Genomic DNA, 230,686 nt, shown 5'->3' with positions numbered 1-230,686 from the left:
CGTTAGCAAATCCCCACTGATATTCAGCCTGCGCAGAAAACGCGGCGGTTGCAGCGATCAGGGCTGCAATAGTCGTTTTTTTCATAATTTTTTAGCTGTTTATTTGGTCGTTAAAGAGTAAAGAAGTCAGAAGTAACAGCGCGAATATAGGCCGGGGGCACAAAAAGGAAAATGGGTGATGTGATGTATTTGTGGTTTTGAATGTAATTTTAAGAAATAAATTACAAAAATTGTGACCAATCTCTAAAGTCAGGAATAAAAAAAGCCGGTTAAAACCGGCTTTATAAACTTTTGATTGAATTTTTTCTGATATTCGTGACAGCCGATCAGGCCAGTTTATCGCGGCGAAGTGCACAATAATCGAGCAGCCCGCCGAGGAACAACCCGGCAATACCGATATTCAGGCCGTAAATAAACAGGTCACCTTTCAGCGTATCCGGAATAAAGCCCGGGGTCAGTTCAAATACACCGGTCAGCAGGAGGATCAGGCTGGCGGTGAACAGCACGGCTGTTATCCCCAGCAGCGACATCGCCGTCCGGTAGCCGTTGCGGAAGTGCCGCCTCGGCAGAAACTGCTCCGTTTTCTGAGTGTAAAGCAATGTCTTGCGGCACAACATCAGCAGCAGCAATCCCGGAACAGCGGCAAACACAGTGAACAGATAGAACCAGCTCCAGTTGTAGGTTTCCACCATCCAGCCGGCAAAAGGCCCGGTATAGACACGGCCGACCGCTGACAGCGCGGAGAGCAGGGCAAACTGCGTGGCGGAGAATGAGCGGTTACAGAGCGTCATCAGCAGGGCGACAAAAGCCGCTGTCCCCATCCCGCCGCAGATATTTTCGATAAACACCACACCGCCCATCATATAGATATTTTGTGGTGTGACGGACAGCACCCAGTAGCCGAGGTTGGAGAATCCCTGCAAAATCCCGAAAAACATCAGTGACTTAAACAGGCTCCAGCGCTGCATCAGATAACCGCCGTACAGGGCACCGACAATCGTCGCGGCCAGTCCCAGGGTTTTGTTGATAAGCCCCACTTCATCAGGACCGAACCCGGCGCCCCGGATCAGAAACGGCGTGCTGAGTGTCAGGGCAAACGCATCACCCATTTTGTAAAGCACAATCAGCAGTAACAGCAGCCAGGTATTATTGCGGGAGAAAAACTCGGCCAGCGGTTCCCGTACCGCTTCACGCAGTGTGCGCGGCGGCGGGGCATCGGTTTCCGGTTCTTTCGCTATCAGCGTGGCGAACACACCGATCAGCATCAGTCCCGCCATCAGCAGGTACATATTCTGCCAGCCGGTATAGCGGTGGGCGATAAACAGTGCCAGCCCGCCGGAGAGCAGCATTGCAAGCCGGTAACCTAAGGTTGATATTGCCGCCCCGGTGCCGCGATCTTTCGCGGACAGCAGGTCGGTTTTATAAGCATCAAAAATGATGTCCTGTGATGCGGAGCAGAAGGCGACTATCGCCGCTGCCGCAGCCAGCCACCAGAGGTGTTCCGTCGGTTTCAGCATCCCCATACCGGCAATACTGACAACCAGCAGGAGTTGTGTGGCGATCATCCAGCCGCGGCGGCGTCCGAGGAACGGCAGCTGATAGCGATCCATAAACGGCGCCCACAGGAACTTAAAAACATAGGCCTGGCTGACAAGGGTGAAAAAGCCGATGGTTCTGATATCCACGTTTTCGACGGTGATCCAGGCCTGGAGTGTGCCGCTGGTCAGCGCCAGCGGCAGTCCGGATGCGAAACCGAGCAGTAAAAGAATACGGGCATTACGCTGGCTGTATGTCGCCCAAATACTCCGGAGCATGATTATCCTCACACACCGCAGGCTGCGGTGCATTCACAGTGACTGAAAACAGCAGGCCGCCCGGCGTTATCCGGCTGCGGGCGGCACGGCAGATTAGTAGCGGGTATTTTGCTTAATGAACTGGCTGATTTGTGTATCCTGAGCCATGTCCGCGACGATATCGCTGAGTGCGCGGTTAAAGGCATCAGTGATTTTCTCGTTGCTGGCGCTTAACGGACCCTGCACATTATAGCTGGTACGGAATGTCCGGCTCTTTGTGCTGTTATTCTGTGCGGTGGCCAGAACAGTAATATCAATATTCACGGTAATGTTATGACGCAGGCTGCCTTCCTGCACATCCGCCTTAAAGGTATTGATGGCGATCTGCACATTGGCGTTTGCCGGTGACCCAATCATAAAACCGCGTGCGGTCATCTGTTTTTCCAGGGTTTCCTGCATCAGGAAACGCAGGTCACGGGACGGACGCAGCTGTGCCAGCTGGCCGTTACGGCTGAATTCAGCCAGTGTCTGCGAAGAGCGCTTGTCGACACCGGTAATCGAAATAGTGGCGGCACCAAGAGTCGGGTCCGCAGACGGTAATTTCATCACCGGTTCAATAGACAGAGTGTTGGACGGCGCCTGACACCCGGCCAGTAAAAGCATTGCGAACAGCGGGAGGAGGTATTTTTTCAACATAATATGAATCCGTTACAGGTTGTTGAAGTCAGTCACAGCACCGGATCAACGCCGGGGTGTGAGTGTTCGGCTTAACGCATGATGATAATCGGCTTTATCCGTGAATGGTATGGATTTTGATAAAAAACTCACTACACTGGGCTTTCTCTGAAAGCCAGTATTGACCGGAAGGATAGTTATGTCGGCATCATTTCCTGCTGTGATGCAGCAGCGTATTGAAGAAAAACTGAATCATGCACTTGTCCCTCATTATATTGATGTGGTGAATGAGAGTGGTCAGCACAATGTTCCGGCAGGATCGGAAACTCATTTTAAGGTGGTGGTGGTCAGTGAGACTTTTGCGGGGATGCGCCCTGTTGCACGCCACCGTCATATGTACACCCTGCTGGCGGATGAACTGGCGGGCGGGGTTCACGCGCTGGCGCTGCATACTTATACCCCGGATGAGTGGAATCACAGTCAGGGTCAGGTGAATCCGTCCCCGCGCTGCCACGGTGGCGGAAAGTAAGCGGCTTGTTGGGTGAAAAAGCAGCGTACAGCACAAAATTTAACAGAAAAAGAGTGAATTTCAGACTCTTTTGTCTGCACTTCTCGACGCGGCCTGTCAGCATCGCTATAATGTCGCGTCTGAAATTCCGTATGGTTTCGGGACGCTTCTGAATATAAGGGAACTCGGTTTTTAAATGCGACCGCCCCGGTTCATTATCGTTTCACACAGGCATCGGGCCGGTGTGAGATCTGGAGTTGACCGAGCAATAGACTTTTTTGAGGTAATAAGATGCAAGTTTCTGTTGAAACGACTGAAGGCCTTGGGCGTCGTGTATTAATCACCGTTCCTGCAGCCGACATTGACAAAGAAGTAAATAAACAATTAGCTGAAATCGCCAAAAAAGCACGTATCGACGGTTTCCGTAAAGGTAAAGTGCCGCATAACATCATCAAACAGCGTTACGGCGATGTGGCGGTTCAGGATGCACTGAGCGACCTGATGTCACGTAACTTTGTCAGCGCGATCATCGAAAACAAAATCAATCCTGTCGGTGCACCGGACTATAAAGTCGATGAGCCGTACAAAGAAGGTCAGGATTTCACTTACACTGTTGAGTTTGAAGTCTTCCCTGAAGTTGAGCTGAAAGGTCTGGAAACAATCGAAGTTGAAAAACCGGTTGTTACCGTTAAAGACGAAGATATCGACGGTATGGTTGAAACTCTGCGTAAGCAGCAGGCTGAGTGGAAAGTCATTGAAGGCGCGGCAAAAGCTGACGATCGCATTACTATCGACTTCACCGGTTCTGTTGACGGCGAAGAGTTCGAAGGCGGCAAATCATCTGATTTCGTCCTGGTCATGGGCCAGAACCGCATGATCCCGGGCTTCGAAGACGGTGTTGTGGGTCACAAAGCCGGTGAAGAATTCGAAATCGATGTCACTTTCCCTGAAGATTACCACGCTGAAAACCTGAAAGGGAAAGCAGCGAAATTCGCTATCACCCTGAAAAAAGTGGAAGAGCGCGAACTGCCGGAAATGACTGAAGAATTCATCAAACGTTTCGGTATCGGCGACGGTTCCCTGGAAGGTCTGAAAGCGGAAATCCGCAAAAATATGGAACGCGAACTGAAAAATGCAGTACGCAACCGTATCAAATCCCAGGTTATCGATGGTCTGCTGAAAGCAAACGAAATCGATGTACCGAAAGCGGCTGTTGACAGCGAAATCGAAGAACTGCGCCGTCAGGCGGCACAGCGTTTCGGCGGCTCTGAAAAACAGGCGATGGAACTGCCTCGCGAACTGTTTGAAGGTCAGGCTAAACGCCGTGTCATGGTTGGTCTGCTGTTAGGTGAAGTGATTTCTTCTAACGAACTGAAAGCTGAAGATGAGCGCGTTAATGCCCTGATCGAAGAAATGGCATCAGCGTACGAAGATCCGGCTGAAGTTGTAGAATACTACAACAAAAACAAACAGATGATGGACGGTATCCGTAATCTGGCACTGGAAGAGCAGGCTGTTGAGACTGTTCTGGCGAAAGCAAAAGTGACAGATAAAGAAACCGGCTTCACTGACCTGATGAACCAGGTTCAGGCAGCAGGTTAATCCTCTCTCTTTGTGAACGGCCGAAGGCTGTTTATCTGATTAAAACCGCAGGCAATGTATATTGCCTGCGGTTTTTTTGTCATTTCTGACAATATTCCTTGAAAACTGCGGTGGTTATCCCCCATATTTGCCATACAGGGTCTCTGCCGGACAGCGTGTGCATGATCGAATCGCGTATAGCGCATGGTCATCTCACCGGATCTCAAGTAAAATAACCGGTATCCGCCAGGCACCAATAAAATTCAATCAGGAGATGGACATGTCATATCACGACAATCAGGATACTTTCGCACCCAACATGGCGCTGGTGCCGATGGTTATCGAGCAGACTTCACGTGGTGAACGCTCCTACGATATCTATTCCCGTTTATTAAAAGACCGTATTATCTTTTTAACCGGTCAGGTTGAAGATCATATGGCAAACCTGATCGTGGCACAGTTACTCTTCCTGGAAGCTGAGAACCCGGAAAAAGACATCAGTCTTTATATCAACTCACCGGGCGGCGTGATCACCGCAGGGATGTCTATTTATGACACCATGCAGTTTATCAAACCGCAGGTCAGCACCATCTGCGTAGGCCAGGCCTGCTCAATGGGCGCTTTCTTACTGACGGCAGGTGCGCCGGGCAAACGTTACTGTCTGCCTAACTCCCGCGTGATGATTCACCAGCCGCTGGGCGGCTATCAGGGACAAGCTACTGATATTGAAATTCATGCTCAGGAAATTCTGAAAGTGAAAGCGCGCATGAATGATTTATTAGCTCACCATACCGGTAAATCCGTTGAGGAAATTCAGCGCGATACCGAGCGCGACCGCTTCCTGTCCGCGACAGAAGCGCAGGAATACGGTCTGGTTGACCATATTTACACACACCGGTAAGTAACACCGGTACTGCCCGTATTCTGCCGGGTGGCAGGGTACAGCGGTGCTGTGATATTTTTTTGCAGCTCACGGGTTGTGAGCTGTACTGATTAAGTGAGGTTTACTGATGACAGACAAACGCAAAGACGGTTCAGGAAAGCTGCTGTACTGCTCTTTCTGCGGAAAAAGTCAGCATGAGGTTAAAAAACTGATTGCCGGCCCGTCAGTGTATATCTGTGATGAATGCGTTGATTTATGCAACGATATTATCCGTGAAGAAATTAAAGATCTGATCCCGGCCCGGGGCAGTGAACGCAGTGAACTGCCGACTCCTCATGAAATTCGTCAGCACCTCGATGATTATGTCATTGGTCAGGAACTGGCTAAAAAAGTGCTGGCAGTCGCGGTATACAACCACTACAAACGTCTGCGCAACGGCGATAAAACCGCTGACGGCGTGGAACTGGGTAAAAGTAATATCCTGCTGATCGGCCCGACCGGCAGCGGTAAAACCCTGCTGGCTGAAACACTGGCCCGCTACCTGGATGTGCCGTTCACAATGGCGGATGCGACCACACTGACTGAAGCCGGTTATGTGGGCGAGGACGTGGAAAACATCATTCAGAAGCTTTTACAGAAATGCGACTATGATGTGGAGAAAGCACAGCGCGGTATCGTCTATATTGATGAAATCGATAAAATCTCCCGCAAATCAGATAACCCGTCGATTACCCGTGATGTGTCCGGTGAAGGCGTTCAGCAGGCGCTGCTGAAACTGGTTGAAGGTACGATTGCAGCTGTTCCGCCGCAGGGCGGGCGCAAACATCCGCAGCAGGAATTTTTGCAGGTTGATACCTCGAAAATTCTGTTTATCTGCGGCGGGGCATTTGCCGGTCTGGATAAAGTGGTCGGCCAGCGTCTGAACACCCGTTCCGGTATCGGTTTCGGTGCGGAAGTACGCGGCGAGAAAGACAAAGCAACGGAAGGTGAATTACTGGCTCAGGTTGAACCGGAAGATCTGATCAAATTTGGTCTGATCCCGGAATTTATCGGTCGTCTGCCGGTGGTGGCAACGCTCGGTGAACTGAGTGAAGATGCGCTGATTCAGATCCTTCAGGAGCCGAAAAACGCATTAACCAAACAGTATCAGGCACTGTTCAGCATTGAAGATGTTGAACTGGAGTTCCGCCGTGAAGCACTGATTGCCATCGCGAAAAAAGCGATGAACCGTAAAACCGGTGCCCGTGGTCTGCGTTCCATCGTTGAGGCGGCATTGCTCAACACAATGTATGATTTACCATCGATGGAAAATGTTGAAAAAGTGGTTATTGATGAGAACGTGATAACCAATCAGACCGAACCGATGCTGATTTACCGTAAACCGGAAGCTCAGGTTTCCGGCGAGTAACGGAAAGTTAGCGCAGTTGTTATCAATATTAACCAAATGAGGGAATTTTCCCTCATTTTGCTTTTCTTACTAAATAAAGTGTTGAATGTGAGAAATGCATCCCCATATATTGATCATTCTATGGAGTGGAACCCGTGATAACGCGTTTCACGACGTTCCCAACAAGGCGTAAGCTAAACGAAGAGAGTGCTCTATGAATCCTGAGCGTGCTGAACGCATTGAAATCCCGGTACTGCCTTTGCGCGATGTGGTGGTCTACCCCCACATGGTTATTCCTTTATTTGTCGGGCGCGAAAAATCTATCCATTGCCTGGAAACAGCGATGGATATGGATAAAAAAGTGCTGCTGGTTGCACAAAAAGAAGCGTCAACGGATGAACCGGGCGTCAATGATTTATTTTCCGTCGGGACAGTCGCGTCTGTATTACAGATGCTGAAACTGCCGGACGGCACCGTAAAAGTGCTGGTCGAAGGCCTGCAACGTGCGCATATCAAAACATTAAGTGACAACGGTGATTTCTTCTCTGCCCAGGCAGAGCTGATGGAATCCCCTGTTGTGGACGAGCGTGAGCAGGAAGTACTGCTGCGCACGGCGATCAACCAGTTTGAAGGCTATATCAAACTGAATAAAAAGATCCCGCCGGAAGTCCTGACCTCCCTGCACAGTATCGAAGATGTCGCCAAACTGGCCGACACTATCGCTTCACATATGACACTGAAATTACAGGACAAACAGTCTGTACTGGAAATGGCAGATGTGGTTGAGCGTCTCGAATATCTGATGGCGATGATGGAATCGGAAATCGACCTGTTACAGGTTGAGAAACGCATCCGTAACCGCGTCAAAAAGCAGATGGAAAAAAGCCAGCGCGAGTACTATCTCAATGAGCAGATGAAAGCTATCCAGAAAGAACTGGGTGAGATGGACGACGCGCCGGATGAAGCGGAAGCGCTGAAACGTAAAATCGAAGAAGCGCAGATGCCGAAAGAGGCAAAAGAGAAAGCGGAAGCTGAATTACAGAAACTGAAAATGATGTCCCCGATGTCTGCGGAAGCGACTGTTGTCCGCAGCTATATCGACTGGATGGTTCAGGTTCCGTGGGTTAAGCGCAGCAAGGTGAAAAAAGACCTGATTAAGGCGCAGGAAATCCTCGACAGTGACCATTACGGCCTGGAGCGGGTGAAAGAGCGTATCCTTGAATATCTGGCGGTTCAGAGCCGTGTCAGTAAAATCAAGGGACCGATCCTGTGTCTCGTCGGACCGCCGGGGGTGGGTAAAACCTCTCTGGGGCAGTCTATTGCCCGTGCAACCGGCCGTAAATATGTCCGTATGGCGCTGGGCGGCGTGCGTGATGAAGCGGAAATCCGTGGTCACCGCCGTACCTACATCGGTTCTATGCCGGGTAAACTGATCCAGAAAATGGCAAAAGTCGGTGTGAAAAACCCGCTGTTCCTGCTGGATGAAATTGACAAAATGTCATCGGATATGCGCGGTGATCCGGCCTCCGCACTGCTTGAGGTGCTGGATCCGGAACAGAATATCGCGTTTAACGATCACTATCTGGAAGTGGATTACGATCTGTCCGACGTGATGTTTGTCGCGACGTCCAACTCCATGAATATTCCGGCACCTCTGCTGGATCGTATGGAAGTGATCCGTCTGTCCGGTTATACGGAAGATGAAAAACTCAACATCGCCAAACGTCACCTGCTGCCGAAGCAGATTGAACGTAACGCGCTGAAGAAAACCGAGCTGCACATTGATGACAGTGCGATCCTCGGCATCATCCGTTATTACACCCGTGAAGCCGGTGTGCGCGGACTGGAGCGTGAAATCTCCAAACTGTGCCGTAAAGCGGTGAAACAACTGCTGATGGATAAAACACTGAAACACATCGAAATTAATCAGGATAACCTGAAAGATTACCTCGGCGTGCAGAAAGTGGATTACGGCCGTGCAGACACTGAAAACCGCGTGGGTCAGGTAACCGGTCTGGCGTGGACAGAAGTCGGTGGTGACCTGCTGACCATCGAAACCGCAGCGGTTCCGGGCAAAGGAAAACTCTCCTACACCGGTTCACTGGGTGAAGTGATGCAGGAATCTATCCAGGCAGCGTTAACCGTGGTACGTGCCCGTGCGGATAAATTAGGGATCAACAATGATTTCTATGAAAAACGTGACATTCACGTCCACGTTCCGGAAGGCGCAACACCGAAAGACGGCCCGAGTGCCGGTACCGCGATGTGTACCGCACTGGTTTCCGCGCTGACCGGTAACCCGGTACGTGCTGATGTGGCGATGACCGGGGAAATTACCCTGCGTGGTCTGGTTCTGCCTATCGGTGGTCTGAAAGAAAAACTGCTGGCAGCACACCGCGGCGGCATTAAGACTGTTCTGATTCCTGATGAAAACCGCCGCGATCTGGAAGAAATTCCGGATAACGTAAAAGCGGATCTGGATATTCATCCGGTTAAAACAATAGATGAAGTTCTTTCACTTGCCTTAGTGAATCCTGCTTTCGGCATGGAAGTGGTAAGTAAAAAAGCGTAGGAAATAGTGACCTGCGTCAAGAAGTTCAGATAAATAAAGGGCTGACAGGTACTTTCGGACTTGTCAGCCTTTTTTTGTCCCGCTAATTTAGCGAACATTCTTACGAAATATGCGAAGTCTGCAATCTTGCCAAGAGCGAAAAGGCTTGATATAACGGCTGTGGCTGTCAGGAACATACTTCGTAAATCCGGGCCGAAAATTCTGAAAGGGGATGATAATAGTGAATAAGTCACAATTGGTCGATAAAATTGCTGCAGACGCTAATATTTCTAAAGCTGCGGCTGGTCGCGCGTTAGATGCAATTATTGGTTCAGTAACTGATTCTCTGAAAGGCGGGGATGATGTGGCTCTGGTTGGTTTCGGTACTTTCACTGTTCGTGAGCGCGCAGCACGTACAGGCCGTAACCCGCAGACCGGCAAAGAGATCAAAATCGCCGCAGCGAAAGTCCCGGCTTTCCGTGCAGGTAAAGGTCTTAAAGACGCAGTAAACGGCTGAGTTTTTCCTCAGGCACCGGGATATTTATCTGTCCCGGGCACAAAAACCGTATAAAGCTAAACAGGAAGCGCATCAGAATGATGCGCTTTTTTTTGTTTTAGGGCATAATTTCCCCTGACCTGATTTTTCTTTTACCAAAGCGGAGTTTGGATTTCTTATGATGGAAAACCTGCGCACAGCGGCGAACAACCCTGTGATTAAAATTGTCTTCGCCATCATTATCCTGTCATTTATTCTGACAGGTGTCGGTGGTTACCTCGTCAGCGGTTCTAACTATGCTGCCAAAGTGAACGATACTGAAATATCGGTCCAGCAGTTAGAGCGCGCCTTCCAGGAAGAGCGTAACCGCCAGCAGGCTCAGCTGGGTGACCTGTTCTCGCAGTTAGTCAGTACCGAACAGGGTGTTAAACAGATTCGTTCTCAGGCGCTGAACCAGATGATCGACACCATTCTGCTGGAACAGTATGCACAGAAATTAGGCATCACTGTCAGCGATGAGCAGATCATTAACGCGATTCGTCAGGAACCTGATTTTATGGTTAACGGTCAGTTCAGCCAGGATGCTTACGGTACGTTCCTGTCCCGTAACGGTATCACGGGTGACGCCTATGCAGCCTATCTGCGCAAGCAGATGATTCAGGCTCAGCTGGTTCAGCCGTTTGTACGTGATTCGTTTGTGCTGGATTCTGAAGTGACCAATGCCGCGGCGGTTTTACTCCAGTCGCGCACTATCCGTACCGCAACACTGGATCTGGCTTCCGCACAGGAAAAACAGACCGCAACCGATGAAGAGCTGCAGGCTTATTACGCGAAGAATAAAAACAATTTCATCGCACCGCAGGCTTTAAAAATCAGTTTTGTTGAGCTGGATGCCGCAAATATCCAGGACAACACCAGCGTTACGGAAGAACAGATTCAGGACTACTACGACAAAAATATCCCGCGTTTCACCGTGCCGGCAAAAGGCGAGTACAGCCAGATCATGCTGGCGACGGAAGATGATGCCAAAGCCGTACTGAATGAACTGAAAAACGGGGCAGATTTCAAAACCCTGGCAAAAGAAAAATCCACCGATAAACTGACTGCCCGTAACGGCGGTGTGATCGGCTGGATGGAAGATGCCGCGCTTATCCCTGAAATCAAAGATGCCGGGCTGAAAGCTGCCGGTCAGGTTTCAGAAATCCTGAAAGTGGATAACGGCTACGCAATTTTCCGTCTCGATGTGTATGAGCCGGAAACCGTTAAACCGCTGGCGGATGTGAAAGACGAAGTGACCCGTCTGGCGAAAGGCGAAGCCGCAAGCAAAGCGTTCTTTGACCTCCAGCAGAAAGCCAGTGAAGCCGCAGCGAATGATAACGAATCCCTGATGGGTGTTGAGCAGGCGACAAACGTTAAAGCCGTACAGACCGACTGGTTTGCACTGAATAACCTGCCGGACGCGATCAACTATCCGGAAGTGTTAAAAGCCTTAACGGAAAACGGACTGTTTGATGAGAAAGGGCCGTCCGGTGCTAACTCCGATATCATTACTGTCTCCGGTGATCGTGCATTTGTTGTTCGTGTTGATGAGTACCGCCCGGAAGCAACAGAGCCGTTTGAGAAAGTAAAATCTGATATCAGTGCGCTGGTCAAACGTGGTAAAGCTGAAGCCGCGCTGAACGCGGAAGCGGATAAACTGCTGGCGGCACTGAAAGAAGGTAAAGGTGACGCGGCGTTAACAGAAGCCGATGTGAAATTCGGTGCAGAACAGACCGTTCAGCGCCTGAATCCGTCAGATCCGGTAATTAATGCTGCCTTTACCCAGCCGCATCCGGCGGACGGTAAACCGACCTACAGCCGCACCATTGACGGCAAGGGCAATATTGTTCTGATTCAGCTCGATAAAGTCACTGCCGGTACTGCAACCGATCAGGAAAAAACTGAGCTGCGCACAGTATTGCGTCAGCAGATGGCATCCACTGAACTGGAATCATTACTGCTGAACCTGCGTGCCAACGCAGATATTGATGTGAGAAATATGGACTAAAATTTTTCGATCTGTACCGAAAAATAAAATGTCGTGTTACATCTCCCGAAAGGCTGCGTTCGCAGCCTTTCGCATTTCTGTTCTGAAAATCCCCCGGCAGAAAAAATTTTTGCGACACTCCGCTTTGTGCTAAACACAAAAGGAGAAATAGCATGAAAACAAAATGGACATCTGCATTATTATTAACATCAGCGCTGTTAACCGGCGGTTTTTTCAGTACCTCCTCTCTGGCTCAGGTGGCACAACCGGCGGAAAGTACGCAGGTTCAGCCGTCTGCTGCACAGGACACAAACCGTATCAGTATTAACACCGCCACAGCGGAAGAACTGGCACGGGAACTGAGCGGTATCGGGCCGAAAAAAGCACAGCGGATTGTGGAGTACCGCACGGAAAACGGACCATTTACTTCTGCGGAACAACTGAAAGATGTATATGGTATTGGTGAGCGCCTTTTTACGATGAACAGCGATAAGATAGCGTTGTAATATCAGCAGAAGCTGATTTCCCTTCCCCGGGCTGACGGGGAAGGGAATACCGGAAACAGAGTAAAGGGAGAAATATTATGAGCACCACAATTAAAGTGATTGGCTACCATATTGATGCCTTCGGACATGTGAATAATGCGCGTTACCTGGAGTTTCTGGAGGCTGCCCGCTGGGACTGGCTGGAAAGCTATGATGCATACCGCTGGTTTAAACAGATGGATATTGCTGTGGTGGTGGTGAATATCAATATTAACTACCGGTTACCGGTCTATGTGGGAGAGCGGCTGGTCATCGACAGTTATTTACAGCATGCCGGGCAGAAAAGCGGTGTTCTCAAACAGATCATTACCCGTCAGGAAGATAAGCAGGTTGTGGCGGATGCGGAAGTAACTTTTGTCTTTATTAATATGAAAACCGGTAAAGCGATCCCGATTGAAGGGGAAATCCGTGATAAATTTGAATTGCTGACAGGACCGAAAGAGAGCTGATGAGCCGAAGGACAGAAGAACGCCCGGCCGGTCACCGGGCGTAACAGGCGCTTATTGCAGGCCGGTGATTTTTTTCATGGCGGCCATAACAGCACTGCGATCAGCAAGGTAGTTGTCCAGCCCGTTGCGGCGCAGATGACAGGCGGCACACTCCCCGCAACCATCCCCCTGAATACCGTTATAGCAGGTGAGCGTCTCTGTGCGGACGGTGTCCAGTTGCCCGTAATAATCGGCCAGAGCCCAGGTCTGTGCTTTATCCAGCCACATCAGCGGGGTTTCAAAGCGGATATCGCGGGCCAGACCGGCGTTAACCGCTTTATTGAGGGCTTTGACAAATTCGTCACGGCAATCCGGGTAACCGGAAAAATCGGTTTCACATACACCGGTGATAATGGCTTCGGCATTAACCTGATACGCATAAATCGCTGTCAGGGTCAGAAACAGGATATTCCGCCCGGGAACAAAGGTATTCGGAATATCACTCTGTTCACTTTCGCAGAACCCCGGCACCGGAATGTTATCACGGGTCAGGCTGCTGACCGCCAGTTCATTCAGCAGGGAAACATCCAGCACCTTATGCGCTGCCGCGCCCAGTTTCAGGCTGAGTTTACGGGCAACATCTATTTCCTGACTATGGCGCTGTCCGTAATCAAACGTCACACAATGCACTTCATCATAGTTACGGAGCGCCTGAATCAGGCAGGTTGTGGAGTCCTGCCCGCCACTGAATACGACCACAGCACGTTTCATCGGTAAACCTCATTATAAAAAGATGAGGTTTATGGTAACGGCTGCATCACCATTTGGGTAGTGTTGCCTGCGCGTCAGTCAGATCACCGATATTTTCCGCTACCCATTCCGGATTGTAATAAGTGTCAGGATAACGTTCGCCGCTGTCACAGATCAGCGTGACAATGGAGCCGGTCTGTTTCTGTTCATGCATTTGTTTCGCCAGTTGCAGCGCACCCCAGACATTGGTGCCGGTGGAAGCGCCGGCGCGGCGTCCGAGCAGTTTTTCCAGCCAGTACAGGGTGGCGATACTGCACTTATCACTGACTTTAAGCACATCATCAATCACACCGGGAATAAAGGACGGCTCTGCGCGCGGACGGCCGATACCCTCAATCTTACTGCCGGTATCGCAGCGCAGATGTGAGCATTTCTGATGGTAGCAGTCATGAAAAACGGAGTTTTCAGGATCAACAACAATCAGTTTTGTATCATGTCCCTGGTAGCGGATAAACCGGCCGAGGGTGGCTGATGTACCGCCGGTGCCCGCACTCATCACAATGTAACGCGGAACCGGATGGGCTTCCCGTGACATCTGGCGGTAAATGCTTTCGGCGATATTATTGTTGCCGCGCCAGTCAGTGGCACGTTCGGCATAGGTGAACTGATCCATATAGTGGCCGCCGGTTTCACGGGCCAGACGTTCGGATTCCGCATAGATCTGAGCGCTGCTGTCCACAAAGTGGCACTGTCCGCCGTAGAACTCAATCTGTTCAATTTTACGGCGCGCGGTGCAGCGCGGCATAACGGCAATAAACGGCAGGCCGAGCAGGCGGGCAAAGTAAGCTTCTGAGACAGCGGTGCTGCCTGATGATGCCTCAATGACCGGTGTGCCTTCGCGGATCCAGCCGTTACACAGGCCGTACAGGAAAAGCGAACGTGCCAGGCGGTGCTTCAGACTGCCTGTCGGGTGAGTACTTTCATCCTTGAGATATAATGAAACCCCCGGGTAAACGGGTAATTCCAGCGGGATCAGGTGGGTATCCGCACTGCGCTGATAATCGGCCTGAATGGCATTAATGGCGGATGTCGTCCATTGGGTTGTCATGTAGTATCTCCTCACGGTCTGTTGATGCATCTTAGCAATTCTGTGAGAGAAAAGGCTTTTTCTATTTTCTTTATCATGCATGATATGGAGAAATTTATTCTCTCTGGTGGCGATATGTTAGATAAAACAGACCGTAAATTGTTACAACTCTTGCAGGAAGATGCGTCATTATCACTGAACACACTGTCCGAAGCGGTAAATCTGACATCCACTCCCTGCTGGAAACGACTGAAGCGGCTGGAGGATGACGGTTACATCCGTAAACGCGTGGCGTTGCTTGACCCGGAAAAACTCGGACTGGGACTGACCGTGATTGTCATGATCAAGACACAACATCACAGCAGCGAGTGGTATACTCAGTTTGTGGAGTATGTGCAGCAGATGCCTGATGTGGTGGAGTTTTACCGTATGGCCGGGGAATTCGATTACATGCTGCAGGTCGAAGTGGTGGATATGAAATGCTTCGATCATTTTTACAAAAAACTGGTCAACGGTGTACCCGGTTTAATTGATGTGACTTCCAATTTCGCGATGGAGCGCATAAAGTACACCACCGCATTGCCGATTCCGGAGAAATGCAAAGCGGACTGATTATTAACCTGAGATGTTAACGGGATCCTGTGAGATTATTTGCCCAATTAAAATGGTATTTCCTCAGTGAATGGCGGCGCTATACCGGTGCGGTCACTTTTCTGATCATTATCGCGGTATTACAGATCCTGCCGCCGCGTTTTGTCGGCATTATTGTTGACGGCGTGACCAAAGAAACGATGACTACCCCGGCGCTGTGGGGCTGGGTCGGTGTGATGCTGCTTATTGCGCTGGTGATTTATATTCTGCGCTATATCTGGCGGGTCTGGTTATTCGGCGCATCCTATAAGCTGGCGGTGCGTCTGCGGCAGGATTTTTATCAGCAGTTCAGCCGCCAGTCCCCGGCGTTTTATCACCGTTACCGTACCGGCGACCTGATCGCGCGCAGTACCAACGATGTGGATAAAGTGGTGTTTGCCGCCGGAGAAGGTGTACTGACGCTGGTGGATTCGTTCGTCATGGGGCTCGTGGTGCTGCTGACGATGAGCATTGAGATCAGCTGGCAGCTGACACTGCTGTCCCTGCTGCCGATGCCGCTGATGGCACTGGCGATCAAACGTTACGGACAGCAGCTTCATCAGCGCTTTAAAACAGCACAGGGTGCATTCTCCTCACTGAATAATCACGCTCAGGAAAGCCTCAGCAGTATCCGGATGATAAAGGCGTTTGGCCTGGAAGATCACCAGTCTTCCCGGTTTGAATCTGTGGCGGCCGAAGCCGGACGCAAAAATATGCATGTGGCACAGGTGGATGCCCGCTTTGATCCGACCATCATCATGGCGATCGGGATGTCCAACCTGCTTGCGGTTGCCGGCGGCAGCTGGATGGTGGTGCAGGGTACACTGACACTCGGCGGGCTGACCAGTTTTATTATGTATCTCGGGCTGATGATCTGGCCGATGCTGGCGCTGGCCTGGATGTTTAACATTGTGGAGCGCGGCAGTGCGGCCTACAGCCGTATCCAGTCTCTTCTTGAAACACCGCCGGTACTGGCGGACGGTACTGATGCCCCGGCGCCCGGGCGCGGTGAGCTGTCAGTGGCGGTGGATGAATTTTGTTATCCGGAAAGCCGCCGGACGATTCTGCATGATGTCCGTTTTACCCTGAAACCGGGTCAGCTGCTCGGGCTGTGCGGCCCGACGGGCTGCGGCAAATCCACACTGCTGGCACTGATCCAGCGTCATTACGATGTGACAGCAGGCAAAATTTGTTTTCAGGGTAAACCGCTGCCTGAACTGACATTCTCCGGCTGGCATACCCGGCTGGCTGTCGTGAATCAGACCCCGTTTCTGTTCTCCGATACGATTGCCAACAACATTGCGCTGGGACGGCCCGGGGCGACACAGGAAGAGATTGAACATGCTGCCCGGCTGGCCAGTGTACATGATGATATTGAGCGTCTGCCGCTCGGCTATGAGACTCAGGCCGGTGAGCGGGGCGTTATGTTATCCGGCGGACAGAAACAGCGGATCTCCATTGCCCGCGCATTGCTGATGGATGCGGAAATCCTGATCCTCGATGATGCCCTTTCCGCGGTGGACGGGCAGACCGAACACCGGATACTGCAAAATCTGCGGCAGTGGGGCGAAGGACGCACGGTGATTATCAGTGCGCACCGGCTTTCCGCGCTGACAGAGGCAGACAATATTCTTGTTCTGCAACAAGGCGGTATCAGTGCTCAGGGGCGTCATCAGGAACTGATTAATCAGAACGGATGGTATCGCGAAATGTATCATTATCAGCAGTTAGAGGCCGCGCTCGATGAGTGAACAGATCCGCCCTGAAGCGGCAAAAAACCTGTGGCCGTCGCTGAAACGCCTTCTCGGATACGGCCGTAACTACCGCCGCCCGATGGCTGCTGCCATTGTGATGCTGTGGCTGACAGCCATTGCAGAAGTTGCCGCACCTGTTCTGGTCAGTTATTTCATTGATAATATGGTGGCGAAAAACCAGATTGTTCTGTCCGTGACACTATGGCTGGTGGCCGGGTTTATCGCTTTACAGATTGCTGCCTCGCTGCTGCACTATTTTCAGCTGATCTACTTCAATCAGGCGGCAGTCGGCGTGGTACAGACACTGCGGGCCGATGTGATGGACGCCGCACTGCGTCAGCCGCTGAGCGCATTTGACACTCAGCCGGTCGGGCAGCTGATCTCCCGCGTCACCAATGACACGGAAATGATCAAAGACTTGTTCGTGAACGTCCTGCCGACACTGTTCCGCAGTATCGCCCTGATTGTGGTGATGCTGATCGCCATGTATTCCCTGGAGTGGCGGATGGCACTGGTGGCAACCGCCATGTTCCCGGCGGTAATGCTGGTGATGTGGATCTACCAGCGGCTGAGTACGCCGATTGTGCGCCGGGTGCGCAGTTATCTGGCGGATATTAATGACGGTTTTCATGAAGTTATCAGCGGCATGACGGTTATTCAGCAGTTCCGCCAGCAGGCGCGTTTCGGTGAACGGATGTTTGCCGCCAACCGCCGCCATTATGAGGTCAGAATGGCGGCACTGCGGCTGGACGGTATTTTGCTGCGCCCGCTGCTGAGCCTGTTTTCGGCGGCTATCCTCTGCGGCCTGATGTTGTTGTTCGGGGTTGAGGGGACCGGGGTTATCGGCGTCGGGGTACTGTACGCCTTTATTACCTACCTCGGGCGGCTGAATGAACCGCTGATCACGCTGACATCCCAGCAGTCTGTTTTACAGCAGGCGGTGATCTCCGGCGAACGTGTTTTTGAGCTGATGGACAGCCCGCAGCAGCAGTACGGAGCGGATGATCAACCGCTGACCTGCGGCAGTATCCGTGTATCACACCTGACATTTGCTTATCAGCCCGGAAAACCGGTACTGCGCGATATCAGTATGGATGTACCGGAGCACAGCTTTGTCGCTTTTGTCGGACATACCGGCAGCGGGAAAAGCACACTGGCGAATCTGCTGATGGGCTATTACCCGTGGCAGGCGGGGGAAATCAGTCTCGGCGGGCGACCGCTGGAACAGTTTTCACATAAAGCACTGCGGCAGGGCATTGCAATGGTGCAGCAGGACCCGGTTATTATGGCCGCCTCCTTCCGCGACAATATCACCCTCGGACGGGATATTGATGATGAGCGTATCCGGCGGGTGCTGGATATGGTTCAGCTGAGTGAGCATATTTCACAGCTTGAGCACGGGCTGGATACGGAACTGGGAGAGCAGGGCAACACCTTGTCTGACGGGCAGAAACAGTTGCTGGCAATGGCGCGGGTGCTGGTACAGACCCCGAAAATCCTGATCCTGGATGAAGCAACCGCCAATATTGACTCCGGTACTGAACAGGCCATTCAGAAAGCTCTGCAACTGATCCGCCGTGAAACCACGCTGGTGGTGATTGCACACCGTCTGTCAACCATTGTGGATGCCGATACCATTTATGTGCTTAACCGCGGCGAAATGGCGGAATCCGGCTCTCACCGGGCGCTGCTGGCAGAGAAAGGCCGCTATTACCAGATGTATCAGTTGCAGCAGGTCGGGGAATCACTGAATGCCCCGGAAGAGAGCGAAGCTCCTGCACTATAATTGTGAGATCGTTCACATAAACAGGTGCATGATGCTGTAAAAAAGTGCAATCCTCCCGTTAGCGGAAAAGGCGTCTGATGATTCAGACGCCTTTTTTATTTCTATCCTGTTGTTATTAAATAATTTAATTTTTATCTCATGCATTGGCATCACTTTTGCAATTTATCCGCAGGATAACAACAACCTGAAGCGGAGCATGCGATGAAAATGATAATGGCCATCATCAAGCCTTTTAAACTTAATGACGTCAGAGATGCGCTGAACGAAGAAGGTATTCAGGGATTAACCGTACTGGAAGTGCGGGGCGCGGGCAGACAAAAAGGACATACCGAACTGTACCGCGGGGAAGAGTACAGCACCGATTTCCTGCCGAAGACACAGATTAATATTGTTGTGGCTGATGATTGCCTTGATCGCATTGTTGATGCGATTTGCCGGTCAGCATACACAGGCAGTATCGGTGACGGAAAAATATTTGTTTCAGAAATTACTCAGGCGGTACGGATACGTACCGGTGAGCAAAATGATGATGCCATTTAAACCGCGCGGAGATACTCAGATGATGAAACGAAAAATAGTATTGCCTGTTGTGATATCTGCGGTACTGCCGGCATCGGCTTACAGCGCAACGGAAGGGATGGATCGCGCGGATAACGGTTTTATGCTGATCTGTGCGGCACTGGTCTATTTTATGACTCTGCCCGGTATCGCTCTGTTTTACGGCGGACTGGTACGGCGTGAGAATGTATTGTCAGTGATGACACAAGTCATCGTCAGTTTTGCTCTGGTGTTGCTGTTATGGATTTTCTATGGCTACAGTATGGCGTTTTCTGACGGAAACAGTGTGATCGGCGGGTTATCTCATGCATTTCTCAGCGGGATCACACCGGTCAGTAACAGCGGCAGCATCAGCCTGCTGACACACGTTATTTTTCAGGGATCTTTTGCGGCAATTACGGTTGCACTCATCACCGGAGCGCTGGCGGAGCGGATCAAATTTACTGCCTTTCTGTTATTTACGGTGATCTGGTTCTCCCTGGCGTATGTACCGATGGCGCATATGGTCTGGGGCGGCGGCTGGCTGGCGGAAGATGGCGCTCTGGATTTTGCCGGGGGAACCGTTGTGCATATCAACGCGGCAGTTGCCGGGTTAGTTGGTGCTTACATATTAGGACCGCGCCGGTTGCCGGGGAAAGCCGCCACCAAACCACACAGCCTGCCGATGGTATTTACCGGTACCGCTATCCTCTATATCGGCTGGTTCGGGTTTAATGCCGGATCTGCCGGAAAACCGGATGGTATTGCGGCGCTGGCTTTTCTGAATACCGTGATTGCGGTGGCCGCAGGGGTGCTGGCATGGGTGATCGCAGAATGGTGTATGCGGGGTAAGCCCTCACTTCTTGGTGCGTGCTCCGGGTGTATCAGCGGTTTGGTCGGGATCACGCCTGCCGCAGGGACGGTGGGTGTCCCGGGAGCGGTTGTCATCGGACTGATCAGTGGTATTGCCGGTTACTGGGGCGTTACAGCCCTGAAGCGCCGGCTGAAAGCGGATGATGTCTGTGATGTTTTTGGCATTCACGGCGTCTGCGGTATCGCCGGATGTTTGCTGACCGGCATTTTCACGGCACCGGCACTCGGCGGCACGGGTTATGCGGAAGGCGTCACGATGTTGCATCAGTTATGGATACAGGCGGAGAGTATCCTGGTGACTGTGCTCTGGAGCGGAGTGGTTACTTACATCGCATTCAAATGCGCGGCACTGACAACCGGCGTACGTTGTACAGAAGAGGATGAGATCAACGGGCTGGATATCAGCACGCACGGCGAACAGGCTTATAACCGTTCATAGCCGGAAAAAGTAAGCCCCCGCTCACTGGTGTGCAGCGGGGGTTTTTTATTGCCGGGACGTTTAGATATCCCGTAAGCGCAGAACGCCTTCCTGCACAGTAGAAGCAACCAGAACACCAGCCTGATTATAGAAGTGACCACGAACAAATCCGCGCCCGCCGGATGCTGTCGGGCTTTCCACGGCATACAGCAGCCATTCATCCAGCCGGAACGGGCGGTGATACCACATGGAGTGATCAATCGTGGCAATCTGAATTTCCGGCTGCATAAAGCCGTAGCCGTGAGGCTGAAGCGCGGTCGGCAGGAAGTTATAATCAGAGGCATAGCTGAGCAGATACTGATGCAGCGCCTGATCATCCGGCATTGCACCATTGGTTTTCAGCCAGGTATAACGTACCGGCGGACTTGCGGGATTCTGAAACGGGCTGTAAAACTGCACCGGGCGCCATTCAATGGCTTGTTCACGCAGAAACAGAGCCTGCATTTTCGGCGGCAGAGCAGCCGCAATTTTCCGGGCAATATCGGTTTCAGAAACAAGCCCGTCGGGGCCGGCCACGTCCGGCATGGCATTCTGATGCTCAAAACTGCTCTCTTCCCCCTGGAAAGAGGCGGTCATATAGAAAATCGGCTTTCCGTTCTGAATAGCGCTGACACGGCGGGCACTGAAACTTTTGCCGTCACGCAGATTTTCCACATCATAAATAATGGGTTTATGGCTGTCGCCCGGGCGCAGAAAATAGCTATGGAATGAATGAACGCGGCGATCAGCCGGAACGGTCTGTCCCGCTGCATACAGTGCCTGTCCGGCAACTTGTCCGCCAAAGACCTGCGGCAGGCCGAGATCTTCACTTTGCCCCCGGAATAACCCGTCTTCGAGTTTTTCCAGTGCCATCAGGTTTATCAGGTTTTCTAACGCCAGGCTCATAGTTACCCTTATTCATCTTTTCAGCAGGAACCGTCCATTCTAATCGCTGTCAGTGCAATTGAAAAATGATAAACCGCCGTTATGTGCGGTTCCCGGCCGGCAGGTGTGTATGGTTATGTCAGAGGTGTGTAAAATTACAGCGGTCAGTCCCGGTTGCCTTGCTATTTCAGTGATGATCCCGGATAATGGCACCGCCTCATTATTGAGGGTTCCTATGGGGGCTTTGTTGGTTCTCCCGCAACATGAACTTGTTAACTCGGTCAGGTCCGGAAGGAAGCAGCCATAGCAGGGGAATTGTGTGCCGGGATGTCGCTGGCAAGGCCCCCACCCATTTCTGCAGTACCTGCCGCTATTCTCCTGTTATTGATTCTGAATGCCTCTGTCTGCATCCGGTGGTTGTCTTCGTTATTCACCTGTTATTCATTCACCATTCATCCGGTGCATCATATTAATATATTCATAATTTGACATTATGCCTGACAGCACAAACCGGGACTTTCAGAGGGTCGCACCGGATTCAGGGATATAACAATATGAGTAAAATTTGTTTTATGTTCTCAGTGTAAAAGAGTGAGTTTCACATAAAAGCGCATGATTAGATAAAAATCCTATTTTTGATTTAACCCGTTATAGTGGTGAAAACTGAAAATAAAATTTTCGGTATACCCGGTGTTTAATAAATGCGTATCAGGATTTAATAATCTGGTGAGTGAAACAAACATAAAATATATACTTTTGTTATAAACAATATATATATCGTAATATAAGTAAGGAATAGCGGGATAAATAGCAGGCATGATCGAAAGCCAAAGTCAGTCAGCTGTGCCTTTGGCCCGTGATCACTAAAAATAAGACAATGCCTGAGAGAGGCGGTTACAGCAGACTGAATTAACGGACAAATTTCCAGACAGACGCCGGGATTTTGTCATACAGTTTATTCATGGTTAATTCGGCCAGACGATGATCGGCAGCTGAATAAAAAACCTCCAGCTCGTCATCAGTCAGTTCATATTTGTTCTTCTCAATGACACGTTCCAGTGTTTCGATCGAAGTGCACTTACGTAAGCGCATGAGATAGTCAAGTTTAGTCATCATATGTCATCTTCTTGCTGAGTTGTTAGTACGCAATATACTGATTTTAGTTCTGTATTCCGTTAGTGGACCAGATGCCCCTCGCTGGTCAGCATGCTGCTTACCAGTGATGCCATCTTCTTCCATTCCTCAACATCATTAAATGAAACTTCCATCTGACCAAACAGCGCGTAAGTTTCATCGATGTATTCATCGACAAATGAGATGAGATCCTTATTTTGTGTATGTTTTATCTTAAAACTCCAGGTCACGTCAGCAATGTAACCTAATAATTCGTTAAGTTTTAAGTTTGAATCTGAGGCTAAATCATTAACCCAAAAATTATTGCTTCTGATGAGAGTTTGTGTGCCTTCACGGCAAAGTTCATCACACAGATACTTCAGTACCGCAATATCGTAATTTCGTGGAGAATACTCGTCCATAATCACCTCCTGAATGTAGCCGGGAATGATAAGGCGCTGAAAAACGTTAAATTATAATTAACACATGAGTAAGTTATTACGCTATCGACGTCGGTATATTATATATATCAACCGCCTTTAATTATAAATAAAGGTAATGTAAGGTTCTGTTCAGCACAAGTGGATAATCAGATGCTGATTACATGTTAATCTGTTTCAGTTAGTGAACATGACGTTCCGGAAAAAGACGTGAATAAAAAGATCTGATTTAATCCTGTTTGTAATATAACACTATTTCAGCACTTGTCACTAGCCAAAATACAAAAAAAGTAAATTTAAATGCAGAGTAAATGCCTGAACGCACCGGGTATAATTACTCATCTTATTAAATTTATTGGTTTTTTGTGGAATAGCGCGGTGGGGAATCATTACGGGTTATGACAAAACCTTACATTTGCGGAATGTTATAATTTACTTTTATCTATTGTTTATTTAAGTTCTTCTTACTCAAATTTAAAAATATTTATCATGGCGTGAAAATAAAAAAGGTCACTAATGTGACCTTTTTATGTTTAAGCAGGATTAAAACCCGTCAGGGCTATCGCTCTTCTGCGTTACCGCATGAGCATGCTCAATGTCTTCACTCTTCTTACTGAAGCGGCGGCGGATAACCACATAGAAGACCGGCACGAAGAAGATAGCCAGTGATGTTGCGGCGATCATACCACCGAACACCCCGGTACCTACGGCGTTCTGTGCACCGGAACCGGCACCGTTACTCAGGACTAACGGAATAACCCCGAGCATAAAGGCCAGCGATGTCATCAGAATAGGGCGCAGACGCATCTTAACGGCTTCCAGTGTTGCCTCAATCAGCCCTTTACCTTCTTTCTCCATCAGGTCTTTGGCGAATTCGACAATCAGGATGGCGTTCTTCGCCGACAGACCAATGGTGGTCAGCAGGCCGACCTTGAAGTACACGTCGTTGTCCAGCCCGCGTGCATGGGTCAGTAACAGTGCACCGATAACCCCGAGCGGAACCACCAGCATAACCGAGAACGGAACCGACCAGCTCTCATACAGGGCCGCCAGACAGAGGAAGACCACGATCAGAGAGATGGTATACAGTGCAGGCGCCTGGTTACCGGACAGTTTTTCCTGGTAAGACATACCTGTCCACTCAACACCAAAGCCCTGCGGCAGTTCTTTCGCCATGTTTTCCATCAGTGCCATCGCATCACCACTACTCTTGCCCGGTGCGGCGCTGCCCTGAATCTGCATAGCAGGAATACCGTTATAACGTTCAAGGCGCGGTGAACCGAAAGTCCACGGATCCTTTTTCGTATCGATAAAGGCAGAGAACGGTACCATCTGACCCTGGTTATTGCGGACATACTGCTCAGCAATATTTTTCGGCTGCATACGGAACGGTGCATCAGCCTGTACGTACACTTTCTTCACACGACCGCGGTCGATAAAGTCATTGACGTAGCTGCCGCCGAACATGGTGCTCAGCGCGGCGTTAATGGTCTTGATATCAACCCCTAATGCCTCGGCTTTCTGCTGATCAACATGGATATGATACTGTGAGGTATCTTCCATCCCGTTCGGGCGCACCTGCACCAGCATATCCGGATGCTCGCCTGCCATCTTCAGTAACTGGTTACGGGCTGCGGTCAGTGCTTCGTGACCCTGGTTAGCGTTATCCATCAGTTCGAGGTCAAAACCGCTGGATGAACCCAGTTCCACAATCGGCGGAATGTTTACCGCGAAAATCGAGGCTGACGAGTTGGTAAAGAAGTGCTGGTTGGCGCGTGCAACAACCGCTTCCACCTTATCTTCTTTTGCTTTACGTTCGTCCCAGTTTTTCAGAACAATAAACGCCAGACCCATGTTCTGTCCCTGACCCGCGAAGCCGAAGCCGTTAACGGTAAAGACAGATTCAACGACTTTTTTCTCATCTTCCAGATAGTACTTACTGACACCATCAAGAACAGTCTGAGTTTGTTCCTGCGTCGAACCCGGTGGTAACTGAACCATCGAGAGCAGTACGCCCTGGTCTTCTTCCGGTAAGAAAGAGGTCGGCAGACGGGTGAACATCACGATCATACCCGCGACCAGCAGCACATAGATCAGCAGGTAACGTCCGGTGCCGCGCAGCATACGGCCGACACTGTCAGTGTAGTGGTGGGTCTGTTTCTCAAACACACGGTTAAACCAGCCGAAGAAACCGGTCTGACTGCCGTGGCTGCCTTTGGCAACCGGCTTGAGCATGGTGGCACACAGTGCCGGTGTCAGGATCAGCGCCACGAAGACTGACAATATCATCGCGGAAACAATGGTAATGGAGAACTGACGGTAAATTGCCCCGGTTGACCCGCCGAAGAAGGCCATCGGAATAAATACCGCTGATAACACCATGGCAATACCGACCAGAGCACTCTGGATCTGACCCATCGACACTTTTGTGGCTTCTTTCGGCGGCAGGCCGGTTTCCTGCATGACACGCTCGACGTTTTCCACCACCACGATGGCGTCATCCACCAGAAGACCGATTGCCAGCACCATCGCGAACATCGTCAGGGTATTTATCGAATACCCGAATGCGGCAAGGGTGGCAAAGGTCCCCAGCAGTACCACCGGTACGGCGATAGTCGGGATCAGTGTCGCACGGAAGTTTTGCAGGAACAGATACATCACCACGAACACCAGCATGATTGCTTCAACCAGTGTTTTCACCACTTCGAAAATGGAGATTTTAACGAATGGTGTTGTATCGTACGGGTAAACAACTTCCAGGCCGTCAGGGAAAAACTCTGACATTTCTGTCAGTTTATCGCGAACCGCTTTGGCGGTATCCAGGGCGTTAGCACCGGTTGCCAGCTTGATACCGATACCGGCTGCCGGTTTCCCGTTATAACGCGCGATAATCCCGTAGTTCTCAGCACCGAGTTCCACGTAAGCAACATCTTTCAGGCGGACAACCGAACCGTCAGTATTAACCCGCAGCATGATTTCCTGAAACTGCTCAGTCGTGTTCAGACGGGTCTGCGCAATAATAGAGGTATTCAGACGCTGGTTTGGTACCGGCGGTGTTCCCCCCAGCTGACCGGCGGCAACCTGGTTATTCTGCACCTGAATCGCATTGATGATATCAATGGTGCTCAGGTTATATTTCACCAGTTTGTCCGGATCGAGCCAGATACGCATGGCATACTGAGTACCGAAGAGCTGGGTTTCACCAACCCCGGTCACACGGCTGATCGGGTCTTTGACGTTAGAGCCGACGTAGTCCGCGATATCGTTCTGGGACATGGTACCGTCCTCAGACACGAAACCGGCCACCAGCAGGAAGGAACTGGTGGATTTTTCAACGGTAATACCCTGCTGCTGAACTTCCTGAGGAAGCAGCGGCATTGCCAGCTGGAGTTTGTTCTGAACCTGAACCTGGGCAATATCCGGGTTGGCGTCAGCTTCAAAGGTCAGCGAGATATTCATACTACCCGCTGAGTCACTGGTTGAAGACATGTACACCATCTTGTCGATACCGTTCATGTTCTGTTCGATAACCTGAGTTACCGTATTCTGAACTGTCTCGGCATCCGCACCCGGATAGTTTGCGGAAATTGAAATGGTCGGCGGCGCAACAGTCGGATACTGTGCCACAGGCAATTTCATGATCGCCAACAGACCTGCAAGCATGGTAATAATTGCGATTACCCATGCAAATATCGGTCTTTCAATAAAAAACTTTGGCATGAATCACTGACTCCTTATTGGGACTTCTGAGCAGATTCAGTATTTTTCGGCGCAGCCGCCGGCTGTGCATTTAAATCTGCTTCTGTTGCCTTAACGGCAGCACCCGCTTTGATTTTCTGGAAGCCTTCAACCACTACGCGCTCCCCGTCGTTCACACCGGAGGTAATCAGCCATTTGTTACCGTAAGACTGACCGACAGTGACCGGACGGACTTCGATTTCATTTTTGGCGTTGACCACGTTAACCACTGCGCCGCCTTTGGCCGTACGGATAACCCCTTCCTGCGGAACCAGGATTGCGTCAGGACGGACACCTTCATCCACACGGGCGCGGACAAACATTCCCGGCAGCAGGGATTCCTGCGGGTTCGGGAACACGGCACGCATAGTGATAGAGCCGGTGGTTTCATCGACAGTCACGTCGGAGAATTCCAGATAACCTTTATGGGTATAATCTTTGTTTTCAGCCGTCACCAGGCTGACAGCAACTTTACCCTGTTCTTTATCTACAGCACCGCTGGCGATTTCTTGTTTCAGACGCAGGTAATCATCACTGGACTGGGTCACATCCACATAGATAGGGTCAATCTGCTGAACCAGTGTCAGCGGCTGGGTCTGACCCGTTGCCACTAATGCACCTTCAGTCACGTTTGATTTACCGGACAGACCGGCAATCGGGGAGGTGACTTTGGTGTAGTTCAGGTTGATTTGCGCAGTCTGAACAGCAGCCTGTGCAGCCTGAACCGCAGCCTGAGCCTGTGCATGCGTGGAGACCGCCTCATCATAATCCTGGCGGCTGATATAGTTTGTTCCCAGCAACGGTTTATAGCGGTTCACTGTCAGGCGGGCCAGCTCGGCGTTCGCTTTGGCTTTTGCCAGTTCAGCCTGTGCGCTGTTCAGCGTAGCCTGAAAAGGAGCCGGATCGATTTGATAGAGCGATTCGCCTTCTTTGACGTCACTTCCTTCTTTGTAGTTGCGTTTTAAAATAATGCCGCCGACCTGAGGGCGCACTTCCGCGATGCGGTATGCAGAAGTTCGTCCCGGCAGTTCCGTGCTCACTGTCAGTGGTGCAGCTTTCAGTGTAACGACTTTAACGTCCGGCGGTGGCATTTCGCCCCCTTGCTTCTGCTCTTCACCACATCCGGACAGCAGAAAGCTCCCGGACAGAACGAGCATAGCCAGAGGTAGAACGCCTCTGTTTTTTCGCATAGTAAACCTCTATAAAATGTCGATTTTTAACCGGTAAATATGGTTGATTAACTAATAAATCAGCGTGCTATAATACAAACATACACGAATGTATGTAAATTAACTTCAGATGACACAGGCCTTACATGGCACGAAAAACTAAACAGCAGGCCGGAGAAACCCGCCGGCAGATTATTGAGGCCGCATTAACCGCTTTCAGTGAGCGGGGCGTATCTGCGACGTCATTAGTGGATATTGCTAAGCAAGCAGGTGTGACCCGTGGTGCGATCTATTGGCACTTCAAAAATAAAGTTGATCTGTTTACTGAAGTCTGTTCGATAACCGATACAAAAATTGGCGTTATTGAACAAGAGTATCGGGCAAAATACCCGGATAATCCACTTTTAGTGTTTAAGAAAATATTAATTTACATTCTGACCTCAGTGGTATCCGATCCCAAAATGCGGGCTATTCTGAGTATTTCATTTCATAAATGTGAATTTACCGGTGAAATGAGCGAATTAATTACCATCAGACAAAATTTATATGCTGCGGAATACTCAAGAATTGAATCTTTCCTGATCGAAAGTGTGACACTGGGACTGCTGCCGTCAACCCTCGACCTGCGCCGTGCGGCAATCATGCTGCGGGGGATGGTAACCGGACTGTTAGAAAACTGGCTCTTTTCCAGTGAGAGTTTTAATATTGACGGACAGGCGGAATATTTGGTTGACGGTTATCTGGATATGTTAATGCTCAGTAAAAATATGCAGCTGACGCCGGCAGACGCCTGATTTACATTTTATTATATTAACCTTAAGGATATCATGTATGAAGCCTGTATTAATTATTGCCAATGGCGCTGCATATGGCAGTGAATCTTTATTTAATGCACTGCGTCTGGCGATTGCAATTAAAGAGCAGGACAGTCAGGTGCCGATGAATGTTTTTCTGATGTCGGATGCGGTGGTAGCCGGATTACGCGGTCAGCAGCCGAAAGAGGGTTATAACCTGAAACAGATGCTGGAGATCCTGCTGGCACAGAAAACAGCCATTAAACTGTGCAAAACCTGCACCGATGCCCGCGGTATCTCTGAACTTCCGCTGGTGGACGGGGTGGAAATAGGCACACTGGCCGAACTGGCGCAGTGGTCGCTTGATGCTGAAAAAATCATTACTTTTTAATTAGATAGTCTGAAACGGACAGCCGGGGAAGGGCAGATACAAGTGGATATTATGATGAAGCAAGTCAGCCGTGTCCCGGCTTCCGGTCTGCTGAGACGGATTTTTCTCCGTCTTTTTACCTGTTTTTTCTTTCTGTTGCCGGTGCTTATTCAGAACAGTGCAGCGGCGGCCGTTCAGGAGATTCCTGACCGTAACACAATCCAGACTGAACTGAATGCCCTGAATAACCGTAAAGAACAGACGGCTGCGGATAAATTGTCCGTGCAGGATCTGGAGCGGGCGCTGGTATTTTATGACAATCTGGATACCCTCAAAGAAAAATCACAGGAACTGAAAAAGCGGGTGGATGAAGCCCCGCGTCTGTCAGAACAGGTCACACAAAAATTAACACAGATTAAATCATTAACGGATGAAGGTCTGGCTGATTACCGCGCCTCTGTTGAGCGTCTGCCGCTTTCACAGCTGGAACTGAAACTAAACAACACCCTTGAAGCGTTGCAGACCGCACAAAATAACCTCTCTTCTTATAACAGTGATCTGATTGCTCTCCAGACCCAGCCGGAGCGCGCGCAGAATATCATGTATGCCAATGTGCAGCGTTTACAGCAAATCCGTGTTGAACTGAATGACTCTATGGCGGCTCAGAAAGTACTGAGGCCGACTGAAATCGAGTCTCTTCAGGTGGAGCAGTATTACTTACAGCAGCAGATTGATTATCAGAAGCGTGCATTGCAGTCGAATACGCAATTACAGAATCTGCTTCAGGTGCAGCGTGATTATGTGGGTGAACACATCAAACAGCTGGAAAGCTATATCGATGTGATTCAGGAAACGGTCAGCAGCAAACGGCTGGATTATTCGGAAGAGGCGGCAAAAGAAGCACAGAGCTCGGATGATACCCAGCGCAATATGCGGGATGATCCGCTGGTGCTGCGTGAAATTGCCCTGAACCATGAATTAAGTGAAAAACTGGTCGCCGCCACCCGTGACAATAACCAGCTGGTGCAGCGTACCATCAAAGTCCGCAGTATTCTTGACCGCGCACTGCAATCCGAGCGCAACCTCAAAGAGCAGATCACCGTGCTGCGCGGCAGCCTGCTGCTCTCCCGTATCCTGTTTAAAGAGCAGATCGATTTGCCGCCGGATCTGCTGATTAAGGATTTACCGGACAGAATCGCCGACATGCGTCTGGAACAGTTTGAAATCAACCAGCAGCGTGACAAGCTCTATCAGCCGGACAGTTTTGTCAGCACCCTGATTGATGAATATGCCAAAACGCATGATATGCCGGAAACGGAAGCAGAGCTGCGGGCACAGAAGCATGCGCTGGTACAGGTGGTGTCTGTCCGTCAGGATCTGCTGGATCAGCTGAACACCCAGATGGGTAATCAGATTTCCCAGGCGATTAACCTGCAACTGGATCAGACTCAGCTCGTGACGGTGGTCGCCTCACTGGAGAAAACCCTCGCGCAGCAGATTTTCTGGGTCAACAGTAACAAACCGGTCAACCTGGCCTGGTTTCAGTCCTTCCCGGGTGCGGTTAAACAGGAACTGACGTCACTGGATCTGAACTGGTCGCTGCAAAGTCTGATCAACGGCTTTGTCGATTCCCTCTTTATTACCGTTCCGCTGCTGATTATTGCGCTGCTGCTGCGTTTCGGTACCAAGAATATAGATACCAAACTGGCTGAAATTAATACCAATGTCGGGCGTCTGAAAAAAGACCGTCAGATCTACACCCCGATGGCGCTGGGGCTGATGCTGATCAAAACCCTGCCTTCCTCGCTGTTTGTGATTGCTTTCGGGTATTTCTGTCTGAAAACCGGCAGCGCGGATTCCGCGCTGATGTGGACTATCTCCCGCCAGCTGGCACTCTTCTGGGTGCTGTTTGAGTGGAGTTACCGGATTATGAAACCGGAAGGGATCGCCGTCACGCACTTCGGTATTGATCCGGAAATCTGCCGGACCGGCCGCCGCAGACTGCTGCGCCTGGCTCTGCCTCTGCTGCCGATTATGCTGTGGGCGGCTTACGGTATGGAATACCCGCTGCGTCTGGTGGACGATGTGATAGGACAGCTGGTGGTGCCGGTGGCACTGGTATTTGTCTTTATCTTCACACTGCCGTTCTGCATTGAGATCTGGCGCGAAAAGGGCTCTCACCTGGTGCGGGCTGTCCTGCTGACCTTGCTGACGTTCTCCCCTCTGGTGCTGGTGGTGCTGGTCGGGCTGGGGTATTACTACACCGCACTGCGCCTGAGCAGCCGCTGGATAGACAGCCTCTATCTGCTGCTGTTGTGGTATATCGTGTATCACTCCAGTTTGCGCGGCCTGGCACTGGCGGCACGGCGTCTGACCTATCAGCGTGCGCTGGCCCGCCGTCAGAAACAGCAGATCCAGCTTAAAGAACAGCATGACGGGGATGATGTCCCGGATATGATTGTGGAAGAGCCGCCGATGTCGATGGAGCTGATTAACCAGCAGTCGCTGCGCCTGACATCCATGGTGCTGTTTATTGTCTTTGCCGCCGCATTCTACGGAATATGGTCTGATTTTATTACTATTTTCTCTTTCTTCGACAGTATCACACTGTGGCATTACAACGTGGATACCACGCTGGGGAATGTGGTGGAAGCGGTCACGCTCGGCGATCTGATTCTGTCGGTGCTGATTGTGGTGGTGTCCTGGATAATGATGCGCAACCTGCCCGGTTTACTGGAAGTTCTTGTGCTTTCGCGGCTCTCGCTGCGTCAGGGAACGTCGTATGCCATCACCACTATTCTGACGTACCTGATTGTCGGGATCGGAACCATTGCCGCATTCGGGACTCTCGGGGTGTCGTGGGGTAAATTACAGTGGCTGGCGGCAGCCCTGACCTTCGGCCTCAGCTTCGGGTTACAGGAGATCTTCGCCAACTTTGTCTCAGGTATCATTATTCTGTTCGAACGCCCGATCCGTATCGGCGATACTGTCACTATCGGCACCTTCTCCGGGACAGTTAACAAGATCCGCATCCGTGCAACCACGGTAATTGATTTTGACCGCAAAGAGGTCATTATCCCGAACAAAGCTTTTATGACCGAGCGCCTGACCAACTGGTCGCTCTCCGATACGGTAACGCGGATTGTGATTAATGTCGGGGTGGCTTACGGTTCAGATCTGGCGAAAGTGAAAGAGGTTCTGCTGAAAGCGGCCACAGATAACCCGAAAGTGATGACAGATCCGGCGCCGGGCGTGTATTTCACCGAGTTTGGTGCCAGCAGCCTTGATCACCAGCTGCGTTTCTATGTGCGCACCATCGGCGACCGCAGTGCCACTACGGATGAAGTGAACCGTGCTATTGACCGGATGGCGCGTGAAAACGATATCAATATCGCCTTCAACCAGCTGGAAGTGTATCTCCACGATCAGAACAGCGGCAAAGAAGTGCAGGTGCAGGGAAAAGAGAAGGATGACGGCGCTCAGCCGGCCTGATCACCGTCAGTATCGCGCAGTTTGTTTTCATAATCGCGGCGGACAATCTGTAACGCCGCGAGCACGGTTTCGGCCGGGATACGGTTCTCTTCCAGCAGGCAGATAAGATCGACCGCCAGTTTTACCTCATCGGGGGCATTTTCAAGACTCATGGGATATCCGCTGTCTGATTAAAATTCGGTGCCGTCGTGGCGTTCAATCTGCCGTTCAATGCGCTGTAAAGCCTGACGGCAGCGGACAAGGCGTCCGGCCAGCGCCGCCAGTTCTTTCTGGATTTTTTGTTGTTCGGCAAAGGTCTGTGCGCGGCCGAGAGCCAGTTCGCGGTCATCGGTCATTTGTGCCAGGCGGCGTTCATAATCCTGATGTTGTGCCAGGCGCTGATACAGATCCACCTGACTGTCCCGTTTCACATAGCCCTGCTCTTTCTGCCGCAGTGACTGTGTGGCGGCCTCGCGGTTCAGTGCCGCAATCTGGGCGACAATTTTTTCGGCCAGGAAGCGTACCTGTTCCGCCCGGTTCTCATCCGCGCACTGCTCAAGCTGGTCAGTATGGTGCAGTAATTCATCCATACAGAGGCGAAGGGTTTTATTACGGGCGGCGAACAGGGTATCATCGAAGCGGCGCTGGCTCAGTTCCCGGTCCGCTATCGGTGCAATCTGTGTTTCCAGTACGCTGATTTTCTGCCGCAGCGCCTGTAACAATTGTCTGGTGTTCATTATCCGCCTCAGTGAAATGTGCCCGGGATCGTTGTTGAAGATCATAGTTACAGGAGCATTTTTTAGTCTGTTTGATATAAAACAACAAATAATCGGCAAAGTCACGGGATACGGTTGCAATTTTCCCCTGATTTGCATAGATTCTGAGGTTTCGTGTTATCTCTATGGCACCTATTATGAGCGCAACTGCTGAACAACTGCAATTTATTAAAGAAAGTATCCGGACTATCCCTGACTATCCTAAGGAAGGGGTACTGTTTCGCGACATCACCACATTACTGGCTAATCCGGAAGCGTATCGTCTGACGATTGATATGCTGGTGGAGCATTTCGCAGACAAAGGGATCACCAAAGTCGTGGGCACTGAAGCCCGTGGATTCTTATTCGGCGCACCGGTTGCGTTACGTCTGGGTGTCGGCTTTGTGCCGGTCCGCAAAAAAGGGAAATTACCGTGTGATACCCTCAGCGAGACCTATGATCTGGAATACGGCACTGACACGCTGGAGATGCACAAAGACAGCATCAGCAGTGGTGACAGTGTGCTGGTTGTCGATGACCTGCTGGCCACCGGCGGCACCGTGAACGCAACTATCCGCCTGATCCGCCGCCTGGGCGGTGAAGTGCATGAAGCCGCCTTTATTATCGGCCTGCCGGATCTCGGCGGCGCCGAACGCCTTGAAGCGGAAGGTGTGCACAGCTTCTGCCTGCTGGAATATGCCGGCGGCTGAGTCTTTCCCCTGTATTAAACGCAAACTCAGCCTCGCCCATTGTGGTGAGGCTGTGGTAGCATGATGGAAAATCATGTTCACTCTCTGCGGAATCCATGAGCTATCAAGTCCTTGCCCGTAAGTGGCGACCACAAACATTTTCACAGGTTATCGGTCAGCAGCATGTTCTGACAGCGCTCGCAAACGGGCTGGAACATCAGCGGCTTCACCACGCCTATCTCTTTTCCGGCACCCGCGGGGTCGGAAAAACCACCCTTGCGCGCCTGTTTGCCAAAGGTCTTAACTGTGAGCAGGGCATCACCGCCACACCGTGCGGCAAATGCCAGAACTGCCTGGAAATTGAGCAGGGGCGGTTTGTTGATCTGATTGAGATCGATGCCGCGTCGCGCACCAAGGTGGAAGATACCCGTGAACTGCTGGATAACGTCCAGTACGCCCCGTCACGCGGGCGTTTCAAAGTTTATCTGATCGATGAAGTCCATATGCTCTCCCGTCACAGCTTTAATGCGCTGCTGAAAACCCTGGAAGAGCCGCCGGAGCACGTCAAATTCCTGCTGGCCACGACGGACCCGCAAAAACTGCCGGTGACAATTTTATCCCGCTGCTTACAGTTCCATCTTAAAGCGCTGGATGTGGATCAGATCAGTCAGCAGCTTGACACCATTCTGACTGCCGAACAGATTGAAAACGATGCCCGCGCACGGCTGTTACTGGCCCGTGCCGCTGACGGCAGTATGCGTGATGCGCTGAGTCTGGCGGATCAGGCGATTGCGCTCGGCGCCGGAAAAGTGACCACAGAGGTGGTCACGCAGATGCTCGGCACTCTCGACGACGAGCAGCCCCTGACTATCCTGGAAGCCCTGGTCAAAGGGGATGGCGTTCAGGTGATGAACGGCGTGAATGATGCCGCATCACGGGGCGCGGACTGGGATAATCTGCTGACAGAAATGCTGGCTGCGCTGCATAAAATTGCCATGCTGCAACTGCTGCCGGTACAGGAAAACAGTGCTGCCGGTGTGACAGAAGAGCGTCTGCGCATCCTGGCCCGGGCTATTGCCCCGGCGGATCTGCAACTCTATTATCAGACACTGCTGGTCGGCCGCAAAGAGCTGCCGTATACCCCGGACAGACGAATGGGCGCTGAAATGGCGCTGTTGCGCGCGCTGGCATTCCATCCGCGTAATGTGATTGATGAAGTGATCACCGCGCCGTCCGTGGCACCGGTTTCTTTACCGTCACAACCGCAGACACCGGAACCTGCCGCACCGGCCCGCAGCACACCGCCGCCGGTGATGTCACCGGAAACGGAGAACAGCCCGACTGCACAGTTGCTGAAAGCCCGTGATGCGCTGAACCGGCAGGAGACTCCGCCGTCAAAAAAGTCTGAGCCGGTTACCTTAACAGATAAGGTTAAACCGGCGAACTCAGCACTGGAGCGACTCGCTGCCGTGACTGAAAACCGCCGGGGGCATGTTGCGTCTGCACCGCAGCCGAAAGCATCCGGTAAACCGCAGCCGTACCAGTGGCGTCCGCAGAAACAGGATGAACCGGAAGAGAAAACCCCGGTTACACGGCCGAAAGATATCAAAAAAGCCCTTGAGCATGAAAAAACGCCGGAAGTGGCTGAAAAACTCGCTGTTGCTGCCCGTGAACGTGATGCATGGGCGGCAGATATTGATAAAATGCAGCTGCCGAAACTGGTGCAGCAGCTGGCACTGAATGCGGTGAAAGAGCAGACCGGCGAAGACAGTATCTGTCTGCATCTGCGCTCCTCCCAGCGCCACCTGAATTCAAAATCAGCACACAGTATGCTGAGTGATGCACTGAGTGAACTTTATGGTAAAGTTATCAGTCTCACTATTTGTGAAGATGATGATGTCAGCATAAAAACGCCGCTGGAATGGCGGCAGGCTATCTATGAAGAGATGCTGGCGCAGGCGCGTCAGTCCATTGTGACGGATAAAACCATTCAGACTCTGCTGACCTTTTTTGATGCGGAACTGGATGAAGAGAGTATCCGGCCTGTTTAACCACCTTGCGTTGGAATACGCAATTTAGTCAAAGAGAGAAAACTATGTTCGGTAAAGGCGGTTTGGGCAATCTCATGAAACAAGCCCAGCAAATGCAGGATAAGATGCAGCAGATGCAGGAAGAGATTGCAAATACGGAAGTCACCGGTGAATCCGGTGCGGGCCTGGTTAAAGTCACTATCAACGGCGCACATAACTGCCGCCGCGTGGAAATCGATCCAAGCCTGATGGAAGATGACAAAGAGATGCTCGAAGATCTGATTGCTGCCGCATTTAATGATGCCGCACGTCGTATCGACGAAACCCAGAAAGAAAAAATGGCGTCAGTATCCAGCGGAATGCAGCTGCCGCCGGGCTTTAAGATGCCGTTCTGATGCAAACCAGTCCGCTTCTTGAAGCACTGATGGACGCCCTGCGCTGTCTGCCGGGCGTCGGGCCGAAATCGGCCCAGCGTATGGCGTTTCAGCTGTTACAGCGTGACCGCAGCGGCGGCATGCGTCTGGCGCAGGCGCTGACCCGCGCGATGTCGGAAATCGGCCACTGCCGCGACTGCCGGACCTTTACCGAGCAGGAGCAGTGTACTATCTGTGCCAATCCGCGCCGTCAGCAGACCGGCCTTATCTGTGTGGTGGAAAGTCCTGCGGATATCCACGCTATCGAGCAGACAGGGCAGTTCTCCGGCCGTTACTTTGTGCTGATGGGACACCTGTCGCCGCTGGACGGTATCGGTCCTGCTGATATCGGGCTGGATAAACTGGAGGAGCGGCTGTCTCAGGAAACCCTCAATGAGGTGATCCTGGCGACCAATCCGACAGTGGAAGGGGAAGCGACGGCCAATTATATTGCGGAAATGTGCGCGCAGTATGATGTTTCAGCCAGCCGTATCGCTCACGGCGTACCGGTCGGGGGCGAACTGGAAATGGTGGATGGCACAACCTTGTCCCACTCCATCGCCGGACGTCAGAAAATCCGTTACAACAGCGATTACTGACGGCGGTTTCTGCCTGTTATCCGGACAGACGGCCTGCGCCGTCTGTCACTTTTCCTCAGAATTGTCACAAAAAATTCCCCGTTTGCCTTGAAAATCTGAAGACCGGCCCCACCTGATTTTTATCCTGTTTTTTTTCGTTGATAAGTCAGTCTGAGGTTATTCATGAGTCTGCAAGAACAAGAAACCCGTGGTTTTCAGTCAGAAGTAAAACAACTTCTGCAGTTAATGATCCACTCACTTTATTCCAACAAAGAAATTTTCCTGCGCGAGCTTATCTCCAACGCCTCTGATGCGGCCGATAAGCTGCGTTTCCGTGCCTTATCTGACAGTTCACTGTATGAAAACGATGGTGATCTGCATGTCCGTCTGTCCGCTGATAAAGAAAAGCGTACACTGACCATCAGTGATAACGGTATCGGGATGACCCGCGATGAAGTCATCGACAATCTGGGTACGATTGCCAAATCCGGCACCAAAGCATTCCTGGAATCACTCGGCTCTGACGCGGCAAAAGACAGCCAGCTGATCGGGCAGTTCGGGGTGGGGTTCTATTCCGCCTTTATCGTGGCGGACAAAGTCACTGTTATCACCCGTGCAGCGGGTGTGCCGTCTGACCAGGCGGTGTTCTGGGAGTCTGAAGGGGAAGGGGATTACTCTATCGCCAAAACCCATAAGGATTCACGCGGAACCGATATCACCCTGCATTTCCGTGAAGGGGAAGATGAGTTCCTGGATGACTGGCGTCTGCGCTCGGTTATCGGCAAGTATTCTGACCATATCGCGCTGCCGGTGGAAATCGAAAGCAAAAATGAAGAAGATGGTACTGTCATCTGGGAAAAAATCAACAAAGCTCAGGCACTGTGGACGCGCAATAAGAACGACATCAGTGATGAAGAATATAATGAGTTTTACAAGCATCTCTCCCATGATTTCGCTGATCCGCTGACATGGGCGCATAACCGCGTGGAAGGGAAGCAGGAGTACACCAGCCTGCTCTATATCCCGTCCGTGGCACCGTTTGACCTGTGGCACCGCGACCAGCGCCGCGGTCTGAGCCTGTATGTCCAGCGCGTCTTTATTATGGATGATGCGGAACAGTTCATGCCGAACTACCTGCGCTTTGTACGCGGTCTGATAGATTCGAATGATCTGCCGCTGAACGTCTCCCGTGAAATTTTACAGGACAGCGCTGTGACCCGCAGCCTGCGCAGTGCACTGACCAAACGTGTTCTGCAGATGCTGGAGAAACTGGCGAACAATGACGCTGAAAAATACCAGACTTTCTGGCAGCAGTTCGGTCTGGTTCTGAAAGAAGGCCCGGGTGAGGACAGCACCAATGCGGAACTGATCGCCAAACTGCTGCGTTTTGCCAGCACGAAAGAAGACAGCTCCGCACAGACCGTTTCCCTGGCGGATTATGTTTCCCGCATGGCGGAAGGTCAGGAAAAAATTTACTACATCACCGCAGACAGCTATGCAGCGGCGAAAAACAGCCCGCATCTGGAGTTATTCCGTAAGAAAGGCATTGAAGTACTGCTGCTCTCCGATCGTATCGATGAGTGGATGATGAATTACCTCAATGAATTTGATGGTAAAACCTTCCAGTCTGTCAGCAAGGCGGATGAATCGCTGGAAAAACTGGCGGATGAAGATCCGGCAGCGAAAGAAGAAGCAGACAAAGAGCTGGCGCCGTTTATTGATCGTGTGAAAACACTGCTCGGTGACCGTGTGAAAGAAGTGAAACTGACACACCGTCTGACGTCAACGCCGGCGATTGTGACCACTGATGCGGATGACATGAGTACGCAGATGGCGAAACTGTTCGCCGCAGCCGGTCAGCAGGCACCGGAAGTGAAATATAACTTTGAGCTGAACCCGGAGCATCCGCTGGTGAAACTGGCCGCAGATCAGCAGGACGAAAGCCGCTTTGCCGACTGGATCAATCTGCTGCTCGATCAGGCACTGTTTGTTGAACGCGGAACCCTGGAAGATCCGAACGAATTCGTTTCCCGGATGAATAGTCTGTTATTAGGCTAAAAACAGGCGTTCCCGCGCCGGGTGAGCGCAATCGCGCATAACCCGCTTAAAAACCACATGATTTCATGATAATCATGTGGTTTTTTCATTGAAATCAGTAAAAACGAACGGGAGAGTTTCCCCGCTTTTCTTGAGTCCATACCCTGACAAATGGTATGGTAGCTTGTTTTTATCCGAATTATAAAAAAGCAACCAGCAAGGGGTTTACGCAATGCGTATTATTCTGCTCGGCGCTCCGGGCGCCGGTAAAGGGACTCAGGCTCAGTTTATCATGGAAAAATACGGGATCCCTCAGATCTCGACGGGTGACATGCTGCGTGCAGCAGTGAAATCCGGCAGTGAATTGGGTCTCCAGGCAAAAGAACTGATGGACAACGGCAAATTAGTGACTGACGCATTAGTTATCGCACTGGTTAAAGAGCGCATCAAACAGGATGACTGCCGTAACGGCTTCCTGCTGGACGGGTTCCCGCGTACCATTCCGCAGGCAGATGCAATGAAAGAAGCCGGTATCACCGTTGATTTCGTTCTGGAATTCGATGTTCCGGATGACATTATCGTTGACCGTATTATCGGCCGCCGCGTGCACGCAGGCTCAGGCCGTGTGTATCATGTAAAATACAATCCGCCGAAGACAGAAAATAAAGACGACGTGACCGGTGAAGAACTGACCATCCGCAAAGATGATCAGGAAGAAACCGTCCGTAAGCGTCTGGTGGAATACCATCAGCTGACTGCACCACTGATTGAGTACTATCAGAAAGAAGCTCAGATGAGTGACGTGAAATACAACCGTATTGACGGCACCCGTCCGGTAAGCGAAGTCAGTCAGGAATTAGCCCGTATCCTGGGTTAATCCGGCACTTATTTCTGTCAGGCAGCCAAACGGCTGCCTTTTTTTATCCTGATCTGCGGCACACCGTGAGCATACATCAGTATGTGACCGGGGTGACAGAGAGCAGCCAACGAACCTGCGGGTGTAAGAATGAAGGACGATGTTCAAAATCATTTTGTTTGCAGGCAGGCGGCAAACGAGGGCACACCGTGAGCATACATCAGTATGTGACCGGGGTGACAGAGAGCAGCCGGTGAACCTGCGGATGTAAGGATGAAGGACGGTGTTCAAAATCATTTTGTTTGCAGGCAGGCGGCAAACGAAGGCACACGGGAGCATACATCAGTATGTGACCGGGGTGACAGAGAGCAGCCAACGAACCTGCGGATGTAAGGATGAAGGACGGTGTTCAAAATCATTTTGTTTGCAGGCAGGCGGCAAACGAAGGCACACCGTGAGCATACATCAGTATGTGACCGGGGTGACAGAGAGCAGCCGGTGAACCTGCGGGTGTAAGGATGAAGGACGGTGTTCAAAATCATTTTGTTTGCAGGCAGGCGGCAAACGAAGGCACACCGGGAGCATACATCAGTATGTGACCGGGGTGACAGAGAGCAGCCAACGAACCTGCGGACAAAAGGATGAAGAACATGAAGAACATGGCAGAAAAGAATAAGAATCATTACTGACAATACATTACCCTGACAATCATTCTAGTTGCTGACAGGATTTTCTGATGACAAATCAACACAAACGCGGCGTTTTACTGGTTAACTTAGGCACTCCGGATGCGCCGGAAACCCCGGCGGTAAAACGCTATCTGAAGCAGTTCCTGAGTGACCCGCGTGTGGTGGATGTCTCTCCGCTGCTCTGGCAGTGTATTTTACGCGGCATTGTGCTGCCGTTCCGTTCACCGCGTGTGGCAAAGCTGTATCAGTCGATCTGGATGGAGGAGGGCTCTCCTCTGCTGGTGTACAGCCGCCGTCAGCAGGCAGCACTGGCCGCACAGCTGCCGGGTACACCGGTGGCGCTGGGAATGAGCTATGGTTCGCCATCGCTGGAATCCGCTGTTGATACTCTGCTGGAGCAGGGCGTGACGCATCTGGATGTCCTGCCGCTGTATCCGCAGTATTCCTGCTCAACCACCGGTGCGGTGTTTGACGGGCTGGCAGATATCTTTAAACGCCGCCGGACCTTTCCGTCACTCAATTTTATCCGCAGTTATGCGACGCATCCGCTCTATATTGAGGCGCTGGCACAATCGGCGGAGGCGGCTTTTGCGGAGCACGGGGAGCCGGACCGGCTGATCTTGTCCTATCACGGTATTCCTGTCCGCTATGCGGAAGAGGGGGATATTTATCCGGCAGAATGTGAGGCAACAACGGCATTACTGCGGGAGCGGCTCCGTTTCCCGGCTGAACATATCATGCACACTTATCAATCCCGCTTTGGCCGGGAGCCGTGGCTGACGCCTTATACGGATGAAACAATGAAGGGATTACCCTTAGGAGGAGTAAGGTCTGTTCAGGTGATGTGTCCGGGATTTTCGGCTGACTGCCTTGAGACATTAGAAGAGATTAAGGAACAGAATAAAGGGTTATTTTTATCTTCCGGAGGGGAGGAATATCATTACATTGAATCGCTGAATGATGATGATATTCATATAAAACTATTACACGAGCTGGTAGGCTAGTTTTTTTGCGTTCCAATCTGGAATAGTCCGAAATATACCACTGTTATGCGTAGAATTTTAAGGAATTAATGTTAACATTAAACATGTAACAATTAATTGGCTTAAAATTGACAGATATTATTGCTGATTTTAAGTGAAATTTGATATTTCATCGCAAACAGAACGGGTGCTATGGACATGGTGAGTGAGAAGGGTTCAGTGAACCTTAATAATGACGAGATCGATATTATTGATCTTCTGAAACTGTTATACCGCTATAAAGTTTTTATCGTCATTGTGACCGTATTGTTCGCCGCAGCCGGTTTTGGTGTCTCCAAAATACTGCCGCAAAAGTGGACCAGTACTGCGGAAGTGACGGCAACAGAGCTGCGTGATATGCCTGAGCTGAATAAAATTCGCTTGCAGATGAACGCACTCAATGTGTCAGCCGTCTCGGATCTGCCTGCGGCGTTCAATGTTTTCAGTACTGTCTGGCAGGCACCGTCAGTACAGAAATCATTTCTGAGCTTACCGGGCGATACCGCGGCTTCCGGTACTTTTGGTTTTAAAAAGACCGATGGCGATATCCTGAAACCGGCCACTGCCGAGGTGACGTTCACTGCGGCTGATCCGCAGACAGCGCAGCGGATGTTATCGGATTATCTCGATTACACCGCGCAATACAGCCAGAACGTCATGCAGATGCAGTTACAGGAAAACCTGGCTGCTGCACTGAGTGCCGGTCAGAGCCAGTATAGTGTGGCGCTGGTCAAAGCAGAGCATCAGCGTGAACAGACTCTGGCTTACCTGGAAGCGGCAGAACGCATTGCACCGGCGACAGCATCTGTTCCGCCTCAGAATCCGGAAGCTGATCCGGTTGCGGCTTACAGTGCGATGGGCCGCCCTGCAATTATGCAGATGACAAATTCACTGAAAGCATTAGATTTACCGGCGGTGGATGCAGATCTTCTGGACAGAGCCTATACACTGAAGAGTATCAAAAGCATCGCGCCGTTCTCTGTGGATATTGTTCCGTTTACCGTGACCGAATCCCCGGCTCTGCCGGTGGTGAAAGACGGCCCCGGTGCTAAAATGTATCTTATTGCATCTGCCTTTTTAGGGTTTATCCTCTCTGTGATGGCAGTTTTTGCATGGAATATGTTTGTTAACAGAAAAAAATCAGCATAGTTTCCGGTTGAGCGGGCATTAAGGGTTCTGTCCGCTCACATTCTCTTTTTGGTTATGATAAAATACGGCATCTTTTTTTCCGGCCATGAACCTTTATGAAATTCCCCGGCAGACGCAAATCCAAACACTACTTCCCGGTCAGCCTGCGTGACCCGTTATTACAGCCCGTCCAGCTGATGAAAGATGATGAAAATACCCGCGCATATATCGTCGGTATTGATCAGACGCTGGTGGATATTGAAGCCAATGTGGATGATGATTTTATCCGCCGTTATCAGCTCAGCCGCGGGCATTCGCTGGTTATTGAGGATGATGTGGCTGAAGAGCTGTATCGTGAGCTGATTGAGCGCTCGCTGATCACCCATGAATTTGCCGGCGGCACCATCGGAAATACCCTTCATAATTACTCAGTACTGGCTGATGACCGTTCCGTACTGCTGGGCACGATGTGTAATAATATCCGGATTGGCAGTTATGCCTATTATTATCTGTGCAATACATCCAGCCGCATGGATCTCAATTATTTGCAGGGTGTTGACGGCCCGATTGGCCGCTGTTTCACCCTGATCAGTGAAAACGGTGAGCGGACATTTGCCATCAGCCCCGGGCTGATGAACCAGCTGCGTCCGGAAAGCATTCCGGAAGAGATTATTGCGGAAGCCTCCGCACTGGTGCTGACCGCCTATCTGGTGCGCTGCAAACCGGGCGAACCGATGCCGGATGCCACCATGAAAGCTATTGAGTACGCCAAAAAACATGATGTGCCGGTGATCCTGACACTGGGAACCAAACATGTGATCGCGGAAGATCCGCAGTGGTGGTGTGATTTCCTCGCAGAAAACATTTCTGTGCTGGCAATGAATGAAGAAGAGGCGCTGGCACTGACCGGCTTTACCGATCCGCTGCTGGCATCAGATAAAGCGCTGGACTGGGTGGATCTGGTATTGTGTACCGCAGGCCCTGCCGGTTTATATATGGCGGGTTATTCAGAAAAAGAATTTATGCGCGAAACCACCCACCCGTTATTGCCGGGGGCGCTGGCCGAATTTAACCGTTATGAATTCAGCCGTGCAATGCGCCGGAAAGATTGTCAGGACGCCGCACGGGTCTATTCCCATATCGAACCGTATATGGGCGGTCCGGACAAGATTATGAACACCAACGGTGCCGGTGATGGTGCATTATCTGCCTTACTGCATGATATTACGGCTAACAGCTATCACCGGATGAATATCCCGAACTCCAGTAAGCATCAGCGCCGCTATCTGACATACTCCTCACTGGCTCAGATCTGCAAATATGCCAACCGTGTCAGCTATCAGGTACTGATCCAGCACTCACCGCGTCTGACCAAAGGATTACCGGACCGGGAAGATAGCCTGGAAGAGTCATACTGGGAACGCTGATAACAACAACTGACAGATAATCGCCGGAATTTTCCGGCGTTTTTTATGGGCAATAACAAATAATCCGTGTTACACATCGGCATCATCAACTTTACTGATGAAGTTGAGGTGAAAAATTCGCTTTAACCTCAGGTTATGTTGAGGTTTAAGCTTTGGTCATTCCCGGCAAGAGAGGCTTGCCAGATGAAATATACCCCTTATTGAATGTAACAAGGAAATGACCATGAATACTGTAAAAACACTGATTACTGCTTCTGCTCTGACACTGTTTTCCTTTGCGGCTTCTGCTGAATCCGTCTCTGTCACCAGTGACACACTGACATCAGCTGAAGCAAAAATTGCTGAGAAAGCACAGGAAAGCGGAGCTTCCGGTTATACCATCACCAGTGCCCGTACGACTGATAATGTGATTATGACGGCAGAGCTGCACAAATAATGGCATTCAGTGACTGAGTACCTGTTTATTATCCTCTGATATAAATCCTGCCCCGGCAGGATTTTTTATATACACATAAAAAAGCCCGGTCAGACGGGGCTTATAGCTGATGCTTAGTTCTGCGAATTAAAATAATTTCTGTACATTTCCATCTGCTCAGGTGTTATGCTTAGCTAATAATTTCATATTATTTAATCCTTTTTACAGAATCTGATACCCATAGTGAGATCAGATTAATAACACTCCCTGTAATAACCGAGATAGAATAATTAATATCTGTGTGAAATGAAAAGTTAAAATATATCTCTTTTAATACACTTGCCTTTAAAAGAGGAAACAATGTAACAAATAGCGTTGATACAATTACAGATATAATAACTCTATTTATTATTTTTTGTTTTAGTATTATCTTTCTGAAATATATGATATTCACAAAACTCAGTAGCACTGCAATAAAATACTGGCCAGAATCAGGCATAGTGCCTCCTCAGGAGCAAGGTGGTAACGATTTTTTATGGTGTGCATTTCTCAAAACTCATGACGATGACAGATATTATTATATTTTCACCTGATGGGGTACTGACTATTCTCAGGTAATTTAATGAAGTTAATAATTGCTGTTTTAATTATTAATTAAAATATAACAAATATCGTAAAGTAATATGATGGAATCAATTTTATCCGGTGTTTATATTATATTTCCCGTACGACTGATAATGTGATTATGACGGCAGAGCTGCACAAATAATGGCGTTCAGTGACTGAGTATCTGTTTATTATCTTTTGATATAAATCCTGCTCCGGCAGGATTTTTTATATTTATATAAAAAAGCCCGGTTTGCTGACCGGGCTTGTATTTCAGCAGGTTAAAACAGATTATGCCGACGGATGCGGGTTCTGATTCTCCGGAGTGGCATCTGTTTCCGGTTTGCGCAGCATATCATGCAGTGAGCGGCCTTCCGTTTCTGTTTCCGGCGCAGTTTCTGCCACCGGATTGATACTGACCGGGCAGCCGAATTCATGGTCGGTCTGATTTTCCGCCAGCAGTGTGCTCATCGCACGGGCGATTTCAAACTCACCAATCACCACACGGTTTGCACCGCGCTCCATAATATAGGTACGCTCGTCGTCATAATGCGCGCGGACAATAATTGTCATATGTGCGTTCATGGCGCGGGCTTTGGCCACAATCTCACCGGCTTCATAGCCGTTCGGAATTGTCAGCAGCAAGGAACTGGCACAATCGGCGCGGGCGAGTTCCAGTACATCCTGTGCCACCGCATTCCCCATCACGGAAGGGTAACCGCGTTCAGCCAGCTCTTCAAAACGGGCGCGGGTATCCTCCACCACCACAACCGGATACCCTTTATTATGCAGCTTATCCGCCAGCATCGCACCGACACGGCCATAACCGACAACAATGGTATGTCCGCAGATATTGACCGGCACCTGAGTGATCTCTTCCAGCGTTTCTTCTTCCTGCTGCTCTTCCGGCGTTTCGGTTTTTTCCAGATAACGGTCGAGCAGGGTGAACAGTACCGGGTTGAGCATGATAGAGACTATCGCACCGGCCAGGATCAGGTCATTGGCCTGGCGGTTGAGAACCTCCAGCGTGACGCCCATTCCGGCGAGGATAAAGGCGAACTCCCCGATTTGCGCAAGGCTGACGGCAACAGTCAGGGCTGTCCGCCGGTTATGGCCGAACATCCTCACCAGCAGCAGAGCGGCAGCAGATTTACCGATGATAATAATCGCCAGCACACCCAGTACGCCGAGCGGGTGGTTGATCAGCACCATCGGGTCAAACAGCATCCCGACAGAGACAAAGAACAGCACTGCGAAGGCATCACGCAGCGGCAGAGTGTCCTGTGCGGCCCGGTGGCTGAGTTCTGACTCATTGAGCACCATACCGGCAAAGAATGCACCGAGAGCAAACGAGGCATCAAACAGCGCAACGGCGGCATAAGCAATACCCAGTGCCAGCACCAGTACCGCCAGGGTAAACAGCTCCCGTGAACCGGTGGCCGCTGTTCTGGCGAGCAACCACGGGATCACGCGGCGGCCGATAAAAATCATAATCAGGATAAATGCCACTACTTTACCGATAGTGACGGCAAGGCTCATCAGCAGTTCTGATGTGCTGGCACTGGCTTCCGGATTATTGATGATAGAGGCCGCTGCGGGTAACAGCACCAGGGTTAATACCATGGCGAGATCTTCCACAATCAGCCAGCCGATAGCTATCTGACCGCGCTGGCTCTCTATCAGTTGCCGCTCTTCCAGGGCGCGCAGCAGCACCACGGTACTCGCTGTGGATAAGCTCAGACCAAATACGATCCCGGTAAATAATCCCCAGCCGAACAGACTGGAAAGGCCGAGACCCAGAATAGTGGCGACAGCTATCTGACAGATAGCGCCGGGAATAGCGATATTTTTAACCGCCAGCAGATCTTTCAGTGAAAAATGAAGCCCGACCCCGAACATCAGCAGAATAACCCCGATTTCTGCCAGTTCCGGTGCCAGAGAGGCATCGGCAACAAATCCCGGGGTAAAAGGACCCGCTAACACACCCGCCGCCAGATAACCCACTAACGGGGAAATCTTTAACCGCTGCGCTAACATACCAAGTAAATAAGCGAGAACGAGACCGCCAACAATAGTTGTGATAAGAGGCGTTGAGTGCACTTTTTTCATTCTCCTTTTGATTAGTGGTGTGAACGGATGTTGGTTAGCTATAAATATAATACATGTTTTCGTGACATAAATCGCGTTAAAAATATAACTGATTATGTAAAAAACGGCATTTGGCAGTTGATAATGTGAAATGCCGGTTGTTTTTAGATTATTCTCCGCATCCGGTCATATGTTCTCACCTGAATCGATTTTGTTTTGTGTTTTCTTTGTCGTTATTTAACAAATGATTGAGTGTGTTTAATCTGTTTTTGATGCCGATTTTGCGGTATCTGTAAAATTGACCAGAAAATTACGTGTTTAACCGTGGTGTTTATACCGGTAATCGCATCATAATGTCCGGGGAGAATAAAATAACAGCACCTGAGTACGGATAAGAAACGCCCGATTTAATTTGGTTGAATATTGATATTTAACGATTTTTTAAGGATGTGTTATCGCATTCGTGCGGCTGAAATAAATGACAAAACATTGAGTGATGTCTCATTTTTTTGCTGTATTTATCATATCTGGTGTAAAAATTTGTGAATTTTCATCATACTTTCAGCAGAACACCGGCGGGAGCAGCTTCTGTACCGGTATCATCATTCAGACATACAGGGAATGACCATGACATTCAGACTGAAAACCGCAGCCTGCGCGCTGGCGGTATCCGCAGTTCTTTTTCCGGCGCTGGCGAATGCCTGGGAAAAAGATAAAACCTACGACATCACTATTCTGCACACTAATGATCACCATGGTCATTTCTGGCAGAACGATCACGGCGAATATGGTTTATCCGCCCAGAAAACTCTGGTGGACGGCATCCGTAAAGAGGTGGAAGAGAAAGGCGGATCACTGTTGCTGCTCTCCGGCGGCGATATTAACACCGGCGTGCCGGAATCTGATTTACAGAATGCCGAGCCGGATTTCAAAGGAATGAACCTGGTCGGTTACGACGCAATGGCGCTGGGAAATCACGAGTTTGATAATCCGCTTGAAACATTGCGTATTCAGGAAAAATGGGCCACGTTCCCGTTCCTGTCCGCCAATATTTATAAGAAAAGCACCGGTGAACGTCTGTTTAAACCGTATGCGGTGTTTGACAAACAAGGTGTGAAAATCGCGGTGATTGGTCTGACAACGGACGATACGGCGAAAATCGGTAATCCGGGTAATTTCCCGGATACGGAATTCCGCGTCCCGGCAGAAGAAGCGAAAAAAGTGGTTGAAATACTGCGTGAAACCGAGAAACCGGACATTATTATCGCTGCTACCCATATGGGTCACTACGATGACAGCAATCACGGCTCCAATGCCCCGGGCGATGTCGAAATGGCACGCAGTCTGCCGGCCGGTTATCTGGATATGATTGTGGGTGGTCACTCACAGGACCCGGTCTGTATGCAGCCGGAAAATAAAAATTACAAAATTGCCGATTACGTTCCCGGCACACCGTGTGCGCCGGATAACCAGAACGGCACCTGGATTGTACAGGCACATGAATGGGGTAAATATGTGGGACGGGCAGATTTTCAGTTCCGCAACGGTGAATTCAAGCTGAAGCACTATCAGCTTATCCCGGTGAATCTGAAGAAGAAAGTCACCAAAGAGGACGGAACATCTGAGCGGGTGTATTACACCAGTGAAATTACCGAAAACCCCGACATGCTGAAACTGCTGACACCGTATCAGGAAAAGGGCAATGAGCAGCTTAATATTAAAGTCGGGTCGGTTGACAGTAAACTGGAAGGTGACCGCAGCAAAGTCCGTTTTGAACAGACCAGCATGGGACATCTGCTGTTGTCCGCACAAAAAGAGCGGGCGAATGCCGATTTTGCCATCATGAGCGGCGGTGGTGTGCGTGATTCTATCGAGCCGGGTGATATTACCTATAAACATGTGCTGAAAGTACAGCCGTTTGCCAATGAACTGGTGTATGTCGATTTCAAAGGCAGCGAAGTACTGCCGTATCTGACCGCCGTCGCCAATATGAAAACTGATTCAGGGGCTTACGCGCAGTTTTATAATGTGGGACTGACACTGAATAAAGACGGCTCGGTGAGTGATGTGACGATTGACGGCAAACCGCTGGATCCGGCAAAAACCTACCGTATGGCGACACTGAACTTCAATGCGATCGGCGGGGATGGTTATCCGAAAATTGATACGCATCCGGGCTATGTGAGTACCGGCTTTGTCGATGCAGAAGTGCTGAAAGGCTATATCGAAGCCCATTCTCCGCTGAAAGCGGCAGATTATGAACCGAAAGGCGAGATTATCTACAAAAACAAATAATTGTTTATGACGGCCTTAAAAAACCGGGATGTGAAGTGAATCCCGGTTTTTTATTGTACACAAACCTCCCGGCCGGACCGGAGGATATTTATCCGGTATATCAGTCCCGTTTCGCTACCGGGGCAAATTTCCCGTCCAGTACTTTCGCCAGATCCTGCGGTGCCAGTTCGATATCCAGGCCGCGTTTGCCGCCGGAAACAAACATGGTGGCAAATTCCTGTGCGCCCTCATCAATCAGGGTCGGCAGGCGTTTTTTCTGTCCCAGCGGGCTGATCCCGCCCACCAGATAACCGGTGACTTTCTGTGCATTCACCGGGTCGGCCATTTCCGCTTTCTTCACACCAAGGGCTTTGGCCACCGCTTTTAAATCAAGCTGTTCTGATACCGGGGTGACGGCCACGGCGAGGTGTTTATTATCGCCGTTAAGCGCCACCAGCAGGGTTTTATATACCTGACGGGCATCGAGATTGAGTTTGCGGACCGCTTCATCACCGAAATTATGATCATTCGGATCATGTTCGTACGGATGGAGGGTGAATGAAATCCGGTTTTTTTCCAGAAGTTTTACAGCCGGTGTCATAGGTCTTTCCTTGCAGATAATTCAGACGGCAGTGTCACAAGGCCTGCCAGTTTAACACAAAATGGACGGCAGATTATGGTCGCCGTAAAGATGCAGCGCACCGACCGCCACCACATAATTGCCGGGCGGTAATTGTGTCAGCCGCGCTTTCCAGGCGTCGTTGCGGCTGATCATCAGATGCTGATACGTCTGCTCGCTGAAGGTGGCAGGCAGCGGCTGCGCGAGTTTTTCCGGCCGGTAATCCAGCCACCAGCCGAGCATAATCTGCAGTGCCCGTGCGTTGTCATGCCAGTAGGCCAGCGTATCTTCCAGCAGACTCAGCCCTTCGTCCGGGAAATCCAGCAGCATCTGCATCTGCGCTTGTGTACCCTCCAGCTCAAAAACAGGGATATTCTGCCCGTGAGCGGCATTGAGCATCTGATAGTCAATCCCGTAATGCGGCCGCAGCCCTAGACTTTGTGCCTGGGCTGACTGAAGGATTAGGGCAACCTGCCAGGCGGGCAGGGTATCAAGGGTCTGCACCGGCTGGCGCTGTTCCTCACAGTACCGGCGGTAGTCGTCCCTCAGGTGCTCCGGTAAGCGCTCACTTACCGGCAGACGCGGATGCTCCGGGTCCTGTCCGGGGAACGGTGGTGCCGGACGGGTGATATCAGCTTCCACAATCAGGCCGTCGGCGCGGTTGATTCTTTCCAGCAGCGGGCCGGGCAGCGGATACATCGTTTCCGAACCCATATGAATACTGCCGACCAGGTGCAGAGAGATATCCCCGGGGAGTGTAAGGTCGATAGAGGGCCAGGTGCAGCCACCCTGCGGATCAGGCGGGATAAGGTAATCTTTCAGCCGGCGGAACAGTGTTTTCATGACGACTCCTGTCGTGAAACGATACACTAGTTGACTGCAACCGCATGTTTTTTTCAACCCTGTTACGTAAGATCCGGTTAATCAGTAAGAAAAAAATAAGGGAGCGAAGTATTCGCTCCCTTATCAGGTCAGTGATTAATCTTTTGGTTTAAAGCGTAACAGCCGGTTGGCGTTGCTGACCACGGTAATGGATGACAGCGCCATAGCTGCTCCTGCCACGACCGGGTTGAGCAGGGTGCCGGTGAACGGGAACAGCACCCCGGCAGCAATCGGTATCCCGAGAGTGTTATAAATAAAGGCACCCAGCAGGTTCTGCTTCATGTTACGCAGTGTCCCTTTCGAAATTGCCACGGCATCGGCCACACCATGCAGGCTGTGACGCATCAGGGTGATAGCCGCGGTTTCGATGGCGATATCACTGCCGCCGCCCATGGCGATCCCCACATCGGCCCGTGCCAGCGCCGGTGCATCGTTGATACCATCGCCGACCATCGCGACACGGCGTCCGGCCTGCTGCAATTTTTCAATGGCAGCGGCTTTACCGTCGGGCAGCACACCGGCGATCACTTCATCAATCCCGGCTTCTTTAGCGATAGCTCGTGCGGTCACTTCATTATCGCCGGTCAGCATCACCAGGCGGTATCCCTGTTTGTGCAGACGCGCCAGCGCACTGACACTGTCCTCACGCAGCGGATCACGGATGGAAAGTATTGCCGCGATTTTGCCGTCAACCGCCAGCATCACCGGGGTCACGCCTTTACCGGCCTGTGACTGCACCAATGCATCCGCTTCGCCGGCAGTGCTGATATTTTGTGCCTGCATCAGCGCATGGTTACCCAGCAGCAGTGTCCGGTTTTCAGACTCCCCGCTGATCCCCATACCGGCCAGAGTACGGAACTGCGTGACAGACGGCAGTGTCAGATCTTTTGCCCGTTCAGTAATGGCGCGGGCCAGCGGGTGATTAGAACCGCTTTCCAGCGCTGCCGCGAGACGCAGAACATCATCGTCACTGAATCCGTTGAAGGTGTGGATCTCCGTTACCTGCGGCATACCTTCGGTCAGTGTTCCGGTTTTGTCGAAAACAATGGTGTCCAGGGTGCTTGCCTGCTGTAATGCATCCGCATCCCGCACCAGTACACCAAACTCAGCGGCGCGTCCGACACCGGAAATAATCGACATCGGTGTTGCCAGCCCCAGTGCACACGGACAGGCGATAATCAGTACCGTGGTAATAATTACCAGCGCATAGGTTATCTGCGGTGCCGGACCGAAGAAATACCAGACGGCACCGGCGATCAGAGCGATAACCACCACAACCGGTACAAAGACAGCTGAGATTTTATCGGCCAGCTGACCGATTTCCGGTTTGCTGCTCTGTGCCTGGCGCACCAGTTTAATGATGCGGGCCAGCGTGGTTTTGCTGCCGACAGCGGCGGCACGGAACAATACAGTTCCGTCCTGTACCGTAGTCCCGGCGGAAACAGTATCACCGGTAGTTTTCTGCTGCGGGATCGGTTCCCCGGTCAGCATCGCCTCATCCATCCACACTTCACCCTGTGTGATCTCACCATCGACCGGCACGCGGTCACCGGTGGTCAGGCGCAGGATCATACCCGGCTGCACATCCGCCAGCGGTACATCTTTTTCACCTTCCGGTGTTACCACACGTGCGGTCGGCGGTGTCAGATCCAGCAGACGCTCCAGTGCTTTTGATGAGCGCTGACGGGCGCGCTGCTCCAGCATATGACCCAGGTTTATCAGACCGATGATCATGGCACTGGCCTCATAATAGAGGTGACGCGCCTGCGGCGGAAACACGTCCGGCCAGAGGTTTACCGTGATGGAATAGAGCCACGCGGCACCGGTGCCGAGCGCCACCAGAGTATCCATCGTCGCACTGCCGTTTTTCAGGGATTGCCAGGCGCTGCGGTAGAAATGCCCGCCCGCCAGAATCATCACGGCCAGGGTGACGATCCCGATAGTCAGCCAGATATTGTTATTCGCCGGGGTCAGCATCATATTGTCGCCGATCATTCCCCAGATCATCACCGGAATACCGACAGCCAGCGCCAGTGCAGCCTGCCAGCGGAACCGTTTCATATTGGCGACAGCAACTTCCTGCTGACGCTCACGGCGTTTGGCATCATCCTGAATCAGCTCCGCACCGTAACCGGCTTTCTCCACGGCGGCGATCAGCGCATCCGCAGAGGCGTGACCGGTGACCAGCGCACTGCGCTCCGCGAGGTTAACACGGGCGTTCTCCACGCCGTCCACACTGAGCAGCGCTTTGTGTACTTTGCTGACGCAGCTTGCACAGGTCATGCCGTCGAGCAGGAAGGAGAGACTGTCGTCATCTTCCTCTATCTCAGGCATTGCAGGGGTGTTATCCGGTGTGGCCGGAATATCGCAGTGCTCCGCTGCCGCTGGCTCAGTCTGAGGCAACGTCAGCGGTTCAGATTTTGGGGACGGGGTTTCTCCCGCCACTGCCGCCTGATAACCGGCGGCTTCCACCGCGCTGATTAAGGTTTGTGCATCAGCCTTGCCGTACACTTTTGCTTCTTTGGTATCAACCACCGCAGCAGCAACACCCTCAACCGCTTCTAATGCACTTTGCGTTTTCGCGGCACATTTCATACAATTCAGCCGGGAAGCTGTAAAATTGTACCGGGCTTGTCTGCAATCTGTGCTTCATAACCGGCTTCTTCGATAGTTTTGATAAGGGATTGCGCATCCGCATCGCCGGTCACTTTGGCGAAATCAAGGGTGACCACCGCAGATTCAACATCCGGACGGGCGTCGAGTGCTTTTTTGACACTGCCGGTGCAATGTCCGCAGGACAGCCCCTGCAGCGCAAGAATAGTTGTATTTGCCATACTTTTTTTCCTTACATGTTTCGCATCATCACGCCGCAGAACAACACACGGCGCAAAAGAAAAAATTCTGTTCGGGGGAACGGGAATTTTGATTTACGATGATGGTAAACCTTCCCTCAAGGGTAAGGTCAAGGAGAAGTTATGAATATCAGCGATATTGCACAAAAAACGGGTTTAACGCCAAAAGCGATCCGTTTTTACGAAGATAAATCTTTGATCACCCCCCCGGAACGGGGTGAAAACGGATACCGGTATTTCAGTGAACGGCATGTCGATGAACTGACACTGCTGCGCCAGGCAAAAGAGGTCGGTTTCACGCTGGATGAGTGCCGCGAACTGTTATCGCTGTTCCGTAATCCGAACCGCCATGCGGCGGATGTGAAATCCGCGACGCTGGGTAAAGTGAAGCAGATTGAGAAAACCATTACGGAGCTCACTGCTATCCGTGACCGCCTGCTGGCGCTGGCGGAATCCTGCCCCGGGGATGATAGTGCGGAATGTCCGATTATCGATCATCTCTCCGGCTGTCGTCACAGCAAACCTGCCTGCCATAAATAATCCGCCTGTTTTCTGCGTCTGCCCGCCGGGCGGACGCCGTTTTATATCCTGTCAGTTAAGTTTTTCTTATTTCTGCCGATAAAAGATAAAAGCGCGGCTTTTTTTCATCCGGTGCCATACCGGAGAAAACCGGCATTTTCTGTCCGCTGCGGCGGTAACTGACGCAAAGGATAAGTAAGACGAATTGACCAAACTGCAGACATTATTACGCCGGATACTATTATCAGGGCTGTTTTTTTTGCCCGCCATTATATGCCGCACCTTTTCCTTCCGCTGCGGAAAACCCGGGCGCTGATGCCTCGCGCCGGGCGATGCAGGATGCCGCACAACAGGTCAGCGACCTGCTTGAGCAGCAGACCCGGCGGCAGCTGAGCAAGCCGCAGTCAACGATCACCCCCGCAGAGCCGCTGTTGCGCGCGGCAGAGAATGAACATTGTCTGCCGGTCAGTGGTGTGTATCTCACCGGGATCACACTGTTATCTCAGGATGATCTCCGTTCACTCTCATCATTACCTGAAGACTGCATCCGCAGCCGGGATATTAACGGGCTGGTGGCGGAACTGATGGCGCGGTATCTGGATAAAGGCTATATCACCGCGCGGGTCCGCTTTCTGCCGGTCAATGATTATCACGAGCTGGGGATCGGGGTGACAGAAGGGACGATAGAGCAGTTTGACGGCGCGGATCGCGGTGTTAATACGTCACTGCTGTTTCCCTCTCTGATCGGTAAGCCGCTGAAAATTACCGAACTGGAGCAGGGGCTGGATCAGGCGAACCGCCTGAAATCGAATCATGTGACGATGGATATTCTGCCCGGCAGCGCACCCGGAGGATCAGTGATCCGCCTGGTGAATCAGCGCGGCACCCCGGCCGGTTTCTCTCTCAGTGCGGATAATTACGGGCAGAAAAGTACCGGACGCAACGTGATCCGTGCCGCTGTCACCGCTGACAGCCCGGCCGGATTGTCCGATTTTGTCAGCCTGAGCGGCTCTGCCACAACAGACAACCCGGCAGCACGTTACAGCCGCTCCGGCATGCTGTTCTATTCCGTACCTTACGGCGCACTGACCATCAGCACTTACGGCAGTATCTCCCGTTACCGGATCAATCAGGCACTGCGTTATCAGCACGTCATTCTGCGCGGGGACAGCGCCCAGGCCGCATTGCGGGCAGATTATGTCATCTTCCGTAACCGGTCACGGATTGATTCGCTGATGGCACAAATGACATATAAACGCAGCCGCAACTACCTTAATGAAACCCTGATTGGTGTCAGCAGCCCGTCCCTGAGTGTTGCCGAAGCCGGTTACACCGGGCTGATTCTGGTGCCGGGCGGCGTTATCAGCACATCATTATCGGCGGAAAAAGGCACCACACTGTTCGGGGCTGATACCCGGAACACGCTGCCGGGCGCCGATCCGCAATACACCAAAGGCAAATTTTCACTCAGTTATGTTCAGCAGTTTTCGCTGTCGGAGAACGCTTATCTGTTCAGCAGTCATCTGGCCGGTCAGTACACACAGGAGCATCTCCCCGGGGTGGAGTGGCTGACACTGTCGGATAACAGCACGATCAGAGGGTTTCACGACGGCTCGTTATCGGCGGATAAGGGATGGTACTGGCAAAACACCCTTTCCCGCCGTTTTGTCCGGCAGGGGATCACGGTAACGCCCCGTGCCGGTGCGGACTACGGACGGGTTATGGCTCAGACCGGGCAGGCGGGATGGCAGTCTGCCGCAGGTATCGCCGCAGGGGTCAATGTCAGTTACGGGGGCGCGCAGCTGGATGCGCAAATCAGCCGTGCCCGGACCTCAGCGGCTGCTCTGCCTTCGCAGGATACCCTGTTTTCCCTGCGCCTGGGATATCAGTTCTGATCTGCTCCGTCAGTCGTTGGATGGTAAGGAAATACAATGAAAAAAGAACGCTTTAAACTCTCTTCGTCAGGTAAGGTGGCCGCGTGGATGGCGCTGGCCTTTGTCACGCTGAACAGTGCAGCCGCAGGGATTGTGGCGGACGGCGGCCCGGACGGCCCCGGTGTTTCGCAGGTAAACGGAACAGATATTGTCAATATTACAGCGCCGAACAGTAACGGGCTGTCTCATAACCAGTATCTTGATTTTAATGTGGATAATCATGGCGCGGTCTTTAATAACAGCATGACCGCAGGACAGTCACAACTGGCAGGTATGCTGGAGGCCAATAAAAACCTGAACGGGCAGGCCGCCGGGGTGATCCTCAACGAAGTGGTCAGCCGTAACCCCTCTCTGCTGCTGGGTCAGCAGGAAGTCTTCGGCATGGCGGCGGATCTGATCCTCGCTAACCCTAACGGGATCAGTTGTCAGGGCTGCGGGTTTATCAATACCAATAATGCCGGTCTGATCGTGGGTAATCCGCTGATTGAAAACGGCATGATCAGTGCGTACAGCACCCGGGATAACACAAACTCACTGACGATCGGAAATAACGGGATCACCACCGGTAAAGTGCTGGATCTGGTCGCTCCCGCGATTAATGCCGACGGAGAGATCCGCGCGGCGGCACTGAATGTGATCACCGGCAACAATACCGTCTCTGCTGATCTGCTGACGATTTCCGCCGGTAAAAATGCGGTTCCGCTGGACAGCTACTACCTGGGCGGTATGCGTGCCGGGAAAATCCGTCTGGTGAACACCGCGCAGGGCAGCGGCGTAAAACTGGCCGGTAATATTGATGCTGTAAAGGGTTTTGATGCGCAGTCACAGGGCGCACTGACACTGACCGGCGCACAGGTCACCGGCGGTGATATCCGTCTGAGCGGCGATACAGTGCGGACTGAAGGTCAGTTACGTAATGAACATCACCGGACAGAAGATAAACGCAGCGGTCAGTCAGTCACCACTGAAACCCGGCAGGGGCGCTACACCCGCACTTCGCTGGACGGAAAAAACATCACGCTGGTGGCTCAGCAGGACGCCCGGCTGACCGGCACCGATCTGAGCGGACAGGATATCTCGGTTCAGGCCGGAACCATCACGCTCGACAGTGACCAGGTTGCGCAGTCAGACACCCGCACCACAAATCAGTGGAAGATGTCGTGGGAAAATAACGAAACCCGCAAAGATGAAAGCATCCGGCAGGAAACCAGTAACATCCGTGCTGCCGGTGATATACGGCTGGCGGCCGCAACCGGTGATATCACCCTGAAAGGGGCAAAACTGGAGGCCGGAACACATCTCAGCGCGGATGCCAAAGGCGATATCCGGCTTGAGGGCGTGACAAACTCCCGCACGCAAACCGTATCCGGTAATAAACGCAATGAGACGGCCAAACTGCTCAGTGGTACACACGGCGATGTCACCTCGAAAGAACAGCTGGTGAAAACGGAACTGATCGCGGGCGGTAATCTGGGACTGAATGCCGGTCATGACATCCGGGCTCAGGCGGCACAGGCACGCGCTGTAAAAGATATGATTATCAACACCGGCAACAATCTCACCATCAGCACGCAAACCGCGACACAGCACCAGGGACATACTGAAAATGTCACGTCCTGGGGCGGTATCGGCGGCGGTTCCCGTGAAAACAGTGCCACCACGGAAGAAACGGCACACGGTTCCGGCTTTACCGCGGGCGGTAAACTCTGGCTTTCCGGCGGTAATGGCGTCACTGTCACCGGCAGCAAGGTAAAAGGGACACAGGACAGCCTGGTGCAGACCGAGCAGGGCACGCTGGTCATTGAAAACGGCATCAGCCGGACGGCAAAACATATTGATAACCGTGATGGCGGCGCATTTAACATCACCCGCAGTACGCTTCGTGAGAACAGTGAAGATACCAGGGTGGAGCGCAGTGAGCTGAAATCAGAGGCCGATCTGCGGCTGGCCGGGAAAAATGATATCACCATCGCCGGAAGTCTGATTGAAAGTGCAGGCACATTGAAAATTGATACCCTCGGGGATATTAATGTCCGTGCGGCACAGGCGCAAAAGCAGTCTGACAAAACAGAAACCACACTGAAAATCAGCGGCTATGCCAAAGAGGATAAAGACAAACAATACCGCGCCGGTCTGGATATCAGCCATACCCGCGAAACGCAAAAACAGGATTCTGTCACGCAGCAGGGCAGTGAACTGAAAGGCGGCAGTGTTTCTGTCACTGCGGGGAAGGATCTCACCCTTACCGGCTCTTCACTGACCACGACTCAGGGGGATGCGGCGCTTTCTGCTGAAAATATCACCCTGAATGCGGCAGATAACAGTGATAGCCGGACACAGCAGAAAGGGGAATCACACGGCGGCATTTACCTGACCGGCGGTATGGACAAAATCGGCGGCGGGATCAGCGGCGGTCACACTGAAACCGGTAAAACACAGGAGCAGCATCAGGCGGTCACCTCCGGCACGAACGTGCAGGGTAATCTCACGCTGACCGCCGGAAAAACCCTCTCCCAGGAGGGCGCATCACACACGGTGGGCGGCGCTTATACGGAAACGGCGCAGATCTCGGAACACCGGGCTGCTCATAACAGTGATCGCACCACGGAAACCACCAAAGGCGGCGAAGGCAGTCTCGGTGTTTCCCTTGATTACAGTAAAGTCTCCCGTCCGCTGGCCAAAGCCGGTGAAAATCTTGCGGAAGGTGATGTTGCCGGTGTGGCTGACAGCACCGCCGCCACCGGTCTGCCGGACATCGGCGTTGACCTGAGCGGCAAAGGGGAAAACCGGAAGACCACCACCGAAAACACACAGGCGAAAACCACCTCTGTTAATGCAGGATCTGTTGCCGTGAACGCCACAGATCGTGTTCTGGATGAAGGAACACGTTACCGGGCGGAAAACGGCGGTATTGCGATCAATACCGGGGATTATCAGTCCGCGGCAGCAGCAGATACGCACCATCAGTCTGAATCTGTGACAGAGGGCAAAGGCAGCCTGCGTGTGGCGACATCCACCGGACAGGACGTTTCGATCAACGCGGAAGGCAGCGGTGGTCATCGTCTGGCAACGGAAAGCAGCAGTAAAGCGGTGACCGGATCGCTGTCAGCGAAAGGTGATATCGCGCTGCAGGCGGGGCGTGATGTCTCATTACAGGGTGATACACTGCGCAGTGAGGAAGGAGGCGTTTCTGTCCGTGCCGGTGACAATCTGACGCTGGATCAGGCAGCAGATACACACAGTAAAACCGTCAGCGGCTATGACGCCGGGGCGAAGGTGAATGTGGAGTCGATTAACCTGAAAAATGCGGGCGGTGGTCTCAGCGGCGGACGTGAAGTGTACAACGAAAGCGGTACAACGGCGAAAACCGGTGTGACTGAGGGGAAAACCGGGGTGGTATTACAGGCCGGAAACGACCTGACCGCTAACGGTACTGATGTCAGCAGTGACGGGGATATCACCGTGAAAGGCGGGCACAATACCCTGCTGAACAGTGCGGAGAGCACAAATACCATTTCCGGCCATCAGTGGCACGGCGGTGTGCAGGTCAGCGGCGGTAAAACAGAAACCGGCAGCAAACTGGGCGGCGGTGCGGATTTCAGTATCAGCAAACAGTCTGAAAACGTGACGGATCAGCGCGGCGGCAGTCTGCGCAGCGGTGGTACGGTTGCTGTCTCAGCAGATGGCATGCGGGATGATGCACTGCATCTGAAAGGCACACAGACCGATGCAAAAAATATCGCACTGACAGCCCGTGACGGCGGGATTGTGATTGAATCCGCACAGAAAACCACGGATAAAGCCAACTGGAATGCGGGCGGAAAACTGAATATCGGGACCTCGCGCAGTACAGAAAATCCGGAAACCGGTTCACGGCATAATATCAGCGCCGGTCTGAAAGGCGGGATTGATAATCAGCAGACAGTCACACAGAAAAATGCCCTGACTGAAAGCGAAAATCTCACGCTGAACAGCCGCAATGACACGCGGATTCAGGGCGGAAAACTGAGCGCGGATACTATCAGCGGACGTGTCGGCGGTGATCTGGTGGTTGAAAGCCGGACTAACACGGAATCGGTTCTGAAAGCGGATGCGGATCTGTCGGCGGCACATACCAATGATGAGGGCAGCAGTACCACCTCGAAACTGGCGAATGCCGGTACGCCGAAGTTTGCGGATGATATCAAAGCCGGTCTGGAAAACGGTCTCGATAAAGCAGCTGATTCTGTCCGTGAAAATGCCGGAACCGGTGCGGGTACGGTGGCGGATAAAGTGAAATCCGGTCTGACATCTCCTGCCGGCATGAACGGCAAGGTGAAAGCGTCCTTTGAAACCCGCTCTTCTGAGCAGGTGGGACAGCAATCCGGTCTGACAGCCCGTGAACAGGGTAAACTGCGCACCGGCGGCAGCACCATTCTGACAGGTGCGGTGCTGGACGGTCTGCCGGATGGCGGGAACACCGAAATGCGTTCTGTGGCGGTCAAAGAAACCGGCACCCGCATTCACGGCGAACTCCCGCTCAATGCCGGACAGGCTGTCAGTGCGGTTAAGGACGGGATCGTAAACGGAAAATCCCCGGTGGGAATTTCTGTCACTAATGATCACGGCAGTGTAAACAGTAAAGTGAAGTAATTATTAGTTTATTCAGTAAGATAAAACGGCTCCCTGCGGAGCCGTTTTTTATGTGACAATCCGGCGTGGTTTAAAAATTGTTTATATCACGGTGGTTATTATCAGCAATATCAGTTCGGCTGAATTTAATCTGATGCCCGGTTTTTTATCATTATGTTTATTCTGCGATTTTTCGGGGTTGATATGTCTGAATTAAAAGAAAGTGCAATACCGGACTTAACGGATGTAACAGTGAATAATATGAAACAGACACCGCATCACTATTCCGTGTGTACTCTGGCTGCAATTACTGAATCAGAATACGGAAAAGGGAAAATATTCAGTTGTATTCCGGATTTAATGGCGGATTTACAGGATGGCGGAGACAATTGAGTTCACTGCTAGTTTTAACCGGAAATTAAATCTGCCCTCTGAAAACAGCGAACTGACAGTACTGTTTCCGGCTGCCGGTACACATCAGTTTTTATTGCCCGGCTATGAGGTAAAAGAGGGCTATCAATTTATTAAATCAGGTAAAAAGCAGCAGTACAGGCTGGTGACTACCGGGGATTTACCCGAAACCGTTTATCTGGTTGAGCTTTGCTTCCGCAATGACATTGTTGCCGGTCAGACAAGTTGCACACAAATTAAAGTATGGCGGACAACCAATGACAAACATCAGTCTGCTGTTGCAGACCTGCCGCGGCACTTTTTCCGCTGGCTGCCGGATACTTATCATATTGTGGTTACCGATGAAGAACAAACCGGTGACGGCCGGCGTTTTTGGGAAGTAATGATTTCATGGGCATTGGCTGCCGGTTTTTATGTTTATGCTTCAGATGGCGGAGAGCCGGAAAGGCCACTGTTTGCTATTCAGGATATTGAATCTTTTTTTGAATATTGGAGTGATTTTTATTGGGGGAATGATCCGGATACCCCCACACACCGCTTAATTGTGATCAGTAAAAAAGAAATAAAATAACAATTCACACGATCCCCTGTCCCGATCAATTCCCCGCTGAAAAAATAATCCGTAATTTTAACCCAAACACTTATCCGTAAAAAATAATTAATTTAGTGAAATAAACCATGTTTTGAGAATAATCCAGTGATTGACTTTGTATTATGCGATCTGCGTAAAAGAAAAATCAGCGGGTAATGGATAGCGTAAACGCAATTTATAACTCAATGGAAGGTGTTCTCTATGAAACGTAGTGTTTTATCTCTTGCTGTGGGTGCTGCACTGGTGATTTCTGATGCAACGGCATGTACCACTATTTTTGTCGGTGAAAATGCGTCTTCAGATGGTGCGCAATATATTGCCCGCAATGAAGATATGAATCCGGCAAACCCGAAAGTTTTGCAGGTGAATCAGGAAAAAATCAATAAAGACACTGAGTTTAAAACCAACTTAAATAAATTTACCTATACGTTGCCGGAAAAGGCAATGCGTTATACCACTATCCCGGAATGGAATGATAAAGGTCAGTTCCGTTTCAGCTCTAACGGCTTTAATGACGCCGGTGTCGGGATCAGTGCCACAGAAACCATTTTTGCCAATGATGCATCATTAAAAATTGACCCGTATGTCGAAGATACCGGGATTATTGAAGATGCCATTCCGGATGTGGTATTACCGTATGTCTCTTCCGCGAAAGAGGGAGTAATGCGGTTAGGGAAAATTATTGAGGAAAAAGGCGCCGGTGAAGGTTTCGGTGTGGCCTTTATTGATAAAGACGGGATCTGGTATCTGGAAACCGGCAGCGGCCACCAGTGGATGGCTGCGAAAATTCCGGCCAATACCTATTATGTCACCGCCAACCAGGGGCGCCTGGAAAAATTTGATATCAATGACAAAGACAACTACCTGTCATCTCCGACACTGATTTCCTTTGCCGAGCAAAACGGCTTATATGATCCGAAGAAAGACGGTGAATTTAATTTCAAAAAAGCCTATACCAAAGATGATGCAAAAAGTGACGGTTATTACAACTATCCGCGTGTCTTAGTGCTGCAAAAAATGTATAACCCGGAAATTAAGACTGATTTTAAAGATGTGAAATCCAATGATTTCCCTGTCTTCTTAAAACCGGCGAAAAAACTGGGGCTGGAAGATATTAAAGCCGGGCTGCGCAACCATTATGAAAATGTCGGCATATCCCCTTATGCCACCACCTATCCGGATACCACCAAACGACCAATCTCGGTATTCAGAACCCAGCATTCCCATATTTTACAGGTACGCAAAGATTTACCGAAAGAAATCGGCAATGTCCGTTATATCGCTTTCGGTATGCCGACATTATCTGTTTATGTCCCGGTGTATTACGGCCCGGATAGTTATGTGGAAGCCTATACCATCGGCTCACCGCAGGCTGATAATGCTTCCGCGCACTGGAAATTCCGTAAATTACAGACTCTGGCGATGATCGATTTTAATAAATATTCGAAAATTGTGCAGGCGGAATACAGCAAACAGGAAGCTCAGTTTGCCGAAGAACAACAGGCAATGGAAAAAGAGTATCTGAGTATCTATAAAAAAGACCCGGCTAAGGCCAAACAGCTGTTACAGGACTTCCAGAATAAAGTGATGCAGGACGCATTAAATACCACCGATAAACTGACCAATATTATTATGCAGGATCTGACCAATTCCGTGAATGAACGCTACCGTTTTAAAGGCGCGTGATGCGGTAAGGTTTTTGAGACAAGATTATTGAGATAAATAAAAACGGCCTCTGGTGACAGAGGCCGTTTTGCTGTTGTCTTTCCGGTCAGTTACCGGCTGACAGCCCGGACGGTCAGTGTAATACCGTCAACGGCAATCACTTCCACCTCCGTACCGGCAGGCAGCGGCGACTGACTGTAAACACGCCAGCTTCCGTCTGCGAGGCGGATGCGGCTGTAACCCTCTTCCGTCTCTGTCAGCAGTGCGGCGCGCAGACCAATCAGCTTGTGATTGGCCTGATTCGGTGAACTGCTGTCATCACGCTGGCGGCGGCGCTGAAAATTACGCCACAGCACCGCACAAATCACCGTCATCACTGCGAAGATAATGCCCTGCCACTCGGGACTCAGCCCCGGTATTATCCACGTCAGCAGTGCGACAATCAGTGCCGCCACACCGCTCCAGAGCAGATATCCCCCGGTGCCGAGCATCTCCAGAATCAGCAGGATGCCGCCGAAACAGAGCCAGAACCAGACCGCCTGTGATGCGATCATCTCAATCATGCGGATTTACCCTGACCTTTCGTGTCTTTTGACACATTGAACATTTCAGCCACACCGCCGATAGCACCCATCAGGTTGCTGGCTTCCAGCGGCATCATAATGACTTTGCTGTTTTCCGCTGCACCGATTTTGGTCAGTGCATCGGTATATTTCTGCGCCACAAAGTAATTGATAGCCTGCATATTACCGTCAGCGATAGCATCCGATACCATTTGTGTGGCGCGGGCTTCCGCCTCAGCCGCACGTTCACGGGCTTCTGCTTCCAGGAATGCGGACTGACGCAGACCTTCTGCTTTCAGGATCTGAGACTGTTTTTCACCTTCCGCTTTCAGGATAGCCGCCTGACGTATACCTTCCGCTTCGAGAATATCGGCACGTTTGGTACGTTCCGCTTTCATCTGGGCGTTCATCGCAGATACCAGCTCTTTCGGCGGACGCACGTCACGGATTTCAACACGGGTGATTTTAATCCCCCACGGGTTGGTTGCCTCATCCACAATATGCAGCAGGCGGGAGTTGATGGAATCGCGCTGAGACAGCATTTCATCCAGCTCCATCGAACCGAGCACGGTACGGAAGTTGGTCATGGTCAGGTTGATAATCGCCAGATTCAGGTTGCTGACTTCATACGCAGCACGTACCGGATCAATGACCTGAATAAAGCAGACGGCGTCGATGGTGACGTTGGCGTTATCGCGGGAGATAACTTCCTGTGACGGAATATCGAGAACCTGTTCCATCATATTAATTTTACGGCCGATGCGATCCATAAACGGCACAATAATATGCAGACCCGGCTGAAGTGTCCGGGTATAGCGGCCAAAACGCTCAACAGTCCACTGAAAGCCCTGCGGTACAGTTTTGACACCGGTCGCGACAATAATGACGGCGATGAGAATAATAATCGGGACAAAACCCAGTGAGAACAAATCCATGAGCCAAAATCCTTATCAGTAATGAGTGGGTTAAATAATTCAGTAAAGTAATAATTAGTACAGTAACGAGTATAGCTTACGACGGTAAGATGCGGCAGTACTGTCTGCGGTTCCCATTGCCGCCATAATATCCATCATGGTTTTGCGTACCTGACCTTCCGCAGCCGCCAGATCTTTCTTCAGGAAACTGAATAGCAGTGCAAGTGCTTCGTCATTGCGGTGAACTTCATGCAGTTTCAGCGCCAGTTGTACCGCGAGTTCTGCATTTTCCGGATCTGCGGCAAAGGCATTTTGCAGCTCCTGGATTTCCGGCGTGTCTGCAGCTTGTTTTTGTAACTCAATTTGAGATAAGAGACCATGATAGCGCGTATCCTGATCCTGAATCGGGACAGACTTCAATACTTTCTCTGCCTCTTCTGACAGATTCACTTCCAGCAGCGTCTGTGCCAGCAGCAGGGTGATTTCACTGTTGCGGTCGTCTGCCTGATGCGCTTCACGCAGCAGCGGCAGAGCAGCCTGAAAATCACCGGCTTCAATCAGTTCGATGGCCTGACCGGTTTTGATTTCAGATTCGGACGGCAGGAATTTTGCCAGGAAGTTACGGACTGTTTCTTCATTCTGCGGCCCCTCAAAGCCATCGACCGGCTGTCCCTGATGGAACAGATAGGTGGTCGGCACCGCACGCAGACCGAATTGTGAGGCGATCATCTGCTCGGTATCGCAGTTTACTTTGGCAAGGATCATCATCCCGGCATAGTCAGCGGCCACTTTTTCCAGAATAGCGCCCAGTTCCTGACACTGCGGGGACTGCGCGGAATGGAAGAAAAAGACCACCGGCACCTGCATTGAAGATTCAATAACCTGGCGTAAATTGGTTTCGTTAACGTCTGTGATATGTGCATTTGATAACATATTCATTCTCTTAATAAATTGGCGGACTTTTTATTAACATCTGGGCGCAGCGCAGCATTTCAAGCAGCAGAGGATTTTTTGTTCAGTATTTTATCCATCAGCCACAGTGGCAGCAGGCGTCTGAGCCACATCACGATTACGGTAAGACCCGTAACAGGATAGCGTATTTTCGGGTGCCGGTGCTCCAGGGCACAGATGACTTTTTTCACCACATCCTCCGGTTTGCCGGTAAACAGGCGGGCAATTCCCGGATTTTTGACCGGTTTATCCTGCAGCGTTTGTGTGACATTTTCCGTAAACCGGGTGGTGATGGGTCCCGGCTCAATCAGGCTGACACGGACTCCGGTACCGGCGAGTTCCATCCGCAGTGCATCGGACCAGGCTTCCAGCGCGTATTTACTGGCGGCATAAGCACCACGTCCGGGGGTGGAAATCAGACCCATCACGGAACTGGTCTGGATTATCCGGCCTTCGCCGGCCTGTTTCATGGCAGGCAGCAGCAGCGTGGTTAACTGATGCGTGCCGAACAGATTGGCGGAAAACTGTTTTTCCAGATCTTCACGGCTGACCGTTTCCAGCGGGCCGTACAGGCCAAAACCGGCATTATTGAATAAGCCGTACAGGCGGTTATCTGTTAACGCCAGTACCTGTTCCGCAGCGCGGGCAACACTCTGCGGGCAGTCCAGATCCAGTTCCACCGGTTCAAACCCGAGGCGTGCCATTTCGGCCAGATCCGCCGGTTTGCGGCAGGCGGCCAGCACACGGTAGCCCCGCTGTTTCAGTGTCTTTGCCGCGCATAACCCGATACCGCTGGAACTGCCGGTGATCAAAACTGCTTTTTGCATTTCTTTACCTGCTTAACTGCTTATAAGTCATGGACAAATCATTTAGGATAGTCTGACGCCTGTTATTGTAAGTAAGGCAGCAGCGTTTTATCCATCCAGTCTGTCACATAGGGCTGTGCCGCTGCGTTCGGGTGTATGCCGTCATCCTGTATCCACTGCGGGTTGGTGATGACCGCTTCCATGTAAAACGGGATCAGCGGAACGGCATTTTCCTGTGCCAGCGCCGGATAGAGCGCAGAGAACCGCTCTGTATAGCGTTTGCCGTAATTCGGCGGAATACGGATCTGCATCAGCAGCGGCTTCGCACCGGCGGCTTTCACGGCATCAATCGCTGCCTGAAGATCGGTGCGGGTTTGTGTCAGCGGCAGGCCGCGCAGGCCGTCGTTGGCACCCAGTTCAATCAGTACCCATTGCGGCCGGTGCTGCTCCAGCAGTGCAGGCAGACGGGCAAGTCCCTGAGCGGCCGTATTTCCGCTGATACTGCCGTTTATCAGTGTGATGCCGTTACCGGCCTGTTGCCAGCGTTGTCCCAGCTGTGCCGCCCACGCCTCTCCGGCCGGAAGGCGGTAACCGGCACTCAGGCTGTCCCCCAGTATCAGTAATGTTCCGGCGGCATACAGATTCCCGCTGAACAGCAGCAGAAAAAGGAAACAGAGATGGCTCCGGAGCCTATTCTTGAAATTGATCATCTTATTAAGCGCGTCGGTCAGGGTGAAAATGAGATCACTATATTGCAGGGTGTCGGATTAGTTGTCGAGCCTGAAGAAACAATTGCGCTGGTGGGGGAGTCCGGTTCCGGAAAATCGACCCTGCTGGGAATTATTGCCGGTCTGGATGACGGCACGTCCGGTGAGGTGAAACTGCTCGGACAGTCACTGCCGCAGCTGGATGAGGAAGCGCGGGCAAAACTGCGGGCGCGGGATGTCGGCTTTGTGTTTCAGTCCTTTATGCTGATCCCGACACTGAATGCGCTGGAAAATGTCCAGCTGCCTGCGTTGTTACGCGGTGAATCCGAATCTGCCAGCCGTGAAAATGCGGAGCAGCTGCTGATTCAGCTGGGGCTGGAAAAACGCCTGAAACATATGCCTGCCCAGCTTTCGGGCGGGGAACAGCAGCGGGTGGCGATAGCCAGGGCATTCTCGACCCGGCCGAAAATTCTGTTTGCCGATGAACCGACCGGTAACCTTGATCGCCGTACCGGCGACAAAATTGCGGATCTGCTGTTCTCACTGAACCGTGATTACGGCACCACGCTGATTCTGGTCACACATGATCTGACCCTTGCTGCCCGCTGTCAGCGGCGGCTGAAGTTGTCTGACGGCAAGCTGGAGGAACTGACATGATCTGGCGCTGGTTCTGGCGGGAGTGGCGCACGCCGTCCCTGCTGGTGGTCTGGCTGTCACTGACCCTGGCAGTCGCCTGTGTGCTGGCGCTGGGGCGTACCGGTGATCGCATTAATCAGAGTGTGAATTATCAGAGCCGTGATTATCTGGCCGGTGATCTGGTGCTGCGCGGCTCGCATCCGGCTGATGAAAGCTGGCTGAAAAAGGCGCAGGAAAGCGGCCTGGCGCTGAGTCAGCAGATGAGCTTCAACACCATGGTGTTTGCCAATGATGTGCCGCAGCTGGTGTATGTCAAAGCAGCCGATGAGGCTTATCCGCTGTACGGTGAGCTGGAAACCGATCCGCCCGGCCTGAAACCTGCACCGGGGGAGATTCTTATCGCGCCGCGCCTGGCAGAACTGCTCTCGGTAAAACCGGGACAGATGCTGGAAGTGGGGGATACCGACCTGAAAATTGCCGGTTTTCTTATTCAGGAGCCGGACAGCGGTTTTAATCCGTTCCAGATGGCTCCCCGCGTCCTGATCAGTTTGCAGGATGCGGAAGCCACCGGGGCAATACAGCCGGGGAGCCGCCTGACTTACCGCGATATGTTTGCCGGTGCGCCGGATGCGGTATCGATATTTAAACAGCAGTATGAGGATGCCCTGCGGATCGATCAGCGCTGGGTCACTTTGCAGCAGGAGGGCGGGGCGCTGGCGAAGTCGATCGATCGCGCTCAGCAGTTCCTGGTGCTCTCCGCATTGCTGACCCTGTTACTGGCGATTGCCGCCGTGGCCGTTGCGATGTCGCACTACTGCCGCAGTCGTCATACCCTGATTGCAGTACTGAAAACGCTGGGTGCAGGGCGGCGGGAGCTGCGTTACTGGGTTGTCGGGCAATGGGCGGTACTGATGGCTGCAGCGATGGTCGCCGGGTCGCTGCTGGGGCTGATTTTTGATGCCGTACTGATGAGCCTGCTCTCTCCGCTGCTGCCGAAAGCGCTGCCCGCGCCGGGATTATGGCCGTGGGCATGGGCACTGCTGACCCTGGTGGCTATCACTCTGCTGGTGGGTGCACGGCCGTACCGCCAGCTGATGCTGACACAACCGACCCGCGTGCTGCGCGATGACGTGGTGGCACCGGTCTGGCCGCTGCGCTGGTATCTGCCGCTGACAGCACTGATTGTGGCTGGCGGGCTGGCGGTGCTGACCAACGCCTCTTTTCTGCTCTGGGCAGTACTGGCCGGTGTGGTTCTGATCGCTGCGCTGCTGGCAGTGGCCGGATACGGCGGATTGTGGCTGCTGGCCAAAATCCCGTTTCGTGCACTGAGTCTGCGGCTGGCTGTCCGCCGCCTGCTGCGTCAGCCCGGTCAGACGCTGGTTCAGACCGGTGCATTTGCGCTCTCTTTTATGCTGCTGGGACTGCTGGTGATGGTTCGCGGTGATCTGATCGGGCGCTGGCAGCAGCAACTGCCGCCGGATACGCCGAACTATTTTCTGGTGAATATGACCGAAGATCAGATAGCACCTGTCAATCAGCTGCTGGCAGCGCACAACGTGACGCCAACGGAATATTATCCGGTGGTGCTGGCCCGGCTGTCCGGTATTAACGGCGAAACTGCGCTGGAATGGGCAGATGCGCGTGATCCCGGCAACAATACGGTCCGCCGTGAACTGAGTCTCACCTGGACGGAGTCCCTGCCGCCGCTTAACGAGCTGGAGGACGGCACCTGGCCGCCGAAACCCGGGGAAGTCTCTATTGAGATGGAAGTCGTCAAACAGCTCGGCCTGAAAGTGGGAGATACCCTGACATTCACCGGGGATACCCGGCCGTTTACCGCGACCGTCAGCAGTGTGCGGCAGGTGGACTGGGAAAGTATGCGGCCGAATTTTTTCTTTATTTTTAATCAGGCGTCCCTGGAAAATCAGAGTGCCATGTGGCTGACCAGCTTTCACTATGACGGTAATGATGGATTAATCACCCAGATGAATCGTAAGTATCCGTCTATCAGCATTTTTGATACCGGATCGATGCTGAAACAGATCCAGACCATTCTCGCGCAGGTCAGCCGTGCGCTGGAAGCGATGGTGGTACTGGTGCTGATCTGTGGTGTGCTGTTATTACTGGCGCAGATCCAGGTGGGTATGAATCAGCGCCGGACTGAACTGGTGGTATACCGCACCCTCGGTGCCGGAAAACGCCTGTTGCGGCGTACGCTGTGGAGTGAATTTGCGCTGCTGGGCGTGATGGCGGGCGTGGTTGCGGCACTCGGTGCGGAGATTGCCCTGTGGCTGTTGCAGACCCGCGTGTTTGATTTCCCGTGGCAATTGCAGTGGCCGCTGTGGATAGGGCTGCCGCTGGCCGGAGGTTTTCTGCTTTCACTCTGCGGCAGTGTGCTGGGGCTCCGTTTGCTCGGGGATTCTCAGCAGCACCGCCGTTTACAGAGTTAGTCCGGCGACGGCGTGTATGCCCTGACCGGTTTGTGCTGCGGTGGCCGCATAAAGAATGTGGCTGCCAGAATCACGATCACCGGCAGGGCGATCAGCAGGAACGCCGGGGTAAAACTGCCGCTGTAATCCTTGACGGCACCGGCAAAAAACGGTGCCAGACAGGCAAAGGTGGAAATCAGATTCACAACAGAAAACAGCTCCAGATACGGGCCGCGGCCAAAATAGTTTGCCAGCAGCACGCTGGAGGCCAGGAATGTCATACCGTAACCAATCCCCACCAGCACCGTAAACAGGATCAGCAGCGGCCAGCTGGTCGCGATACTCAGCGTCAGCACACCAAACGTGATGGTGGCGAGGCTGATAATCAGCAGCTTTTTCGGCTCCAGCCACTCGCCTATCGCTCCGCCTGCCAGACGGGAAAAGGCGTTGATAAAGGCCATGGTACTGAGGAGTGTGGCCGCGATGGTTTCGCTGAATCCTTTGTCCATGATATGCGGCACCGCAAAACTGTTCACGGTGAATCCGCACCACAAAAAGGCGGTATAAGACGCGGCGATCACATAAAACTGCCAGGTTCTCAGCGCCTGACGGGCGCTCCAGCGCGCCTGACTGCGGTAGATACGGGAACTTTGTTTCTTCTGCTGCCACATCACTGCACGGGCATGCGTGATTTCACGGCGGCCTTCCCGCATCACCAGCAGGGTAATCAGTGTGACAACAGCCAGCGTCAGCGCGGAGATCAGCCAGTGTACCCGCCATGAACCGAACACATGGGCGGCGAGAAAATAGATCCATGGCCCGACCACACCGCCGAGTCCGCCGAGGGTAAAGTAAAAACCAAACGCCAGGGACTGGCGGCTGAACAGCCGTGAAATCACATAGGTACCGGGAACGGTGGCCATAAAGGTAAAGCCAATCCCGAGGAAAGCCGTACCGATAAAATAGCGCTGAATCGACTGTGTGGTGTACAGGCTGTAAAACCCGGCCAGAAACAGCAGCAGTCCGGTCAGCAGGGTCAGGCGCACATTGGTTTTACGGATCAGAAGACTGGGCAGAAAACTGGATAATCCGCAGGTCAGCCCGAGCAGGGTGAACCCGAAACCGGCGTCCGTCCAGCTCCAGTTCAGTTCTCTGAGCATACCGGGTAAGACCACGCCTAATGAGGTAAAGGTGGTGGCGGTGGTCAGAAAATAAACCAGCCCCAGCAGGGTGAGTATAGTCCATTGATAAACAGGGCCTAAGCGGCGATCTGACGAAAACATCCCGGCTCCGGAAAAGGCGTAAAAAGCAAAATGCCCGGCTGAACGCCGGGCATCAGAATGGAACTATTGTCGCCGGAAACGGTGCCGACTACCAGCTTAATATTGTTTTTGCCCAGTCCGCAGAAGACTGATATTCCGCCGGTAAATTCTGTGCCAGCTCACTGAGTGCCGCAATAAGCTGTGCCGGTTCCGGATGTGACAGGTTAATGTGACCGACTTTGCGCGCCGGCCGCACTTCTTTATCGTACCAGTGCAGATGCGCCAGCGGCTGTGCCAGCCACTGCGTATTCAGTTCAGTACCGATAATATTCACCATCACCGCTGGGGCGGTCACGACCGGCTGCGGCAGCGGAAGATCCAGAATCGCCCGCAGATGCAGCTCAAACTGGCTGACTGACGCACCGTTTTGTGTCCAGTGACCACTGTTATGCACACGCGGTGCCAGTTCGTTGATCAGCAGACCGTCCTCTGTGACAAAACACTCCATTGCCATCACACCGGTATAATCCAGCTCATTGAGGATCGCGCCCAGCATCTGCTCAGCTTGTTCCTGAAGCGGATTTTGTGTCTGCGGGAAGGCCACGCTCATGCGCAGAATGCCTTCTTCGTGATGATTATGCGTCAGCGGGTAAAACACACATTCTCCGGCGCGGTTACGGGCACCGACCAGCGACACTTCACCGGAAAACAGAATGCCTTTCTCGGCAATACACTCACCGTAAATTTCCGGCGGCAGGGCGGATTCATCCCCGGGACGCACACGCCACTGGCCGCGGCCGTCATAGCCGCCGGTACGGCGCTTGACGATGACAAAGTCCCCGAGGCGGGCAAAAATATCAGGCCATTCATCAGGGGAAGAAAGCGGCTGCCATGGTGAGGTGGCGAGATGCAGATCATCCATCAGTTTTTTCTGCGGCAGGCGGTCAGCCAGACGCGGAAAGATATCCCGGTTGATAAAGGCGGGATGCTGCCCGAGCACTTGTGTCAGCGCGGTTTGCGGCCACTGCTCGATTTCAGCGGTGATCACACTGTGCTGATAAGGAACGGCTTCCGGTTCGGCATCCAGCCCGACCGGATAAACAGAAATGCCCAGCGGCTCACCGGCCTGGCGCAGCATCCGGCCCAGCTGGCCGTTTCCCAGAACGCACACCGGTTTCATCAGCAGGCCTCCCGCGGATCCGGGTTACTGAGCACATCATCGGTCTGTGCTGCGCGCCATTCTGTCAGACGGACAAGCAGAGCCTCATCATGCAGGGCAAGAATCTGTGCCGCGAGCAGAGCGGCATTGGCGGCACCGGCTTTACCGATCGCCAGCGTGCCGACCGGAATACCTTTCGGCATCTGCACAATGGAATAGAGACTGTCGACGCCGCTGAGTGCGGCGCTCTGCACCGGCACACCCAGCACCGGAACGAGGGTTTTGGCCGCCAGCATACCCGGCAGATGCGCGGCACCACCGGCACCGGCGATGATCACATCAAACCCGTTCTTTTTTGCGGTTTCAGCGAAAGAAAACAGTTTGTCCGGCGTGCGGTGCGCGGAAACCACTTCGGTGTGATAAGGCACCTGAAGCAGGTCGAGGATCGCAGCGGCGTGTTCCATGGTGCTCCAGTCACTTTTGGAACCCATAACAATAGCCACTTTGGCTGCCGGTGAGTGTTGTTGCGAAGAGGCGGCGTTCATGTTTTCGGTGCTCCTGTACATCCCGCGTCACGAAAATTGACAGACGTCCGGCAGTGAGCCGGTGAAGAAGACGGGCATAATATCATGGTAAATCACGAAGGAAAACGTTTGCGTCACGGATTTTTCACAAATACGGGCAGGTAATGGCTCAGAACGGAAAGAAGATCAGCGAAATACTGTCCGGGGTGATTTTAAAGGCGGAACCCTGAGAATGCCACGCACCGAGAACACCGCGAAAGTGCGTTTCGCCGTCAGCAGAAACATCGTGTACCGCAGGACGGTGGGTGTGACCGTGGATCATCCAGCGTGTCCGGTGCTGACGGAATGCCTTCATCACCTCGTTCTGATTTACATCCATAATCGCTTCGCTTTTGCGCTGATTGGCAGACTGACTGCCCGCCCGCATTTTCTTCGCGATTTTCAGGCGCAGTGACAGCGGCAGCCACAGAAACAGGCGCTGTATCCACGGAGTGTGAACGCGCTGACGATAATGCTGATAATCCGTGTCATCGGTACAGAGAGTATCGCCGTGCATGATCAGGATCTGATGCCCTTCGGCTTCAATTACCTGTGTATCCGGCAGCAGCGTCATTCCGCACTGACGGGCATAGCGTTTGCCCAGCAGAAAGTCACGGTTACCGCAGATAAAGAAGATCTTCACGCCGCTGTCACTGAGGGATTTCAGCGCATCAGCCACGGTTTTATGCAGCGGGTTCGGGTCATCATCACCAATCCAGTAATCAAAAAAATCACCGAGAATATAGAGTTGTGATGCGTGAACCGCCTGTTCGCGCAGAAAACGAAGAAAGCCGGCGGTGATCGCCGGCTCGTGCTCATTTAAATGCAAATCTGCAATAATAAGCGTGGTCATACTTACTCAGAAACAGTCACGCTTTCGATGATCACATCTTCGCGCGGCACATCCTGGTGCATACCGCTGTTGCCGGTTTTGACTGCTTTGATTTTGTCCACAACATCCATACCTTCAACCACTTCAGCAAACACACAGTAGCCCCAGCCACTTGGTGTTTCTGAACGGAAGTTCAGGTAGTCGTTGTCAACAACGTTGATGAAAAACTGTGCAGTGGCGGAATGCGGGTCGTTGGTACGGGCCATCGCCAGGGTGCCGCGGTTATTTTTCAGACCGTTGTTGGCTTCGTTTTTAATCATACCGAGGGTTGGCTTCTGCTTCATGCCCGGCTCAAAACCACCGCCCTGGACCATGAAATCATTGATAACACGATGGAAAATGGTGTTATTGTAGAAACCGTCTTCACAATATCTCAGGAAGTTTGCGACCGTTTCCGGTGCTTTGTCCGCGAACATCTTAATGACGATATCACCATGATTTGTATGAAAAGTTACCATAATAATTTCCTGCTGCTTATATTATAAAGGCAATAATCTGCCGTTTTTATCTCCGGGGTGTGTTATATCATACTCACTAATCTGCGTCAGTATTTGTTATAATCACCGGGTTTTACAGGGTCTTTCTTGCATTTGCAGGGTATTCGCGTTTCAATAACCTGACCTGTCTCAGATTATGATCCCCGCAGACAGATATAAAAAATAAAGTATTTATTATCAATTAATTAACATAAGTCACCATCAACACGTACAGACTTTTAATGGAATAGTCCTATGCTGAAAATTTATAACACCTTATCAAGACAAAAAGAGGAATTTAAGCCCATTAACCCCGGTAAAATCGGGATGTACGTGTGTGGTATCACTGTTTACGACCTGTGTCATATCGGACACGGGCGGACATTTGTTGCGTTTGACACCATTGTGCGCTATCTGCGTCACGCCGGGTATGATGTGAACTATATCCGCAACATCACGGATGTGGACGACAAAATTATCAAACGGGCGAATGAAAACCACGAAACCTGTGATCAGCTGGTGGATCGCATGGTGGCGGAGATGCACCGCGATTTCGATGCCATGAACCTGATGCGCCCGGATTCAGAGCCGCGTGCCACGCATCACATCAAAGAAATTATTGAGATCACGCAGTTACTGCTCGACCGAAATCACGCCTACGTGGCGGATAACGGTGATGTGATGTTTGATATCAGCAGCGACCCGGAGTACGGCCTGCTGTCACGTCAGGATCTGGAACAGCTCCAGGCCGGTGCACGTGTTGAGGTGGCGGATGTAAAACGCAACCCGATGGATTTCGTGTTGTGGAAAATGTCCAAGCCGGGTGAGCCGTCATGGGAATCGCCGTGGGGCGCAGGCCGTCCGGGCTGGCACATCGAGTGTTCTGCGATGAACAGCAAACAGCTGGGTACGCATTTTGACATTCACGGCGGCGGTTCTGACCTGATGTTCCCGCACCATGAAAACGAAATCGCGCAGTCAACCTGTGCCCACGACGGCCCGTATGTGAATTACTGGATGCACTCCGGTATGGTGATGGTCGATAAAGAGAAGATGTCGAAATCCCTCAATAACTTCTTCACCATCCGCGATGTGCTGGGTTATTACGACCCGGAAACGGTGCGTTACTTCCTGCTGTCCGCACATTACCGCAGTCAGCTTAACTACACGGAAGAGAACCTGAAGCAGGCGCGTACTGCGCTGGAGCGTTTTTATACTGCTCTGCGCGGCACAGATAAAGACGCGGCGGTGGTGGTTAATGAGGAATTCGCCAGTCGTTTCCGCGATGCAATGGACGATGATTTCAACACCCCGGAAGCTTATTCTGTACTGTTTGATATGGCACGCGAACTGAACCGCCTGAAACAGGAAGATATGACGGCGGCGAACGGCCTGGCGGCACAACTGCGCCAGCTGGCGGGTGTGCTGGGTCTGCTGACTCAGGACCCTGAGCAGTTCCTGCAAAGCGGTGCGCAGAGCGAAAGTGATGAAGATACAGCAAAAATCGAAGCACTGATCAAACAGCGTAACGATGCCCGTGCCTCAAAGGAATGGGCGCAGGCTGATGCGGCCCGTGATGCCTTAACCGATATGGGTATTGTGCTGGAAGATGGCCCGCAGGGCACCACCTGGCGCCGTAAGTAATCGTTATTACATTCTGGCTGAAAAGCCCGGCATGATTTATTGCCGGGCTTTTTTATTTCGTTTTATTCTTACGGTGCAGGTATAACAGCAAATTATCAGCTATTCTGTCAGCGTAGCTGATTTTATACGTGAGTTTCTTGTCGTATTTTTATTAAAAAAATAAAGGAAGCATCTGATGAGTAAAAATATGTTAGCGGTATTGCTCGTTTCCGTTTGTGCGTTTGGTACAGTCACGGCGTCAGCCGCCGGATTGTCAGATAATATGAAAACGCTGAACGCAAATTTACAGATTGTTGAAAAAACAGATGACGCGGCAGCGCTGAAGGATGCACTGACAGAAATGCGTGCTGCGGCACAGAGTGCCAAAGCGGAATTACCCGCCAAACTGAAAGGTAAAGCGGCGGACAGCGCAGAAGTGAAGGATTACCATCATGGTTATGATGTTTTGACCGGACAAATCGACGAGGCACTGAAACTGGCGGGAGAGGGTAAAATTCAGGAAGCAAAAGCGATGACTGAACAATTTAAAGTCACCCGCGGTGAATACCACAAAAAATACCGTTAACAAATTATACAGATACCGTTCTTCAGTATTAAAAACGCCCGGTTATGACTGCCGGGCGTTTTATATTTCAGCGGCGGATAATCAGTGCCGTTTACGCGGCATCATGCGCAGCAGGGTATTATCTTTCCAGAAATAGTGATGTGCCAGTGCGGCTGCAGCATGCAGGCCGATAATAAAATAACCGGTATTAGCAATGATCTCATGAATATTCTGTATGCTGTACGCGAGATCTTCATCCGGTGTGGCAGATACCGGCATCGGAATACCAAATAATGACCAGTCATAACCGTTCAGATATTTAATACTGAAACCGAGCACCGGTAACAGAATAAATATCACAAAGATCATCAGATGCACCAGATGAGATAATCCGGTGATCACCGGGGACGGTTTGGGGATAATAGCCGGTGCGCGATGCTTTATTCTGACCGCCAGCCGGACAATCATCAGTATACCGACAGAGATACCGCAGCTGTAATGCAACCCGGACAAGATACTCCGCAGCGGCTCATCAGCAGAATCCCGTAACAGACCACTGATATAAACGACAATCACAAGCAGAAAAATAAACCAGTGCAGCGCAATTTGCACAGGCCTGAATTTTTGTGTTTCCATTTTTTGCGGCTCTTTTATTATGCGGATAAAAAAACCAGAGTCGATGCTCTGGTTTATTCACAAATTGATATTATTCAGCCACTTTTACCTGCTGACCGGCAAATTCCACCACTTTACCGGCAGTGATTTTGCCGCGTTTGCGGGTTTCTGTTTCACCGTCAACAGTCACCTGACCATCAGCGATAAACTGTTTGGCGGCAGCGCCGCTGTCTGCCCAGCCCTGAATTTTGAGCAGGTCACACAGTTCAACATGCGGGTGCCCGTCGAGATTAAAAATATCCATGGTTATTCGTCCTTATCGTGAAATTCTTCGCAGGCCTGTAATGTATTCTGAATCAGTGTGGCAACCGTCATAGGGCCGACACCACCCGGTACCGGGGTGATCCACTCTGCGCGTTCGGCGGCTTCGGCAAAATTCACATCACCGACCACTTTGCCGTTTTCCAGGCGGTTAATACCCACATCGATAACGATCGCGCCGGGTTTGATCCACTCGCCCGGAATAAAACCGGGTTTCCCGACAGCCACAATCAGCAGATCCGCATTTTCGACATGATGACGCAGATTTGTGGTAAAGCGGTGAGTGACCGTCGTGGTGCAACCGGCCAGCAGCAGCTCCAGACTCATCGGACGGCCGACAATATTGGATGCGCCGACAATCACAGCATTCAGACCAAATGTATTGATATTGCAGCGCTCAAGCAGCGTCACAATACCGCGCGGTGTGCACGGGCGCAGATTTGGCGCACGCTGGCACAGGCGGCCGATATTATAAGGATGAAAACCGTCTACGTCTTTATCCGGATGAATACGCTCAATGACTTTGACATTATCAATACCGGCTGGCAGCGGAAGCTGAACGAGTATCCCGTCGATAGTATTATCGTTATTCAGTTTATCAATGAGATGGAGGAGTTCGGCTTCGCTGGTGGTATCGGGGAGGTCATAAGAACGTGAAATAAATCCGACTTCTTCACAGGAACGGCGTTTGCTGGCGACATAAATCTGAGATGCGGGGTTCTCACCGACCAGGATAACGGCGAGACCGGGAGCACGTTTTCCGTTAGCAATCCGTTGCTGAACTTTTGCGGCAACTTCGGCACGGATGGTCGACGCAATCGTTTTCCCGTCTATAATTTTTGCTGACATCGTGTAAAAATCCATAAAACAGATAAAAGATGGGCACTATTCTGTCAGAACATTTTCCGTCTGTCAGTTATGTTTTATTGAGGTGGCGGAAAGTTACTGCCGAAGATAACTTATTTTCTGATTGACTCGCCGCTCCTCAGCCGTATAATCCACGGTGCATCAAGCAGTTAACCCGCTGTTTTTTTCCTCAGCGCGCCCTTAGCTCAGCTGGATAGAGCAACGGCCTTCTAAGCCGTAGGTCACAGGTTCGAATCCTGTAGGGCGTACCATATAAAACAAAGAATTACCCGCACAGTTACTATCAATAATGAAAGCGCGGGTGTTTTAACGGGTGTCTTTATTTTTTGTGACCAAGCCCATCTTTCGTACTCAACTTCTGTCTATCTCAAAAACGTCCGCCTTTCGTTCTTTCCGGTAAAACTCATTACCAGAAGCGTATAGCCATCTTTTGATAACTTATACATTGGCTGAATATCGCAATTTTTATCAATGTAATCAGTTGAATAAATATTATTCTCAGCAAATTCATCAGGACAATCGCTGATTGTTTGCTTTATTTTCCTCAGCACGTTTTTATGGTTTTTCCAAAATAGTCAGCAATCTTCCAGCTGGTTGTGAATACCTGCCCATCAGATGCCGGTACCATTTTCTGAAAATGGTACCCGGGTAAAACTACGGCAGTGATCATGGTGTAAATCCTTATAGAAAAGCGAACCTGTTCATCAGACTCCACGTTCCCTGCGTTGCCTGGTGACGACCGGTCTGTCCCCGGTGGTCAGGATGTAGATCATCCTCCCTGCCGATATAGTGCGTACTATATGAGGCTATGAGAAATCAGATATAAAAAGCCCCGCTATTTAGCGAGGCATTGTTTTCTTAATATACGTTTTTAAATCAAGGCTCCCCAGTTATACGTGGTGTAGTTACTGACGGAGTTGTTACTGTTGGTGTTGTTACTGTTGGTGTTGTTACTACGGGTACGGTAAATGACGGTGTCGTCACTGTTGGTGTTGTTGGTTCTGGTGTCGTCACTGTTGGTGTTGTTGGTTCTGGTGTTGTCACTGTTGGTGTTGTTGGGTCTGGTGTTGTCACTGTTGGTGTTGTTGGTTCTGGTGTCGTCACTGATGGTGTTGTTACGCACGGGGTTGTCACCGGACATGTTGGTTCGGGCGGACATACAGTCACAGGCGGGCATGTCGGTTTCGGCGTTACTGGCGGACAGGTTGGTTTCGGTTTTTCCGGTTCCTCACATTTGCAGCAGCACTTGCAACAGTTATTCACGATAATCTTAATAACTGTCTGCCCGTTCTCACAGCATGCTTCCTTTGTTACTTGAGTCATGATAATTCCTTTTTGATATCAGGCTCCCATTGAGCTGTATAATTATACAGTTGTCAGGTGGTGCTTAATAATCAGCTCCGGAAATGCAATGCGCCTCTGTCTCCCGTATTGCCGGCTTATCGTGATTACAGTCCGCTATTGATTTCTGTCGTGGTTTAATAAATTTGGCCACCTGAACAGAGGGGCATGAGTCCAATGTGCGGATCACAGAAAACCCTGTCGGGCCCGGCAGGCAGAGGCCATGTACAACATGATTGCCGGTCAGTCGCAGGATACCAAAGAGCAGGTCGGTAAAGTTCTGGCTCCGTGGCACCCGGAAAAAGATATGGCATTTACAAGACAACCGGTCTATATTGTTTCGTATGACAGAGGTAAAGACGCGATGACATCAGAAATCATAAAACCAAAACGGGGACGGCCGCCGAAAAATCATGATGCGGGTGCAGATGTAAAACAAATGCTGATCCGCAGTGGCATGGAGATGTTTACCGAAAAAGGCTATATGACTTCGGATATCAACGGTATCCTGAAAAAAGTTGGTGTGCCGAAGGGCTCTTTTTACTATTACTTTGACAGTAAAGAGCAGTTTGGTCTGGAAATTATGCGTAATTACGACAGCTACTTTTCCCGCCTTCTGGATAAATGCCTGTCTGATACCACGCTGCCGCCACCGGAACGACTGCGGTTATTTTACCGGACGGCCAAAGCCGGAATGGAAAAATATCACTGGCAGCGCGGGTGCCTGGTGGGAAATCTCGGTCAGGAGGTTGCCAGCCTGCCGGCCGGGTATTGCGAAATACTCGATAACATTATTACCGGCTGGCAAAAAAAAGTGGAAATCTGTCTTCTGGAAGCACAGAAACAGCAGCTTATTTCCGGAAAAACAGATTGCAGGCAGATGGCCGCTTTTTTCTGGACGGGCTGGGAAGGTGCGGTAATGCGAGCCAAACTGACGCGTAACAGTGAACCGCTGGATCTGTTTATCACTGTTTTTATGACGCAGATACTGGCGGATAAAAAATAACAGCCCCGGGGAATGTTGCAGAATAATTTATTAAATATCACCGCCGTTAACACCCTGGTGCGTATTTAATAAATTTTTTTACAATTAAGTAGACATCTGGTCTATATTCATAAAAGGATAACACCATGTTTAACTGTATTCTGATTGAGAACACCGACGGCTATACCGCCAAACTGGCTCAGCTCGATGAATCACAACTGCCGGAACACAATGTGACGGTTCAGATTGATTACTCCACGCTGAACTATAAAGATGGTCTGGCGATCACCGGTAAAAGCCCGGTGGTCCGCAGTTTCCCTATGGTTCCGGGTATTGATTTTGCCGGTACTGTCACTGAAAGCAGCTCTGAGCATTATAAAGCAGGCGATAAAGTACTGCTTAACGGCTGGAGCGTCGGTGAAAAATACTGGGGCGGTTTGTCACAAATGGCAAAAGTGAAAGACAGCTGGCTGACGCCGTTACCGGCCGGAATGAGCACAAAACAGGCAATGATGATCGGGACAGCCGGTTATACCGCTATGCTGGCGGTTCAGGCTCTGCTGAAGCAGGGGATCACCAAAGAATCCGGTAAAGTTCTGGTCACCGGCGCCAGCGGCGGTGTGGGCAGCTTTGCGGTTTCTCTGCTGTCAAAATTAGGTTTTGACGTTATCGCATCCACCGGCCGCACTACAGATACCGCGTACCTGATCGATACGCTGGGTGCATCCGAAATTATGGATCGCAGCGAGTTATCCGCACCGGGTAAACCACTGACCAAAGAGCGCTGGGCGGCTGCGGTTGACAGCGTGGGAAGCCATACTCTGGCCGGTGTCTGTGCCGGTACGCAGTACGGCGGTGTTGTGGCGGCATGCGGTCTGGCACAGGGGATGGATTTTAACGGTACTGTTGCACCGTTCATCCTCAGAGGTGTGAGTCTGATAGGGATTGACAGTGTGATGCGTCCGCAGGCAGACCGTGTGGCGGCATGGAAACAGCTGGCAGAACTGACAGATCCGGCGCAGCTGGAAACCATCAGCCGGGTTATTCCGTTAAATGAAGCGATTCCGGCAGCACAGCGTTTACTGAACGGTGAAATCCGCGGCCGTGTGGTGGTGGATGTGAATAATTAATATTGCATTATCCGCAATATAATACTGAATCTTGTTGACGAAAGTCCTTTGCCTCCGTTCCGGGGGCTTTTTTATATAAAAGAACATCTGCCGGATTCCTTCCGGCGGATGTCCGGACTTGCAAAGTTAGCACTATTACGTGCTCTCCCATACTACTAATTATAATCAGTTAGCGAAAGGTGTATTATCACGGCAGACTGATGTGACAGAATAATCTCTGTATTTTTATTCATATTACAGGTAATGGTCACTGGTATTATTTTCTTCTGATTCTTTGCCGGTTAAAGAAAATTCGGATATACATACCGGAATTTGCTCATCAGCGGTATTTTATGAATAATAGCGCTGAAAGATGAAAGTGATCGATGAAAAAGACAGTATTTATAAAAAACAATATTAACTAAGAATTATCTTATAGGGATGGGACATGCAAATGATGCAGGCAGTAAATCCGGTGAAACTGAAGTCAGTGGTCAAATTAATTATTGTTGCTGTTATTCTCCTGTTTGCAGGAATAATTACCTTTAATTCATACACTATTGTTCAGGATGGTTCGGTAAAAGTCGGGACTTTTTTAGGTAAGGTTAATCCGGTGGCATATGATGCCGGGTTGCATTTCCCGATTAACCCTTTTATGACATTCGATACGTACTCGACAAAAGATATCCGTGTGTCACTGAAAGAGTTACGTGTACCATCGCAGGATAAACTGAAATCTATCGTTGATATTACAGTGATGCTTCAGTTTGATGGCGCCAAAGCGCCGGTTCTCCGTATTAATGGTGGTACAGAAAGTGAAGCGCTGGATAAATATGTCCGCCAGAAACTGATTTCCACGATTCTGGAGTTCGGGAAAGATGTTGCCAACGCCCAGGATCTGTATACCGCAGATACACAGCGGAAATTACAGGATTCTATCCGTGATGCCATTCAGGGTTACGCTTCACCGTACGGTTATACGATTAAAGAAATTATGATCCAGGATATTACGCTGCCGGAAGTGGTTCAGGAGCAGGTTGTGAATACCAAAATGCGCCAGGAGCAGATAAACCAGGCAAAAGCAGAAGCTGAAAAAGAGCGTGAACTGGCACAGAAAAAAGTCGTAATCGCACAGGCTGAGCGTGAGTCAGCAGAGCAGCAGGCGCTTGCCCGTGAACGTAATGCCCAGGCGAGCTCTTATGCCCTGCGTCAGGAGGCTGATGCCCGTTTATATGCGGCTCAGAAAGAATCTGAAGCTAACACTGTACTGCAGCAGACAATCACCCGCGAAATGATTAACTGGAAACAGCTTGAAATTGAACAAATCAAAGCGGAGAAATATAAAGGTGAAGTACCTAATATTGTTGTGGGTGCAGACTATGACGGTAAAATGATCATGGACATGCGTTCTCAGCAATAAATAATATCAGCTATAAGGTAAGGCAGGAAGACAGAGTTCATTCCTGTCTTACCATTATTATTGTTTTTTTGATATCCCCGGAATAAACATTGAATTATCTGGTCTTTAAAAAAATCAGTAGGATATATCCTGAATAATAAATAATTTAGAAATAATGTCATTGTGAATTTTTTATTATTCAAATAAAACCATTGATTATTAAAAGGATTGATAATGAAAGAATTAAATCATACAGAAATTGAATTGGTTTCCGGCGCGGGTTGTATCCAGGATACACTCACCGGCATTGGTGAAAAACTGGGCGATTTGGGTTTCGGGCTGCTCTCACCATTTCTGAAAGTTGATCTTCCTGTTATCGGAAAAGTAAGCCTGAAAGACGTTGTTCCTGATCTGGGAAAAGATGTCGGTGGTCAGGTGGGTTCTGTTGTCGGTGGTCTTATTGAAAAAACATTGGGTCGTGTAATTGATCTCGGTACTATCTGTAAATAATTAATCTGAGAAAGTAATCTGTCTCAGTGATGATCCTCTGCTGGTGTGATAGCGGAGGATCATTAATATTATCGCTGTTAATCATAAGAATACTCTGTATTTAATCTGAATCCGAAAATAATTACGCCACTCCCCGTTAGTTAAGATATTTTTATTATTCCTGCGTCATGATATGGCTTGTTTTATTACAACTCCTTTCTTTACCTTGATAGCTGAAATATATCGGGAGCATAACCGTGATTAAAATTTAACTGTATCAGGTACTATTGTAGCATAAAAGATACTATTAATACCTAGTACGTGTGTTCCTTTTTAGTGATAATGAAAATATATTAACAACTCAACGGCATGATAAATAAGATAAATTTCAATATATAACCGGATGGTGTTATCACATCGTTAATAATGCGAATTTGTTTTTGTTACGTTATTTTACCTATTCATTGTCGGGTGTTAATTCATATAAAATAAATATTCTTCTGAGGTGCTCGGATGAAATAACTAATAATGAAAGGAAAGTCTACTATGAAAGAGTTAAGTATTCAGGAAATTGAAGCAGTTTCAGGTGCCGGTTTTATCAAAGATAGCCTGACCAGTGTCGGCGGCAAAGTTGGTGATGCTACATTCCGTGCATTCGTTTCATTTGTGAATGTAAAAGTACCTCTGCTTGCCCAGATGAATATCGGGCAAAAATACCCGGATTTAGGTAAGAACCTGGGTTCTCAGATTGGCGGTAAAGTTGGTGGCACAATCGAAACTGGTTTAACATTATTACCTGGTGTTGGCGGATTATTTAAAAAAATCCTGGGCTGATTAATACGGAATCACCGTATTCCTGATGTCAACACTTTATTTTATGGGAATTCATTATTTTATGAATTCCCTTTTTTTTATTTTTTCCCTGATACTGTCTGCCTTTTATTTCACCGGATAACCGCAGGCAGGGTTTATTGTGTTCCGCAAAGCTGCACTTGATAACAGAAAAATGAAGTGGCGGGGTAAGGCGTTATTGTTACCCGGTATTCCGCTGTGGCTGATCCTATTATGCAGTGTCCTGTTTTTAACTGCTTTTCTGGTCTTTATCTTATCCGGCAGTTATACACGCCGGGTCAGTGTGACAGGGGAAATCACCACAAATCCGCGGGCTGTCATTGTATCTGCCGGTGTACAGGGGTTTATTACCCGGCAATATGTGACTGAAGGGCAGGTTATCCGCAAGGGAGAACCGGTTTACAGTATTGATACCAGTAAAGCGACTGACAGCGGTGTGGTCAGTGATAATCAGCGCCGTGAAATTGAACATCAGTTACAGCATATCCGCGACATGATCACCCGCCTCAGAGAGAACAAATACACCACACTGACCTCGCTTGAAAAACAAAAATCGCTTTATGCACAGGCACAGTTACGCTCTGCCGGTATTATTGAGCGGGCACAGGAAGGTATCCGTATTATGAAACTGAATATGGATAATTATCACCACTACCGGGAAAGAGGTCTGATAAATAAAGATCAGTGGATGAATCAGGCCGCACTTTACTATTCCCAGCAAAACAGCCTGCTGGGATTAAGCGGCCAGAATGAGCAGAATATTTTGCAGGTGACGTTACTGGAAAGTCAGATTCTGACTCAGTCTGCGGAATTTGATAACCGGATTTATCAGCTGGAATTACAGCAATCCGAACTGATGAAAGAACAGGTGGCCAACGAAGCCGGCAGCGGAATTATTGTCCGTGCCCTGACTGACGGCCGTGTGGACTCCCTCAGCGTGACGGTCGGGCAGATGGTTAATCCGGGGGATACCCTGCTCCAGATCCTGCCGGAAAATATCAGTCAGTACTGGCTGGTGCTTTGGGTACCCAATGATGCACTCCCTTATCTGAACATCGGTGATGCCGTGAATATCCGCTATGAGGCGTTCCCGGCGGAAAAATTCGGCCAGTTCGCCGCCTCCATTCAGATGATTTCCAAAACCCCGGCCTCACCGCAGGAAATGATGACCTACGCCGGTGCACCGAAAGTCAGTCAGATGCCGCAGTCCATCCCATACTACAAAGTCATTGTTCGCCCGGAAAAACAAAAGGTTTCGTATGACGGCCGTGAACTCAGCCTGCAAAACGGTATGAAAGCCAATACCAGTCTGTTTCTGGAAAAGCGCAAAATCTATCAGTGGATGGTCTCGCCGTTTTATAACATGAAGCAGAGTGCCTCCGGGCCGGCAGGAGCAGACACACCATGACAGAACGGATTCTGTTATCTGACCGGGAGGCCGTATGCGCCGTTTATCCTTAAAAAACCTGCTGGAAAAGCTCGACCTCAGCCTGCGCAGAAGCATTCCGGTTATTCACCAGACCGAGTCATCCGAGTGCGGTCTGGCCAGCCTTGCGATGATCTCCGCGCATTATGGTAAAAGTATTGATCTGATTTCCCTGCGTCAGAAGTTCAATCTCTCGGCCCGCGGCGCGACACTGACCGGTCTCACCGGCATGGCGTCGGAGCTGGGGATGACCACCCGCGCCCTGTCGCTGGATATGGATGATCTGCCGAATCTGCGGCTTCCCTGTATTTTACACTGGGATTTCAATCACTTCCTGGTACTGGTCAAAATCAGCGGTAACAAATTTATTCTGCACGACCCGGCATACGGCCGCCGGGTGGCCGGCATTGAGGAGATGTCGCGCAATTTCACCGGCGTGGCCCTGGAAGCCTGGCCCGGCAGCACCTTCACCAAACAGGAGGTGGTAAAAAAACTCAGTCTGCGCAAGCTTATCGGTAATATTCACGGGCTGAAACAAGCCCTGCTGAAAATCTTCGCGTTTTCGGTGGTGATTGAGGCCATCGGGCTGATTATGCCGGTCGGTACCCAGCTGGTAATGGACCACGCGATCCCCGCCGGGGATCAGGGGCTGTTGTCCCTGATTTGTATCGGGCTGCTGTTCTTTATTCTGCTGAAAGCGGCCGTGAGTATGTGCCGTGCCTGGGCAAGCCTGGTGATGGAAACGCTGATCAACGTCCAGTGGCAGTCCGGATTGTTCACGCATCTGCTGCGTCTGCCGCTCAGCTACTTTGAGCGGCGTAAACTCGGGGACATTCAGTCCCGTTTCAGCTCGCTCGATATCCTGCGTACCACCTTTACCACCAGCGTGGTCGGGGCGATCATGGACGGCATCATGCTGATCGGTGTGTTTATCATGATGATCCTTTACGGCGGCAGTCTTACCTGGATTGTGCTGGCCTTTACCGCGGTGTATATCGGCCTGCGGCTGGCAACGTACGGCTATTACCGCCGGTTGTCGGAAGAATCGCTGATTAAAGAGGCGCGCGCCGGGTCGTACTTTATGGAATCCCTTTACGGGATCACCACGGTAAAAACCCAGGGCATGAGCGAGCGCCGGGGTAATCACTGGCTGAATCTGAAAGTGGATTCCATCAATACTGGCATCCGCCTGACCAAAATGAACCTGATGTTCGGCGGGGTAAACACCTTTATTATGGCCTGCGATCAGGTAGTTATTCTGTGGATCGGCGCCACCATGGTGATCGATAACACCATGACCCTCGGGATGTTTGTTGCGTTCAGTGCCTACCGCGAGCAGTTTTCCGGCCGCGCGGCCTCCATCATTGAGTTCCTGCTGCAACTGCGGATCATGAGCCTGCATAACGAGCGTATTTCTGATATCGCTTTGAATGAGCAGGAAAATAAAAAGCCGGATGTGCCGTACGAGCCGCAGATGCAGGCCGCCGGGCTGGAAACCCGCAGTCTGGCATACAGCTATGACAGCCAGTCCGCACCGATTTTCCGTGATATTAATCTGTCGGTCGCGCCCGGTGAAAGTGTGGCGATCACCGGGCCGTCCGGTTCGGGGAAAACCACACTGATGAAAGTGCTGTGCGGTTTGTTTGAACCTTCTGACGGCAAAGTGTTTATTGATAACATCGATATCCGCCAGCTCGGGGTCAATAACTACCATAAAATGATCGCCTGCGTGATGCAGGATGACAAACTGTTTTCCGGCTCGATCCGCGAGAACATCTGCGGATTCACCGAAAATCCCGACGAGGAGTTAATGATAGCCTGTGCACAGGCCAGCTATATTCACGACGTGATTACATCGATGCCGATGGGATATGAAACGCTGATCGGTGAACTGGGTGAAGGGCTTTCCGGCGGGCAGAAACAGCGGATATTTATCGCCAGGGCGCTGTACCGCAGGCCACGTATTCTGTTTATGGATGAGGCGACCAGTGCGCTGGATAAAGAGAGTGAATCTTACGTCAACCAGGCGATCAGCCAGTTGCCGATCACCCGGATTATAATCGCTCACCGTGAATCGACCATTGAGTCAGCGGACAGGGTTATTTCCCTGGACGGGAAAAAGAGTAAATAAATCTGTTACCGATATAACCGGAGATAATAATTGCCACATAGGGGTTTTTATTATCGATCAGATTATAACTATTATGATATTTCCGGGTGTTTATCCTAATTTTCGGAATTTATTTTATTTGTCATATCCGGATGTGTTAATAATAAACTTTTATTTACGGATGAAATAATAAATAACAAACAGGGATGTTAACACTTATGAAAAGAGCAAGTAATATAATGCTGAATGGTATGGTTTTGTTATCATTGTCAGCGATCAGTTTTTTTTTCATCAGCAGAGAAATTTCTTAAATCAGTGCCGGGAGCTGTCAATACCGCGGTGCAGGTCAGTCCGGTTGTAACATCACAACCGGAGGATGGCGATGATATTATCATTGTTGCACAGACAGAATGGGTCGATTCCGGTATTCATGATCAAAAAGAGGAATACAGTCTTTTTTTCACCAGAGAAAATCCTAAGATTGATAGTAAACTCAATGTTACATTTTCATTTATGATACAGATGAATGGCGATAAAAAAGTGGAAATGTCAGATAAAGGAAAACCGAATGGCATGTTTTTTAACAGGATTGTTGAAACCTGGTCACTGGACTGCCTGAATTTTTCCGGCCACCGGCTTTCCAGAGTGTACATAATGAATGATAGTATTATTTACTCCCGCAAACTGGATACCAGCCATAAAGATATCGGTAAAGTTGAAAAACTGACGGTATTCCCTGATACAGATAGTTATAATGCAGCAAAATATTACTGCGGAAAATAATTAAAGCTGTTTCGTTATGATACGTTGCTTCAGCAGGTCGCTATAAGATGAATAGTAAAATATAAATGCTATTCATCTTATAATAACGGCTGTTTTAAATCGTTAATTTGCAGATAGCTGTGTTTGCAAATAGTTACGTTTGAAAACATCGCTTTATTAAGTCCGGTAAAATAGAATTTTTACCTGTTTCGTTGTCTGTCGCTTATTATTTATATCTTTCCGCGGATGGTGACGGATGCGTTAATCCTGTTGCCGGACACCGTGACACGGGGCGCTTTCTCAGTATACTGAATACCTTAAGACCGCCGTCCGCGGTGCTGACGGTGTCCACTCACTGATAAGGCAGGAGGCAGCATGACAGACAAAAACGCAGTCTTACCCCGGCGCATCAGCGCGAGAATTAAAGATGTCGGTGGCGTACCGGTATCCCGGGTACTGCCGGTAAAAGAGCGCCGTCAGATAGGCGCATGGTGTTTTCTGGATCATGCCGGTCCGGCGGTTTTCGGAGGGGATGACGGCATGAAAGTCGGGCCGCATCCGCATATCGGTTTACAGACCTTCACCTGGATGCTGGAGGGTGAAGTGTTGCACCGGGACAGCCTCGGATCGGAACAGATTATCCGTCCCGGCCAGGTTAATCTGATGACTGCCGGGCGCGGTATCACACATACTGAGGATTCCGCAGGCAAAAATGCCCGCCTGCATGCCGCTCAGCTCTGGATTGCCTTACCGCCTGCGGACAGTATGGTTGCACCGCGTTTTGACCATTATCCGGAGTTACCTGTCTGGCATCACGACCAGATCAGTTTCACATTACTGACCGGCGAATATGATGGCTGCCGTTCGCCGGTTCTGCATTTTTCTCCGCTGATCGGTATGGATTTGCAGGCTCAGCAGGAAACGACAACCACATTGAATACCCGGCCGGATTTTGAATACGGCATTTTTGTGCTGGAAGGGCGCCTGACATACTGTGATGAGGACTATTCCGTCAATGAACTGGTATATGCCGGTGAAGGACTGTCTTCCGTCACACTGACGCTGATGAAAGGGACACGGCTGCTGTTACTGGGCGGAACACCGGTACAGGAAAGAATTATGATGTGGTGGAATTTTGTCGGTTATGACACACAGACACTGCAGCAGGCAGTCAGTGACTGGAACAACGGAGATATCCGGTTCGGCACGATAGAAAATGAACCCCGGGAGCCGCTGCCTGCACCTCAGTATCCGGTATCGCGTCAGTAACAGATAATGACGGATATTCCGTCGAATACAATATTTCTTATTAATGGTAGTTATAATCATTGGCATTCAATGTGCAGTATCATTTCGTATTTCACGCTAAAATAAAAGGGCTAATGGTCGTTATGTTACTGAACTGAACATAACTTTTCTGTTATTCCGTTATTGAGGTTAACTATGAAAGCAGCTGTTGTCGCAAAAAATAAGACCGTAGAAATCAAAGAGAAAACATTACGCCCGCTGAAATATGGGGAAGCCCTGCTGAAAATGGAATGCTGCGGTGTGTGTCACACTGACCTGCATGTGAAAAACGCTGATTTCGGTGATGTATCCGGTGTGATCCTCGGACATGAAGGTATCGGGGTGGTAACGGAGATAGCTGAAGGTGTCACTTCGCTGAAAGTTGGTGATCGTGCCAGCGTTGCATGGTTCTTCCGTGGCTGCGGCCATTGTGAATACTGCAACAGCGGCAAAGAAACATTTTGCCGTGAAGTGAAAAATGCCGGTTATACCGTGGATGGCGGTATGGCCGAAGAGTGTATCGTTACTGCCGATTATGCGGTAAAAGTGCCGGATGGTCTTGATTCAGCCGCAGCGAGCAGCATTACCTGTGCCGGTGTCACCACCTATAAAGCGATTAAAGTTTCCGGAATCAAACCGGGCCAGTGGCTGGCGATTTACGGCCTTGGCGGATTAGGAAACCTGGCGCTGCAGTACGCCAAAAATGTCTTTAATGCCAAGGTGATCGCTATTGATGTTAACGATAAACAACTGGCGCTGGCAAAAGAGATGGGGGCTGATCTGACCCTGAATCCGAAGACAGATAATGTCGATGAGATCATTCAGAAAGAACTGGGTGGTGCACATGCTGCCGTGGTAACCGCAGTAGCCAAATCCGCATTTAACTCTGCGGTTGCCGGCGTCCGCGCTGCCGGCCGTGTTGTGGCGGTAGGTCTGCCTGTCGAAACGATGGATTTGAGTATTCCGCGTCTGGTACTGGACGGCATTGAAGTCGTCGGCTCACTGGTGGGCACCCGTGAAGATCTGAAAGAAGCTTTCCGTTTCGGCGCGGAAGGGAAAGTTGTGCCGAAAGTGGCAATGCGCCCGCTCGAAGATATCAATACTATCTTTGAAGAGATGGAGCAGGGTAAATTTACCGGTCGCATGGTTATTGATTTTAAAAACAAAAAATAATCAGACTGATATATTTATTACAATCTTATTCAGCCGCCCGTTTACGGGCGGTTTTTTATGCCGGAAATAACAGATTTATCCTCTGAAAATGACATTTACTCTGTGGGATAATGTGAAAAATCCTTATCCGGAGCATATTATCTAAGCGGAAATAAGGACGCTATAATGATTATTTAAGATAATATCAGGACAATCGAATGATTAAAATTAACTGGAATTTTGTTGATAAAGTTGTCTATATTAACCTGACGAAAAGAACTGACCGCCGGGAAAGTATTGAATTTCAGCTGAAAAAAATAGGCGTACCACAGGATAAAATTATCCGCTTTGAAGCTGTTGAAAATGAAAATGGTGCATTGGGATGCACACTTTCTCATATCGGTGTTATGACAATGGCAAAAGGAAATAACTGGAATAACGTTCTCGTTCTGGAAGATGATATGATTTTCAATGATGATGATGAATCATTAGACAGGATAAATTATTTTTTCAGCAGTCTGATATTTTCATCATGGGATGCAGGATTATTGTCGGGAAGTTACTTTCAGCTTAAGCAGGAGCATGGCTGCTTTTATCGTCTTTACTTTTCATATTTAACGAACAGTTATATTGTTAATCAGCACTACTATCAGACACTGAGAAATGTATTTATTAAATCAGCAGAAGAACTGAGTGCTGGTGTACCCAGACATAAATGTTGTCTGGATCTTCACTGGAATGAGCTAATGAAAGAAGATAATTGGTACGCAGCTTATCCGTGTGTGGGATATCAGTTAGTCGACCAGAGTGATATTGAAAATATAATAACAGATCGTACAACGTCCTTTACCAGAACGCTGGATGAAATGTAATTATCGCAGAGTTGTTACTGTAGAAAAAGAAGACTCCCCTATTTTTGTAATAGGGGAGATAAATCAGCCTAATAATCCAAAAGTTGAATTTGGTGTAAAGCTGTTTAATACACGAACATAATGCTTGCGCTGATACTCGGTAAACTCACCGGTACGGTTCAGAGTAAAAATAATCAGGCGATTATTGTTCGGGTTGGTATCTTTATGATAAGGCAGTTTAATCATAGACTGCACCTGCTGCATACGTTCACCCTCTTTCAGATAGCTGTTGGCAATCTGAACAACTTTCATTTTCATCGGGCCCAGCTCATGGGTAATCATTTTACCTTCTTCCTGGAAACCGGGTAAATCACGGGTAAAATTAGTCACTTCATTTTCACAAAATTCTTCAACAGTTTCATCTTCAGCTAAAAAGGCACGGTGAACGATAATATTATACTCATTCAGCGTAGGATCACGATAAATCAGAATATTAATCGTATTGTCAAGGTCGGGCGTTGATGTGATAAAACTGCCTTCAGGAATCATGTACTCGTTATTTTTACTCATAAATAATAATCCTCAAAATATGTAATTACTGATTTTCCTGATAAATTTTGATTTCAACACGGCGATTTTTTTCTCTGCCATCCTGAGAATCATTATCTGCAACCGGATTCTGGGAACCTAAGCCGCGGGTAACAAAATGGGTATCAGGAAATCCGGAGGATTCCTGTAACCAGTGTTTTACCTGCTCAGCCCGGTTCAGTGATAAATTAATGTTAATTTTGTCATTGCCGGTATTATCGGTATAACCTTCAATTAAAATTTTCACATCCGGATTTTGTTTGATAAACGTTAATAACGGCATCAGATATTCTGTGCTTTCTTTTTTTAACTGTGAACTACCGGTGTCAAAGACAATATTTTTATCATGGGCCACATAGAGCGGGCTACGGGAAAACTCTGTAATTGATTTATCCAGTTTATTGATAAAGAGGGCAGGTGACGTTAATTCCATGATAAAAAAATGCGGTTTTTCATGCTGAGAAATAGCAGCGGATAATTTTTTCATCTGCTGAATAATAGCAACACGCTGTTGTAATGCATTGGGTGGTGTGGCCTCAAATTTGCTGACAAGGTCATTAACTATCGCATTACGCTGAATATTAAACTCGAGTGACCAGAGCAGGCTTCCTGTTATTACTCCGGCAATCAGTACCGGAATAAGCAGCAATAAATAGCGTTGCTTTTTATAAGGAACCGGCGTCATTTCAATCATCTGTTTTTTGATCTGCGGCGGTGGTTCCCCGATATTTACCGGTAATGGCGGAAGCGTGAGATAAGACGATATCAGCGGCAGCAGTGCAAATTTTTTCTGAACCCAGCGGGACCAGGCACCATGGCGTGTCGGGCCGTTTCCGTAATCAGAAAACATCAGGTTGGTAAAGCTGAGGACGCTTTCAGAAAACAGGGATTCTATTTCTGCCATCAGACCGGCTTCATCCAGCCAGTTCAGTGTGGACAGTGCCAGTGCATTACGGTGCTGTGCGGCAACCGGATGGGGCCGCCGGTAAACCGTATTCAGTTCTTTGCGCAGTAAGGTGATCTGATCACGGAATGGTTTGGGCTGAGTATCATAAAGATTAAATTGTCCGATCCAGATCGCGTTATCCGGATCATGGGCAAACCGCTGGCTGCTCAGGCGTGAATAAATGATTAACGTGCAGGGAATTTGCTGTTCAAACTGACTGCGGGAAAAGGAATTTTTCCAGCCCGTCAATTTATTCAGCAAAAGGGCATCGGAATCATTACCATCCGGTAATACCGGGAAGACAGCACTAATCTGATAATGGCGGTGTTTCTGACTGATAGCCGCAACCTGTTTGTGAATATCCTCAGGCTTGTTTATCAGCATCCAGATAATCCGGTTATCAAACCGGAGCGTGTCAGCCTCATCCTGCCGGCTGAACCAGGCTTTGGCATAGGGCCCGAGAATAAAGACAATTTCCGGTGCCGTTGTGGTATCTGCGTCGTTGTCATCATGAATCACCACCTCTGAATGTTCTCTGAGACGGACAGCAAAAAGAACCGCGATGATAAACAGTGCGATACACAATCCGCTCAGCCAGATAAACAGATGCGCGTTATCATAAACAGCGAGCCCTGCCTGCGTGAGAGCAAGAAGACTGAATAAAACAATCAGCCATTTTTTTACAGTGGCAAAATTTTTCATTTAAATCAGGGTATCCAGTGTGTCACGAATATAGAGCCCGGTAAAAATCAGAATCGATATCAGGCAAAGGATCTCTGCGGCAAAAATAAGCGGCATATTGACTGTCCGGTAGGTTACCGGTGCCGGATATTCCGGTGCCGGCGGTGTTTCAGGTACCGGTGGTGCCACTGGTTCAGCCGCCGGCAGTACAGGCAGCCGTTTTTCAAATAACGGAATAACCGGTTTCAGTACGGTTTTATATTCCGGTAATCCGGACAGCCGCAACGCCATCTGATAAGCCGGTAAAAAAACCGCGTTGCGTTTTACATCAGAAAAAAGTGTCAGTTGATCCGCAACATCAAAAGATTCCCGATCAAAACCGTAGAAATAATTTTCCAGTAAATAAGGCGCCCAGGAGAGCTGCTGGCTGTCGGTGTATTTGAGGATGATTTTATCCAGATAAATACAGAGCAGCCGGCAGAAGTTCTCAGAATGTGCAAAATAAGGATCTTCCAGTTCCAGACAATCACGGAACTGCTGAACCGATGTTGATAAGTTCAGTTGTAATTCTGATAAAGAGGGGATAATTGCCTCCAAATCAATAAGTGCATCAATGCACATTATCTTATTGAAGACATCCTGACTGTTTACCATACTTTCTCCACGGTTTCTCCCCAGCCGCACTCCGTAAAGAAAGGTGCCAGCCGGAGTTTTTTAGGAACAAGGTGAGTTTTATCTTTCAGTTTTATTTCGAACTGATAGATATTTTGATCATCACCGGATTCCTGCCTGGTTAACTCTTCGGATGTCAGTCGTTGCATGGCAATAAGCTGATTATCTTCAGTAAATATACCTAATGACCAGTAATCAATATTATCGTCATTTGCGCTTAATTCAGATTTGTTAATTTTAATCGTCTGGCAATAGTCACTGTATAACTGAGCTATCCATGCTTCCCGTGATGCCGGAATATAATCAAAATAACACGGTTTAGTATTACTCAGCAGTTCTTTGACGATCAGTTGTTCACTGAACATTATACCGGTTAAATATTCATATTCTTCCAGTGTCCGCTCTGTACCTAAACTGTATTTCCCGAGGATGATATCATCAGAATGCTGAATACCTAATACCTGACGAACCCGTTCTTTTGATAATTGATCCCGTTCAAACCAGCTTTTTTCAACCACTTTTTTTTCTTTTTTCTCCTGGGTATGGTCTCCCCAGATTCGGTCACAACCAGAGCGGCTGTAAAAATGATACAAAAATATTTTGTTGGGATAGATAACATCATAGCCGTGAGTAAATGCTCTTGCGGACATTGATATTTCTTCCCCCAGGAAAAATACCTGCGGGTCATTGGGAACATCAAGTACAAACTGACCCGCTGCAAAAGTAAAACCACCGGCTAAAAAACATCCCCGGGCATATTGTTTATTATCAAGAAATGCGATTGGGTTAAAAGAAGGAATGTCACCGTCATTAAACTGATTAAATACCATTCTGGCAAAGGTCTCATGACGGACTTCTTCTTTATCCTCTGTCGCCGGGGTATACGCGGGCGGATAGCCGGATATAATTGGTTTTCTGAAATCTTTTTTCAAAGACAGATAGTATTCAGTCAGTCTGCTATCCCAGTCCGGAATAAAACGACAGTGAGAATCTATCTGAAGAAAATAGTCTTCATCAGTATAGTATTGTTCACAGCAGTGTCTGGCCCAGCATGCGCCCTGAGCCTGATAATATTGTACAAAGTGAACATTGATTGTTGCCCCCTGATAATTCAGACGGATAACATCCGGATTACTTTCAGAATAGTCTTTTTCTGTCGCACCTGCATCAGTAAAAACAGAAAAATCACGTTTTTCATCCTGCCAGCATACAGAGATAAATAATTTCTCCGGACTGGCGGAATTTTCAACCATATTCTTCAGTGTCGGGATTAATTCGGAATCCCGGTAGCTGGCTATACTGATAAAGATTGTATTTTTCATAATGCATTTCTGCTATTTAATATCCAGAGTAATAATAGCGGATGCCGTGAATTTCCCCTGTGCCGGATACGGTTTTCCATCCTGCTTTTTGAGGTTTGCAGTCCATCCGAAATTAGCTTTTTGTCCGCTCTTTAAATTTGTTATATCTATTCTTGTTGAGTTATCAACCATGACCGGTTTTTTCTGGTCATCAGTTATTTCGATGATCAGCGAATCATCATTATTTTTAATGTCACTGACTTTAATATATTTACCATCAGTTGTTATTTTATTACCTTTAATTGATGCTGTAACATTGTAACTGTTGTAATCTGTTTTACATACTATACCGAACTGGAATGGCTTTGCCACTCCGCTCCGGACGTTATCTGCATTGACGGTACCAAAGTCGACCGGCAGGGGCTTATCAACGGTACAGACCGGTGTACTGAAAATATAAATGTTATCCATGTAATAAGTTGTGATAGAGGTCTGTTCAAGATAATTGTCGCCAATTTGTTGCGCGCCGAATAGTAGGTTATTGTTGGGGTAGTTTAAGGTCAGATTAATCTCATTACTTAATTTATAGAATGTCGCATTAAAGCGTCCCCGGATAACCCCGACACTACTCCCTCCGGTCTCGGGATCTGGTTCTGAAGACAATGGGAAATTTAGTCTGGGTAAATCGCCCACTGCAGAGCCATCCGGAGCTGAGGTAGTAAATTTAACACCTATACCCTCTATATTTGTTTTATACATACCGGGGTAGCCGGGGTAGCCTGTAACTCCGACCAACGGACGATTACCGGTGAGTGAGCTGCCTTTACAGATATAGTCAATGTCTGTACTCAGCGATGTAGAGATTGCCTGACCAATCGGGATATCCGGGCTTATCGGTGCATCCGCCCGTAATTCAATGGGGGCCGACGAAGCATTCAATCGTTCGGTCTGATAATTAGGTGGTTTTATTGCGGTACATTCAACCGCCAGTGCATTACCTGATATTCCCAGTGCGGCCAGTGCGGCCAGTAATTTTATTTTCATGACATATCCTTATTGATATCCAAAACAGCGAGCATGTCAGCGGGGAATAATTTACTGAGCTGAAAGAAGTTTTTCCCTGCCGCTTCTTCGGCATACCTCAGCAGTAAAATAATCGGGTTACCGGGTTCGGTTTGCTGAAACCATGCCCGCACTTCACGGATCCTTTCGAGGGCATCCTGCCGGGTGTTAATGACTTTGTCGCGATAGACAACCCGTTCGGTTGTCACCGTTGTGCTATCGCCGTCAACGACCGTTTCTGTTGTGCTGCGGACAGAATCCGATGACTGACTGCGGGCTTCATCCGCCGGGTCATCCCCGGCAAAGACTAATTCAGAGGTTAAATCGGCATCACCATCAGGGGAGACACCGGTGGGCAGTTTTTTGCCGTTAGCGGTCAGATCTTTATTGAATAACGACAGTACCTGAGTCAGTGCCGGAAGTGCCGGTGTTTCATTTTCCAGCGTTTCCCGGGTCAGTTTTTTGATAGCGTCCAGAATCAGGGCGGCATTATTGAGGGAGGCGAGTGTTTTATCATTATTCAGGCGCCATTCATTCAGAATACCGGTGACACTCTCTTCCGCGAGGGCATTTTCTTCTTTCGGGATGGCAAAGGCGCGTTCAACGTCTTTGATGGTCAGTTGCAGTCCGTTGATCTTAGGCAGTGTCATCTGCCGTAAATCCAGCATAAAGCCATCCGTATCTTCCAGTTCGGAAATGGCATTGGCACGCATAAACGGCTCAAATTCACCTTCATCGTAAAGCTGAGGATGAATTTCATTCGGAAAGTTTTTCAGCAACTGATACAGCGCGATAAGCCCTTCTTCCAGAGCAAACAGACCAATCTGGCGGCTGCGGGCACGGATTAACAGAACGATCAGGCGGATATGCTTACTTTTTTTCAGCAGTTCCAGACAGTCACTTTCAATTTCCCGCCAGTTAACCGGTTCTGTTGTTTCGACAAAATCACCGTATTCCGCGCCCATTTTGGGTGCCATTTTGGACTGTAATGTGATGTATAACGGGTCATATTCGATACTTTCGCCGCAGACGAATTTCCCTTCCAGCGGCGTAAGGATTTCTGTATAAAAATCAGACTGAAAAGTAGATTGCAGTTCTTCGCTCACGGTCATTATTCCATTATCGGTTAAATGTAACGGCTCAGTTCAGGTGAGTTTCAGGATCAAAACTCATACCGGATATCGGTTCATCCTGTTTCTCCCGCGGCAGCCAGGCGGCATAACCCAGCTGATGGCTGCCGTCGAGGTTAGCTTCAGGTACCGCGTCAGGTGCCAGCACCAGCTGAACATCCCAGGCATACTCAAAGCCAACAAAGTTACGGACCCACTCTTTGAGAATCGGCAGATCCTCTCCCCACAAACTGAAGCGCATATATTGTTCCAGCGTTAACGGGCCCAGAATCAGACTGAATTTGTGTTGTCTGTCCTGGACGGTATTGCCCAAAATGGCGCCTTCTGACAACAGTAATGAGGAGTTCAGATCCCCCATCCGGGTCTGATCGGCTGTTTCCAGAAAAATCCATTGTTTGGTGTATTCCTGCAACTGAACCCGGATACCAAAGTAATACTCCAGCGCACCGGACAGTCCTTCAGGATTGCGCGCCTCCCGGATCAGATGAGATGAAGAGGAGAGGCGGGCGTGTGTCGGCAGAACGGAGTTACAGATTTCATCCGGTACCAGGCCGATGAGGGCGCCGATATAAAAAGAAAATTGCTCATCATCCTTGCGATCAAGGGTGGCGACGTCCTGTGAAACAAACCAGTTCCGGTAAAACAGAGACAGTGCGCGGTGGTGAAAGATATTCACAAAATCACGCAGCAGGGTGTCCTGATGTTCCAGCCGGATAAAGGCCTGTTCGGTAAAGTTAACCGGCATCGCTCCCTGCGGTCCCCAAATGCCGAGGCTGTAGAGATCGATATGGCACAAACTACCTTCGTGATAGATATCGGCTATCTCACGCGGCGCGAAAGCCATATTGGGTGTCTGTCCCAGCCGGTAAGGCTCCTGCTGGGGACGTGCTGCTGTTCCGACGGGCGGCATATCGGGATATTTCGCCGCGACGGCCCGCATCAGGCTGATAAAGCCGCTTTTCCACGGCTCTTCTTCGTTATACCAGCGCGACAGGTCGCTTAACATATTGTGATGCAGATGGCTCATTACAGAATCCCGCGTTTACCCGGCCTTGGTGCCCATTTGGCAACAAGGCCGCGTTGCATTGAATGCAGTTCTGTCTCGGTAAAGACGTTTACTGCCGCGTGACGGGATAAGTAGTTTTCCATCACTAACCCGAATAAATAAGGACTTAACCCGGAAAAGCCGACTTCATCCACAGTCAGAACACACTGAACACCACGGCCGTAGACCAGTAATTCATTGCCCGGCAACCGGCGGACAACCGGTTTGGTTTTACTGCCGACCAGACTGTCAATTTGTGTCATAGACTCCTGATCTGCCGGACTGACAAACAGACGCAGCAGATTACGCAGAGATTCCCCGCCCCGGTTGTGATCCATATCGTGCAGCGGCAGGTAGTTAAAACTGAGCTGACGGATAAGCCGCCATGCAGACTCACCACGGGCAAAAGGCGGATGCGGCGGACTCGGCTGTGACAGGAAATTGGCGCCATACACCGGAACGGAATCTGACAGCGTTAAATCATAATCATTGCTCCGGTCGATCAGGCGGGGGAGGTCACGGTTAGTGACCAGCGCTTCCACGGAGAGATAACGGATATCGTCATCAAACGGGGCTTCCTGCTGATCGACGAGGGAAATAAAGACTTCAGTACCGATATACGGTGTCAGCGTCTCATATTTACGGCGTGCACTGCCGTTGGCGCGGGTTTCCCTGCGCAGTGAGAAATAACGGCCGAAGTTTCCGGAGTCACTGTGGCGGGTCTGATAAATCGGGTTGAAAATGACCTCACTGCTGTTTTCTGCCTGTTGTCCCATCACTTTGCGGACAGAAAAAACTTCATAGTCCAGCGGCCGGCTGCGATCCGGTACAACGTGAAAATCATTCAGCGCACGGTTAATTTCGATTTTATCGATTCGTTTGGGAAACAGGTTGATAACCGGTGTGCAGAACAGCAGAAAACGATCTTTATCAATATGACTGATAAGATCCTGAGGAAAACGATCCAGCAGAATAATAATTTCCGCTTCATTGGTATCATTATGGCGCAGAGCATCGCGCAGATGATTGAGCGTAAAGAAATAAAAGCGCTGGCGGCAGGAAAAATATTCCTGAACCAGGTTATGACCATGGAACATATTCCACTGAACCGGCAATAATGCCTGGTCAGGCTGCAGGCCCTCAAAAGAGACACCACCGTTGACGATAGTGGTATCTTTCTTCTCACTGCCGCCGCTGCGGATAATCATGGCGACATAATGCGCGTGGATCAGCTCAAAAATATGTGAGACAACACGTTCGTCACCATCAATATAAAAAGGCAGTTTGTCGAGATTTTCGAGCTGGGAAAACAGGTTATCGCCGTCAAGCTTCAGTTTTATCCGTAACGCACCTTTCAGGCGTGAATAAGATATTCTGTATTTTTCCAGGCTGGAAATATCCGGCGGGATTGACGTCAGCCGGACATCTTCGATTTCAACCGGCCATAATGTCAGATCCTGACTGCTGCGGAATTCGCAGCGTGATTGTTCACCCGGCAATAACCGGGTAAACATCTGACTGTTCTTCGGAACATGATAGCCGTTCGACAAATCACCTTCTTTGGTATTAGGATGCAGCTGAATGACCCCCATTGACGGGGTCTGGGCATTATAATTGGGGTAAATAACATCCAGGAAACGCTGGGTAAATTTCGGGAATTCGGCATCCAGTTTTACCTGGGAACGCGCTGAAATAAAACAAAACGCTTCAATCAGCCGCTCGACATAAGGATCAGCAACTTCAATACCATTCATGCCCAGACGACCGGCGATTTTCGGATGCTTTTCCGCAAACTCACCGGACATTTCTTTCATAAACGTAAGTTCCCGATTGTAAAAATCAAGAAATTTCTGATCCACGGATATACCTCTGAAAAGAAATGAATTATGAAGGCAATTATCAGCCTTAAAAAATAATAAAGATCTAAATATGAAAAGACACTGAATAAACTCTGGTTAAAAATAAAGGTCATACGTTCATACCGATATCGGATAAGTCTGTATTACCGTGTTATTACCTTGTGGTAAGGAAATTATATGATGAAAAAATAAGTAATTTTCAATGTGAACATAATATGATTAATTTATGAATGCCGGGTGTTCATCTTTTTTCGGAGGGCGTATTTTAGTTTTAATTATATCGATTGTATATTACCAGGGGATATATGCTTAATCATTTCATTCATCGATTTATTTGTGGTCAGATTAATTATTTATTAGGGTGTTTTGGTGATTTTTTTACGGTGTTCTGGTTTTTTGTTTTGTTTTTTATTATTTGATGTTCATTGTTGTTATTAATTCTCTATTAATCCTTTTTTTGAATCAATCTGATTGGTGTTATTTTTATCTTGTTGTTTTTTATTGATTAATTGGTTGTTTTCTTGGCCATTGTCATAAGAATTTTCTAAATTGATATATTTATTTTTTCTCGTGGTTGTGTTTTTTTTATTTACATAATAGTCTTGGTGTAAAGACACGAAGTAAACCTCAGGATAGTGTGTAGTGCATATAAGGATTAATGCAGAGCATCAGGATGTTATCTTAAGAATAAACTTAAGGTTAATTCTTATTGTCAGGTAATATTATTTGCTTTTATTATGAATCAGCATTTCTGAAAACACACTTATGTTTATGTATTCCGGATATGTGTTCATTTAGTTATTTATACGCATGCGTGGTTATGCGTAATACATATTGTATTTATAACATATTGTGTTTATAAACCGTGCACCTGCTAAGGGTGAATTGTTAGTATAAACAACACTTGATTAGGTAATAATTGTGGCTTTCAGCAGACAGAGTTTATTTGGCAAGCTCGATACGACTTTATTCCGGAGTATCGAAAGTGCAACGACCTTATGTAAATTAAAAGGCAACCCTTATGTTGAACTTGTCCATTGGATGGTTCAGCTGTGGCAACAGGAACAAAGTGATCTGAGACAAATTGTCCGTCACTTTCAACTCGACATCCAGTTAATGGAAAAAGGGATGGATCAGGCACTTCTGCGGTTACCGTCAGGCGCCAGTTCTATTTCTGATTTCTCTTATCATATTGAAATGGCAATTGAGCGTGCTTGGGTATGTGCAAGTCTGGAATATTCAGAGAGCGCTATCCGCAGCGGCCATTTATTACTTGCCTGCCTGACGACAACGGAGTTGCGCCGGGCATTATCCGCGATTTCACCGGTATTTGACAAAATTCCGCTGGATATTCTGGCGTCAGATTTGGCATTCATTACCAAAGATTCGCCGGAAGCAGAGCAAAATGCAACGGATAACAGCGATCTCGGCGGTAAAAACAGCCTGCCGGGTGAAGCCAGCAGCGCCATGGCCGGTGAGCAGGGCAAAGCAACACTGGCGCAGTACACCACTGATCTGACTGCACTGGCCCGTGAAGGCAAAATTGATCCGGTGATCGGCCGTGAGCAGGAAATCAACACGATGATTGATATTCTGCTGCGCCGCCGTCAGAACAACCCGTTACTGACCGGTGAAGCCGGGGTGGGTAAAACCGCACTGGTGGAAGGGATGGCACTGGCTATCGCATCCGGTCATGTACCGCCGCCGCTGGCAAAAGTTCGTCTCCTGAACCTGGATATTGTTGCACTCTCTGCGGGTGCCAGCATGAAAGGTGAATTTGAATCCCGCCTGAAATCCGTACTGGAAGAAGCAGTTGCTTCCCCGAATCCGGTCATCCTGTTTGTGGACGAAGTCCATACACTGGTCGGTGCGGGTGGTAACAGCGGCACCGGTGACGCGGCAAACTTATTAAAACCGGCTCTGGCACGCGGCAAGCTGAGAACGATCGGCGCCACAACCTGGAGTGAATTCAAACGTCATATTGAGAAAGATCCGGCTCTGACCCGCCGTTTCCAGGTATTACAGGTCGACGAACCTTCAGAAGAGAAGAGTGTGGCCATGTTGCGCGGCCTGGTGCCGATGCTGGAAAAACACCACAGCGTCTGGATCATGGAAGAAGCACTTCAGTCTGCGGTCCGTTTATCCCACCGTTATATTCCTGCACGTCAGCTGCCGGATAAAGCGATCAGCCTGCTGGATACTGCCTGTGCCCGTGTTGCGGTTGCCCAGAATATTGCGCCGAAAGATTTGCAGGAACTTCAGTATAAAACGCAGACAGCATCGTCTGAATTATCACTGGCAGAAAAGGCACTGAATTTCGGCCGTGAAGACAGCGATACCCTGAATGCCCTGCAGGATAATATTAAAGCGCAGACAGCTCAGGCAGAAGAAATGGAAGCCCGCTGGCTGAAAGAAAAATCAGCAGTGGCGGCCATTGTGGAAATCCGCAGTCAGATTCAGGCGTTAATCAGCGGTGATAAACCGGCTGACGCTGCTGCACCGGTTGCTGAAGAATCCCACGCTGTCACAGCTGAAACCGGTGATACCGCAGTGGCTGAAGCTGTCACGGAAACTGTTGTGCTCAGTGAAAAAGAGCAACTGGCTGAGTTGCAGAAACAGCTGGCAGAGCAGGAAAAAGCACTTGAGGCTATCCGTCAGAACCTGCGTGAAGATGCGGTTATCCAGGCGGAAGTTAATGCAGCGGTTGTGGCATCGATTGTCGCAGACTGGACCGGGATTCCGGTCGGCCGGATGATGAAAGATGAACTGAATGCCGTTCTGGAATTACCGAATCATCTGGCAGAACGTGTTATCGGGCAGCAGCATGCACTGGATATTATCAGTGAGTCTATCCAGACCTCACGTGCCGGACTGGCGGACCCGCGTAAACCTATCGGCGTCTTTATGCTGGTCGGGCCGTCCGGTGTCGGTAAAACCGAAACTGCGCTGGCCATTGCCGAGCAGCTGTACGGCGGTGAGCAAAACGTTATCACCATCAACATGAGTGAATACCAGGAAGCTCACACCGTATCGTCCCTGAAAGGCTCGCCTCCTGGCTATGTCGGTTACGGTGAGGGTGGTGTGCTGACTGAAGCTGTCCGCAGAAAACCTTACAGCGTCGTGCTGCTGGATGAAGTGGAAAAAGCCCATCCGGATGTTCACGAATTGTTCTTCCAGGTCTTTGATAAAGGCCGTATGGAAGATGGTGAAGGCCGTGTGATCGACTTTAAAAACACCATTATTTTACTGACCAGTAATGCCGGCAGTGATCTGATTTCAAGCCTGAGCGCTGACCCGGATACGACCCCTGATCTGGACGGTATGCGTACCGCATTACAGCCGGAACTGCTGAAAGTATTCCCGGCCGCGTTCCTCGGACGCCTGAGTGTGGTGCCGTACTATCCGTTACAGGATGAATCGCTGGGCCGGATTGTCCGTATTCACCTGGATCGGGTCGGTCATCGTTTGTCTGCACAGCATAATGCGGCATTCGAATACGGTGACGATGTGGTGGATTCAATTATCAGCCAATGTTCCGTGGCTGAAACTGGTGCGCGAATCCTGATTCGTTTCATCGAGCAAAATATTTTACCAAAAATCGGTTTACATATTTTAAACCGGAACACGGAATCTGCAATTCAGAAGGTCATTCTGAGTTGCGATAATCAAAATGGATTTACCGTCACCTCAGAGTAAGACGCGGTAACCGTTTTATGGAAAGCAGTGAAGTACATAATCATATATTAAGGATATAGATATGAAAAAAATCAAGTTAGCATTATTAGTGGCTGGTTCTTTAGTTGCCGGTGCAAGCACTTCTGCTTTTGCGGCTGAAGGTCAGGGTACCATAACATTCGACGGTGAGTTAATTAAGGAAACCTGTCAAATTACCAGCCCACTGAATCAGACAGTAAAATTACCTAAGGTGTCTGTTAAATCACTGGCTGCATCCGGTGATGAAGGTGGTTATATGCCGTTTACAATAAATGTTGACTGTTCAGGAGCGGAAGCTACCGATCTTGTAGGTAAAAAAATTGCTGTACATCTTGAACCGGTCGGAAAAACAACGGACTGGGACCCTGCAACAGGTAACCTGCTGAATAATCTGACTGGTGCTAATGACGCTAAAAACGTTCAGATCAAAATTTACAGTACCACTGGTGGCAAGCGCGTTCATAACAAAATTGGTGAAACCGGAGCATGGGTGGATATCACCGCTGCTAAGAAGACAATGGACTTCCATTATGTCGGCGGTTATTACGCCACAGCACAGACTACTCCCGGTTTGGTAAACGCCACTGTTATGTATACTCTGGTTTATCAGTAACAGACGTACCGGACAGAGCCATTATATGGCTCTGTCTTTTAATTAACAGAGGTTATTATGTTAGCAAAATCTATAAAAGCGTTATTGATCACGTCTCTTTTTTCCGGCATGGCACAGAGTGCGGTTGTTATCGAGGGCACCCGTATTATTTTTGACGGCGGAAAGAAAGAGCAGGTTGTCAGAGTTAATAACAGGGATGAAACTCAGCCGGTATTAATTCAGGCATGGGCAGATGACGGTGTTGACGTTAATAACATTAATAACCCGAAACTACCATTTGTTATCACACCGCCGATAAGCCGGATTGAACCGGGTAAAGGGCAGAGTATCCGGGTTATTTATAACGGGATGTCCCTTCCGCAGGACAGAGAATCTGCGTACTACTTTAATGTTCTGGAAATTCCGCCGCAAACAGAAGAAGGCCGGAATGCGGGACAAGTCCTTGAACTGGCCTTTAAAACCCGGATTAAACTTTTTTATCGTCCGGAATCTTTACGCAAAAGCATGGTATCCGCTGAAACTGATAAAATCAAATGGAGTGTGGTGGATGTCCCGGGGAAAGGTACAGGACTGAAAGCGGAAAGTGCATCACCGCTTTATATTACTGTCACCGGAATAAAAGCAAAGATTAACGGAAAAGATGTTCTGTTTGATGGCGATATGATCTCACCAATGTCTTCAGCGGTATATACCCAGCCGAAAGAAGCTCAGAAAACAAACGGAAATATCTCTGAGTTTGAATTTTTTATTCTGAATGAATACGGCAGTCAGATTACCACAAAAATGGCAAAGTCAGGGGCAGGATTTTCTATCGTTAAATAATACTGTTTAAAGGGATTTAATTCAGGTGGTTAACAGGGAGTGTAACTGCCGATAACAGGAGTATTAGTATGAGACAGCGTCAATGGAGATTAATGCTCTGTTCTTTTTTATTTCCGGCCGTATCATTTGGCAGCACTACTTCATTGACAGATGAAAATAGTGCAGGTGACGGAAAAATGGATTATAACGCCAGTTTTATTCAGGGACTAGATGTTGATGTCTCTGACTACCGTTATGGCAATCCTGTACCGGAAGGAACTTATACAGTTGATGTGGTTATCAATGAAAATAACAGAGGGAAGCGCAGTATTGTTTTCAAAAATATATCTAATGATAAACGGGCTGATGCGTGTTTTACGCCTGAGCAGCTCGAAGAGTTAGGTATTATTGCTGATAATAAGCTGGCTGGTCAGTCTGAAAACAATATTAATAGCGGCGATGGTTCCTGTCAGCCGCTTTCCGCGTATGTCAGCTATGCAAAAGCGTATTATAATACCGGAGATCTGGTATTAAATATAACGGTTCCCCAGGCGAGCCTGAAGCATAAGCTTTCAGACTATATTGACCCGTCACGCTGGGAAGCGGGGGTCACGGCACTGTTTATTGACTATAACCTGAACAGTTATTTATCAAGCAGTAAATCCGGTAACAGCAGTGATAAAGAAAACTATTACAACACGAATATTAACTGGACAGCCGGTCTGAACTTTGACGGGTGGCGCCTGCGTAACCGCAGTAACTCCGTATGGTCTAAAAATAACAGCTTCAGTAATAAAAATATTCAGCTCTATGCTGAAACGGATATTACCCCATGGGAAAGCCGGTTAACACTCGGTGAAACTTTCACCAGCGGTCGTATTTTTGACAGTTACGGTATCCGGGGGGGAATTTTGGGCACAAATACAAAAATGCGCCCGGATTCTGAAAATAACTTCAAACCCGTTATTACCGGTATTGCAGATAGCAATGCCCGGGTGTTAATCCGCCAGAACAATTATACCATTTACGAAACAACGGTGACGCCGGGTCCATTTGAAATCAGTGATTATGGTGCACTCGGTACCAACGGTACATTGCAGATGGTGATTATTGAAGCGGACGGCCGTGAGAAAGTTCAGGATATCGTGTTCTCAGCACCGCCGATGATGTTAAAGCCCGGAACACTGCAGTATGCGATTTCTGCCGGGGAATTGCGTGACAGTTCTGCCGGTGAGTCACCGGCCGTGGTGGAGGGGGAATTACTTCAGGGGATAAATAACTTCCTGACCTGGTATACCGGCTTCCAGTTATCTGAAAACTATAAATCAGTGGCTATCGGTAATTCACTGAACACCCCGATTGGTGGTATTGCACTGGACATGACCCATGCCCGCAGTGACCTGAAAGAGAAATCACAGTCCGGTGAGTCGTTCCGGATCAGTTACAGCCGGTTGTTTGAGCAAACCGATACTAACGTTATTGTATCCAGTTACCGTTATTCAAACGACGGTTATCTGAGTTTCCGTGATGCGACTATGATCAGAGCGCGCGGAGAAAATTATAACGACAACAGAACAGATGAAAGCGGGAAATTAATTAACCCTTATCTGGGCGTCAACGCCAAAAACCAGTATTCACTGAACCTTAACCAGCGCTTATGGGATAACAGTTCGGTATCTGTAATGGGCAGCTACTATGATTACTGGACGGACAGACAGGCATCATCACAGTGGTCGGTTTCTTATCAGCAGAGTCTGGAATATTTCTCATACAGTCTGGCTTATCAGCGGTCAAAAACCAGTGAAAATACCTATGATAATACCTATGTGCTGAATATTAATATTCCGTTGTACCGGGGTTATAACTATCAGCCGGCGTTTAACAGTCTGTCGCTGACCACAACCCGTAATGCGGATGGCAATACGTCATTCTATACCTCCGCATCCGGTTCTCAGGGGGATCAGAGTGAGCTCAGCTACAATATCGGTGCGACGGCTAACTCACATTCAGATACCAGTGATTCACTGACGGCGGCAGCAAACTACCGGAGTGCCGTCGGTACCTATGGTGTTACCGGATCGATGAATAACCGCTCGAACCGGCAGCTCTCGTTTTCAGCGAACGGCAGTATCGTTGCGCATCCCGGTGGTGTGACCCTGGGGCCATCTGTCGGTGATGCACCTTTTGCGATTATTGAAGCTGATGGTGCCGAGGGCGCGGCAGCATTGAACGGCAACGGCAGTAAGATTGACGGCAGAGGTTATGCCATTGTTCCTTATCTGAATTCATACCGTGAAAACCAGGTGGGCCTTGATGTCAGTAAAGCGGGACCGAATGTGGATCTGATCGATGACCTGGCGATAGTGGTGCCGCGTGATGGTGCGGCGATTGCTGTGAAGATAAAAACCAGTGTCGGTAAACCGGTTGTACTTATCGTTAAAGATAAGAATGGTAAATTCCTGCCGATCGGAACCAATATCTATGACGGCAGTGGTGAATACCAGACTATTGTCGGCCAGGCCGGAATGGCTTATTTACGCGGCTGGGATGGCAGCAGCGGAGCATTATCTGTGAAATCAGGAACAGCCGGTGAGTGTGTGATCAATCCGGAACCTGGTATTGCGCAGAAAATTGCGGCTGCAGATAACTCAGTGATTCAGGTGGAGGTAAAATGTATTTAATGAACATCATCAAAAAATACGGAATATCATTATTCCCGCGAGCAATGGTTTTATTTATTCTTTTAGGAATATTTACATACTCCCGTGCTGAAGTTATATGTAATAATTGTGACCTCAAAAATATTGAAGTTGAGTTCAAGGGTATATACACAGAAGGTACATGTTCTATTTCAGTTAACGGAAAGTCATCGGATGAAACGGTGGTGTTACCGACAATATCGTACAGGACATTATCAGCAGCCGGGAAAGAAGCCGGAGCAACACAATTCAGCGTTACATTGAAAGATTGCCCGAAAGAAGGAGATATTTTACTTTTCTTCAAAAGTGATAATAACCTGAGCCCATTAAATAAAAACCTTAAAAATAGTATCGGTGCAGATTTTGCAGAAAATGTTGAACTGCGTATACGGGATGATAAATCAAAACATATTGGTATTGATGATCCATTATCCGGGCAGTTGTATCCTATTCCTGACAACAGATCTCCGGTAACAAAAAATTATTATGTGTCTTATTTTGCCGGTGATAATGCAGTTTCAGCGGGAAATGTAAAAGCGAAGTCGATTTTGGAAGTTAGTTATAAATAACATTCAATATTTTTTGAAAGTAATATGTTCACAACAAACAGATTTATCCCGGTTTATATTCAGTAGTAATGTTTAATATGTAATGACGCCTTTGCTCATCAGTCTGGTATTGTTTTTGGCTAATGAAAGCGGCTAATTTGAGTGAAGTAATATTAGTAAATTTACTAATCAAATTAAACAAAAAAGAGAAACACGGTATGAGAATTAATAACGGTAGTGCTCAGAAGTTCATAGCAAGAAACCGCGCTCCCCGCGTGCAGATTGAATATGATGTCGAAATTTACGGTAGTGAGAAAAAAATCGAATTGCCATTTGTAATGGGTGTATTAGCTGATTTATCCGGTAAGCCGCTGGAGCCGCTTCCGCCTGTTACAGACAGAAAATTCCTGAGCATCGATATTGATAATTTCGATGACCGCATGAAGGGTATGAAGCCGCGCGTGGCTTTTGCTGTACCTAATACCTTAACCGGTGACGGTCAGCTGATGGTCGATATCACATTTGAAAGCATGGATGATTTTGCGCCGGATGCGATTGCCCGCAAAATCGAGCCACTGGCTGAGCTGCTGGAAGCACGTACTCAGTTAACTAACCTGCAAACCTACATGGATGGTAAGGCAGGGGCGGAAGGTCTGATCATGCAAATTCTGCAGGATAAAGAACTGCTGAAAACCCTGGCGTCTGCACCTAAGCGTGAAGACAAAGTTTCAGATCCGTCTCAGGACGATTAAGAATTGTAGGTGACAGAGATATGTTAGCTCAAAATACTCAGAAAAATGCCGGTGCGAAAGCGACGCAGACGCAGGAAACAAGTGATTTCAGCTCCCTGCTTGCACAGGAGTTTAAATCCAAAACTGAACAGTCCAAAACGGCGGTTCAGAATGCAGTTAAAACACTGGCTGAACAGGCGCTGGCTAATTCAATTACGATTTCCTATGACGCGTATAAAAATATCGAGTCAATCATTGCGGAAATCGATCTGAAGATGTCAGAACAGATTAACCTGATCCTGCATCACAAAGAGTTTCAGCAGCTGGAAAGTGCATGGCGCGGCCTGCATTATCTGGTCAATAACACCGAAACGGATGAGAAGCTGAAGTTACGTTTCATGGATATGTCCAAGGACGAACTGCGCCGTAACATGAAACGTTATAAAGGCGTGGCATGGGATCAGAGCCCGCTGTTCAAACAGGTTTATGAAGAAGAATATGGCCAGTTAGGTGGCGAGCCGTACGGCTGCCTGGTTGCTGACTACTATTTCGATCATACTCCGCCTGATGTTGACCTGCTGGGTTCTATCGCGAAAGTGGCTGCTTCTGCACACGTACCGTTTATCACCGGTGCATCACCGTCTGTTATGCAGATGGATTCCTGGCAGGAACTGTCCAACCCGCGTGATCTGACCAAAATCTTTACCCAGAACCTGGAATATGCAGCATGGAACTCACTGCGCCAGTCTGACGATGCCCGTTATATCGGTCTGGCCATGCCGCGCTTCCTGGCGCGCCTGCCGTACGGTATCGCAACGAACCCGGTTGACGAGTTTGATTTTGAAGAAACCACTGACGGTTCCGACCACAGCAAATATTCATGGTCAAACGCGGCCTATGCAATGGCTGTGAACATCAACCGTTCATTCAAACATTTTGGCTGGTGTACGCTTATCCGCGGTGTGGAAAGTGGTGGTGTGGTTGAAAACCTGCCTTGCCATACTTTCCCGAGCGATGACGGCGGCGTGGACATGAAATGTCCGACAGAAATTGCGATTTCTGACCGTCGCGAAGCGGAACTGTCCAAAAACGGTTTCATTCCGTTAATCCACCGTAAAAACACAGATTACGCTGCGTTTATCGGGGCTCAGTCTCTGCAGAAACCTGCGGAATACTATGATCCGGATGCAACGGCTAACGCCAACCTGTCAGCACGTCTGCCGTACATGTTCGCCTGCTCCCGTTTCGCGCATTATCTGAAATGTATCGTCCGTGACAAGATCGGTTCATTTAAAGAGCGTGATGACATGCAGAAATGGCTGAACGACTGGCTGATGAACTATGTTGACGGGGATCCGGCTAACTCTTCTCAGGAAACAAAAGCACGCCGTCCGCTGGCTGCCGCGGAAGTGGTGGTTGAGGATGTGGAAGGGAACCCTGGTTACTATCAGGCGAAATTCTTCCTGCGTCCGCACTTCCAGCTGGAAGGTCTGACCGTTTCTTTACGTATGGTCGCTAAATTACCGTCACTGAAAGGTGCTGCGTAATCGCGTCCTGACACAATATTCTCTCGCTTCACAAAGGGAATAGCAGTTCATTGCCGGTGAGAACCATAAGGATATCAGGTCCGATATCCGGCATAACAAAAGTGGTCACCACAGGGTGTGGTTACCTGTCAAAGCAATTTGATTAATGCATTAATAAGAGGAAATACTGATGGCTCAAGATATGTTTTTAAGAATCGCAGGCATCGATGGTGAAGCTCAGGATCACGCGCACAAGGATGAAATTGAAGTTCTGTCATGGCGCTGGGGTGTAAACCAGCAGTCTAACATGCACAGTGGTTCAGGCGGCGGTTCCGGTAAAGCAACTGTGGAAGATTTCACATTTGTTCACTATACCGATAAAGCAAGTCCTAACCTGCTGAGCTACTGCTTATCCGGTAAACACATCAAAGACATCCAGTTTACTGTCCGTAAAGCGGGTGGTACCCCACTGGAATACCTGGTCATTAAATTCACTGATGTTATCGTCACTGATGTTGCAATGCAGGGTTCTATCGAAGACGAAAGCCGTCCGCGTGAAGTGGTTAAATTCTCTTTCACTAAGATGACTCAGGAATATGTTATCCAGAATGCTGAAGGTAACAAAGCAGGTACTATCGCAGCTACCTACGATGTTAAAGCTAACCTTATCAGCTGATAGTATTTTATGTTGGAATAAAACCTGCTGCTTTCAGGCAGCAGGTTTTTATCTCCGGGAAGTTTTTTTATAAATATTTAATTGTTTGCAATTTACGGTGGCGGACAATATTATTAATGACTCTTAGTTGTTTATACATATAAGCATTTTCATAATGCCAGGCATGGTTATATGTCCAATAATACAGAAAGAAAATATACCCTGTTTAAGGTAGTGAATATCCTGTGTGTCCTGGTCATATCCTTTCTGATTACAGGGTGCAGTTTTTTTAGTACATCAAAATCAACCTCTTCTGAAGATAAGTCCGCATCAGAACTAAAAATTAGTTTAGTGGCCAGCGCTGAAATTAATAAAAACAAAAACCATCTGCCATCACCACTGAATGTATTTGTTTATGCTGTTAAATCTAAGCAATCATTTTTAAGTACGGATTATTTAACCTATTTATATAAAAACAAGCCTAATCCTGAAAATGAAATGCTTATCCTGGAATATATTATCAGACCAGGTGAGACAAAAATCATTGATTACAAAATTAATTCGGAATTTCCCTATATCGGGGTCATAGCAGCTTACAAAGATATCAGTAATGCCAAATGGAGTGCCGTATATCCTTTATCAAATTTACGCGGTGCAACATGGACTGAAAAGTATATTTTATTTACCGAGCCTGAACATGAAATTAAAGTCTTATTTTCAAATTCAGTTGTGTCAATCAAAGAGAATGGATGAGTTGTGAGAACAAATAAAGTCGTATGGAGTGAGGGACTGTTCCTGCGCCCTCAGCTATTCCAACAGCAAGAACGTTATTTTGAATATATTGCTCATAAACGTGCAGCGACCATTAGTCCGTTCTTCTGGGGTTTTGCACAATACGAGATTGATCGTGAGGCATTGTCTTATGGCAAGCTGGTCTTACGTTCAGGGCAGGGGGTTTTTCCTGATGGTACGCCATTCGGGATCCCGGGCCACGATGAGCAGCCTGAACCTTTAACCATTACAGCCGAGCATCTCGGAAAGATGATTTATCTGGCCGTGCCATTACGTCTTGATAACAGTGATGAAACGATTTTTGATGAGTTTGACAGCAGCTCATTAGCCCGTTTCTCCTCGTATGAAGAAGAGATTAATGATACCAACGCTGTGCGCCAGGGACCGAAACCGATCCAGCTGGCCCGTATGCGTCTGCGCCTGATGCCGGAAACGGAAATGACGGAATCATGGATTGGTATTGCACTGGCGAAAGTCAAAGCTATCCAGCCGGACGGCAGTGTGCTGCTGCATCTGGAGGATCATATCCCGCCGGTTACCGGTTATGCGGCTAACTATCTGCTGATGGAGTGGATCACGCACTTAAACGGCCTGGTAAAAATGCGTGCGGATATGCTGGCGTCACGTCTGGCATCCAGTGACGGTAAAGCCAGCGCCAGTGCGGAAGTGGTTGACTATCTGTTACTGCAGATCTTCAACAAATATGAGCCGATTTTAAACCATTTGCGTCATATCCCGGAAACCGCACCGATTGTGATTTATGAGGAGCTGGCTAAGTTTGCCGGTGAATTATCCACTTTCCTGCGGGCAAAAACACGCCGGCCGAATGTGGCGCCGGGTTATGACCACGCCAATCTGTATGCGTCAATCCGCCCGCTGGTGGATGAAGTGCACGGCCTGCTGAACCAGATGCTGGTGCGTTCCGGCCAGAGCATTCCGCTGGTGCGCCAGGAGCATGGTGTCTGGACGGCATCGGTCATTCCGAGCGAACTGCGCGGTTTCTCCAATCTGGTACTCGCGGCGTCATCGCAGTTGCCGCAGGATGTTATGCAGCACCAGTTTGTGGCACAGACCAAAATCAGCTCGCCGCATAAACTCCAGGATCTGGTTCGTTCCCACCTGCCGGGTCTGATTTTACGCAATCTGCCGGTTCCGCCGAGACAAATACCTTATACCTCCGGATATCTGTACTTTGAACTGATGAAGCAGGGACCTTACTGGGAAAATATTCTCAACAGCGGCTCTCTTGCCCTTCACGTTGCAGGGGACTTCCCGGGGATACGGCTTGAGCTTTGGGGCGTGAGGGATTAATGAACCTGTTCAATGACAATTACGGTGATGATGACGATCAGGACAAAAAAGGTCCTGACGGCGCATTAGCGGATCATCAGGAAGAGCAGTCCCCCCAGTCAATGGGGGCTTTTCTGCATGATGACGGTAGTTTTTTCGCACCGCTGGACAGCGACCCGCTGCGCAATGACGAAATTGATTACCGTGATCTTGCGATTAAAAGTGAAAGCATCCAGGCCCGGATACAGCGTGTCAGCCGGGCGGAAGATCCGTTGCTTGAGGCGGTACAGCCGCTTCTGCGGGCGCTCAGTGAACTGCCTGAGCAGGTTTCCGACCTGAAGCAGGTGGAAATCCTCAAAAAGAGCCTGAAAAATGAAATATCCACCTTTACGGCGGTCTGTGATGCGGTAAGTATTCCGTGGCAGAAAATGGCCATTATCCGTTATGCCATTTGTACCGCGATTGATGAATCTATTCACTCCAAAGCCTGGGGGCTGGCTTCCGGCTGGTCGCAGAGTAACCTGCTGAACCACTTTGAAGGGGATAACGACGGGGGGAACAAATTCTTCCTTCTGATCGGCCGTTTGTCCATGAACCCGCAGGAATATACCGATGTGCTGGACATTCTGTCCCGTATTCTCGGCCTCGGGTTTGAAGGTCGTTACAGTATTATCGAAAACGGCGATCGCCAGCTGAATAAAATCCGCCAGCGTCTGCTGTCGTTACAGCAGAGTACCCGTGACTCGGTGCCGGCGGCATTATCGCCGAATGCGACAGTGACCCAGGAAGATAATGAAGTGCGCCGGATCTACCTGCCTGTCCGTATTTCTCTGATTATCTGCACGTTTATTCTGATTAGTCTGTTCGCCCTCTTTAAATACTGGCTCTCCGTTGATCTCGGGGAATTTACCGATCGTGCCGCAGCACTGAAGCGCGGTGAGCTGAAACATACTCAGCTGGCGGTCAGTATGCCGCGCTTACGTCTGGCTGTTCTGCTTAAAGATGAAATAGCCAAAGGTCTGGTTGAAGTGGATGAAACCGGTCCGCAAAGTATTGTGACGTTCCGCGGTGATGCCATGTTCCTTTCCGGACGCAGGGAAGTTAAACCTGAAATGGACAAAATCCTCACCCGGGTGGCAGATGAAGTCAAACGTGTTGACGGTAAGGTCGTGATTACCGGACATACGGATAACGTGCCTATCGGACGGGCTAAATTTGCCAGTAACGAGGAGCTCTCGCTGAAACGTGCTGAATCTGTGGGGGACTTCTTTGCGAAAGCAGGTATCCCGGCGCAGGGTATTGAGACAAAAGGCATGGGGGCTTCACAACCGATCAGCAGTAATAAAGATGAACAAGGGCGTGCGCTTAACCGTCGCGTTGTCGTTTATGTTACCTATCTGTGAGTTATAAAATGTCATTCTGGAATCGAACATTTGCACTGCGGTTTTTAAAAAGATTTTTGATCTTTATTTTCTTTTTATTAGCAGCCGCCATCATATGGTACCTGGGACCGACATTCGGCTATGGTGAGATTCGTCCGCTTGAAGATGCAGTACCGCGGATCATCTTCATTGTTCTGCTGGCTGTTATTTTTATCGGGCTCTGGTGCCGTGTTCCCTGTTTTCTGCTCGGGGTACTGACACTCTGCGTGACATTCTGGGTATTCTCGCCCTATTTGCTGCTCGGGGAATCCTATCCGTTTGAGGAAACCACACCCCGGCTGATTGTTATCGGGGTCATTACGCTGGTGACACTGCTGTATTGTGTCTGGCTGCTGATCTCCATGCTGCGGTTCAACCCGGAAAAACTCGATCGTTTCTTTAAGAAAAGTAACGTTGATCCTGTCCGTGCAGGTGAACATTACCGGGAAGTTGTTGCGGTTATTAATAATGCCGCCCGTTATGTGGCGCATACCAGCCGTAAGATCTCCCGCTGGAGTCATTTCTGGCGTCCGAAAAAAGTCGTTTATGACCTGCCATGGTACATGATGCTGGGTTCGAAGGATGCCGGTAAAACCACAGCGGTTCTGTCATCAGGTCAGGAGTTCCCGTTACCGGAACAATTACTGCGCGTTTCCAGAGAAAGCACGCCGACCGCTAACTGTGAATGCTGGTTTACCAATGAAGCTATCTTTGTTGATACTTCCGGTAAATACATTGATGAGTCAGATGAAAACGCGGGTGAATGGGAAGCGCTGGTTAAGGCGATTAAGAAAAACCGTCCGCTGAAATCACTCAACGGTGTGGTGGTTACCATCCCGGTGACTGACCTGCTGGGTAAAGATAAGAAAGAGCTGTACGCATTATCATCAAAATTCAGAACACAACTGGATATGCTGCGCCATGAATTAGGGGTGCGTTTCCCGGTGTATGTAATGATCACCAAGATGGATATGGTGTCCGGTTTTGATGAATACTTCCGGTCGCTGACGATGGAAGAGCGTGATCAAATCTGGGGCTTTACACTGCCGTTTGGTGAGAAAAAGAAAAAATCCGATGCGATTGTCGAGATCCGCGATGTGCTGCGCAATGAGTTATCCGCGCTGGAAGGCCGTCTCGATAAAGATATGACGGCGCGTATGCTGGATGAGTATGATGTCACCACGCGTAAACGCATGTATCAGTTACCACAGGACTTCCGGTTACTGGCGGATTCCATCACCGAGTTCGGTCAGAACGTCTTCTCGCCGTCCCGTTATGATGATACGCAGAAGTTTACGTCTTTACGCGGTATCTATTTTGCCAGCAGTACGCAGTCAACCATGCAGTCTCTGCTCAACCCGAATACCATTGTTCAGAAATGGCGGGATATGGCAAACAGCCTGGGGGATGTGGTCGCTGATAAAGCTGAGGATACGGAAGATCGTCTGGTTCAGGAAACCGTAAACGGTAAGCATTTCTTCCTGAAACACCTGTTTGAGAACTTTGTCCGTGACCGCAACCTGGTGCGTTATAACCTGGCGCTGACCGCCAAGTACCGCTTCCAGACACTGGCCGGTCATCTGCTGACGATTCTGCTGACGGTCTGGCTCTGTTATGCACTGGTGATCAGTTATCACAACAACCGGGATTATCTGGATGGTGCAACCGCGAAAGTGGAAGAGGTATCGACGGTTCTGGATGAGTATCTGGAAAATAACAGTGACGGCCTGCTGGCGAAGATGCTTTCACTGACCCAGGATATTCCGGTGCTGGGCGTGTTCGACTTTAAAGATCCGCGTCTGTCTTACCGTTACGGCCTGTATGCCGGTTTTGATATCCGTGAGGAATCAGACAAGATTTATCAGTATTTCCTGCAGCGCTGGATGCTGTTCTCGCTCGAACGGATGGCAGAAAAATCGCTGTATGACGCAGTGACAGCAGATGATTCAGATACTATTTACGATAAACTGAAGACCTATCTGATGCTGCACGGTGAAGGGAAATTCGATAAGGATTACCTGATTAAAACGCTGACGGAAGAAGCACAGGCAAACCGGATGATCGAAAACTACGGTCAGACCATCGTCTTTGTTTCACATCTGGAAGAGCTGTTCAATAATCCGCAGTGGAGCCGGTATAACCCTGAGATTAATGACCGCCTCGTGGCAGCCGCACGCGTGGTTCTGCAAAAAAAGCCGTTAGCCTCTCGCCTGTACCAGAAAGTTAAAGAACAGGCGATGACGGAGGCGCCTGAAAATATAACACTGAACAAGCTGGCCGGTGATCAGCTGGGCAGTATTCTGGAAATCAGTGATGAATCACTGGCACTGAACGGTATCCCCGGCATTTTTACCAATGCCGGGTATCATCAGGTTTTTAAAAAAAAAACTGACGGACTACGTGAAAAATATCCTGAGTGAAGATAGCTGGATCACAGGACAGAAAAATGAAGGTAAGGGCCGTAAAACCGATATTAAGCAGCTTGACGGCTTTTATATGTCGGAGACAGAAGAAGCGGTTCTGAAACTGTATCTTCAGGAGTATACATCAGTCTGGAATCAGTTCCTCAGCGGCATTCAGCTGAAGAAAATTGTGCCGGATACGGCCGTGGGAAACGATACCACATTTGATATGTACGCTTTGCAGATCCTCAGTGCCCCGGATTCACCGCTGATTGATATGATCACGCAGATCGGTCATGAAACGGCGTTATCCGTGGATTTTGCCAAACAGGAATCGCAAATGCCTGATCTGTCCAAAACTCAGGCCGGGCGGAACCTGACAACCGGGCGTATGGGATCTGTCACCCGTAACCTGAAAGACCTTCAGACCGTTAAGGATGCACTGTCGCAGCGGGAAACAAAAATCCTGTATGACAATGTGGATCGCCGTTTCTCGGCACTGCACCGCTTAATCAACCTGGATACGTCTCCGCAGCAGGGAAACCGGCGGATACAGGCGGGACAGGGCGGGGATAACGGGCTGAACAAAATTATCAGCATGCTGGGGGATCAGCATAACTACCTGGTGATTACGGAATCGGCGATGGAGGACGGCAGCGCGCTGCCTTACCCGTCAGAGGCGGAAAAACGTCTGAAAGCGGAATCACGGCTCTGGCCGGCACCGCTCAAAGCGATCATTATGCCGCTGCTGGGAGGAATCTCCGTAAAGCTCAGTCAGCAGTTCACACTGCAAAGTAATGAAGCAGTTAAAACGGAATTAGGCGACATGTGTGTCGCCTCTTTTCAGGGCAGCTACCCCTTTGCGGACAGCGAAGAGGAAGTCAGCCTTGAGGAGTTCGAAGTTTTCTTCGGGCCGAACGGCATAGTGGATGCGTACTATAAAGAGAACCTGGAAAAGCTGGTGGATACCAGTGTGTCACCATGGCGTTATAAACGTGAAGATCTGCGCGGAAATGAAGACCGGGAGGTGTTGCGTTTTTTCGAACAGGCCCGGGAGATCAAGAAAGCTTTTTTTCGTAACGGGATGAGTGAAAATGTCTCTTTCAGCTTTAACGCAAGTATCCCGGCATTATCGCCGCGGATTTTGCAGTTTGGTATCAATATTAACGGAACAGCACTGACTTATAAACACGGGCCGGTCTGGCCTAAAGTATTTAAATGGCCGGAGCAGGATACTGAAAATACCATTACGATGAATGCCGTTTCCGCAGAGAATTCAGAAAACACTGAAGAACGTGTGCTGATGGGCGAATGGGCACTGTTGCACTGGATGGATATGGCGGCCGAACAGAAAGATATATCGCCGGCTAAACAGACATTAATTTACCGGCTGGGTGATCAGAAGGTTAGTATAAATGTTAACGGATTAAATTATAAAGGAAAGCCGGTTAATAAATTACTGAAGAACTTTAAATGCCCAGCAACTATTTAAATAATAGGTAATTGTAATTAAGAATATTCGGTTGCTTATTTAATTGTGGACTTTTCCTATTAATTATCAGAGCGATTTCCTTATATTGATAAATGGCTGCTTATTATGAAAATAAAGACAATTTTTCCGGGGTTAGGAAATAGTTCAGGAAGAAACCGAATTAAGGGGAATCACGTAATTTATCGTGTTATCCGCCAGTGCAGCCAATTAAATATCAATCAGTCGCTTAACAGCAGAATGATTACAGAGCAATTCCCGTGGTGCTTTGCTGTACCGGCTTCAGAAAAGAAAGATACGTTTTATCTCGGTGCTTTCAGTTTCCTCAGTGATGATAAATGTGTTGTTCTGTACACAAAGGCAACGGATAAGTGGACTGTCAGACACCTGAGTACGGTATCAAATGTTATTTTCTGGTGCTCCCGGATAATTGCATTTCATATTGAAAATGAAAATTGTGTGATTGATGAAAAGAAATTAAGAAACTGGGTTACGTCGCTGCAACGATATTACTCTCCGCTGTGGGAATCGGTTCTCCTGAAACCCCGGTTTCAGTTTAAGAACAATTCGGACGTTCTGATATCTGAAATGACGTACACGGATTGCAATATCAATGACAATGGAGGAGTTAGCGCGATGCCATGGATAAATTGGCCTTATTGTATTAAGTCTTTTGACTCTGCCTGGCTATGGCGTCTGAATCGGCAGGGAAACATTTTAGACTCAATTAAGATAGATATCAGAAACACGGATGTCTCCGTTTAATTATGTACTTAATACAAATTTGATTTGTATCAAACCAATTAGGTGTGAATATGCCTCGAACATTAACGCTGTATTGCTCGGCAATGCCGGAACTGGCAGGTGAGCCGGGCCTTGCAATATCGACGCTGGAGGGTGAGGAAGCCCTGTCAGTGTTGTATCAGTATAAGGTAGTTGCGAAAACACCCGCAAACCCTGCTATTCCGTGGCAGGTCGCAGCAAACCTTGATCTGAAAAAATTTATCGGACAGCAGATGACGGTTGTTATCGAGCTGGACGGTAACGGACTGGATATTGAACGTGGTTCAGGTAAGGGCCACAGAGAGGTCACCGGTCTGGTGGAACGTGCCCGTTTTATCGGACGGGATGAGAATCAGGCGATGTATGAATTTATCATACGTCCGTGGCTGAATCTGGCGACGCTGACTTCTGACTATAAGAATTTTCAGCAGAAATCCGTCGTGGATATTATTGATGAAGTTCTGGCAAAGTTCCCTTTCCCGATCGAAAAGCGCCTGTCAGCTATTTATCCGCAGCTTGATTATCAGGTTCAGTATGGTGAAACGGACTTTGATTTCGTTCAGCGCCTGATGGAAGAGTGGGGTATTTACTGGTTCTATGAGCATTCTGATCTGAAGAACCGGCTGATCCTTGTTGACCATGTCGGTGCGCATAAGCGGACATTCAGTCCGGCGTATCATACGTTGCGGTATGAGTCTGATAAACCGAAGGACGGACAGGAATATATCGATCAGTTCGGCGCTCAGGAAACGGTGACATCCGGGCAATGGCTGACATCGGATTATGACTTTAAAAAATCCCGTGCGGATATTTCCGCGGTGGATAAAAAGCCGCGTAAAACTAACTTTAACGAGTATGAACAGTACCAGTGGCCGGGGGATTATGATGATCCGTCTGTCGGGGAGTTCCTGGCGCGTGTCCGCAGTGAGGAGCAGGGGTGTCTTGGTTCCAGAGCAGCCGGTTCCGGTGAAATCCGCTCTGTGGTCTGCGGCACAACCTTTACACTGGAAAATTATCCGCAATCCAAAGCAAACCGCGAATATCTGGTAATTTCGAATCAGCTGCGGGCGACTGAAATCAACCAGCAGTCTGACAGTGATGATTTCAGTATCTACACCAGCTTTGTGGTGCAGCCGACAACAAAAGTCTATCGTCCGCCTCAGACTATCACCAAGCCGTTCACTCACGGGCCGCAAACCGCACTGGTTGTCGGGCCGGAGGGAGAGACGGTCTGGACTGATGAATATGGCCGGGTAAAAGTGCGTTTCCTGTGGGATCGCTACGGCAAAAATACCGATGCCGATTCCTGCTGGATACGTGTCGGTCAATCATGGGCCGGGGATAACTACGGCGGGATTTATATTCCGCGTGTCGGTCAGGAAGTGATTGTCGACTTCCTGTATGGTGACCCGGATCGCCCGATGATTATCGGCAGTCTGTATAACAACATGACGCCGCCGCCGTGGGAACTGCCGGCAAACCGGACACAGAGTGGTTTAATCAGCCGGACTATCGGCGGGGGAAAAACCAACTATAACGGTATCCGTTTTGACGATAAACCGGGACTCGAAGAGTATTGGGAGCAGGCGGAACGAAATATGTCCCGTGTGACCAAACTCAACGAAACCCAGCTTATCGGGGTTAACCATACCCAGACTATCGGTGTGAACTCGGATTCCACTGTCGGGGTCAACCGCAGCGAAACGGTCGGTGTGAACAAGAGCAGTATGGTTGGTGCCAACAGCAGCCAGATCGTGGGGGCTAACTTCTCCCAGGATGTTGTCGGTTCAGCCTCCCGTATTGTCGGTATGACCGATAGCATTGTTATCGGCGGCGCCTTCAGCGGGATATACGGTTCCAGCCACGCCATGAATATCGCGGCGGCCAGTTCGTATAACGTTGGCGGGGCTTATGCTATTAACGTGGGCGGAGCTTACTCCACAAACGTCGGTGGTTACCACTCGGTAGCGGTCGGTGGTGCCATGCAGATGGGAGTCGGTGGTGCATTTGCTCTGACATCCGGCGGAGAACTGGCTATCGGCTGTGTGGGATGTATGGTGATTACGGCTGACCAGATTAAGATCAAAGCCAAAAACGGCCTGATTCTTGACGGGGCAAATACCTACCTTAACCCGGGTGATAATGCGCATGCCCGCGGTTTCGGTACCCAGCCGGGCAGTCCGGTCGCGGTTGCAGCTCCGGCAATGCCGGGACTGCCGGGATTCTTCTTCTTTGCTATTATCCCGGTACCGCCGCTTACTCCACCACCGACGGGTACAGTGACGACACCGCTCGTTACGACACCGGAAATTACGACACCGGAACCGACGACACCGGAACCGACGACACCGGAACCGACGACACCGGAACCGACGACACCGGAACCGACGACACCGGAACCAACGACACCGGAACCGACGACACCGGAACCGACGACACCGGAACCAACGACACCGGAACCAACGACACCGGAACCGACGACACCGGAACCGACGACACCGGAACCGACGACACCGGAACCGACGACACCGGAAGTGACAACACCGGAAGTGACCACACCGAAAGTGACGACACCGCGCTTTACTTTCCCGCCTTGATTTACCACAGCCCCTGCGGGGGCTGTTCCGGACAGCTGATATAAGGAGACACTATGTTACCAGCAGCAAGATTGGGCGATTTAGCCTGCCATTGCGGGGTTGTGGAAGCGGGTTCATGTAACGTGTTTACCAACTGTATCCCGCAAACCTTTCTGGGAGCGCCGGTATGTTGCACTATTCATGTTAAAAGTTGTATCTGCAGCGCATCCTGTACTGTTTTTGTCAATAATATCCCGGCCGCCCGGGCCGGGGATTGCGGCGGATGCGGCACAGTAGTATCAACAGGTTCATGTAATGTGTTTATCGGACACTGATAATGCTATTGCACTTTAACTGGCCGACCCGTAAAGGGTCGGTCAAACTGACAGAGCAGAATACTATCGATAATCCGGTGGCGATCAATGCGTTTACTGCCGATGTTGCGCTGAATTCAGGCAAAGAGCAGGATACGGACGTTCTGTTTTATTACACCAATACCGGCCCTGTTTTACAGAATACCTGCCGGGATTTAGTCTGTTTCGTGAATAAACAGCAGGTTGCGTTCGGGTCAAAAATCCGGCTGATATATGGCTCTGCTGTTCAGATTGGCCATTTTTCGCTGTCGTTTGTTGCGGCTGAAAATAACCAGTCAGCATCAGTTATTGAGGCATTAACAGAATTAACACCGGTAAAAATTGATTTCATGAATATTGAAATCAATGAAATATTACCGCAGGGTGCGGGGTTTATTTCTATAGAATATGCCGCAGAAGCGTACAGAAAAAGCGGCGATGAATTAAAAAAGCTGGAAGTTGAATATAAAAAATTTCTGTTATGGGGGGAAATTGATTCTCCGCAGACGGAAACGTATACCGCTGCAGAAGAGGCAAAATTATCTGCCGCGGATGATGACGGCAGCTTTGATTCACTCTGTGAGCAGATAAAAGATCTGAATCTGACCGAGTGTATTTTTGAAACGTCAGCATTTATGGAACGTGTCTGGCGGGAGTTGTCAACGATGGAAGAAGTTGATTTAACACAGGATGAGCATGAAGATTATGACATTCTGAGAATGCTTGCTCCGGACGGTATTATTCCGTACGCAAAAGACTCTGTTTCCTCACTCGTTTCTAAGGAACTCTATAAATTAGGCTTAGACAGCCGTTTATAATCAATTAAGGATTTTGAAATGGCCACAACACAAAAACTCTCTGATATTCTTACCAACTCATCGCTGGATGAATTTTTTGATGAAACTCTGAATAAGGTAAAACAAAAGCCGAATGACTTAGTTATTCGTGAGACTTTATTTAAATTGTGTTGCCTGAAAGGTTACTGGGAAAAAGCGATGATTCAGCTTGAAACCTGGTCATTAATTGATGGTCACAATGATGACAAGCAGCTTGAATTATATAAAAACCTGGTATTCAGTGAAATTCTGCGTGAAGAAGTTCTGAAAGGAAAGCGCGAACCGATGACGCTGCAGCAGGACTTACCGGAATGGATGAAATCAGTCTGGGAAGCCAATAAATTACTGATAGAGAATAAACCGGATAAATCAGAAGCACTGCGTTTACAGGCCTTTGAGAATGCACCGGCAGCCGGCGGCAACGGTGAAAAGATCGGTGATTTTGCCTGGATGGCAGATAATGACAGCCGTCTGGGGCCTATCTGTGAGTTTATTGTTGCCGGTGGCTACCGTTGGGTACCGTTTGCGGATATTGAAACCATCAATATTGTTAAACCCCGCGATTTACTGGATCTGATTTGGATCCACGCTCAGATTAAAGTAAAAAATGATATTTTTTACGGTTATATTCCGGCCCGTTATCCTGTCCGTGATACTGACAGTGATAAAATTAAGCTGGGTTTTGAAACTCAGTGGGAGCAGGTTTCAGAGTATTTCCTGACAGGAAAAGGCGGAAAAATGGTCATTACAGACCTGGGAGAATATCCGTTATCTGAACTGAATAAGGTCTCCATGACAACAGCCGGTGCTGAAACTGAACATGCAGGATAATAAAAAGCAATATATGCCTGCATTGCTTGACCGGCTGATTGATGATCATCCGAAAGAGCGGCGTGAGCCTGTCGATAAATTCTATTTCGATTCACGTAAAATGCGTGAGGTTATATTGCGTGATCTCCTGGCTATTTTCAGTACTGAAAATACGGAAGGAGAGCTGCGGCGTTACAGTAAATCACCGGTTGTTGACTCAGTGATTAATTTTGGTATTGCGCCGTTAACCGGCGCCTATGCCAGACAACTGGGCTGGGAACAGGTCGAGGAAAAACTGCGCCGGGCTATTTTGCGTTTTGAAAGCAGGATTATTCCGGAATCACTGGTGATAACCCCGTTAGCGGGAAAAGATCAGTATGCGCAATATGGCATTATTGTGTTTGAAATAAGAACACTGATTTACTGGGACCCGTATCCGCTGGATCTGCGTATTAAAGGCTCTTACGATATGGAAACCCAGCAGGTCAGTCTGAGTTACCGGTAATAGAAAAGGAAGCATTGGCTTCCTTTTCTATTCTTAATGATGTCAGAAACTCAGAAAATCCATACCAAACTGTGACGTTTCCCGTTTTACAATATAGCCGTTTGGTGTCTGAACCAGCTTTCCGCTTTTATTGCTTTTATGCTGTGCAACATAAAAATCATCAATCTGAAGCAGTTCATACCCCATTTCATCCTGCAGCAGGGAAAATACCTGTTTATTTTTCTCTATGGTCGATGTCATATAGTCGCCCCACACTGAAAAAATAATATAAGGGTAACCGGATGCCTGTATCCATTTTTTTCCGCCCCTCAGAACATCTGCTTCCATCCCCTGAGCATCTATTTTCAGCAGACTGGCATGCGGCATATTCAGTGTATCCAGTGTGCTGATTGTTCTTTTTTCTGTTGGTGGTGCTGAACCTGCACGTTGTTCACTGAATACGGTTTTGTCAAGAGAAACTGCGCCCATGTTACTGTCAGTCAGCGGATCAAAGACCGGTACATCAATTTCACCATCGTAGTCACCGATTGCGCTGTTAAAGGTATAACAATTTTTCAGTTTGTTCAGGAAGATATTACCGCAGAGCTGGTTATATACCTGACGCTGGGGTTCAAAAGCGTAGACAATACCGTTACGGTGCTGAAAATAGTTACTGACCGGAATTGTCCAGGAGCCAAGATTAGCGCCGATATCGTAAATCACCGGAGCCTCTGTAAATTCCAGCAGGCGCTGACTGATATTGATTTCTTTTGTTCTCCAGAGGGCACCTCCGCGTAATACTTTACTGATGTAGTCAGGCCCGGAAGTGAGCAGGAACTGGTGGCCGCCGCTGGTTTGACAGATATCAAATTCAGGTAATGTTTTATTTTCCATAATGTTATCACCGGGATATTCAGAGAGTAATCGGATTCTTTTTCAGAGTTTTATTACTCAGAATGCTAACACTATATCCGGAATAAGAAAAATGCCTTACGGAATGTAACAGGATTATAAGATAAGTCCGGATAGCATTTTTTAAAGTATGAACATACTTAATCAATATTGCTGTGTAACATAATTATCTGTCGATGAACCGGTACTTTATTGCTGCCGGATCTTTCTCTTCTTCACTGAAAATGAAAATTATATTTTCATTTTTTTAAATTCAGGTTTTCTGTTTAAGATTAATCGGAATGCTCAGGGAGTAAAATAATATTCAATTCATATCGTATTGTCTGTAGTATTAGCGGTGTTATTGCAGTGAGCCATCGTCATGCATCCGGTATTTATCTCATTTTATGTTCATTTTTATTTCCGGATAATGATTCAGGGTAATCTCCGGTCAGGGATTAAGCATAATTTATTATTCTGAAATATATCTGGTGGGCACCTGCTTCATTTTATATACAGGAGTTATGTAATATGCCTATCGTTATCGGCATTGTCGATAAAGCAACACGCGTGACAAAAAAAGCGGAAACCACTGTCAAAAACGGGGTTAATGTTCTGAAAGCCATGCCGGGAGTGGATTATGTGCTGGTTGATAAACAGACAGGCTCCGCCCCCCGGGAGACGATTATCATCCGCGATGGTAATAATCTGAAATTATTTCTGGCGGGCGAAGAAGAGCCGTCTGTGGTGATCGAAGACTATTATCTGTTTCCCGGTCAGGTTATCGGTGAAGCTGAGAATAAAAAGGTGCATAACTATACACCGAAGTCTGCCATGGAATATGACAATATCAGTAATATGGCGGATAAACAGGCCGCGGTTCAGCAGGCGGGTACAAAACTGCTCGCGCCGATTACCTGGGAGTCATTTATATCCGGCTGGGAAGTTCTGACCTTTTTAGGCGTGGCTGTTGCCGGCGGCGCTGCGGTGGCAATCGGCAAAAGCGGCCATTCAGGCAATGATCATCCGAATCGGGTGCCGCCCTTTGATAATAAAGATAACGGCAATACCGGTACTGATGACAAAGATAACGGCAATACCGGTACTGATGACAAAGATAACGGCAATACCGGTACTGATGACAAAGATAACGGCAATACCGGTACTGATGACAAAGATAACGGTAATACCGGTACTGATGACAAAGATAACGATAATATCGGTACTGATGGCAAAGATAACGGTAATACCGGTACTGATGACAAAGATAACGATAATACCGGTACTGATGACAAGGATAACGGTAATACCGGTACTGATGACAAAGATAACGATAATACCGGTACTGATGGCAAAGATAACGGCAATACCGGTACTGATGACAAAGATAACGGCAATACTGCGGCGGATGACCAGGATAAGACAGATGTTCCGGCTGATACCACCGCGACAGCCATCATTGATGATGTTACCGATTCCGCTGAGATTGATCCTGATAATCTTTCAGCAGTGACGCCTGTGTTAAACGGACATCTTGACGGTGTGCCTGAGGAAGGCCAGGTAGTGGTTATTTCCCGTGATGGTGATGTGGCGGGATATGCCACTGTGGATAGCAGCGGGAAATGGACGTTTAATGATACCGGCGGCAATTTTGAACAGGGTCAGACTTACCATTACACCGCACGTGTTGAAGGTAATGGTGTGATCGGCAAGGAATCTGAGGCTTTCAGTATTCACTATGACACCACCGGTCAGCATGAAGAAACGGAAGCACCGGTCTTGCCGGGTGCTGAAGACAGTGCGGTACAGGCTTTAGCCGGGCTTCTCTCTGAACATGAGGATTCTCTGAATCTGGATGAGTTACTGAGTCAGTTACCGGAGGAGAACACCCCGGCGGAGAATGATAATACAGCTGCCGGTACACCGGATTATCTGCAGTCGTCGGCTGAATTTATGGCGCATGATATGGTGAATCAGGATCCGGAGTTGTTAACGGAAGCACAGATTACGCTGTTCTGAGTCCCCGGACAGTAAACAGAGACGGCCACCGGTCATTATGTGATCGGTGGCTTTTTTATTTCTGTTCAGAAACCGGTTATCAGCGGATGCAGGGCCAGGCCGGTCAGGTACAGACCTGCACCGTAAGCGCTGTGGGATAAAAAACTCATCAGACGGGCTTTGGCCGGATTCGGTGTCCGTGATGCGGCAATACCGGCCCCCATCGCGGGCTGCATAATAAAATACGGTGCGGCGACAGTAATCACCCCCCAGGCATAAGCCGGCCAGAAGGATGGAAAAAGAAACCAGAATTCACCGGTCAGGAAAATAAAGATAAATGCAAAGATAATACCGATAGCATAATGTGCGAACCAGCCAAGCGCATTTTCATTCCTGATCGGCGGGCTTTGGGCTACCGTCGGACGGTGAATGAATTGTCCGTGCAGCATATGGCCCGTCCAGCGGCCGATCATGGATAAATTCAGTGTCGGCTGCCCGGCTGATTTCAGCAGTAATGCCCAGAGATCCATCACTACAGTGGCACCAATCCCTAATAATGTTGTCAGTAAAACAGCAGTCAGTGTCATGATCCTGATTCCTTTTCAGCGTGCCGTGTTGTAATTCCGGCCTGTTTGATTACTATAAAAGACATGATAAATTCAACATTCAATTGATTAATTGAATGTTATGACCGGAGGTAAATAATGTCAATTAAGGCTCTCTTAGATGAGCAGCAATTAACAGAATGTGCTGAATTAGCCCGGGCACTGAGCCATCCTCACAGGATAAACATTATCCAATATCTTGCCCGGGACACATTTTCTGTGGAAAAACTGGCAAAAGTTGTTGGTCTGAGTGTGGCTAATACCTCGCAACATTTACAGCAGCTTAAGAGAGCCGGATTAGCAGAGAGTGAACGGGAAGGTAAAAATATCTGTTACCGCCTGGCAAACGGCCCGGTACTGAATATGCTGTCAGCCCTGAAACTGCAGTCTGAATATACACGGAATGAACTGAGCAGCAGGCTGAACCGGAATGTGCTGTCTGAAGAGTATTTATCACCGATTTCAGGAACGGAGCTGGTGGCGGGTATGAAATCCGGTCAGATTTTACTGGTTGATGTCCGCCCGGAACGGGAATATCAGGACGGGCATCTGCCCGGAGCGGTGAATATACCGGTTGAACAACTGGAAAACTGTCTTGCGCAACTGCCGGATGATAAAGAAATTGTGGCGTATTGCAGAGGGGCTTATTGCTTTTTATCGGCAAATGCGGTTATTTCCCTGCGTCTGAAAGGGTTTCGTGCGCGTCATTTCAGAGAAGGTATTACGGCGGATATTCCGGACGATAAGCCGCTATCATTGTGATAATGAGATTATTAAATTGAGAAGGCAATCGATTGTTATATCGTCCGGCCTGAAAAATGACATTTTGCAGGTATAACAAAAATGCGGCGGGTATCTCGTTTTTATCGGGAAAGTGCGTCAAAAAACCGGAATTCTGTCACGAAAAACAGCATTTATGCTGACAGAAAATCGCGTTGGTCTGAATTTTGCTCAATTGCTTAAATGATGAACAGATACCCGGGCCGGGTTCGTCATCATAGTGAGACACCCTGACGCCAGGGGTCATTTTCCGAGATCTTCGAATCGAAGCCGGGGAGTCCCGGTTGTAAGGGAGTCTGTTTCATGAGCAATCATAGTGTGGATCAAGCACAGGAACCGGTTAAGCCCGTTATTGACGAAGTTGAAGAAATATTACCTGCAGGAAAACTGATGATGCTGGGATTACAGCATGTGCTGGTGATGTATGCCGGTGCCGTGGCCGTACCGCTGGTTATCGGTGACCGGCTGGGGCTGAGCAAGGAAGTGGTGACACTGCTTATCAGTTCGGATCTGTTTTGCTGTGGTATCGTGACACTGTTGCAGTGTATCGGTATCGGAAAATTTGCCGGTATCCGTCTGCCGGTGATTATGTCTGTTACGTTCGCGGCGGTAACACCGATGCTGGCCATCGGCGCCAACCCGGATATCGGCCTGATGGGGATTTTCGGGGCGACCATTGCGGCGGGGGTACTGACAACACTGATCGTACCGCTGATGGGGAAACTGATGCCGCTTTTCCCCAATATGGTTACCGGTATTGTGATTACCTCCATCGGACTGAGCATCATGCAGGTGGGGATCGACTGGGCTGCCGGCGGCAAAGGTAACCCGGAATATGGTCATCCGCTCTACCTTGGCATCTCATTTGCCGTTCTGTTATCTATCCTGTTTATCACAAAATTCTGTAAGGGTTTTCTCTGTAATATCTCGGTATTACTGGGGATTATCTTTGGTTTTGTGCTGTCACTGATGTGCAATGAGGTCAGCTTTGACGGATATGCGGATGCCCCCTGGTTTAAACTGGTTACCCCGATGGCGCTGGGAACGCCGACATTTGAACCGATCTCCATTATCACCCTCAGTGTTGTTCTGCTGATTGTTTTTATTGAATCGATGGGGATGTTTCTGGCACTGGGGGAGATTGTCGGCCGTCCGGTCGAAAAAGACGATATTGTGCGCGGGCTGCGGGTGGACGGAATCGGCACCATTATCGGTGGTCTGTTTAACAGTTTTCCGCATACCTCATTTTCCCAGAACGTCGGGCTGGTGGGGGTGACAAAAGTTCACAGCCGCTGGGTGTGTGTGGTTTCCGGATTTATCCTGATTATCTTTGGTCTGCTGCCGAAAATGGCGGTGGTGATAGCCTCCATTCCGCAGTTTGTCCTCGGCGGGGCGGGGCTGGTGATGTTCGGGATGGTACTGGCGACAGGAATTCGTATTTTGTCCCGTGTTGATTACAGCGGCAATAATTACAATCTCTATATTGTGGCGATCAGTCTGGGGGTGGGACTGACACCAACGCTCTCCGGTAATTTCTTTGCCAAACTGCCGATGTTCTTACAGCCGCTGCTGCACAGCGGGATTCTGCTGGCCACTGTCAGCGCGGTCGTACTGAACCTGTTTTTTAACGGTTATCATCCGAAAAAAGAAAGTCCGGCAATGTGATATGTCTCACCAGACATAACCCGAAATGATGATTGACACCGATGCATAAAAGCATCGGTGTTTTTTTATGGACAGGCGTATACTGAATTATTATCAAGAGCAACTATTGTAATCTAAATAATATCAGTAAGGCCGTACTATGAGCGGAATCATCACGGAGCATGAACCTTTCGGGACATTACTGGGCTATGCGCCCGGCGGTGTGGCTATCTATTCCTCTGACTACGATACCATCACGGAAGCAGAAAAAGAGGATGATATTTCTTTCCGCAGTTATATCGGAAATGAATATATGGGATACAAATGGCAGTGTGTGGAATTTGCCCGCCGCTTCCTGTATCTCAATTATGGTGTGGTGTTTACCGATGTCGGCATGGCGTATGAGATTTTTTCCCTGCGTTTTCTGCGTCATGTGGTGGATGACAGTATCCTTCCGCTGAGGGCGTTTAAAAACGGCTGTCACCAGGCACCGGTAGCAGGGGCATTACTTATCTGGCAGGAAGGGGGCGAATTTAAGCGCACCGGTCATGTGGCGGTGATCACGCAGGTCTGCGCGGATAAAGTCCGGATTGTGGAGCAGAATGTCATCCACCATAAACTGCCGCGCGGTCAGCAATGGACCCGTGAGCTGCCGATGCATGTCAAAGACGGTTACTACACGCTGTCGGATACGTTTCCGGATACACATATTCTCGGCTGGATGATCCAGACAATCGATGATGAATATGCGTGGACAGAGCCGGCGGTGAACCCGGCGCTGATGACACTCCACGCTGCCCGGCTGGGTGAAAAAGCGGATTTCACCGGAAAATGGCTGGATGAGTCCGATCCGATGGAAAAAGCCTATATTAAAGCCAATCACGGCCACAATCTGAATGCCGATCCGCACGACTATTTCACGATTTCGGAAACGGCTGAAAATGCTCTGATGCAGGCCACCAACGAAGTCCATCTGATGTATCTGCATGCTACTGAAAAAGTGCTGAAAGATGACAATCTGCTGAAATTATTCAATATCCCTGAAATTCTCTGGCCGCGCCTGCGGCTCTCCTGGCAGAACCGGCGTCACGATATGGTGACCGGCAGACTGGATTTCTGTATGGATGAACGCGGTCTGAAAGTGTATGAATACAATGCGGATTCCGCCTCCTGCCATGCGGAAACCGGGCGGATTATTCCAAAATGGGCGAAACAGGGCGGACTGACAGAGGGTTGGGACCCGGGGGAACGTCTGTCAGAGATGCTGGCGGATATCTGGAAACACACGTCAGCCAAGCCGTTTATCCATATTATGCAGGATAAAGACAGCGAAGAAGATTACCATGCGCTCTATATGGCGCGGGCTATCACGGCAGCAGGGTACGGATACCGGATCATTCACGGTCTGGATGAACTGAGCTGGAATGAAAGCGGACAGGTGATCGACGGCGAAGGGCGCGTGCTCAAGTGTGTCTGGAAAACCTGGGCGTGGGAAACGGCACTGGAACAACTGCGGCAGGAGAGTGAAAATGACAGGACATACTCCGCGCTGCCTATCCGTACCGGTCATCCGCGCCATGAAAATAATGTGCGGCTGATTGATGTGCTGCTGCGCCCGGAAATCCGGGTATTTGAGCCGCTGTGGACGGTGATCCCGGGCAATAAAGCGATTCTGCCGATCCTGTGGTCGCTGTTTCCGCACCACCCTTATCTGCTGGATACGGAGTTTGAGCTCAGTGATGAACTGCGGCAGACCGGCTATGCGGTTAAACCAATCGCCGGACGTTGCGGCAGTAATATCGGGCTGGTGGATCACCGCGATACCGTGCTGGATGAAACCTGCGGCCGTTTCGGGGAGCAGGAAAACGTCTATCAGCAGCTCTGGTGTCTGCCGAAAGTAGCAGGCCGCTATATCCAGATGTGTACTTTTACTGTCGGCGGCCACTATGGCGGTGTTTGTCTGCGTTCAGACCCGTCACTGGTTATCAAAAAAGAGAGTGATATTGAGCCGCTGCGGGTACTGGAGGATAACGATTTTCTGGCAGAGAGCTGATTTCTGACCGCTGTATTTCTCCCGGGCAGCCACCGGATTCACCGGTGGCTGCCCGTTTTTATATCCTTTTGATCTGATTTATTTTTCCTTTCTTTCTGCAATTGCAATCCTTTCCCGTATAAAAAACAGGGTTAAAAAATAGTGGTCAACAGTGATAAAAATCATTATTGTTATAATATAACATAACAAAATGAGGCAGCCATGAAACCCGATATTCATCCGGATTACCGGACCGTCATCTTCCACGACACCGCAGCCGATGTGTATTTCAAAGTCGGTTCCACCATCAGAACGGAAAGAACCATCGAATTTGAAGGGCAGACGTATCCTTATGTCACCCTGGATGTTTCGTCCCACTCCCACCCGTTCTATACCGGCAAACAGAAAACACACTCGCAGGAAGGGAATGTGGCCCGTTTTACCAAGCGCTTCGGGCGTTTTGTACATTAAAAGAAGAGGAAAAACCGATGCAGGTATTGAGTTCACTGAAAAGTGCGAAACAGCGCCATCCGGACTGTAAAATTGTCCGCCGTCGCGGCCGTATTTATGTGATTTGTAAGTCCAATCCGCGTTTTAAAGCCGTGCAGGGGTGATTATGACAGCTAAATCAGTTCTCCCGTTACTGTTACTGGCGGGATTATTCAGCGGTACGGCAGCAGCACACGGCCATCACCACGACAAACCGCAGACAGAAGCACAGCGCAAGGCAGCAGAAGGTGTTTTTGCGGATAAGGATGTCAAAGACCGGCAGCTGAGCGACTGGGATGGCGTCTGGCAGTCTGTTGCGCCTTACCTCGCCAGCGGTGAGCTGGACCCGGTGATGCAGGCGAAAGCCGCGAAGAACGGCGATAAAACCGCAGAAGAGTATCGCGCTTATTATACAAAGGGCTATAAAACCGATGTGGATATGATTGGTATTGAAAATAATATCATCGAATTCCATCACGGGGATAAGGTGGATCAGTGTGAGTATCAGTATGCCGGTTACCGGATACTGAATTACACCTCCGGCAAGAAAGGGGCGCGTTATCTGTTTGAGTGTAAAGATAAAAACAGCCATGCACCGAAATATATCCAGTTCAGCGACCATATCATTGCACCGGAAAAAGCGGGTCATTTCCACCTGTATATGGGTAATGAATCCCAGGAAGCACTGCTGACTCAGCTGGATAACTGGCCGACCTATTACCCTTATACGATGAGCGGAAAAGATATCGTTCACGAAATGCTTCATCACTGACAGAAAAGCGAAAGCTGCACTGCAATATAAAACCAACAGCCCGGAAACTGATGTTGTTTCCGGGCTGTTTTGTTATTTCATTAATAAATTAATATAAAACTTGATTAATCGTGTCAGTTCAAAATAAAATAAGAATAAGCGATTCAGCTGAGAGAGTTAAGCGGAGTTGCGGCAATCAAAATCCGATCTTTTTTATTTCTGGTATTGCTTTTTTTGTTTGACATGTATCACGATATTTATGTAACGGTAAAATGATCGTTTCAGTTATTTCTCTATAAGATCATGAAAACAAACACATGTTTGTTATTGTGACAACCGTGATATAACAGATTGATAGATATACGTATTATTTTTTAAATTAATCACCTTTTTTTGAAGGTTATTACGTTGTGTTTTTTATTTTATTTTTGATGATATAAAAAACATGATCTCCCTCCTGTTTTTATGCTGAAAACCCACTCATCTCATTTTACGATCACCACTTAAATTCCGGCGAAATCTTTATTTCATTGCTTTACTTTGTTGCGGACAAAAAATAAAACAAGCACATGTTTAATAACCAACAAGTGTCCGCTTATGACCAGTCGAGAAAAACAAATCCTTCAGATCCTCCGGCGTGACCCGCTCATTCCGCAGCAGGAACTGGCCGGCGTATTAGGTATCAGCCGCTCTGCGGTGGCCGGACATATCATGAATCTGATGAATAAAGGCTACATCAAGGGTAAGGGATACATCCTCTCCGAGCACCGCTATGTGGTGACTGTCGGTTCAGCCAATATGGATGTTTGTGGTTATTCTGACCTGAATCTGGTGTATGAAGATTCTAATCCCGGTCATATCAAATGTTCACCCGGCGGGGTCGGGCGCAATATCGCCCAGAATATTGCCCTGCTGGGCTGTGAATCTCATTTTATCTCCGTCATCGGTGATGATTTCTACGGTAACACCCTGTATGAACAGGCAAAACTGGCCGGTGTGAATGTCAGTAATCTGCACCGTCTGCACGGGGAAACCACGTCAACCTATCTGTCACTGCTGGATCCGCAGGGTGAGATGATCACCGCCATTAATGATATGCGCATCCTGGAAAAACTGACCCCGGCGTTACTGGCGACCTCCCGGGATCTGATCCGGCACGCCGGTGTGCTGGTGGCGGACTGCAATCTGTCAGAAGGCGCGCTGGAGTGGCTGTTTACCAATGCCGGTAATGTACCGGTCTTTGTCGATACGGTTTCCGCGTTCAAGGCAAACAAAATCAAGCCGTGGCTCAGCCATATCCACACCCTGAAACCCAACCGCTTTGAGGCGGAAATTCTCACCGGTATCAAAGTGGAGAATAAACAGGATGTGGTACGTGCCGCTAATGCATTGCATGAACAGGGCGTGCAGCGCATCGCCCTGAGTATGGGCGGCGAGGGCGTTTATTACAGCGAAGCGGACGGTGAAAACGGCTGGTCTAAGCCGTTCAGTGTCCACATTGTCAATGTGACCGGTGCCGGTGACGCCATGATGGCCGGTCTTGCCCGCTGCTGGCTCGAAGGTGAGCCGCTGTCACAGAGTATCCGTTTTTCCCAGGGCTGCTCCGCCCTGACGCTCGCCAGCGAGCTGACAAATAATCCCGGTCTGTCAAAAGACAGTGTTCACAAACTAATGGAATCACAAGCATGAAAACTCAACAACTGAACGCAGAATATCTGGATATTTCCCCTGAGGTTGCACAGGCGCTCGCGGAGAAAAAGCCGGTTGTGGCACTGGAATCCACCATTATTTCTCACGGTATGCCGTATCCGGACAACGTGAAAATGGCACTGGAAGTTGAACAGCGTATCCGCGACAACGGTGCGATCCCGGCGACGATTGCGGTGATTAACGGCCGTATGAAAGCGGGTCTGTCTCATGATGAGATTGAGATGCTCGGCAAAGAAGGCCACAAGGTCATGAAAGTGAGCCGCCGCGACCTGCCGTTTGTGATCGCCCAGGGCATCCACGGTGCGACCACCGTTGCCTCCACCATGATTATCGCGGAAATGGCCGGGATTGCTGTTTTTGCCACCGGCGGGATCGGTGGGGTGCATCGCGGTGCGGAACACACCTTTGATATTTCAGCGGATTTACAGGAACTGGCGCAAACCAACGTGGCGGTTGTCTGCGCGGGTGCCAAATCCATTCTGGATCTGGGGCTGACCTCGGAATATCTGGAAACCTACGGAGTACCGGTTGTCGGCTATCAGACGGATAAATTACCGGCTTTCTTCTGCCGTGAAAGCGAATTCCCGGTCACCATCCGCATGGAAACCCCGGAAAACGTGGCAAAAGCACTGCACGCCAAATGGGCGACCGGCCTGAACGGCGGCATGGTGATTGCCAACCCGATCCCGCATGAGTTTGCGATGCCGGAAGAAACCATCAACAGCGCAATCGCACAGGCGGTACGCGAAGCGGATGAGCAGGGTATTAACGGCAAAGCAAGCACGCCGTTCCTGCTGGCTCGCGTGGCGGAACTGACCGGCGGTAACAGTGTGAACTCCAACATTGAGCTGGTCTTTAACAACGCGAAACTGGCAGCCCGTATCGCGTCCGCTTATCAGCAACTGTAAGCGGCTGACCGGTAGCCGGTCATAACAACTGATGAAACATATGACCCGGTAAGGTGCTGATCTCACAATCAGCCTTTACCGGGCATTGCAGCATACAACTGATGAGTATAATAACCACGGGGCCGGATTATGGATATATTACGGAGTTTGGCGGGGATCGGCGTCTTATTACTGATAGCATTTCTTTTTTCGGTCAATAAGCGGAAAATCAGTCTGCGCACTGTCGGCGCGGCACTGCTGTTACAGGTGGCACTCGGTGCCATCATGCTGTATATCCCGGCGGGGAAATGGTTTATTCAGACCATCGCATCGGGTGTGAATAATGTTATCGCCTACAGTGATGCGGGCAGCGCCTTTATTTTCGGCAGCCTGGTCGGCCCGAAAATGGATGTGTTATTTGACGGGGCCGGGTTTATCTTCGCATTCCGCGTATTACCGGCCATTATCTTTATCACTTCTCTGATCGCGATTTTGTATTACCTCGGCATTATGCGCTGGGTGATTAATATTCTGGCGTATGTCTTCCAGAAGACCATGAAAATCAGCAAGATAGAATCTTTTGCGGCAGTAACCACCATTTTCCTCGGTCAGAATGAGTTACCGGCGGTACTGAAACCCTTTGTCAGCCGGATGAATAACAATGAATTATTCACCGTGATTTGCAGCGGCATGGCCTCCATTGCCGGATCAATGCTGGTGGGTTACGCCGGACTGGGCGTACCGATTGAATATCTGCTGGCAGCTTCTCTGATGGCGATTCCGGGCGGGATCTTATTTGCGCGGATGTTAAGTCCGGCGACACAGGAATCCACCGTGGAATTCACCGAAATTTCGTTCAGTGAAAAACGTCCGGCCAGCATTATTGAGGCCGCGGCAGGCGGTGCGATGCTCGGGCTGAAAATTGCGGTCGGCGTGGCGACAGTGGTACTGGCATTTGTGGCACTGATTGCCCTGATTAACGGGCTGATTGGCGGCCTCGGCGGCGTTATGGGTTTTGAGGGGATCAGCCTGCAAAGCCTGTTCGGTTATATTTTCTCACCACTGGCATATCTGATGGGCGTGAGCAGTGAGCACATTGCGCTGGCGGGCAGTCTGATTGGTGAAAAACTGGCGATCAACGAGTTCGTGGCATATGTGGATTTCTCTCCGCATTTACAGGACGGCACACTCGATGCCAAAACCATTGCCGTGATCTCCTTTGCGTTATGCGGTTTTGCCAACTTCGGTTCGATTGCCGTGGTGGTCGGGGCGTTCAGTGCGGTAGCACCGGAGCGGGCCTCTGATATCGCCCGTGTCGGGGTCCGTGCATTGCTGGCGGCAACATTATCCAACCTGATGAGTGCGACGATTGCCGGGTTATTTATTGGTCTGGCGATGGCGCCGGGTGTCTGATCTGTTCAGATAAATTCCCGGGATTCACAGGCGCTTCTGCAAAAGGAAGCGCCTGTTACCAGCTGATACGATTCAATTTTTTTTATTCCGCTTAAGACCGCGTCAGGTCAAAAAAACAAATCCCGCTCCCCGTTAAAGTAAAAAAATCCGGTAACCTTGTTGCGCGTGTGTTATTGCTTTCCTGCATCCGCAGAATTTGACCCGCCCCGCAAAATGACCATAAAACAGACTAAGAAAGGCCGGATGTGCCCGGTTATTGCATGGTTACCAACACTGAAAACTGGAAAGCGATAGGTGAACATGAACAAATGTATAGTTGCGGACAGCCAGAAATGTATCGGATGTCACGCCTGCGAAATTGCCTGCGTTGTCGCGCATAATGATCACCACTGGCCACATGACAGCCGTGATTACGCTCCCCGTATCCGCGTCATGTTCAAAGAGAATGACAGCCTCGCTGTCACCTGCCGTCAGTGTGAAGACGCCCCTTGTGCCGCCGCCTGTCCGGTGGATGCTCTGTATATGGCGGACAATATTGTCAAACTGGATCAGGAAAAATGCATCGGCTGTAAAAGCTGTGTGCTGGTCTGCCCGTTCGGGGCGATGGAAATGGTGATGACCTTTGATCACTCACTCGAACTGGCACAAAAGTGCGATTTATGTGATACCACCGGCGGCTCGCCCGCGTGTGTGGCGAACTGCCCGACCAGCGCACTCAGCATCCTGGATGAACATAAACTGGTGATCCTGCGCAATGACCGTCTGATGCGGGCAGCCACCGGGGCATACAACCGTGCCCGCCAGTCTGAAATCCGTTTTGAGATCCTCAAACGCCCGCCGCGTGAAGGAACACAAAAACAGAGTGCGGCGCTGCGTAAAAATCATTTCGGTGAAATTTATATCGGGCTGAATGAACAATGTGCCGGTTATGAAAGCGAGCGCTGCCTGTACTGCTCACAAAAAGCGATGTGTAACCTGTCATGCCCGCTGCACAACTCTATTCCGGATTTTGTCCGTCTGGTGCGCGAAGGCAAAATTATTGAGGCGGCGGAGCTGAGCAATTCGACCAGTTCACTGCCGGAAATCTGCGGCCGGGTCTGCCCGCAGGACAGATTGTGCGAAAGCCGCTGTACGCTGCGTAACCACGGCGGAGCGGTAACTGTGGGAAATATCGAACGTTATATCACCGATACGGCCTTTGAGATGGGCTGGCGGCCGTCGGTGGCGGAGGATGTGGTTCCCCGCCCGGAACGCGTTGCGATTATCGGTGCCGGTCCTGCCGGACTGGGATGTGCGGATGTACTGACCCGCGCCGGGGTGAAAGCGGAAGTGTTTGAGCGCCATCCTGAAATCGGCGGCCTGCTGACTTTCGGGATCCCGCCGTTCAAGCTGGACAAACAGCTGATGGCGCAGCGGCGGCAGATTTTCACGGATATGGGGATCACTTTCCATCTGAACTGTGAAATCGGCAAAGATATCCCGTTCAGCCGCCTGATGAATGACTATGATGCGGTGCTGCTGGGAGTCGGAACCTACGGCATGATGAAAGCCGGACTGGAGCATGAGGATTCCCCGGGCGTGGTACAGGCGCTGCCGTTCCTGATCGCCAGTACCCGTGAGGTGATGGGGTTGCCGGTGGCGGATGAATATCCGTGGATTGATGTGGAAGGGAAAAAAGTGGTGGTGCTCGGCGGCGGTGATACCGCGATGGACTGCGTGCGTACGGCTGTCCGCCGCGGGGCTGAGAGTGTTATCTGCGCCTACCGCCGTGATGAGGCCAGTATGCCGGGTTCGAAGAAAGAAGTGGTTAATGCCCGCGAGGAAGGGGTGGAATTCCTCTATAACGTGCAGCCGCAGTTTATTGACCGCAACGGGGAGGGCGCTGTCACTGGTATCGGGCTGATCCGTACCCAGCTCGGTGATCCGGGGCCGGATGGCCGCCGCCGTCCGAAACCGGTGGAAGGCTCTGAATTTATCCTCGGTGCGGATGTGCTGATTATGGCATTCGGTTTTCAGTCGCATCCGATGCCATGGCTCAGTGGTTATAATGTTCAGCTGGATAAATGGGGACAAATTAAAACCGGCGGTAATGGACGTATGAGCAACCAAACCTCCAATCCGAAAATCTTTGCTTCCGGTGATGCGGTGCACGGCGCGGATCTGGTGGTCACCGCCATGGCAGCAGGTCGTCAGGCCGCCCGCGAAATGCTGAGTATGTTCGATGAACAGGCTCAGGCACCGCAGGCGATGGTCAGTAACGCATAACAGACCGCAGTAAAAACAAAACCGCGATAATTATTAATGACAATTATCGCGGTTTTTTTACGGGCAAAAATCAGAGGGGTCAGATAACGCGTTTGTTCTCCGCGCTCATGGCCATATCCGGCAGGTCACGCTCTGCATCCGGGATATCCAGCATGGCTTCCAGCTCGTCTGCCAGCATATCCGGCTCTTCCTCATTGGCCGCACTGCGCTGTTGTCCGACAGGGATCAGCAGATTCAGGATAATGGCGGTGAGACCGCCGACACAAATCGGATTCTCGGCAAGGATATATAAAGACGGCGGCAGGATACTGAAAATTTGCGGATCATAGGAAACACCCAGCCCGAGACCCAGAGACGTTGCCACTATCAGCGTTTCGCGGCGGCGCAGGCCGTTGGAGATAATAATGCGCAGCCCGGCGATGGCGATCATCGAGAACATCAGTGTCATCGCACCGCCCAGTACCGGCGCCGGAATAGTGGTAAAGAACCAGCCAATCCCCGGGAACAGGCCGAGGAACACCAGGATCACCGCAATAAAGCGCCCGATATAACTGGAGGCCACGCCGGTCATCTGGATCACGCCGTTATTCTGGGCAAAGGTGGTCAGCGGCAGAGAGCCGAGGGCTGAGGCGATAACGGAAACGACACCATCTGCCATCACACCACCTTTCAGCCTGTTCTGATACACCTCACCTTTAATCGGCTGGTTGGATACCATGGCCGTTGCCGTCAGGTTACCGACCGCCTCCAGCACACTGAGGATATAGATAATGGCAACCACCAGGAACTGGGTGAAATTAAATGAAAAGCCGAATTTAAACGGCACCGGTACGGTAATAAAGGCCATGTTCTGATAGGTGCTGAAATCCACCAGACCGAGAAACAGGGAGGCAATGTAGCCTGCCACGAGGGCAATCGCGATACCGCCCATCCGCAGCAGCGGGCTTTTGCAGCAGTTAAAGCCGATTACCACCAGCAGAACCAGCAATCCCACGCCGATATTTTCATAGTTGCCGTATGTGCCTGCCGATTTGGCGGAGAACCCGCCGCCGAAGTCGATAATCCCGACCTTAATAAGGCTCAGACCGATCATCAGCACCACCACGCCGCTGACCGTCGGGGTAATTATCCGGCGCAGATAAGGCAGAACAAAAGAGGAACCGACAACCAGGAAAGCACCGGCGAAAGAAACACCGAGCAGAGAAGATAAAATCAGCTCTTCATGGATTCCGTCACTGCGCATGGCTGTACCGATAGCAATCATGGCAGTGACAAATGAAAAATTGACCGACTGAATGGATAACAGGCCGGAGCCCATCGGTCCGTAACGGTGAACCTGTATCCAGGTACCGATTCCGGAGGCAATCATCACCATCGATACCAGATAAGCCGTGGTATCGGCAGATAAATCCAGTGCTTTGCCCACAATCAGGGCAGGCATGACCATCGGAACAAACAGAGCCAATAAATGGGTAACCGCACCAAGAAGGGCCTGGAAAAACGGGGGTTTGTCGTCCAGCTGATAGATTAGATCAGAGGTTGGATGATTGAGATCTGACATCCTTCTCTCCTTTTATAATAAATGGAATGAGAGGTCATACGTCGGCCTCAGCGGATCGTTGGTACAGGGAGTAAAGCAATAACTGAACCAGCGGCGCGACAAAGAAACAGAAATGTGAGAGAACTCTTAAATCACCGGTGATTTGTGAAATATATCACCCGGTATTTGCGAAAGGCTTTCCGCGGTGGTCAGCAGGGCGGATAAAAAGAGGGGCAAACAGGATTTATGCAGTATGAGAATGATATCCTCTCATTTTGATAATGAAACGGTAATGATAATAGCGGTTCCGGAACCGGAGGGCAGATAAAGTGAGACTATTCCCGGGCGGGCGTTCTGTTGATTGATTTTATTTAAATGAGATATTTCTATTTTCAGTTAATGGAATTATATTAGGAATTGGTTTATTAAATGAAGAAAGGTAATTAAAAATGTATTATCATCTTAAATAATATGGCCTGAGGTTAACCGGGATTAAGTGGTGTTACTGTGAATAGTTATTTAAACTAATGTATTGTTGTTGCTATTTTGTTGCATTGTAACCATGCCATTATATGCTGCAAAAAAAAGGAATGCGGTAACCTGGATTATATTTTTATTATAATCAATAAATTATGTGTATTTTGATAAGAACGCCGTTTACGCATAAAATGAGTTTTATCCTAAAAACATAAAAATGTTTCAGGAAATAATTTGGCCTTAAATTTTATCAGAATAATCATATGATCCGTATTTCCGGTTTTTTTATCTATATCACGTCTTTTTGCTGGTTTTTTATATCGCAGCGGGGGTTGTGGTTGTTTTTTTATTTTATGAGAGAACGAAGAAGAAATATTAATAAAAGAAATAACGACGGGAAAATGACGACTTGCGTATAAAGCTAATCCATTTCTTATTGACGATATATTTTATGATGATAGTCTTTAGCGCTAATAAGAGATGTTATTTATATATATCTTATATAAGAGATGTGAAGAACCTGATTTAAATTGAGTGTTTTCCTATTGGTCTTTGGGTTTTTTAAATGTAAATTGATATTGTGTTCACGTTATTACCCTCAGATTTAATGACGTGCCTGAGTATTTTTTATAATGTCACGCCGGATGTGAATTATAAATTAGTCTTAATGCATTTCACTGAAATATTAAAAATTGCAGTTATTACAGATGTTTCTTATAACAGGAACGTTATAAGCCAATATGTCCGCAAGGATGCGAATATAACCTGACCGACACGTTATTATCTTAAAAAATAAAGGAATTATTTTTTAATGATTTAGCAGGATATAAGGATATATCTCTCAGGGACATAAACGGAAGTTACCGGACAAGGTCGTCCGGTGTAAACGGATTTACCACACGGATGTATTATCAGGGAGCCTGTGTTTTATCACCACAGGTAATAAACGGATTTGCCCCGGGAAGGGGACGGTAAAAGGAATTTACCGTTACAGGGAAGTAAGAGCTGACAGGTGTCATGCCCTGATGCTCTGATGAAAATGGATTTTCGCTGAAGTGCGCATGACAAATCAGAGTAGTTAAGTGTTGTTAGTATAAGGTAAAACATCGGTAATTATGGCGACCCTGTTGACGGAATACAGCAAGGTCGCCAATTTTTTTTCTGTCAGCCGGCGTTTTTCAGACGTTTTACCGCTTCCTCCAGCAGTGAACGCGGCGTGCCGAAGTTAATCCGCAGGTATTGTTCACCATCCGCCACATAGTGACTGCCATCCTCAACCACCACACCGGTTTTACGGGCGTATTCGTGTGTCAGATCCGTTGCTGTGCGTCCGGTGGCACTGATATTAATCCAGGCGAGGTAAGAAGACTCCGGCTGCATCATCTGCCAGTCCGGAAAATAATCCGCCACGGCCTGTGCCAGATAATCTGCGTTGCCTCTCAGATAATCATTCAGTTCATCCAGCCAGTCCGTGCTGTTGTTATAAGCCTCAATAATGCCCCATATCCCGAACAGATTAGGTGAGGTAATCGAGTTTTTCTCCAGCTGACGCCGGAACTGTGCCCGCAGTGCCGGGTCCGGAATGATGCTGTAAGAGGTTTTCAGTCCGCCGAGATTAAAGGCTTTATTCGGGGACGTCAGGAGGATCAGGTTCTCCGGCGCGGCACATCCCGGGCGCAGACAACCGGTGAAGCTGCCGTACAGCACATGTTCCGCATGCACTTCATCAATCACCAGCAGCACACCGTATTGCAGACACAAATCCGATACCTGTTTGATCTCTGCCGCTGTCCAGATACGACCGGACGGATTGTGCGGCGAGCAGAACAGCCAGACTTTCGGCCGGTGCTCGCGCATTTGCGCCTCAATATGCTCAAAATCAAGATGATAGCGGTTATCCCGCGCCACCAGCGGGTTAGTCAGCACCGTGACATTCTGGCGGGTTACCGCGTGGGCGAACGGATCATAGACCGGTGTGTTCATCATCACACAGTCGCCGGGCTGACAAAATGCCTGCACCAGGTAGTGCAGGGTGGACACGGTGCCGTAACTGAGTGTCACCCACTCCGGCTGAACCGTAACCTGATGACGCTGTGCCTGGAAGCGGACTACCGCATCGTAAAATTCATCAAAGCACCAGGTGTAGCCGAAGGTACCGTGCTGTGCCACCTGCGTGAACCGCTCAATCACCGCGGGCGGGGATTTGAAATCCATATCGGCTATCCACAGCGGAATGAAATCCTGCGGGACATCCCCGAAGCGGGAGCAGACATACTGATGATCCCATTTCCGGCAGCGGTCACTTTTGCGCTCAATTATTTCATCAAAATTGTACATGCTCAGTTCCTGTTAAATTAAGGCTTCAATACCGGATTTCACACTCTGCACCTGCGGGCCGATAATCACCTGCACACTATGGGCATCCAGCACCACAACGGAGAGTGCACCGGCATCTTTCAGTGTTTTCTGATCCACCTTATCCATATCTTTCACCACCAGACGCAGGCGGGTGATACAGTTATCCAGCGAATCAATATTCTCTTTGCCGCCGAGTGCGGTGAGGATCAGATTGTGATCGTATTTAGCTTTGCCGCGCGCTTTTGTATTGGCTTTCACCGCCTGTTCCGCCCCGTCAGCGGCATCTTCACGGCCCGGCGTTTTGACGTCATGTTTCAGAATGTACCAGCGGAAAACAAAGAAGTAGATAGCGAACCAGATAATCCCGACCGGGAACACCAGATACCATTTGGTCGCGGTCCCCTGCATGATGCCGAAGATCAGCAGATCCAGAATCCCGCCGTCGGTGTTACCGATCGTCACACCGAGCAGTGCCATCACCAGCAGGGCAAGACCGGACATAATAATGTGGAAAATATAGAGCACCGGCGCGATAAACAGGAACAGGAACTCAATCGGCTCGGAAATCCCGGTGACGACGGAAACCAGGACCCCGGACAGTAATAATCCTTTGATCACCGGACGGTTCTCCGGTTTTGCTGTGCGGTAGATAGCGTAGGCGACAGCCGGCAGACCAAAGATAAAGGTCGGCATAAAGCCCTGTGACAGGAAAGCGGTGACATGCGGGCTGAACGGCAGTCCGGCTTTCAGTTCGGCGTAGAAAATATTCAGTGCTCCGGCAATCTCATAGCCGTCCACAAATTCCGTGCCGCCGGCCGGGGTAAAACGCACCATCGCCAGCAGAATATGATGCAGTCCGAACGGTTTTAGCAGCAGTACACCGACACCGTACAGGAACGGGCCGAAAACATCTGTGCTCTGAATGATATGGCCGATCCCGGCAATTCCCATGGCAACATATTTCCACAGGAACGGGATCGCCAGGCCGACAAGAGACATCGTCAGTGCGGTGATAATCGGCACAAAACGGATGCCGCCGAAAAACGCAAAAGCATCATGCAGAACGGTATCCTGGAAACGTTCATGCAGAAAATAAGTGATAACGCCGACCACAATCCCGCCCAGCACGCCCATTTCGAGGGTCTGGATACCGAGAACCACGGATTGCCCGACCTGCTTCATCATCGCCGGGTCGGCAAGCTGGTGGGTGACGGTCAGGTAATAATTGATGCTCATATTCATCAGCATATAGCCGACAAATCCGGCAAAGGCACCGACTGCTTTGTTACGGTTTGCCAGGCCGAACGGAATGGCCATCGCAAACATCACCGGCAGATAGGTAAAGGCAAAACCGCCGACCATCGCCATAAATCCGAAGGTCAGCTGGACAAACTCATTGCCGAGAAACGGAAAACTGCTGATAGCGGAAGGACTGGTAACTGAACTGCCTATCCCGAGTAATAACCCCATGAAAGCCAGTAATGAGACGGGAAACATAAAGGTTTTCCCGAGACTTTGAAAAAATTCCCAGAGTTTGGATTTAAACGACTTTTCCTGCGACATCGTAGGGTACTCCTCAGCTTCTTTATAAATTATTGGTTAAGGGGTGTTACGGAACAGTCTTTTTTATTGTTGTTTTTTATTATTTTTCGCAGATGAAAAAGGCGGCACTGCGGGGGAACACAGTGCCGCCTGACGGGTTACAGAAGTTGATCTTCCGCACCACAGACTCTGATTTTATCGCGGACAACCGCTTTCATCGCATCCATGCCGACCCGCATGTAATAGCGCGGGTCATTGCCGTCCGGATTTTCCGCAAACCACGCGCGGACCGCCCCGGCAAAGGCAATTTTCAGCTCAGTGGCGACATTAACTTTGCACACCCCCAGCTCAATGGTGCGGCGGACATCCGCATCCGGCACATCACTTGCACCGTGCAGTACCAGCGGGATATCCGTGATACTGCGGATTTTTTCCAGCCGGGCGAAATCGATTTTCGGACGGCTGGTATACAGACCGTGAGCGGTGCCGATAGCGACTGCCAGGCTGTCGATGCCGGTCAGTTGTGCAAAACGGCGCGCTTCATCCGGGGAGGTCAGAAAGGCGCTTTCCGCATCCACATCCATATCATCCTCGACGCCGCCGAGACGGCCGAGCTCCGCTTCCACGCTGCAATCCTGACTGTGGCAGAAATCCACCACGGATTTGACCAGCGCGACATTCTCCTCAAACGGGAAATGGCTGCCGTCAATCATGGCACTGCGCACACCCTGGCCGACTTTGGTACGGATATCGTCAAGGGTTTCGTGATGGTCAAGATGCAGCGCGACCGGCATGGAAAACGAGCGGGAATAGGCATCACACAGTGCATAGATCTCCGGGAAACTGATGTGTTTAAAGGTGCCCGGCGTACCCGCCAGAATCACCGGTGCGCGCAGTTCCGCACAGGTTTCCAGGATGGCCTGAATTGTTTCGGCGTTATGAATATTAAACGCCGGAACCGCATAGCCGTTGGTTTGTGCGTGTGTGAGCAGATATTTGGTTGAGATGATCCCCATGATTACGCTCCTGTGTTCTGGTTATTCCAGGGATGAATAATCACGCCCTGAACAACGCGGTTAACTGTCCCGCTGGCAGACGGGGTATCCGGTGTGATACCGGTTCTGACGGACTGACTGAGGGAAAATAACTGTGCATACGGCAGGAAGCAGAACAGCAGTTCCGCGTCACTGAGGGCGTCACCGGCAGGCAGATAGCAGTGTGTTCCGGCACTGATGGCGTCATCAGGCTGATCGGCGATTGCCACGACCTGTCTGGCGATCCGGTCGCGGCGCAGTTCGGCCAGCAGATCCAAATCATACTGACGGGTGTAAGGCTGGTTTGAGATGTACACCACCACCAGGGTGTCGCCGTCCACCAGCGATTTAGGGCCGTGACGGAAGCCGGTCGGGGTGTCATAAAAGGCGGCGATTTGCCCGGCGGTCAGTTCCAGCAGTTTGAGGGCGGATTCCCGCGCCAGCCCCTGAAAGCTGCCGCTGCCGAGGTAAACCACGCGCTTAAAAGTATCATTGCCCGGCAGAATCTGTTCACTGCTGCCATGTGCGGCAAGAATATCCCGTGCCCGCTGTGCGACAACGGCAAAACGTTTGGTGCTGAACGTCTGCGGGGCAAGGGCGGCGAGGCAGCTGCACATCATGGAGGTGATGCTGCTGGTCATGGCAAAGGCTTTATCATTAGTCTGTGGCGGCATCAGCAGGGCAAAACCGTTATCACTGCCCTGTACGCGCTGATACAGATGACCGTCTTTGTTACAGGTGATCACCAGGTGAGAACAGCGGGCAACACACTGATTAGCAAGATCAAACGCGGCAACGCTTTCCGGGCTGTTACCGGAACGGGCAAAGGAAACCAGCAGTACCGGTTGCTGCTCAGGCAGATAATCCGCCGGATTGGTCACGATATCGGTTGTCGGGATCGCGCTGACATTTTTACCGGTCAGGCGGCGCAGTACGGGAGAAATCATCTCACCGATAAAGGCGGAGGTTCCGGCGCCGGTCAGAATGATGCGCAGGTTGTCCTGAGCCAGCAGCGGTGCGAGAAAGGCATCCAGCTGTGCGCGTTGTGAGTCGATTGAGTGTAATGCACTCATCCAGTAATCAGGTTGCTGGCGGATCTCCGTTTCCGTCCAGGTGGAATAGCGGGGTGTGGCGGCAGAAAGAGGGTCGTGCATAGCTTCATCCTTTACATGACGTTCAGCCGAAAGTGAAATGAATCAAAAGATCGTACGATCGGTCATTGCCTTTCGGTTGGTTTCGTTTTGAGGTTTCACTTCAATTTACAGTAAGGAAAACAAAGGATCAATGCAGTAATAAAAAGAAAACGAAAAGTGTGATTTGCACCACAGGTGAAATGATTAAGCTGTTGTTTATTAGATGGTTATATAAAAACCTTCGGCGGGTAAACACAAGGAAAAGAAAGGCGCAGGGAGAACTGCGCCTCATAATGAAAGGAAATCAGCGTACCGGCTGTCCGTGGATCCAGGTTTGTATTACCTGCCAGTCACTGTTCAGATCATTGAAATGCGCCCGTTTCCCGGGGGAGATACTGCCGTGCGTCGCGGTGATCCCCAGCAGTTGTGCCGGTTGCAGGGAGGCCATGCGGATGGCGGTTTCCGGCAGTGTACCGGTTGCGGTAATCATCCTGCTGACGGCGTCATCCAGTGCCAGGGTACTGCCGGCGAGGCCGCCGGAGGCGGTCCGGACAATGCCCGCTTTCATGGTGACATCATGGCCGCAGATATCATAAATGCCGTCCGGTTGTCCGGCCGCCCGCATGGCATCGGTGATCAGCACTGTGCGGTGCGCGGCACACTGACAAACAATCCTCATCACTGCCGGATGTACATGATGCCCGTCAGCAATCAGCTCCAGCCAGGCCCGCGGGTCGGATAATCCCGCTCCCGCCATGCCCGGTTCGCGGTGATGCAGGCCGGTCATGCCGTTGAAACAGTGAACCAGCCCGTCAGCCCCGGCATCGAGAGCCGCCAGAGTCTGCTCATACGTGGCGGCACTGTGGCCGAGCATCACATTCAGCCCGCGCCGTTTCAGGTGACGGATAGCATTCAGCGCCTCCGTTTTTTCCGGTGCCAGCGCGACCACTTTCAGTGTGCCTTCCGCATCGGCAATCAGGGTATCCAGCTCACTGATGTGTAATTCACGGAACAGCTCCGGTGAGTGTGCGCCTTTGTTCTGTGGTGTGAAATACGGGCCTTCCAGATAACTGCCGAGCACTTCCGCCACCGGTTCTGTTATCGTCTGCTGCTGACAGTAGCGGGCGATCCGCGCGAGAGTGCTGCGCAGATCCGGCAGCGGGGCGGTCACGGTGGTAGCAAGCCAGGCGGCGACGCCCTGTTGTGCCTTAAATACCGCAATAGTTTTCAGTGCCTGCGGATTATCATCCATCACATCCATACCCTGTCCGCCGTGGACATGGATATCAATATAGGCGGGGCAGAGCTGCTCAGCGTCAAACTGTGTCTCTTTTGCCGCCAGCGGTGTGATAGCGGTAATAATGCCGTCTGACACCACCACCGCCTGATTTTCCCGCCAGCCGTATTCTGTCAGTACACGACGGGCGCGGATTTGCTGAATCATATGCCTTCGTCCTCCGTTTCACAGCAGCGTTCCCGCTGTAATTCATCCGTCAGACTGGTTAATCCCCGGTGCCCGCAGGCCAGAGCTTCACGGCGGAAATCGGCCGGAGAGAGAGAATCCCGCTCCAGTGCCATTTCCAGCAGCAGCTGAAGGTTGGTGCCGGTGATTACTTCGCGGTCTTCCCGGCCCTGTGATAGCGTGGCCGCTACCCGGAACGGGGTGCCGCCGAGGATATCGGTCAGGAAAATTACGCTGTCGCAGTGTGACATCAGCGCCAGTGCGGCTTCCAGTTCCTGTGTCAGACGGGCGGTGGTGGATTCTGCCGGAAAATCAATCGCTGCAAAATCGTCCTGTTCCCCGATAATCTGTAACATGGCTTTTTCCAGTCCGGAGGCAAAGCCCCCGTGACCACATAAAATAATTCCCGGCATCAGTTGCTCCTCTTAATTACAGGAAATGGGCGAATTTGCCGATGATACCCAGCGCCACCGTCAGTACGATCAGACGCAGCGGGCTCCAGCCGCGGCGCACCAGCCAGAACATTGACAGGGTGTAGACCAGCGGCAGAAAAGCAGGCATCAGCTTATCAATCACATCACTCTGTAATTTGACCACTGCATCACCGGCGGTAATTTCCAGCGTGGTTGAAAGCCGGACATAAGTCGCCACCAGGGCACCGATCACGGTCATCCCGACAATCGAGGCCGCATGACCGACTTTTTTGGTATTAGCCTTGATAAGCGGAATGGCGGCAACTCCCATCCGGTAAGCATAGTGCGCCAGGCCGAAACGCAGGCCGAAATGCACGACGTTAAACATCACCAGGAAGACCACGGCACCGAGAATAGAGCCCTGCAATGCGAGACTGGCACCGATACCGCCGCAGATAGGCAGCAGTGTCAGCCAGAACATGGCATCGCCGATCCCGCCCAGCGGTGCGCCAACAGCAATTTTGGTACTCTGAATACTGTTCACGTCTTGTTTGGAACGTTCCATCGCCAGGATGATGCCGATAACAAAGGTTACCAGGAAAGGGTGGGTATTGAAGAATCCCATATGGCCTTTCATGGCGCGTGCCAGGTCACGTTTATTGGTGTGGATTTTTTTCAGTGCGGGCAGCAGTCCGTACAGCCAGCCCGCGGCCTGCATCCGTTCGTAGTTAAAGGAAGCCTGTAACAGCAGGGAGCGCCACGCGACTCTGTTGATATCCTTGCGGGTCAGTTCCGCGCCGGTGCTCTGGTCTTCATACACATCCTGATTACAGTCCGCAGGCAGTAAGGTTTCCGCTTCTGCGGCAGATGAATGATTTTTTTCAGATGCCATCTTCAAATTCCTCGTGTGACGGTTGTGCCGGTTCGCTTTCTGCCGGTTTGCGGACGAAATCGATCATTGCCATCGCCAGTGCGGCAGCGGCGATAGCCAGAACCGGTAACTGAAGCCAGGCGGCGCCGACAAATCCCAGAATGAAATAAGGAATGTAGGCATTTTTCATCATGATTTTCAGCAGGACGGCAAACCCGATGGCCGGCATAATGCCGCCCGCAACACCCAGTCCGTCAATTAAGCGTGCAGGGAGTACATCAATCAGGGTTTTGGCGTGATCTGCCCCGAAATAGATCGGCAGGAAGGCACAGAGAAAATAGAACGTACCGAGCGCCAGCAGTGCGAGGTAGTTGATGCGCTCAATCCCTCTGGTATCCGCATTGGCCGCCATTTTGTCACAGCGGGACATCACACCGGACATGACTGAAAACAGGAAGGTGATCCCCATCTGAACCGCCACGGCAAACGGTACCGCAACACCGACCGCCACTTCCGGTTTGACACCGGTGGAGATAGCAAAGGCCGTCCCGACAATCGTACCGATAATTACGTTCGGCGGCTGGGCGCCGGCCAGCGGTGCGAGCCCCATCCAGACCAGTTCCAGCGTCCCGCCGGTCAGTATCCCGGTATTGAGATCGCCGAGGATCAGACCGACCACCGGCCCCAGCACCACCGGACGGTGAATGTGCGTGAGCCCGTTAAACAGATCCAATCCGGCAATAAAGGCTACCAGCCCGAGAGCGATAGCTTGTAACAGACTGATTTCCATACATGTATCCTCAGAGCAGTTTGAACAGATCCTGCGCCGGTTCTGTCGGTACACCCTGGATGTAGCAGGCAACACCGGCCTCGTTAAGCCCGCGGAATGCGGCGATATCCGCCTCATCCACAGACACTGTTTTGGCAATCTGACGTTTGCCTTCGGTATAGTGAATATTGCCGACGTTAATACGTTCCACCGGAACACCGCCTTTCACCAGGGTCAGAAAATCTGCCGGGGTTTTGCAGACCAGCAGAATTTTCTGGCGGTCAGCAGCTTTATGAATGTTGTCGATCACTTTCTGCAGCGGCCAGAAGCGCACGGCAATCCCTTCCGTCAGCACCATTTCCATCAGGTTCTGCTGTAACGGATCTTCCGCGACCTCATCATTGGCGACCAGCACCAGATTGGCACCGGCAAATCCCACCCACTGGACACCAACCTGTCCGTGGATTAACCGTTCATCAATACGACTTAACACAATATTTGGCATGGCTGTTTCTCGCTCTTATCGGCAGGCATCGTGATAGTGACGCAGCACAGTCTGAATGTGCGCGATGATTAAGTCTTCCGGTGCGGCGGAAATCGTTCCGGCGCGTACCAGCGGATACTGTAACGGCAGATACTGGCTGATCAGCGGCAGCGGGATCGCGGTTTCTGTCAGATTTTCCAGCAGACGGGCGACTGCCGCACTGATGGTGTCATCCGGCCAGTAATAGCGGATGCGATCAGAGTAACTGTAGCTGCGGGCAAGGCGGCGGGTCAGCTCATCACCGGTGTAATAACTCTGCCAGTAGCCCGGTTTTTGCAGCATGACATCTTCCAGTACCTGACGCAGCCCGGAGCGTGCCGCCGGGGCAATAAGTTCATCTTCAATACCGGCAAGAGCATACAGGGCTTCACGCAGGGCAAAGGTCAGTCCGGGGCCGACTTTCAGAATCGCAAAGTGGTCATCCACCAGCTGACTGAGTGCCTGCGGGGTCTGGTAATCGGTGGAATGCGCCTCATACACCAGATGTTCATGATGTGTGACCATCTCACTCAGTGCCCGGGCTTTCTCAGGCCGGTAATCAATGACATTATTGTGATCAAATTCCACGCCCGGCTGTACAACCAGCCCGGTAATGCGCGGCCAGATATCCGTGAGCTGATGGCGAGCAAAGGCGTCCTGATGCGCGGCGATAGTGGCGGATGCAGCCTGTGGTGTGGTGACCGCCAGTTCATTCAGTTCCTCGTGAGCGCCGCCCGGTACCGGTACTTCTGTACCAATCACATACACCAAATCGCGGACGCCGAAATGTTTTTCACAGGTTTCTTCCGCAATGACCGCCAGGCGGGCGGCACGCTGTGCGACAATCTCATCCGTCAGCGGTACCGGATCACCGGCGCAGGACATACTGCAATCGAGGTGAATTTTTTTGAATCCGGCGGCAACATAGGTGCGGATAAGCTCATCGGCTTTTGCCATGGCCTCTTCAGCGGGTTCATTCTGCCAGCGGTTCGGCCCGAGGTGGTCGCCGCCGAGGATCAGCTGTTCGCGGGGAAAGTGATGTTCATCCGCCAGTTTCCACATAAAATCGCGGAAGTCTGCCGGTGTCATGCCGGTATAGCCGCCGAACTGATCGACCTGGTTGGAGGTCGCTTCAACCAGTAACGGCGTCTGTTGTTCACGGGCAAAACATACCGCTGCTTTCAGAACATACGGATGGGCGGAACAGACAGCATAAATTCCTGTTTTATTCCCCTGTTTGTGGCGGGCAACGATATCAGTTAAAAGTTTCACTTTCCTCTCCTTACAGCCGGATTTGGTTTGTTTTTGTTTCGATGTCTGAATAGCATACTGCTATAGAGAAAAAAGAAAACAAAATGAAAGCTTCCGGAATCCGGATCTGCATCACAAAAGAAATATAATGAAAGGGTCTGTTCCTGGGTCACCGGATGTTAACCCTTTTTATGGGCTTGCATTCTGTACAAAGAAAAGCGTTAATATACCAAACGAAATGAAACGAAAGATTTTTTAAATGAATGTTAAGGATAAAACCATGAACAGTCCGGACACCGGAACGGATAACCGGGTAATGGGAACGAGCGGGCGGCGTGAGCATATCATTCAGCTTCTGCGTGCCCATGGCAGTGTTCAGGTCAATGAGTTGTCGCAGCAGTTCCGTGTTTCCACGGTGACTATCCGCAATGATCTGGCTTTTCTTGAAAAGCAGGGGATTGCGGTACGTGCATACGGCGGCGCACTGATTTGTGAAGGCGTTGCGCCGGTCAGTGAGCCGTCACTGGAAGACAAAAGCACCCGCCACACCACCATTAAGCGTAATATTGCATCGGTGGCAGCCGGACTGATCCGGCCGGGGCAGCGCGTTATTCTGGACTCCGGTACCACAACCTACGAAATAGCCCGTCAGCTGCGCCATCATCAGGACACGATTGTGATGACCAACGGTATGAATGTGGCGAATGCACTGCTGGAAGCGCCCGGGGTGGAACTGCTGATGACCGGCGGACAGCTGCGGCGTCAGTCTCTCTCCTTTTACGGGGATCAGGCGGAGCAGTCATTACAGAATTATCACTTTGATATGTTATTTCTCGGGGTGGATGCGATTGATCTTGAGCGCGGAATCAGCACGCATAATGAAGATGAGGCACGGCTCAACCGGCGGATGTGTGAAGTGGCCGGGCATATTGTGGTGGTAACAGACTCCAGTAAATTTAACAGCTCCAGCCTGCATAAAATAATTGATACCCAGCGTATTGATACCATTATTACCGATGACGGTATTCCGGAAGCGAGCCTGACCGGGCTGCGCCGGATAGGAACAGAAGTGATTCTGGTGAAAGGGTAATAAAAAAAAGAGTATAAAATAGTGAGGATACCGAAGAAAGAAAAGAGATAATACGCTATAAGTTTATTATGTTTATTTTTCCGGTATCCGAGTGAATGATAAAAATACTGTTATCCGGCCTGTTATTATTTTATCCGCTAATTTCACCGGCAGTGACAGATGAATGTCAGGAAATATCTTTACGTATTAATACTGATGAATATGACACTGAACGTCATATTTACCGGGTGTCCTCTCCCGGACGTGCTTATTTCTATTCTGCGCCGGACCGCCGCTGTAAAAGTAAAAATAGTTTTCTGGTTAAAGGTGATTCAGTTATCGGTTATCAGACCACCGGTGATTATCTGCTGGGGGGATATATCAACAGCGAAGGTGAGCTGATTGACGGCTGGCTGGAATTATCTCAGCTGACAAAAACGAATCTCAGAATATCCCCGCTTGCGGAAGAAAAAGATGACGTAAACCGTAAACCGGAAAGAAAAACGGATAATCCGCTGTCAGATGAAGATTATCAGCTGACGGTTAATCAGATAGTACTTCGTCCCGGTGAACCCCTGAGTGAACTCAGCCGGAATATCACAGAATATTATGCAAAGGAACCCGGGCTGGTATTTGCAGGTTACAGTAAAACCGGGAAAACAATGGGTGTGGTGATTCCTGAGCCGGATATTTATGTATATGTTACAGAGGGAATTAATAATAGCCGGGATGAAGGAGTTGTCAGTCAGATTGTTATTCTTTCGGATAAGTATAAAACACATCGCGGAATTAAAACCGGTGATTCTGATTTTCTGATGTTTGAACGCTATGGTCTTCATAGCAGCTTTGATGCGGATGAGAACAGCGAATCATTTATTTATCACCACAGCAATATGAGTCTTATTTTTCAAACAGACAAAGAGAAAAAAATAACCCGTATCACCTATCTTCTGACCGCCCCGGGAAAGGAAAACTGCATGGTAAACCCGGTCACCTGGTCTGCCCCGACGCTGACACAACCTGCACAGAAAGTGGTTATTTCCGTTGGCCGGGCCTGGTTTTATTCCCAGCCGGATGAACAATGTAAAACAGATCACTTTATTATCCGCGGGGATCGTGTTCTGCAGTATCGCAGACAGGGCGATTTTGCCTATGTGAATTACATGAACAGCAAAAATAAAGTGGCTGAGGGGTGGATAAAATTATCACTGCTGGAAAAGACGGATGAGCAAAGTAATGCCCTTAATTATGAGGATTTCATCTGGTCATCCGATAACGGAGCGGCGGATTTTCTGGGGAAACCGCTGAGTGATAATACGGTTTCCGGCTGGCTGGATAAGCAAAGGGAAAAGGTATCGGTACCGCCGGTACATGATTTTTTCCGGGAGTTTGAATTATGGCGTTTTGATGCCGGTGATACGATAATTACGGTAGCCGGGATCAATATGATTATTGAAAAACGTACCGGGGGACAGGATAAATACATTTCGGAGATAACCTTCAAAAATGACCGCTATAAAACCCGGCGGGGCATTGCGGCAGGTGATACCTATCAGGATATGGTTAACGCTTACGGAAATCTCTATCAGGTATCTCCGGACGATAATTGCTACTATTATGACTGGTTCGATCGCCGGCTCGGTTTTTGTTTTGACAGCGACCGGGTCATTAAAGTCATTATGTATAAAAACTATCCGGAATCCGATATCCGCTGATTTATCCTGTAAGGATTGAGTATGAAAAAACGTCTTCTGCTGTTATCCGCACTGATTCTGAGCGGTTGTGTCATGAGTGATCAGGAACTTCGTGAGCGCTACGCGGAGCATTATTCTCAGTCTCCGGCATATGTCACTGCTTTTAAACAGCGCATAGATACGATGAGTGTCAGTGAGGCTGCGGCACTGGCTGCGGAAAATGACCGGGCACGGATGCGGGGACAGCCGCGCATGAAAATAGATGACACGGTGTATATTGAAAAGGTTGAGGCAAAAGGAAGTGATGTGATTTACCATTATTCCCTGTCAGCGGACTGGCTGAAAAAACCGGCAGAAGCGCGGGAAAATGATCAGAAAACGATGCAAAAAGACCTGATTTACCGGACATGCTCGTTACAGACCGTGCGGCTGGCTCAGGCCAAAGGGCTGGCGGAAATACATCATTATTACGATGATTATCCCGGCCATGTTTTATTTACCCTGAATGCCAATAAAGCCTTATGTGAAAAGAACGGTTTTTAACATCCTGATACCGCCGGGCAGTATCAGGATTACGGGTGATTTAAAACGAATAAAGCGTCGCGACAGACTCACCGAGTTTTTTTGCCAGATCAGATGCGGCATAACGTTCTGTCACCACTTCGATATATGCAGCGCAGTCACCGGACTCCGCTTCCCGGATCGCCTCATCCAGTTCCGTGCAGGTGGTGACACGGCGGCAATACCAGTTGTCACATCCCAGCGCCTGCGGTAGTTGCGCGTAACGCCATTGCGGCAGGTCGTTATAAACGGCTTCCGGGTCTTTGCACAGCAGGCGCTCAATCAGATAGCCGTCATTGTTCAGCACAAAAATCAGCGGTTTCAGACCAAAACGGCCAAACTGGCTGATTTCCTGAGCGGTCAGCTGATGTGAACCCTCCCCGGTGATCAGAATCAGTCTGCGATCAGGCGCCGCAACCGCTGCACCAAAGGCCGCCGGGGTTGCCCAGCCGATAGATCCCCATAACGTTTGGTTATGGAACTGCGCCCCTTCCGGGAGCAGTGCAAAGCCCAGTCCCATAGAAACCGTGCCGGTTTCGGCGATGATAATATCGTCTTTTCTGAACAATTGTTCAAAACGCGGATACAAATACTGCGGGGTAATGTTACCGGATGCTTCTGTCACCGGCTTGCCCAGTCCGGCAGCAGGCGGTATGCGGCACTCTCTGTGCGGCAGAACGGCAGTCAGGGCAGGCAGCAGATCCCGCATATACACATTCTGATACACCGCCGTGCCGATGCGGACATGATCCGCCATTATGCTGATTAGCTTTTCCGGTGCGATATCAGCGGTAAAACTGCCGGTGTTAAAGTCTGTCATCACCGCGCCGATACCCAGCACACAGTCACTGTTCTCAACAAATTCCCTGACCTGCGGGTTCATCAGCTGACCGTTGTACATTCCGGTATAATGCGGATCAGATTCACTGATAATCGCTTTATCCATAAACATGGTGGCGTACGGCAGGCCGGTCTGACGGATCAGGGCCTGTACGTCATCAATCAGTCCGGAACGAGCGGTCAGCATGCCTGGCAGGATACAGGCCGACGGGCTTTCGGCCAGTTTTGCGCTGATCGCCGCCACGGCTTCTGCCAGCGCGGTGTTATCACTGACCGGTTGTGCCGGTACGGTAAGGTGCTCCGGTATCTGAACCGGTTGTGTGGCGTAATCAAACGGAAAACCGATATAGACCGGACGGCGCTCACGCAGTGCGGCTGCGATCAGACGTTCTGTCTCTGCCACGCAGTTTTCCGGGGTCATAACGGCGTGTGCACAGGAAAGGCGCTGCCCCAGTTCATAAAACAGGCTGAAATCACCGTTGCCTAAGGTGTGATGCACCAGGCGGCCGCTGTTTTGCACGCCGCTGGCCGGCATACCGACCAGGTGAAAGACCGGCAGATGTTCAGCGTAAGACCCGGCAATACCGTTGATGGCACTCAGCTCCCCGACACCGAATGTGGTGGAAAGCGCCGCCATGCCGTTAACCCGGGCATAGCCGTCAGCCGCATACGCGGCATTCAGTTCATTACAGTTACCCATCCATTGCATAGTCCGGCTTTCGCAGACGGCGTCCTCAATCGGGAAAGCAAAATCTCCCGCCACACCAAAGACATGGCGGATACCTAAATCCTGCAGGCGGCTCAGCACATGTTCAGCGACTGTTTTTGTCATGATGATCTCCGGTAATACAGTGGCTGATTTATCAGCCTTAAATGATTAGTAATATGAATGAGTTTTAGCGGTAATTACCGGGAATAGGAAATGGTTTATACTCATCGGGGCTATAACAAAAGGTAATAGGTGACGGTCATGGATATACGGACATTGCGCTATTTTACGGAAGTGGTGCAGCTTAACGGGTTCAGCCGGGCGGCGGATGCCCTGTTTGTGACACAACCGGCTATCAGCCGCAGTATTCTCCGGCTGGAAGAGGAGCTGGGATTTACCCTGCTGACACGGGAACCGGATGGTGTCCGGCTGACAGATGAGGGCGCGGTTCTGTTTGATCACGCAACCCGTATTCTGGCGCAGTTTAACAGTATGAACAAAGCGTTACAGGATAAATCGGGGCCGCTGACCGGCACTCTGAATGTCGGATTACCGCCGGTTATCGCATCGACCTATTTTGCCGGCATCATTATGGCGTTCAGTACCCGCCATCCGCAGGCGGAACTGAAAATTCTTGAACTCGGTACAGAACAGATGGCGGAGGCGATGGCAGAAGGCAGTGTGGAAACCGCCGCTGTTATGTTGCCGTTTGATGATACCCGTTTTGATTTACAGCGCTTTGCAACCGATCGCCTGATGCTGCTGGTCAATACCCGGCACCCGCTGGCCACCCGGGAGCAGGTGAGTTTCCGCGAATTAGCGGATGATAAGTTTGTCCTGTTTTCCGAAGATTTCCGTATCAATGAGCTTATCCGTAACGCCTGTGGTATTTACCATTACAAGCCGGTGGTGGCCGGGCGGAGCAATCATCTGGATCTGATTATGGCGATGGTCAGTGCCGGGGTCGGCGTCACGCTGCTGCCGGAGAGTATGTGGCGTATACACCGGACGGACGGGCTGGCGGCGGTCAGTGTGGCGGACCCGGTACTCTCTTATGATCTTGCGCTGGCAAATATGAAAGGGTATCAGAGCCGCAGTTGTCTGGCCTGGAATGCGCTGGCGCGGGAGATGCTGGGGATCACGCCCGGCGTGCCGTCATGACTGAAAAAAGAAAATATACAGAATAAAAACAATGATAATCACCGCGATGATATACGACGGTATGTGTTGTTTTCGTGTCAGAGCGGCGAGAAACCCGGCAATCAGCGGGCGGGAAACCGGCTCCGCAGGTTCGCGGGGTTGTTCTGAGATGGGGTTTTCCGGTTGCGGAGGAGGCTGTTTGTCAGGCTGCGGAACGGGCTCCTGCGGCGGCGTTACCGGTGGTGGTGTCTGTACGGCCTGCTGCTGAGCCCGGAGTTCTGCCTGCTGCCGTTCAAATGCCCGCAGCGCCTGTTGTTCCCGCTCTCTCTGCTGTTTCCGCTGCTGCTGTTGTTCCGCTACTTTCTGAAATGCCCGCAGCCGCTCTTCTTCCTGTTGTTTCAGGCGCATCATTTCCCGGTGTTGTTCTTCCGGTGTCAGCGGGCGTGGTGGTGTTTTTCTGCGTGGCGGAGATGGTGACGCAGATGATGGCGGGGAGGGTTCTGCGGAATAGATATCGGACAGCTCCAGATGGTATTTTTTCATAAATACCCGTGCTTTTGAAAAGGCATTCGCGGCCTCATTCTCATTACCGGCATTTTCGGCAAGAGACATCAGCTTTCTGACTTTTTCGATGGCCTTTTCTCTGTCATTCATCATTTCACATCGCGTATTTATCCGGCAGATAACCCTATCATACGGCGAATTATAGTGAGGGAAAGGATGAAAACGGTGTTGCGGGATATTCAGTAAATAATACCGCTTTACGGACATGGTTTTTTTAAATTGTTTATAAAACAATACGCACAGAAGATAAAACGGATAAAAAAAGCCGTCTTCGGCTGAAGACGGCGCAGGCCGTTGACAAACCCGCAGGGGTTGGCGACGACCGGCAGAGGTTGTAAAAATCAACCGGGAAAATCAATTTATTGATTTTCGGCTGATAACACAAAGCAGGAAAAACCACGTTTTATCCTGCTTTGTCAGCAATCTCAGCCGTCTTCTGCTGAAGACGGCGTGAATGCATTATTCAGTTATTTATTTACGGGCATCCAGTAACTGCTGCGCGTTTTCTTTGGTAACCTGAGTCCACGGAATTGCGTAACGTTTGTCTTTACCATCATTCCATTTCAGCTGGTCAGCATACTGAACCCAGATTTGGGATTGTGGTTCGTATTTATCGCCTTTGACCGCTTTCATTGCCAGGTCGATTGAACCCTGCATCTGTGCGTTGGCATCCTGGAGGATCGAAACCATTTCGCCGTCCTGAACAGAGCGGATAGCGTCAGATACACCGTCAACACCGGCGATAGAGAAATCATTTACATTCAGACCGGCCGATTTAATCGCTTCAATTGCACCCAGCGCCATTTCGTCGTTCTGTGCGATCACGCCACCGATTTTACCGCGGTGTTTCTGTAACCAGTTTTCCATCAGCGGCATGGCTTCCGCGCGTGACCAGTTCGCCGTTTTACGCTCCAGCACTTTTATCTTACCCGGGCCGCATTCAGCGATTGCTTTGTCATTACCTTCGCCGCGCTGAATTTCACCGCTGCCGCCTTTCGGCCCTTCGATAATAACCACGTTACCTTCACAGTTCATTTTTGCCAGAACTGCTTTGGCTTCCATATAACCGCCGAGGACGTCATCAGACACTACTTCTGCGGTCATTTTGTCGGTGTTCAGACGGGCGTTGGTGACAATAACCGGAATTTTAGCGTCATTCGCCATGGTGACCACGTCGATATTTGCTTCGTAATCCATCGGGTTGATGATGATAGCATCGGTTTTGGTCTGGATTGCGGTTTCTGCCTGGTTGTTCTGAACCATCGGGTCATAACGGCCATCATAAACTGTGATGATCGCTTCACCGTTTTTCACAGCCGGATGTTCTTTTGCGGATTTTTCCATTAACTGGACAAATTCGGCTTTCATGCCGTACATCAGAACAGCAATTTTCACCGGATTGTCCTGTGCCGCAAATGCCTGTCCGCCCATCATCAGGGCTGTCAGTGCAGCGATTTTGGTCAGTTTTTTCATGGTCATTCCTTCATTGTGTAGGGTATTGTTTTTTGCTGTTGTAATAGTCTTTTACGCGTCATCCTTCAGCCTGTGGCGGTGTTGGCTGCGTTCAGCCTTCCGGGTCACATACTGATGTATGCTCCCCGGAATTCTTCACTTGCCGCCTTGCCACAGACTGAATGATATTGCGTAAACGCGTCATGCAGAATGTGGCGGTGCCGGCTTTAAACTGAAAGAATCTGCGCGGTACTGCCATCAGTCACGGCGTTGCTTACGTGACGGATCCAAAAGTACGGCGATAACAATTAATGCGCCTTTGATAATCTGCTGGTAATACGACTGCACGCCCAGCAGGTCGAGACCGTTATTCATCACACCGATAATTAACACACCGAACAGGGTGCCGACTAACGTACCCACGCCACCGGCCATACTGGTGCCGCCGATAACCACTGCGGCAATCGCATCCAGTTCGTAGGCGCTGCCGGCACTGGTCTGTGCCGAGCCGGTACGGGCAGTCAGAATCAGCCCTGCAATACCGGCTAACGCACCACACAGGGTGTAAACCAGCACTTTAATTTTAATCACACTGATCCCGGAGGTTCTGGCGCTCTTCGGGTTGCCGCCGACGGCATACACATAGCGGCCGAAGGTGGTTTTGTTCAGTAATATCCAGGCGAGAATAAAGATAGCCGCCAGGATCACCACCGGTACCGGGATATCAAGGATATAACCGTTACCCAGCCAGCGGAAATCACTGTTGAGCTGGGAAACCGGGTTACCGTCAGTGGTCAGCAGAGTCAGACCGCGTGCCGCAGACAGCATCCCCATGGTGACGATAAACGGCTGAAGATTGAATTTCGCCAGAATCGTCCCGTTGAGCAGGCCACAAATGATACCGATACCGAGCGCGATAATCATCGGGATCATCACGGCATTAGCGGTATCACCGATAGCCAGGCCGGTATTGCTGGTGGCAAACCGCGCCGCCACAATGCCGCTCAGTGCCAGCACCGAACCGACAGAGAGGTCAACACCGGCGGTGATGATGACAAACGTCATCCCGATGGCGAGAATACCGTTGATGGAAATCTGTCGCAGGATAATCAGCATGTTATCCTGACTCAGAAAGTAGTTATTCGTCCATTCGCCGCGGGCTACCTGAACCTCACCGACAACGGCCACAATCAGACACAGCACAAAGAACGCCAGAATGATGCCGTATTTGTGCATGTTTTTCTTGTTACGGGCGATAAATGAGACCCCTGGTGCGGGTGCAGTATTTGTTGTATTCATGGTCACTTCTCTTTATTCATGCATACGTTGGCGGGTGAGATCACACCGCAAGTTTCATTAAATCGGTCTGGGTGGCAGTGGCGGCGGTCAGCTCTCCGGCGATCCGTCCGTCACGGAAAACAATAATTCTGTCACTCATACCGATAATTTCCGACAGCTCAGAAGAGACCATCACAATGCCCTTGCCCTGTAAGGCGAACTCAGACATAAACTTATAAATTTCTTTCTTGGCACCGACATCCACGCCGCGAGTCGGCTCATCGAGCAGCATCACGTCCGGCTCGATCAGCGCCCAGCGTCCCAGAACCACTTTCTGCTGGTTACCGCCGCTGAGGTTACCGGCCAGCTGTTCCGCATCCGGGGTTTTGACATTGAACAGCGCTATCATGTCATCCGCACGGGCCTGCTCTTTGCGGTTATTAATAAAGCCGCCGGTGCTGATGGCACCAAACGAGGCAATATTGATATTTTCATTGATGGAGCGGCCCAGCATCAGCCCGGTATCTTTGCGGTCTTCGGTGACATACGCGATCCCGGCATTAATGGAATCTTTCGGGGTGTGCTTGTCGAGGAAACGGTCACCAATCTGAATCGTGCCTTTATCGGCGTGTTCGATACCGAAAATCAGATCGAGAAATTCGGAACGGCCGGAACCGACCAGCCCGTAAATTCCCAGAATTTCGCCTTTCTTCAGTGTCAGACTGATATCGTGTACCTGGTTATCGCGGGACAATTCCCGGACTTCCATAATGGTTTCATCTGCCGGCTCATTGAATTTGGCAAATTCATCTTTGATTTCACGGCCGATAATCAGCTCAATCAGTTTTTCGCGGGTGATACCTGTCAGCGGGCCGTCGGTGATAAACGTGCCGTCACGGAAAATGGTGAAGGTATCGGCTATCTGAAAAATCTCGGACAGGCGGTGTGAGACATAGATAATGCCTTTACCTTTTTCCGTCAGGCGGGTGATCACATCGAAAATCTTCTGCGCATCTTCCTCACCGATAGCGGACGTCGGTTCATCCATAATGATGATATCCGCATCCGCGTGGGAGAGGGCTTTGGCGATTTCGACCAGTTGCTGCTCCGCCACACTCAGATTACGCATTTTTTCTGACGGGGAGATCTCAAAATGCAGATCGGTCAGCAGTTCAGCGGTCTGCCGGTTGAGTTGTTTAAAGTCGACAAACCCGAAGCGGCGCGGCTCACGCCCCAGCCAGATATTTTCAGCCACTGTCAGGTCAGGAATGGAACTCAGTTCCTGCTGAACAATCGCGATACCGGCATGCAGGGCTTCGAGCGGCTGATGAAATTCACAGCGTTTGCCTTTGACATAGATTTCACCGGCATCCGGACGGATAAAACCCATCAGGATGCTCAGGAACGTGGATTTACCGGCACCATTCCCGCCGCACAGGGCGTGAATGGAACCTCTCTTCAGTGAAAACTGCGCGTTCTTCAGTGCAACAACCTGACCAAAGGCTTTGCGCACTCCTTCAACCCGCAGTAATTCCTCATTGTCAGCGACAGCTGCTGTCATAATGTGACCTCCGGGTATTCTGATGTCAGTAAGGCAAGGTAGTTCTGATACAGCGATTCGTAGACTGCCGTATTTGCCGGGTCCGGCTGTGTCCGGCTGCTGTCATCCAGCTGCACAAAACGGTCACAAAGAGCCGCCAGTTGTGCCTGCGGTGCGCTGTCTGTGGTGAGGGTATCACTCCAGATAGCCTGGATAGCTGCCCCCAGTGCCGCGGCTTCCTGGTTGGTAACGCAGACGACCGGTGCCGCCATGATATCGGCGACAATCTGACGCCATTTCACACTGCGGGCACCGCCCCCGGTCAGGCGGATCTCATCCGTGGAAATGCCCTGCCGGCGGAACAGATCGATACCGAAGCGCAGTCCGTATGTGGCACTTTCCACCACGGCCAGGCTCAGGTTCTGCGGAGTCAGGTTGCTGCCGTCCATGTTGTGAAGGCTGGCGCGGGCATCGGGTAACTGAGGTACGCGCTCACCATTAAAGAACGGCAGCATGATAAGGCCGTCAGCACCCGGTTTACTGCTGTTCAGCGCCTCATTAAAGGCCTGAATATCCATACCTAATAATGATTGAACCGTGGTGGTGGCGGAGGTGACGTTCATGGTGCAGATCAGCGGCAGCCAGCCGTTGCTGGAGGAGCAGAATCCGGCGATCATCGCGGAATCCGCCACTACCGGGTTTTCGGCAAAGGTAAACAGCGTACCGGAGGTGCCGAGGCTCATGGTGGTAATGCCCGGCCGGATATTACCGGTGCCGATGGCGGCCATCATGTTATCACCGCCGCCGGATGCCACGCGGGTATCCGGGGAAATGCCGAGTTTCTCCGCGATCTCCGGACGAACCGTGCCGATGATTTGCTCTGCACGCACCAGCGGCGGCAGTGCCTGCCATAAGCGGCCTTCCGGATCGATAAGATCAGCAGCTGCCTGATCCCATTCACGGGTACGGATATTGAGCAGCCCGGTCCCGGAGGCATCACCGTGCTCGGCACAGGCCTGTCCGGTGAGCCAGAAATTCAGGTAATCGTGCGGCAGCAGCACATAACGCAGCTGTTGCCACAGTTCAGGATGCTGCTGTTTAAAGCGGATAATTTTTGACACGGTATAGCCGGTCTGCGGCAACACACCCAGGCGCTCAAGTGCGGCCTGTTCGCCGCCCAGTGCATCAATAAACCACTGATTTTCCGCACTGGTCGAGGTATCACACCACAGTTTGGCAGGCGCAAGCACCGTACCGTCATGACTGACCGGCACAAAACCGTGCTGCTGGCCGGAAACGGCGAGGGCGCGGATCTCCCGCCCGTCAATTCCGGCGTTTTTAATCGCCTGAGCAAACGCGGTTTCCAGCGCATCAGTCCACCAGACGGCTTCCTGTTCACGGCTTCCGTCTGATTCGCTGATCATCGGGTGAGGGGCTGAGCCCTCACCGAGAATACGCGCGGTCCGGTTATCGGCAATAATGACCTTGGTGCTTTGGGTTCCGCAGTCAATACCGGCATAGAGCGTCATGGTTTACTCCATTTCCAGCACAATTTTCACGTCAGTCGCACGGCCTTCGGCAGCGCGCTCATAAGCTTCGACACTGTCTTTGAACTTGTAGGTTGCGGACAGCAGCGGAGCCACATTCAGTTTGCCGGAACTCAGCAGACGAATGGTGCGCGGATACATATTGGCGTAGCGGAAAATGGTTTTGAAGGTGACTTCTTTCGCCTGTGCCGCCACGATATCCAGCGGTGCCGGATCGATTGGCATACCGACGAGAACCGCAGTACCGCCCGGGGCGATATGATCAGAGATAGAGGCGATAACCGGTTTCGCGCCGCTGCATTCAAACAGAACGTTCACGCCTTCGCCGCCGGTCAGTTCACGGACTTTATCCGCCAGTGCCTGCTGATCTTTGCTGTTGACCGCATGCAGACCCTGATATTTCTCAGCCACTTTCAGTTTTTCATCAAACACATCACAGATGATGACATCTGAACAGCCGCCGGCCAGTGCGCACAGCGCGGTAATGATACCGATAGTCCCGGCACCGATAACCAGACCGATATCGCCCGGTTTGATCCCGGCTTTGGTGGCGGACTGCATACCGATTGCCAGCGGCTCAACCATCGCGCCCTGGGCAAAGGAAACGTTATCAGGCAGTTTGAACGTGAATGCGGCAGGGTGGATCACACTCTCACGCAGGCAGCCGTCGATTGGCGGGGTTGCCCAGAAACGAACAGCAGGATCAAGGTTATAGATACCGGCACGGGATTGCGGGGACTGCAGATCCGGAATACCCGGCTCCATGCACACGCGATCGCCGACTTTCAGGTGTTTCACATTTTTACCGGCTGCGGTGATCACACCGGACGCTTCGTGACCCAGCACCATCGGTGCCTCAACCACGAACGGCCCGATACGGCCATGCTGGTAATAATGAACATCGCTGCCGCAGATACCGACGGTGTGGATTTTAATCTCAACATCGTCGTCGCCCAGCACTTCATTACTCTGCCAATCCTGAATGGCGATTTTCCCTGCTTTCTCTAATACTAATGCCTTCATGATCATTTCCTTTCATTAAAATGATATCGATATCATTGCTATGATGCGGATAATAGAGCAATGTTTATTATAATTATGTGATGATGGTTAAACTTTTATTAAATAAAGTCCGAACTACTCATGAAGTATTCAGTAAAGGGTCTTGCCGGTCACATTTTTGCAACCCGGGGCAGGGCTATAATGATAACGATATCATTCAGGAGAGAGGCCGATGAATAAACAGCCGTACATCGCGGAATCACTGACGATTCTGGAACAGGCGCATATCGTTCTGACAGAAACGGAACAGCAGAATATTGAGATTGCTCACTTTAATCTGCCGGATTATCCGCGCTCGGGTCTGCAACTGCTCACTTACTGCAACAGCCCGCTGTACTGCGCCAAGGAGCTGGTTCTGTTTGCTGACCAGACCTGCCCGGAGCACCGCCATCCGCCATATAAAGACCGGCCGGGCAAGCAGGAAACGTTCCGCTGCCGCTGGGGCGAGGTTTATCTGTTTGTTGATGATCCTGCGCTGACACCGAATCAGGATGTGCAGGGTAACCCAATCTGCCGCCCGCCGCAGGGTGATGAGGGATGGTACACCTGTGATCGCTTTATTCTGCTGCGTCCGGGAGAGCAGTACACCATCGCACCGGATACCCGCCACTGGTTTAAAGCGGGGCCGCAGGGCGCGGTTGTCTCGGAGTTCTCCACAGAGAATACCGATGAGTACGATATTTTTACCGACCCGCGGATAAAAAGACTAGATTGTTAAAAAGTTGTTGATAGTGATTTAAGTGACAAAAAGCGTGTTTTTCACGTGACTGAATCGATTTAGATGATATTATTATGGTATAAAATGATACGTTGCTGCTAAGGAGAGAAAATTGGCGGAACCCCGGACACAGAAAGTCACGCTGGAAAATGTGGCTGCTATTGCGAATGTCAGTAAGATCACCGCATCCCGCGCATTTTCGCAGCCGGATAAGGTTCACCCGGAAACTCTCAGACGTATTCTCGATGCGGCTGATAAAATCGGCTATGTGGTGAATGCGGCGGCACGCAGTCTGCGCGCCAAGTCATCCCGCACTATCGGTATTGTCAGCCCGGATATGAGCAACCCGTTTTTCGGCGGGCTGGCAAAACGTATCACGCTGGAAGCGTATAACGCCGGTTATGACACGCTGATGTTTGATTCTTATGAATCCCGTGAAAATGAAGCGCGTATCATTGATAAGCTGATTGGTTACAATGTGGATGCCATCATTTTATCCGTTGTCTCCGCCGAACGGGTTTACCGCCCGGCTTACATGAAACAACTGGAACTGCTCAATATTCCGGTCATTCTGGTCGACCGCGAGCTGGATGCCAAAGCATGCAGCGGCGTCTATATCGATAACCTCGACTGCGGATTGCAGACAGGGCGCTATCTGCTCTCACAAAAAGCAGATAACGTGGTGATTGTCTCCGGCCCGGAAGATTCCAATGTGGCTCAGGATCGCGTTACCGGTATGGTGGCCGGTCTGCACGGCCAGGTCAGCAGCGTTAATGTGCTGCATGCGGACTTCCTGATGGATGAAGCGTTTAAAGTCACCGACCATTACCTGAAATACCATTCCGCACCGGACTATTTTGTCGGCTGTAATAACCAGATTTCACTGGGGATTATCAAAGCCTGTATCCGTCACAATCTTATCCCGCAAAAAGATGTCTCGCTGTTCAGCATCGATGAAGTCTCTCATGCTGATATCTACGGATTCAATTTTCCGTGTATTTCCCATGATTTACAGGAAATTGCCTGGCAGGCGATCAATATGGCAGTGCGGCGGGCGACTGATCGCAGCGCCCCGGCGAGCAAGGTGGTAGTGCGCGGTCTCCTCAAATCCTGAATCCGCGTCATCCTCCGGTCTGTGGCTGTGTTGGCCGCGCTCAGAATTCCGGGTCACATACTGATGTATGCTCCCCGGAATTCTTCCCTTGCCGCCTTCCCACAAACCGGATGATTTAGCGGATTCTTTGTTGTGTCATCCTTCCGCCTGTGGCGGCGTTGGCTGCGCTCAGAAAATCTGTTTTTATTTACGCCAGACTTTATGTACACGGCAGATGCCGTACAGAAGAGCGAAAAGCGTAGAGCGCCAGGGATGGCGCGACCCGAGCGAACAGGGATGTGACAGCGCCTTTTCGTTCTGTACGGTATCAGTCGAAGCACTGTGGCAAAATAGGTTTCCCGGAATTCTTCCCTTGCCGCCTTGCCACAGAGCGGATGATTTAGCAGATTGATTTTTTTTATGAATTTTTTTGTTTTTTGTTTTTTCGCATAGCTGAAGTACATCAGGGATTAACCGACAAAAAAAGGAAAGCGTGAAGCGCCAGGGATGGCGCGATTCGGGCGAACAGGGACGTGTCAGCGTCTTTCCGGTTTTGCCGGTTATCCCGTCGTCCGGGTCAGAAAGAAGATGGTTTAGTTGCTTACAGCTTCACGGATTATTCAATAACGACAACGCCAAATCCAATACCGCAGCACTTTGCAGATCCCAAAACATATCCGGATCGATGCAGACCAGCGGTTTTCCTGCGGCAGCCGCGCTTTGCTGGCACTCGCGTAGGTGGTGGCGGGACTGCGGGGCGAGCAGAGCGGCATCATACTCCGCGGCACATTCGCGGTAATCAAAAACAGACCGGCACTCAATGCTGACATCAATACCCCGTGCCAGTGCTTCATCACGCATTTTTTGCGCCAGCATCTGCGGGGAAATTCCCGTATCACTCATCAGCAGAACTTTTCTCATATCCGTATCCCTGCATTATCCGTTATTTACTGAATCTTCACTGAACTGACAGCCTATAATGCCCCGCCGCCGGCGGCATCGGAATTGGCCGGGTTATGCCATGGCACTGATCGTTTTGCGGAAACGCAGCAGCGCGGCGCCGAAAAATGCCCCGCCGATAATGATCAGATACATAAACTGCGGCCAGACGATCAGGAAATCCGCCCCCCGGTAGAGAATGGCCTGTGCCAGGCTGACAAAGTGTGTCGTCGGCATCGTCTGCATCACATCCTGTACAAACTGCGGCATACTTTCCCGCGAGGTCATCCCGCCGGACAACATATTCAGCGGCAGCAGCACCATAATCATCAGCAGCCCGAACTGCGGCATCGAGCGGGCAAGTGTTCCCATAAAGATACCAATAGAGGTGGTGGCAAACAGACTCAGCGCCACTCCGCACATAAACAGTGCAATTGAACCCTCTATCGGCACCTGTAACAGAAAGCGGACAATCAGCAGCAGTGAGCCGAGCGAAGCAAGCAACACCACCAGTCCCATCGACCAGACTTTGGACATCATGATCTCAAACGGTGTCACCGGCATCACCAGCAGATGCTCGATAGTGCCGTGTTCCCGCTCGCGGATCAGGGCAGCACCCGTCAGCACAATCGATAACATTGTGATGTTATTGATAATTGCCATTACCGACCCGAACCACATCTGATTCAGGTTCGGGTTAAAACGGGCGCGGATATCCAGATCTACCGGCAGCACACTGTTTTGCCGGTTTTTAGCCAGAAAAGTATTCACCTCCCCGGTAACAATATTCTGAATATAACTGTTGCCGAGAAACGCCTGGCTCATACGGGTGGCATCAACGTTCAGCTGGATGGCAGGGCGGCGTCCGGCCAGCACATCACGCTGAAAGTTCGGCGGAATATCCATGGTAAAAGTGTAGGTACCGCTGTCCATCAGTCCGTCCATCTGACTGATATCAATATCGGCCGGAGGCAGAAAATAGGGTTCATAAAAGCTGTTGATAATACGTTCGCTGAGCTGTGAGCGATCCTGATCCGCAATCGCAATCGGCGCCAGATGCAGTGAGCCGGACGTTACTGTCGCAGAAGAATAGATGGATACCGTGAAGGCAAACACAATCAGCGCGAGCATCGCTTTATCCCGCATCAGGCTGCGCAGCTCTTTCATCCCGAGATAGATAATATTCTTCAGTGTCCGCATATTACCCCTCCTGCTTTTTCAGGAAAAAGATGCTGCACCCGAGAACAACCGGAATCGTGATCAGCAGCGGAATAAAGGCCTGATACAGATCGATAAGCCCCAGCCCTTTGGAGAACGTTCCCCGGGTGATGGTCAGAAAATGGGCGGTCGGGTAGATATGTCCTATCCAGTAACCCATACCTTCCAGTGATGAAACCGGGTCAATCATGCCGGAAAATTGCGTGGCCGGGATCAGCGTGATAATCGCGGTGCCGAAAATTGCAGCAATCTGACTCTTCATAAAGCAGGAAATCAGCAGCCCCATACTGGTGGCAATCGTGATATAGCAGAACGCCGCGAGTGTCACCGTCAGCAAACTGCCCTTAAACGGCACACCGAATACCCAGACCGAGAGGGCGCAGAGCAGGAAAAAGTTAAACATCCCCAGCAGGATATAAGGCACCTGTTTGCCGATTAAAAACTCTGTTTTGGTCACCGGGGTGACATAGAGATTAATAATCGATCCCAGCTCTTTCTCCCGCACCACACTCAGGGCGCTGAGCATCGCCGGTATCATCATCAGCAGCAGCGGGATCACCGCCGGAACAATGGCGGGCAGGCTTTTCACATCCGGGTTGTAGCGGTAACGGGTTTCGATATCAATCGCAGAACTCAGCGGATTGGCCACCGGCTGTTTTGAGGCCATGCGGGTCAGCCAGTTAAGATGCATCGCCTGCACATAACCGCGCACCGTTTCCGCCCGGTTCGGCATGGCACCGTCCACCCAGACGCCCAGTTTCGCATCATGGCCTTTGGCGATATCACGGGCAAAATCCGGCGGAATTTCAATAGCAACCGCGATTTCCCCGGCACGCATCCGCCGCTCCATATCGTCATAATTTTGCAGCGGTGGTTGTTCGATAAAGTAACGGGAACCGGAGAGATCCTGTACATAGTTCTGGCTGGTGGTGGTCTGGTCGCGGTCGAGCACGGCGAAACGCAGATTTTCCACATCCATACTGATACCGTAACCCATAATAAACATCAGGATCACGGTACCGAGCAGAGCCAGTGTCAGCCGCACCGGGTCACGGCGCAGTTCCAGCCCTTCGCGCAGGCTGTAACTGAACAGACGGCGCAGGCTGAAACGGCGTTTCAGTGCGGTGGCGGCCGCTTCGCTGCTGTCGGCAGGCAGTTCCGGTGCTTCCGGCGGCGGAGCATCATCCTCAATCCCCGAGGCTTTTTTCAGATAATCAATAAAGACGGCTTCGAGGGTATCAAATTTGCTGGTGGCGACCAGGTTTTCCGGGGTATCCGTCACCAGTACTTTCCCCGCATGCATCAGTGACATACGGTCACAGCGGGCGGCCTCATTCATAAAGTGGGTGGAGATAAAAATGGTCACGCCGTCTTTGCGTGATAAATCCACCATCAGATCCCAGAACATATCGCGGGCGATCGGATCAACGCCGGATGTCGGCTCATCGAGGATCAGCATTTCCGGACGGTGAATAACTGCCACGGCCAGCGATAAGCGCTGGCGTATGCCGAGCGGCAGTCCTTCCGGCATGGCATCAGCGACGTCCGTCAGTTTAAAGCGCGTCATCATTTCATCAACGCGCTCATCAATTTCGTTTTCCGGCACATGGAACAGCTTGGCGTGCAGTACCAGGTTTTGTAAGACGGTCAGTTCGCTGTAGAGGGAGAATGCCTGTGACATATAACCGACCCGCATCCGGGTATTCAGATCTTTCGGATCGACCTCCTGACCAAACAGCCACGCTTTCCCTTCCGTGGCCTGCAGCAGCCCGGTGAGCATTTTCATGGTGGTGGATTTCCCGCAGCCGTTGGAGCCGAGGAACCCGAAGATTTCCCCTTTCGGGATGCGGAAACTGACATGATCAACGGCGGTGAAACTGCCGAAGCGCATGGTCAGATCCTGCGCCTCAATGGCGATTTCTTCATTATCCTGCGTTTCGCGCGGCGGGATCACCACCGCTTTGTGGTCTTTGCGTTTTTCTTCCGGCAGCAGGGCGATAAAAGCGGCTTCCAGTTCATCAGTCTGTGTCTGCGCTTTCAGTTCACGGGCGTGTCCGGTGGCCAAGACTTTGCCGTCGTCCATCGCGACCAGATGATCAAACCGCTCCGCCTCTTCCATATAGGCCGTCGCCACCAGCACACTCATATTCTGCTGGCGTTCACGGATACGGTCGATAAGCTCCCAGAACTGGGCGCGGGAGAGGGGATCAACCCCGGTGGTCGGTTCGTCGAGGATCAGCAGTTCCGGATCGTGGATCAGTGCGCAGCACAGACCGAGCTTCTGTTTCATCCCGCCGGAAAGTTTCCCCGCCGGGCGGTCACGGAACGGAGCAAGTCCGGTACTGGTAAGGAGATCATCAATCCGCAGGCGGCGCTCTTCCTCAGACTGACCAAACAGCCGTCCGAAAAAATCCACGTTTTCAAATACCGACAGGGTGTGATAGAGGTTCTTCCCCAGCCCCTGCGGCATATAGGCAATACGCGGGCAGACGGCGCGGCGGTGTTCTTCTTCGCGGATATCGCCGTCCAGTACAATCACATTACCCTGCTGCACTTTGCGGGCACCGGCGATCAGGGAAATCAGGGTGGATTTCCCGACACCGTCCGGCCCGATCAGCCCCACCATCTGACGGGCGGGGATGTTCAGCGTGATATCATCAAGGGCGCACACATCACCGTAATGATGCGTAACCTGTTCCAGGGTGACGATTGCGGTGTCAGAATGCTGTTTTGATGATGTCATTGAGGTAATTTCACCTCCAGGTCAGACGGCCATTCCTGTTTCGGATCAAGCCGGATATAGGCGCGCCCCGGCAGGCCGGTTTTCACATATTCCAGGTGTTTTTCCAGCAGTTCGGGTGCGATACGGGCACGAACGCGGAACATCAGCTTCTGACGTTCATTATCGGTTTCCACGGTTTTCGGGGTGAACTGCGCGACGCTGGCAACGTACGAGGTTTTTGCCGGGATCACCAGACCGGGAGCGGCATCAAGGATAATATGCACATCACTGCCGATACCGGCCTGTCCGGCCTGTTCTGTCGGCAGGAAAAAGGTCATATAGACGTCGCTGAGATCGACCATATTCACCACACGGCCACCGGCACCGAGCACTTCCCCCGGTTCGGCAACACGATACTGGACACGGCCGTTGCGCGGCGCTTTCAGCTGACTGTCATCCAGATCGGCTTCAATCCGCCGTTGTGTCGCGAGTGCGGCATCCACTTTTGTCTGTGCCTGGATAATACCGGACTGCGCGGCATCAATGGCGGCAGATGCGGCCGCCACCTGCGCTTTGGCGGCTTCCATCGCTGCACGGGCGCCCTGGACAACCGCCAGGTCATCATCCACCTGCTGAACAGATACCGCATTGGTTCTCACCAGTGCCTGAGAGCGGGCCAGACGCTTCTGTGCGGCGGTCAGTTCTGAGGTGCGCTGGCGCACCATCGCCTCTGCGGCGGCTTTCTCACTTTTGCGCTGCGCCAGTGCCGAGCGTGAGGAGATCACATTGCTGTCCGCCTGGCGGTGCTGCGCCTGTGCCTCACTCAGCTGAGCCTCCAGTGTCCGGGTATCCATCTGTGCCAGCACATCCCCGGCGCGGACAAAGTCCCCCTCTCTGACATTGATGGTACTGATGCGTCCGGCAGTTTTGGTTGAGATATCAATTTCCGTTGCCTCGATCCGTCCGTTGCTCTGCGCGAATCCCTCAGGGAGCCCGGGGCTTTGCAGCATGCGGTACAGATAGCCGCCGGCGGCAAGGACAATGATCAGGATGAGATAAAAAATCCACGTTTTACGTTTTGATTTTTGCATAGATACCGTGATTACCCTTCTTATGGAAAATAATGAGATAAGCACAACAGGAGCACTCCAATATCTGTCCGTAAAAAATAATACTTTTAATTTTTATAACGGTGATATTTAGTGCTGATAAAGAAAGCATAGCCGGATCAGCAGGATAAAGCTGCCGTATGTATCACATTCATTGTAAACGGCAGGATACAGCGCCCGGGGGATTGCACGAATTGCACCGGTTTTTTCTCTGTCACCGGGATCTTTTCTGCGGGAGGTTATCCGTCAGGGGGTTGTTTGCTGAAATTTGCCATTTTTCCTCTCTGTAATGACTAATACCGGCGTGATGCAGACGTAAATACATGCAGGTGAGCTCAGAAAGTTAAGGACAGAGAGTTAAGTACAGAGAGTTAAGTCAGTCAATTATTGCTGAATCAGGATGACGTTATTATGTAATAAAATGTAACCCCAAAATTCAAATAATATAAAATGTGACGGATTGGTCTGAGCCGGATTTCTTATCAGGTAATACCATCATATCTTATAATCTGATTTGAACAGGAAGCAATCATATAGTCAGGAGGTAAAATTACCGGCTTCAGTTCATATTAATTATCTGCCTATTTTCTGTTTTTTGCATTTATTAACAAATGGTTGCGAATGGAATCAATATGCCGGGTTAGTATTTGATGAGTGTGTTAAAAATATTAAGGTGTTCAATGTGCTGAAGAAACGTATAATGAAGAGGTGTTGTTGCAGTCATAATTGTTTGTTCATTGAAAGAAGAAGATGAAAGAACAGAACATGTTGTTCAGATAATGGAAAGCTAAAGAAAATAGCCTGAGGATGGAAGTAGTATGACGATAAAGAATAAAAAAATAAAGATAACCATACTTATCGTTATAATAATGGTGTTATCTGCCGGATTTATTTTATCTCATTCCTCTGAACATGAGATATTAGAAGGCATTGTTGATACAGATGAAATTAATATCACCAGTAAAGTGACGGCAAGAGTTGATAGTCTGCATGTCAGGGAAGGAGACAGCATCCGTAACGGGCAGGCCTTAGTCAGTTTGTATGACAGACAAACCACCGAGAATGCCCTGCAGGCAAAGGAAGCATTAGCTGCGGCTGTTGCCAGTCAGGAAAAGGCCTATAACGGAGAGCGTTCAGAATATATTGAGTCATTAAAAGCTAACTGGATAAGTGCTCAGGCAGATGAAAAAAACGTAAAGATAACCACGGACCGGGTAGTAAAACTCTATGAGAAGAGTAAAGCTGTCTCTGCCCAGGAACGTGATGATGCCATTGCCAGATATAAAATTGCCGGGCAGAAAACAAATGCTGCCTATGAGCAATATATGCAAGCCAAACGCGGTAACAGGACGGAGGACATTCGCATTGCTGATGCTAATGTAAATGCAGCCAGGGCCGCGTTTGAGTCTGCTGACTCCCTGGTCAGAGAGCTGAGTGTTCATTCAAAAAATGACGGAGAAATTGCCAAACGCTTCGCTAATCAGGGAGAGCTTGTTTCTGCCGGTACACCTATATTCAGTATGATTGATTTAAATAATCTTTGGGTAACCGTCAATTTACGGGAAGATCGTTTTAACGCATTAAAAACAGGTGATGTGATTGAAGGAAAGATCCCTGCACTGAAGGATAAAACTGTAAAATTTCAGGTGTTTTTTATTAATCCCAAAGGCAATTTTGCCACATGGAGAGCAACCCGTCAGTCAAGCGGTTATGACGTCAGAACATTTGAAGTACGGTTACATCCGGTGAATAAGACAGAAGGAATGCGCCCGGGCATGTCTGTTATTTTTGATTGGCCAGCCGGTAATGACTAATAAAACCTTAGCGGACTTTTCAGCCTCATTGACAGATGAAATTAATTTCATCTGTCATGATCGCTACATGAAAATTTTACTGTTTATTGTGCCGGTATTTTTATTAACTTTTGTCTGCGCGATGTTCAGTTCCGGTGTGCCTGAGAAAATACCGGTAGCACTGGTGGATTACGACCATTCATCATTGAGCCGGGAAATAATCAGGAATATTGATGCATCGAAGAGTATTGAGTTAACAGAAATACCGGAAAATGTTGCCCTGGCTCAACGCCTGATGAAAAGCATGAAAATTTATGCTTTTATAGAGATCCCCCGTGGTGCATCCGGATCAACTATCCGTCAGGATGATAATAAGGTCATCATTCGTTATAACGGACAGTTCAGATCGACAGGTAATGCTGCGTTTATCGGATTGCAGGCTGCGGTGAATGATGCCTATAGCTCACTCAATAACAGGAAATCATTGGGTGCTGAGCATAAAGGTACGGGCAGCTCAGTGCCAAACATACAAGTAGTCAGTATCAGCAATCCGCAAAATAGTTATGAAAGATTCCTGACGCCAATCGCAATACCGGTGTTACTGAGTATAGTCCTGAGCAGTGCTGTAATTTGCGCTATCGGACGTTTTTTTGAAGACGGTAAGCTTTGCGCCGGCCGGATTAAGAAAGGCAGAATCTATCTGTCAATTCAGGTTATTTCCCGTTGTCTTCCCTATATAACTATTATTTTTCTGTGGAATTTAATATTTAATGTCTGGCAAACAGTGGGACGGGGCTGGCCGATTTCAGGTAATTCATGGTTATTAATACTGGCGATATTTATGCTGTGTCTTCTCACTGCATCTATCGCCATTATGTTTATTTCAATAACACGAAATGTACTTACAGCATTAAGTATCTCAACGGTATATACCAGTGCTGCATTAACTTACTCTGATGGTACGCTGTCCATTTTGAATGCCAATGGCTGGGCTAAATTCTGGAGTAACTTTCAGCCATTTACTCACTATTACCGCATACAATTAGAGCAGGTCAATCTTGGCAGTGATATCACAACAAGCTTGTACCAGTTTGGTATCCTGTCACTCTATATCATCATACCTTTAACGGTCTCTTTTATACTGGCGGGGAAACGTAAATATAAGCAGCAGCCGGCAACGTTTCAGGAGAATGTAAAGTTTGATGGTATTAGAGAGAGCTTTATCAGTACTCTCACATCAATAAAAAAATCTCAGCCTATATTTTCAACGGCAATTATGTCATTGATTCTTTATAGTATTTTCTATCCAAGTGCCTATAAGGCACAGATTAACCTCAAACTTCCCGTTGCGGTGGTCGATTTTGATCAATCATCATTGTCACGTAACCTGATCGACAATCTGCAAACTACCCGTGAGATTGATGTTACCCGGGTTGATAGTTCTCTGTCTGATGCATTAAATTCATTGCGCAACAGAAAAGTTTCCGCAGTGATAACTATTGATAACGATTTTAAAAATAATCTTATCAGAGGAGGAGACGCCGGGATCGATGTACACCTGTCAGGCGGTTATATGGCTGTCGCTGCCGATTTGAGAGCGGCAGTGACTAATGCAATAAGCTCTACGACAGATGTGAACAGATTAACACCTGAAGCCGCCAATAATATTATTTCTCTTCCTCTCTATAATCCCACGCTGGGATATGAATCTTTTATTATGCCGCTGGTATTTATTATCATACTTCAGCAAACACTTATTTTTGCCGGTTCTATGCTCATCGCATTACGTAATAGCGTCGGTTTAACCAATATTAATTTATCGCAATTTACCGGAACGTTTCTGGGCTTGTTTATAGTTGGTTTTTTCGGGGCAATTTTTGTGTTTGGCTGGGTTTATTACTTACAAGGGTATCCTAATGAAGGCAATATGTTTTTACAGCTTTGGCTGATTGTTCTGTTTTCTGCGGCAGTAAGTTCAATGGCGATGCTGATTGGTAGTTTTCTGGATAATATTAACCGTCCGATGCAGATCCTGTCGGCTACTTCGATGGTTATTTTTTATGCATCAGGTGCCTCGTTCCCTACGTTTAATATGCCCGGCTGGGTTGTAAAAACGATGGAAATCTTTCCATCAAGTACAATGATAAGCGGGTTTACTATGCTGAACTCTCAGGGGGCTGGTATTTATGAGTTGATGCCCGTCATCATAAAAATATCGTTGTTAGCCATTATATTATTTTTACTGGCTATGTATCGTCTGGTTTGGCGGAAATCAAAAGCTGCCTGATATTACATAGTGCTGATATTACATAGTACTGATGATTCAGATAGCTGTTTTTTAATATTACAGCAATTCATCCGGATTATGATAACAATGCCGGGCCCGGATATAATCATTAAAGCTGCGGTTTTATTCTGCTATATATTGACAGGTAAGCAACTCTGATTCCGGGGTAGTTCAGCTCACCGGCTGTTGTTCCGGGGCCGTGATTTTATCTTGCTGACAGGGGGCATCTTACATATGAATAAAGTTTTGGCATCCTGTATACTTCATGCTTTCTCAATTAAAGATTATATAATAAATGGCAAAGATTGGATTTTTATCATTAGGCTGCCCGAAAAACCTGGTAGATTCCGAGCGTATTCTGACTGAATTGCGTACGGATGGTTACCAGATCGTGCCGAGCTATGATGATGCTGATGTAGTGATCGTTAATACCTGCGGTTTTATTGACAGTGCTGTGCAGGAGTCCCTGGAAGCTATCGGCGAGGCACTGGCGGAAAACGGTAAAGTGATCGTGACCGGATGTCTGGGTGCAAAAGAAGACCAGATCCGTGAAGTTCACCCGAAAGTACTGGAAATCACCGGCCCGCACAGTTATGAACAGGTGCTGGCGAGTGTCCGTAAATATGTGCCGAAACCGGCGCATGATCCGTTCACCAGCCTGGTGCCGGAGCAGGGCGTGAAACTGACACCGCGCCATTACGCGTATCTGAAAATTTCAGAAGGCTGTAACCACCGCTGTACATTCTGCATTATCCCGTCCATGCGTGGTGATCTGGACAGCCGCCCGATCGGCGAGGTGCTGGGTGAAGCGCAGCGTCTGGTTGAGGCAGGTGTGAAAGAACTGCTGGTGATCTCCCAGGATACGTCTGCCTATGGTGCGGATATCAAACACCGTACCGGGTTCCGCGACGGCCTGCCGGTGAAAACCAGCATGATCGGTCTGTGTGAGCAGTTATCCCAGCTCGGCGTGTGGGTGCGTCTGCACTATGTGTATCCGTATCCGCATGTGGATGATGTGATCCCGCTGATGGCGGAAGGCAAAATTCTGCCGTATCTGGATATCCCGTTACAGCACGCCAGCCCGCGTATCCTGAAGCTGATGAAGCGTCCGGGTGCCGTTGAGCGCACACTGGAGCGTATCAAACGCTGGCGCGAAATCTGTCCGGAACTGACACTGCGTTCCACCTTTATTGTCGGCTTCCCGGGTGAAACCGAAGAAGACTTTCAGATGCTGCTGGATTTCCTGGCAGAAGCCCGTCTGGATCGCGTGGGCTGCTTTAAATACAGTCCGGTGGAAGGGGCGCATGCCAACGAATTACCGGATCAGGTGCCGGAAGAGATCAAAGAAGAGCGCTATCACCGCTTTATGCAGTTACAGCAGCAGATCTCTGCTGAGCGTCTGGCAGAAAAAGTCGGCCGTACACTGCCGGTGATTATTGATGAGGTTGATGAAGAAGAGGGCGCAGTCGGCCGCAGTATGGCAGATGCACCGGAAATCGACGGTATGGTGTATCTCAACGGCGAATTTGATGTGCAGCCGGGGGATATTGTGATGGTGAACATTGAACATGCCGATGAGTATGATCTCTGGGGCAGTGTGGTGCGCGACGCATGACAAACAGTGACAACCGCCCGGCCGGACGCCTGCTGTTCGGTAATGATCCGGTTTTGCAGGCCGCATGGCTCTATTATCAGTCCGGTCTCAGTCAGACAGAAGTGGCTGATGTAATGGGAATTTCCCGTGTGACCGTAGTGAAATACCTGCAAACAGCCCGGGAAAACGGTGTGGTGCATATCAGCCTTGATATGGCGCGTTACAGCCTCATCGATATGGCGTTGTCACTGAAACAGAAATTTAATCTGACCAATGTGCTGGTGGTGCCGGATAACCCGGTCGCGGAAGCGGCTGCGGATTCTGCCCGCCGCCGGGAAAATATGGCGCAGGCCGCCGGGGTGTATCTCAGTCAGGTGATTGAGGACGGGGATATGCTCGGTGTGGCCTGGGGACGGACAATTCATCATATGGCGAAGTGTCTGACACCCAAAGTGATCCGCAATATGACCGTATTGCAGATGCTCGGCTCGGTGCCGTCGCAGCCGGATTTCACCACGGTGGAGTCCTCCTCGCTGATTGCCGGTAAGTTCGGCGGCGAGTGTGTGTATCTGCATGTGCCCGCGATTGTCAGTTCTGCGGAACTGGCGGATGCATTGCGCCGTGAGCCTATTATTCAGGCAAATTTTGCCCAGCTTGAACGCTGCACCAAAGCGTTGTTTGTCGCCGGAAATGTCACTGAAGAGAACCCGCTGATCCGCGCCGGGGTGATCACGGCGGAGGAAATGGCCGATTTCCGCCGCAAAGGCGCTGTCGGCGTTATCTGCGGACGTTTTTATGATCAGGCCGGTGAACCGCTGGATACCCATACGGATGCCCGTATCCTCGGTATCCGGCTGCCGCAGCTGCGTAACATTGCGCGGCGGATTTTTATTGCCACCGGTGAACAAAATATCGCCGCTACCCGCGGAGCGTTGTGCGGCGGTTATGTTTCTGATTTGATTGTTGATCCGCTGATAGCGTCACATTTGCTGTCAGAGAAATAAGTGCAAAAACCGCCGTCCGGCGGTTTTTTTTACATGAAAGCATTAATATCCGTGGTTACTGTTTTTCTGCCGCGGCTTTTTCTTCCGGCGTCCGGGTGTCGCCTTTACCGTTATTCAGCAGCTGAATAGCACAATCCATGTATTTATCCGCACCGGTTTTGATCATGTCATGATTAAAGGCAACGGAAGGTGCACTGTCCTGTAATGCGGTTACATTGATATCACCGTTAAACTGCTTGTTTAAATCCACTTCGCCCTCAATCCTGACATAGTAAGCGATGCCGTCCGGCAGATAGCGGCTGCACTCTTCAATACTTTTTTCGCTGAATGGCGGGGGATTTTTTGTGGCAGCACATCCGGACAGGAGCAGGGCGGCAGAGACAAACGCAGCATAACAAATGACTTTTTTCATAAAAACCTTAAATAACAAATACATTAAGATTTTTATTATATTGCAAATGATTATCATTTAAAATAATTAATTACTCAGGGTGACAAAAAACGATGCATTGCACCGTTTTCTGCCGCCGGACATCACTATTTTCCGGTTTTCAGTCCGTAGGTTTTGAATTTCCCCAGCACCCGCTGCATCTCTTCTGCACTCAGCACCGGCACATCCGGCGTGATGGCGCGGATTTTCAGATACAGCGCAGATAATACTTCGGTTTCATGCGCCAGCCACAGCGCCTTTTCCAGGTTAACTTCCATCACCAGCATACCGTGATGCTGCATAATCAGAGCTTTACTGGTTTTAATTCCTTCCGCAACAATATCCGCCAGTTCATGCGTGCCGAAGGTGGCATACGGTACGCAGGGAATGTGATCAGTTCCGGTCACGGCGACCATATAATGGATCGCAGGAATGGATTCATTAAGAATGGATACCGCCGCCGTATTCAGCGCGTGATTATGTACCACTGCGTTCAGCTCAGGACGTGCCTGATAGCAGCTCAGGTGAAAATGCCACTCACTCGACGGGATTTTATCCGCCTCTGCCTGTCCGCTGCTGTCCATGTACACAATGCTGTCCGGTGTCAGCTTTTCATAGGGAACACCGCTCGGGGTGATCAGCATACCCTCCTGCCAGCGGGCGCTGACATTCCCGGAAGTGCCCTGGTTCAGTCCGCTTGCATTCATTTTCAGGCAGGTATCGATAATCTGTTGTGCCAGTTCAGTGCGGGTCATGATTACACCTCATACTCTGACGGCCACATCTCCGGGAACATCGCTTTCAGTCCGGCCGGAGAGGCGTCACAAATACCGCGTTCGGTAATCAGCCCGGTAACGTATTCTGCCGGAGTGACATCAAAGGCGTAGTTGCCGCAGCGGGTGCCCGCCGGGGCCGTATTCACCCAACTGCGGGTGCCTTCCGGCGTGATACCGAAAACGTGTGACTGTTCTTCACCGTTGCGCTGTTCAATCGGGATCTCTTTTACACCGTCCCATACCGTGAAATCGAGGGTCGGTGACGGCAGCGCCACATAAAACGGCACGTTACTGGCTTTGGCCGCCAGCGCTTTCAGGTAAGTACCGATTTTATTGCAGACATCCCCGCGTGCAGTAGTGCGATCAGTACCGACAATACACATATCCACTTCGCCGTGCTGCATCAGGTGTCCCCCTGCGTTATCGGCAATCAGAGTGTGCGGCACACCGTGTGAACCCAGTTCAAAGGCGGTCAGCCCGCCCTGGTTACGCGGACGGGTTTCATCCACCCAGACGTGAATATTAATACCTTCATCATAAGCCTGATAAATTGGTGACAGTGCAGTGCCCCAGTCAACGGTGGCCAGCCAGCCTGCATTACAATGGGTCAGGATATTGACCGGTTCGCCCGGTTTCTTGCGGGCGGCAATGTCACGGATGACAGTCAGTCCGTGTTCGCCGATGCGGTGGCAGATTTCCGCATCTTCATCTGCAATTTCGGCGGCAATGCGGTAAGCGGCATCACGGCGTTCTGCTGCCGGCAGTGGTGTCAGTGCACCGCAGATTCTGTCCAGTGCCCATTTCAGGTTAATTGCGGTCGGACGGGTGGCAACCAGCACGTCATATGATTTTTGCAGGGCGGCATCACTGCTGTCGCGGTGCATCGCCAGTGCCACACCGTAAGCGGCCACGGCGCCAATCAGCGGCGCGCCGCGTACCCACATATCTTTGATGGCGGTTGCGGCTTCCTCCATCGTTGTCAGTGTGATGATACTGACTTCAAACGGCAGTTTTGTCTGATCAAAAATACAGACGTGAATGTCATTGTCTGCCAGCCAGACGGAACGGTAATGTTTCCCGTGAATTTTCATTATAACCTCGTGTGCAGGTGATGCTTAACAGTAAGCAAGAAAGGCTTCAACATCCTCAAAACTGTGGTAATGGCGGGCGTTAACAATCAGCTCCCGTGCCAGTTTCAGTGCTCTGCGCTCAAGTGCCGCGCGTTTATCCACATCAGCAATGGTTTTGAAATCAGCGACACCGGCAAACCCGAGCAGGCGGCGGTTGATCTCCAGCCCGGCGTTGACCAGGGTGTCCTGAAACAGCTCTGCGAAGAAACTGTCCTGTGCGGCTTTCAGGAATTTGTCATCAAACATGCCGTCCTGATACAGCTCGCGCGGCCAGGCATCGCCCTGTGATTTTTCTGTCCACAGGCGACGGAACTCCGCCTCAAAGACAGCTCGGGTCTGTCTTATCTGTGATAACAGCCATTGCTGATAGCGTGTGGTTTCCTCTTCGGTTTCCCGGTGTCCGGGCTGAGAGAACCAGGCCATATATAAGTTGCCGGTATAGTTGCCGGTATCAAAGGCCATCGGCCCCATAAAGCTGAATTCAGGATCAATGACCTGAACAGAATCAGTACCGACCATGACAGAACCCGAATGTAAGTCCCCGTGCAGCAGTGCCTGCGCCTGAGTCATAAACTTGTATTTATAGCGCATCGCGACCTGCACCATTTCCCTGTCCAGCATCACGGCTTTTGCATCACGATCGAGCTGGGGGGAGGTGTGATTATTACGCGGTGCCGGAAAATAAGGCTCGGTAAAAATCAGGTCTTCGGTGATTTTGCATAATTCATGGTTGGCGGAGAACTGGGCGGTCAGTGCTTTCTTTTCCTGTGCCGCCATACCGATATCTGAGGTATGAAACAGTGTCCGTGCCATAAACAGACCAATTTTTTCTGCCAGCTGAGGAACATATTCACCGGCAATCAGCGCCTTGCGCAGAATGATATGGTCAGCGAGATATTCCATCGCAAACAGTGCCATGCTTTCATCATAGAAATAGACGTCCGGTACACAGTCCGGCGCGAAACGCTTTTCCTGTGACAGCGCATGATATTCGAAATAATTGCGCTGCAAAGAGAGTTTCCAGGATTCACCGGCTGCACGGACGTACGGCAGGGATTGTTTCACCACCAGGGCTCTCTCACTGCCTCTGACAATAAATACCAGATTGAGATTACCGTCACCGATTTCCTCAATCTGCCAGGATTCCGGCACGCCTCCGGGCAGCAGTTCACCGGGTAAATGTGAGGACAGGTAAGCAGGAAGTGTGTCACAGGTTTGCGGGGTATATCCGGCAGGGGATTGTTGCATCATAAGATAACCTCAGAAACAGAGATAAGTGGCTACATATGTAAATTATAGCTATACATATGTATTTTTTCTGTGATGTAACTAACACATAACCCGGAGCGGCATTTCTTAAGCGAGTGATAAGGTATAAATGTAAATATATCTTAAGTATTCTTACGAAATTATTTCTATTAAATATCAGGATATATGATTAATAAATATTAAACAGTCTGTTTTTTCAGCGAAATTTTATAATCGTATTAAGACTGTTTGTTATATTAAGTGTGATCGGATAGGTATTATTACATCAAATAGGATTATTGATATTGCAAACAATGTGCCTATAAGGTTAAATCCTGATCTCGAAATAAAAGATGCCTTTTTCGCATAATTTTTATATTTTTATATTTTTGTTTTTCATGTGGTTATGTTTTTATTTAGCCGCAGATTAGCATGTGAATGGCAAGCTTTTAAAAATGGATTTTTTTGTTATTACGTGGTCAATATAAGTGAAGGAGAATCTTATGGAGACGGAATCTATATATTCCTGTGTAGGAAGTCGTATTAAAGAAAAGCGAAAATACTTAGGGTTAAGTGTTGTTCGTTTAGCGGAAGATATGGGAATAACACAGCAGCAGTTTAACCGTTATGAACGGGGAACCAGTCGCATTAGTATACATTATCTGATGTATCTGGCTGATATGTTCCATGTTCCGGTGGATTACTTTTTCGGTAAGGAATAGTTTCTGTCTGCTGAGTAGTGACAGTGTACCCCCTGTATGTGAGAATAGCCGGCAATTAACATCGCACTGGTTGCTAATTGCCGGTCGGTCATTTGTGCTAGCAGGGTTACAGGTATTATGTCACGCGAATTCTTCCGAAAAGTTGCGGATAAGCAACATATAAAACTTACTTACATCACTCATTTCTATTGTAATCAGCAAGATATCTCTGAAGTCGTCAATTTACTTCGTGAATATGAGACTATGCCGGCATCTGTGCTGGATTATGTTCAGTTCGTGATTGTTGATGATTGCTCCCCACTCGAATATGAAATTCCTGAGTTTAATTTAAATCTGACGTGGTTACGGATCACGACCGATATTCCGTGGAATCAGGGCGGTTCCCGTAATCTGGGAGTGACATATGCGGCGTCAGATAAAATTCTGATGACCGATCTGGATCATGTCCTGCCGGTATCTACTTTTACTTATCTGATTAATGCGGCGAATCCCGGGCGGACATTCTATAAACTCTACCGCCTGGACGAGCAGGACAATATCCGCAAAGGGCATTCCAATCTGTTCTTTATGTCCCGTGCCCGTTTTTTCCGCTTTTACGGTTATGATGAAGAATTTTGCGGCCATTACGGCGCAGAAGATTACCGTTTTGTGAAATTGCAGAAATACCACGGGTCCCGCCAGCGTTATCTGCCGAAATCGGTGTATGCCAGGGAGCGGATTGTGGATCGTCAGAAGTCCTACCATACTCTGGACAGAAGTCTGGAATACAACACGCCGGTTGATAAGCGCAAGCATGAGGAAGTCTGCACATACGGTGCAGAAGCCGGACACTCCCGGTTATTCCTTGATTTCGAATGGAAAATTATGCGTTCTGTCTGCCGTCAATCACCGGTGGTCCGTGAGAAAAACCCCGGCTGGAAAGCCCGCTGGTGGTTGCGCTGGTTATTTGCGCCGCTGGCAAAATAAAGCAGCATAAAAAAAGCGCCCATCGGGCGCTTAATATTGCTGACAAAGCAGGATAAAACGTGGTTTTTCCTGCTTTGTGTTATCAGCCGAAAATCAATAAATTGATTTTCCCGGTTTATTTTTACAACCTCTGCCGGTCGTCACCAATCCCTGCGGGCTTGTTAACGGCCTGAAGCGCCCATCGGGCGCTTCTTTGTATCTGTCTGATTTATCAGAATGCTTTGCTGTTTTTAGCAATAATAGCAGCAGCGCGGGTCAGATAAGAAAAGAAAGTTTTGATGCTTTTCATAATAAACTCCTGCTTTTGAGTCAGTGGATAAGCCTGTTTGGCTTTGATGGCGCTACTATACCATTTATGTGACGTATGTCAAATTTTATATAAAATTAATTTTAATTACTTAAAATAAAGTTTGGATGACGCGGCGGAGGGCAAAGTCAGATTATTTGCAGGCATAAAAAAAGCGCCCGATGGGCGCTTTTTCTGTATCTGTCTGATTTATCAGAATGCTTTGCTGTATTTTGCAATGATAGCAGCAGCACGGGTCAGATTTGAGAAGAAAGTTTTGATACTTTTCATAATGAACTCCTGCTTTTGAATTAGGTTGGTAAGCTGTTTTGCTTCGATGGGTGTATCATAGCATTTGTGTGATGTTCGTCAACTTTTTTATCAACAATATTTTTAAATATTAAAATTATTTTTTGTGGCTATCCGTCGTATCCCTGTTTTTCCTGTATTTTGGTTATAAGTCAGACTGAACCTGTCTTACAAAATCCCGCCATATAAGATTTTTCCGGTTTAATATTTCTTTTATTTATGAAAATAACAGTCAAATTAGTAACTTAATGATTAATTTTGACTGACTTAAACAAAATATTTGTCCGATATTGACAGGAAAATTCACGTAAAGTATCCCACTGTTACTGAAATGTTATCCGTATGGAACAGGAAAGGGTATTTATCAATGCAATGGAAAAATAGTGCACAACGGTACGGACATCTTTCCGTTCTGCTTCACTGGGGTGTGGCGCTCACCGTTTACGGAATGTTCGCTCTGGGGCTGTGGATGGTTTCGCTGGGTTATTATGATGTCTGGTATCACCGCGCACCGGAGATCCACAAAAGCATCGGAGTCCTGCTGTTTATTGTGCTGGCTGTCCGCATGATCTGGCGCTGGATCTCGCCGCCGCCGCCGGCATTATCCACTTACAGCCGGTTTACCCGCATCAGCGCAACACTGGCGCACTGGCTGCTGTACGGTATTTTGTTTGCCATTCTGCTCACCGGCTATTTTATTTCAACGGCAAATGGTCAGGCGGTATCGGTTTTCGGCTGGTTTGATGTTCCGGCCTCGCTGACAGACGGGGCAGGACAGGCGGACACCGCCGGAACGGTACATTTGTATCTTGCCTGGGCGGTTGTTGTGTTATCGGCGCTGCACGCGCTGGCTGCACTTAAACACCATTTTTTTGATAAAGACGCCACATTAAAACGCATGCTGGGCATGAAACCCTGAACAGGGCGCCCGTAATTTTATTATGACGGAGTAAATACAATGCTGAAGAAAGCACTGGTTGGTTTAAGCGCAGGTATGATGCTGCTGGGTTCAGGTGCGGCAATGGCCGACACCTATAAAATAGATAAAGAAGGACAGCACGCATTTGTGCAGTTCCGTATTCAGCACCTGGGTTACAGCTGGCTGTACGGGACATTTAAAGATTTTGACGGTACGTTCACCTTTGATAAAGCCGATCCGGCAAAAGATAAAGTGGATGTCACTATCAAAACCGGCAGCCTGGATACCAACCACGCTGAGCGTGATAAACATCTGCGCGGCGGTGAATTCCTGAATACAGACAAAAATCCGGAAGCGAAATTCGTTTCCACGAAAGTGGAAAAGAAAGGTGATGACTTTATTATCACCGGTGATCTGACCCTGAACGGTGTGACTAATCCGGTAACACTGGATGCAAAACTGACCGGTGAAGGCAAAGATCCGTGGGGCGGTTACCGCGCCGGTTTTGAAGCCACCGGGAAAGTATCTCTGAAAAGCTTTAATATCAAAGCGGATCTGGGACCTAAATCACAGGATGCTGAACTGATTATTTCTGTTGAAGGCGTAAAAATCTGATTATTTTTACGGACTGAGCAATTATCAGAGGCCTGCAATAGCAGGCCTTATTAATTTATGTCACTATCTTTCTCAGTGATAACTCAGCGTATCAGAGGAAAATGCGTGAATAAAAAACTCAGCTTATTGTTAGTTCTTATTGTTGCCGTGGTATTTGCCGGTGCCGGTTATTATATGGGTACACGGGATGATGTTGTTTCGGTTACTGCTGTCAGTGAAGACGGCATGAATACACAAGCATCACTTGAAGCCGAAATGATGTCGGAGTCCATGCGGTTTATTGAAGTGGTCGGTAAAATTTCCCCGGAAAAATATAAGGATATAAAACAGAAAATGGGGAATTACGGCACCATGACCAGCGGAGAGAAAGTGGAATGGATGAATGATATTGCCGGGCTGACGGCCGTATTATTAGTTGACCGGATACCGTATGCTTCTGATGATGCGCTGAATGCCTTTGCCGCCGCGGTAAAAGAGCAGGCAGAAGGGTATCTGGTAAAAGATCCGTCCGGACAGCAGTGTTTCAATAACTTTTTCCCGGGACTGAAAAAGTTCCCGCAGAATAAATCTCAGTTTATCTATAATGAAGCCGATATCCGGATGCTGAAAACGGTGAATCTGATCCTGACATCATCACTGGAAGACCGGAATACCGGTGACGTTCCTGCTGATGAAGCGTATCAGGTATTAGGGAATATTTATCAGAAACTGACAGAAAAATACGGCGATAAAACAGAACTGTTAACCAACCTGAATGAAGGGGCAAAAGATCCGGTAACGACCTGCCACCTTGTCGGGGATTTTTATGATTACTTTATGCAGGAACCGAATAAAGCAGCGAGTGCAGAAGCATTACGTCTGATTTTATCTCAGTAAACATCAAAGTAAGCCGTTCAATAACCGCAGAATAATTTGTTTTGCGGTTTTTTTGTTTCTGCCGGCAGAGCAGCATAACCGTAAATGTACAAATCGTGCTGTTTTCCGTATCCCGGTAAAAAATAAACAAATGTCAGTAAAACACGATACTTTGTTTAAGAATCCGGAAATATAAACAGAAAATACTCTGATACCCGAAAATGAACACGAAGGTCGAATAATCAGAGGTTTTTTCCTGTTATCTGCTTTTGCGTATTCCGGGACTATTACAGAATGAGAAAAAATAAATATCAAAACCGGCAGGGGATATTACTTTAATACCCGTCAATTTCATTATATTAACTTGTTATTAGTCATAAACTGATGGTCTGGTTACATTTTTTGTTGTGTTCAGCAGATGTTTTGCTTCTGTTTATATTGTTTTCGGTTTTACCCTGTAATATTCCACTTACCGTTACTTTTATAGTGATTCAGGCTATTCTGTGCGCAATATTTTTCGGATTAACTTTATTACCGGGGTATTTTGATGGACAACACATCAGAGCAGTCTTCTGCTGCCCAGCCTTCTGACAAAAAAACATCGTCATCCAATCCTGTCAAACGGAAAATCTGGCTTGCGGGAACCTCCTTACTCTTTATTGTGCTGCTGGCCGGTTATTTGATTTACTGGCTGCTGGTACTGCGTTATCAGGAATATACCGATGATGCCTACGTCGTGGGGCTTCAGGTGCCGGTCGTGGCGCAAACCACCGGTAATGTGACGCAGGTGAATTTTGAGAATACCGATCTGGTGCGTGCCGGTGATGTGCTGGTGGTGCTGGATAAAACTAATGCTGAACTGGCTTACGCACAGGCGCGCCATGACCTGGCGGCAACCGTGCGCCAGACTCAGGAGCTCTATTTTAACCGTGATCAGCTCAGTGCGGTCATCGCACAGAAAAAAGTGATGCTGAATCAGGCGCAGAGTGACTATGCCCGCCGCAGCGTGTTAGGACAGCGGGGAACTATCTCCAAAGAAGACTTACAGCACTCACGTGAAGCCGTTGAAGAGGCTCAGGCATCCCTGAATGCGTCTGTTCAGCAACTGAATGCCACCAAAGCATTACTGAAAACCACGGCGCTGGCTGATCAGCCTGCCGTATTACAGGCTGCGGATAAAGTCCGTGATGCCTGGATTAACTTACAGCGTACAGAAATCCGCAGTCCGTTTACCGGTTATGTCTCCCGCCGTAATGTGCAGGTCGGGGCTCAGGTCAGCCCGAACGCCTCTCTGATGGCGATTGTGCCGGTCGAGCCGGTCTGGATAGATGCCAATTTTAAGGAAACACAGCTCAGCGGTGTGCGGATCGGACAACCGGTCACGATCACCAGTGATTTTTACGGCGATAAAGTTATCTTTAACGGTACGGTGGCCGGGCTGGATATGGGCACCGGCAGTGCTTTCTCCCTGCTGCCTGCGCAAAATGCCACCGGTAACTGGATCAAAGTGGTGCAGCGTCTGCCGGTCAGAGTTGAGCTGGACCCGCAGCAGGTTGCCAGATATCCGCTGCGTATCGGCTTGTCGATGAACGTGACTATCGAAACCAAAAACAGCGATGGCCCGGTACTGGCTAATGTTCAGCGTGATACACCGGCCTTTAAGAGTGATGTGCTGATCCCGGATCTGGCTCCGGTCAATGCGGTGATTGCGCAAATCATTACCGATAACGCCAGTTAATCAGCGCGGGGCTTTATTGTGGCTAATCAACCGTTAACCGGCATGAAACTGGTCTGGGCGACCATCGCGCTGTCGATGGCCACCTTTATGCAGGTGCTGGACTCCACCATTGCCAACGTGGCGATCCCGACCATTTCCGGCAATCTCGGTGCCTCTGTCTCACAGGGCACCTGGGTTATTACCTCGTTCGGGGTATCCAACGCGATTTCCATTGCCATCACCGGCTTTCTGGCAAAACGCTTCGGGGAAGTGCGGGTCTTTATCTGGTCCACCGGGCTGTTTACCCTGACTTCACTGATGTGCGGATTGTCAGACAGCCTGGAAATGCTGATTTTCTTCCGCGTGTTACAGGGCGGGGTGGCAGGGCCGATAATTCCGCTCTCACAGAGCCTGCTGCTGAAAAGTTACCCGCCTGCCAAACAGAATACCGCTCTGGCACTCTGGTCGATGACTATCATTCTGGCACCGGTATTCGGGCCGATTATGGGCGGTTATATCAGCGATAACTTTCACTGGGGCTGGATTTTCTTTATCAACGTCCCTATCGGGATTGTGGTGGTCATTGCCAGTATGATGCTGCTGCGCGGTATGGAATCCAAAGTGACAAAGGTTCCGCTCAATGTGATTGGCTTGTCGCTGTTGGTGGTCGGGATCGGTTGTCTGCAAATCCTGCTGGATAAAGGGAAAGATCTCGGCTGGCTGGAGTCAGATGAAATTGTCGCACTGGCCGTTATTGCCACTATTGCGCTGGTCTTCCTGGTGATTTGGGAACTGACGGATAAAAACCCGATCGTGGAGCTGTCGCTGTTTAAGTCGCGTAACTTTACCATCGGCACATTGTCAGTCAGCCTGGCGTATATGGTCTATTTCGGCGCGATTGTGCTGTTGCCGCAGTTACTTCAGGAGGTCTACGGCTATACCGCGGAATGGGCGGGGCTGGCGCTGGCGCCTATCGGACTGGTGCCGATACTGATCTCCGCGTTTGTCGGTAAGCTTTCCAATGTGGTGGATTTGCGCTGGATTGTAACCTTTAGTTTCATGGTGTATGCCGTCTGCTTTTACTGGCGCGCCTATACTTTTGAGCCGCAGATGGGATTCTACGCCTCTGTCTGGCCGCAGCTGGTTCAGGGGTTCGCAGTGGCCTGCTTCTTTATGCCGCTGACCACCATCACGCTTTCCGGCCTGCCGCCGGAGAAACTGGCCTCCGCTTCTGCGCTGGCTAACTTCTTCCGGACACTGGCGGGATCGGTCGGTACATCGATCACCACAACATTGTGGAGCCGTCGTGAATCGTTACATCATTCTCAGCTGACGGAGTCCGTCACCGCGTATAATCCGGAATCAGTACAGATGTATCAGGAGATGGCGCAGCACGGGTTATCACAGGCGCAGACCTCCGCTTATCTGGCGAAGGAGATCACTGCCCAGGGACTGATTATCAGTGCCAATGAAATTTTCTGGCTCTCCGGCGGTATTTTTATCGGATTGATTGTTCTTGTCTGGTTTGCCCGGCCGCCGTTTGCCACAAAATCCTGATAAGAGCTACAGTTATAAGGAAGTGTAACCGGCAGGCTGCCGGTTACCGGACGCAATGAAAAGGGGTTTTTCATGACATTTAAACGAATTGTGCTTGCCGGGGCGGTCGCGTCGGCCACCTTACTGGCCGCACAGATTGCTTCTGCCTGCACCCGTCTGGTGTATCTCGGCGATGATTCACAGGTGATCACCGCCCGGTCAATGGACTGGAAAAGTGATGTCGGCACCAATTTATGGATCTTCCCGCAGGGGATGGAACGTGATGGCGCCGCCGGGCCAAATTCCGTGAAATGGGTGTCAAAATACGGCAGTGTGGTGGCATCCGGTTATGATGTTTCCACGACAGACGGGATTAATGAAAAGGGATTGTCCGCAAACCTGTTGTGGCTGGTGGAATCTGTTTATCCGACACCGGAAAATAATAATCCCACCCTGAGCATTTCAGCCTGGGCACAGTATGTGCTGGATAACTACGCGACAGTTGAAGAGGCCGTTACCGCTCTGGAAAAAGAGCCGTTCGCGGTGATTACAGACAAAGTTCCGGGCGAAGAGCGCCTGGCAACACTGCACCTGTCGTTATCAGATGCTTCCGGTGACAGTGCTATCATTGAATATATTGATGGCAAGCAGGTGATTCATCACAGCCGAAAATATCAGGTAATGACCAACTCCCCGGTCTTCAGTGAACAACTGGCACTGGACAGCTACTGGCAGCAAATCAACGGCACCGTGATGCTGCCGGGCACTAACCGTTCAGCAGACCGTTTTGCACGTGGTTCTTTCTATATCAACGCCATTCCGAAAGCGACCTCGCCGAATAAAGCGGTTGCTTCTGTTTTCAGCGTGATCCGCAATGTGTCTGTGCCGTTCGGGCTGAATACCGAAGAGGAGCCGAATATCTCCTCCACCCGCTGGCGCACAGTTGCTGATCACAAACGTCAGATTTATTTCTTTGAATCAGCACTGACACCGAATATCTTCTGGGTTGACCTGAAGAAAGTGGATTTCAGCAAAGAAAACGGCAAAGTGAAGAAACTCGATTTGGGGCCGGAACAGCAAAATATTTATTCCGGTGATGTGGCCAATGATTTCACCGATGCTAAACCTTTCGTGTTCCAGGGAATAAACGAAGCTATCGCCCGTCAGAAATAAAAATCGTTTACGCCTCACCGGAAAGGTTATAAGATGTATTTAAAATGCATCTTTAAGGTGAGGCGTAAAATGGAAAACGTAGTCTGTTATAAAACCCTGCCGGTCTGGCAAAAAAATACTATCCCGATGGCCTTTATGGATCGCCATAATACGGCAGAAGGTACGTGGGCGCAGCTGACGGTACTGGCAGGGGAGATGGATTTTGTCGTTTTCGGTGAAAACGGCGAAGAGACCCGCTACCACTTTGATACCACACATCAGCCGCCGCGCCTTGACCCGCAGGTGTGGCACAAAATTGAATCTGTCAGTGATGATATTTCCTGCCAGCTCGCCTTTTGGTGCCGGCCTGAAGATGAATTCTATAAAATCCACGGACTGACCCGCCCGCATTCTGAAGTCCGTGAACTGGCGACAATGACCAAACCGGGTAAAACACTCGATTTAGGCTCCGGTCGCGGGCGCAACAGCTTTTTCCTGGCACAGCTCGGCTATGATGTAACCGCCATGGATATCAATCCGCAGCACATTCAGGCGATTGAGGATGTTAAAGCCGCGGCGGGGATCAGCAATATCCGCACGCAGGTCTATGATATCAACCAGCATGCGTTGCAGGATGATTATGACATCATTATTTCCACCGTGGTGCTGATGTTCCTGAAAAGAGAGAATATTGCCGCGATCGTCGCCGATATGCAGGCACATACCCGTCAGGACGGGTTTAACCTGATCGTCTGTCCGGTGGAGACAGAGAATATGCCGTATGATGAGCTGCCGTTTGACTGCTTCCTGAAACCGGGTGAATTATCCGGTTATTATGCGGACTGGGAGATCCTGAAATACAACGAAAACCCGGGACATCTTCACCGCACTGATGCGGCAGGCAACCGGATACGGCTGAATTTTGCCACCCTGATTGCCCGCAAAAAAGCCTGATTATTACCCTCGCGGCGCGTCACCGGTTTTTTCCGGCGGCGTGCCGTTTTGCATCAGTATCCGCTCCAGCAGTACAGAATAGAGCGGACGCCCGCCCAGATATTGTGCCACCAGGGTTGCCCCCAGACACGTGATAATCATCGGCAGGATCAGCTGATAGTTATCCGTCATCTCCAGTACCAGTACAATGCCGGTCAGCGGTGCGCGGACCGTGGCGGCAAAGAGTGCGCCCATCCCCGCAATGGCGAAAGTTGCCGGTTCAATCTGATACTGCGGAAACAGCAGCATGGCAGCATAACCGAAGAAACTGCCGAACAGGGTACCGAGCGCAAGTGTCGGCGCAAAAATCCCGCCGGGCGCACCGGAGCTGAAGCAGATAACCGTGGTCAGTACACGGAACAGAAAGATCATCAGAATAGCGGTCAGAGAATAGTGCAGCGCGGCAACATCCGGAATCACCGCGAACCCGCCGCCGGTTACCTGCGGCCAGTACAGCCCGGCAATACCGCATAACCCGCCGATCAGTCCGCCGGTGGCGACAAAGCGGGATGTTTTATCCTGATAAAAACGGCGGAACAGTGTCTGCATGGTGAGCAGAAAACGGTTAAACATTACACCAATCACACCAAAAACCATTCCCAGCACCAGATAGAGCCAGAGTGTATTCAGCGGGGCTGCATGATATTTTCCGATATCGAGAATCGCTGAGCCGCTGTTAAATGTCTGAAAAACAATGCTCGACATGATCACGCCGATAAAAACAGCTTTGATAGAAATCAGACTGTAACGGAACTGCGGGCGCATCTCCTCGATAATAAACAGTATCCCCGCGAGCGGTGCGTTGAATGCGGCGGTCAGACCGGCGGCGGCACCGGTCGCCAGTAAGGTATGCCGGGATTCTTTATTTTTCACGCCGGCAAGCGCACTGACCAGCCCGCTGATATTTGCACCTAACTGCACGGTCGGGCCTTCACGTCCCAGCACCATACCGGAGCCGAGAGTCCCCAGGCCGCCGATAAATTTCACCGGCAGTACCCGCCACCAGCGTACCGGGCGCACATCCTGCAATGCCCCTTCAATTTCCGGTATACCCGATCCGCCGGATTCCGGCGAAAAACGCCGCACCAGCCAGTAGCCTGACATGGCCAGCAGAGCTGAGATAATAAACATCAGCGGGATCAGTACGATTTTGTTTTCCGTCAGTGAAGACAGGGAGCTGACCCGGTACTCACTTACCCAATTAACCCCGCGTTCAAACAACACACCGGTAAAACCTGCGAGTCCGCCGACGACAGCTGCCAGCAGCAGAACAGTGACAGGGGCGAGATTGCGTTCTTTAAGGCGTTTGAGCACACGATAACGGCGTTTGAGCGTGGCTGCCGTATGCGGCAAAGCATCTGACATGGCTGAATATGACCTGTTACAAATAAAAATTACTTACTATTTTAATTCAATTTGTGACAAGTGACACCCTTCACAGATTCAAAAATCCGACACCAATCCGGACGTTTTTTGTTCGCATTCCGGGCGTTTTTCCGCTTTATTAATAAATGATAAATAAATGTTATTTATATGTGACACGTAAAATAAAAAAGTAACAGGGCCGGTCAGGAGGCGTGAATGGATTTAATAACGGAGTGGCTGGGCGCGCTGAACGGCGTGGTGTGGGGAGTGCCGATGCTGGTGGGTATACTGGGTGTCGGTTTATATATGCAGATTCGGCTGGGTTTTTTACCGATACGTAAACTGGGGACCGGGTTTAAATTATTATTTCAGCGCAATGAATCCCGCGGGGAAGGACAGATCTCCCCGTTTAATGCTCTGATGACGGCCTTGTCCGCGACGATCGGCACCGGGAATATCGCCGGGGTGGCGACGGCAGTTGTGATGGGCGGGCCGGGAGCACTGTTCTGGATGTGGATGACCGCGCTGGTCGGTATGGCGACAAAATATTCTGAAGCCGTGCTGGCGGTACGCTATCGTGAAGTGGATAAATACGGGCAGTATGTCGGCGGCCCGATGTACTACATCAAAAACGGCCTTGGTCCGAAATGGGTCTGGCTGGGAACGTTGTTTGCGGTGTTTGGTGCCTGTGCCGGGTTTGGTATCGGAAATACTGTTCAGGCCAACTCGGTGGCGGATGTGCTGGAGAGTAATTTCGGCGTCAACAAATGGGTGACCAGTGTGGCACTGGTGCTGCTGGTCGGTGCGGTACTGATCGGCGGTATCCGCCGTATCTCGGATGTGGCCGGTAAACTGGTACCGTTTATGACAGTCGGTTACTTTGGCGCCGGTCTTGTGGTGCTGGCGCTGAATATCAGTGAAATTCCGGCAGCATTCTCCCTCATTGTGACCTCTGCTTTTACACCGGTGGCGGCACAGGGCGGATTTGCCGGGGCGACAGTCTGGGCGGCGATACGTTTCGGGGTGGCGCGCGGCGTGTTCTCCAACGAAGCTGGGCTGGGCAGTGCGCCGATAGCGCATGCTGCCGCGAAAACCCAGAACCCGATCCGTCAGGGGCTTATCGCGATGCTCGGCACCTTTATTGATACCATTATTGTCTGTTCGGTGACCGGGCTGACTATTGTCATTATGGGGGGCTGGTTGACAGCGGAAACCGGTGCCACACTGACTGCATCCTCTTTCAAAGCTGCGATTCCGGGCGGAAACTATATTGTGGCGATAGCACTGACCATTTTTGCGTTTACCACGATCCTCGGCTGGAGTTTCTACGGTGAGAAATGTGTTCAGTATCTGTTTGGTGTGAAGGCGATTAAGGTATTCCGCGTCCTGTGGCTGATCGCGTTACCGGTTGGTGCCACACAGTCACTGGAATTTGTCTGGCTGCTGGCCGATACCCTGAATGCGATGATGGCTATTCCGAACCTGATCGCACTGATCTTATTAAGTCCGGTGGTATACCGTCTGACGCGTGATCATATCCGGGATGTTAATGCGGACAGTATTGATATGGCAAATGAGTTGTATCAGAAGAAATAATCACAGAGATTTAAACAGAAATAATAACGGGCAGTTTCCTGCCCGTTGAGATTGCTGACAAAGCAGGATAAAACGGGGTTTTTCCTGCTTTGTGTTATCAGCCGAAAATCAATAAATTGATTTTCCTGGTTTATTTTTACAACCTCTGTCGGTCGTCGCCAATCCCTGCGGGTTTGTCAACGGCCTGAACGGGCAGTTTCCTGCCCGTTATTATTCGCACTGTGCTCAGGGTTGCAGCCAGAACAGGCCGCTGCCGTCCAGAGCGGTAAAGGTTTTATGCAGCTTCAGGCTGTCGGCCTGCGGGTCGAGTTCAGGAAACAGATCCGGATGCAGCATTTTGGCGATAACTTCCACGGCAATAATATTGAATGGGGTGTCATAGTATTGCTGATACAGCGCCAGCACCTGTTTTTGCTGATAAGCGGTGAGATATTGCAGTTTTGACCGGGACATCAGTTTTTCCAGCGCCGGTACTGCCCGTTCCGCAGAGCCGGTATAACCGAGCGGAACTGAGACACTGCCTTTGCGGGTATTTTCCCAGTCGGCAACGGTCATCAGATAAAATTGCGGATCAGCCGCAATAATCTGTTCTTCATTCACTTCACCGCCCATACCATTTTTAAACCAGTCGGCACCGAGGTTATGTCCCCCGGCTGCGGCGACAAACTCCCCGAAGTTACCGTTACCAAAGGTTTTACAGCAACTGTTTTCCCCGGCAAGGCCTGCTGCCCGTTCGATAAAGACTGTCGGCTTTTTGTCTTCCGGGATGTTTGCAACACGGGAGCGGATCAGATCCAGCCGCTGACGGTAGAAATCATTAAACGCCGCTGCCTGCTTTTCCTGCCCGAATACCTGACCCAAAAGCGTCATGCTTGGCATGGTGTTTTGCAGCGGGTACTGACGAAAATCGATAAAAATAACCGGAATGCCGCTTTTGTCCAGCAAATCCAGCGTGCCGCTTTCTGTCAGTTTACTTTGCAGCCCGGTATCGAAAATCACCAGGTCCGGCTGATACGTCAGCGCTTTTTCAACACTGAAATCCGATGTGTACGGGTTCGGAAATACCGGGATATCTTTCAGTTGCGGAAACTGCTTTTCATACGCGATGCGCAGATCCGGCGCTTTTTTGCTCAGAGCATCATCCCATGCGGCGATGCCTTTCAGCGGCTCAGACGGATGCAGGATATTCAGGGCGACCAGCACCCGGCTGTCTGCCAGCATAATCCGGGATACCGGCGCATTAACGGTGACTGTCCGCCCGGCGATATCCGTCACAGTAACCGGAGCCGCTGCGGTACTGAACGGCATCAGTGCCGCGAGTGCGGCACAGACGGTGAAGATAAGTGCCGGAAGACGTCCGGCGGTACGGAATACAGTTTTCATCATAATCAGTGACCTTTAAAACTTCACGGAAGCTTGTGCGAAGAAGGTTCGCGGCTGTCCGGCATAAATGCCGTAGTTATTATCTGTCGAACGGGTAAAACTGGCCTGATCGAACAGGTTTTTCACCCCGGCAGACAGTGTCAGATCTGACCATTGCGGGCCGAAATGATACTCCGCACGGGCATCCCACATCATATAACCCGGAATAATGCCGTAACGCCCGTCAGCACTGCCTTCGGTAATGTAATTTTTTCCGGTTCCCGGTGACTGCTGTTTTGACTGCGCATAGGTGTTGAGATTCCACACCCAGTTTCCGGTTTCATAACGGGCACCGGCAGTAAAGAGCTGGCGGGAGTAGAATGGCAGATCTTTATCCGCAAAATTACCGCGTTTGCTGACTGCTTTTGTGTAGGTATAAGTACTGTATATACTGGCGCCGTCCAGCCATTTTGCTGTTTCACTCAGGTCATAATTCAGCGCCAGTTCCACCCCCTGATGGGTGGTCGCGCCGAGGTTTGTCCAGCCTGTTGAATTTTCAATGTATTGCAGCTGATCATTGAAATCGATATAGAACAGGGTCATTTCCGCCGAGAGCAGTCCGTCATCAAACCGTGTACCGGCTTCATAGTTATGGGCTTTTTCCGCACTCAGGCCGTTTGCCGGATCATTACCTGCGCCGCCGGTATTGAGCTGGAAATATTGCAGGCTGCCGAATGAACTGCCCGCATTGGCAAACAGCTTCCACTGATCATCAATATGATAAATCACGGACAGGGCCGGTAACGGCTCGCTGTAGCTCTTGCTGCGGAACTGATTACGGAAACCGTCATCCAGATGAATTTTTATATTTTCATAACGCAGGCCGGGAATTACCGTCCAGTTACCGAAATTAATGGTGTCATCAATATAGACCGCATGGGCTTCAGTCCCGCCGGAGGTGTGCTGATAGTAGCTGTCGGTCTGCGGACGTGAGCCTTGTGAACCGGTCGGATACCAGCCGGAACGGTAGGCTTTTTCATCCGCCGTTTCATTCAGATAACGGTAACCGAAGGTAATTTCATGGGACTGGTTATCAAAGCGGAACAGTTGTGAATAGCTCGGTTCAATGGCGTAAGCAGTGTAGTGACGCGGATAGGAAATAAGACGACTCTTGCCGGCATTCTCTTTTGTTCCGTCGCTTTCAATATAACTGCCGCGGTAGCTTTTGCTGAACCAGGTCAGTAATTCAAACTGTTTATCATCTTCCTGATGGCGGTATTTAAAGGACATATCCTGACGGTTGCCTTCAAAACGGTCAAACGGACGAACTGACTGATAAGGATCGGCTTTGTACTGCGTTTCTGACAGGCCGCCCGGCATCCCGGATTGAGCATGGTAATAGTGGAAGTTTGCCAGCAGTTCATCGGTATCACTGAATGCGTAACGGGTTTTCAGGATAATGTCATCGATATCGGTATTGTCGTTATTTTTGCGGTAACCCTGGCCGTGCAGGCCGGAGTAAAGCAGCATCGCGCCCGCAGAGCCATCTGCGGATGAACCCCCGACAGAAGCATCGGTCAGGGTTTTCAGCCCGCCGGTGCGTGCGCCCTGAGTTTTGACAGAGGCTGAGCCGCCGAACGTTTCCGGGATCGGTTTGGTGACAAAGTTAATCACGCCGCCGACGTTTTGCGGCCCGTAACGGACAGAGGTGGCACCGCGCATCACATCAATGCTGCTGATGGAGCCTAAAGAGAGTGGTGACATCGATAACTGAGGCTGTCCGTAAGGGGCGGCAGCCAGCGGAATACCATCAAGCAAAATGGTGGAGCGCGGGGAAAGCCGTGCCGGAAGCCCGCGGATACCGACATTGAGTGAGACATCGCTGCCGCCGGTGCCGTTACTGTCCCGCACCTGAACGCCCGGGATACCACGCAGGGCATCCGCGATGGTTTCCGCTCCGGACTCATCGATTTGTTTTTTGGTTTTGATGGTGCGGGCGCCGCCGTGGTTCAGCAAAATATCACTGTTATCGGTGTTATCCAGCCAGTTACCGACAACGACGATCGGGGTTTCAGTATCTGCGGTGGCGGCGAGACTGCCGCTGCTGATAAAAGCGAGCGCCAGCGCCAGCGGAGTGAGGCGGGCAGGGCGGTAGTATGCGTTACAGGAATCAGTCATCACTCAGTTTTCCGTGAGAATTTAAGAAAGCAAATGATAATTATAACCATTACCGGTGCGCAATGGTTTTTTAACGGAAAGTTACTAAGATGCTGATTTTATGATTCAGAATTTAGTTACAAAATGATTGGTGCTGTAGTTATTTTTGGTGTGAATGTGAGCTTGCTGTTTTAGCGGGAAACGGGCGATTTATGGATTAGTCCGCCCGTTATCCCGGGAGAGGGCAGATATGTCAGCAATCGGGTTCATCACCGCATAAATAAGAATCAACCCATTCATTCTTTTCGCGGAACAGGTAGATATATTTACCATCAGGAAAGCGGATATCGCCGGCACCGCTTGATGATATTCGCCATTCACCTGTCTGACCATTTTCAAGTTCAAGATTGCCGTATGAAATACAGGATGAATAATAATCATGATCCCATGACATGTCTGATGATGTCTCTGCTGACCGGAAGTAATTGATCAGTTGTTCTTTATTTGGTGTGAATTTTTTACAGGTAGTAACTTCGCCCGCAGGGGGATTTTTTGTGACAGTGATTCCTGAATTTTCTATCTCTATATTTTTTACAGACATAGCATTCATAATAGCCGGCACAAAAAACAGGACAAATAACAGGATATCTCTTCTCTCTGCCATAGTGCTGTATCCGCTTTAGTTTACCGCTATTAACACCCGGGATCAGGATTTGGCTCATCACCTAAACCATAAGTGCAGGCATTCGGGTCTTTCCACGCGTTATCTTTATAGAAAAAATAAACAGAACTGCCGTCATTCAGAATAACTGATGCAAGGCCACTTGACTGAAGTGTCCATTTACCGGATTGTCCATCCTTAAACTGAACGCTTCCGTATGAAATGCAGGCAGAGTAATAATCATGCAACCATCTGTTTTCTTTCGACTCTTCAGCGAGTTTAAAAAATGTTATGAGCTGTTTTTTCTCCGGAATAAAACTTTTGCATGCTTCTTTTTCATAGATATTATCTTCTCCGTCATAAATAGCACCGGATTCAATTATTTCAATATTTTTTACAGACCTGGCCTGAGTCATTACAGGTAATGCAAAAAACATAACGGTGATAATCGCTATTTTTTTTTACCATGATGCTGTACTCGCTTCTGTTTTATTCTTTCGTCCCACATCAGGATGCCGGTATATTTCGTCAGAGGAAATATCTAATGTTTCGATTAACTCAGCGATAAGCCACTTAAGAGATGCATTTTGTTTTGAGTTAACATTTTCATATTCATATGTTTTTTTTCCTTCCTGGCTATACGCGTTACCAACTATTTCAATCCCGATACTATCGATATTGCCGGGATAACGTTCAGGGAATACTCTGGATTTCTCTGTATCAGATATATCTTTAAATTTTTTCCCTATTTCTAAATCAGCCATCTTCTTTAACTCAGAAGGCTCACATTTCTTTGTAATCAGGCAGCGGGATCTCATTTGTCCCACATGCCATGTTGTTTTAAACAGCGAAGCCGTCTGATAAATCACGCCTTCTTTATCAATTAAGAAGTGAGCACCATTACTGCCGGCATGGCTGTAACTGTTAAAGACATGTGTTTCAGCAGGCGTACCAGTCTGGTGCACAATAATACCGTTCACTTTATCCATCGGGTCGCGCTCGATTTTACTGAATCGCTTAATGGTAATGCGGTTTGATTTTACTAATCCGTTATCATCAATATATAACATTTTATCCATCCTCTGGTCAGTTGCCTTACCGGTTTATATCACGCCGCCGGATCCCAAACTATCGGACAATCCCTTAGTCAATATGATGTTTAACACACTGTAAATGTTAATCATTCGCGATAGTGATGTGTCGTGCCGGTTAATTTTTGCTTTAGATCAAGCAAAGCAATGATAGTCAGGAAAACCCCTTTTCACCGGTCTGAAATGGCGTATTCTTATGTTGCATATAAAATACAACTTATAAGGAAGCAAGAGCATGTACTGTGTGCAATGTGAACAAACGATGCGTACGCCTGTGGGTAATGGCTGTGCCTATGCTCAGGGCATGTGCGGTAAAACCGCAGAAACATCTGACTTACAGGATCTGCTGGTGGCAGTGCTGGAAAGTCTTTCAGCGTGGGCGGTTGCTGCGCGTGAATCAGGTATCATCGATCACGACACAGACAGCTTTGCGCCGCGTGCGTTTTTCTCCACATTAACCAACGTTAACTTCGATTCTGATCGCATCATCGGTTATGCGCAGGAAGCGATTGTGATGCGTGACAGCCTGATGAAACGCTGCCTGGCGAAAAATCCGGCACTGGTTGTGAATCACCCGTTAGCAAACCTGCAACTGAAGGGCACGGATATTGCGTCACTGGTGAAACAGGCGGATGAATTTGCCCTGAATAAAGATAAGCAGGCTATCGGTGATGATATTCACGGTCTGCGTATGCTCTGCCTGTACGGCCTGAAAGGGGCGGCGGCGTATATGGAGCACGCTCATGTGCTGGGCAAATACAGCGATGAGATTTACGGCCAGTATCATGAAATCATGGCGTGGCTGGGTACTGATCCGTCTGACATGGGTGAACTGCTCAACCAGTCCATGGCGATTGGTATGATGAACTTTAAAATCATGGAAATGCTGGATGCCGGTGAGACTGAAGCTTATGGTCATCCGACTCCGTCTTCCGTGAACGTCCGTCCGGTGGCAGGTAAAGCGATTCTGATCTCCGGTCATGACCTCAAAGATCTGCATATGCTGCTGCAACAGACAGAAGGCACCGGTGTGAATATTTACACCCATGGTGAAATGCTGCCTGCACACGGCTATCCGGAACTGAAAAAATACAAACATCTGGTCGGTAACTACGGCAGCGGCTGGCAGAATCAGCAGACTGAGTTTGCTAAATTCCCGGGCCCGATCCTGATGACCTCCAACTGTATTCTGGACCCGAATCCTGGCAGTTATACCGACCGTATCTGGACCCGCAGTATCGTCGGCTGGCCGGGCGCGAAACACCTGAACGGCGATGATTTCAGCGATATTATCGCACAGGCTCAGGCGATGGACGGCTTCCCGTACAGCGAAATCGAGCACCTGATCACCGTCGGTTTCGGCCGTGAAACGCTGCTCAATGCCGCAGATACCGTGATTGACCTTGTTGCCACCGGCAAACTGCGTCACGTGTTCCTCGTCGGCGGATGTGACGGCAGTCGCGGTGAGCGCAGCTACTACACTGATTTTGCCCGTCAGGTTCCTCAGGACTGTCTGATTATGACTCTGGCCTGCGGTAAATACCGTTTCAACAAGCTGGATTTCGGTACTCTGGAAGGTTTACCGCGTCTGCTTGATGTCGGTCAGTGCAACGATGCTTACTCTGCCATTATGCTGGCCGTGAAACTGGCTGAGAAACTGGGCTGCGGCGTGAATGATCTGCCGCTGACACTGGTGCTCTCCTGGTTTGAACAGAAAGCGATTGTGATTCTGCTGACCCTGCTGGCGCTGGGCGTGAAGGATATCTTCACCGGTCCTACCGCACCGGCATTCCTGACAGACAATCTGCTGAATGTACTGAATGAAAAATTCGGTATGCGTCCGATTACCACTGTAGAAAATGATTTACACGCTGTGTTAGGCGCGTAATTGCTGTAACTGTTAGCACCGGAGAGGGCGGTAACGCGCTCTCCGGCACGGAGTCAGGAGAGCCCGATGACAATGCCGACGTCTTTATGTCCGAACCGCATGCAGGTCCATTCTGTCAGGCAGGAAACCCCGGATGTGTGGACTATCAATCTGATTAACCACGATTTTTATCAGTATCACGCAGGGCAGTATGCGCTGGTGAGTATCCGCAACAGTGATGAGACACTGCGTGCTTATACCTTATCGTCCACACCGGGACTGAGCCCGTTCCTGAGCCTGACGGTACGCCGTCTTGATGACGGACAAGGATCCGGCTGGCTGACCGGTGAAGTGAAACCGGGTGATTACCTGTGGCTGTCTGATGCACAGGGTGAATTTACCTGTGATGCCCGCCCTGCAGAGCGCTATCTGATGCTGGCAGCCGGTTGCGGCGTGACACCGGTAATGTCGATGACCCGCTGGATCCTGCATCGTCAGCCTGAGAGTCAGGTGACAGTGATCTTTAACGTGCGTGATAAGCAGCAGGTGATTTTTGCACAGGAATGGCAGCAGTTGCTGACTGCATTCCCGGCCCGTCTGCGTCTGATTCTGATGGTGGAAAACAGTGATGAGACGGATGAATTGTTATCAGGCCGGTTATCAGAAGAAAAACTGAAATCCCTGATCCCGGATATCGCACAGCATACCGTCATGACCTGTGGTCCGGCGCCGTATATGAAAAATGTGCAGACATTCTGTCAGGCGCTGAATGTGGATCCCGGCTGTTTCTTTATGGAGCGTTTCGGGCCGGAGCCGGAAGCAGAAGCCGGAGAGCAGATGGTCACTATGACTATTCAGTCTCCTTTGCGTCAGGTAAAAGTACCTGTCGGTATGACGCTGCTGGCGGCGATGGAAGCCAACAGTGTGCCGGTGATGGCGGCCTGCCGCGCCGGTGTCTGCGGCAGCTGTAAAACCCGCATCCGCAGCGGTGAATACACCACCACCAGCACCATGACGCTGACCCCGGAAGAGATCGAACAGGGTTATGTTCTGGCGTGCAGCTGTCAGATTCAGGGCAATGTTGAATTAGCCTGATTGAGAATCATTCTGTATAATTGCAAAAAAGCGCCATTTTTAGTGGCGCTTTTTATATTTCCGGCAGAAAAACGGCCGGTTTCCCGCTATGCTGTAAATGTCATCATAATAAAAAAGGATTTTCAGCAATGAATAAGACAGAATTTGTAACCCGTGCCCTGACTGACGTTCTCGGTGAACATATCGGTGATGAATCCCTGGTGGAACAGTATTTTTCCCGTGATTATGTTCAGGTAGTGAATGGTCAGACAATTGAGTTCCCCGCGTTTCTTGCCCATCTTAATGCCCTGAAAATGGCGACCCGCAATATTACGATTGAGATTAAATCCATCGCAGAAGGCGAGTCCTGTGTACACACGCAGCATATCGCGAAGGCGGAAAAAGTCAGTGGAGAACACGCCGCCTTTGAGGTTTTCGCCTGTTTCCGTCTGGCAGACGGTAAAATTGTCCGCTGTGAGGAAGTGACACGGCAGCTGACCGGTGATGAGAGCGATAATGATCTGGGTTCCCGGACCTGATTTGTAACCTCAATAGTTTCTAAACGAAAAGCTGATAGTCCTCGCCATATAATTTCTGAGCGTTATAATTCGCGCCGCATTTAAGGTGCAGTATCTCGTTAGGCGAGGCTCCTATACAAACAAAGGTTGCTGATCTGACGACGTCGAGAGACGCCCAAGATTAGGACAGGTTATATCGAACAGAAGGTATAACCCGAGGTAACTTCCCGCAGTCTGCGGGATACGTTGTATAGTGCTAAAACCGAGACGTGAGATAGCCTACGCATTCTCTCATCTGGTTTCGCCCCTATTGGAGTGCTGTTTGAAGTCCATAACAGACATAGGGTCACACATCATGAAATTAACCAACTACGAAAAAGCGGATACGCTGGTCATTTCCGCGCCATCCGTTAATCCGCCACACCATACCGAACGTCCGCAGCGTAATGATGAAGACGCCGTCAGTGCTTACATGAGTCAGGCGTATATCCGCGTGACCGTGTCAGACACGATTGCGGCCGTCAAACACACGCTGCGTGAGGAACTGGACGGTGAGCAGATCCCCACTTATTTATATGTACTGGATGAGGATAATTACCTGAATGGTATCCTGCCGGTCAAAGCCCTGCTGACCGCAGCGGAAGATACGTTTGTCGCGGATGTGATGCGCCAGACCTATTTCTCTGTGTCACCGGAGCAGTCCCGGCACGACGTGTACGAGCTTATCAACAACAGCGGGATTGATACTGTACCGGTGGTACAGTTTGGCAAGCTGGCCGGTATTCTGCGTCCGCAGGATATCGCGGAACTGATTGAAGATGAGAATACCCAGGATGCGGCATTACAGGGCGGCTCTCAGCCGCTGGATGAGCCTTATCTGAGCACCAGCCCGTTCACTCTGTGGCGCAAGCGCGCAGTCTGGCTGCTGATGCTGTTTGTGGCGGAAGCCTATACCGGTACGGTGCTCAAGGCATTTGAGGAGCAGCTGGAAGCGGCTATCTCACTGGCTTTCTTTATCCCGCTGCTGATCGGCACCGGGGGTAACAGCGGAACACAGATCACCTCGACGCTTGTCCGTGCGATGGCACTCGGAGAAGTCAGCCTGCGCAATATCGGCGCGGTGCTGCGCAAAGAGCTGTCCACGTCACTGCTGGTTGCCTTTACCATGGGATGTGCGGGGATGATCCGTGCCTGGTTCCTGGGTGTCGGGCCGGAAGTGATGATGGTGGTCAGCCTGACACTGGTTTGTATCACGGTCTGGAGTGCGGTGGTATCTTCCATTATCCCGATGGTGCTCAAGCGTCTGAAAGTGGACCCGGCTGTTGTTTCCGCGCCGTTTATTGCCACACTGATTGACGGCACCGGGCTGATTATCTACTTCGAGATGGCCAAGCTGATTATGACTGATCTGGTATAAGGTCGCCGGGGGATGATATTGCAGCCGCATTGTTATCCCACACCAGCGTACTTTTACACTGACGGCACAGGTACTGACTTTCCCCGCGTAACACTTTGTTGTGACGGCGGACTGTCAGTTCATGTGCCGTTTTGCATTGGCAGCGGTAGGTAAATGTCCGGCTGCGGACGGAAGTCACATCGAAGCGGTGTGTGCGGACGGCCGGGACACCCAGCACGTCTGTCATCATCCACTGCCATTCCCGCCCATGGGGGGCAACGCGGCCGAAACGACGGTAAACCAGCAGATGTGCCAGTTCATGAGGAACCACATCCTGTATGAATTCATGGCCGTTTTCAGTCAGTAATACCGGGTTGAGGCGGATTTCCCATGTTTGCAGGCGGGCACTGCCGGCCGTGGTACCGCGCTGACGGTAGTTCAGTTCAGGTTCCGGATAATCTGTTTTCAGCGCCAGACGGGCGCGGGTCAGATAATCACGCAGGGTCTGCATGCATGCCTGCTGTAATGCGGTGGGGATTCGGATCGGTTTCATAACCGGAAGCTTAGCGATACCGCTGTAAAGCTGCAACCGTTATCAGCATGTTGTATATGTTGCAAAATAATATTATATTAAATCATATAATGTCGTAAGGAATTAATTCATGACACCAACACAGCTTACCGATATGCAGGAAGCCGCCGCAGGCGTTGCTGCTCTGCTGAAAACACTGGGAAATCCGGATCGTCTGTTGCTGCTCTGTCAGCTGAGTCAGGGGGAATGCAATGTCAGCGAACTGGAGGAGCGGACCGGCATCAATCAGCCGACGTTATCACAGCAACTGACGGTGTTGCGTAATGAAGAACTGGTAAATACCCGGCGTGAAGGAAAACGTATCTATTATTCCGTGGCAGATGAAAAAGTGCTGATATTGCTGACCACGCTGTATCAGCTTTATTGTCCTGAAAAACAAGGGAAATAATATGGTGATTGATAGCGCGGCGTTTACGCCGGTCAGTGCGGCGCTGGGCGGGCTGATGATCGGCATCGCGGTTGCGGTACTGCTGCTGTTTAACGGGCGGATTGCCGGTATCAGCGGGATCTTCGCCAATATGCTCACAAAACAGAGCGGCTGGCGGATAGCATTTATTGCCGGACTGGCAGGTGCACCGTGGATTTACATGCTGTTTGCCGGACAACCGGATGTGGTGATTGCAGCGGACTATCCGCTGCTGATCACTGCCGGTCTGCTGGTCGGTTTCGGCACCCGGCTGGGTAACGGTTGTACCAGCGGGCACGGTATCTGCGGTATGGCGCGGCTGTCAAAACGATCATTTGCTGCGGTAGCGGTGTTTATGGTCAGTGCCTTTGTGACTGTCTGGCTGATGAAATAAGGACGCACTATGCCTGTTATCACTGCATTAATCAGCGGAATTCTGTTCGGCCTCGGGCTGCTGGTGGCCGGGATGGGAAACCCGCAGAAGATTCTGGCGTTTCTGGATATTACCGGCAACTGGGATCCCTCTCTGCTGATCACCATGGCGGTAGCGATGGCGATCAGTATGGTTGCCTTTGCCGTGGCCAAAAAACGCAAAAAGACGGTATGCGGTACACCGCCGGAGTTACCGGTAAACAGCAAAATTGATAAACGGTTACTGACCGGCGCCGTGCTGTTTGGTATCGGCTGGGGACTGGCGGGGATCTGCCCGGGACCGGGTATTGTGCTGGCCGGTATGCTCAGTATTAAGGGCTTGATATTTACAGCATCAATGACTGCCGGGATGGTGATTTTTGCGCTGTATTCATCATGTCAGCGCGGAAAAATATAGTTTTTCACCGATTCTGCGCATAAAAAAACCGGCTTTTCAGCCGGTTGAGATTGCAGACAAAGCAGGATAAAACGTGGTTTTTCCTGCTTTGTGTTATCAGCTGAAAATCAATAAATTGATTTTCCTGGTTTATTTTTACAACCTCTGTCGGTCGTCGCCAACCCCTGCGGGTTTGTCAACGGCCTGAACCGGCTTTTCAGCCGGTTTTGTATGTCTGTTAAAGCAGTAAATTATTTCAGACCGGCGGCTTCGCGCAGCTGTTCTGCTTTGTCAGTTTTTTCCCACGGGAACTGAGGACGGCCGAAGTGACCGTATGCTGCGGTTTCCTGATAAATCGGGTGCAGCAGATCCAGCATCTGAATCAGACCATACGGACGCAGGTCGAAGAACTCGCGCACCAGCAGTGTCAGTTGCTGGTTGGAGACTTTACCGGTACCGAAAGTTTCTACCATAATAGAGGTCGGCTCTGCCACGCCAATCGCGTAAGACACCTGGATTTCACAACGGTCAGCAAGACCGGCTGCGACAATATTTTTTGCCACATAACGGGCGGCATAGGCTGCGGAACGGTCAACTTTTGACGGGTCCTTACCGGAGAATGCACCACCGCCGTGACGTGCCATACCGCCGTAAGTATCGACGATGATTTTACGGCCGGTCAGACCGCAGTCACCCATTGGTCCGCCGATAACGAAACGGCCGGTCGGGTTGATGAAATATTTGGTGGTCGGGTCCAGCCACTCCACCGGCAGAACCGGCTTGATGATCTCTTCCATCACGGCTTCATGCAGATCTTTCTGAGAGATATCCTCTGAATGCTGGGTTGACAGAACAACCGCATCAATCCCGGCGATTTTGTTGTCGTCGTAACGGAACGTGATCTGGCTTTTCGCATCCGGGCGCAGCCATGGCAGAGTTCCGCTTTTACGGACCTGAGCCTGGCGCTCAACCAGACGGTGAGCATAGGTGATCGGTGCCGGCATCAGCACGTCAGTTTCATTTGAGGCATAACCAAACATCAGACCCTGGTCACCGGCACCCTGCTCAAGCGGGTCTGCACGGTCAACACCCTGGTTGATATCGGCAGATTGTTTACCGATGGCGCTGATCACCGCACAGGAGTCAGCATCGAAGCCCATGGATGAGCTGGTATAGCCAATCTCACGGACTGTGCGGCGCGTAATGTCTTCAATATCAACCCAGGCCTTGGTGGTGATTTCACCGCCGACCAGAACCATACCGGTTTTGACATAGGTTTCGCAGGCAACACGCGCTTTGGGATCTTGTTCTAAAATCGCATCAAGGACTGCATCCGAAATTTGGTCGGCAATTTTATCCGGGTGTCCTTCAGATACGGACTCAGAAGTGAAAAGATGTGTAGTCATTATTTTTCTCTACCTTAAGTGAAGTGAACTTTCGGTACATTGATGGATGTATTAACTTCTAGACGGCTATTCTAGTTTAAAATCGGCAGTGGTTCCAGAAATTTTATAGTGCCTCCGCTTTTTTCACTGGTTTTTTTCGCTTTCCGGAATGTGTTACCGGACTGTTTTCATTTTTTACACTTATCTGTCATTTTGATTTTGCATTTTTGTGTCATAACCGGTATAAACTGCTCCCGGTAGCTGTGAATTTTTCTTCAGTTATAAACGGCAGAAACTCAGGTTTTCTGTATGATTCAGGCGGGGGTTACGGCGTGTAATCCTGTGTGGGGGTAAATGGGTTAATGAACCATTATCTGCTGCTTGTTGACGTTCAACAGCCACGTGCCTTACAGCATGTGTCCGCGTCCTTTTCTGTTCTCTCTTCCTCTCTGACTGACACGTGCTCTGCACGGTGTTTTCCGTATCCGTTACACTCAAACAGACCGGATAACGCAAGCAGGCGGGTCACTCTGCGGTAAGCCCGTAAATCTGTGTCCGGTTTTTGCCGGATGATGTAATCCATTTTGAATTTTTACTTGTCAACAGGACAGATTTATCCCACGGTGAAGGGGGATAGGCGTATGTCAGCCATACAGGTAAGTTTCACTCCAGAATCAGGAGATGACTAATGAATGATAATATCGCGCTGAAGATGCAGCAGACCTATAACATCGCATACTGGGGCGGCAGCTATTACGGTGTGAATGACCTCGGTCATGTCACCGTCTGCCCGAATCCGGATATGCCGCAGGCCTCCGTTGACCTGGCTGAACTGGTCAACCGTGTTCAGAAAGAACGGGAACACATCCGTCTGCCTGCATTATTCTGCTTTCCGCAGATTTTGCAGCATCGTCTGCGCTCAATTAATGCCGCGTTCCGTCGTGCCCGCGAATCTTATGGTTACAAAGGTGATTATTTTCTGGTTTATCCGATTAAGGTTAACCAGCAGCGGCGCGTGATTGAAACCCTGGTCAATGCCGGAGAGCCGCTGGGGCTGGAAGCCGGTTCCAAAGCCGAGCTGATGGCGGTACTGGCACATGCCGGTATGACCCGCAGTGTCATCGTCTGCAACGGCTATAAAGACCGTGAATATATCCGTCTTGCTCTGATGGGCGAGAAACTCGGTCACAAAGTCTATCTTGTGATTGAAAAAATGTCTGAAATTGCCATGGTGCTTGAAGAAGCCAAAAATCTTGATGTGGTGCCGCGCCTGGGTGTGCGGGCGCGTCTGGCTTCTCAGGGCTCCGGCAAATGGCAGGCCAGCGGCGGTGAGAAATCCAAATTCGGCCTGGCTGCCACTCAGGTGCTTCAGCTGATTGATATGCTGCGTCAGGCAGACAGCCTGGAGAGCCTGCAACTGCTCCACTTCCACCTTGGCTCACAGATGGCAAATATCCGCGATATCGCCACCGGTGTCCGTGAATCCGCCCGTTTCTATGTCGAACTGCATCAGCTGGGTGTCAATATTCAGTGCTTTGATGTCGGCGGCGGCCTCGGTGTGGACTATGAAGGTACCCGTTCTCAGTCTGACTGTTCGGTAAACTACGGTTTGAATGAGTATGCCAATAATGTGATCTGGGCTATCGGTGATGCCTGTGAAGAGCACGGTCTGCCGCATCCGACGGTGATCACCGAATCCGGCCGCGCACTGACGGCTCACCATACGGTGCTGGTTTCCAATGTGATCGGCGTGGAGCGTAACGAGTTCTCCCCGGTGGAAGCCCCGGCGGAAGATGCACCGCGTCCGGTTGCCAGCCTGTGGGAAACCTGGGAAGAGATGCAGACCAAGGGCAACGCCCGCTCTCTGCGCGAATGGCTGCACGACAGTCAGCTCGACCTGCACGATGTCCACACGCAGTATGCACAGGGCATGCTTTCCCTGACTGAACGCGCCTGGGCGGAAGGGCTGTATCTGAATATCTGCCGCCGTATCCAGCAGGATCTCGATCCGGGTAACCGCGCACACCGTCCGATTATCGATGAGCTTCAGGAACGTATGGCGGATAAATTCTATGTGAATTTCTCGCTGTTCCAGTCACTGCCGGATGCGTGGGGGATCGACCAGCTGTTCCCGGTACTGCCGATCGAGGGGCTGGATAAGCCGCTGGATCGCCGCGCGGTACTGCTGGATATCACCTGTGATTCCGACGGGATTATCGACCATTATGTTGACGGCGACGGCGTGGCAACCACCATGCCGATGCCGTCTTATGACCCGGAAAATCCGCCGATGATGGGCTTTTTCATGATTGGTGCCTATCAGGAAATCCTCGGTAATATGCATAACCTGTTCGGTGACACTGCGGCACTGGATGTGTATGTCGGTGAGAACAATCAGGTTCGCTATCTGGAAAGTGAAGAGGGCGATTCCGTGGCGGATATGCTTCAGTATGTGAAGCTCGATCCGAAAATTCTGCTCGAACGCTTCCGTGATCAGGTGAAAATCTCTGATCTGGATGAAGAGGAGCAAAAAGCCTTTACCGAAGAGTTCGAGAGCGGTCTGTACGGTTATACGTATTTGGAAGACGAATAGCTTATAAGATGAATAATACCCGGCGGAATAATACGTCCGGTTTTGTGTCAGTAAGACATTGATAAAGGAATCATTATGATTAACAGCACATTAGGCAATCAGACCGATAATTCACTGGTCTCTAATGCGTTTGGTTTTCTCCGCCTGCCGCTGAATTTCCAGCCGTATACCAGTGATGCGGACTGGGTGATCACCGGTGTTCCGTTTGACATGGCGACTTCAGGCCGCGCCGGTTCCCGTCAGGGACCGGCAGCGATCCGCCAGATTTCAACCAATCTGGCCTGGGAAGGTAACCGCTGGCCGTGGACATTCGATATGCGTGAGCGTCTCAATGTGGTGGACTGCGGTGATCTGGTGTTCGCGTTCGGTGATGCGCAGGACATGAGTGATAAGTTGCAGGCGCACACAGAGAAAGTGCTGGCGTCCGGTAAAAAATGTCTCTCTTTCGGGGGCGACCACTTTGTTACTCTGCCGCTGCTGCGCGCACATGCCAAACATTTCGGTAAGATGGCGCTGGTACATTTCGATGCTCATACCGATACTTATGGTAACGGCAGCAAGTTTGACCACGGCACCATGTTCTATCATGCCCCGAATGAGGGACTGATTGACCCGGCGCATTCCGTGCAGATTGGTATCCGTACCGAGCATGAAACCGATAACGGTTTCACCGTGATCGATGCCGCGCAGGTTAATGACCGCACGGTGGATGATGTGATCGCTCAGGTGAAAGCGATTGTCGGTGACATGCCGGTTTACCTGACTTTTGATATCGACTGTCTGGACCCGGCATTTGCCCCGGGCACCGGTACTCCTGTTATCGGCGGTCTGACAACCGATCGCGCGCTGAAACTGTTGCGCGGTCTTCAGCCGCTCAATATCGTCGGGATGGATCTGGTGGAAGTGGCACCGGCGTATGACCAGTCTGATATCACAGCGCTGGCCGGCGCAACTATCGCACTGGAAATGCTCTATCTCCAGGCCGCGAAAAAAGGCTGAAACCGGTTTTACCACCGTTAAAACAAAAGACCCGCAACTGCGGGTCTTTTTACATCAGGCAGATAAATAATAAATATAGTGGTTACTTACCCGACATAGCGTCTGTCAGCAGTAAAATATGAGGGGCGCACTGTGCATCAGAACATCCCCTGTACAGGGTTTTATTTCCGCTGGTCAGTGTCATAATTCCGCCGCCGTTAAGGGAAAATTGCCAGGGTTGCCCGTCAATAGTCATCTTTCCTGATACATCACATGGGGTCTGATAAAAAAGAGAGTATGGCTCTTCCGGATACGCCCGGCTCAGCATAAATACCGCCTGAATAGTATTACTATCCGGATTCCAGCTGCGGCAGGCTGCCGAGAGTGTATTATCGGTGGTTTCCTGCAATATTTTTTCAACCGGAGACGTCATACGAATATCCGGTGCTTTATCTGCTGCACAAGCGCTGTTAATTCCCGCCAGAATAAAGATCGCCACCTTCACCGGCAGTTTTATACGAAATTTTGTCATGTTCATAAATATCTCTGTCTGTCAGATTATATGTCTTCTGTAATTTTTTAATAAGAAATTTGATTGATTTTTTCTGCTGAGCAGTTGCCTGATCCCAGCTTTTTGTTGACTTGCTATATTTACCGACAACTTCAATTCCCAGGCTGTCTGTATTGATCGGATATCGGTCAGGATAATTTTTTGTTTTTTCATTGGTATGAATTTTATCTGGTGACCAGCCGAAATCTTTTATCTTTTTTGCTTCTTCTGCACTACACGTACCTTCTTCCATACAGCGCGCACGAACCTTTCCGATATGATAAGTATATTTATCGGTATTTGCGGTTTGTTTTATTGTACCGTCTTTATCAATAATAAAGTGTGTCCCGATGGCGCTGGATTTGAAAGTGGCAATTGCTGAAGCCATAGAAGCACCGCCGGTACGGTGAAGTACAACAGCATTGACGGTTGTGATACTGCCCTGTTCAATTTTTGATATGATATCTTTTGTAATTTCCGGATCAGATACGAAAGGTAAATCACCCAGCTGTTCGTTAATAAGGCCGGTACTTTTTGATTGTTGCCCTGTGTTTGTTAACTTATTATCATTTAATAAATCATAATGATCAGATTTATTTACTTTATCAGATAACATATATAATCCCTCACAGTGAGTTAATCCTGATATAGTAAAAACTATAGAAATATATACTGATTGTTATCGGCATAATCCTATTTACCTGATAAGTATACGATAGCGCGATATTTGTTGATCCATAGCGTCTTATTCGAAACGGAGGGTTGCTCATTCTGTGCTTACCGGCTTGCAACCCGGGTAAAAACGCGTATGTTTTTAAATGAGTATTAATATCATAACGAAATACCTCACTCATTAAGGAGCACATCATGGCACTAACGGGTAAAGTGATTCTGGTTACCGGCGCTGCGCAGGGGATTGGTCGTGGTATCGCATTACGGTTAGCCAAAGAAGGGGCGGATATCGCGCTGGTGGATCTGAAAGAAGAAGGGCTGGCGAAAGTTAAAAAAGAAGTGGAAGCCCTGGGTCGTAAAGCAGCGACATTCACCGCAGATATCAGTCAGCGCGATCAGGTTTTTGCGGTTGTTGATAAAGCAGAAAAAGCGCTGGGCGGTTTTGATGTTATGGTCAATAACGCCGGTATCGCACAGGTTAAAGCGATTGAAGATGTTCTGCCGGAGGATATGGATCGTATTTTCCGTATTAACGTCGACGGTACCATGTGGGGAATTCAGGCCGCAGCGGCCAAATTCAAAGCACGCGGACAGAAAGGGAAAATCATTAACGCCTCATCCATTGCCGGGCATGATGGTTTTGCCTTACTCGGCGTCTATTCCGCCACTAAATTTGCGGTCCGCGCACTGACACAGGCAGCGGCCAAAGAGTTCGCCAGCAGCGGCATCACCGTGAACGCTTACTGTCCGGGTATCGTCGGTACAGATATGTGGGTGGAAATTGATGAGCGTTTCTCTGAAATCACCGGCGCGCCGAAAGGGGAAACCTACAAAAAATATGTCGACGGTATTGCGCTGGGCCGTGCTCAGACACCGGATGATGTGGCAGCACTGGTTTCTTTCCTGGCAAGCGATGACTCGGATTACATCACCGGTCAGGCGATTCTGACCGACGGTGGTATCGTTTACCGCTAAATTATTGCGTTTATATTCACAGACATCCGCCGCATGCTGAATGCGGCGGATTTTTTTATGTATACTGACCAGCAGGATAACGCTGCGGGTGACAGGCATGAAATACGATCTGAATGACCTTTATTATTTTGTGAAAGTGGTGGAATACGGCGGATTTTCGCCGGCAGGAGAAGCACTGGGCATTCCGAAATCCCGGCTCAGCAGGCGTATTGCTGACCTGGAACAAAAACTGAATATCTCACTTATCTACCGCTCCACCCGTCAGTTTCATGTTACTGAGGTCGGGCAGGCTTTCTACCAGCAGTGCAAAAACGTGATTGATGAGGCGGAAATTGCTGAAGAGATTATCTGCTCGGTACAGGGACATCCGCGCGGCAGCGTGAAGTTTTCCTGTCCGGTCGCACTGTTACAGGCCTATCTTCAGGATCTGCTGACCGATTTTATGGTGAAATATCCGGATATTGATGTGCAGATCCTGGCGGTTAACCGTCCGGTGGATGTGATCAGTGAAGGGTTTGATCTTGCACTGCGGGTGCGCTCTCTTCCGCTGGATGATTCCGGACTGACCATGAAAGTCCTCGGATATTCACGCCGTGTGCTGGTCGCCTCGCCGCTGTTATTTGCCGGAAAAGCGGCACCGCAGCATCCGGATGATCTGACAGAATTCCCGATCCTCGCCAACAGCGAACAAAAACAGAACTACACGCTGACACTGACCAGCGAAGACGGCAGCAGCATCACCAAACACCTCACGGCACGCCTGGCCACAACGGATGTCATGACACTGCATCGTGCGGCATGCAAAGGGCTGGGTATTGCCCGGCTGCCGGAAGGTGTGGCGCTTAACGATTTGAATGCCGGGCGGCTTGTCCGTGTCCTGCCGGACTGGCAGTTCCCGGAAGATGTGATCCACGCGGTTTTCCCGTCCCGCAAAGGGTTATTACCTGCTGTGCAGGCGCTGCTGAATTATCTGGCGGAGCATGTTCCGCAGACGGCGGCGTTTTCGGGGGCGGGGGGATAGTGAGGCAAATAATCATTCTATTCGCCTCAATTAGTGAGTAGAATAGCGGTGTTATTCTACTCATCGGAGGCAGTATGTGGATATGGGAACATCATAGCTGGCCCGGATTTACGTATGATTTGCAGCAGTTACTACCGCTGCTGCGGGAAGCTGCATTTCTTCAGGGTGATTTATACGGCAGCAATAAAGCGCTTGATCTTGCTGAAGATAAGATACTGGATACGCTTCTGGCAAATATTATCTACTCAAGTGATATTGAGGGAGAAAAACCGGATGCCCGTTCTGTCAGATCATCACTGGCGAATCACCTTGGTATTTCTGAGGAGGTCTCTTATCCGGCGGATAAACGTACGGAAGGTCTGGTGGAGTCAGCTCTGGATGCAATCAATAATCCCGGTGAACCGCTTTCTGCGGCTCGTCTTCTGAAATGGCATACCTGGTTATTCCCTGAAAATGACAACCTTTTTAACCGGACAACCGGAGGGTGTTTCCGTTCCGGAGCCGTTCAGGTGGTATCCGGCAGGCTGGATAAACCGGTCATTCATTTTGAGGCCCCTCCGGCGGATCGGGTGGATGCAGAAATAAACGCATTTATCACCTGGTTTAATGAAAGCAGAGATAATCCCGGTATTGATCCCGTTTTACGGGCAGGTATTGCCCATTTGTGGTTTCTGACCATTCATCCTTTTGAAGACGGGAATGGCCGGATTGGGCGTCTTATTATGGATCTGGCACTGGCTCAGGCAGAAAACAGTACTGTGCGGTTATATGCAATGTCGCAGACCATCAATGAGCACCGTAAAGAATATTATAATGTGCTGGAGCAGACACAACGGCAGGGAACGGACATTACGCCGTGGCTGAGTTGGTTTGTGAAAATGCTGGTGGTGTCTGTCGGCGCAACGCTGGCGCAAATCAGGCGGACACTGGAAAAAACCAGATACTGGCACCGGTTTGATCAGAACCGGCTGAAACCGGAGCAGGCCAAAGTACTGAACCGGATGCTGGACGGTGATTTTTCTGACGGTGTTAATAACCGGCAGTATATGTCAGCAGCAAAAGTCAGTCGCGCCAGTGCAACACGGCATCTGGCTGATTTGGTTGAGTCTGGTTATCTGACAGAAAGTGAAAGCGGGGGGCGCAGCAGCCGCTATTGTCTGAATAAAGGATAATAAGAGGATGAGGCAAATAACCACGCTATTCGCCTCATTTTGTGAGGCAAATAACGGACGTATTTGCCTCATCTGTCTTACTCAGCCGGGATCTGTCCGAAACGGCCGTTGTTGAAATCCTCGATAGCTTCGCGGATTTCCTGCTCGCTGTTCATTACAAACGGGCCGTAACCGACAACCGGCTCATCAATCGGCTCGCCGCTGAGGAACAGGACAACCGCATCTTCGGTTGCTTCCAGCAGAATGGTGCTGTCAGTGCCGTCCAGAATCATCAGTTCGCCGGTGTGCAGCGGTGCACGGCTGTCGACATAAATGCTGCCGTGCAGGACAATCAGCCCGGCGTTGCGGCTGGCTTTTGCCGTCAGGCCGGTGACTTTTCCGGCTTTCAGGCGCAGATCCCACACATCCATTTCGGTAAACGTCCGGGCCGGGCCGCGTGCCCCGGCATATTCCCCGGCAATCACCCGCAGTGTTCCCGCGTCATTCGGCAATGTGACCGCCGGAATGGCGCTGTTTTTCAGTAACTGATAACCCGGCGCGGCGGATTTTGCGGAAGCAGGCAGATTCACCCACAACTGCACCATATCCAGTGTGCCGCCCTCCCGCATAAAGCGGTCAGAATGGTATTCCTGATGCAGAATACCGGATGCCGCAGTCATCCACTGCACATCCCCTTTACCGATAACACCGCCCTGACCGGTGGAGTCGTGATGCGCCACCTCGCCGTCATAGACGATAGTTACCGTTTCAAAGCCGCGGTGCGGGTGTTCACCAACCCCACGGTTAGCGCCTGCTGATGCCGGGAAATCCGCAGGTCCGGCGCGGTCGAGCAGGATAAACGGGTTGAGATGTTTGCCGTGATTACTGTAGGAAAACATCTGGCTGACCGGGAATCCGTCGCCGACCCAATGGCCTTTTGGTGCACGGTAGGTGCCGATAATGTTTCTCATGATGTCTCTCCTGATAATTATGTATGAATTGATAATAAGGGCGGAAATCGTCAGGGAGTAGTCATGAAAACAGGTTTCACTGTTGCAGAAACAGAACAGTTTTATGATACCCGGATTATCCTGTTTTCAGAACAGTGTTTATCAATATCCGCTCTACCGGCAGGAAAAGGAACATCGTATTGTTAGCGGCATCGGGGCCGCAGAAAGAGAGGCGGCGACTGTCAGAATATTAATCAGGAAAGAAAGAATGAAAAAGATCGGCTTAACGCTGTTTGCTTCACTGTTTTTATGGAATAGCGCACAGGCGGCTGACTATAAATTAGATCCGGGCCATACCAAAGCGGTGTTCTATATTGATCATTTTAATACCTCTACCAACAGCGGCGGTTTTTATAATATTACCGGTGATATGGCCTATTCACCGGAGAAACAAACCGGGCATGTTCAGGTCACTATTCCGGTGAAAATCCTGAATACCGGGATTGACGGATTTAATCAGCATATGCTGAGTGCAGATATTCTTGATGCGGAAAAATATCAGGAGATTAAATTTGATTCATCAAAATGGCATTTTTCCGGAAATAAACTGATGTCGGTGGATGGTAATTTAACGATCAAAGGAAAAACACATCCGGTACAGTTACAGGTAACGAAATTCGGCTGTTATTTCAGTCCGGTATTTAAAGCAGATGTCTGCGGCGGTGATTTTGAAACCACGATTGATCGTACTCAGTGGGGCGTTGATTTTCTCGCCGATGCCGGTATTTCGGCGAATATGTCACTGAAAATTCAGGCTGAAGCAATTAAACAATAAATGTATACCGGGAACAGGAATCATATTATGCAAAAATCAAAAGCAGGTGTATTTGCCGTTGCGGCGCTGGGGCTGGCAATGACACTGAGTACCGCGTACGCGGCAGAGTATAAAGCCAGTACCAAAGAAGGGCCGGTGAAAATTGTTAACCTGAATGACCTGGAATCACAGGTAAAAGCCAATATGGACAAAGGGGCATTCGGTTATATCCGTGGTGGTGCGGAAGATGAAAAAAATATGCGTGATAATACCGCCGGTTTTGATCGCAAATATATTATGCCGCGGGTGATGCAGGGAATTGAATTAAAGGATATCGATCTCTCAACGTCATTCCTGGGCATACCTCTGGCAACGCCTGTCATTCAGGCACCGATGGCGGCACAGGGGCTGGCACACCGTGACGGGGAAATTGCCACGGCAAAAGGCATGGCAAAAGCAGGTTCTGTTTTCTCTCTCAGCACCTACGGAAATAAAACTATTGAGGAAGTGGCGGCGGTATCTGACGGACATCCGTTCTTCTTCCAGCTCTATATGAGCAAAAATAATGCGTTTAATGAATTCACCCTGAAACGGGCGAAAGAAAGTGGTGCCAAAGCGATTATTCTGACCGTGGATTCTCCGGTCGGCGGCTGGCGTGAGGATGATTTACGCAACAATTTCCAGTTCCCGTTAGGATTTGCCAACCTTGAATTGTTTGCCGCACAGAATAATGACGGCTCCAAAACCGGGAAAGGCGCGGGGATCAGCGAGATCTACGCTCAGGCCAAACAGGCATTTACTCCGGATGATATTCAGTATGTGAAAAAATTGTCCGGTCTGCCGGTCATTGTGAAAGGTATTCAGTCACCGGAAGATGCTGACCGCGTCATTGAGGCGGGTGCGGATGCCATCTGGGTATCAAACCACGGCGGTCGTCAGCTGGACAGCGGACCGGCCTCTTTTGATGTGCTGCCTTCCATTGCAAAAGTGGTGAACAAACGTGTGCCAATCGTGTTTGACAGTGGTGTGCGCCGTGGTTCGCACGTCTTTAAAGCGCTGGCAAGCGGTGCGGATGTGGTTGCTGTCGGCCGTCCGGTTCTGTATGGCCTGAATCTGGGCGGGGCGGAAGGGGTAAATTCTGTTATTCAGCAACTGAATAAAGAATTACGCATCAATATGATGCTGGGCGGTACCAAAGATATTAATGCCGTCAAACAGACCAGACTGTACAGCGATCGTGATTTTCAGTAATTCCTGCTTTGTCAGCAATCTCACACTGCCGCTCAGCGGCAGTGTTTTTGCAGTGATTCCCGGCACCATTGTGCCAGCCGGGTGATGGCATCCTCCACTTCCGTATCACAACCGAACCCGGCATTGAGCCGGAAACAGCGGTCATAGCGGTTGTCGGTGGCAAAAATATGCCCCGGCGCAATCCCGATCCCTTCCGCGCGTGCATTGAGAAACAGTTCCCGCACATTCAGACTGCCTTCCGGCATGGTAACCCATAATACATAACCGCCCTCCGGTTCGGTCACGGTGGTGCCCGGCGGAAATTCCCGCAGTACGGCACGGCGGATATTGTGTACCTGCTCCGCCAGTTCACGGCGTAATCTGCGCAGGTGGGCGTCATAACCGCCGTTGCTCAGCAGTTCACTGATGGCGGCCTGCGGCAGTACCTGTGATCCCATGGATGAGGTGTATTTCAGTGAGGTGATTTTACGCATGTAATGCTGACTGTGAACCCAGCCGATACGCACGCCGGGCGCGATGGTTTTGGAAAATCCGCTGCACAGAATGACATTATGGCTGAATGCCCGCATCGGGAACGGGCGCTGCCCGCCGAATGCGGCATCGCCGAAGGTATCATCCTCAATAATGATGACGCCGTTTTCGTCTGCCTGACGGGTGATTTCCGCTTTGACTTCATCCGGGATCGTTTTACCCAGCGGGTTATTGACGTTGGCGAGCGTAACAAAGGCTTTTACTGCTTTGCGGCGGAACAGGGCGGTGAGTTTATCGCAGTCAACATACCCCTCATCACAGGCATCCACTTCGGTCAGCCGCAGATTGAGATTACGCAGCATCTGTAACAGCACAAAGTAACAGGGAGATTCCACCGCCACCGCATCCCCGGGGCTGAGGGTGGCACGCAGCGCCAGTGATAACGCTTCAATACAACCGTTAGTGATCAGCAGCGTTTCCGGAGTGATATGACAGCCATAGCTGACCGCCCGGCGGGCGATTTCCTCTTTCAGCGGGGTATAGCCGGTGCCTTTGACCGAATCCCCCAGCAGAAACGGTTTGCTGTAACTGAGCTGACGCATGATAAGACTCAGCTTTCTGACCGGATAAAGCTCCCGGCGGCCGTTCGCCAGATCCAGCCGGACACGGCACTCTTCGCCGACCATCGACATATGCAGTTCTGTCTGTTCATCCAGCGGGGCAAAATCAGCGGTGAGTGTCTCTGTGCTGCGGTTTTCCGCCGCAACCGGCTGTACAGGCGCGACAAAAAAGCCGGATTTCGGCCGCGCCACCGCAACATGTTCATCTTCCAGCGTGCGCAGCACTTTCAGCGCGGTGGTCAGGCTGACATTGTACTGTGCCGCCAGAATGCGCACGGACGGCAGACGGCTGTCCGGCGGTAAAACGCCCTCGCGGACAGCCTGTTTTATCTGATCGGCCATCTGCCGGTAGCGCGGAAGCGGTGCCATCTGTTCTGCCTCATTCTTACGGGTTCTGTGTGTTTCTGTAAGAGTACGTTGAGAGTAAATTATGACGCAAGGATTTCTCCGGCTGACTGTGAGGTTTATATGACAACATTTGACAAAATCACCCGTTTACTGGATTCCCGCGGGGTGTCCTTTGAGGTGATCGAACATCCGGCGGAAGGCCGTTCTGACGCGATAAGTAAAATCCGGGGGAATAAACTCAGCCAGGCGGCAAAAGCCATGGTGTTGCAGGTCACCGGCAGCACACCGGAAATCCGCTATGTGCTGGCGATTGTGCCGGGCGACTGCAAAGTTAATTTTAAACATATCGCGAAGCTGGCGGGCGGAAAAAAAGCCTCGTTTGCCGCGCCGGAAACAGCACAGGCGCTGACCGGCTGCCCGATGGGGGCTGTTCCGCCGTTCAGCTTTAATGACGAGATGACGCTGTATGTTGACAAGCGTCTGACCGGTGCCGGACGGGTATTTTTTAATGCCGGTGAGCTGGTGAGATCCCTCTCTTTGGCTGCGGATGACTATTTCAGTGTGATCGGTCATGATCGCATTGCGGATATTGCGGTACCTCCCGCCGCAGAATAACAATGATAACGGAGAATAACGATGGAATATTGTGTTGCTGAACCGGCAGATATGGATCAGGTAAAAGCCTTATTAAAACGATATCATCTGACCACCATCAGTGAAGAAGACAAGCCGGACGGCTTTGTCACCACACAGATGAGTGATGAGCAGATGATTGATCTGATAGAGAATGAGCAGGGATTATTTGTCGCGAAACAGGACGGAAAGGTCGTGGCGTTTGTGATGGCGGCATCCTGGCAGTACTGGTCACCGTGGCCGCTGTTTGCTCATATGATTGATAAACTGGGGGATTATACCTTTGCCGGTCAGACGCTGACGACGGAGAATTCCTATCAGTACGGTCCGGTCTGTATTGATGCATCACTGCGCGGGCAGGGTGTGCTGGAAGGGCTGTTTGCGTTTGCGCTGGAAAAAATGTCGCAGCGGTTTGATATCCTGGTTACCTTTATCAACAAGGTTAATCCGCGCTCTTATGCTGCGCACACCCGTAAGCTCGGGCTGACCGTGCTGGATGAGTTCGGATTCAATAATAACCATTATTACTGGCTGGTCTGCGAAACCCGCTGAACCGTCCGATAAAAGAAAACTCGCCGCAGCCGCTGAATTATCAGGGCTGCGGCGGGTTTTTCAGTGATGATTACACTAATTCTTTTACGTCGAAGCTAACTTCACCGCTTAAATCCGCATCATAATCCACGCCGTCCAGACCAAAGCCGAATAAACGGAGGAATTCCGCTTTATAGCCCTGATAGTCGGTTAAATCATTGATGTTATCATCTGTCAGTTGCTGCCAGATTTCACGGCAGGTGTTCTGAACATCATCGCGTAATTCCCAGTCATCCAGGCGCAGACGCTGTTTTTCATCGGTTTCCGGTGATGTGCCATTAAACAGTTTGGTGGCAAATAAACGCTGAGTCTGTTCAATACAGCCTTCGTGAATGCCTTTCTCTTTCATGATCTTAAACACGATAGAGATATATAACGGCATTACCGGAATGGCGGAAGACGCCTGGGTGACGACTGATTTCAGTACGGCAACATAGGCTGCGCCGCCTTTGGCCTGCAATTTCTGATTAATGGCCGCTGCTGCGCGATCCAAATCTTCTTTTGCTTTACCTAACGTACCGTGCCAGTAAATCGGCCAGGTTAAATCAGTACCGATATAGGAGTAGGCAACAGACTGAGCATTATCCGCCAGAACACCGGCTTCCTCTAATGCGTTCATCCACAGTTCCCAGTCCTGACCACCCATCACTTTGACGGTGTCGGCAATTTCCTGCTCATTGGCCGGTTCAACAACGGCTTCGATCAGTACGTCTTTGTTGGTATCCAGCGCGACAGATTTGTACGGTTCGCCGATAGGTTTCAGGGCGGAACGGACAATTTCACCGGTTTCCGGCATTTTACGGACCGGCGATGCCAGAGAGTAAACAACCAGATCGATCTGGCCCAGGTCCTGTTTAATCAGATCAATAACGGTCTGACGGCATTCATCAGAGAAGGCATCCCCGTTGATGCTTTTTGCATACAGGCCTTCTTCTTTGGCGGCTTTATCAAAAGCCGCTGCGTTGTACCAGCCGGCAGAACCGGTTTTGCTTTCGCTGCCCGGCTTTTCGAAAAATACACCGATAGTCGCCGCACCGCTGCCGAAAGCGGCATTAATACGGGAAGCCAGACCGTAACCGGTGGATGCACCAATCACCAGAACCTTTTTAGGGCCGTTTTTCAGTTCGCCGCAGGATTTCACACGGGCGATTTGCTCACGAACATGGGCTTCACAGCCCGCCGGGTGAGCGGTAGTGCAGATAAAACCACGAATTTTAGGTTTGATAATCATAGTTATTTTTTCTTGGTAGCCAACAATCAGGGGCTAATATACCCGATCTTCTTCATTTACTTAAGACAATGCAGCGATAAACCCGCAAAGCAGACCAGTTAATGACGGCGCAGTTACCCTGAATATGGTGTGTTTCAGTCTTTTTACGGATGACACTCTTTTTTGCCGGATAGCCTCCGTTATTTCCGTTATGATAGCCGTCATTAAAACGGATAACCCGTCAGCGGAGTCACTGTGGCATTTGAAATTTTCCGGAATATCCTGCATTACGGCTGCCATTTTCTGGTACCGGTTCTGTTTGCCCGGCTGTTCTGGCGTCAGCACTGGAAAGCCGCGTCAATTATTATGATTGCCACCATGGTGATAGATGCGGATCACCTGCTGGCGGACCCGGTATTTGATCCGGATCGGTGCAGTGTCGGTTTTCATCCGCTGCATACCGTGTGGGCTGCGGCTGTTTATCTTGTTTTGCTGCTGATCCCGTCATGGAAAGTGCGGGCAGTGGCGGTCGGTTGTCTGTTCCATCTGTTTACCGACGGTATGGATTGTTATATGGGCAGCCTGAAACAGAGCACGGAATATGCGGCGGAGCAGGTATTAAAAAACCCGCCGGAGGCGGGTTTTTGTACGTCAGAGACAATCAGAACGGCGTTTTCAGTGCCGGAACAGAAATTTCTGCTGCCGGCAGGCTGATTGACGGGGCTTTGACATCAACAGAGGGGGCTGATGTTCCCGGAACGGAGAACCCCACTTCCGGCGCGGATATTGACGGCGCCTCAATCTCTGCGGATGGCATGGCCGATTCTGCCGCGGAGATAATCTTGTCTTTCACCGATGGCGTACGGCTGCTTTCAGTTTTTGGTCGTGCGGACGGTACTTTTCCGTTGCGCTCTGAAGAAACCGGTGTGCCCGGCTGTCCCTGAGGCGCTGTTTGTCCGCTCTGACCACCGGTGACCGGTTGTGCGTCAGGTCTGCGCATCTGGCCGTTATCCGGCCGGAATAATTCCGGACCTGTCTCCTGATTCACCATCGTGCCGTCAGACGGCGCACCGGAAACCATTCCCGGATCACTATTGTGCTGCTGCCGTTGTGCGACACTTTCACGGCTCAGCAGTTTACCCCGGTTTTCAGTGCTGTCGTTTTCTGTTACCAGCGTATCACCATCTTTGACGGCAAAAGATTTCCCCCGGTAAGGCAGCAGAAGATACGGTTTGCAGGCACTGGTATTGCAGCCGCGGTAGCGCACCATGCCATCAATACTCAGTGTGATAATCCCGCCGCCGTTAAGCAGGTAATCCCAGGTTTTGCCGTTAATGACCACTGTACCGCTCATATTACACGGCGTCTGGCTGTATTCGCCGTATGGCAGTGCCGTGTAGGGTTTACTCATGGAAATTAATTTCCGGACTTGTTCATCCTTCAGTGTCCATTTATCACAGGCGCCCAGTAATACACCGTCAGAGGAGGGATATATTATTTTTTCACCGGTATCGACATCATAGTTTTTCTGACTGCAACCTGAACTTATTAAGACAGTTGCAATAATAAATAATGGAATAGGTAATGATTTTAAATATTTCATCGTATTAATGATATCCGTGTATTCAGCCCGGTATATGACCGTTAATTCCCGGACGGGTGCCGATACTGATAAATGAGTAATAAAATATCGTGATGATTTTCAGATTGTTAAATAGTAGCGGCTTACGGTGTCTTAATCTATCAGTGTTATCCGAAGCGTGACGGGGATATAAATAAAGAGCCCGGCAACGGTAAGCCGGGCGTGAGTATGAAAATATAATGTTTATTCTGACAAACTGTCGTTCATCACTTTTTGGAACGTTTCCCATCCGCAATAACCGTTTTTATCAACCGGACAGTTTTTCAGTTCCAGTGTGACTTTTTGCGGTGGTGTTTTTAAGGACAGATAACTGTTATTCCGCAGCTGATCGGAGGACTGATAAATATAGTCAATCTTCACATAGGATTTATTATCCGCTTTATTTGTCCAGCGCTGGAACACTAATTTGCCGCCGATTGGCGTATGTTCATACTGTTCCGGTAACTGATACGGTTTAAATTCCAGTGCGGAAAGCAGCGAGGCAATATTGGAGTCATGCCCGGCCAGGAAGGTAAACTTCGCTTCACTGCCCGGCGCGGCGGCGGCAAAGTGCTGATTAATGTAGTTCAGCAGCGGATGCGCGACATTTTTTGCAATGATACGCGGGGTAAACAGGGATTCCTGGTAGCCGTTTTTCAGCGTATTAAGGACAGTCCACTGCGCTGGTGTGGTGACTTCGCCCCAGGCGACCTGGTCTGCCGGGAAACCTTCATAATATTGCAGGTCGATGGCATCCACGGCGGAGTTAGCCATTTTCAGCGGCCCTTTCACGCCC

Annotated in this window: 197 protein-coding genes, 1 tRNA gene, 1 other RNA gene, 1 pseudogene and 1 riboswitch (2 of these 201 running past the window's edge); of the genes and pseudogenes, 117 read left to right on the top strand and 83 right to left on the bottom strand. The window is 50.0% G+C overall.

Annotation, left to right across the window (positions count from 1 at the left end; genetic code table 11):
- The 3 genes from JC793_RS15550 to JC793_RS15540 all read right to left on the bottom strand — a co-directional run.
- Window positions 1–85, bottom strand: partial view of a nucleoside-specific channel-forming Tsx family protein gene (locus JC793_RS15550; RefSeq protein WP_182105251.1) — the 5' portion only. Its footprint begins 674 nt before the window's first position; only the first 85 of its 759 coding nucleotides appear in the window; the start codon lies at window positions 83–85; its stop codon lies off the left edge, out of view.
- Window positions 86–326: 241 nt separating this feature from the next.
- The gene (ampG, locus tag JC793_RS15545; RefSeq protein ID WP_166708474.1) at window positions 327–1,814 is read right to left on the bottom strand and encodes a muropeptide MFS transporter AmpG; all 1,488 of its coding nucleotides are present in this window, start codon (window positions 1,812–1,814) and stop codon (window positions 327–329) included.
- Window positions 1,815–1,907: 93 nt separating this feature from the next.
- A complete protein-coding gene (locus JC793_RS15540) occupies window positions 1,908–2,489 on the bottom strand; it encodes a YajG family lipoprotein (protein ID WP_218426591.1) in 582 nt (193 codons plus the stop codon).
- Window positions 2,490–2,667: 178 nt separating this feature from the next.
- On the opposite strand from JC793_RS15540, the gene bolA reads away from it, so the two are divergent.
- The 9 genes from bolA to JC793_RS15495 all read left to right on the top strand — a co-directional run bounded on the left by bolA (window position 2,668) and on the right by JC793_RS15495 (window position 12,894).
- Complete coding sequence (gene bolA / locus JC793_RS15535) at window positions 2,668–2,997, top strand: transcriptional regulator BolA (protein WP_247717267.1); 330 nt, start codon at window positions 2,668–2,670, stop codon at window positions 2,995–2,997.
- Between the two features lie 270 nt (window positions 2,998–3,267).
- Entirely contained in the window at window positions 3,268–4,578 is a 1,311-nt protein-coding gene (gene tig, locus JC793_RS15530; RefSeq protein ID WP_166708472.1) for a trigger factor, read from the top strand.
- Window positions 4,579–4,837: 259 nt separating this feature from the next.
- A complete protein-coding gene (gene clpP, locus JC793_RS15525; protein ID WP_046893166.1) occupies window positions 4,838–5,458 on the top strand; it encodes an ATP-dependent Clp endopeptidase proteolytic subunit ClpP in 621 nt (206 codons plus the stop codon).
- A 109-nt stretch (window positions 5,459–5,567) separates the two neighbouring features.
- The gene (gene clpX / locus JC793_RS15520; protein WP_004236456.1) at window positions 5,568–6,848 is read left to right on the top strand and encodes an ATP-dependent protease ATP-binding subunit ClpX; all 1,281 of its coding nucleotides are present in this window, start codon (window positions 5,568–5,570) and stop codon (window positions 6,846–6,848) included.
- 193 nt (window positions 6,849–7,041) lie between these two features.
- The gene (gene lon / locus JC793_RS15515; protein WP_046893167.1) at window positions 7,042–9,399 is read left to right on the top strand and encodes an endopeptidase La; all 2,358 of its coding nucleotides are present in this window, start codon (window positions 7,042–7,044) and stop codon (window positions 9,397–9,399) included.
- A 220-nt stretch (window positions 9,400–9,619) separates the two neighbouring features.
- The gene (gene hupB, locus JC793_RS15510; protein WP_004240390.1) at window positions 9,620–9,895 is read left to right on the top strand and encodes a nucleoid-associated protein HU-beta; all 276 of its coding nucleotides are present in this window, start codon (window positions 9,620–9,622) and stop codon (window positions 9,893–9,895) included.
- Between the two features lie 157 nt (window positions 9,896–10,052).
- Window positions 10,053–11,921: a peptidylprolyl isomerase gene (ppiD, locus tag JC793_RS15505; protein WP_218426590.1), complete on the top strand. Its 1,869-nt coding sequence runs from the start codon at window positions 10,053–10,055 to the stop codon at window positions 11,919–11,921.
- 152 nt (window positions 11,922–12,073) lie between these two features.
- Complete coding sequence (locus JC793_RS15500; protein WP_166708470.1) at window positions 12,074–12,406, top strand: ComEA family DNA-binding protein; 333 nt, start codon at window positions 12,074–12,076, stop codon at window positions 12,404–12,406.
- A 77-nt stretch (window positions 12,407–12,483) separates the two neighbouring features.
- Window positions 12,484–12,894, top strand: coding sequence for an acyl-CoA thioesterase (locus JC793_RS15495; protein ID WP_166708469.1), 411 nt, complete (start codon window positions 12,484–12,486; stop codon window positions 12,892–12,894).
- 51 nt (window positions 12,895–12,945) lie between these two features.
- On the opposite strand, the gene queC is transcribed toward JC793_RS15495, so the two are convergent.
- Together queC and JC793_RS15485 are read right to left on the bottom strand one after the other, a co-directional pair.
- The gene (queC, locus tag JC793_RS15490; protein WP_046893171.1) at window positions 12,946–13,644 is read right to left on the bottom strand and encodes a 7-cyano-7-deazaguanine synthase QueC; all 699 of its coding nucleotides are present in this window, start codon (window positions 13,642–13,644) and stop codon (window positions 12,946–12,948) included.
- A gap of 46 nt (window positions 13,645–13,690) precedes the next feature.
- The gene (locus JC793_RS15485; RefSeq protein ID WP_218426589.1) at window positions 13,691–14,731 is read right to left on the bottom strand and encodes a PLP-dependent cysteine synthase family protein; all 1,041 of its coding nucleotides are present in this window, start codon (window positions 14,729–14,731) and stop codon (window positions 13,691–13,693) included.
- 114 nt (window positions 14,732–14,845) lie between these two features.
- Here JC793_RS15485 and JC793_RS15480 point away from each other — a divergent pair, with 114 nt between their 5' ends.
- From JC793_RS15480 to amtB, 5 genes are all read left to right on the top strand, one after another.
- Complete coding sequence (locus tag JC793_RS15480) at window positions 14,846–15,322, top strand: Lrp/AsnC family transcriptional regulator (protein ID WP_046893228.1); 477 nt, start codon at window positions 14,846–14,848, stop codon at window positions 15,320–15,322.
- Between the two features lie 29 nt (window positions 15,323–15,351).
- Window positions 15,352–17,091, top strand: a complete 1,740-nt coding sequence (locus JC793_RS15475) for a SmdA family multidrug ABC transporter permease/ATP-binding protein (protein WP_218426588.1) — start codon at window positions 15,352–15,354, stop codon at window positions 17,089–17,091.
- Complete coding sequence (locus JC793_RS15470) at window positions 17,084–18,880, top strand: SmdB family multidrug efflux ABC transporter permease/ATP-binding protein (RefSeq protein WP_107678493.1); 1,797 nt, start codon at window positions 17,084–17,086, stop codon at window positions 18,878–18,880. Before JC793_RS15475 ends, JC793_RS15470 begins: the two co-directional genes overlap by 8 nt.
- Before the next feature lie 201 nt (window positions 18,881–19,081).
- Complete coding sequence (locus tag JC793_RS15465) at window positions 19,082–19,420, top strand: P-II family nitrogen regulator (RefSeq protein WP_218426587.1); 339 nt, start codon at window positions 19,082–19,084, stop codon at window positions 19,418–19,420.
- A 19-nt stretch (window positions 19,421–19,439) separates the two neighbouring features.
- The gene (gene amtB, locus JC793_RS15460) at window positions 19,440–20,729 is read left to right on the top strand and encodes an ammonium transporter AmtB (RefSeq protein WP_218428470.1); all 1,290 of its coding nucleotides are present in this window, start codon (window positions 19,440–19,442) and stop codon (window positions 20,727–20,729) included.
- A gap of 60 nt (window positions 20,730–20,789) precedes the next feature.
- Here amtB and tesB read toward each other — a convergent pair whose 3' ends face one another.
- Complete coding sequence (tesB, locus tag JC793_RS15455) at window positions 20,790–21,653, bottom strand: acyl-CoA thioesterase II (protein ID WP_166708464.1); 864 nt, start codon at window positions 21,651–21,653, stop codon at window positions 20,790–20,792.
- Window positions 21,654–21,877: 224 nt separating this feature from the next.
- On the opposite strand from tesB, the gene ffs reads away from it, so the two are divergent.
- An RNA gene (gene ffs, locus JC793_RS15450) (signal recognition particle sRNA small type) lies at window positions 21,878–21,974 on the top strand.
- A gap of 567 nt (window positions 21,975–22,541) precedes the next feature.
- Here ffs and JC793_RS15445 read toward each other — a convergent pair.
- The 4 genes from JC793_RS15445 to JC793_RS15430 form a co-directional block, all read right to left on the bottom strand.
- Window positions 22,542–22,745, bottom strand: a complete 204-nt coding sequence (locus JC793_RS15445) for an HHA domain-containing protein (RefSeq protein ID WP_024474604.1) — start codon at window positions 22,743–22,745, stop codon at window positions 22,542–22,544.
- Between the two features lie 62 nt (window positions 22,746–22,807).
- Window positions 22,808–23,167 (bottom strand): Hha toxicity modulator TomB, encoded by a 360-nt coding sequence (gene tomB / locus JC793_RS15440; protein WP_046893178.1) that lies wholly within the window; start codon window positions 23,165–23,167, stop codon window positions 22,808–22,810.
- Window positions 23,168–23,728: 561 nt separating this feature from the next.
- Window positions 23,729–26,905, bottom strand: a complete 3,177-nt coding sequence (locus JC793_RS15435; protein ID WP_218426586.1) for an efflux RND transporter permease subunit — start codon at window positions 26,903–26,905, stop codon at window positions 23,729–23,731.
- A gap of 14 nt (window positions 26,906–26,919) precedes the next feature.
- Window positions 26,920–28,113: an efflux RND transporter periplasmic adaptor subunit gene (locus tag JC793_RS15430; protein ID WP_166708462.1), complete on the bottom strand. Its 1,194-nt coding sequence runs from the start codon at window positions 28,111–28,113 to the stop codon at window positions 26,920–26,922.
- A gap of 125 nt (window positions 28,114–28,238) precedes the next feature.
- Here JC793_RS15430 and acrR point away from each other — a divergent pair, with 125 nt between their 5' ends.
- The 3 genes from acrR to mscK are packed head-to-tail and all read left to right on the top strand — an operon-like array spanning window position 28,239 to window position 32,748.
- Entirely contained in the window at window positions 28,239–28,886 is a 648-nt protein-coding gene (gene acrR / locus JC793_RS15425) for a multidrug efflux transporter transcriptional repressor AcrR (protein ID WP_046893181.1), read from the top strand.
- Window positions 28,887–28,923: 37 nt separating this feature from the next.
- Window positions 28,924–29,277 (top strand): DsrE/DsrF/TusD sulfur relay family protein, encoded by a 354-nt coding sequence (locus JC793_RS15420; protein WP_046893182.1) that lies wholly within the window; start codon window positions 28,924–28,926, stop codon window positions 29,275–29,277.
- A 54-nt stretch (window positions 29,278–29,331) separates the two neighbouring features.
- A complete protein-coding gene (gene mscK, locus JC793_RS15415) occupies window positions 29,332–32,748 on the top strand; it encodes a mechanosensitive channel MscK (RefSeq protein ID WP_218428468.1) in 3,417 nt (1,138 codons plus the stop codon).
- Here the strand turns inward: mscK and rsmS are convergent.
- Window positions 32,736–32,900 carry a pleiotropic regulatory protein RsmS gene (rsmS, locus tag JC793_RS15410; protein ID WP_072161289.1) on the bottom strand — a complete coding sequence of 55 codons (165 nt, stop codon included), beginning with the start codon at window positions 32,898–32,900 and terminating at the stop codon, window positions 32,736–32,738. The genes mscK and rsmS overlap by 13 nt on opposite strands.
- 18 nt (window positions 32,901–32,918) lie before the next feature.
- The gene (gene priC, locus JC793_RS15405; protein ID WP_046893183.1) at window positions 32,919–33,464 is read right to left on the bottom strand and encodes a primosomal replication protein PriC; all 546 of its coding nucleotides are present in this window, start codon (window positions 33,462–33,464) and stop codon (window positions 32,919–32,921) included.
- A 164-nt stretch (window positions 33,465–33,628) separates the two neighbouring features.
- Between priC and apt the strand changes: the two genes are divergently transcribed.
- The 10 genes from apt (at window position 33,629) to JC793_RS15355 (ending at window position 44,787) form a co-directional block, all read left to right on the top strand.
- Entirely contained in the window at window positions 33,629–34,192 is a 564-nt protein-coding gene (gene apt / locus JC793_RS15400; protein WP_410795813.1) for an adenine phosphoribosyltransferase, read from the top strand.
- A 95-nt stretch (window positions 34,193–34,287) separates the two neighbouring features.
- Window positions 34,288–36,222, top strand: a complete 1,935-nt coding sequence (gene dnaX, locus JC793_RS15395) for a DNA polymerase III subunit gamma/tau (RefSeq protein ID WP_218426585.1) — start codon at window positions 34,288–34,290, stop codon at window positions 36,220–36,222.
- A gap of 44 nt (window positions 36,223–36,266) precedes the next feature.
- Window positions 36,267–36,596 (top strand): YbaB/EbfC family nucleoid-associated protein, encoded by a 330-nt coding sequence (locus JC793_RS15390; RefSeq protein WP_015422952.1) that lies wholly within the window; start codon window positions 36,267–36,269, stop codon window positions 36,594–36,596.
- Window positions 36,596–37,213: a recombination mediator RecR gene (recR, locus tag JC793_RS15385; protein ID WP_046893185.1), complete on the top strand. Its 618-nt coding sequence runs from the start codon at window positions 36,596–36,598 to the stop codon at window positions 37,211–37,213. The genes JC793_RS15390 and recR overlap by 1 nt, the downstream gene beginning before the upstream one ends.
- Window positions 37,214–37,375: 162 nt before the next feature.
- Window positions 37,376–39,250, top strand: coding sequence for a molecular chaperone HtpG (gene htpG, locus JC793_RS15380; RefSeq protein WP_046893186.1), 1,875 nt, complete (start codon window positions 37,376–37,378; stop codon window positions 39,248–39,250).
- Between the two features lie 211 nt (window positions 39,251–39,461).
- Window positions 39,462–40,106, top strand: coding sequence for an adenylate kinase (adk, locus tag JC793_RS15375; protein WP_046893187.1), 645 nt, complete (start codon window positions 39,462–39,464; stop codon window positions 40,104–40,106).
- Window positions 40,107–40,821: 715 nt separating this feature from the next.
- The gene (gene hemH / locus JC793_RS15370; RefSeq protein ID WP_218426584.1) at window positions 40,822–41,778 is read left to right on the top strand and encodes a ferrochelatase; all 957 of its coding nucleotides are present in this window, start codon (window positions 40,822–40,824) and stop codon (window positions 41,776–41,778) included.
- A 198-nt stretch (window positions 41,779–41,976) separates the two neighbouring features.
- Complete coding sequence (locus JC793_RS15365; protein ID WP_247717265.1) at window positions 41,977–42,945, top strand: Wzz/FepE/Etk N-terminal domain-containing protein; 969 nt, start codon at window positions 41,977–41,979, stop codon at window positions 42,943–42,945.
- Between the two features lie 95 nt (window positions 42,946–43,040).
- Window positions 43,041–44,351, top strand: coding sequence for an inosine/guanosine kinase (locus JC793_RS15360; protein WP_054423657.1), 1,311 nt, complete (start codon window positions 43,041–43,043; stop codon window positions 44,349–44,351).
- A gap of 223 nt (window positions 44,352–44,574) precedes the next feature.
- On the top strand, window positions 44,575–44,787 hold the full coding sequence (locus JC793_RS15355) for a YdgH/BhsA/McbA family protein (RefSeq protein ID WP_046893191.1): 213 nt from the start codon (window positions 44,575–44,577) through the stop codon (window positions 44,785–44,787).
- Window positions 44,788–45,663: 876 nt separating this feature from the next.
- On the opposite strand, the gene ybaL is transcribed toward JC793_RS15355, so the two are convergent.
- On the bottom strand, window positions 45,664–47,481 hold the full coding sequence (gene ybaL / locus JC793_RS15350) for a YbaL family putative K(+) efflux transporter (RefSeq protein WP_166708455.1): 1,818 nt from the start codon (window positions 47,479–47,481) through the stop codon (window positions 45,664–45,666).
- Window positions 47,482–48,087: 606 nt separating this feature from the next.
- Here ybaL and ushA point away from each other — a divergent pair.
- Window positions 48,088–49,755 carry a bifunctional UDP-sugar hydrolase/5'-nucleotidase UshA gene (ushA, locus tag JC793_RS15345; RefSeq protein WP_218426582.1) on the top strand — a complete coding sequence of 556 codons (1,668 nt, stop codon included), beginning with the start codon at window positions 48,088–48,090 and terminating at the stop codon, window positions 49,753–49,755.
- Between the two features lie 100 nt (window positions 49,756–49,855).
- Here the strand turns inward: ushA and ybaK are convergent, their stop codons facing one another.
- The 3 genes and pseudogenes from ybaK to copA all read right to left on the bottom strand — a co-directional run bounded on the left by ybaK (window position 49,856) and on the right by copA (window position 54,069).
- Window positions 49,856–50,335 (bottom strand): Cys-tRNA(Pro)/Cys-tRNA(Cys) deacylase YbaK, encoded by a 480-nt coding sequence (gene ybaK, locus JC793_RS15340; RefSeq protein WP_218426581.1) that lies wholly within the window; start codon window positions 50,333–50,335, stop codon window positions 49,856–49,858.
- A 51-nt stretch (window positions 50,336–50,386) separates the two neighbouring features.
- Window positions 50,387–51,196, bottom strand: coding sequence for a TraB/GumN family protein (locus JC793_RS15335; RefSeq protein WP_218426580.1), 810 nt, complete (start codon window positions 51,194–51,196; stop codon window positions 50,387–50,389).
- Between the two features lie 135 nt (window positions 51,197–51,331).
- Window positions 51,332–54,069 (bottom strand): annotated as a pseudogene (gene copA / locus JC793_RS15330) (copper-exporting P-type ATPase CopA).
- Between the two features lie 141 nt (window positions 54,070–54,210).
- Here copA and cueR point away from each other — a divergent pair.
- The 6 genes from cueR (at window position 54,211) to JC793_RS15300 (ending at window position 63,840) form a co-directional block, all read left to right on the top strand.
- The gene (gene cueR / locus JC793_RS15325) at window positions 54,211–54,627 is read left to right on the top strand and encodes a Cu(I)-responsive transcriptional regulator (RefSeq protein ID WP_046893196.1); all 417 of its coding nucleotides are present in this window, start codon (window positions 54,211–54,213) and stop codon (window positions 54,625–54,627) included.
- A 311-nt stretch (window positions 54,628–54,938) separates the two neighbouring features.
- Window positions 54,939–56,501 carry a ShlB/FhaC/HecB family hemolysin secretion/activation protein gene (locus JC793_RS15320; RefSeq protein ID WP_247717264.1) on the top strand — a complete coding sequence of 521 codons (1,563 nt, stop codon included), beginning with the start codon at window positions 54,939–54,941 and terminating at the stop codon, window positions 56,499–56,501.
- Between the two features lie 36 nt (window positions 56,502–56,537).
- Complete coding sequence (locus JC793_RS15315; RefSeq protein ID WP_218426579.1) at window positions 56,538–61,172, top strand: hemagglutinin repeat-containing protein; 4,635 nt, start codon at window positions 56,538–56,540, stop codon at window positions 61,170–61,172.
- Window positions 61,173–61,355: 183 nt separating this feature from the next.
- Entirely contained in the window at window positions 61,356–61,544 is a 189-nt protein-coding gene (locus tag JC793_RS15310; RefSeq protein ID WP_141651472.1) for a hypothetical protein, read from the top strand.
- Complete coding sequence (locus tag JC793_RS15305; protein ID WP_218426578.1) at window positions 61,528–62,133, top strand: hypothetical protein; 606 nt, start codon at window positions 61,528–61,530, stop codon at window positions 62,131–62,133. Before JC793_RS15310 ends, JC793_RS15305 begins: the two co-directional genes overlap by 17 nt.
- Before the next feature lie 222 nt (window positions 62,134–62,355).
- Entirely contained in the window at window positions 62,356–63,840 is a 1,485-nt protein-coding gene (locus JC793_RS15300; RefSeq protein WP_218426577.1) for a C69 family dipeptidase, read from the top strand.
- A gap of 89 nt (window positions 63,841–63,929) precedes the next feature.
- Here JC793_RS15300 and JC793_RS15295 read toward each other — a convergent pair whose 3' ends face one another.
- The 5 genes from JC793_RS15295 to tesA form a co-directional block, all read right to left on the bottom strand.
- Window positions 63,930–64,382, bottom strand: coding sequence for an NfeD family protein (locus JC793_RS15295; RefSeq protein WP_107678475.1), 453 nt, complete (start codon window positions 64,380–64,382; stop codon window positions 63,930–63,932).
- Entirely contained in the window at window positions 64,379–65,317 is a 939-nt protein-coding gene (locus JC793_RS15290) for an SPFH domain-containing protein (protein WP_024475083.1), read from the bottom strand. The genes JC793_RS15295 and JC793_RS15290 overlap by 4 nt, the downstream gene beginning before the upstream one ends.
- 54 nt (window positions 65,318–65,371) lie before the next feature.
- Window positions 65,372–66,229: a co-chaperone YbbN gene (locus JC793_RS15285; protein WP_046893203.1), complete on the bottom strand. Its 858-nt coding sequence runs from the start codon at window positions 66,227–66,229 to the stop codon at window positions 65,372–65,374.
- A 59-nt stretch (window positions 66,230–66,288) separates the two neighbouring features.
- The gene (locus tag JC793_RS15280) at window positions 66,289–67,074 is read right to left on the bottom strand and encodes an SDR family oxidoreductase (protein ID WP_218426576.1); all 786 of its coding nucleotides are present in this window, start codon (window positions 67,072–67,074) and stop codon (window positions 66,289–66,291) included.
- Between the two features lie 62 nt (window positions 67,075–67,136).
- Window positions 67,137–67,763, bottom strand: a complete 627-nt coding sequence (gene tesA, locus JC793_RS15275; RefSeq protein WP_046893205.1) for a multifunctional acyl-CoA thioesterase I/protease I/lysophospholipase L1 — start codon at window positions 67,761–67,763, stop codon at window positions 67,137–67,139.
- On the opposite strand from tesA, the gene ybbA reads away from it, so the two are divergent.
- Entirely contained in the window at window positions 67,731–68,417 is a 687-nt protein-coding gene (gene ybbA / locus JC793_RS15270; protein WP_046893206.1) for a putative ABC transporter ATP-binding protein YbbA, read from the top strand. The genes tesA and ybbA overlap by 33 nt on opposite strands.
- Window positions 68,414–70,846: a putative ABC transporter permease subunit YbbP gene (ybbP, locus tag JC793_RS15265; RefSeq protein ID WP_218426575.1), complete on the top strand. Its 2,433-nt coding sequence runs from the start codon at window positions 68,414–68,416 to the stop codon at window positions 70,844–70,846. The genes ybbA and ybbP overlap by 4 nt, the downstream gene beginning before the upstream one ends.
- On the opposite strand, the gene JC793_RS15260 is transcribed toward ybbP, so the two are convergent.
- From JC793_RS15260 to ppiB, 5 genes are all read right to left on the bottom strand, one after another.
- Entirely contained in the window at window positions 70,843–72,108 is a 1,266-nt protein-coding gene (locus tag JC793_RS15260; RefSeq protein WP_046893208.1) for an MFS transporter, read from the bottom strand. The two genes, ybbP and JC793_RS15260, sit on opposite strands and share 4 nt — an antisense overlap.
- An 88-nt stretch (window positions 72,109–72,196) precedes the next feature.
- Complete coding sequence (purK, locus tag JC793_RS15255) at window positions 72,197–73,267, bottom strand: 5-(carboxyamino)imidazole ribonucleotide synthase (protein WP_218426574.1); 1,071 nt, start codon at window positions 73,265–73,267, stop codon at window positions 72,197–72,199.
- Window positions 73,267–73,791: a 5-(carboxyamino)imidazole ribonucleotide mutase gene (gene purE, locus JC793_RS15250; protein WP_218426573.1), complete on the bottom strand. Its 525-nt coding sequence runs from the start codon at window positions 73,789–73,791 to the stop codon at window positions 73,267–73,269. The genes purK and purE overlap by 1 nt, the downstream gene beginning before the upstream one ends.
- Window positions 73,792–73,939: 148 nt before the next feature.
- The gene (locus tag JC793_RS15245; protein ID WP_218426572.1) at window positions 73,940–74,662 is read right to left on the bottom strand and encodes a UDP-2,3-diacylglucosamine diphosphatase; all 723 of its coding nucleotides are present in this window, start codon (window positions 74,660–74,662) and stop codon (window positions 73,940–73,942) included.
- Between the two features lie 2 nt (window positions 74,663–74,664).
- A complete protein-coding gene (gene ppiB, locus JC793_RS15240; RefSeq protein WP_107678467.1) occupies window positions 74,665–75,159 on the bottom strand; it encodes a peptidylprolyl isomerase B in 495 nt (164 codons plus the stop codon).
- A 273-nt stretch (window positions 75,160–75,432) separates the two neighbouring features.
- Between ppiB and cysS the strand changes: the two genes are divergently transcribed.
- The gene (cysS, locus tag JC793_RS15235) at window positions 75,433–76,821 is read left to right on the top strand and encodes a cysteine--tRNA ligase (RefSeq protein ID WP_218426571.1); all 1,389 of its coding nucleotides are present in this window, start codon (window positions 75,433–75,435) and stop codon (window positions 76,819–76,821) included.
- A gap of 175 nt (window positions 76,822–76,996) precedes the next feature.
- The gene (cybC, locus tag JC793_RS15230; protein WP_166708439.1) at window positions 76,997–77,386 is read left to right on the top strand and encodes a cytochrome b562; all 390 of its coding nucleotides are present in this window, start codon (window positions 76,997–76,999) and stop codon (window positions 77,384–77,386) included.
- Window positions 77,387–77,467: 81 nt separating this feature from the next.
- On the opposite strand, the gene cybB is transcribed toward cybC, so the two are convergent.
- The 3 genes from cybB to folD form a co-directional block, all read right to left on the bottom strand.
- A complete protein-coding gene (cybB, locus tag JC793_RS15225) occupies window positions 77,468–78,001 on the bottom strand; it encodes a cytochrome b561 (RefSeq protein WP_218426570.1) in 534 nt (177 codons plus the stop codon).
- A 70-nt stretch (window positions 78,002–78,071) separates the two neighbouring features.
- Window positions 78,072–78,284: a ribosome-associated protein YbcJ gene (ybcJ, locus tag JC793_RS15220; protein ID WP_046893216.1), complete on the bottom strand. Its 213-nt coding sequence runs from the start codon at window positions 78,282–78,284 to the stop codon at window positions 78,072–78,074.
- A gap of 2 nt (window positions 78,285–78,286) precedes the next feature.
- A complete protein-coding gene (gene folD, locus JC793_RS15215) occupies window positions 78,287–79,150 on the bottom strand; it encodes a bifunctional methylenetetrahydrofolate dehydrogenase/methenyltetrahydrofolate cyclohydrolase FolD (protein WP_046893234.1) in 864 nt (287 codons plus the stop codon).
- A 192-nt stretch (window positions 79,151–79,342) separates the two neighbouring features.
- On the opposite strand from folD, the gene JC793_RS15210 reads away from it, so the two are divergent.
- Window positions 79,343–79,419, top strand: a tRNA-Arg gene (locus JC793_RS15210).
- A gap of 111 nt (window positions 79,420–79,530) precedes the next feature.
- Here the strand turns inward: JC793_RS15210 and JC793_RS15205 are convergent.
- Window positions 79,531–79,719 carry a Rha family transcriptional regulator gene (locus tag JC793_RS15205; protein ID WP_218426569.1) on the bottom strand — a complete coding sequence of 63 codons (189 nt, stop codon included), beginning with the start codon at window positions 79,717–79,719 and terminating at the stop codon, window positions 79,531–79,533.
- A 320-nt stretch (window positions 79,720–80,039) separates the two neighbouring features.
- Window positions 80,040–80,291 carry a hypothetical protein gene (locus JC793_RS15200; RefSeq protein WP_218426568.1) on the bottom strand — a complete coding sequence of 84 codons (252 nt, stop codon included), beginning with the start codon at window positions 80,289–80,291 and terminating at the stop codon, window positions 80,040–80,042.
- Window positions 80,292–80,873: 582 nt separating this feature from the next.
- Between JC793_RS15200 and acuR the strand changes: the two genes are divergently transcribed.
- The 11 genes from acuR to JC793_RS15150 all read left to right on the top strand — a co-directional run bounded on the left by acuR (window position 80,874) and on the right by JC793_RS15150 (window position 92,952).
- Window positions 80,874–81,515 (top strand): acrylate utilization transcriptional regulator AcuR, encoded by a 642-nt coding sequence (acuR, locus tag JC793_RS15195; protein ID WP_166709021.1) that lies wholly within the window; start codon window positions 80,874–80,876, stop codon window positions 81,513–81,515.
- A gap of 125 nt (window positions 81,516–81,640) precedes the next feature.
- The gene (gene acuI, locus JC793_RS15190; RefSeq protein ID WP_166708435.1) at window positions 81,641–82,624 is read left to right on the top strand and encodes an acrylyl-CoA reductase (NADPH); all 984 of its coding nucleotides are present in this window, start codon (window positions 81,641–81,643) and stop codon (window positions 82,622–82,624) included.
- 427 nt (window positions 82,625–83,051) lie between these two features.
- Window positions 83,052–84,023: an SPFH domain-containing protein gene (locus JC793_RS15185; RefSeq protein ID WP_046893218.1), complete on the top strand. Its 972-nt coding sequence runs from the start codon at window positions 83,052–83,054 to the stop codon at window positions 84,021–84,023.
- 213 nt (window positions 84,024–84,236) lie between these two features.
- Window positions 84,237–84,512 (top strand): hypothetical protein, encoded by a 276-nt coding sequence (locus JC793_RS15180; RefSeq protein ID WP_166708434.1) that lies wholly within the window; start codon window positions 84,237–84,239, stop codon window positions 84,510–84,512.
- A 525-nt stretch (window positions 84,513–85,037) separates the two neighbouring features.
- A complete protein-coding gene (locus JC793_RS15175; protein WP_166708433.1) occupies window positions 85,038–85,325 on the top strand; it encodes a hypothetical protein in 288 nt (95 codons plus the stop codon).
- Between the two features lie 139 nt (window positions 85,326–85,464).
- The gene (locus JC793_RS15170; RefSeq protein ID WP_218426567.1) at window positions 85,465–86,751 is read left to right on the top strand and encodes an HlyD family secretion protein; all 1,287 of its coding nucleotides are present in this window, start codon (window positions 85,465–85,467) and stop codon (window positions 86,749–86,751) included.
- 34 nt (window positions 86,752–86,785) lie between these two features.
- Window positions 86,786–88,900 (top strand): peptidase domain-containing ABC transporter, encoded by a 2,115-nt coding sequence (locus JC793_RS15165; RefSeq protein WP_218426566.1) that lies wholly within the window; start codon window positions 86,786–86,788, stop codon window positions 88,898–88,900.
- Window positions 88,901–89,533: 633 nt separating this feature from the next.
- The gene (locus tag JC793_RS19775; RefSeq protein ID WP_273746053.1) at window positions 89,534–89,662 is read left to right on the top strand and encodes a hypothetical protein; all 129 of its coding nucleotides are present in this window, start codon (window positions 89,534–89,536) and stop codon (window positions 89,660–89,662) included.
- A gap of 354 nt (window positions 89,663–90,016) precedes the next feature.
- Window positions 90,017–90,910, top strand: coding sequence for a pirin family protein (locus JC793_RS15160; protein ID WP_166708429.1), 894 nt, complete (start codon window positions 90,017–90,019; stop codon window positions 90,908–90,910).
- 174 nt (window positions 90,911–91,084) lie between these two features.
- Window positions 91,085–92,101 carry an alcohol dehydrogenase AdhP gene (gene adhP, locus JC793_RS15155; protein ID WP_166708428.1) on the top strand — a complete coding sequence of 339 codons (1,017 nt, stop codon included), beginning with the start codon at window positions 91,085–91,087 and terminating at the stop codon, window positions 92,099–92,101.
- 197 nt (window positions 92,102–92,298) lie between these two features.
- Window positions 92,299–92,952 carry a glycosyltransferase family 25 protein gene (locus JC793_RS15150; protein ID WP_208323183.1) on the top strand — a complete coding sequence of 218 codons (654 nt, stop codon included), beginning with the start codon at window positions 92,299–92,301 and terminating at the stop codon, window positions 92,950–92,952.
- A 63-nt stretch (window positions 92,953–93,015) separates the two neighbouring features.
- Here JC793_RS15150 and JC793_RS15145 read toward each other — a convergent pair whose 3' ends face one another.
- From JC793_RS15145 to JC793_RS15105, 9 genes are all read right to left on the bottom strand, one after another.
- Window positions 93,016–93,501, bottom strand: coding sequence for a DcrB-related protein (locus JC793_RS15145; protein ID WP_046893932.1), 486 nt, complete (start codon window positions 93,499–93,501; stop codon window positions 93,016–93,018).
- A 25-nt stretch (window positions 93,502–93,526) separates the two neighbouring features.
- The gene (locus JC793_RS15140; protein ID WP_218426565.1) at window positions 93,527–95,167 is read right to left on the bottom strand and encodes an OmpA family protein; all 1,641 of its coding nucleotides are present in this window, start codon (window positions 95,165–95,167) and stop codon (window positions 93,527–93,529) included.
- Window positions 95,168–95,800, bottom strand: coding sequence for a hypothetical protein (locus JC793_RS15135; protein WP_166708425.1), 633 nt, complete (start codon window positions 95,798–95,800; stop codon window positions 95,168–95,170). It abuts the gene before it with no gap.
- Entirely contained in the window at window positions 95,794–97,140 is a 1,347-nt protein-coding gene (locus JC793_RS15130; protein ID WP_166708424.1) for a GlcNAc-transferase family protein, read from the bottom strand. Before JC793_RS15130 ends, JC793_RS15135 begins: the two co-directional genes overlap by 7 nt.
- A 12-nt stretch (window positions 97,141–97,152) precedes the next feature.
- On the bottom strand, window positions 97,153–98,163 hold the full coding sequence (locus JC793_RS15125) for a fimbrial protein (protein ID WP_218426564.1): 1,011 nt from the start codon (window positions 98,161–98,163) through the stop codon (window positions 97,153–97,155).
- Entirely contained in the window at window positions 98,160–99,287 is a 1,128-nt protein-coding gene (locus tag JC793_RS15120; RefSeq protein WP_218426563.1) for a type VI secretion system protein TssA, read from the bottom strand. Before JC793_RS15120 ends, JC793_RS15125 begins: the two co-directional genes overlap by 4 nt.
- Before the next feature lie 34 nt (window positions 99,288–99,321).
- The gene (gene tssG / locus JC793_RS15115) at window positions 99,322–100,338 is read right to left on the bottom strand and encodes a type VI secretion system baseplate subunit TssG (RefSeq protein ID WP_218426562.1); all 1,017 of its coding nucleotides are present in this window, start codon (window positions 100,336–100,338) and stop codon (window positions 99,322–99,324) included.
- Window positions 100,338–102,215 (bottom strand): type VI secretion system baseplate subunit TssF, encoded by a 1,878-nt coding sequence (gene tssF / locus JC793_RS15110; protein WP_046893926.1) that lies wholly within the window; start codon window positions 102,213–102,215, stop codon window positions 100,338–100,340. The genes tssG and tssF overlap by 1 nt, the downstream gene beginning before the upstream one ends.
- Window positions 102,216–102,649: 434 nt before the next feature.
- Complete coding sequence (locus JC793_RS15105) at window positions 102,650–102,832, bottom strand: hypothetical protein (protein WP_218426561.1); 183 nt, start codon at window positions 102,830–102,832, stop codon at window positions 102,650–102,652.
- 304 nt (window positions 102,833–103,136) lie between these two features.
- Between JC793_RS15105 and tssH the strand changes: the two genes are divergently transcribed.
- From tssH to JC793_RS15015, 18 genes are all read left to right on the top strand, one after another.
- Window positions 103,137–105,911, top strand: a complete 2,775-nt coding sequence (tssH, locus tag JC793_RS15100; protein WP_218426560.1) for a type VI secretion system ATPase TssH — start codon at window positions 103,137–103,139, stop codon at window positions 105,909–105,911.
- 61 nt (window positions 105,912–105,972) lie between these two features.
- Window positions 105,973–106,542 (top strand): fimbrial protein, encoded by a 570-nt coding sequence (locus JC793_RS15095; protein WP_218426559.1) that lies wholly within the window; start codon window positions 105,973–105,975, stop codon window positions 106,540–106,542.
- A gap of 57 nt (window positions 106,543–106,599) precedes the next feature.
- On the top strand, window positions 106,600–107,364 hold the full coding sequence (locus JC793_RS15090; RefSeq protein ID WP_218426558.1) for a fimbrial biogenesis chaperone: 765 nt from the start codon (window positions 106,600–106,602) through the stop codon (window positions 107,362–107,364).
- Between the two features lie 176 nt (window positions 107,365–107,540).
- Window positions 107,541–110,024: a fimbria/pilus outer membrane usher protein gene (locus tag JC793_RS15085; protein ID WP_218426557.1), complete on the top strand. Its 2,484-nt coding sequence runs from the start codon at window positions 107,541–107,543 to the stop codon at window positions 110,022–110,024.
- Window positions 110,015–110,611, top strand: a complete 597-nt coding sequence (locus tag JC793_RS15080) for a fimbrial protein (protein WP_218426556.1) — start codon at window positions 110,015–110,017, stop codon at window positions 110,609–110,611. Before JC793_RS15085 ends, JC793_RS15080 begins: the two co-directional genes overlap by 10 nt.
- Window positions 110,612–110,808: 197 nt before the next feature.
- Window positions 110,809–111,342 carry a type VI secretion system contractile sheath small subunit gene (tssB, locus tag JC793_RS15075; protein ID WP_029991537.1) on the top strand — a complete coding sequence of 178 codons (534 nt, stop codon included), beginning with the start codon at window positions 110,809–110,811 and terminating at the stop codon, window positions 111,340–111,342.
- Window positions 111,343–111,362: 20 nt separating this feature from the next.
- Complete coding sequence (gene tssC, locus JC793_RS15070) at window positions 111,363–112,868, top strand: type VI secretion system contractile sheath large subunit (protein ID WP_046893920.1); 1,506 nt, start codon at window positions 111,363–111,365, stop codon at window positions 112,866–112,868.
- Window positions 112,869–113,037: 169 nt separating this feature from the next.
- Window positions 113,038–113,523 carry an Hcp family type VI secretion system effector gene (locus JC793_RS15065; protein WP_107680662.1) on the top strand — a complete coding sequence of 162 codons (486 nt, stop codon included), beginning with the start codon at window positions 113,038–113,040 and terminating at the stop codon, window positions 113,521–113,523.
- A gap of 171 nt (window positions 113,524–113,694) precedes the next feature.
- Window positions 113,695–114,255: a type VI secretion system lipoprotein TssJ gene (gene tssJ / locus JC793_RS15060; protein WP_046893918.1), complete on the top strand. Its 561-nt coding sequence runs from the start codon at window positions 113,695–113,697 to the stop codon at window positions 114,253–114,255.
- A 3-nt stretch (window positions 114,256–114,258) separates the two neighbouring features.
- Window positions 114,259–115,605 carry a type VI secretion system baseplate subunit TssK gene (gene tssK / locus JC793_RS15055; protein WP_107680661.1) on the top strand — a complete coding sequence of 449 codons (1,347 nt, stop codon included), beginning with the start codon at window positions 114,259–114,261 and terminating at the stop codon, window positions 115,603–115,605.
- Window positions 115,605–116,987 (top strand): type VI secretion system protein TssL, long form, encoded by a 1,383-nt coding sequence (tssL, locus tag JC793_RS15050; RefSeq protein WP_107680660.1) that lies wholly within the window; start codon window positions 115,605–115,607, stop codon window positions 116,985–116,987. Before tssK ends, tssL begins: the two co-directional genes overlap by 1 nt.
- A 56-nt stretch (window positions 116,988–117,043) precedes the next feature.
- Window positions 117,044–119,425, top strand: coding sequence for a type VI secretion system membrane subunit TssM (tssM, locus tag JC793_RS15045; protein ID WP_218426555.1), 2,382 nt, complete (start codon window positions 117,044–117,046; stop codon window positions 119,423–119,425).
- Window positions 119,406–120,899: a type VI secretion IcmF C-terminal domain-containing protein gene (locus tag JC793_RS15040; RefSeq protein WP_218426554.1), complete on the top strand. Its 1,494-nt coding sequence runs from the start codon at window positions 119,406–119,408 to the stop codon at window positions 120,897–120,899. Before tssM ends, JC793_RS15040 begins: the two co-directional genes overlap by 20 nt.
- Before the next feature lie 845 nt (window positions 120,900–121,744).
- Window positions 121,745–124,276, top strand: a complete 2,532-nt coding sequence (locus JC793_RS15035) for a type VI secretion system Vgr family protein (protein ID WP_218428466.1) — start codon at window positions 121,745–121,747, stop codon at window positions 124,274–124,276.
- A 53-nt stretch (window positions 124,277–124,329) separates the two neighbouring features.
- Window positions 124,330–124,590 carry a PAAR domain-containing protein gene (locus JC793_RS19840; protein WP_107680657.1) on the top strand — a complete coding sequence of 87 codons (261 nt, stop codon included), beginning with the start codon at window positions 124,330–124,332 and terminating at the stop codon, window positions 124,588–124,590.
- A gap of 2 nt (window positions 124,591–124,592) precedes the next feature.
- Window positions 124,593–125,426 (top strand): TagK domain-containing protein, encoded by an 834-nt coding sequence (locus tag JC793_RS15025; RefSeq protein ID WP_107680656.1) that lies wholly within the window; start codon window positions 124,593–124,595, stop codon window positions 125,424–125,426.
- An 18-nt stretch (window positions 125,427–125,444) separates the two neighbouring features.
- On the top strand, window positions 125,445–126,275 hold the full coding sequence (locus tag JC793_RS15020) for a type VI secretion system accessory protein TagJ (RefSeq protein ID WP_218426553.1): 831 nt from the start codon (window positions 125,445–125,447) through the stop codon (window positions 126,273–126,275).
- Complete coding sequence (locus JC793_RS15015) at window positions 126,265–126,759, top strand: type VI secretion system baseplate subunit TssE (RefSeq protein WP_046894593.1); 495 nt, start codon at window positions 126,265–126,267, stop codon at window positions 126,757–126,759. The genes JC793_RS15020 and JC793_RS15015 overlap by 11 nt, the downstream gene beginning before the upstream one ends.
- Window positions 126,760–126,801: 42 nt before the next feature.
- Here JC793_RS15015 and JC793_RS15010 read toward each other — a convergent pair whose 3' ends face one another.
- Window positions 126,802–127,632, bottom strand: a complete 831-nt coding sequence (locus JC793_RS15010; protein ID WP_218426552.1) for an FkbM family methyltransferase — start codon at window positions 127,630–127,632, stop codon at window positions 126,802–126,804.
- A gap of 528 nt (window positions 127,633–128,160) precedes the next feature.
- Between JC793_RS15010 and JC793_RS15005 the strand changes: the two genes are divergently transcribed.
- A complete protein-coding gene (locus JC793_RS15005) occupies window positions 128,161–129,648 on the top strand; it encodes a hypothetical protein (RefSeq protein WP_218426551.1) in 1,488 nt (495 codons plus the stop codon).
- A 65-nt stretch (window positions 129,649–129,713) separates the two neighbouring features.
- On the opposite strand, the gene JC793_RS15000 is transcribed toward JC793_RS15005, so the two are convergent.
- On the bottom strand, window positions 129,714–130,214 hold the full coding sequence (locus tag JC793_RS15000) for a DUF2938 domain-containing protein (RefSeq protein ID WP_218426550.1): 501 nt from the start codon (window positions 130,212–130,214) through the stop codon (window positions 129,714–129,716).
- A gap of 117 nt (window positions 130,215–130,331) precedes the next feature.
- Here JC793_RS15000 and JC793_RS14995 point away from each other — a divergent pair, with 117 nt between their 5' ends.
- The 10 genes from JC793_RS14995 (at window position 130,332) to JC793_RS14950 (ending at window position 142,203) form a co-directional block, all read left to right on the top strand.
- Entirely contained in the window at window positions 130,332–130,994 is a 663-nt protein-coding gene (locus JC793_RS14995) for an ArsR/SmtB family transcription factor (protein ID WP_218426549.1), read from the top strand.
- A gap of 321 nt (window positions 130,995–131,315) precedes the next feature.
- Window positions 131,316–132,677: a nucleobase:cation symporter-2 family protein gene (locus JC793_RS14990; protein WP_046894590.1), complete on the top strand. Its 1,362-nt coding sequence runs from the start codon at window positions 131,316–131,318 to the stop codon at window positions 132,675–132,677.
- Between the two features lie 139 nt (window positions 132,678–132,816).
- The gene (gss, locus tag JC793_RS14985; RefSeq protein ID WP_218426548.1) at window positions 132,817–134,709 is read left to right on the top strand and encodes a bifunctional glutathionylspermidine amidase/synthase; all 1,893 of its coding nucleotides are present in this window, start codon (window positions 132,817–132,819) and stop codon (window positions 134,707–134,709) included.
- 201 nt (window positions 134,710–134,910) lie between these two features.
- Complete coding sequence (locus JC793_RS14980; protein ID WP_024474782.1) at window positions 134,911–135,159, top strand: type B 50S ribosomal protein L31; 249 nt, start codon at window positions 134,911–134,913, stop codon at window positions 135,157–135,159.
- 17 nt (window positions 135,160–135,176) lie between these two features.
- Complete coding sequence (gene ykgO, locus JC793_RS14975) at window positions 135,177–135,302, top strand: type B 50S ribosomal protein L36 (protein WP_004237696.1); 126 nt, start codon at window positions 135,177–135,179, stop codon at window positions 135,300–135,302.
- A 2-nt stretch (window positions 135,303–135,304) separates the two neighbouring features.
- On the top strand, window positions 135,305–135,949 hold the full coding sequence (gene zinT / locus JC793_RS14970; protein ID WP_166708406.1) for a metal-binding protein ZinT: 645 nt from the start codon (window positions 135,305–135,307) through the stop codon (window positions 135,947–135,949).
- A 576-nt stretch (window positions 135,950–136,525) separates the two neighbouring features.
- Complete coding sequence (locus tag JC793_RS14965) at window positions 136,526–137,617, top strand: PfkB family carbohydrate kinase (protein WP_046894587.1); 1,092 nt, start codon at window positions 136,526–136,528, stop codon at window positions 137,615–137,617.
- Complete coding sequence (locus tag JC793_RS14960) at window positions 137,614–138,546, top strand: pseudouridine-5'-phosphate glycosidase (RefSeq protein WP_166708404.1); 933 nt, start codon at window positions 137,614–137,616, stop codon at window positions 138,544–138,546. The genes JC793_RS14965 and JC793_RS14960 overlap by 4 nt, the downstream gene beginning before the upstream one ends.
- 129 nt (window positions 138,547–138,675) lie before the next feature.
- Window positions 138,676–139,938, top strand: coding sequence for a NupC/NupG family nucleoside CNT transporter (locus tag JC793_RS14955; protein ID WP_046894585.1), 1,263 nt, complete (start codon window positions 138,676–138,678; stop codon window positions 139,936–139,938).
- A 300-nt stretch (window positions 139,939–140,238) separates the two neighbouring features.
- Window positions 140,239–142,203, top strand: a complete 1,965-nt coding sequence (locus tag JC793_RS14950; protein ID WP_218426547.1) for an FAD-dependent oxidoreductase — start codon at window positions 140,239–140,241, stop codon at window positions 142,201–142,203.
- Window positions 142,204–142,282: 79 nt separating this feature from the next.
- Here the strand turns inward: JC793_RS14950 and JC793_RS14945 are convergent, their stop codons facing one another.
- From JC793_RS14945 to kbaZ, 11 genes are all read right to left on the bottom strand, one after another.
- Entirely contained in the window at window positions 142,283–143,764 is a 1,482-nt protein-coding gene (locus JC793_RS14945) for a nucleobase:cation symporter-2 family protein (RefSeq protein ID WP_046894583.1), read from the bottom strand.
- A 1,620-nt stretch (window positions 143,765–145,384) separates the two neighbouring features.
- Window positions 145,385–146,557, bottom strand: coding sequence for a MalY/PatB family protein (locus tag JC793_RS14940; protein WP_218426546.1), 1,173 nt, complete (start codon window positions 146,555–146,557; stop codon window positions 145,385–145,387).
- Between the two features lie 12 nt (window positions 146,558–146,569).
- A complete protein-coding gene (gene malX / locus JC793_RS14935; RefSeq protein WP_052926922.1) occupies window positions 146,570–148,141 on the bottom strand; it encodes a maltose/glucose-specific PTS transporter subunit IIBC in 1,572 nt (523 codons plus the stop codon).
- A gap of 137 nt (window positions 148,142–148,278) precedes the next feature.
- The gene (gene kbaY / locus JC793_RS14930) at window positions 148,279–149,136 is read right to left on the bottom strand and encodes a tagatose-bisphosphate aldolase subunit KbaY (RefSeq protein WP_166708400.1); all 858 of its coding nucleotides are present in this window, start codon (window positions 149,134–149,136) and stop codon (window positions 148,279–148,281) included.
- Window positions 149,137–149,138: 2 nt separating this feature from the next.
- On the bottom strand, window positions 149,139–150,308 hold the full coding sequence (locus JC793_RS14925) for an SIS domain-containing protein (RefSeq protein ID WP_218426545.1): 1,170 nt from the start codon (window positions 150,306–150,308) through the stop codon (window positions 149,139–149,141).
- A gap of 283 nt (window positions 150,309–150,591) precedes the next feature.
- A complete protein-coding gene (gene nagA / locus JC793_RS14920) occupies window positions 150,592–151,731 on the bottom strand; it encodes an N-acetylglucosamine-6-phosphate deacetylase (RefSeq protein WP_218426544.1) in 1,140 nt (379 codons plus the stop codon).
- The gene (gene agaF / locus JC793_RS14915; protein ID WP_046894577.1) at window positions 151,728–152,162 is read right to left on the bottom strand and encodes a PTS galactosamine/N-acetylgalactosamine transporter subunit IIA; all 435 of its coding nucleotides are present in this window, start codon (window positions 152,160–152,162) and stop codon (window positions 151,728–151,730) included. Before agaF ends, nagA begins: the two co-directional genes overlap by 4 nt.
- 16 nt (window positions 152,163–152,178) lie before the next feature.
- Window positions 152,179–153,054 (bottom strand): PTS N-acetylgalactosamine transporter subunit IID, encoded by an 876-nt coding sequence (gene agaE, locus JC793_RS14910; protein WP_046894576.1) that lies wholly within the window; start codon window positions 153,052–153,054, stop codon window positions 152,179–152,181.
- Entirely contained in the window at window positions 153,044–153,823 is a 780-nt protein-coding gene (agaW, locus tag JC793_RS14905; protein ID WP_004237713.1) for a PTS N-acetylgalactosamine transporter subunit IIC, read from the bottom strand. The genes agaE and agaW overlap by 11 nt, the downstream gene beginning before the upstream one ends.
- 10 nt (window positions 153,824–153,833) lie before the next feature.
- On the bottom strand, window positions 153,834–154,307 hold the full coding sequence (agaV, locus tag JC793_RS14900; protein WP_004237714.1) for a PTS N-acetylgalactosamine transporter subunit IIB: 474 nt from the start codon (window positions 154,305–154,307) through the stop codon (window positions 153,834–153,836).
- 15 nt (window positions 154,308–154,322) lie between these two features.
- A complete protein-coding gene (kbaZ, locus tag JC793_RS14895; RefSeq protein WP_218426543.1) occupies window positions 154,323–155,597 on the bottom strand; it encodes a tagatose-bisphosphate aldolase subunit KbaZ in 1,275 nt (424 codons plus the stop codon).
- A 259-nt stretch (window positions 155,598–155,856) separates the two neighbouring features.
- On the opposite strand from kbaZ, the gene JC793_RS14890 reads away from it, so the two are divergent.
- The 3 genes from JC793_RS14890 (at window position 155,857) to JC793_RS14880 (ending at window position 158,882) form a co-directional block, all read left to right on the top strand.
- On the top strand, window positions 155,857–156,666 hold the full coding sequence (locus JC793_RS14890; RefSeq protein WP_046894574.1) for a DeoR family transcriptional regulator: 810 nt from the start codon (window positions 155,857–155,859) through the stop codon (window positions 156,664–156,666).
- A gap of 95 nt (window positions 156,667–156,761) precedes the next feature.
- On the top strand, window positions 156,762–158,360 hold the full coding sequence (locus tag JC793_RS14885; protein WP_218426542.1) for a hypothetical protein: 1,599 nt from the start codon (window positions 156,762–156,764) through the stop codon (window positions 158,358–158,360).
- A 21-nt stretch (window positions 158,361–158,381) separates the two neighbouring features.
- Window positions 158,382–158,882, top strand: coding sequence for a hypothetical protein (locus JC793_RS14880; RefSeq protein WP_218426541.1), 501 nt, complete (start codon window positions 158,382–158,384; stop codon window positions 158,880–158,882).
- Window positions 158,883–158,922: 40 nt separating this feature from the next.
- Here the strand turns inward: JC793_RS14880 and JC793_RS14875 are convergent, their stop codons facing one another.
- Window positions 158,923–160,572: an alpha-keto acid decarboxylase family protein gene (locus tag JC793_RS14875; RefSeq protein ID WP_218426540.1), complete on the bottom strand. Its 1,650-nt coding sequence runs from the start codon at window positions 160,570–160,572 to the stop codon at window positions 158,923–158,925.
- Window positions 160,573–160,710: 138 nt separating this feature from the next.
- Here JC793_RS14875 and JC793_RS14870 point away from each other — a divergent pair, with 138 nt between their 5' ends.
- A complete protein-coding gene (locus JC793_RS14870) occupies window positions 160,711–161,610 on the top strand; it encodes a LysR family transcriptional regulator (RefSeq protein ID WP_046894571.1) in 900 nt (299 codons plus the stop codon).
- Here JC793_RS14870 and JC793_RS14865 read toward each other — a convergent pair.
- The 6 genes from JC793_RS14865 to JC793_RS14840 all read right to left on the bottom strand — a co-directional run bounded on the left by JC793_RS14865 (window position 161,605) and on the right by JC793_RS14840 (window position 168,993).
- A complete protein-coding gene (locus JC793_RS14865) occupies window positions 161,605–162,246 on the bottom strand; it encodes a DUF2786 domain-containing protein (RefSeq protein ID WP_218426539.1) in 642 nt (213 codons plus the stop codon). The genes JC793_RS14870 and JC793_RS14865 overlap by 6 nt on opposite strands.
- A 378-nt stretch (window positions 162,247–162,624) precedes the next feature.
- Complete coding sequence (locus JC793_RS14860; RefSeq protein ID WP_243847052.1) at window positions 162,625–163,587, bottom strand: substrate-binding domain-containing protein; 963 nt, start codon at window positions 163,585–163,587, stop codon at window positions 162,625–162,627.
- A gap of 276 nt (window positions 163,588–163,863) precedes the next feature.
- Window positions 163,864–164,904, bottom strand: a complete 1,041-nt coding sequence (locus JC793_RS14855; RefSeq protein ID WP_166708390.1) for an ABC transporter permease — start codon at window positions 164,902–164,904, stop codon at window positions 163,864–163,866.
- A 40-nt stretch (window positions 164,905–164,944) separates the two neighbouring features.
- Window positions 164,945–166,444 carry a sugar ABC transporter ATP-binding protein gene (locus JC793_RS14850; protein WP_218426538.1) on the bottom strand — a complete coding sequence of 500 codons (1,500 nt, stop codon included), beginning with the start codon at window positions 166,442–166,444 and terminating at the stop codon, window positions 164,945–164,947.
- Window positions 166,441–167,952, bottom strand: coding sequence for a xylulokinase (gene xylB / locus JC793_RS14845; protein ID WP_218426537.1), 1,512 nt, complete (start codon window positions 167,950–167,952; stop codon window positions 166,441–166,443). Before xylB ends, JC793_RS14850 begins: the two co-directional genes overlap by 4 nt.
- A 3-nt stretch (window positions 167,953–167,955) precedes the next feature.
- Window positions 167,956–168,993 carry an NAD(P)-dependent alcohol dehydrogenase gene (locus tag JC793_RS14840; protein ID WP_015422928.1) on the bottom strand — a complete coding sequence of 346 codons (1,038 nt, stop codon included), beginning with the start codon at window positions 168,991–168,993 and terminating at the stop codon, window positions 167,956–167,958.
- 211 nt (window positions 168,994–169,204) lie between these two features.
- On the opposite strand from JC793_RS14840, the gene JC793_RS14835 reads away from it, so the two are divergent.
- Window positions 169,205–169,750 carry a D-lyxose/D-mannose family sugar isomerase gene (locus JC793_RS14835; RefSeq protein WP_218426536.1) on the top strand — a complete coding sequence of 182 codons (546 nt, stop codon included), beginning with the start codon at window positions 169,205–169,207 and terminating at the stop codon, window positions 169,748–169,750.
- A 112-nt stretch (window positions 169,751–169,862) separates the two neighbouring features.
- Complete coding sequence (locus tag JC793_RS14830) at window positions 169,863–170,864, top strand: LacI family DNA-binding transcriptional regulator (RefSeq protein ID WP_046894563.1); 1,002 nt, start codon at window positions 169,863–169,865, stop codon at window positions 170,862–170,864.
- A 588-nt stretch (window positions 170,865–171,452) separates the two neighbouring features.
- Here JC793_RS14830 and JC793_RS14825 read toward each other — a convergent pair.
- The 4 genes from JC793_RS14825 to JC793_RS14810 form a co-directional block, all read right to left on the bottom strand.
- A complete protein-coding gene (locus JC793_RS14825) occupies window positions 171,453–171,764 on the bottom strand; it encodes a PTS sugar transporter subunit IIB (RefSeq protein ID WP_218426535.1) in 312 nt (103 codons plus the stop codon).
- Window positions 171,765–171,857: 93 nt separating this feature from the next.
- Window positions 171,858–172,982 (bottom strand): ABC transporter permease, encoded by a 1,125-nt coding sequence (locus JC793_RS14820; protein WP_218426534.1) that lies wholly within the window; start codon window positions 172,980–172,982, stop codon window positions 171,858–171,860.
- Between the two features lies 1 nt (window position 172,983).
- A complete protein-coding gene (gene rbbA / locus JC793_RS14815; RefSeq protein ID WP_218426533.1) occupies window positions 172,984–175,743 on the bottom strand; it encodes a ribosome-associated ATPase/putative transporter RbbA in 2,760 nt (919 codons plus the stop codon).
- Window positions 175,740–176,813, bottom strand: coding sequence for an HlyD family secretion protein (locus JC793_RS14810; protein ID WP_218426532.1), 1,074 nt, complete (start codon window positions 176,811–176,813; stop codon window positions 175,740–175,742). The genes rbbA and JC793_RS14810 overlap by 4 nt, the downstream gene beginning before the upstream one ends.
- Window positions 176,814–177,649: 836 nt before the next feature.
- On the opposite strand from JC793_RS14810, the gene JC793_RS14805 reads away from it, so the two are divergent.
- The 4 genes from JC793_RS14805 (at window position 177,650) to JC793_RS14790 (ending at window position 183,509) form a co-directional block, all read left to right on the top strand.
- Window positions 177,650–178,645, top strand: coding sequence for an HlyD family secretion protein (locus tag JC793_RS14805; protein ID WP_243846880.1), 996 nt, complete (start codon window positions 177,650–177,652; stop codon window positions 178,643–178,645).
- On the top strand, window positions 178,638–180,911 hold the full coding sequence (locus JC793_RS14800) for an ABC transporter permease (protein ID WP_218426531.1): 2,274 nt from the start codon (window positions 178,638–178,640) through the stop codon (window positions 180,909–180,911). Before JC793_RS14805 ends, JC793_RS14800 begins: the two co-directional genes overlap by 8 nt.
- 295 nt (window positions 180,912–181,206) lie before the next feature.
- Window positions 181,207–182,526 carry a 30S ribosomal protein S12 methylthiotransferase RimO gene (gene rimO / locus JC793_RS14795; RefSeq protein ID WP_218426530.1) on the top strand — a complete coding sequence of 440 codons (1,320 nt, stop codon included), beginning with the start codon at window positions 181,207–181,209 and terminating at the stop codon, window positions 182,524–182,526.
- Window positions 182,523–183,509, top strand: coding sequence for a sugar-binding transcriptional regulator (locus JC793_RS14790; protein ID WP_166708381.1), 987 nt, complete (start codon window positions 182,523–182,525; stop codon window positions 183,507–183,509). The genes rimO and JC793_RS14790 overlap by 4 nt, the downstream gene beginning before the upstream one ends.
- A gap of 55 nt (window positions 183,510–183,564) precedes the next feature.
- Here JC793_RS14790 and JC793_RS14785 read toward each other — a convergent pair whose 3' ends face one another.
- The 4 genes from JC793_RS14785 to mtnK all read right to left on the bottom strand — a co-directional run bounded on the left by JC793_RS14785 (window position 183,565) and on the right by mtnK (window position 187,096).
- Complete coding sequence (locus JC793_RS14785) at window positions 183,565–183,921, bottom strand: hypothetical protein (protein WP_243846876.1); 357 nt, start codon at window positions 183,919–183,921, stop codon at window positions 183,565–183,567.
- A 125-nt stretch (window positions 183,922–184,046) separates the two neighbouring features.
- On the bottom strand, window positions 184,047–184,694 hold the full coding sequence (locus JC793_RS14780; protein ID WP_218426529.1) for an L-fuculose-phosphate aldolase: 648 nt from the start codon (window positions 184,692–184,694) through the stop codon (window positions 184,047–184,049).
- A gap of 2 nt (window positions 184,695–184,696) precedes the next feature.
- On the bottom strand, window positions 184,697–185,806 hold the full coding sequence (gene mtnA / locus JC793_RS14775; RefSeq protein ID WP_218426528.1) for an S-methyl-5-thioribose-1-phosphate isomerase: 1,110 nt from the start codon (window positions 185,804–185,806) through the stop codon (window positions 184,697–184,699).
- Window positions 185,807–185,830: 24 nt separating this feature from the next.
- Entirely contained in the window at window positions 185,831–187,096 is a 1,266-nt protein-coding gene (gene mtnK, locus JC793_RS14770) for an S-methyl-5-thioribose kinase (RefSeq protein ID WP_218426527.1), read from the bottom strand.
- 500 nt (window positions 187,097–187,596) lie between these two features.
- Here mtnK and JC793_RS14765 point away from each other — a divergent pair, with 500 nt between their 5' ends.
- From JC793_RS14765 to tehB, 9 genes are all read left to right on the top strand, one after another.
- Window positions 187,597–187,815 carry a helix-turn-helix domain-containing protein gene (locus tag JC793_RS14765; protein ID WP_166708376.1) on the top strand — a complete coding sequence of 73 codons (219 nt, stop codon included), beginning with the start codon at window positions 187,597–187,599 and terminating at the stop codon, window positions 187,813–187,815.
- Window positions 187,816–187,932: 117 nt separating this feature from the next.
- The gene (locus JC793_RS14760) at window positions 187,933–188,781 is read left to right on the top strand and encodes a glycosyltransferase family A protein (protein ID WP_166708375.1); all 849 of its coding nucleotides are present in this window, start codon (window positions 187,933–187,935) and stop codon (window positions 188,779–188,781) included.
- Window positions 188,782–189,743: 962 nt separating this feature from the next.
- Window positions 189,744–190,295 carry a cytochrome b gene (locus tag JC793_RS14755; protein ID WP_052926902.1) on the top strand — a complete coding sequence of 184 codons (552 nt, stop codon included), beginning with the start codon at window positions 189,744–189,746 and terminating at the stop codon, window positions 190,293–190,295.
- 39 nt (window positions 190,296–190,334) lie between these two features.
- On the top strand, window positions 190,335–190,910 hold the full coding sequence (locus tag JC793_RS14750) for a YceI family protein (protein WP_046894548.1): 576 nt from the start codon (window positions 190,335–190,337) through the stop codon (window positions 190,908–190,910).
- Window positions 190,911–191,015: 105 nt separating this feature from the next.
- Complete coding sequence (locus tag JC793_RS14745; RefSeq protein ID WP_046894547.1) at window positions 191,016–191,786, top strand: hypothetical protein; 771 nt, start codon at window positions 191,016–191,018, stop codon at window positions 191,784–191,786.
- A gap of 526 nt (window positions 191,787–192,312) precedes the next feature.
- Window positions 192,313–193,503 carry an EmrA/EmrK family multidrug efflux transporter periplasmic adaptor subunit gene (locus JC793_RS14740; RefSeq protein ID WP_166708373.1) on the top strand — a complete coding sequence of 397 codons (1,191 nt, stop codon included), beginning with the start codon at window positions 192,313–192,315 and terminating at the stop codon, window positions 193,501–193,503.
- Window positions 193,504–193,545: 42 nt separating this feature from the next.
- Window positions 193,546–195,039 carry a DHA2 family efflux MFS transporter permease subunit gene (locus JC793_RS14735; RefSeq protein WP_208323401.1) on the top strand — a complete coding sequence of 498 codons (1,494 nt, stop codon included), beginning with the start codon at window positions 193,546–193,548 and terminating at the stop codon, window positions 195,037–195,039.
- A gap of 72 nt (window positions 195,040–195,111) precedes the next feature.
- Window positions 195,112–196,191: a linear amide C-N hydrolase gene (locus tag JC793_RS14730; RefSeq protein WP_218426526.1), complete on the top strand. Its 1,080-nt coding sequence runs from the start codon at window positions 195,112–195,114 to the stop codon at window positions 196,189–196,191.
- 69 nt (window positions 196,192–196,260) lie between these two features.
- Window positions 196,261–197,124 (top strand): SAM-dependent methyltransferase TehB, encoded by an 864-nt coding sequence (tehB, locus tag JC793_RS14725; RefSeq protein ID WP_218426525.1) that lies wholly within the window; start codon window positions 196,261–196,263, stop codon window positions 197,122–197,124.
- A 3-nt stretch (window positions 197,125–197,127) separates the two neighbouring features.
- Here the strand turns inward: tehB and clcA are convergent, their stop codons facing one another.
- Window positions 197,128–198,528 (bottom strand): H(+)/Cl(-) exchange transporter ClcA, encoded by a 1,401-nt coding sequence (clcA, locus tag JC793_RS14720; RefSeq protein ID WP_218426524.1) that lies wholly within the window; start codon window positions 198,526–198,528, stop codon window positions 197,128–197,130.
- 216 nt (window positions 198,529–198,744) lie between these two features.
- On the opposite strand from clcA, the gene JC793_RS14715 reads away from it, so the two are divergent.
- Entirely contained in the window at window positions 198,745–200,124 is a 1,380-nt protein-coding gene (locus JC793_RS14715; RefSeq protein WP_046894543.1) for an alanine/glycine:cation symporter family protein, read from the top strand.
- 225 nt (window positions 200,125–200,349) lie between these two features.
- Here JC793_RS14715 and JC793_RS14710 read toward each other — a convergent pair whose 3' ends face one another.
- From JC793_RS14710 to JC793_RS14690, 5 genes are all read right to left on the bottom strand, one after another.
- On the bottom strand, window positions 200,350–201,507 hold the full coding sequence (locus tag JC793_RS14710; protein WP_218428464.1) for an ABC transporter substrate-binding protein: 1,158 nt from the start codon (window positions 201,505–201,507) through the stop codon (window positions 200,350–200,352).
- 15 nt (window positions 201,508–201,522) lie between these two features.
- On the bottom strand, window positions 201,523–203,664 hold the full coding sequence (locus JC793_RS14705; RefSeq protein WP_218428462.1) for a TonB-dependent receptor family protein: 2,142 nt from the start codon (window positions 203,662–203,664) through the stop codon (window positions 201,523–201,525).
- 232 nt (window positions 203,665–203,896) lie between these two features.
- On the bottom strand, window positions 203,897–204,307 hold the full coding sequence (locus tag JC793_RS14700; RefSeq protein ID WP_218426523.1) for a hypothetical protein: 411 nt from the start codon (window positions 204,305–204,307) through the stop codon (window positions 203,897–203,899).
- A 29-nt stretch (window positions 204,308–204,336) separates the two neighbouring features.
- Window positions 204,337–204,741, bottom strand: a complete 405-nt coding sequence (locus JC793_RS14695; RefSeq protein WP_218426522.1) for a hypothetical protein — start codon at window positions 204,739–204,741, stop codon at window positions 204,337–204,339.
- A gap of 24 nt (window positions 204,742–204,765) precedes the next feature.
- Entirely contained in the window at window positions 204,766–205,374 is a 609-nt protein-coding gene (locus tag JC793_RS14690) for a peptidoglycan recognition protein family protein (RefSeq protein ID WP_025152735.1), read from the bottom strand.
- Window positions 205,375–205,630: 256 nt separating this feature from the next.
- Here JC793_RS14690 and hcp point away from each other — a divergent pair, with 256 nt between their 5' ends.
- The 4 genes from hcp (at window position 205,631) to JC793_RS14670 (ending at window position 210,271) form a co-directional block, all read left to right on the top strand.
- Window positions 205,631–207,283, top strand: a complete 1,653-nt coding sequence (hcp, locus tag JC793_RS14685) for a hydroxylamine reductase (protein ID WP_046894541.1) — start codon at window positions 205,631–205,633, stop codon at window positions 207,281–207,283.
- A gap of 66 nt (window positions 207,284–207,349) precedes the next feature.
- Window positions 207,350–208,357, top strand: a complete 1,008-nt coding sequence (gene hcr, locus JC793_RS14680; RefSeq protein ID WP_218426521.1) for an NADH oxidoreductase — start codon at window positions 207,350–207,352, stop codon at window positions 208,355–208,357.
- A 128-nt stretch (window positions 208,358–208,485) separates the two neighbouring features.
- The gene (locus JC793_RS14675; RefSeq protein WP_166708367.1) at window positions 208,486–208,875 is read left to right on the top strand and encodes a nuclear transport factor 2 family protein; all 390 of its coding nucleotides are present in this window, start codon (window positions 208,486–208,488) and stop codon (window positions 208,873–208,875) included.
- 87 nt (window positions 208,876–208,962) lie between these two features.
- Window positions 208,963–209,135: riboswitch (M-box (ykoK) riboswitch) on the top strand.
- Window positions 209,136–209,209: 74 nt separating this feature from the next.
- Complete coding sequence (locus JC793_RS14670; protein ID WP_218426520.1) at window positions 209,210–210,271, top strand: magnesium transporter; 1,062 nt, start codon at window positions 209,210–209,212, stop codon at window positions 210,269–210,271.
- Here the strand turns inward: JC793_RS14670 and JC793_RS14665 are convergent.
- On the bottom strand, window positions 210,252–210,803 hold the full coding sequence (locus tag JC793_RS14665; RefSeq protein ID WP_218426519.1) for a SprT family zinc-dependent metalloprotease: 552 nt from the start codon (window positions 210,801–210,803) through the stop codon (window positions 210,252–210,254). The two genes, JC793_RS14670 and JC793_RS14665, sit on opposite strands and share 20 nt — an antisense overlap.
- Window positions 210,804–210,912: 109 nt before the next feature.
- Between JC793_RS14665 and JC793_RS14660 the strand changes: the two genes are divergently transcribed.
- From JC793_RS14660 to JC793_RS14650, 3 genes are read left to right on the top strand one after another with little or no spacing between them, the layout of a single operon-like run.
- Entirely contained in the window at window positions 210,913–211,230 is a 318-nt protein-coding gene (locus tag JC793_RS14660; RefSeq protein WP_218426518.1) for an ArsR/SmtB family transcription factor, read from the top strand.
- A gap of 1 nt (window position 211,231) precedes the next feature.
- Window positions 211,232–211,642 (top strand): YeeE/YedE family protein, encoded by a 411-nt coding sequence (locus tag JC793_RS14655; protein ID WP_218426517.1) that lies wholly within the window; start codon window positions 211,232–211,234, stop codon window positions 211,640–211,642.
- A gap of 9 nt (window positions 211,643–211,651) precedes the next feature.
- Complete coding sequence (locus JC793_RS14650) at window positions 211,652–212,077, top strand: DUF6691 family protein (protein ID WP_218426516.1); 426 nt, start codon at window positions 211,652–211,654, stop codon at window positions 212,075–212,077.
- Between the two features lie 230 nt (window positions 212,078–212,307).
- On the opposite strand, the gene metK is transcribed toward JC793_RS14650, so the two are convergent.
- Entirely contained in the window at window positions 212,308–213,462 is a 1,155-nt protein-coding gene (metK, locus tag JC793_RS14645; RefSeq protein ID WP_107679011.1) for a methionine adenosyltransferase, read from the bottom strand.
- Window positions 213,463–214,129: 667 nt separating this feature from the next.
- On the opposite strand from metK, the gene speA reads away from it, so the two are divergent.
- Window positions 214,130–216,034, top strand: a complete 1,905-nt coding sequence (speA, locus tag JC793_RS14640; protein WP_046894532.1) for a biosynthetic arginine decarboxylase — start codon at window positions 214,130–214,132, stop codon at window positions 216,032–216,034.
- 75 nt (window positions 216,035–216,109) lie between these two features.
- Window positions 216,110–217,033 carry an agmatinase gene (speB, locus tag JC793_RS14635; RefSeq protein WP_052926896.1) on the top strand — a complete coding sequence of 308 codons (924 nt, stop codon included), beginning with the start codon at window positions 216,110–216,112 and terminating at the stop codon, window positions 217,031–217,033.
- An 82-nt stretch (window positions 217,034–217,115) separates the two neighbouring features.
- Here speB and JC793_RS14630 read toward each other — a convergent pair whose 3' ends face one another.
- Window positions 217,116–217,445 (bottom strand): hypothetical protein, encoded by a 330-nt coding sequence (locus JC793_RS14630; protein ID WP_218426515.1) that lies wholly within the window; start codon window positions 217,443–217,445, stop codon window positions 217,116–217,118.
- Between the two features lie 37 nt (window positions 217,446–217,482).
- Window positions 217,483–218,178 carry a peptidoglycan recognition protein family protein gene (locus tag JC793_RS14625; protein ID WP_218426514.1) on the bottom strand — a complete coding sequence of 232 codons (696 nt, stop codon included), beginning with the start codon at window positions 218,176–218,178 and terminating at the stop codon, window positions 217,483–217,485.
- 251 nt (window positions 218,179–218,429) lie between these two features.
- Here JC793_RS14625 and JC793_RS14620 point away from each other — a divergent pair, with 251 nt between their 5' ends.
- The 3 genes from JC793_RS14620 (at window position 218,430) to JC793_RS14610 (ending at window position 221,402) form a co-directional block, all read left to right on the top strand.
- Entirely contained in the window at window positions 218,430–219,209 is a 780-nt protein-coding gene (locus JC793_RS14620) for an acetoin reductase (protein ID WP_052926895.1), read from the top strand.
- Window positions 219,210–219,306: 97 nt separating this feature from the next.
- Window positions 219,307–220,230 (top strand): LysR substrate-binding domain-containing protein, encoded by a 924-nt coding sequence (locus JC793_RS14615; protein WP_218426513.1) that lies wholly within the window; start codon window positions 219,307–219,309, stop codon window positions 220,228–220,230.
- Window positions 220,231–220,304: 74 nt separating this feature from the next.
- Complete coding sequence (locus JC793_RS14610; RefSeq protein WP_218426512.1) at window positions 220,305–221,402, top strand: Fic family protein; 1,098 nt, start codon at window positions 220,305–220,307, stop codon at window positions 221,400–221,402.
- Between the two features lie 77 nt (window positions 221,403–221,479).
- Here the strand turns inward: JC793_RS14610 and JC793_RS14605 are convergent, their stop codons facing one another.
- On the bottom strand, window positions 221,480–222,352 hold the full coding sequence (locus JC793_RS14605; RefSeq protein ID WP_166708359.1) for a pirin family protein: 873 nt from the start codon (window positions 222,350–222,352) through the stop codon (window positions 221,480–221,482).
- 247 nt (window positions 222,353–222,599) lie between these two features.
- Between JC793_RS14605 and JC793_RS14600 the strand changes: the two genes are divergently transcribed.
- Window positions 222,600–223,166, top strand: coding sequence for a YceI family protein (locus JC793_RS14600; protein WP_218426511.1), 567 nt, complete (start codon window positions 222,600–222,602; stop codon window positions 223,164–223,166).
- A 78-nt stretch (window positions 223,167–223,244) separates the two neighbouring features.
- Window positions 223,245–224,396 (top strand): lactate oxidase, encoded by a 1,152-nt coding sequence (locus tag JC793_RS14595; protein ID WP_410795826.1) that lies wholly within the window; start codon window positions 223,245–223,247, stop codon window positions 224,394–224,396.
- 32 nt (window positions 224,397–224,428) lie between these two features.
- Here JC793_RS14595 and JC793_RS14590 read toward each other — a convergent pair whose 3' ends face one another.
- Window positions 224,429–225,856, bottom strand: coding sequence for an aminotransferase-like domain-containing protein (locus tag JC793_RS14590; protein ID WP_218426509.1), 1,428 nt, complete (start codon window positions 225,854–225,856; stop codon window positions 224,429–224,431).
- A gap of 99 nt (window positions 225,857–225,955) precedes the next feature.
- Between JC793_RS14590 and JC793_RS14585 the strand changes: the two genes are divergently transcribed.
- Together JC793_RS14585 and JC793_RS14580 are read left to right on the top strand one after the other, a co-directional pair.
- A complete protein-coding gene (locus tag JC793_RS14585; protein ID WP_218426508.1) occupies window positions 225,956–226,450 on the top strand; it encodes a YbaK/EbsC family protein in 495 nt (164 codons plus the stop codon).
- 21 nt (window positions 226,451–226,471) lie between these two features.
- Complete coding sequence (locus JC793_RS14580) at window positions 226,472–227,020, top strand: GNAT family N-acetyltransferase (protein WP_046894523.1); 549 nt, start codon at window positions 226,472–226,474, stop codon at window positions 227,018–227,020.
- Between the two features lie 70 nt (window positions 227,021–227,090).
- Here JC793_RS14580 and fabV read toward each other — a convergent pair whose 3' ends face one another.
- Window positions 227,091–228,290 carry an enoyl-ACP reductase FabV gene (gene fabV / locus JC793_RS14575; protein WP_054423919.1) on the bottom strand — a complete coding sequence of 400 codons (1,200 nt, stop codon included), beginning with the start codon at window positions 228,288–228,290 and terminating at the stop codon, window positions 227,091–227,093.
- Window positions 228,291–228,524: 234 nt separating this feature from the next.
- Here fabV and JC793_RS14570 point away from each other — a divergent pair, with 234 nt between their 5' ends.
- Window positions 228,525–228,983, top strand: a complete 459-nt coding sequence (locus JC793_RS14570; protein WP_214095703.1) for a DUF6122 family protein — start codon at window positions 228,525–228,527, stop codon at window positions 228,981–228,983.
- Here JC793_RS14570 and JC793_RS14565 read toward each other — a convergent pair.
- Entirely contained in the window at window positions 228,931–229,680 is a 750-nt protein-coding gene (locus tag JC793_RS14565) for a hypothetical protein (protein ID WP_218426507.1), read from the bottom strand. The two genes, JC793_RS14570 and JC793_RS14565, sit on opposite strands and share 53 nt — an antisense overlap.
- A 414-nt stretch (window positions 229,681–230,094) precedes the next feature.
- Window positions 230,095–230,686, bottom strand: the final stretch of a protein-coding gene (gene agp, locus JC793_RS14560) for a bifunctional glucose-1-phosphatase/inositol phosphatase (RefSeq protein WP_052926886.1). It continues 659 nt past the right edge of the window; only the last 592 of its 1,251 coding nucleotides appear in the window; its start codon lies off the right edge, out of view; the stop codon is at window positions 230,095–230,097.

It is taken from the genome of Morganella morganii (genome assembly GCF_019242955.1).
Classification (GTDB): domain Bacteria; phylum Pseudomonadota; class Gammaproteobacteria; order Enterobacterales; family Enterobacteriaceae; genus Morganella; species Morganella sibonii.
Note: the sequence above shows the minus strand (reverse complement) of the source record. Positions and strands in the feature narration are given on the sequence as shown.

What these genes read in the sequence shown, in the direction of transcription:
- ampG (WP_166708474.1), bottom strand. Translation starts at nt 1,814, where the DNA reads ATGCTCCGGAGTATTTGGGCGACATACAGCCAGCGTAATGCCCGTATT.
- JC793_RS15540 (WP_218426591.1), bottom strand. Translation starts at nt 2,489, where the DNA reads ATGTTGAAAAAATACCTCCTCCCGCTGTTCGCAATGCTTTTACTGGCC.
- bolA (WP_247717267.1), top strand. Translation starts at nt 2,668, where the DNA reads ATGTCGGCATCATTTCCTGCTGTGATGCAGCAGCGTATTGAAGAAAAA.
- tig (WP_166708472.1), top strand. Translation starts at nt 3,268, where the DNA reads ATGCAAGTTTCTGTTGAAACGACTGAAGGCCTTGGGCGTCGTGTATTA.
- clpP (WP_046893166.1), top strand. Translation starts at nt 4,838, where the DNA reads ATGTCATATCACGACAATCAGGATACTTTCGCACCCAACATGGCGCTG.
- clpX (WP_004236456.1), top strand. Translation starts at nt 5,568, where the DNA reads ATGACAGACAAACGCAAAGACGGTTCAGGAAAGCTGCTGTACTGCTCT.
- lon (WP_046893167.1), top strand. Translation starts at nt 7,042, where the DNA reads ATGAATCCTGAGCGTGCTGAACGCATTGAAATCCCGGTACTGCCTTTG.
- ppiD (WP_218426590.1), top strand. Translation starts at nt 10,053, where the DNA reads ATGATGGAAAACCTGCGCACAGCGGCGAACAACCCTGTGATTAAAATT.
- JC793_RS15500 (WP_166708470.1), top strand. Translation starts at nt 12,074, where the DNA reads ATGAAAACAAAATGGACATCTGCATTATTATTAACATCAGCGCTGTTA.
- JC793_RS15495 (WP_166708469.1), top strand. Translation starts at nt 12,484, where the DNA reads ATGAGCACCACAATTAAAGTGATTGGCTACCATATTGATGCCTTCGGA.
- queC (WP_046893171.1), bottom strand. Translation starts at nt 13,644, where the DNA reads ATGAAACGTGCTGTGGTCGTATTCAGTGGCGGGCAGGACTCCACAACC.
- JC793_RS15485 (WP_218426589.1), bottom strand. Translation starts at nt 14,731, where the DNA reads ATGACAACCCAATGGACGACATCCGCCATTAATGCCATTCAGGCCGAT.
- JC793_RS15480 (WP_046893228.1), top strand. Translation starts at nt 14,846, where the DNA reads ATGTTAGATAAAACAGACCGTAAATTGTTACAACTCTTGCAGGAAGAT.
- JC793_RS15470 (WP_107678493.1), top strand. Translation starts at nt 17,084, where the DNA reads ATGAGTGAACAGATCCGCCCTGAAGCGGCAAAAAACCTGTGGCCGTCG.
- JC793_RS15465 (WP_218426587.1), top strand. Translation starts at nt 19,082, where the DNA reads ATGAAAATGATAATGGCCATCATCAAGCCTTTTAAACTTAATGACGTC.
- amtB (WP_218428470.1), top strand. Translation starts at nt 19,440, where the DNA reads ATGATGAAACGAAAAATAGTATTGCCTGTTGTGATATCTGCGGTACTG.
- tesB (WP_166708464.1), bottom strand. Translation starts at nt 21,653, where the DNA reads ATGAGCCTGGCGTTAGAAAACCTGATAAACCTGATGGCACTGGAAAAA.
- JC793_RS15445 (WP_024474604.1), bottom strand. Translation starts at nt 22,745, where the DNA reads ATGACTAAACTTGACTATCTCATGCGCTTACGTAAGTGCACTTCGATC.
- tomB (WP_046893178.1), bottom strand. Translation starts at nt 23,167, where the DNA reads ATGGACGAGTATTCTCCACGAAATTACGATATTGCGGTACTGAAGTAT.
- JC793_RS15435 (WP_218426586.1), bottom strand. Translation starts at nt 26,905, where the DNA reads ATGCCAAAGTTTTTTATTGAAAGACCGATATTTGCATGGGTAATCGCA.
- JC793_RS15430 (WP_166708462.1), bottom strand. Translation starts at nt 28,113, where the DNA reads ATGCGAAAAAACAGAGGCGTTCTACCTCTGGCTATGCTCGTTCTGTCC.
- acrR (WP_046893181.1), top strand. Translation starts at nt 28,239, where the DNA reads ATGGCACGAAAAACTAAACAGCAGGCCGGAGAAACCCGCCGGCAGATT.
- JC793_RS15420 (WP_046893182.1), top strand. Translation starts at nt 28,924, where the DNA reads ATGAAGCCTGTATTAATTATTGCCAATGGCGCTGCATATGGCAGTGAA.
- mscK (WP_218428468.1), top strand. Translation starts at nt 29,332, where the DNA reads ATGAAGCAAGTCAGCCGTGTCCCGGCTTCCGGTCTGCTGAGACGGATT.
- rsmS (WP_072161289.1), bottom strand. Translation starts at nt 32,900, where the DNA reads ATGAGTCTTGAAAATGCCCCCGATGAGGTAAAACTGGCGGTCGATCTT.
- priC (WP_046893183.1), bottom strand. Translation starts at nt 33,464, where the DNA reads ATGAACACCAGACAATTGTTACAGGCGCTGCGGCAGAAAATCAGCGTA.
- apt (WP_410795813.1), top strand. Translation starts at nt 33,629, where the DNA reads ATGGCACCTATTATGAGCGCAACTGCTGAACAACTGCAATTTATTAAA.
- dnaX (WP_218426585.1), top strand. Translation starts at nt 34,288, where the DNA reads ATGAGCTATCAAGTCCTTGCCCGTAAGTGGCGACCACAAACATTTTCA.
- JC793_RS15390 (WP_015422952.1), top strand. Translation starts at nt 36,267, where the DNA reads ATGTTCGGTAAAGGCGGTTTGGGCAATCTCATGAAACAAGCCCAGCAA.
- recR (WP_046893185.1), top strand. Translation starts at nt 36,596, where the DNA reads ATGCAAACCAGTCCGCTTCTTGAAGCACTGATGGACGCCCTGCGCTGT.
- htpG (WP_046893186.1), top strand. Translation starts at nt 37,376, where the DNA reads ATGAGTCTGCAAGAACAAGAAACCCGTGGTTTTCAGTCAGAAGTAAAA.
- adk (WP_046893187.1), top strand. Translation starts at nt 39,462, where the DNA reads ATGCGTATTATTCTGCTCGGCGCTCCGGGCGCCGGTAAAGGGACTCAG.
- hemH (WP_218426584.1), top strand. Translation starts at nt 40,822, where the DNA reads ATGACAAATCAACACAAACGCGGCGTTTTACTGGTTAACTTAGGCACT.
- JC793_RS15360 (WP_054423657.1), top strand. Translation starts at nt 43,041, where the DNA reads ATGAAATTCCCCGGCAGACGCAAATCCAAACACTACTTCCCGGTCAGC.
- JC793_RS15355 (WP_046893191.1), top strand. Translation starts at nt 44,575, where the DNA reads ATGAATACTGTAAAAACACTGATTACTGCTTCTGCTCTGACACTGTTT.
- ybaL (WP_166708455.1), bottom strand. Translation starts at nt 47,481, where the DNA reads ATGAAAAAAGTGCACTCAACGCCTCTTATCACAACTATTGTTGGCGGT.
- ushA (WP_218426582.1), top strand. Translation starts at nt 48,088, where the DNA reads ATGACATTCAGACTGAAAACCGCAGCCTGCGCGCTGGCGGTATCCGCA.
- ybaK (WP_218426581.1), bottom strand. Translation starts at nt 50,335, where the DNA reads ATGACACCGGCTGTAAAACTTCTGGAAAAAAACCGGATTTCATTCACC.
- JC793_RS15335 (WP_218426580.1), bottom strand. Translation starts at nt 51,196, where the DNA reads ATGAAAACACTGTTCCGCCGGCTGAAAGATTACCTTATCCCGCCTGAT.
- cueR (WP_046893196.1), top strand. Translation starts at nt 54,211, where the DNA reads ATGAATATCAGCGATATTGCACAAAAAACGGGTTTAACGCCAAAAGCG.
- JC793_RS15320 (WP_247717264.1), top strand. Translation starts at nt 54,939, where the DNA reads ATGCAGGATGCCGCACAACAGGTCAGCGACCTGCTTGAGCAGCAGACC.
- JC793_RS15315 (WP_218426579.1), top strand. Translation starts at nt 56,538, where the DNA reads ATGAAAAAAGAACGCTTTAAACTCTCTTCGTCAGGTAAGGTGGCCGCG.
- JC793_RS15310 (WP_141651472.1), top strand. Translation starts at nt 61,356, where the DNA reads ATGTCTGAATTAAAAGAAAGTGCAATACCGGACTTAACGGATGTAACA.
- JC793_RS15305 (WP_218426578.1), top strand. Translation starts at nt 61,528, where the DNA reads ATGGCGGAGACAATTGAGTTCACTGCTAGTTTTAACCGGAAATTAAAT.
- JC793_RS15300 (WP_218426577.1), top strand. Translation starts at nt 62,356, where the DNA reads ATGAAACGTAGTGTTTTATCTCTTGCTGTGGGTGCTGCACTGGTGATT.
- JC793_RS15295 (WP_107678475.1), bottom strand. Translation starts at nt 64,382, where the DNA reads ATGATTGAGATGATCGCATCACAGGCGGTCTGGTTCTGGCTCTGTTTC.
- JC793_RS15290 (WP_024475083.1), bottom strand. Translation starts at nt 65,317, where the DNA reads ATGGATTTGTTCTCACTGGGTTTTGTCCCGATTATTATTCTCATCGCC.
- JC793_RS15285 (WP_046893203.1), bottom strand. Translation starts at nt 66,229, where the DNA reads ATGTTATCAAATGCACATATCACAGACGTTAACGAAACCAATTTACGC.
- JC793_RS15280 (WP_218426576.1), bottom strand. Translation starts at nt 67,074, where the DNA reads ATGCAAAAAGCAGTTTTGATCACCGGCAGTTCCAGCGGTATCGGGTTA.
- ybbA (WP_046893206.1), top strand. Translation starts at nt 67,731, where the DNA reads ATGGCTCCGGAGCCTATTCTTGAAATTGATCATCTTATTAAGCGCGTC.
- tesA (WP_046893205.1), bottom strand. Translation starts at nt 67,763, where the DNA reads ATGATCAATTTCAAGAATAGGCTCCGGAGCCATCTCTGTTTCCTTTTT.
- ybbP (WP_218426575.1), top strand. Translation starts at nt 68,414, where the DNA reads ATGATCTGGCGCTGGTTCTGGCGGGAGTGGCGCACGCCGTCCCTGCTG.
- JC793_RS15260 (WP_046893208.1), bottom strand. Translation starts at nt 72,108, where the DNA reads ATGTTTTCGTCAGATCGCCGCTTAGGCCCTGTTTATCAATGGACTATA.
- purK (WP_218426574.1), bottom strand. Translation starts at nt 73,267, where the DNA reads ATGAAACCGGTGTGCGTTCTGGGAAACGGCCAGCTGGGCCGGATGCTG.
- purE (WP_218426573.1), bottom strand. Translation starts at nt 73,791, where the DNA reads ATGAACGCCGCCTCTTCGCAACAACACTCACCGGCAGCCAAAGTGGCT.
- JC793_RS15245 (WP_218426572.1), bottom strand. Translation starts at nt 74,662, where the DNA reads ATGACCACGCTTATTATTGCAGATTTGCATTTAAATGAGCACGAGCCG.
- ppiB (WP_107678467.1), bottom strand. Translation starts at nt 75,159, where the DNA reads ATGGTAACTTTTCATACAAATCATGGTGATATCGTCATTAAGATGTTC.
- cysS (WP_218426571.1), top strand. Translation starts at nt 75,433, where the DNA reads ATGCTGAAAATTTATAACACCTTATCAAGACAAAAAGAGGAATTTAAG.
- cybC (WP_166708439.1), top strand. Translation starts at nt 76,997, where the DNA reads ATGAGTAAAAATATGTTAGCGGTATTGCTCGTTTCCGTTTGTGCGTTT.
- cybB (WP_218426570.1), bottom strand. Translation starts at nt 78,001, where the DNA reads ATGGAAACACAAAAATTCAGGCCTGTGCAAATTGCGCTGCACTGGTTT.
- ybcJ (WP_046893216.1), bottom strand. Translation starts at nt 78,284, where the DNA reads ATGGATATTTTTAATCTCGACGGGCACCCGCATGTTGAACTGTGTGAC.
- folD (WP_046893234.1), bottom strand. Translation starts at nt 79,150, where the DNA reads ATGTCAGCAAAAATTATAGACGGGAAAACGATTGCGTCGACCATCCGT.
- acuR (WP_166709021.1), top strand. Translation starts at nt 80,874, where the DNA reads ATGACATCAGAAATCATAAAACCAAAACGGGGACGGCCGCCGAAAAAT.
- acuI (WP_166708435.1), top strand. Translation starts at nt 81,641, where the DNA reads ATGTTTAACTGTATTCTGATTGAGAACACCGACGGCTATACCGCCAAA.
- JC793_RS15185 (WP_046893218.1), top strand. Translation starts at nt 83,052, where the DNA reads ATGCAAATGATGCAGGCAGTAAATCCGGTGAAACTGAAGTCAGTGGTC.
- JC793_RS15180 (WP_166708434.1), top strand. Translation starts at nt 84,237, where the DNA reads ATGAAAGAATTAAATCATACAGAAATTGAATTGGTTTCCGGCGCGGGT.
- JC793_RS15175 (WP_166708433.1), top strand. Translation starts at nt 85,038, where the DNA reads ATGAAAGAGTTAAGTATTCAGGAAATTGAAGCAGTTTCAGGTGCCGGT.
- JC793_RS15165 (WP_218426566.1), top strand. Translation starts at nt 86,786, where the DNA reads ATGCGCCGTTTATCCTTAAAAAACCTGCTGGAAAAGCTCGACCTCAGC.
- JC793_RS19775 (WP_273746053.1), top strand. Translation starts at nt 89,534, where the DNA reads ATGAATGATAGTATTATTTACTCCCGCAAACTGGATACCAGCCATAAA.
- JC793_RS15160 (WP_166708429.1), top strand. Translation starts at nt 90,017, where the DNA reads ATGACAGACAAAAACGCAGTCTTACCCCGGCGCATCAGCGCGAGAATT.
- adhP (WP_166708428.1), top strand. Translation starts at nt 91,085, where the DNA reads ATGAAAGCAGCTGTTGTCGCAAAAAATAAGACCGTAGAAATCAAAGAG.
- JC793_RS15150 (WP_208323183.1), top strand. Translation starts at nt 92,299, where the DNA reads ATGATTAAAATTAACTGGAATTTTGTTGATAAAGTTGTCTATATTAAC.
- JC793_RS15145 (WP_046893932.1), bottom strand. Translation starts at nt 93,501, where the DNA reads ATGAGTAAAAATAACGAGTACATGATTCCTGAAGGCAGTTTTATCACA.
- JC793_RS15140 (WP_218426565.1), bottom strand. Translation starts at nt 95,167, where the DNA reads ATGAAAAATTTTGCCACTGTAAAAAAATGGCTGATTGTTTTATTCAGT.
- JC793_RS15135 (WP_166708425.1), bottom strand. Translation starts at nt 95,800, where the DNA reads ATGGTAAACAGTCAGGATGTCTTCAATAAGATAATGTGCATTGATGCA.
- JC793_RS15130 (WP_166708424.1), bottom strand. Translation starts at nt 97,140, where the DNA reads ATGAAAAATACAATCTTTATCAGTATAGCCAGCTACCGGGATTCCGAA.
- JC793_RS15125 (WP_218426564.1), bottom strand. Translation starts at nt 98,163, where the DNA reads ATGAAAATAAAATTACTGGCCGCACTGGCCGCACTGGGAATATCAGGT.
- tssG (WP_218426562.1), bottom strand. Translation starts at nt 100,338, where the DNA reads ATGAGCCATCTGCATCACAATATGTTAAGCGACCTGTCGCGCTGGTAT.
- JC793_RS15095 (WP_218426559.1), top strand. Translation starts at nt 105,973, where the DNA reads ATGAAAAAAATCAAGTTAGCATTATTAGTGGCTGGTTCTTTAGTTGCC.
- JC793_RS15090 (WP_218426558.1), top strand. Translation starts at nt 106,600, where the DNA reads ATGTTAGCAAAATCTATAAAAGCGTTATTGATCACGTCTCTTTTTTCC.
- JC793_RS15085 (WP_218426557.1), top strand. Translation starts at nt 107,541, where the DNA reads ATGGATTATAACGCCAGTTTTATTCAGGGACTAGATGTTGATGTCTCT.
- JC793_RS15080 (WP_218426556.1), top strand. Translation starts at nt 110,015, where the DNA reads ATGTATTTAATGAACATCATCAAAAAATACGGAATATCATTATTCCCG.
- tssB (WP_029991537.1), top strand. Translation starts at nt 110,809, where the DNA reads ATGAGAATTAATAACGGTAGTGCTCAGAAGTTCATAGCAAGAAACCGC.
- tssC (WP_046893920.1), top strand. Translation starts at nt 111,363, where the DNA reads ATGTTAGCTCAAAATACTCAGAAAAATGCCGGTGCGAAAGCGACGCAG.
- JC793_RS15065 (WP_107680662.1), top strand. Translation starts at nt 113,038, where the DNA reads ATGGCTCAAGATATGTTTTTAAGAATCGCAGGCATCGATGGTGAAGCT.
- tssJ (WP_046893918.1), top strand. Translation starts at nt 113,695, where the DNA reads ATGTCCAATAATACAGAAAGAAAATATACCCTGTTTAAGGTAGTGAAT.
- tssL (WP_107680660.1), top strand. Translation starts at nt 115,605, where the DNA reads ATGAACCTGTTCAATGACAATTACGGTGATGATGACGATCAGGACAAA.
- JC793_RS15035 (WP_218428466.1), top strand. Translation starts at nt 121,745, where the DNA reads ATGCCGGAACTGGCAGGTGAGCCGGGCCTTGCAATATCGACGCTGGAG.
- JC793_RS19840 (WP_107680657.1), top strand. Translation starts at nt 124,330, where the DNA reads ATGTTACCAGCAGCAAGATTGGGCGATTTAGCCTGCCATTGCGGGGTT.
- JC793_RS15025 (WP_107680656.1), top strand. Translation starts at nt 124,593, where the DNA reads ATGCTATTGCACTTTAACTGGCCGACCCGTAAAGGGTCGGTCAAACTG.
- JC793_RS15020 (WP_218426553.1), top strand. Translation starts at nt 125,445, where the DNA reads ATGGCCACAACACAAAAACTCTCTGATATTCTTACCAACTCATCGCTG.
- JC793_RS15015 (WP_046894593.1), top strand. Translation starts at nt 126,265, where the DNA reads ATGCAGGATAATAAAAAGCAATATATGCCTGCATTGCTTGACCGGCTG.
- JC793_RS15010 (WP_218426552.1), bottom strand. Translation starts at nt 127,632, where the DNA reads ATGGAAAATAAAACATTACCTGAATTTGATATCTGTCAAACCAGCGGC.
- JC793_RS15005 (WP_218426551.1), top strand. Translation starts at nt 128,161, where the DNA reads ATGCCTATCGTTATCGGCATTGTCGATAAAGCAACACGCGTGACAAAA.
- JC793_RS15000 (WP_218426550.1), bottom strand. Translation starts at nt 130,214, where the DNA reads ATGACACTGACTGCTGTTTTACTGACAACATTATTAGGGATTGGTGCC.
- JC793_RS14995 (WP_218426549.1), top strand. Translation starts at nt 130,332, where the DNA reads ATGTCAATTAAGGCTCTCTTAGATGAGCAGCAATTAACAGAATGTGCT.
- JC793_RS14990 (WP_046894590.1), top strand. Translation starts at nt 131,316, where the DNA reads ATGAGCAATCATAGTGTGGATCAAGCACAGGAACCGGTTAAGCCCGTT.
- gss (WP_218426548.1), top strand. Translation starts at nt 132,817, where the DNA reads ATGAGCGGAATCATCACGGAGCATGAACCTTTCGGGACATTACTGGGC.
- JC793_RS14980 (WP_024474782.1), top strand. Translation starts at nt 134,911, where the DNA reads ATGAAACCCGATATTCATCCGGATTACCGGACCGTCATCTTCCACGAC.
- ykgO (WP_004237696.1), top strand. Translation starts at nt 135,177, where the DNA reads ATGCAGGTATTGAGTTCACTGAAAAGTGCGAAACAGCGCCATCCGGAC.
- zinT (WP_166708406.1), top strand. Translation starts at nt 135,305, where the DNA reads ATGACAGCTAAATCAGTTCTCCCGTTACTGTTACTGGCGGGATTATTC.
- JC793_RS14965 (WP_046894587.1), top strand. Translation starts at nt 136,526, where the DNA reads ATGACCAGTCGAGAAAAACAAATCCTTCAGATCCTCCGGCGTGACCCG.
- JC793_RS14960 (WP_166708404.1), top strand. Translation starts at nt 137,614, where the DNA reads ATGAAAACTCAACAACTGAACGCAGAATATCTGGATATTTCCCCTGAG.
- JC793_RS14955 (WP_046894585.1), top strand. Translation starts at nt 138,676, where the DNA reads ATGGATATATTACGGAGTTTGGCGGGGATCGGCGTCTTATTACTGATA.
- JC793_RS14950 (WP_218426547.1), top strand. Translation starts at nt 140,239, where the DNA reads ATGAACAAATGTATAGTTGCGGACAGCCAGAAATGTATCGGATGTCAC.
- JC793_RS14945 (WP_046894583.1), bottom strand. Translation starts at nt 143,764, where the DNA reads ATGTCAGATCTCAATCATCCAACCTCTGATCTAATCTATCAGCTGGAC.
- JC793_RS14940 (WP_218426546.1), bottom strand. Translation starts at nt 146,557, where the DNA reads ATGTACAATTTTGATGAAATAATTGAGCGCAAAAGTGACCGCTGCCGG.
- malX (WP_052926922.1), bottom strand. Translation starts at nt 148,141, where the DNA reads ATGTCGCAGGAAAAGTCGTTTAAATCCAAACTCTGGGAATTTTTTCAA.
- kbaY (WP_166708400.1), bottom strand. Translation starts at nt 149,136, where the DNA reads ATGGGGATCATCTCAACCAAATATCTGCTCACACACGCACAAACCAAC.
- JC793_RS14925 (WP_218426545.1), bottom strand. Translation starts at nt 150,308, where the DNA reads ATGCACGACCCTCTTTCTGCCGCCACACCCCGCTATTCCACCTGGACG.
- nagA (WP_218426544.1), bottom strand. Translation starts at nt 151,731, where the DNA reads ATGATTCAGCAAATCCGCGCCCGTCGTGTACTGACAGAATACGGCTGG.
- agaF (WP_046894577.1), bottom strand. Translation starts at nt 152,162, where the DNA reads ATGCCGGGAATTATTTTATGTGGTCACGGGGGCTTTGCCTCCGGACTG.
- agaE (WP_046894576.1), bottom strand. Translation starts at nt 153,054, where the DNA reads ATGGCATCTGAAAAAAATCATTCATCTGCCGCAGAAGCGGAAACCTTA.
- agaW (WP_004237713.1), bottom strand. Translation starts at nt 153,823, where the DNA reads ATGGAAATCAGTCTGTTACAAGCTATCGCTCTCGGGCTGGTAGCCTTT.
- agaV (WP_004237714.1), bottom strand. Translation starts at nt 154,307, where the DNA reads ATGCCAAATATTGTGTTAAGTCGTATTGATGAACGGTTAATCCACGGA.
- JC793_RS14890 (WP_046894574.1), top strand. Translation starts at nt 155,857, where the DNA reads ATGAACAGTCCGGACACCGGAACGGATAACCGGGTAATGGGAACGAGC.
- JC793_RS14885 (WP_218426542.1), top strand. Translation starts at nt 156,762, where the DNA reads ATGATAAAAATACTGTTATCCGGCCTGTTATTATTTTATCCGCTAATT.
- JC793_RS14880 (WP_218426541.1), top strand. Translation starts at nt 158,382, where the DNA reads ATGAAAAAACGTCTTCTGCTGTTATCCGCACTGATTCTGAGCGGTTGT.
- JC793_RS14875 (WP_218426540.1), bottom strand. Translation starts at nt 160,572, where the DNA reads ATGACAAAAACAGTCGCTGAACATGTGCTGAGCCGCCTGCAGGATTTA.
- JC793_RS14870 (WP_046894571.1), top strand. Translation starts at nt 160,711, where the DNA reads ATGGATATACGGACATTGCGCTATTTTACGGAAGTGGTGCAGCTTAAC.
- JC793_RS14865 (WP_218426539.1), bottom strand. Translation starts at nt 162,246, where the DNA reads ATGATGAATGACAGAGAAAAGGCCATCGAAAAAGTCAGAAAGCTGATG.
- JC793_RS14860 (WP_243847052.1), bottom strand. Translation starts at nt 163,587, where the DNA reads ATGATGGGCGGACAGGCATTTGCGGCACAGGACAATCCGGTGAAAATT.
- JC793_RS14855 (WP_166708390.1), bottom strand. Translation starts at nt 164,904, where the DNA reads ATGAATACAACAAATACTGCACCCGCACCAGGGGTCTCATTTATCGCC.
- JC793_RS14850 (WP_218426538.1), bottom strand. Translation starts at nt 166,444, where the DNA reads ATGACAGCAGCTGTCGCTGACAATGAGGAATTACTGCGGGTTGAAGGA.
- xylB (WP_218426537.1), bottom strand. Translation starts at nt 167,952, where the DNA reads ATGACGCTCTATGCCGGTATTGACTGCGGAACCCAAAGCACCAAGGTC.
- JC793_RS14840 (WP_015422928.1), bottom strand. Translation starts at nt 168,993, where the DNA reads ATGAAGGCATTAGTATTAGAGAAAGCAGGGAAAATCGCCATTCAGGAT.
- JC793_RS14835 (WP_218426536.1), top strand. Translation starts at nt 169,205, where the DNA reads ATGAATAAACAGCCGTACATCGCGGAATCACTGACGATTCTGGAACAG.
- JC793_RS14825 (WP_218426535.1), bottom strand. Translation starts at nt 171,764, where the DNA reads ATGAGAAAAGTTCTGCTGATGAGTGATACGGGAATTTCCCCGCAGATG.
- JC793_RS14820 (WP_218426534.1), bottom strand. Translation starts at nt 172,982, where the DNA reads ATGCGGACACTGAAGAATATTATCTATCTCGGGATGAAAGAGCTGCGC.
- rbbA (WP_218426533.1), bottom strand. Translation starts at nt 175,743, where the DNA reads ATGACATCATCAAAACAGCATTCTGACACCGCAATCGTCACCCTGGAA.
- JC793_RS14810 (WP_218426532.1), bottom strand. Translation starts at nt 176,813, where the DNA reads ATGCAAAAATCAAAACGTAAAACGTGGATTTTTTATCTCATCCTGATC.
- JC793_RS14805 (WP_243846880.1), top strand. Translation starts at nt 177,650, where the DNA reads ATGACGATAAAGAATAAAAAAATAAAGATAACCATACTTATCGTTATA.
- JC793_RS14800 (WP_218426531.1), top strand. Translation starts at nt 178,638, where the DNA reads ATGACTAATAAAACCTTAGCGGACTTTTCAGCCTCATTGACAGATGAA.
- rimO (WP_218426530.1), top strand. Translation starts at nt 181,207, where the DNA reads ATGGCAAAGATTGGATTTTTATCATTAGGCTGCCCGAAAAACCTGGTA.
- JC793_RS14790 (WP_166708381.1), top strand. Translation starts at nt 182,523, where the DNA reads ATGACAAACAGTGACAACCGCCCGGCCGGACGCCTGCTGTTCGGTAAT.
- JC793_RS14785 (WP_243846876.1), bottom strand. Translation starts at nt 183,921, where the DNA reads ATGAAAAAAGTCATTTGTTATGCTGCGTTTGTCTCTGCCGCCCTGCTC.
- JC793_RS14780 (WP_218426529.1), bottom strand. Translation starts at nt 184,694, where the DNA reads ATGACCCGCACTGAACTGGCACAACAGATTATCGATACCTGCCTGAAA.
- mtnA (WP_218426528.1), bottom strand. Translation starts at nt 185,806, where the DNA reads ATGAAAATTCACGGGAAACATTACCGTTCCGTCTGGCTGGCAGACAAT.
- mtnK (WP_218426527.1), bottom strand. Translation starts at nt 187,096, where the DNA reads ATGATGCAACAATCCCCTGCCGGATATACCCCGCAAACCTGTGACACA.
- JC793_RS14765 (WP_166708376.1), top strand. Translation starts at nt 187,597, where the DNA reads ATGGAGACGGAATCTATATATTCCTGTGTAGGAAGTCGTATTAAAGAA.
- JC793_RS14760 (WP_166708375.1), top strand. Translation starts at nt 187,933, where the DNA reads ATGTCACGCGAATTCTTCCGAAAAGTTGCGGATAAGCAACATATAAAA.
- JC793_RS14755 (WP_052926902.1), top strand. Translation starts at nt 189,744, where the DNA reads ATGCAATGGAAAAATAGTGCACAACGGTACGGACATCTTTCCGTTCTG.
- JC793_RS14750 (WP_046894548.1), top strand. Translation starts at nt 190,335, where the DNA reads ATGCTGAAGAAAGCACTGGTTGGTTTAAGCGCAGGTATGATGCTGCTG.
- JC793_RS14740 (WP_166708373.1), top strand. Translation starts at nt 192,313, where the DNA reads ATGGACAACACATCAGAGCAGTCTTCTGCTGCCCAGCCTTCTGACAAA.
- JC793_RS14735 (WP_208323401.1), top strand. Translation starts at nt 193,546, where the DNA reads ATGAAACTGGTCTGGGCGACCATCGCGCTGTCGATGGCCACCTTTATG.
- JC793_RS14730 (WP_218426526.1), top strand. Translation starts at nt 195,112, where the DNA reads ATGACATTTAAACGAATTGTGCTTGCCGGGGCGGTCGCGTCGGCCACC.
- tehB (WP_218426525.1), top strand. Translation starts at nt 196,261, where the DNA reads ATGGAAAACGTAGTCTGTTATAAAACCCTGCCGGTCTGGCAAAAAAAT.
- clcA (WP_218426524.1), bottom strand. Translation starts at nt 198,528, where the DNA reads ATGTCAGATGCTTTGCCGCATACGGCAGCCACGCTCAAACGCCGTTAT.
- JC793_RS14715 (WP_046894543.1), top strand. Translation starts at nt 198,745, where the DNA reads ATGGATTTAATAACGGAGTGGCTGGGCGCGCTGAACGGCGTGGTGTGG.
- JC793_RS14710 (WP_218428464.1), bottom strand. Translation starts at nt 201,507, where the DNA reads ATGAAAACTGTATTCCGTACCGCCGGACGTCTTCCGGCACTTATCTTC.
- JC793_RS14705 (WP_218428462.1), bottom strand. Translation starts at nt 203,664, where the DNA reads ATGACTGATTCCTGTAACGCATACTACCGCCCTGCCCGCCTCACTCCG.
- JC793_RS14700 (WP_218426523.1), bottom strand. Translation starts at nt 204,307, where the DNA reads ATGGCAGAGAGAAGAGATATCCTGTTATTTGTCCTGTTTTTTGTGCCG.
- JC793_RS14695 (WP_218426522.1), bottom strand. Translation starts at nt 204,741, where the DNA reads ATGTTTTTTGCATTACCTGTAATGACTCAGGCCAGGTCTGTAAAAAAT.
- JC793_RS14690 (WP_025152735.1), bottom strand. Translation starts at nt 205,374, where the DNA reads ATGTTATATATTGATGATAACGGATTAGTAAAATCAAACCGCATTACC.
- hcp (WP_046894541.1), top strand. Translation starts at nt 205,631, where the DNA reads ATGTACTGTGTGCAATGTGAACAAACGATGCGTACGCCTGTGGGTAAT.
- hcr (WP_218426521.1), top strand. Translation starts at nt 207,350, where the DNA reads ATGACAATGCCGACGTCTTTATGTCCGAACCGCATGCAGGTCCATTCT.
- JC793_RS14675 (WP_166708367.1), top strand. Translation starts at nt 208,486, where the DNA reads ATGAATAAGACAGAATTTGTAACCCGTGCCCTGACTGACGTTCTCGGT.
- JC793_RS14670 (WP_218426520.1), top strand. Translation starts at nt 209,210, where the DNA reads ATGAAATTAACCAACTACGAAAAAGCGGATACGCTGGTCATTTCCGCG.
- JC793_RS14665 (WP_218426519.1), bottom strand. Translation starts at nt 210,803, where the DNA reads ATGAAACCGATCCGAATCCCCACCGCATTACAGCAGGCATGCATGCAG.
- JC793_RS14660 (WP_218426518.1), top strand. Translation starts at nt 210,913, where the DNA reads ATGACACCAACACAGCTTACCGATATGCAGGAAGCCGCCGCAGGCGTT.
- JC793_RS14655 (WP_218426517.1), top strand. Translation starts at nt 211,232, where the DNA reads ATGGTGATTGATAGCGCGGCGTTTACGCCGGTCAGTGCGGCGCTGGGC.
- JC793_RS14650 (WP_218426516.1), top strand. Translation starts at nt 211,652, where the DNA reads ATGCCTGTTATCACTGCATTAATCAGCGGAATTCTGTTCGGCCTCGGG.
- metK (WP_107679011.1), bottom strand. Translation starts at nt 213,462, where the DNA reads ATGACTACACATCTTTTCACTTCTGAGTCCGTATCTGAAGGACACCCG.
- speA (WP_046894532.1), top strand. Translation starts at nt 214,130, where the DNA reads ATGAATGATAATATCGCGCTGAAGATGCAGCAGACCTATAACATCGCA.
- speB (WP_052926896.1), top strand. Translation starts at nt 216,110, where the DNA reads ATGATTAACAGCACATTAGGCAATCAGACCGATAATTCACTGGTCTCT.
- JC793_RS14630 (WP_218426515.1), bottom strand. Translation starts at nt 217,445, where the DNA reads ATGACGTCTCCGGTTGAAAAAATATTGCAGGAAACCACCGATAATACA.
- JC793_RS14625 (WP_218426514.1), bottom strand. Translation starts at nt 218,178, where the DNA reads ATGTTATCTGATAAAGTAAATAAATCTGATCATTATGATTTATTAAAT.
- JC793_RS14620 (WP_052926895.1), top strand. Translation starts at nt 218,430, where the DNA reads ATGGCACTAACGGGTAAAGTGATTCTGGTTACCGGCGCTGCGCAGGGG.
- JC793_RS14615 (WP_218426513.1), top strand. Translation starts at nt 219,307, where the DNA reads ATGAAATACGATCTGAATGACCTTTATTATTTTGTGAAAGTGGTGGAA.
- JC793_RS14610 (WP_218426512.1), top strand. Translation starts at nt 220,305, where the DNA reads ATGTGGATATGGGAACATCATAGCTGGCCCGGATTTACGTATGATTTG.
- JC793_RS14605 (WP_166708359.1), bottom strand. Translation starts at nt 222,352, where the DNA reads ATGAGAAACATTATCGGCACCTACCGTGCACCAAAAGGCCATTGGGTC.
- JC793_RS14600 (WP_218426511.1), top strand. Translation starts at nt 222,600, where the DNA reads ATGAAAAAGATCGGCTTAACGCTGTTTGCTTCACTGTTTTTATGGAAT.
- JC793_RS14595 (WP_410795826.1), top strand. Translation starts at nt 223,245, where the DNA reads ATGACACTGAGTACCGCGTACGCGGCAGAGTATAAAGCCAGTACCAAA.
- JC793_RS14590 (WP_218426509.1), bottom strand. Translation starts at nt 225,856, where the DNA reads ATGGCACCGCTTCCGCGCTACCGGCAGATGGCCGATCAGATAAAACAG.
- JC793_RS14585 (WP_218426508.1), top strand. Translation starts at nt 225,956, where the DNA reads ATGACAACATTTGACAAAATCACCCGTTTACTGGATTCCCGCGGGGTG.
- JC793_RS14580 (WP_046894523.1), top strand. Translation starts at nt 226,472, where the DNA reads ATGGAATATTGTGTTGCTGAACCGGCAGATATGGATCAGGTAAAAGCC.
- fabV (WP_054423919.1), bottom strand. Translation starts at nt 228,290, where the DNA reads ATGATTATCAAACCTAAAATTCGTGGTTTTATCTGCACTACCGCTCAC.
- JC793_RS14565 (WP_218426507.1), bottom strand. Translation starts at nt 229,680, where the DNA reads ATGAGTAAACCCTACACGGCACTGCCATACGGCGAATACAGCCAGACG.